This is a genomic window from Sphingomonas sp. CARO-RG-8B-R24-01 (assembly GCF_022662295.1).
GTDB lineage: Bacteria > Pseudomonadota > Alphaproteobacteria > Sphingomonadales > Sphingomonadaceae > Sphingomonas.
Window position 1 is genome coordinate 1 of sequence record NZ_JAKNQI010000001.1, and the last position, 230,686, is coordinate 230,686.

Annotated in this window: 187 protein-coding genes, 2 tRNA genes and 1 pseudogene (1 of these 190 cut by a window edge); 91 read left to right on the plus strand and 99 right to left on the minus strand. The window is 65.0% G+C overall.

The annotated features are described in order from the left end of the window. Positions 1 to 60: 60 nt before the first annotated feature. The 3 genes from L8G49_RS00005 to L8G49_RS00015 all read right to left on the minus strand — a co-directional run bounded on the left by L8G49_RS00005 (position 61) and on the right by L8G49_RS00015 (position 1,416). Entirely contained in the window at positions 61 to 303 is a 243-nt protein-coding gene (locus tag L8G49_RS00005; protein ID WP_242181548.1) for a hypothetical protein, read from the minus strand. Positions 304 to 400: 97 nt separating this feature from the next. Further along, a complete protein-coding gene (locus tag L8G49_RS00010) occupies positions 401 to 832 on the minus strand; it encodes a hypothetical protein (protein ID WP_242181550.1) in 432 nt (143 codons plus the stop codon). Positions 833 to 978: 146 nt separating this feature from the next. Continuing rightward, positions 979 to 1,416 (minus strand): helix-turn-helix transcriptional regulator, encoded by a 438-nt coding sequence (locus tag L8G49_RS00015; protein ID WP_242181552.1) that lies wholly within the window; start codon positions 1,414 to 1,416, stop codon positions 979 to 981. Between the two features lie 99 nt (positions 1,417 to 1,515). On the opposite strand from L8G49_RS00015, the gene L8G49_RS00020 reads away from it, so the two are divergent. The 4 genes from L8G49_RS00020 to L8G49_RS00035 are packed head-to-tail and all read left to right on the plus strand — an operon-like array spanning position 1,516 to position 2,582. Then, the gene (locus L8G49_RS00020) at positions 1,516 to 1,719 is read left to right on the plus strand and encodes a hypothetical protein (protein ID WP_242181555.1); all 204 of its coding nucleotides are present in this window, start codon (positions 1,516 to 1,518) and stop codon (positions 1,717 to 1,719) included. After that, positions 1,716 to 1,874 carry a hypothetical protein gene (locus tag L8G49_RS00025; RefSeq protein WP_242181557.1) on the plus strand — a complete coding sequence of 53 codons (159 nt, stop codon included), beginning with the start codon at positions 1,716 to 1,718 and terminating at the stop codon, positions 1,872 to 1,874. Before L8G49_RS00020 ends, L8G49_RS00025 begins: the two co-directional genes overlap by 4 nt. Next, on the plus strand, positions 1,871 to 2,347 hold the full coding sequence (locus L8G49_RS00030; RefSeq protein ID WP_242181559.1) for a hypothetical protein: 477 nt from the start codon (positions 1,871 to 1,873) through the stop codon (positions 2,345 to 2,347). Before L8G49_RS00025 ends, L8G49_RS00030 begins: the two co-directional genes overlap by 4 nt. 37 nt (positions 2,348 to 2,384) lie before the next feature. Then, positions 2,385 to 2,582, plus strand: coding sequence for a hypothetical protein (locus L8G49_RS00035; protein WP_242181560.1), 198 nt, complete (start codon positions 2,385 to 2,387; stop codon positions 2,580 to 2,582). 30 nt (positions 2,583 to 2,612) lie between these two features. On the opposite strand, the gene L8G49_RS00040 is transcribed toward L8G49_RS00035, so the two are convergent. The 3 genes from L8G49_RS00040 to L8G49_RS00050 all read right to left on the minus strand — a co-directional run bounded on the left by L8G49_RS00040 (position 2,613) and on the right by L8G49_RS00050 (position 4,239). Further along, the gene (locus L8G49_RS00040) at positions 2,613 to 3,260 is read right to left on the minus strand and encodes a BRO family protein (protein ID WP_242181562.1); all 648 of its coding nucleotides are present in this window, start codon (positions 3,258 to 3,260) and stop codon (positions 2,613 to 2,615) included. A gap of 182 nt (positions 3,261 to 3,442) precedes the next feature. Then, positions 3,443 to 3,781: a trimethylguanosine synthase gene (locus tag L8G49_RS00045; RefSeq protein WP_242181564.1), complete on the minus strand. Its 339-nt coding sequence runs from the start codon at positions 3,779 to 3,781 to the stop codon at positions 3,443 to 3,445. Further along, complete coding sequence (locus L8G49_RS00050) at positions 3,781 to 4,239, minus strand: hypothetical protein (RefSeq protein ID WP_242181566.1); 459 nt, start codon at positions 4,237 to 4,239, stop codon at positions 3,781 to 3,783. Before L8G49_RS00050 ends, L8G49_RS00045 begins: the two co-directional genes overlap by 1 nt. A 40-nt stretch (positions 4,240 to 4,279) precedes the next feature. Here L8G49_RS00050 and L8G49_RS00055 point away from each other — a divergent pair, with 40 nt between their 5' ends. Genes L8G49_RS00055 through L8G49_RS00065 form a run of 3 tightly spaced genes read left to right on the plus strand, consistent with a single transcriptional unit; the run spans position 4,280 to position 4,937 of the window. Continuing rightward, positions 4,280 to 4,564 carry a phage antirepressor KilAC domain-containing protein gene (locus tag L8G49_RS00055; RefSeq protein ID WP_242181568.1) on the plus strand — a complete coding sequence of 95 codons (285 nt, stop codon included), beginning with the start codon at positions 4,280 to 4,282 and terminating at the stop codon, positions 4,562 to 4,564. Then, positions 4,561 to 4,755, plus strand: coding sequence for a hypothetical protein (locus tag L8G49_RS00060; protein WP_242181570.1), 195 nt, complete (start codon positions 4,561 to 4,563; stop codon positions 4,753 to 4,755). Before L8G49_RS00055 ends, L8G49_RS00060 begins: the two co-directional genes overlap by 4 nt. After that, positions 4,752 to 4,937 carry a hypothetical protein gene (locus tag L8G49_RS00065; protein ID WP_242181572.1) on the plus strand — a complete coding sequence of 62 codons (186 nt, stop codon included), beginning with the start codon at positions 4,752 to 4,754 and terminating at the stop codon, positions 4,935 to 4,937. The genes L8G49_RS00060 and L8G49_RS00065 overlap by 4 nt, the downstream gene beginning before the upstream one ends. A 17-nt stretch (positions 4,938 to 4,954) precedes the next feature. Here the strand turns inward: L8G49_RS00065 and L8G49_RS00070 are convergent, their stop codons facing one another. Next, on the minus strand, positions 4,955 to 5,779 hold the full coding sequence (locus L8G49_RS00070; protein ID WP_242181575.1) for a hypothetical protein: 825 nt from the start codon (positions 5,777 to 5,779) through the stop codon (positions 4,955 to 4,957). A 1,000-nt stretch (positions 5,780 to 6,779) separates the two neighbouring features. Continuing rightward, positions 6,780 to 7,766, minus strand: coding sequence for a hypothetical protein (locus L8G49_RS00075; protein WP_242181577.1), 987 nt, complete (start codon positions 7,764 to 7,766; stop codon positions 6,780 to 6,782). A gap of 174 nt (positions 7,767 to 7,940) precedes the next feature. Here L8G49_RS00075 and L8G49_RS00080 point away from each other — a divergent pair, with 174 nt between their 5' ends. Next, a complete protein-coding gene (locus tag L8G49_RS00080) occupies positions 7,941 to 8,315 on the plus strand; it encodes a hypothetical protein (RefSeq protein WP_242181579.1) in 375 nt (124 codons plus the stop codon). 765 nt (positions 8,316 to 9,080) lie between these two features. Here the strand turns inward: L8G49_RS00080 and L8G49_RS00085 are convergent. The 5 genes from L8G49_RS00085 to L8G49_RS00105 all read right to left on the minus strand — a co-directional run bounded on the left by L8G49_RS00085 (position 9,081) and on the right by L8G49_RS00105 (position 14,986). Beyond that, positions 9,081 to 9,824, minus strand: coding sequence for a hypothetical protein (locus L8G49_RS00085; protein ID WP_242181581.1), 744 nt, complete (start codon positions 9,822 to 9,824; stop codon positions 9,081 to 9,083). Beyond that, on the minus strand, positions 9,825 to 10,910 hold the full coding sequence (locus L8G49_RS00090; RefSeq protein ID WP_242181583.1) for a hypothetical protein: 1,086 nt from the start codon (positions 10,908 to 10,910) through the stop codon (positions 9,825 to 9,827). It abuts the gene before it with no gap. Further along, positions 10,907 to 13,123 (minus strand): sensor histidine kinase, encoded by a 2,217-nt coding sequence (locus tag L8G49_RS00095; protein ID WP_242181584.1) that lies wholly within the window; start codon positions 13,121 to 13,123, stop codon positions 10,907 to 10,909. Before L8G49_RS00095 ends, L8G49_RS00090 begins: the two co-directional genes overlap by 4 nt. Continuing rightward, complete coding sequence (locus tag L8G49_RS00100) at positions 13,120 to 14,664, minus strand: N-6 DNA methylase (protein WP_277922998.1); 1,545 nt, start codon at positions 14,662 to 14,664, stop codon at positions 13,120 to 13,122. The genes L8G49_RS00095 and L8G49_RS00100 overlap by 4 nt, the downstream gene beginning before the upstream one ends. Positions 14,665 to 14,773: 109 nt before the next feature. After that, complete coding sequence (locus L8G49_RS00105; protein ID WP_242181588.1) at positions 14,774 to 14,986, minus strand: hypothetical protein; 213 nt, start codon at positions 14,984 to 14,986, stop codon at positions 14,774 to 14,776. A gap of 190 nt (positions 14,987 to 15,176) precedes the next feature. On the opposite strand from L8G49_RS00105, the gene L8G49_RS00110 reads away from it, so the two are divergent. Both L8G49_RS00110 and L8G49_RS00115 read left to right on the plus strand, forming a co-directional pair. Continuing rightward, on the plus strand, positions 15,177 to 16,340 hold the full coding sequence (locus L8G49_RS00110) for a hypothetical protein (RefSeq protein WP_242181590.1): 1,164 nt from the start codon (positions 15,177 to 15,179) through the stop codon (positions 16,338 to 16,340). 619 nt (positions 16,341 to 16,959) lie between these two features. Further along, the gene (locus L8G49_RS00115) at positions 16,960 to 17,511 is read left to right on the plus strand and encodes a PEPxxWA-CTERM sorting domain-containing protein (protein WP_242181592.1); all 552 of its coding nucleotides are present in this window, start codon (positions 16,960 to 16,962) and stop codon (positions 17,509 to 17,511) included. A gap of 77 nt (positions 17,512 to 17,588) precedes the next feature. Here L8G49_RS00115 and L8G49_RS00120 read toward each other — a convergent pair whose 3' ends face one another. The 6 genes from L8G49_RS00120 to L8G49_RS00145 form a co-directional block, all read right to left on the minus strand. Then, positions 17,589 to 17,855 carry a hypothetical protein gene (locus tag L8G49_RS00120; protein WP_242181594.1) on the minus strand — a complete coding sequence of 89 codons (267 nt, stop codon included), beginning with the start codon at positions 17,853 to 17,855 and terminating at the stop codon, positions 17,589 to 17,591. A gap of 87 nt (positions 17,856 to 17,942) precedes the next feature. Next, a complete protein-coding gene (locus tag L8G49_RS00125) occupies positions 17,943 to 18,185 on the minus strand; it encodes a peptidase S24 (protein ID WP_242181595.1) in 243 nt (80 codons plus the stop codon). Next, positions 18,182 to 18,448 carry a BrnA antitoxin family protein gene (locus L8G49_RS00130; protein WP_242181597.1) on the minus strand — a complete coding sequence of 89 codons (267 nt, stop codon included), beginning with the start codon at positions 18,446 to 18,448 and terminating at the stop codon, positions 18,182 to 18,184. Before L8G49_RS00130 ends, L8G49_RS00125 begins: the two co-directional genes overlap by 4 nt. Beyond that, complete coding sequence (locus tag L8G49_RS00135; protein WP_242181599.1) at positions 18,441 to 18,698, minus strand: BrnT family toxin; 258 nt, start codon at positions 18,696 to 18,698, stop codon at positions 18,441 to 18,443. Before L8G49_RS00135 ends, L8G49_RS00130 begins: the two co-directional genes overlap by 8 nt. A gap of 213 nt (positions 18,699 to 18,911) precedes the next feature. Next, positions 18,912 to 19,490, minus strand: coding sequence for a hypothetical protein (locus L8G49_RS00140; RefSeq protein ID WP_242181601.1), 579 nt, complete (start codon positions 19,488 to 19,490; stop codon positions 18,912 to 18,914). A gap of 1,468 nt (positions 19,491 to 20,958) precedes the next feature. Continuing rightward, positions 20,959 to 21,126: a hypothetical protein gene (locus L8G49_RS00145; protein WP_242181603.1), complete on the minus strand. Its 168-nt coding sequence runs from the start codon at positions 21,124 to 21,126 to the stop codon at positions 20,959 to 20,961. A 135-nt stretch (positions 21,127 to 21,261) separates the two neighbouring features. Between L8G49_RS00145 and L8G49_RS00150 the strand changes: the two genes are divergently transcribed. The 3 genes from L8G49_RS00150 (at position 21,262) to L8G49_RS00160 (ending at position 23,412) form a co-directional block, all read left to right on the plus strand. Beyond that, positions 21,262 to 21,516, plus strand: a complete 255-nt coding sequence (locus L8G49_RS00150) for a hypothetical protein (protein WP_242181605.1) — start codon at positions 21,262 to 21,264, stop codon at positions 21,514 to 21,516. 145 nt (positions 21,517 to 21,661) lie between these two features. Next, entirely contained in the window at positions 21,662 to 22,084 is a 423-nt protein-coding gene (locus tag L8G49_RS00155; RefSeq protein WP_242181607.1) for a hypothetical protein, read from the plus strand. Positions 22,085 to 22,575: 491 nt separating this feature from the next. Beyond that, positions 22,576 to 23,412: a DNA adenine methylase gene (locus L8G49_RS00160; RefSeq protein WP_242181609.1), complete on the plus strand. Its 837-nt coding sequence runs from the start codon at positions 22,576 to 22,578 to the stop codon at positions 23,410 to 23,412. 75 nt (positions 23,413 to 23,487) lie between these two features. Here the strand turns inward: L8G49_RS00160 and L8G49_RS00165 are convergent, their stop codons facing one another. Continuing rightward, on the minus strand, positions 23,488 to 23,691 hold the full coding sequence (locus L8G49_RS00165; RefSeq protein WP_242137407.1) for a hypothetical protein: 204 nt from the start codon (positions 23,689 to 23,691) through the stop codon (positions 23,488 to 23,490). Between the two features lie 328 nt (positions 23,692 to 24,019). Here L8G49_RS00165 and L8G49_RS00170 point away from each other — a divergent pair, with 328 nt between their 5' ends. From L8G49_RS00170 to L8G49_RS00180, 3 genes are all read left to right on the plus strand, one after another. Continuing rightward, complete coding sequence (locus L8G49_RS00170) at positions 24,020 to 24,298, plus strand: hypothetical protein (protein WP_242181611.1); 279 nt, start codon at positions 24,020 to 24,022, stop codon at positions 24,296 to 24,298. Between the two features lie 75 nt (positions 24,299 to 24,373). After that, positions 24,374 to 25,015: an SOS response-associated peptidase family protein gene (locus L8G49_RS00175; RefSeq protein ID WP_242181613.1), complete on the plus strand. Its 642-nt coding sequence runs from the start codon at positions 24,374 to 24,376 to the stop codon at positions 25,013 to 25,015. 1,707 nt (positions 25,016 to 26,722) lie between these two features. Next, positions 26,723 to 27,489 (plus strand): IS5 family transposase gene (locus L8G49_RS00180; RefSeq protein ID WP_242181615.1). Its coding sequence is split into 2 segments (ribosomal slippage): positions 26,723 to 27,035 and positions 27,035 to 27,489, totalling 768 coding nucleotides; the frame shifts between segments, so codons are not numbered across the junction. Here the strand turns inward: L8G49_RS00180 and L8G49_RS00185 are convergent. Beyond that, complete coding sequence (locus L8G49_RS00185) at positions 27,448 to 28,266, minus strand: hypothetical protein (RefSeq protein ID WP_242181617.1); 819 nt, start codon at positions 28,264 to 28,266, stop codon at positions 27,448 to 27,450. The genes L8G49_RS00180 and L8G49_RS00185 overlap by 42 nt on opposite strands. 1 nt (position 28,267) lies before the next feature. Next, on the minus strand, positions 28,268 to 30,628 hold the full coding sequence (locus L8G49_RS00190) for an AAA family ATPase (protein ID WP_242181618.1): 2,361 nt from the start codon (positions 30,626 to 30,628) through the stop codon (positions 28,268 to 28,270). A 1,387-nt stretch (positions 30,629 to 32,015) separates the two neighbouring features. Between L8G49_RS00190 and L8G49_RS00195 the strand changes: the two genes are divergently transcribed. Further along, positions 32,016 to 33,116, plus strand: a complete 1,101-nt coding sequence (locus L8G49_RS00195) for an ABC transporter ATP-binding protein (protein WP_242181620.1) — start codon at positions 32,016 to 32,018, stop codon at positions 33,114 to 33,116. Here the strand turns inward: L8G49_RS00195 and L8G49_RS00200 are convergent. Genes L8G49_RS00200 through L8G49_RS00210 form a run of 3 tightly spaced genes read right to left on the minus strand, consistent with a single transcriptional unit; the run spans position 33,106 to position 36,106 of the window. Continuing rightward, positions 33,106 to 33,948 (minus strand): carbohydrate ABC transporter permease, encoded by an 843-nt coding sequence (locus tag L8G49_RS00200; protein ID WP_242181621.1) that lies wholly within the window; start codon positions 33,946 to 33,948, stop codon positions 33,106 to 33,108. The genes L8G49_RS00195 and L8G49_RS00200 overlap by 11 nt on opposite strands. Beyond that, positions 33,939 to 34,820, minus strand: a complete 882-nt coding sequence (locus tag L8G49_RS00205; RefSeq protein WP_242181623.1) for a sugar ABC transporter permease — start codon at positions 34,818 to 34,820, stop codon at positions 33,939 to 33,941. The genes L8G49_RS00200 and L8G49_RS00205 overlap by 10 nt, the downstream gene beginning before the upstream one ends. Then, a complete protein-coding gene (locus tag L8G49_RS00210; protein WP_242181625.1) occupies positions 34,817 to 36,106 on the minus strand; it encodes an extracellular solute-binding protein in 1,290 nt (429 codons plus the stop codon). Before L8G49_RS00210 ends, L8G49_RS00205 begins: the two co-directional genes overlap by 4 nt. Before the next feature lie 178 nt (positions 36,107 to 36,284). Between L8G49_RS00210 and L8G49_RS00215 the strand changes: the two genes are divergently transcribed. Next, the gene (locus L8G49_RS00215; RefSeq protein ID WP_242181627.1) at positions 36,285 to 39,236 is read left to right on the plus strand and encodes a TonB-dependent receptor; all 2,952 of its coding nucleotides are present in this window, start codon (positions 36,285 to 36,287) and stop codon (positions 39,234 to 39,236) included. A 92-nt stretch (positions 39,237 to 39,328) separates the two neighbouring features. Continuing rightward, positions 39,329 to 40,063 carry a glycosyltransferase family A protein gene (locus L8G49_RS00220; RefSeq protein WP_242181629.1) on the plus strand — a complete coding sequence of 245 codons (735 nt, stop codon included), beginning with the start codon at positions 39,329 to 39,331 and terminating at the stop codon, positions 40,061 to 40,063. A 167-nt stretch (positions 40,064 to 40,230) separates the two neighbouring features. On the opposite strand, the gene L8G49_RS00225 is transcribed toward L8G49_RS00220, so the two are convergent. Continuing rightward, on the minus strand, positions 40,231 to 41,136 hold the full coding sequence (locus L8G49_RS00225; RefSeq protein WP_242181631.1) for a LysR family transcriptional regulator: 906 nt from the start codon (positions 41,134 to 41,136) through the stop codon (positions 40,231 to 40,233). 89 nt (positions 41,137 to 41,225) lie between these two features. On the opposite strand from L8G49_RS00225, the gene L8G49_RS00230 reads away from it, so the two are divergent. After that, the gene (locus L8G49_RS00230) at positions 41,226 to 42,095 is read left to right on the plus strand and encodes an aldo/keto reductase family oxidoreductase (protein ID WP_242181633.1); all 870 of its coding nucleotides are present in this window, start codon (positions 41,226 to 41,228) and stop codon (positions 42,093 to 42,095) included. A 439-nt stretch (positions 42,096 to 42,534) separates the two neighbouring features. On the opposite strand, the gene L8G49_RS00235 is transcribed toward L8G49_RS00230, so the two are convergent. Continuing rightward, entirely contained in the window at positions 42,535 to 43,743 is a 1,209-nt protein-coding gene (locus L8G49_RS00235) for a hypothetical protein (protein ID WP_242181635.1), read from the minus strand. Between the two features lie 304 nt (positions 43,744 to 44,047). Between L8G49_RS00235 and L8G49_RS00240 the strand changes: the two genes are divergently transcribed. After that, positions 44,048 to 44,293 carry a DUF3253 domain-containing protein gene (locus L8G49_RS00240; protein ID WP_242181637.1) on the plus strand — a complete coding sequence of 82 codons (246 nt, stop codon included), beginning with the start codon at positions 44,048 to 44,050 and terminating at the stop codon, positions 44,291 to 44,293. A gap of 227 nt (positions 44,294 to 44,520) precedes the next feature. On the opposite strand, the gene L8G49_RS00245 is transcribed toward L8G49_RS00240, so the two are convergent. Together L8G49_RS00245 and L8G49_RS00250 are read right to left on the minus strand one after the other, a co-directional pair. After that, positions 44,521 to 46,587: a PAS domain-containing protein gene (locus L8G49_RS00245; protein WP_242181639.1), complete on the minus strand. Its 2,067-nt coding sequence runs from the start codon at positions 46,585 to 46,587 to the stop codon at positions 44,521 to 44,523. 130 nt (positions 46,588 to 46,717) lie between these two features. Beyond that, a complete protein-coding gene (locus tag L8G49_RS00250; protein WP_242181642.1) occupies positions 46,718 to 48,229 on the minus strand; it encodes a PAS domain-containing protein in 1,512 nt (503 codons plus the stop codon). A 321-nt stretch (positions 48,230 to 48,550) separates the two neighbouring features. Here L8G49_RS00250 and L8G49_RS00255 point away from each other — a divergent pair, with 321 nt between their 5' ends. Both L8G49_RS00255 and L8G49_RS00260 read left to right on the plus strand, forming a co-directional pair. Then, positions 48,551 to 49,672 carry a PHB depolymerase family esterase gene (locus tag L8G49_RS00255; RefSeq protein ID WP_242181643.1) on the plus strand — a complete coding sequence of 374 codons (1,122 nt, stop codon included), beginning with the start codon at positions 48,551 to 48,553 and terminating at the stop codon, positions 49,670 to 49,672. A 188-nt stretch (positions 49,673 to 49,860) separates the two neighbouring features. Then, the gene (locus tag L8G49_RS00260) at positions 49,861 to 50,628 is read left to right on the plus strand and encodes a DNA polymerase III subunit epsilon (RefSeq protein ID WP_242181645.1); all 768 of its coding nucleotides are present in this window, start codon (positions 49,861 to 49,863) and stop codon (positions 50,626 to 50,628) included. Between the two features lie 340 nt (positions 50,629 to 50,968). Here L8G49_RS00260 and L8G49_RS00265 read toward each other — a convergent pair whose 3' ends face one another. Further along, positions 50,969 to 51,361, minus strand: a complete 393-nt coding sequence (locus tag L8G49_RS00265) for a helix-turn-helix domain-containing protein (protein ID WP_242181647.1) — start codon at positions 51,359 to 51,361, stop codon at positions 50,969 to 50,971. Between the two features lie 102 nt (positions 51,362 to 51,463). Here L8G49_RS00265 and L8G49_RS00270 point away from each other — a divergent pair, with 102 nt between their 5' ends. Next, positions 51,464 to 52,183 (plus strand): SDR family oxidoreductase, encoded by a 720-nt coding sequence (locus L8G49_RS00270; RefSeq protein WP_242181648.1) that lies wholly within the window; start codon positions 51,464 to 51,466, stop codon positions 52,181 to 52,183. Between the two features lie 486 nt (positions 52,184 to 52,669). On the opposite strand, the gene L8G49_RS00275 is transcribed toward L8G49_RS00270, so the two are convergent. Then, the gene (locus tag L8G49_RS00275; protein ID WP_242181650.1) at positions 52,670 to 53,791 is read right to left on the minus strand and encodes an NAD(P)/FAD-dependent oxidoreductase; all 1,122 of its coding nucleotides are present in this window, start codon (positions 53,789 to 53,791) and stop codon (positions 52,670 to 52,672) included. Between the two features lie 495 nt (positions 53,792 to 54,286). Here L8G49_RS00275 and L8G49_RS00280 point away from each other — a divergent pair, with 495 nt between their 5' ends. Then, positions 54,287 to 55,168: an MBL fold metallo-hydrolase gene (locus L8G49_RS00280; RefSeq protein ID WP_242181652.1), complete on the plus strand. Its 882-nt coding sequence runs from the start codon at positions 54,287 to 54,289 to the stop codon at positions 55,166 to 55,168. Between the two features lie 382 nt (positions 55,169 to 55,550). After that, positions 55,551 to 55,811 carry a DksA/TraR family C4-type zinc finger protein gene (locus tag L8G49_RS00285; protein WP_242136886.1) on the plus strand — a complete coding sequence of 87 codons (261 nt, stop codon included), beginning with the start codon at positions 55,551 to 55,553 and terminating at the stop codon, positions 55,809 to 55,811. Between the two features lie 81 nt (positions 55,812 to 55,892). On the opposite strand, the gene L8G49_RS00290 is transcribed toward L8G49_RS00285, so the two are convergent. The 5 genes from L8G49_RS00290 to L8G49_RS00310 all read right to left on the minus strand — a co-directional run bounded on the left by L8G49_RS00290 (position 55,893) and on the right by L8G49_RS00310 (position 60,627). After that, positions 55,893 to 57,353, minus strand: coding sequence for an MDR family MFS transporter (locus L8G49_RS00290; RefSeq protein WP_242181654.1), 1,461 nt, complete (start codon positions 57,351 to 57,353; stop codon positions 55,893 to 55,895). Then, a complete protein-coding gene (locus L8G49_RS00295; RefSeq protein ID WP_242136888.1) occupies positions 57,350 to 58,567 on the minus strand; it encodes an MFS transporter in 1,218 nt (405 codons plus the stop codon). Before L8G49_RS00295 ends, L8G49_RS00290 begins: the two co-directional genes overlap by 4 nt. Positions 58,568 to 58,710: 143 nt before the next feature. Further along, positions 58,711 to 59,520: an alpha/beta hydrolase gene (locus tag L8G49_RS00300; protein WP_242181656.1), complete on the minus strand. Its 810-nt coding sequence runs from the start codon at positions 59,518 to 59,520 to the stop codon at positions 58,711 to 58,713. Between the two features lie 14 nt (positions 59,521 to 59,534). After that, positions 59,535 to 59,831, minus strand: coding sequence for an antibiotic biosynthesis monooxygenase (locus L8G49_RS00305; RefSeq protein ID WP_242136890.1), 297 nt, complete (start codon positions 59,829 to 59,831; stop codon positions 59,535 to 59,537). Positions 59,832 to 59,919: 88 nt separating this feature from the next. Next, the gene (locus L8G49_RS00310) at positions 59,920 to 60,627 is read right to left on the minus strand and encodes a peroxiredoxin-like family protein (protein WP_242181657.1); all 708 of its coding nucleotides are present in this window, start codon (positions 60,625 to 60,627) and stop codon (positions 59,920 to 59,922) included. 142 nt (positions 60,628 to 60,769) lie between these two features. Between L8G49_RS00310 and L8G49_RS00315 the strand changes: the two genes are divergently transcribed. After that, on the plus strand, positions 60,770 to 61,639 hold the full coding sequence (locus L8G49_RS00315; protein ID WP_242182798.1) for a LysR family transcriptional regulator: 870 nt from the start codon (positions 60,770 to 60,772) through the stop codon (positions 61,637 to 61,639). A gap of 177 nt (positions 61,640 to 61,816) precedes the next feature. Here L8G49_RS00315 and L8G49_RS00320 read toward each other — a convergent pair whose 3' ends face one another. From L8G49_RS00320 to L8G49_RS00330, 3 genes are read right to left on the minus strand one after another with little or no spacing between them, the layout of a single operon-like run. Next, positions 61,817 to 63,415: an efflux transporter outer membrane subunit gene (locus tag L8G49_RS00320; protein ID WP_242181659.1), complete on the minus strand. Its 1,599-nt coding sequence runs from the start codon at positions 63,413 to 63,415 to the stop codon at positions 61,817 to 61,819. 3 nt (positions 63,416 to 63,418) lie between these two features. Next, positions 63,419 to 66,625 (minus strand): efflux RND transporter permease subunit, encoded by a 3,207-nt coding sequence (locus tag L8G49_RS00325; RefSeq protein WP_242181661.1) that lies wholly within the window; start codon positions 66,623 to 66,625, stop codon positions 63,419 to 63,421. Positions 66,626 to 66,631: 6 nt separating this feature from the next. Beyond that, complete coding sequence (locus L8G49_RS00330; protein WP_242181663.1) at positions 66,632 to 67,819, minus strand: efflux RND transporter periplasmic adaptor subunit; 1,188 nt, start codon at positions 67,817 to 67,819, stop codon at positions 66,632 to 66,634. Positions 67,820 to 67,922: 103 nt separating this feature from the next. Between L8G49_RS00330 and L8G49_RS00335 the strand changes: the two genes are divergently transcribed. After that, positions 67,923 to 68,510, plus strand: coding sequence for a TetR/AcrR family transcriptional regulator (locus L8G49_RS00335; protein WP_242181665.1), 588 nt, complete (start codon positions 67,923 to 67,925; stop codon positions 68,508 to 68,510). 314 nt (positions 68,511 to 68,824) lie between these two features. Here L8G49_RS00335 and L8G49_RS00340 read toward each other — a convergent pair whose 3' ends face one another. Continuing rightward, positions 68,825 to 69,145 carry a hypothetical protein gene (locus L8G49_RS00340; protein WP_242136897.1) on the minus strand — a complete coding sequence of 107 codons (321 nt, stop codon included), beginning with the start codon at positions 69,143 to 69,145 and terminating at the stop codon, positions 68,825 to 68,827. A 288-nt stretch (positions 69,146 to 69,433) separates the two neighbouring features. Here L8G49_RS00340 and L8G49_RS00345 point away from each other — a divergent pair, with 288 nt between their 5' ends. After that, positions 69,434 to 70,084 (plus strand): nicotinamidase, encoded by a 651-nt coding sequence (locus tag L8G49_RS00345; RefSeq protein WP_242181668.1) that lies wholly within the window; start codon positions 69,434 to 69,436, stop codon positions 70,082 to 70,084. 39 nt (positions 70,085 to 70,123) lie between these two features. Here L8G49_RS00345 and L8G49_RS00350 read toward each other — a convergent pair whose 3' ends face one another. The 5 genes from L8G49_RS00350 to L8G49_RS00370 form a co-directional block, all read right to left on the minus strand. Then, on the minus strand, positions 70,124 to 71,365 hold the full coding sequence (locus L8G49_RS00350) for an MFS transporter (RefSeq protein ID WP_242181670.1): 1,242 nt from the start codon (positions 71,363 to 71,365) through the stop codon (positions 70,124 to 70,126). Beyond that, positions 71,362 to 71,691, minus strand: coding sequence for a hypothetical protein (locus L8G49_RS00355; RefSeq protein WP_242181672.1), 330 nt, complete (start codon positions 71,689 to 71,691; stop codon positions 71,362 to 71,364). The genes L8G49_RS00350 and L8G49_RS00355 overlap by 4 nt, the downstream gene beginning before the upstream one ends. Continuing rightward, on the minus strand, positions 71,691 to 72,254 hold the full coding sequence (locus L8G49_RS00360; RefSeq protein WP_242181674.1) for an isochorismatase family protein: 564 nt from the start codon (positions 72,252 to 72,254) through the stop codon (positions 71,691 to 71,693). The genes L8G49_RS00355 and L8G49_RS00360 overlap by 1 nt, the downstream gene beginning before the upstream one ends. A gap of 35 nt (positions 72,255 to 72,289) precedes the next feature. After that, complete coding sequence (locus L8G49_RS00365) at positions 72,290 to 72,739, minus strand: MarR family transcriptional regulator (protein ID WP_242181676.1); 450 nt, start codon at positions 72,737 to 72,739, stop codon at positions 72,290 to 72,292. Between the two features lie 225 nt (positions 72,740 to 72,964). Further along, complete coding sequence (locus L8G49_RS00370) at positions 72,965 to 74,599, minus strand: Na+/H+ antiporter (RefSeq protein ID WP_242181678.1); 1,635 nt, start codon at positions 74,597 to 74,599, stop codon at positions 72,965 to 72,967. Between the two features lie 307 nt (positions 74,600 to 74,906). Here L8G49_RS00370 and L8G49_RS00375 point away from each other — a divergent pair, with 307 nt between their 5' ends. After that, positions 74,907 to 75,368, plus strand: a complete 462-nt coding sequence (locus L8G49_RS00375) for a DUF6790 family protein (protein ID WP_242181680.1) — start codon at positions 74,907 to 74,909, stop codon at positions 75,366 to 75,368. Between the two features lie 454 nt (positions 75,369 to 75,822). Here the strand turns inward: L8G49_RS00375 and L8G49_RS00380 are convergent, their stop codons facing one another. The 6 genes from L8G49_RS00380 to L8G49_RS00405 all read right to left on the minus strand — a co-directional run bounded on the left by L8G49_RS00380 (position 75,823) and on the right by L8G49_RS00405 (position 83,288). Next, positions 75,823 to 77,082, minus strand: a complete 1,260-nt coding sequence (locus tag L8G49_RS00380) for a hypothetical protein (RefSeq protein ID WP_242181682.1) — start codon at positions 77,080 to 77,082, stop codon at positions 75,823 to 75,825. Positions 77,083 to 77,474: 392 nt separating this feature from the next. Then, positions 77,475 to 79,352, minus strand: coding sequence for a YhjD/YihY/BrkB family envelope integrity protein (locus L8G49_RS00385; RefSeq protein WP_242181684.1), 1,878 nt, complete (start codon positions 79,350 to 79,352; stop codon positions 77,475 to 77,477). A gap of 155 nt (positions 79,353 to 79,507) precedes the next feature. Beyond that, entirely contained in the window at positions 79,508 to 80,446 is a 939-nt protein-coding gene (locus L8G49_RS00390; protein WP_242181686.1) for a Brp/Blh family beta-carotene 15,15'-dioxygenase, read from the minus strand. Positions 80,447 to 80,456: 10 nt separating this feature from the next. After that, positions 80,457 to 81,224 (minus strand): bacteriorhodopsin-like, encoded by a 768-nt coding sequence (locus tag L8G49_RS00395; protein WP_242181689.1) that lies wholly within the window; start codon positions 81,222 to 81,224, stop codon positions 80,457 to 80,459. Between the two features lie 252 nt (positions 81,225 to 81,476). Continuing rightward, positions 81,477 to 82,100 carry a LuxR C-terminal-related transcriptional regulator gene (locus tag L8G49_RS00400; RefSeq protein ID WP_242136910.1) on the minus strand — a complete coding sequence of 208 codons (624 nt, stop codon included), beginning with the start codon at positions 82,098 to 82,100 and terminating at the stop codon, positions 81,477 to 81,479. Between the two features lie 108 nt (positions 82,101 to 82,208). Then, positions 82,209 to 83,288 carry a LacI family DNA-binding transcriptional regulator gene (locus L8G49_RS00405; RefSeq protein WP_242181691.1) on the minus strand — a complete coding sequence of 360 codons (1,080 nt, stop codon included), beginning with the start codon at positions 83,286 to 83,288 and terminating at the stop codon, positions 82,209 to 82,211. Positions 83,289 to 83,482: 194 nt separating this feature from the next. On the opposite strand from L8G49_RS00405, the gene L8G49_RS00410 reads away from it, so the two are divergent. After that, entirely contained in the window at positions 83,483 to 84,625 is a 1,143-nt protein-coding gene (locus L8G49_RS00410) for an endo-1,4-beta-xylanase (RefSeq protein ID WP_242181693.1), read from the plus strand. A gap of 51 nt (positions 84,626 to 84,676) precedes the next feature. Here the strand turns inward: L8G49_RS00410 and L8G49_RS00415 are convergent, their stop codons facing one another. Continuing rightward, entirely contained in the window at positions 84,677 to 88,135 is a 3,459-nt protein-coding gene (locus L8G49_RS00415; RefSeq protein WP_242181695.1) for a TonB-dependent receptor, read from the minus strand. 238 nt (positions 88,136 to 88,373) lie between these two features. On the opposite strand from L8G49_RS00415, the gene L8G49_RS00420 reads away from it, so the two are divergent. Genes L8G49_RS00420 through L8G49_RS00435 form a run of 4 tightly spaced genes read left to right on the plus strand, consistent with a single transcriptional unit; the run spans position 88,374 to position 94,009 of the window. After that, positions 88,374 to 89,891: a tryptophan halogenase family protein gene (locus tag L8G49_RS00420; protein ID WP_242181697.1), complete on the plus strand. Its 1,518-nt coding sequence runs from the start codon at positions 88,374 to 88,376 to the stop codon at positions 89,889 to 89,891. Continuing rightward, positions 89,867 to 91,360, plus strand: a complete 1,494-nt coding sequence (locus L8G49_RS00425; protein ID WP_242181699.1) for a tryptophan 7-halogenase — start codon at positions 89,867 to 89,869, stop codon at positions 91,358 to 91,360. Before L8G49_RS00420 ends, L8G49_RS00425 begins: the two co-directional genes overlap by 25 nt. Next, positions 91,357 to 92,976, plus strand: a complete 1,620-nt coding sequence (locus L8G49_RS00430; protein WP_242181702.1) for a tryptophan halogenase family protein — start codon at positions 91,357 to 91,359, stop codon at positions 92,974 to 92,976. Before L8G49_RS00425 ends, L8G49_RS00430 begins: the two co-directional genes overlap by 4 nt. Positions 92,977 to 92,983: 7 nt before the next feature. Beyond that, complete coding sequence (locus L8G49_RS00435) at positions 92,984 to 94,009, plus strand: cupin-like domain-containing protein (protein WP_242181704.1); 1,026 nt, start codon at positions 92,984 to 92,986, stop codon at positions 94,007 to 94,009. Positions 94,010 to 94,167: 158 nt separating this feature from the next. Here L8G49_RS00435 and L8G49_RS00440 read toward each other — a convergent pair whose 3' ends face one another. Further along, complete coding sequence (locus L8G49_RS00440; protein WP_242181706.1) at positions 94,168 to 95,205, minus strand: cupin-like domain-containing protein; 1,038 nt, start codon at positions 95,203 to 95,205, stop codon at positions 94,168 to 94,170. A 196-nt stretch (positions 95,206 to 95,401) separates the two neighbouring features. Between L8G49_RS00440 and L8G49_RS00445 the strand changes: the two genes are divergently transcribed. The 7 genes from L8G49_RS00445 (at position 95,402) to L8G49_RS00475 (ending at position 105,987) form a co-directional block, all read left to right on the plus strand. Then, on the plus strand, positions 95,402 to 96,364 hold the full coding sequence (locus tag L8G49_RS00445; RefSeq protein WP_242181707.1) for a polysaccharide deacetylase family protein: 963 nt from the start codon (positions 95,402 to 95,404) through the stop codon (positions 96,362 to 96,364). 40 nt (positions 96,365 to 96,404) lie between these two features. Beyond that, complete coding sequence (locus tag L8G49_RS00450) at positions 96,405 to 97,415, plus strand: glycoside hydrolase family 5 protein (protein WP_242181710.1); 1,011 nt, start codon at positions 96,405 to 96,407, stop codon at positions 97,413 to 97,415. Further along, a complete protein-coding gene (locus L8G49_RS00455) occupies positions 97,412 to 99,214 on the plus strand; it encodes a glycoside hydrolase family 9 protein (protein ID WP_242181712.1) in 1,803 nt (600 codons plus the stop codon). Before L8G49_RS00450 ends, L8G49_RS00455 begins: the two co-directional genes overlap by 4 nt. Positions 99,215 to 99,708: 494 nt before the next feature. Next, complete coding sequence (locus L8G49_RS00460; RefSeq protein ID WP_242181714.1) at positions 99,709 to 100,227, plus strand: YfiR/HmsC family protein; 519 nt, start codon at positions 99,709 to 99,711, stop codon at positions 100,225 to 100,227. A gap of 2 nt (positions 100,228 to 100,229) precedes the next feature. Further along, positions 100,230 to 102,269: a TonB-dependent receptor gene (locus tag L8G49_RS00465; RefSeq protein WP_242181716.1), complete on the plus strand. Its 2,040-nt coding sequence runs from the start codon at positions 100,230 to 100,232 to the stop codon at positions 102,267 to 102,269. Continuing rightward, positions 102,259 to 104,058, plus strand: coding sequence for a methyl-accepting chemotaxis protein (locus tag L8G49_RS00470; RefSeq protein ID WP_242181718.1), 1,800 nt, complete (start codon positions 102,259 to 102,261; stop codon positions 104,056 to 104,058). The genes L8G49_RS00465 and L8G49_RS00470 overlap by 11 nt, the downstream gene beginning before the upstream one ends. Positions 104,059 to 104,559: 501 nt before the next feature. Next, a complete protein-coding gene (locus L8G49_RS00475) occupies positions 104,560 to 105,987 on the plus strand; it encodes a sensor domain-containing diguanylate cyclase (RefSeq protein WP_242181720.1) in 1,428 nt (475 codons plus the stop codon). 40 nt (positions 105,988 to 106,027) lie between these two features. Here the strand turns inward: L8G49_RS00475 and L8G49_RS00480 are convergent, their stop codons facing one another. Next, on the minus strand, positions 106,028 to 108,514 hold the full coding sequence (locus L8G49_RS00480; RefSeq protein ID WP_242181721.1) for an EAL domain-containing protein: 2,487 nt from the start codon (positions 108,512 to 108,514) through the stop codon (positions 106,028 to 106,030). A 229-nt stretch (positions 108,515 to 108,743) separates the two neighbouring features. On the opposite strand from L8G49_RS00480, the gene L8G49_RS00485 reads away from it, so the two are divergent. Beyond that, a complete protein-coding gene (locus tag L8G49_RS00485) occupies positions 108,744 to 109,049 on the plus strand; it encodes a hypothetical protein (protein WP_242181723.1) in 306 nt (101 codons plus the stop codon). A 254-nt stretch (positions 109,050 to 109,303) separates the two neighbouring features. Here the strand turns inward: L8G49_RS00485 and L8G49_RS00490 are convergent, their stop codons facing one another. The 5 genes from L8G49_RS00490 to L8G49_RS00510 form a co-directional block, all read right to left on the minus strand. Continuing rightward, positions 109,304 to 112,894: a M1 family aminopeptidase gene (locus tag L8G49_RS00490; RefSeq protein WP_242181725.1), complete on the minus strand. Its 3,591-nt coding sequence runs from the start codon at positions 112,892 to 112,894 to the stop codon at positions 109,304 to 109,306. 9 nt (positions 112,895 to 112,903) lie between these two features. Further along, positions 112,904 to 113,812 (minus strand): ABC transporter ATP-binding protein, encoded by a 909-nt coding sequence (locus L8G49_RS00495; protein ID WP_242181727.1) that lies wholly within the window; start codon positions 113,810 to 113,812, stop codon positions 112,904 to 112,906. 338 nt (positions 113,813 to 114,150) lie between these two features. Then, a complete protein-coding gene (locus L8G49_RS00500; RefSeq protein WP_242181729.1) occupies positions 114,151 to 115,218 on the minus strand; it encodes a carotenoid 1,2-hydratase in 1,068 nt (355 codons plus the stop codon). Next, positions 115,218 to 117,761: an FtsX-like permease family protein gene (locus L8G49_RS00505; RefSeq protein ID WP_242181731.1), complete on the minus strand. Its 2,544-nt coding sequence runs from the start codon at positions 117,759 to 117,761 to the stop codon at positions 115,218 to 115,220. The genes L8G49_RS00500 and L8G49_RS00505 overlap by 1 nt, the downstream gene beginning before the upstream one ends. Then, positions 117,754 to 118,494, minus strand: a complete 741-nt coding sequence (locus tag L8G49_RS00510) for an ABC transporter ATP-binding protein (protein ID WP_242181733.1) — start codon at positions 118,492 to 118,494, stop codon at positions 117,754 to 117,756. The genes L8G49_RS00505 and L8G49_RS00510 overlap by 8 nt, the downstream gene beginning before the upstream one ends. A gap of 407 nt (positions 118,495 to 118,901) precedes the next feature. On the opposite strand from L8G49_RS00510, the gene L8G49_RS00515 reads away from it, so the two are divergent. The 3 genes from L8G49_RS00515 (at position 118,902) to L8G49_RS00525 (ending at position 121,367) form a co-directional block, all read left to right on the plus strand. Next, complete coding sequence (locus L8G49_RS00515; protein WP_242181734.1) at positions 118,902 to 120,014, plus strand: alkene reductase; 1,113 nt, start codon at positions 118,902 to 118,904, stop codon at positions 120,012 to 120,014. Positions 120,015 to 120,110: 96 nt separating this feature from the next. Continuing rightward, entirely contained in the window at positions 120,111 to 120,803 is a 693-nt protein-coding gene (locus L8G49_RS00520) for a DUF1993 domain-containing protein (protein ID WP_242181737.1), read from the plus strand. A gap of 228 nt (positions 120,804 to 121,031) precedes the next feature. After that, entirely contained in the window at positions 121,032 to 121,367 is a 336-nt protein-coding gene (locus L8G49_RS00525) for a hypothetical protein (protein WP_242181739.1), read from the plus strand. Between the two features lie 275 nt (positions 121,368 to 121,642). Here the strand turns inward: L8G49_RS00525 and L8G49_RS00530 are convergent. Then, positions 121,643 to 121,719 (minus strand) — tRNA-Pro (locus L8G49_RS00530). 416 nt (positions 121,720 to 122,135) lie between these two features. On the opposite strand from L8G49_RS00530, the gene L8G49_RS00535 reads away from it, so the two are divergent. Continuing rightward, entirely contained in the window at positions 122,136 to 125,108 is a 2,973-nt protein-coding gene (locus L8G49_RS00535) for a carboxypeptidase regulatory-like domain-containing protein (protein WP_242181740.1), read from the plus strand. A gap of 59 nt (positions 125,109 to 125,167) precedes the next feature. Next, complete coding sequence (locus L8G49_RS00540; protein WP_242136938.1) at positions 125,168 to 125,953, plus strand: DeoR/GlpR family DNA-binding transcription regulator; 786 nt, start codon at positions 125,168 to 125,170, stop codon at positions 125,951 to 125,953. Here the strand turns inward: L8G49_RS00540 and L8G49_RS00545 are convergent. Both L8G49_RS00545 and L8G49_RS00550 read right to left on the minus strand, forming a co-directional pair. Continuing rightward, complete coding sequence (locus L8G49_RS00545; protein ID WP_242181742.1) at positions 125,929 to 127,308, minus strand: MFS transporter; 1,380 nt, start codon at positions 127,306 to 127,308, stop codon at positions 125,929 to 125,931. The genes L8G49_RS00540 and L8G49_RS00545 overlap by 25 nt on opposite strands. A gap of 82 nt (positions 127,309 to 127,390) precedes the next feature. Further along, on the minus strand, positions 127,391 to 129,460 hold the full coding sequence (locus tag L8G49_RS00550) for a phospholipase C, phosphocholine-specific (RefSeq protein ID WP_242181744.1): 2,070 nt from the start codon (positions 129,458 to 129,460) through the stop codon (positions 127,391 to 127,393). A gap of 264 nt (positions 129,461 to 129,724) precedes the next feature. Between L8G49_RS00550 and L8G49_RS00555 the strand changes: the two genes are divergently transcribed. Next, positions 129,725 to 130,756, plus strand: a complete 1,032-nt coding sequence (locus tag L8G49_RS00555; RefSeq protein WP_242181746.1) for a substrate-binding domain-containing protein — start codon at positions 129,725 to 129,727, stop codon at positions 130,754 to 130,756. A gap of 3 nt (positions 130,757 to 130,759) precedes the next feature. On the opposite strand, the gene L8G49_RS00560 is transcribed toward L8G49_RS00555, so the two are convergent. Further along, on the minus strand, positions 130,760 to 132,034 hold the full coding sequence (locus L8G49_RS00560; protein ID WP_242181748.1) for an MFS transporter: 1,275 nt from the start codon (positions 132,032 to 132,034) through the stop codon (positions 130,760 to 130,762). A 257-nt stretch (positions 132,035 to 132,291) separates the two neighbouring features. Here L8G49_RS00560 and L8G49_RS00565 point away from each other — a divergent pair, with 257 nt between their 5' ends. Genes L8G49_RS00565 through L8G49_RS00575 form a run of 3 tightly spaced genes read left to right on the plus strand, consistent with a single transcriptional unit; the run spans position 132,292 to position 137,569 of the window. Further along, positions 132,292 to 134,787, plus strand: coding sequence for a TonB-dependent receptor (locus L8G49_RS00565; RefSeq protein ID WP_242181750.1), 2,496 nt, complete (start codon positions 132,292 to 132,294; stop codon positions 134,785 to 134,787). A gap of 41 nt (positions 134,788 to 134,828) precedes the next feature. Beyond that, positions 134,829 to 135,839 carry an alpha/beta hydrolase gene (locus tag L8G49_RS00570; protein WP_242181753.1) on the plus strand — a complete coding sequence of 337 codons (1,011 nt, stop codon included), beginning with the start codon at positions 134,829 to 134,831 and terminating at the stop codon, positions 135,837 to 135,839. Beyond that, positions 135,836 to 137,569 (plus strand): alpha-amylase family glycosyl hydrolase, encoded by a 1,734-nt coding sequence (locus L8G49_RS00575; RefSeq protein ID WP_242181755.1) that lies wholly within the window; start codon positions 135,836 to 135,838, stop codon positions 137,567 to 137,569. Before L8G49_RS00570 ends, L8G49_RS00575 begins: the two co-directional genes overlap by 4 nt. Positions 137,570 to 137,654: 85 nt before the next feature. Here the strand turns inward: L8G49_RS00575 and L8G49_RS00580 are convergent. From L8G49_RS00580 to L8G49_RS00590, 3 genes are all read right to left on the minus strand, one after another. After that, a tRNA-Ile gene (locus L8G49_RS00580) sits at positions 137,655 to 137,731 on the minus strand. A 13-nt stretch (positions 137,732 to 137,744) separates the two neighbouring features. Then, positions 137,745 to 138,782, minus strand: coding sequence for a polysaccharide deacetylase family protein (locus tag L8G49_RS00585; protein ID WP_242181757.1), 1,038 nt, complete (start codon positions 138,780 to 138,782; stop codon positions 137,745 to 137,747). A gap of 2 nt (positions 138,783 to 138,784) precedes the next feature. Then, entirely contained in the window at positions 138,785 to 140,572 is a 1,788-nt protein-coding gene (locus L8G49_RS00590; RefSeq protein WP_242181759.1) for a HAMP domain-containing sensor histidine kinase, read from the minus strand. A 224-nt stretch (positions 140,573 to 140,796) separates the two neighbouring features. Between L8G49_RS00590 and L8G49_RS00595 the strand changes: the two genes are divergently transcribed. Continuing rightward, positions 140,797 to 141,264 (plus strand): Lrp/AsnC family transcriptional regulator, encoded by a 468-nt coding sequence (locus L8G49_RS00595; protein WP_242137039.1) that lies wholly within the window; start codon positions 140,797 to 140,799, stop codon positions 141,262 to 141,264. A gap of 62 nt (positions 141,265 to 141,326) precedes the next feature. Here L8G49_RS00595 and L8G49_RS00600 read toward each other — a convergent pair whose 3' ends face one another. After that, positions 141,327 to 142,607, minus strand: a complete 1,281-nt coding sequence (locus tag L8G49_RS00600) for a hypothetical protein (protein WP_242137040.1) — start codon at positions 142,605 to 142,607, stop codon at positions 141,327 to 141,329. A 198-nt stretch (positions 142,608 to 142,805) separates the two neighbouring features. Between L8G49_RS00600 and yaaA the strand changes: the two genes are divergently transcribed. From yaaA to L8G49_RS00620, 4 genes are all read left to right on the plus strand, one after another. Then, positions 142,806 to 143,558: a peroxide stress protein YaaA gene (gene yaaA, locus L8G49_RS00605; RefSeq protein ID WP_242181760.1), complete on the plus strand. Its 753-nt coding sequence runs from the start codon at positions 142,806 to 142,808 to the stop codon at positions 143,556 to 143,558. 10 nt (positions 143,559 to 143,568) lie between these two features. Then, positions 143,569 to 144,264 carry an SDR family NAD(P)-dependent oxidoreductase gene (locus L8G49_RS00610; RefSeq protein WP_242181762.1) on the plus strand — a complete coding sequence of 232 codons (696 nt, stop codon included), beginning with the start codon at positions 143,569 to 143,571 and terminating at the stop codon, positions 144,262 to 144,264. A gap of 89 nt (positions 144,265 to 144,353) precedes the next feature. Next, a complete protein-coding gene (gene gyrA / locus L8G49_RS00615; protein ID WP_242181764.1) occupies positions 144,354 to 147,125 on the plus strand; it encodes a DNA gyrase subunit A in 2,772 nt (923 codons plus the stop codon). After that, on the plus strand, positions 147,122 to 147,478 hold the full coding sequence (locus tag L8G49_RS00620) for a DUF952 domain-containing protein (RefSeq protein ID WP_242181765.1): 357 nt from the start codon (positions 147,122 to 147,124) through the stop codon (positions 147,476 to 147,478). Before gyrA ends, L8G49_RS00620 begins: the two co-directional genes overlap by 4 nt. A 134-nt stretch (positions 147,479 to 147,612) precedes the next feature. On the opposite strand, the gene L8G49_RS00625 is transcribed toward L8G49_RS00620, so the two are convergent. From L8G49_RS00625 to L8G49_RS00635, 3 genes are all read right to left on the minus strand, one after another. Next, positions 147,613 to 147,891, minus strand: coding sequence for a hypothetical protein (locus L8G49_RS00625; protein WP_242181766.1), 279 nt, complete (start codon positions 147,889 to 147,891; stop codon positions 147,613 to 147,615). Between the two features lie 165 nt (positions 147,892 to 148,056). Continuing rightward, complete coding sequence (locus L8G49_RS00630; RefSeq protein WP_242181767.1) at positions 148,057 to 148,488, minus strand: DUF488 domain-containing protein; 432 nt, start codon at positions 148,486 to 148,488, stop codon at positions 148,057 to 148,059. A gap of 64 nt (positions 148,489 to 148,552) precedes the next feature. After that, complete coding sequence (locus tag L8G49_RS00635) at positions 148,553 to 149,224, minus strand: DUF4142 domain-containing protein (protein ID WP_242181768.1); 672 nt, start codon at positions 149,222 to 149,224, stop codon at positions 148,553 to 148,555. Here L8G49_RS00635 and trmFO point away from each other — a divergent pair. Next, positions 149,223 to 150,554 (plus strand): methylenetetrahydrofolate--tRNA-(uracil(54)-C(5))-methyltransferase (FADH(2)-oxidizing) TrmFO, encoded by a 1,332-nt coding sequence (gene trmFO, locus L8G49_RS00640; RefSeq protein ID WP_242181769.1) that lies wholly within the window; start codon positions 149,223 to 149,225, stop codon positions 150,552 to 150,554. The two genes, L8G49_RS00635 and trmFO, sit on opposite strands and share 2 nt — an antisense overlap. Positions 150,555 to 150,593: 39 nt before the next feature. On the opposite strand, the gene L8G49_RS00645 is transcribed toward trmFO, so the two are convergent. Both L8G49_RS00645 and L8G49_RS00650 read right to left on the minus strand, forming a co-directional pair. Continuing rightward, positions 150,594 to 151,070, minus strand: a complete 477-nt coding sequence (locus L8G49_RS00645; protein WP_242181771.1) for an EF-hand domain-containing protein — start codon at positions 151,068 to 151,070, stop codon at positions 150,594 to 150,596. 61 nt (positions 151,071 to 151,131) lie between these two features. Continuing rightward, positions 151,132 to 151,803 carry a squalene/phytoene synthase family protein gene (locus L8G49_RS00650; RefSeq protein WP_242181773.1) on the minus strand — a complete coding sequence of 224 codons (672 nt, stop codon included), beginning with the start codon at positions 151,801 to 151,803 and terminating at the stop codon, positions 151,132 to 151,134. Positions 151,804 to 151,926: 123 nt separating this feature from the next. Here L8G49_RS00650 and L8G49_RS00655 point away from each other — a divergent pair, with 123 nt between their 5' ends. Genes L8G49_RS00655 through L8G49_RS00665 form a run of 3 tightly spaced genes read left to right on the plus strand, consistent with a single transcriptional unit; the run spans position 151,927 to position 155,326 of the window. Next, positions 151,927 to 154,008 (plus strand): TadE/TadG family type IV pilus assembly protein, encoded by a 2,082-nt coding sequence (locus tag L8G49_RS00655; protein ID WP_242181775.1) that lies wholly within the window; start codon positions 151,927 to 151,929, stop codon positions 154,006 to 154,008. Beyond that, positions 154,005 to 154,619: a TadE/TadG family type IV pilus assembly protein gene (locus L8G49_RS00660; protein ID WP_242181777.1), complete on the plus strand. Its 615-nt coding sequence runs from the start codon at positions 154,005 to 154,007 to the stop codon at positions 154,617 to 154,619. Before L8G49_RS00655 ends, L8G49_RS00660 begins: the two co-directional genes overlap by 4 nt. Next, on the plus strand, positions 154,616 to 155,326 hold the full coding sequence (locus L8G49_RS00665) for a hypothetical protein (RefSeq protein ID WP_242181778.1): 711 nt from the start codon (positions 154,616 to 154,618) through the stop codon (positions 155,324 to 155,326). The genes L8G49_RS00660 and L8G49_RS00665 overlap by 4 nt, the downstream gene beginning before the upstream one ends. Positions 155,327 to 155,350: 24 nt before the next feature. Here the strand turns inward: L8G49_RS00665 and L8G49_RS00670 are convergent, their stop codons facing one another. Then, positions 155,351 to 156,772 (minus strand): pyruvate dehydrogenase complex E1 component subunit beta, encoded by a 1,422-nt coding sequence (locus L8G49_RS00670; RefSeq protein WP_242137053.1) that lies wholly within the window; start codon positions 156,770 to 156,772, stop codon positions 155,351 to 155,353. Next, positions 156,772 to 157,815: a pyruvate dehydrogenase (acetyl-transferring) E1 component subunit alpha gene (gene pdhA, locus L8G49_RS00675; RefSeq protein WP_242181780.1), complete on the minus strand. Its 1,044-nt coding sequence runs from the start codon at positions 157,813 to 157,815 to the stop codon at positions 156,772 to 156,774. Before pdhA ends, L8G49_RS00670 begins: the two co-directional genes overlap by 1 nt. A 171-nt stretch (positions 157,816 to 157,986) precedes the next feature. Between pdhA and L8G49_RS00680 the strand changes: the two genes are divergently transcribed. The 3 genes from L8G49_RS00680 (at position 157,987) to L8G49_RS00690 (ending at position 161,702) form a co-directional block, all read left to right on the plus strand. Beyond that, positions 157,987 to 159,267, plus strand: a complete 1,281-nt coding sequence (locus L8G49_RS00680; protein WP_242181782.1) for an MFS transporter — start codon at positions 157,987 to 157,989, stop codon at positions 159,265 to 159,267. After that, entirely contained in the window at positions 159,264 to 160,184 is a 921-nt protein-coding gene (gene cysK, locus L8G49_RS00685) for a cysteine synthase A (RefSeq protein ID WP_242137056.1), read from the plus strand. The genes L8G49_RS00680 and cysK overlap by 4 nt, the downstream gene beginning before the upstream one ends. Before the next feature lie 141 nt (positions 160,185 to 160,325). After that, positions 160,326 to 161,702, plus strand: a complete 1,377-nt coding sequence (locus L8G49_RS00690) for a cell wall hydrolase (RefSeq protein WP_242181784.1) — start codon at positions 160,326 to 160,328, stop codon at positions 161,700 to 161,702. Between the two features lie 93 nt (positions 161,703 to 161,795). Here the strand turns inward: L8G49_RS00690 and L8G49_RS00695 are convergent, their stop codons facing one another. From L8G49_RS00695 to L8G49_RS00720, 6 genes are all read right to left on the minus strand, one after another. After that, positions 161,796 to 164,186, minus strand: a complete 2,391-nt coding sequence (locus tag L8G49_RS00695) for a TonB-dependent receptor (protein ID WP_242181786.1) — start codon at positions 164,184 to 164,186, stop codon at positions 161,796 to 161,798. Continuing rightward, positions 164,155 to 165,084, minus strand: coding sequence for a FecR domain-containing protein (locus L8G49_RS00700; RefSeq protein WP_242181788.1), 930 nt, complete (start codon positions 165,082 to 165,084; stop codon positions 164,155 to 164,157). Before L8G49_RS00700 ends, L8G49_RS00695 begins: the two co-directional genes overlap by 32 nt. Positions 165,085 to 165,097: 13 nt before the next feature. Next, complete coding sequence (locus tag L8G49_RS00705) at positions 165,098 to 165,658, minus strand: RNA polymerase sigma factor (RefSeq protein WP_242137060.1); 561 nt, start codon at positions 165,656 to 165,658, stop codon at positions 165,098 to 165,100. An 85-nt stretch (positions 165,659 to 165,743) separates the two neighbouring features. After that, positions 165,744 to 166,619 (minus strand): glycosyltransferase family A protein, encoded by an 876-nt coding sequence (locus L8G49_RS00710; protein WP_242181790.1) that lies wholly within the window; start codon positions 166,617 to 166,619, stop codon positions 165,744 to 165,746. A gap of 218 nt (positions 166,620 to 166,837) precedes the next feature. Continuing rightward, on the minus strand, positions 166,838 to 168,340 hold the full coding sequence (locus tag L8G49_RS00715; RefSeq protein ID WP_242181792.1) for a hypothetical protein: 1,503 nt from the start codon (positions 168,338 to 168,340) through the stop codon (positions 166,838 to 166,840). Beyond that, positions 168,337 to 168,789, minus strand: coding sequence for a YaiI/YqxD family protein (locus L8G49_RS00720; RefSeq protein ID WP_242181795.1), 453 nt, complete (start codon positions 168,787 to 168,789; stop codon positions 168,337 to 168,339). The genes L8G49_RS00715 and L8G49_RS00720 overlap by 4 nt, the downstream gene beginning before the upstream one ends. A 110-nt stretch (positions 168,790 to 168,899) precedes the next feature. Between L8G49_RS00720 and L8G49_RS00725 the strand changes: the two genes are divergently transcribed. Then, positions 168,900 to 169,424 carry a gamma carbonic anhydrase family protein gene (locus tag L8G49_RS00725; protein ID WP_242181797.1) on the plus strand — a complete coding sequence of 175 codons (525 nt, stop codon included), beginning with the start codon at positions 168,900 to 168,902 and terminating at the stop codon, positions 169,422 to 169,424. Between the two features lie 236 nt (positions 169,425 to 169,660). Beyond that, positions 169,661 to 171,496: an ABC transporter ATP-binding protein gene (locus L8G49_RS00730; protein WP_242181799.1), complete on the plus strand. Its 1,836-nt coding sequence runs from the start codon at positions 169,661 to 169,663 to the stop codon at positions 171,494 to 171,496. Between the two features lie 64 nt (positions 171,497 to 171,560). On the opposite strand, the gene L8G49_RS00735 is transcribed toward L8G49_RS00730, so the two are convergent. The 3 genes from L8G49_RS00735 to L8G49_RS00745 all read right to left on the minus strand — a co-directional run bounded on the left by L8G49_RS00735 (position 171,561) and on the right by L8G49_RS00745 (position 177,689). Next, a complete protein-coding gene (locus L8G49_RS00735; protein ID WP_242181801.1) occupies positions 171,561 to 172,925 on the minus strand; it encodes an HlyD family type I secretion periplasmic adaptor subunit in 1,365 nt (454 codons plus the stop codon). Beyond that, on the minus strand, positions 172,922 to 174,646 hold the full coding sequence (locus L8G49_RS00740; RefSeq protein WP_242182800.1) for a type I secretion system permease/ATPase: 1,725 nt from the start codon (positions 174,644 to 174,646) through the stop codon (positions 172,922 to 172,924). The genes L8G49_RS00735 and L8G49_RS00740 overlap by 4 nt, the downstream gene beginning before the upstream one ends. 148 nt (positions 174,647 to 174,794) lie before the next feature. Next, positions 174,795 to 177,689 (minus strand): endonuclease/exonuclease/phosphatase family protein, encoded by a 2,895-nt coding sequence (locus L8G49_RS00745; protein ID WP_242181803.1) that lies wholly within the window; start codon positions 177,687 to 177,689, stop codon positions 174,795 to 174,797. A 430-nt stretch (positions 177,690 to 178,119) separates the two neighbouring features. On the opposite strand from L8G49_RS00745, the gene L8G49_RS21075 reads away from it, so the two are divergent. Further along, on the plus strand, positions 178,120 to 178,701 hold the full coding sequence (locus L8G49_RS21075; RefSeq protein ID WP_242181805.1) for a PEPxxWA-CTERM sorting domain-containing protein: 582 nt from the start codon (positions 178,120 to 178,122) through the stop codon (positions 178,699 to 178,701). A 281-nt stretch (positions 178,702 to 178,982) separates the two neighbouring features. Here L8G49_RS21075 and L8G49_RS00755 read toward each other — a convergent pair whose 3' ends face one another. Together L8G49_RS00755 and L8G49_RS00760 are read right to left on the minus strand one after the other, a co-directional pair. After that, entirely contained in the window at positions 178,983 to 180,185 is a 1,203-nt protein-coding gene (locus tag L8G49_RS00755) for a hypothetical protein (protein WP_242181807.1), read from the minus strand. A gap of 71 nt (positions 180,186 to 180,256) precedes the next feature. Beyond that, complete coding sequence (locus L8G49_RS00760; protein ID WP_242137070.1) at positions 180,257 to 181,627, minus strand: cation:proton antiporter; 1,371 nt, start codon at positions 181,625 to 181,627, stop codon at positions 180,257 to 180,259. A gap of 45 nt (positions 181,628 to 181,672) precedes the next feature. Here L8G49_RS00760 and L8G49_RS00765 point away from each other — a divergent pair, with 45 nt between their 5' ends. Continuing rightward, positions 181,673 to 182,062, plus strand: a complete 390-nt coding sequence (locus L8G49_RS00765; protein WP_242181809.1) for a type II toxin-antitoxin system Phd/YefM family antitoxin — start codon at positions 181,673 to 181,675, stop codon at positions 182,060 to 182,062. Continuing rightward, positions 182,062 to 182,559, plus strand: coding sequence for a PIN domain-containing protein (locus tag L8G49_RS00770; RefSeq protein WP_242181811.1), 498 nt, complete (start codon positions 182,062 to 182,064; stop codon positions 182,557 to 182,559). Before L8G49_RS00765 ends, L8G49_RS00770 begins: the two co-directional genes overlap by 1 nt. A 1-nt stretch (position 182,560) precedes the next feature. Here the strand turns inward: L8G49_RS00770 and L8G49_RS00775 are convergent, their stop codons facing one another. Together L8G49_RS00775 and L8G49_RS21080 are read right to left on the minus strand one after the other, a co-directional pair. Next, the gene (locus L8G49_RS00775; protein ID WP_347272024.1) at positions 182,561 to 184,126 is read right to left on the minus strand and encodes a tryptophan halogenase family protein; all 1,566 of its coding nucleotides are present in this window, start codon (positions 184,124 to 184,126) and stop codon (positions 182,561 to 182,563) included. Positions 184,127 to 184,153: 27 nt separating this feature from the next. Then, entirely contained in the window at positions 184,154 to 185,611 is a 1,458-nt protein-coding gene (locus L8G49_RS21080) for a sulfotransferase (protein ID WP_242181813.1), read from the minus strand. 189 nt (positions 185,612 to 185,800) lie between these two features. On the opposite strand from L8G49_RS21080, the gene L8G49_RS00785 reads away from it, so the two are divergent. Further along, positions 185,801 to 187,000, plus strand: a complete 1,200-nt coding sequence (locus L8G49_RS00785) for an NF038122 family metalloprotease (protein WP_242137075.1) — start codon at positions 185,801 to 185,803, stop codon at positions 186,998 to 187,000. Positions 187,001 to 187,158: 158 nt separating this feature from the next. Here L8G49_RS00785 and L8G49_RS00790 read toward each other — a convergent pair whose 3' ends face one another. Further along, entirely contained in the window at positions 187,159 to 187,506 is a 348-nt protein-coding gene (locus L8G49_RS00790; protein WP_242181815.1) for a hypothetical protein, read from the minus strand. Between the two features lie 162 nt (positions 187,507 to 187,668). Between L8G49_RS00790 and L8G49_RS00795 the strand changes: the two genes are divergently transcribed. From L8G49_RS00795 to L8G49_RS00805, 3 genes are all read left to right on the plus strand, one after another. Next, positions 187,669 to 188,022 carry a hypothetical protein gene (locus tag L8G49_RS00795; RefSeq protein ID WP_242137077.1) on the plus strand — a complete coding sequence of 118 codons (354 nt, stop codon included), beginning with the start codon at positions 187,669 to 187,671 and terminating at the stop codon, positions 188,020 to 188,022. Between the two features lie 77 nt (positions 188,023 to 188,099). Then, positions 188,100 to 188,981 carry a transporter gene (locus L8G49_RS00800; protein ID WP_242181817.1) on the plus strand — a complete coding sequence of 294 codons (882 nt, stop codon included), beginning with the start codon at positions 188,100 to 188,102 and terminating at the stop codon, positions 188,979 to 188,981. Between the two features lie 132 nt (positions 188,982 to 189,113). After that, entirely contained in the window at positions 189,114 to 191,348 is a 2,235-nt protein-coding gene (locus L8G49_RS00805; protein WP_242181819.1) for a hypothetical protein, read from the plus strand. Positions 191,349 to 191,399: 51 nt separating this feature from the next. On the opposite strand, the gene L8G49_RS00810 is transcribed toward L8G49_RS00805, so the two are convergent. Next, positions 191,400 to 192,143, minus strand: a complete 744-nt coding sequence (locus L8G49_RS00810; protein WP_242181821.1) for a dienelactone hydrolase family protein — start codon at positions 192,141 to 192,143, stop codon at positions 191,400 to 191,402. A 231-nt stretch (positions 192,144 to 192,374) separates the two neighbouring features. Here L8G49_RS00810 and L8G49_RS00815 point away from each other — a divergent pair, with 231 nt between their 5' ends. The 3 genes from L8G49_RS00815 (at position 192,375) to L8G49_RS00825 (ending at position 196,501) form a co-directional block, all read left to right on the plus strand. Beyond that, entirely contained in the window at positions 192,375 to 193,184 is an 810-nt protein-coding gene (locus L8G49_RS00815) for a methyltransferase domain-containing protein (protein ID WP_242137081.1), read from the plus strand. Positions 193,185 to 193,413: 229 nt separating this feature from the next. Next, positions 193,414 to 194,832, plus strand: coding sequence for an MFS transporter (locus tag L8G49_RS00820; protein ID WP_242181823.1), 1,419 nt, complete (start codon positions 193,414 to 193,416; stop codon positions 194,830 to 194,832). A 40-nt stretch (positions 194,833 to 194,872) separates the two neighbouring features. After that, the gene (locus L8G49_RS00825; RefSeq protein WP_242181825.1) at positions 194,873 to 196,501 is read left to right on the plus strand and encodes a cyclic nucleotide-binding domain-containing thioredoxin-disulfide reductase; all 1,629 of its coding nucleotides are present in this window, start codon (positions 194,873 to 194,875) and stop codon (positions 196,499 to 196,501) included. 45 nt (positions 196,502 to 196,546) lie between these two features. Here the strand turns inward: L8G49_RS00825 and L8G49_RS00830 are convergent, their stop codons facing one another. Then, positions 196,547 to 197,068 carry a MarR family transcriptional regulator gene (locus L8G49_RS00830; RefSeq protein WP_242181827.1) on the minus strand — a complete coding sequence of 174 codons (522 nt, stop codon included), beginning with the start codon at positions 197,066 to 197,068 and terminating at the stop codon, positions 196,547 to 196,549. Between the two features lie 239 nt (positions 197,069 to 197,307). Here L8G49_RS00830 and L8G49_RS00835 point away from each other — a divergent pair, with 239 nt between their 5' ends. From L8G49_RS00835 to L8G49_RS00845, 3 genes are read left to right on the plus strand one after another with little or no spacing between them, the layout of a single operon-like run. After that, the gene (locus L8G49_RS00835; RefSeq protein ID WP_242181829.1) at positions 197,308 to 198,453 is read left to right on the plus strand and encodes an HlyD family secretion protein; all 1,146 of its coding nucleotides are present in this window, start codon (positions 197,308 to 197,310) and stop codon (positions 198,451 to 198,453) included. Further along, complete coding sequence (locus tag L8G49_RS00840) at positions 198,450 to 199,967, plus strand: DHA2 family efflux MFS transporter permease subunit (RefSeq protein WP_242181831.1); 1,518 nt, start codon at positions 198,450 to 198,452, stop codon at positions 199,965 to 199,967. The genes L8G49_RS00835 and L8G49_RS00840 overlap by 4 nt, the downstream gene beginning before the upstream one ends. A gap of 5 nt (positions 199,968 to 199,972) precedes the next feature. Then, positions 199,973 to 201,409, plus strand: a complete 1,437-nt coding sequence (locus L8G49_RS00845; protein WP_242181833.1) for an efflux transporter outer membrane subunit — start codon at positions 199,973 to 199,975, stop codon at positions 201,407 to 201,409. Positions 201,410 to 201,457: 48 nt separating this feature from the next. On the opposite strand, the gene L8G49_RS00850 is transcribed toward L8G49_RS00845, so the two are convergent. Further along, complete coding sequence (locus L8G49_RS00850; protein WP_242181835.1) at positions 201,458 to 202,765, minus strand: glycosyltransferase; 1,308 nt, start codon at positions 202,763 to 202,765, stop codon at positions 201,458 to 201,460. Between the two features lie 392 nt (positions 202,766 to 203,157). Here L8G49_RS00850 and L8G49_RS00855 point away from each other — a divergent pair, with 392 nt between their 5' ends. The 8 genes and pseudogenes from L8G49_RS00855 to L8G49_RS00890 all read left to right on the plus strand — a co-directional run bounded on the left by L8G49_RS00855 (position 203,158) and on the right by L8G49_RS00890 (position 213,058). After that, positions 203,158 to 204,591: a hypothetical protein gene (locus L8G49_RS00855; protein ID WP_242181837.1), complete on the plus strand. Its 1,434-nt coding sequence runs from the start codon at positions 203,158 to 203,160 to the stop codon at positions 204,589 to 204,591. Next, positions 204,588 to 205,850, plus strand: coding sequence for a glycosyltransferase (locus L8G49_RS00860; protein ID WP_242181838.1), 1,263 nt, complete (start codon positions 204,588 to 204,590; stop codon positions 205,848 to 205,850). Before L8G49_RS00855 ends, L8G49_RS00860 begins: the two co-directional genes overlap by 4 nt. Before the next feature lie 85 nt (positions 205,851 to 205,935). Beyond that, positions 205,936 to 207,030 carry a sensor histidine kinase gene (locus L8G49_RS00865; protein WP_242181840.1) on the plus strand — a complete coding sequence of 365 codons (1,095 nt, stop codon included), beginning with the start codon at positions 205,936 to 205,938 and terminating at the stop codon, positions 207,028 to 207,030. A gap of 127 nt (positions 207,031 to 207,157) precedes the next feature. Continuing rightward, complete coding sequence (locus L8G49_RS00870) at positions 207,158 to 207,838, plus strand: response regulator transcription factor (RefSeq protein ID WP_242137092.1); 681 nt, start codon at positions 207,158 to 207,160, stop codon at positions 207,836 to 207,838. Further along, positions 207,819 to 209,162: an ATP-binding protein gene (locus L8G49_RS00875; protein ID WP_242181842.1), complete on the plus strand. Its 1,344-nt coding sequence runs from the start codon at positions 207,819 to 207,821 to the stop codon at positions 209,160 to 209,162. The genes L8G49_RS00870 and L8G49_RS00875 overlap by 20 nt, the downstream gene beginning before the upstream one ends. A 191-nt stretch (positions 209,163 to 209,353) precedes the next feature. Next, a pseudogene (locus L8G49_RS00880) lies at positions 209,354 to 211,855 on the plus strand (TonB-dependent receptor). A 23-nt stretch (positions 211,856 to 211,878) separates the two neighbouring features. Next, on the plus strand, positions 211,879 to 212,595 hold the full coding sequence (locus L8G49_RS00885; RefSeq protein ID WP_242181844.1) for a phosphatase PAP2 family protein: 717 nt from the start codon (positions 211,879 to 211,881) through the stop codon (positions 212,593 to 212,595). 31 nt (positions 212,596 to 212,626) lie between these two features. After that, positions 212,627 to 213,058: a hypothetical protein gene (locus L8G49_RS00890; RefSeq protein WP_242181846.1), complete on the plus strand. Its 432-nt coding sequence runs from the start codon at positions 212,627 to 212,629 to the stop codon at positions 213,056 to 213,058. On the opposite strand, the gene L8G49_RS00895 is transcribed toward L8G49_RS00890, so the two are convergent. From L8G49_RS00895 to L8G49_RS00925, 7 genes are all read right to left on the minus strand, one after another. Beyond that, positions 213,041 to 216,118: an efflux RND transporter permease subunit gene (locus L8G49_RS00895; protein WP_242181848.1), complete on the minus strand. Its 3,078-nt coding sequence runs from the start codon at positions 216,116 to 216,118 to the stop codon at positions 213,041 to 213,043. The genes L8G49_RS00890 and L8G49_RS00895 overlap by 18 nt on opposite strands. Then, positions 216,118 to 217,056 carry an efflux RND transporter periplasmic adaptor subunit gene (locus L8G49_RS00900; RefSeq protein WP_347272025.1) on the minus strand — a complete coding sequence of 313 codons (939 nt, stop codon included), beginning with the start codon at positions 217,054 to 217,056 and terminating at the stop codon, positions 216,118 to 216,120. Before L8G49_RS00900 ends, L8G49_RS00895 begins: the two co-directional genes overlap by 1 nt. A 95-nt stretch (positions 217,057 to 217,151) precedes the next feature. Then, on the minus strand, positions 217,152 to 218,489 hold the full coding sequence (locus L8G49_RS00905) for a TolC family protein (protein ID WP_242181853.1): 1,338 nt from the start codon (positions 218,487 to 218,489) through the stop codon (positions 217,152 to 217,154). Positions 218,490 to 218,639: 150 nt separating this feature from the next. Then, complete coding sequence (locus L8G49_RS00910; RefSeq protein ID WP_242181855.1) at positions 218,640 to 220,163, minus strand: hypothetical protein; 1,524 nt, start codon at positions 220,161 to 220,163, stop codon at positions 218,640 to 218,642. Next, positions 220,160 to 220,795: a methyltransferase domain-containing protein gene (locus tag L8G49_RS00915; RefSeq protein ID WP_242181857.1), complete on the minus strand. Its 636-nt coding sequence runs from the start codon at positions 220,793 to 220,795 to the stop codon at positions 220,160 to 220,162. Before L8G49_RS00915 ends, L8G49_RS00910 begins: the two co-directional genes overlap by 4 nt. After that, positions 220,792 to 221,802 (minus strand): glycosyltransferase, encoded by a 1,011-nt coding sequence (locus L8G49_RS00920; RefSeq protein WP_242181859.1) that lies wholly within the window; start codon positions 221,800 to 221,802, stop codon positions 220,792 to 220,794. Before L8G49_RS00920 ends, L8G49_RS00915 begins: the two co-directional genes overlap by 4 nt. Positions 221,803 to 221,887: 85 nt before the next feature. Further along, the gene (locus tag L8G49_RS00925; protein WP_242181861.1) at positions 221,888 to 223,177 is read right to left on the minus strand and encodes a glycosyltransferase family 87 protein; all 1,290 of its coding nucleotides are present in this window, start codon (positions 223,175 to 223,177) and stop codon (positions 221,888 to 221,890) included. Between the two features lie 271 nt (positions 223,178 to 223,448). On the opposite strand from L8G49_RS00925, the gene L8G49_RS00930 reads away from it, so the two are divergent. The 4 genes from L8G49_RS00930 (at position 223,449) to L8G49_RS00945 (ending at position 229,902) form a co-directional block, all read left to right on the plus strand. Continuing rightward, a complete protein-coding gene (locus L8G49_RS00930) occupies positions 223,449 to 225,758 on the plus strand; it encodes a TonB-dependent receptor (protein ID WP_242181862.1) in 2,310 nt (769 codons plus the stop codon). A gap of 55 nt (positions 225,759 to 225,813) precedes the next feature. Next, positions 225,814 to 227,124, plus strand: a complete 1,311-nt coding sequence (locus tag L8G49_RS00935) for a dienelactone hydrolase (protein WP_242181864.1) — start codon at positions 225,814 to 225,816, stop codon at positions 227,122 to 227,124. A gap of 123 nt (positions 227,125 to 227,247) precedes the next feature. After that, entirely contained in the window at positions 227,248 to 229,176 is a 1,929-nt protein-coding gene (locus L8G49_RS00940) for a glycoside hydrolase family 2 TIM barrel-domain containing protein (protein WP_242181866.1), read from the plus strand. 123 nt (positions 229,177 to 229,299) lie between these two features. Beyond that, the gene (locus tag L8G49_RS00945; RefSeq protein ID WP_242137107.1) at positions 229,300 to 229,902 is read left to right on the plus strand and encodes a DNA starvation/stationary phase protection protein; all 603 of its coding nucleotides are present in this window, start codon (positions 229,300 to 229,302) and stop codon (positions 229,900 to 229,902) included. Positions 229,903 to 229,973: 71 nt separating this feature from the next. Here L8G49_RS00945 and L8G49_RS00950 read toward each other — a convergent pair whose 3' ends face one another. Beyond that, positions 229,974 to 230,686, minus strand: partial view of an SDR family oxidoreductase gene (locus L8G49_RS00950; RefSeq protein WP_242181868.1) — the 3' portion only. Its footprint extends 91 nt past the window's final position; the window shows 713 of its 804 coding nt (coding positions 92-804); the start codon falls outside the window, past its right edge; it ends in the stop codon at positions 229,974 to 229,976.

Genomic DNA, 230,686 nt, shown 5'->3' on the forward strand with positions numbered 1-230,686 from the left:
GGTTGAGCGCGTCCATGTGCTGGATCGAGCGCAGGAGTTGCTTGCGGTTCTGCGGCGCATTCATGCCGCGCCACCGTCGACAATCACATAATGCGTGATCCCGCACTCATCGCCGTGGTCGCGGTTCCAGCGACGCTCCCATGCGCTCGCCCTACGCGGCGGTTGGGAGTGATCGAACTCGGCTTCGAATACGCACTGGACCTGCACCAGCGTTTGCGGCGGCAGCGGGCAGTCGCCCCCTGCCCATGCGATCGGTGTTGCTTTGTCCGCGAGCGCCGCGGCGGCGGTAGGGTCGTGAGACACGGTACGCTCCAGCGCCGCGGGGATGCGGCTTCTGTAGACCGTATGCGACGGATATATCCGTCAGTCAACGCTTTTGACGGACTTATCCGTCGGCATTTCAAAATTTATTGTTGCTGGTATCCGCCGTTGGAATAGGCGTCGCGCGACAAGTCCCCTCGTACTCGAAGACTTGCTTACCATCGCTGTCGATGGACGAAAATGTGCCTTCGCGACGGTCAATGAGTAGGATCTGCGTATCCGGCCCGTCCCCACCGGCTCGTCCTTGGATCAGGTGGGGATAGAACGTGACTCCGCATGAACCTTTCCACAGGTCGCAGAACGGGAAGGCCTTGCCTATCTCGCCGTTCCAATACGCTACGTCCTTTTTTTCAGGACTTAGAATGTATGTCCGAGTCTCGAGCCTCTTTGTGACGCGCTTGGTCGCGCGCTTAGTGATCGTCGTTGTCCCCTCGCATTTGATCGCGAGGTCGGGTTCGACCGCGTTTGCCGAGAGCGCCAAGGTAGCCAAAGCCAACAGAAAAATTGACATAGGAAAAACCCTAGACTTGTTGGAAAACTCGGAACAGATTGAGAACATGGCTGTTTCGAGACGAGTGAATGAGGTATTGTCCATCCCCGCCTGCGACGTAGGATGCGCCCCCTGCCTGCGATCCTGCGCGGTCGCAAATATACAACTTAGTTGGTGGTCGAGAGAGGAGGAGCGCCTGTTGCGAGGTCGTTCGATGAACCTTCATGAAGCGCTCGCTGACCTGGAGGAAGCTTCAGGGCACGTCCAACGGCTTCGGCGAGATATCGAGCGCGCTTGTCCAGCGATCCCCTCGGCATACCCGGCAGCATATCACGCAAGGCGTCTTCCAACTCGGCTTCAGTAGGCGGTTCCGCGCGCGGTTCCGATATACCAAAGACGGAGAGGTCGCTGCCCATGGCGTTCGCCAGGTTTGCCAACACTTTCATCGTCGGGTTCTTGTTCCGGCCATTGATAATGTCGCCAACGCAATCGCGGCTCTCACCGGCGTCTTTCGACAGGCCGCGTTGCGAAAAGTGGCCGCTCGATCCCGTAGCGTCGCTTAGCACCGCACGGATGCGCTCAAGATCGAATTCGGTCGCTGGCATGGGAGTCATATCCCACGCGGGCCCACTATCGCTCAAGCTACGGACATATCCGTCACTTCCCGCTTGATGAGACGGATATATCCGTCGCATTGAATGGGTATGGATGAGCTCATCGGCGATATCGAGGCGTTCTGCCGGACGCATCAGTTGAAACCCAGCCGGTTCGGCCGGGATGCTGTGAACGACACGACGTTCGTTCCGCAGCTGAAGACAGGTCGTGAACCGCGCAGAGCGACGATCGCGCGGGTTCGCACGTTCATGGCAACCTACCAGCCGGCCGCTGCGGAACGGGAAGCAGCATGATCCTGGAGGGCATCGCCTTTTGGGCTGTCGCCTCGGTCGGCACGACGCTGACCTTCTGCGGCTTGTTCGCTGCGGCGGATCGCAAAGCTTCCGCTGATCAGCGTGGCGTTGAGCCGGTGGATCATAATCATCATGCAGGGAGCGATAAGGCATGAACCTCGACCAGTCCGCGAATTTGCCGAGCCTCATTTCACGCGAACGCGGGCATGACGCTGTGCGCGATGCCCTGCGCCTCTACATCGGGCGCGGCCGTCGCTATTCGGTCAAGCAGGTCTCGAACGCGACGGGCGTCAAGGATCGCGTGATCCAGTGCGCCATGACGGCGTCTGAGGATCCCGAGTGCCGGCCGATGCACATCAGCGACCTGCTTTCGATCGCCACCTTCCTCGGCCCTGAGTTCACGACCGAATGGCTGATGCTCGCGCAGCAAGCCGCAGTCGCCCTTCCCGAAGCCGACGAGCCGGGCCCTGGCCAGCTTGCGGCCGACGTTACCGACGACACCGCGACGATCGTGCGCGCGGCGCGGGACGGCAAGTTCGATCGGGACGAGCGCCGCGACCTGCGGGCGGTCGGAGCCCGAATGATTTCGAACGGCGGGAAGCTGGTCCAGCTGCGCGCCACAAGTTGAGGTTGAACGCCGGAGCGACCGGCCAGGAGTAACGACAATGCCGAACAACGTCAGGGTGGTTGCGACGATGGTCGCATCCACCGGAGAAAAATTGCGCCCGGCGGCCGTATTGCCGGTGTCGCGGATCATCATCACCGGCGGCGAGCGCTTCGGCTTCTTGCCGATCAGCGATGCCCGCAAGGTTCCGGTCTCGCGCGTGCTGCGCATGAACCGCCTTATCCAAAGGGCCGCATGATGGCCGACCAGCTCGATATGGCTACCGAGATCAGCGACCTGTACCTTGCCCGCAGCATCCGCGCCGCGCGCCAGCCGGTCCCGGTCGGCGTCCCCGGAGAGTGCGAGCAGTGCTTCGAGGATAGCAAGCGTTTGATCGGTGGGCGCTGCGCGCCGTGCCGCGACGCGCGGGACCGCCGCCGGTGAGCGCGCCTACCCTCGCCGCATCCGTCACGCACAACGATCCGCGCGCTTCCGTGATACGGGCGAGCGCATCGGCTTTTGGCTGCAGCTCGTCCAACTTATCCATGCGGCCCATCAGCAGCGCGCGCAGCGTCGCGTTGTCGTCGAGATTCGCGGGGGCGATCGGGGCGCCATAAGTGCCGGTCCGCATGATAGTCGGCACGACGTCGGACGTGACCCATTTTCGCACCCGGTACGCCGCGGTTCCGGGCTTCAATGCGCCGCGACACCGCACGATAAGGGTCAGAAGCCCGGGCAGGCTGACGACCGTTGCCTCGGAACCTTGCCCTATGAAAACCTTAGCCTTCTCCGTTTCGTCGAGAGGCTTAGCCGCCACGGTCGGGTTCTTGATTCCGAGCATCGCACAGGCATCCGCCAAGACGAACCACGGCTGACCATCGCGATCGGTCACGCGTAAGGCTTGGTCGTCGAAAATCAGAGGCACAATCGCGTTCATGGCAATCTCCATGCTTGGGGTGCGGGGAATGTCAGGGGTGTTAGCGCTGCGGGGTGCAGCGCCTGCGGGGGGCAGGGGTGCCACCGTGACGGGCGTCAGAGTGATGGGGAGCGCTGCACAAGCTTTTCCCCGGATTGGGGAAAGGGTTCGGAAGGGGTTCGGAAATTGCCCGGCCTAAGCCGTCACATGTGCGTCACTTGTGACGTCACAAGTTGTTGCTTGGTCACCCGCGCGCCGGTCGGAACGCATAGCGGTGCACCGGTGGTTGTCGCGTCCCAGATCTCACCGAAGTGACGCGCGCCGCGGTCGACAATGTCCGTCGCTATGACGGCATGGCCGCGATCGGCGAACGTGTTGGTGATGTTGCCGCCGCCGCAGCATGGATCCCAGATCGTGTGACCTTCGAACGACACGGCGTCCGCCAGCTGCTCTACGCAAAAGCGCGGTTCGACGTACCAGTCCTGCGCCGCGCGCTCGAAGGCAGTCGACCGGTGATTCTGGGCTACGTTCCCGGCGGGCATCAGTACGCCTGCGCTTGATCGCGCTCGCGGCGGATCCGCTGGGCGTCGCGAACATTGGCGAGGACGCGCGCTGTGTGCGCAGCCGTTCCTGGTATCTCAGGCTCGAGTGCTGCTCGAGCATCGGCCGCTGACAGTCCGCTCCGGGTCAATGCTCGGTACGCTTCGACAAGATCGTCTGGTAACCACGGCAGCCAAGTCCGCGTGATCGAACGTGCGCGGCGGGCTTTCACCTCCGGAGTGGTGCGTGCGGCGAGCGCTTTGGCCTGCGACTCCGGCGTGTGAAGGCGGGTCGCGACCATCTTGCGGCCATGCTCCCGACGCCGCTCACGCTCGGCTTCCGGCATGTTGGCCATGTAGTTCGCCATGCGCGCACGCCGCGCAGCCTTGACCTCCGGCCGCGCCTGATACTCCGCGCGCGCCGCCGCGCGCTTGGCGCTGATGACGGGATCGTCCCGCAATCGCTTTGCGGCACACGACCGGCAACGCCCCTTCGAGCTCTTGCTGATCGCGACAGTACAGCCTTCTCCGATGCAATTTCGCGGGGTGAAGGCCTTGGCAGTCCCACCGCGTCGCCTGTTCGCCTGGCTTGAGGCGCAAAGCTGGATCTATCGCAGAAGTGAGGCGGGCCATTGGGTAGCGTTCGGGCCAAAGATCCAGGCGGGAATGCTCGAGCACAAGGGCACCACGATCCAAGTGCGAGGACGGCCTGACAAATGGGTTGAGCAGGTTATGGTCACCCCCAAAGGCTTGGCCCGGTTGGCTGAGCAGAAGGCCGGGCAATGACCGTTCACCCTCACGACACGCCCGAGCATCTGGCTTGCGTTGCACTCGATCTGTTCGGCGGCAACGTCATGCTCGCTATCGAACGGCTGGATCAGGCGTCGCGTGTCCTCAAGCACTGGAAGCGCACCGCGATCTGGACTGGCGATGTTATCCCCGACGATCCAACCGGGTCAGATGAGGTGGCCAAATGAGCGCGCTCCTCCGCATCCAGCGCCGCACCGAGGCGCATGCGGTCTTGATCGTCCGCAAGGGCATAGGCTGGCACACGGGTGTGGGTTCGATCATTACCGTTTCATCGCGAGGCGCGGGCGACCCGTTCGTAATGGAGCGCGGCGCGGTAGCCGCTGACGTCCATGCGAGAGCAGTTAATTAATAAAATAGCGAGCATCACTATTTAACGTTCTGGCGAGAGTACGCAGCGGATTGTTTCTGCGTCTCGTCGAACAGCTTGGTATTTTCTTGGCCGATAGCCGATCGGTCCGCCTGGATAATTTGCCAACGAATAATTTGATTTGCGGCACCGTAGATGTTGGTAAACGACGTATGGGCTTGGGGCAGGCGATGGGTAGCGAAAGCCCTTGTGGCAACCACGTGCGAGCGCCACTTCTCGGCGGTCAGGGGTTGTTCTGGCGCGCCGGTTTTCTCCCTTGAAAGTCCGTCCAAGACAGTGCGAAGCATGGCAGCGTAATCCTGCAACACCATGATATAGTCGCTGCGATCCAGATCGGGCAGGTCGATCCCCATCGATGCCATGATGAGTTCGGAATGGATTTCTTCAATGCGTGGGAGGACTTTGTCGCGCAGCTCGACGACCCGGTCAGGATGGCGGGCAGCCCAGCTCGCGCGATCATCATCGGGTTCGATTTGCAGCAGCTCGGACATCCGATCCTCGAACGTACTTTTCAGAAGTATTGCCCAATCGGTCTGAAGCGCCTGCAGCCGGACGCGAAGGATCTGCCCTGACTGAACCGATGAGGCGCGCTGCATTTCCCCCATTTGGCGATAAGCAGGCCACAGAGCCACCAACGCAACAACCACGGTAATTAATGCCCCGATGACGCTACCAGCGAAACCGATCCATGCTGCCGTCATTTCCTCTCCGGTCGGCAAAGCACGGACACCGGATACGATCCACCACACAAGCATGGCAGCGAGCGCCAACGCTGCGATCAACAGCCCGATCCAGAACACCAATGCTAGCATTTTGCGAACCATGATATAAAATCCGAGTGTCAGATACTGACCGCTATCGACGCAATAGGCTTCGTACGGATCGGCGCGTCAATCCTCTCACAAGCCGGGCCCGCACGCTTCCGGGAAACAGCACGGGAGAGTGCGACATGCTGAGGTGGGCGGCGAAGTCGACTGGCGGCGCTCGGGCGGTCGCATTAGCGGCCTGACGCGAAACCGGACCGGGGGGGGTGGCTCTGACTTCGGGGCGGGTCGCCGCCTTAGACCGGTATGGCTCTCACGCAGAGATTTTTTTCCGCTGGAGCGCGCCGGGGTGCGAACCTGACCCCATTTTAGAACTTGCGCATCGGCACCTTACCCGACTGACAACTACCAAACCGGCACGATTACTTGCTAGCAACCTAGTTTTCCGTACCGGCATACTTTAGTCAAAAAGTACGCACGTGCGAACCTGTGCGTACTTTTCGCGCCAAGTGCGAACCTAAAAGCCGTAATTTCCGCCAAAAACCGCAGAAGTCCGCCAGTTTTCGCAGGTTCGCACCTGCGTACTAGTGCGAACTTGGAGCGCGACCCCCGACGTCCACAGGAGAGTTTATGCGCACCTCGCTGGCGGCAATCTGCTGCCCAACGTGCGGCCAAGCGGTCGCCCCTGAGAGCACCGAAGACCCTGACGCCCTGACGCTGATGCGCGCCGCGTGCGTGATGATGGAGATCAGGCGAACATGGGATGATCACGTATCAGAACGCGATGCAGCCCGCCTTTTGTGTCGTTCGCCGTCGACGCTTCGCAACCGGCGCAGCATGGACAGGCCTATACCGTACCGCAAGCGCGGTGGCCGGGTCGAATATGCATTGGCGGACCTGTGCAGCTGGGGAGGGCCTGACCACGATCCAGAGGCAGACTAAGCCTTGCGTGGGCAGAATGCCGGCCGCCGACGCATCGCAAGGAACGTCAAATTTTGGTTGGAGGCCGAATGGCTGCTTTGGCGCACGAAACGACAGTATCGCCCTGTGGTGCCTGTGATTATGCGCGCGTAAAGTCGGTCCCGCCATCGGCCAAGATTACGTAATTAAAGGTGAGTGCATCCGGCCCATCATAGCGGGTATCGTCCTTGATGTCCCCAATCTGGGTGGCGGCATAAAGGCCGTTCTGATTGCGCCAGATAAGGACCTGCCCGGTGCGTGGCGACCGGTAGCGTGACGAAAAATCATAGCTGGCTGCATCTGTAACGGAGTCGATGCTGGTGGCACCTTGTGCAATGGCGATGGCGTCGATGCTGGCGGGATCGCGATAGGCGTGAATCAAGCTACCACCACCCTTTGACCAAGCCGTCTCGAACAGGCAGTGACCGTCACCCAGAGCATAGCGCCCGTTATTGTTAGAATAGTCCAATGTGACCGAGCCGCGATGGGCACGGCTATGATAGCGCGGGTTGATGGCGTCATCGGGAAGGGCGCGGACTGTCGTGCGCTCGACCGCCTCTTCGATGGCGGCAAGGCATGCGGCGGGAGTCATCACGCGGATACCCAAGGCTTGCGTCAGCTCAGGCGCGCGACGCAAGATCCCGCCGTCATCGGTGACGAATATATCGCGCCCTGCGCGGGCATGCCCGACAAGATGGTCGATATCGTTGATCTTGTTGCTGAAGCGCTTGTCGGCGGGAGTGAGCCCCGGCGAAAGGATACGCTGCACTTCTTCCGACAAACGCTCCGAGGCGTCATCTGCGAAAAAGTCACCGCCATCCCATGTAGAGGTATCCCAGCGCGCCACTGTGCCTATGATGGGGAATATGGCCAAGTGACGCAGCAGCTCGGCACGACGCACTTCATCGCGATCCTGCCGCAGGTCAGCTTCGACGCGGGTTGTGGCCGATAATTCGACGGTCCCAGAGAGAGCATAGCGAAACAGAGCCTGCAACTCTTCGACCGAGGTTGCCGATTGGCTCGCGGCATCGAAAAGGTTGATGACACAATTGGTGTCGATAGTGATTTTTTGTCGCCGCGAGGTCATGGCGGCATATCGCGCTGCAGGCCGTGAAACGTCAATGTTCGCAAGTGGGCGGAAGCGGAATGACCACTTTCTTCTGGTTTACCGTCTGAGGTGCCCGAATGCGCCCGATCGCTCCCGAACCGAACTGTCGCCTAAGCGACGTACGGTCAATGGTAGCGACCGACAGGAGGCACCATGACCCGCGCATATAGCGTTCTGAAGATCAAAGCCGTCAACGAAGGAGCGCGCACCGTGAAGGGTATCGCGACAACCCCTTCGGTCGACCGGGCGGGCGATATCATCGACCCGCTGGGCGTGAGGTTCGCCAACCCGCTGCCCTTCCTGTGGCAGCATCGGCATGACCAGCCCATCGGCACGTGCGAGTTCGGCCAGCCGACCGCGAACGGCATCCCCTTCACCGCGACGATCGCCAAGGCGCGCGATCGTGCTGGGGCGGGGCGTGCGGCCGGCGCGCAGGTCAGTCACCAGCGCTGGGTCGCCAACGGCCTCGCGACCGATGCGGGACAGGGTGATTCCCGTGTCGCGGTGAAATCTATCGATGCGCTGTAGGATTTGAGTTTTGGGGGCGACGGCAATTCGTGCCCTGTTATCGATGAATCGATACATGGTTGGTTACTCGCTTTTCGGCCTCTGACAGCCAGTTTTCCCGGTTACGGACCGGGTGCCGGGAGGGTCAGAGCCTGTAGCGAGACAGGTGGGGCGTTTTTCCCAAAGGGTATTGCATGGCGCCCGCACTCCCGACATAAGTCGTCGGTGAGTGATGGACGCCAATCCACCCTCTGTTTTCAACCCTCTGCCGGCGCCAACCGGGCTTGAGGATCTATCGCTATCCGGGCTCTGACACCCAACTGGCAACATGCCTAATTCCAACAGACTGCGCAAGCATCTCCCGCCAAGGGGATCGCTTTCGCGCATTCTGTAGTGGCAGGGAGCACTGGATGCGAAGGCGGATCATGCACGTTGCCGGCTTTGATAGCGCTCGGTATCTAAATTAACTGACATTGGGTTAAGAGCGGCCTGGCCGCTTCCGAGTGCCGTTCTCCGTAATATTCCGTTCGTCGATGCAATCTGGCAGGCGCAATAGCGCACCGAATGGGTAAACATTGGACAACGGCCTGTGTGATCAGACAGGAGAACGTAAGCTAGTCCCACGAAGCCGCTCGCGTAGCGATGCGCCCAGAGTCCCGACTATTCTCCGAGTTTCGGCATTAACGTGAAACCTGCCGTTACATTGATACTTTGATCCAGTCCCTATTTAATGGATCGGCGACGCGGCATTACTATCTATCTCAAGTCGCCTGCACGGTGTGTCAATCAAACCAGCATTGAGGGCCCAAACCAAGTCCGTCGAAATTTTTGATCTTGCAGTTGGGCAAAAAAGGGCAGCCAAAGGCGCGCCTGAGCGCTCTCGACCAAATCGAAATACTCAGGAAAGTTACGAAGGCGCCGCCAGATTGTTCCGTCATTCTGGCTAAGGCAAAAATCAATTGCCAATACTGGGTCGAGAGGAATAACAGGAATCCGTGGACCGGGACTTTGCATCAAGCCCCTCCATACTCCGGCAATGTTGCACGGGGCAGCAGGAAGGAAGTCGGCTGCGCTAAAGGCATCTTGTGCGTGCCCCCCTCGCTGAAAGTGGAACAGCGGGTGTGGCTCCTTCGATGGGTTGCCGCCGTCGACAGTCGTGCGCCGACTGGGAGCATACATATCGGTGTCGAGGCGCCAATGGTCCTGAAGATCGAATAGCGTCTCACCCGCATCCAGATAGCCCTCCACGCGAACCTGATATTCTGCTCGCCAAGGAGTTCCTTCTTCTTCTTTCCATTCAAATTGGAAATCGAGGTAAGACGCCTGAAGCTCGCAACCGTTTGGGTGCAGCCCCTGATTTCTTGGCACAGGCAAAGGAAGTTGGTTCCCCCTCATCTGGCGGTCCTTGGTCCACTGACTGCGGAACCGGCCCATATTAGTATCAAGCGCATCGGCGGTCGCCTGAGTAGCTGGCTCTCGGCGAAGCGCTGCGCTCATTCGTTCCATCTCATCCGGCAGCGAAAAAACCATTCAAGACCCGCGCGTGTAAATCTGGAGTCGCTTCATATCTTCCTTGTCGAGTGTGGGATCCTCACGATTCTGGAGTGCAATGCCCAAGGCGGCATATAGAGGGTCCAGCCACGAGGGCATGCTGCTACGGGGCTTCACCTTGACCGCGCGCGCAGGGTCAACAGGTACGAACTGCTGCCGCGCTTCTTTGCTGAGCAGGCAGTACCGCCAGGGGCGGTCACCGAGACTGCCACTTGGCATCTGGAGCGGCACGAGGTCGGCGGCTACCGCCGTTAACAGTTCTACGCGTTGAGCAATCGTGCATCCGGCGAGGGGAACATCCGCGCCAAGTTTGTCTTGCCACCAATCCTCTATGCCTCGCGCCCACCAACGCTTGAAGCATCCGCTGGCCACTCCACAATAGGCGTAGGCCGCGAGTTCGTCGGTTAAGGTCTGCCATCCTTGGGAAGCCGAACTGTCAACTCCGAGCCGCATCGCGAGCATGTCTTCGTCAATTAGCAGCCCGGGATGTATCATGACCCGAACGAGCGGACTTGCTTTGAGATGGACCCGGTCGCCAATGTCGAAATCAGACTGGAAATCAGTGCTTCCCCACTGGTACCATTGTTCCTCAGTTAGCCCAAGGACGTCGAGCAACCTTGCCCCTTCCACGTTTAAAGCGTCATAGAGCGCCCGTACGCCGATTAGCTTCGATTGCGCAGCCGGCCGCGCGTCAGCTGCGCTAAGACCGTCCTTCTCGATCTTGAGATCGAAGATATCGTCGCTGCTCGAGTCATGACCAATATTCTCGAGCACCTTTTCACGGAGAGAAAAGCGCACGATCGGAAAGCCTGGGAGTGTACGCTTCTGCTGAGCTACTCGGATATCCTGCGCCATCCCCGGCCCGGATTGCCGGCTGCCTTTCTCGTTCGAGAGATCGACGTCCATCAGCACGCCCGAAGGCGAAAAATTGCCGAGGCTGATAGCTGAGGCTGCTTCCTGAGCACTCAAAGCCACAATATTCAACGCATCGCCCTTGCTAAGGCCATCGGCAAACGCAGCTGCTTCTTGGGGGCTGTCGTCGATCAAAACCCAATCGGCAATCATTCCTCTTCCTCCGCCGGAACCCTAACCTCGATGCAGGTGGAATAGTTCTCGGGAGGATCGACCACTTCTATATCACCGCCGGCCTTGGATATGATTTGCTGGACGATCCATAAACCGAGCCCGGTTCCTGAGAATTGCTCGGTGTTGCTAGCGCCAGCGGGTGCTGCGATCCGGGTCGTGAAAAAGAGGTCGAACACCTGTTCTTTATAGTCGCTAGGAATGCCGTCCCCGGAGTCGCTAAACCGTATTACGACATTTCCTTCCTCGGACTTGGCTTCGACATGAATCAGTCGCTCTCCTTCGACGCGTCGCAGTGCTTTTAGCGAATTCGAGAAGAAATTAAGCAAGATGGACGCGATTTCCGCTGCGTGCATCGGCCTGGTGTAGAGAGCGTCATAGGGGGGTACGTCGATCGTTAGCTGGATCTCAGCCTTTTCTGCCAGCTTCAACACCCCTGCTTTGAACTCGCTGAGAGCCTTGCTGACGCTGACGGGCGCCAGTTGACGCACCGATCGCGCCGACGCGAGTTCGTTGAGATAGGCGGTCAGGGCGTCGAGGCGAGACAGCATTGACTTCGCGCGGTCTGCTTGTGTCGCAAAGGCATTATCATTTGCACGCGCCTCAAGCGCTATGTCGAACACAGCCTGAAAGTCCATTCGAACGGCTTCGAAAGTCATGCCCGTTTCATGGCTGAATTCAGACGTGGTCAAGCCGAGTGTTGCCAAAAGTCGAAGCAATGTTGCTTCGTCCGCAAGTTCCGCACGTTGTATTTCTATTAGCTCAATTGATTCCTCAATAAGGGCAGCGGAACTTTCCCCGTTAGAAGACCTTGGTTTTGCGGTATGATCGTCATCCCCGACGGATTGTTCAGTTCCGTTATTCTCGGCTGATTTCCGAGCATGATCTACTTCCGCATCGCGCGCCGCACGCGCAGCGTTACGGAGCTTTTCTAGGTTATCGTTAGCCTTCCGCTGGTTCGAGCCGCCAGCGCTCTGCTTGCGTCCGCGGTCCTGAGCGATGCGGTTCACCGCAGTCACGATCACTGCAGTGGCGAGACCGGTCAATTCGAGAAATGCCTCCTTTTCGATAAGGCCCTCGCGTGAGGTATGCTCTTCGAACTGTTTGCCCTCCGGATCATAGATTTCGATGACGCCGAAGAAGTTGCGATTGGCGATGGGCGCGAGCACGGAGCCACGTTGGGAATAGATCTGGTCGAGTCGCAGCCAGTCGTCTTCTGGTTCGCCATAAGGAACAACGCGAAAGCCATTGCGATAAAGCCTGATCCCACCCTCCGCACGAAGGGTGTCTCGAACGCGCGTATAGACGAAGCTCGGCAGCAACTCAGAACGGAGAATGAAGTAATGAGACTTCATAGCAACGTCTCGCAGGACCGAATATTTTGGCGGATTGATCGCGTCACGGTGACTGTGATGGATTTTTGCCCATCCCCGATCAGGTCCGAAGCGGTTTTGTGAAATGCGCCACTCCGCCGTTCCGCCTTCGTCGACGCGAAACTCTATCAGGGCATGGTGGTGGGATAGAATTTCACTTTGGAAATCAGCAACTAGGGTCGGATCAGCGAATAGATCGCCATTTCGAAGAAAAGAGACCTTGAACCCGGGGTCGGCGTTTGGACGCCGCTCGATGGTTGCAACCGGAAAGGGCTGCTGAAGCGCGAGAAGTCCACGCCAGCAGCGGCGGATTTGAGCGTCCGACCAATCGTCCCGGAGTTCCTCGATCCTAATCTCCGTTCCCCGCCGACGTGACGGCTCCGCGCCCAAATAAACTGGCACTTCGCTTAGATCACGCCCGCTTTCAAATTTCTGCCAGTCAACCACCAGTTCCATTCCCGGACTGGTGTCGTCAGTCCAAGTCCGCAGGCGAAGAACCTGGCCAAGGCGTTGCGTTGAAAAACGTCCGATACCTTTTCGGCCCGCCCGCTGACGCCCGAACATTCGTGAACGGGGCTCTGAGACTTTGAGTGTGCTAGCAAGGCGTAGAAAACCTGTAATTAGCTCCTCACGGCTCATTCCCGTTCCGTCATCCTCGATGACGAGCGCTCTACGTTCAAGCGTGACAGTTACATTTTGAGCGTCGGCATCATAGCAGTTTTTCACCAGCTCAATAAGCGCGGTTTCCTGCCGGCCAACCAATTCTCTCCCGAGACGGTCGATCAATCCCGCGTCGGTGGTGAAGCGCAGCTCCTCGCTCATGATTTAAACGTTCCGCGTCGTGTTTCGCGAAGTTTCAGCGCCTCATCCATCATCTCGACAGCTGCTTTCGGCCATGAAAGCCCGAATACTGGCGGTAAGAGAAGGGCGTCAGCGATCCGGCGTGCCACGTCCATATCTCCGGCGCGAATTGCGCGGTCGGCCTGTGCGAAGGCATCCCCTGATCGGACGCCATTGCGCAGAAGTATTGGGAAACGGCGTGCATCGGCTAGCTCGAACTTTAGGAGTCCCCCCCCATAGGATCTTCCAAATCGCTCTGCCGCTAACTGACCAAAGCTCGAGACCATGCTTAGCGCTACTATCTGTCGCTCGTCGACAGTCAGGTCCTGCAGAAACCGAACTTGGTGAAGCGTATTTGTGCATCGCAACTTAGTGGCACCGATCACAATCCGGGGGCCGACATCGTTCATATATGTAAAGATAGCGTCGCACCCCGGCCCGTGATCAACTTTCCACCAAGGTGATCGCTTATTGAGCCACAGGACCGATCGTCTTTTGTCTGGGGGAATGAGAGCCAGGCGCCTCCTGACGCCCACTTGCGTACGCGTGATGTCGCGCGGGGTGAGCAGCCATGTTCGTTCGCCGTCTCTCCCCAGATTGCGTAAGTCGTCCTCAGAGACCTCGAGGCTACGAACATGGCGAGCGCGGGTTGCGATGAGCGTCACATCATCAAGCGCGATTCCTGCCTCGATCCGTTCCGCTTCGGACATGAGGAAAACTTTATTTGATCCGGTCACGGCACCGATCGACAACGATGCAATTTCAGAAAGCTGGCGAGCGCCGAGCAAGGCTAGTGCAAAGCAGCGCGGCTTAATTTCCGCTACCTGGAGACCTGCGGCGGACCATCGCGTAGCCTGCGGCAACGCGCTTGAACCCTCGCCGTAACCGCGCGCAAATATTATGGCGCCACGTTCTTCGGCATGGTTCGACCACAGAGGCTTGTCGACGATCTGGCGAACCTCGACATGCTCGAACTTCCGACAAACGAGGTCCAGTGCCTCCCGCCCGTAGTTCGAAAACAGCGCGGCTCCTGGCACAATTGCAGCCATCCTTCCGCCCGGCTTGAGAAAGCTGATGGCGTGAAGCAAAAACGGCACCCACAGGCCGGCAGCGCCTTTGTAACCAAATCGGTCTCTCAGTCCGTCGCGTTCTGCCTTTGGAAGAGAATGGTTACGAGTAAATGGCGGGTTAGATATCACCCCATCTACCTCGCCGATGAGGTCATGGTCTGTGTCCAGGAAATTCTGTCTGATCAGAATGTGGCCAGGGGGGAGCCACCGTTGGACATCGGCAAGTGTCTTGTGATCAATGTCACATCCAACAAAGCGTAAGTTTGCTTGGTCCGAGGCGCGAAGGTTGGCGCGGACCAACGCAGCCCTCAGGAGCGCTCCGTCGCCTATGCTGGGCTCGAGTAGCCTTTCGACTCCTGTTTGGACTACCCATTCCGCAAGAGTGTCTGCCATGGTTCGAGGCGTATAGTATGCCGCCCGAAATTTTGTCTCGATTTGGGCGTGCGCGCTCATTGGTCCCCCTCAAAAATTGCGACGCGTCCGCAATTCTCGGGGGGTATCAGCTTTGGAGGGGAGCAGGCAATCCATCCCTATATAAAAGCGGCTTATCATCAGTATCGCTTCACAGGTCCGAGGCTGTGACATCAGGGGGCAGGAAAAGCGCCCCGTTTTCAACGAAAGCTCCGGCGCGCATCATTTTCTCCACGCCGTTGGCGACGATCGCGTCCTTGTGTGCCTCATCGAGGTCGCCGAACTGTGATCCGTCGACCGCGCCGCGGATCAGGATCGCGCAAAGCCCTACGGCCTCGGGATCGAGTGCGTCTGGGAGCTTCAACGGATTGCATCCTTGCCGTCGCGTCCGCGCTTCACTGCCAGCGTCCATCCGCAACGCCGAGGGCGCGGCCACTGTCGTTCCGACGGGCGTCTCAGGTGCTGGGATTAGCGCGCTATGTCGCCGCGCGGCCTACCCAGAGGACTGGTCGCAATCGTATGTCCGCCTTCTCGGCGCGCCGACCGGCGGCTGGGTGAACCAGACCAGCATCGCCTGCAGCTGGAAGGGCAGCGGTACCCTGACGCACAGCGGGAGCGTCAACCAGGTCAAAGGCGACCACACGTTGGCGTTCGATATGCCATCCTGGGGCGGCGCGGTGAAGAATACGTGGTTAAGCCTTTACGGGGTGAACGCGGCCGATCCGTTTCGCGAGTTCGAATGCCACGACGCGAAAAACGCCTCGGGTAACGAGTTCTCGAAAGAGGTGATCACCAGCTCGAGCAAGTACGCCGTCCTGCGCTTCATGGACTGGAACGAGACGAACAGTAGCCCGGCGCGCACGGCAGCGAACCGGCCCGATCCGCGGACGCTCGACAATCCGGGTCAGGCGCTGGAGAACCAGATGCGGCTAGCCAAGCTGGCCGATGCTGATCCGTGGTTCAACCACTCCTGGAACGACGATGCGACCTATATGCAGTGGGCCGCGAAGCAGGCGCACGACACGCTGCCGGCTGGTCACAAGATCTACGTCGAGCTCAGCAACGAGGTCTGGAATTTCCAGTTTTGGCAGGCGCAGGACAACCTCGCGGAGGCGACCACGCTGAAGATCAACTCGAACAACGGCTACGGCGCGTGGCAGAACTATTCGCGCCGAGCCATCGACATGTTCAAGATCTGGGAAACCGCATTCGCCGATCGCCCGAAGGATCTGGTGCGTGTCCTTGGCACTCAGTCCGCCTACTCCGAGGTCACGCGGCAGGAGATGAGCTACCCGGGGATTGCGGATCACGTCGACGCGATCGCCGGCGCACCGTATTTCAGCCATGACCGGCAGGTGCCGTACAGCGACGCCCTGTTGCAGGCCAGCGTGACCGATGCGGTAGCCACGCTCAAGACGACCTGCGACATCGCCCGCGCGAGCGCCCCCAACATCCGCTGCATCACCTATGAGGGTGGCCAGCACGAGCTGCCGACAGCGCTGCTCTCCCAAGATCAGTTCGAAACGCTCGAGCGCAGCCAATTCATGGCCGACATGTATACGCAGTACCTGAAGGCGATCTCGGCACAGGCTGACCTGGTCATGCTGTTCAACGACGTCGGCCCGATCAGCAAGTACGGCGCTTGGGGTGCGCAGGAATACGGCGGTCAGGTCGGCACGCCCAAGCAGATAGCCGTCGACAGGTTCCTAAAGGAATAAAAGCCGATCGGCGGGGGCTATTCCGAAGTCCGAGGAGGGTCCCTGCGCAATTATCAATCCGAGGGAGGCGGGCCACGGTAGAGGAATCATACCGCGGCCCTGGCCGACCCTATCTGTTGGGGGGACGAGATCGGTTGCCCACCATGCTAGGCAGATCGGTGGAGCATGCAACAGATTACGTTAAAACACTTTTTGACAAACCAGCGTTACACTCCGGTTCTGCAAGCATGACACTAATCGCTCGGACACTTAGGATAGCGGCCGGAGCGGGCTGCAGTTCGGCTCCCGCCTTAACTGCATCCTGGGCCGCGCCATGTGCTTATTTCTTGCCCCTAGCGCGGTTAGGTCCGCTGTTCACCATCTATCGCCGTTCCTGTTCCGCTCCAAAGCACGCCGATTGAAAGAGCGCGCACGTACTCGGGAGCAGCACCAGGCACGCAACAGTCTAACTACACAAGCCAAAGAGCGCCGCACGTCAACTCGAAGTATATGCGCTTGTAAGCTATTGTTTACACTTTGATTTCAGGAAAATTCTAACAATCCCGCTTTTCCGCCATTGGCACGGTTTCTGCACCGGACAAACGCGATGCGGCGCGGTGCCGTGCTCGAAGGGGATGCCATGAAATTGAATATGATTTTGCTCGCTGGAGCCGCCATGCTTGTTGGTACGGGTGCACAAGCCCAAACTCTCAGCAACTCGAACGCTAACGGCTATGTCACCACGACTGCTTTGCCGGGCACGTTCTCTCTAACGGGTGGCGACACTGGCTCGGGCGCCTTCGGAGAGACCTTGTATACCGACACTGCGATGGGCCCGCTTTCGATCATCGGGACCTTCAATTACCAGTCGTTTGATTTGGACGGTGGGGCTTATGACCCGGCTGGTTACATCCTTGGTGGCACGCACTACCAGCTTTCCAACAGCGGTGCTTCCACGAACGGAAGTTTTAGCTTCAATGTCGGTGCAGGCCAGACCTACGGTTTCTACGTCGACACGGTTGACAACGCCTTTGGACCGGGTCGCATTTCGGTCGTGAGCAATGCGTTCGCTGCCGCAACTGGCGCCGTCCCCGAGCCCGCCACGTGGGCGATGATGCTCGCCGGCTTCGGCATGATCGGCTTTGCTGCGCGTAAGCGCTCGTCGGTCAAGACTGCCGTCAGCTACGCGTAAACCGTTCAAGCAGATAGTGAGCCGCCGATCGCGAGATCGGCGGCTTTCTTATGTGGAGCTTCGACCGTCGGCCGTCGCTAGCTTCGCCAAGCCCCCGACTTCCCCAGCTGCACCAGGATCCCGTTGAACGCCCCGCTGACGTTCTGCGCCCGGCCGATCGGCTCGTCATAGCTGGCAGCCTCCCACAGGTTCGTCAGCGGCCAGCGTTCGGGGCAATGGGGCAGCAGCACGCGCAGGGCCAGGCGGACGGGGACGGTATCGACCTTCTCCCGGCGGCTGGCCTCAACCGCATCGCGCAGGATCTGGACGGCCAAGGCGATCGTAGTGCGGTCAGCGGAGCGCATGGCCCATTACCTTCAAACTCGCGGCGGCATGCGGAGCCAACGACAACGCCACGATCACCAAGATCGCTACCCAACTGACTAAGCCAATCAAGGCTCCCAGTCTTCCCGCTCGCCAAACATCCGCAGATCGACTCGGAAGTATCGCGCAAGCAGCTGCTGCTCGTCGACCGGAAGCCGCGCCGGCCCCGCGCCCCGCGCAAACCGCGACAGATAGCCGGACGGCCGGCGCAGCATGCGCGACAGGGCGGTGAGCGTCACACGGTGCTCGACGGCGAGCGATCGCAGCGTTTCGCGTACCTGGTCGGGTGTGGCGGCGACGATAGGCTTCAAAGACCAACGGCTTTGCGCACCGCCTCATTGATGCGGGTCTGCCAGCCGGGACCGTCCGCGCGGAAGCGATCAAGCACGTCCTTGTCCAAGCGAAGCGTGACGCTTTCCTTGTTGCTCCCTGCCGGGCGACCACCCGGCCGCCTTACGAGCGACGCAACCACGTGCGGCGGCAACACTTCAGAAGCTGGACGAGACCGAGCAGTTGTCTCCTCCGTCCATTCCGGGTTCTCATCGAAATCTTCGGGTGGCGGGGTCTTACTCATACCGGCGCATCTCCTTTTCCCTAGCGCGACGAAGGCTGATCAAACGTGATCCGTTGGGGGTCGTCACGAAGACAAGGCAATACCCCTTTCCGTTGATCCGACCGCGAGCCTGATAGCGAGTTTCGCCATATTCAAACCGGTCGTCGACGACGATATTTGGTTCGTCGTCGAACCCCGTGAATTCTCCAAGCGACACACCGTGCTTCGAGCGGTTCGCTGCGTCTTTCGCCGGATCAAACTCGTTTGCCATGCAGTTTATGTAACTACAGAAACCTATCCCGTCAAATGGTTTTTGTAGTTACGAAAAGAACACGTCCGCTACCGCGATGGCAAAAGCCATGGCGGCAAGCGGGGTGCCGTGCTGGACACACGGCAACCAACGGACCTCAGAGCCGTCACGCGCGGCTAGCCGCGCCGCTAACGCCCCGCACCTGCGCAACAGGCCAGCATGTCTATACCCGCATCACATAGCCTCGGCTTCTGATAGCATGGTTTCGACATACGCGAGAGCTAGGGGGACAACAGCTCCGGCGGTTTGCTCCGCCAAGTGTTTGCCTAGGTGCTCGCTCGGGGGGCGGTAGTCGACTCCTCTATCGCGCGCCGCATTCAACATCACCTCATGTTGGTGCACCTGAATATTTCCTAAGCCTTGCGTGATGCCGTACGGCCGCCCGAGATGGTCATAACCTATGCCCAGGCTCACATTCGAATCGATCCCGGCGCCGACGTACCCCGAGATCGAGAAGTCCGCTTGGGAGGAGGATCTAATGATCGTGTGCTCAGCCGCGTTGCGAGCATGGTGAAGGTACCGAAGGAGCTCGTCCGACTTTCGCTCCGCCTGCTTGCCCTCGAACCAGAGTTTCGATTTGGGGTCAGCCTTCGATGCCTGCTGGAGCTTCGAATAGATAGTGCCGTGATACTGGATGAAATCCAGCCAAGCGGACTCCCGCTCACCTGTCGTTGCATCCGAAGTGACTATAGCAGCTGTGAAGCGCAACTTCGCTAGGCGTTCTTGAGCCTGCGCTAATCCATCCTTATTCATAAACCCCTCCCACCTGCTGCCCCTCTGACCACATAGCGGCGGTAAATGCTTAATCAACCGCGCTAATTTGGCGGTCTGGCGGCTTCTATCGCAGGTAGCCCGTAGCCATGTTTTGGGCTTTTGAAGCCAAACAAAATCGTGGTAGGTGCAATTTTCGCTAGTAGAATGAAACCAAACCGATGTCCGCTACCCGCCAGAAATCGGACGTACGTGTACGGTGCTGAGCGCTCGGACGGAGCGCTGATAACGCCCAATGGCTTGATCCGCAGCTATGTGCATTGGTCGTTATCGCAGGTCCGGTCGGTCTAAAAGCGGACAGACTGGAAACGCCCAACTTCGGACGTTGCGATAGCGAATTGCTATGCCTAGAACCGGACGCGACACTGCGAGAGGGTGACATGAGGATTAGTACCGCTGTTACCGATCGTATCGGGGTCGCACTGGTCATTCTCGGCCTCATGGCGATGCCATTGGTCGCCTCCACCCATCTTCCAAGAATATGGCACGTGCTGACTTTGGTGCTTGGCTTCGTCATGGCTACTAGCGGCGGATACGTGCGGTCGCGTGCCCGACGGCGGAATGAAGCTGAAAAAATGGGGCAGCTTTAGACAGCCTTTGCCCAATAACTGACTGTCCGCTCTCCACCAAGTCGCGACATTCAGACGTTGCCGTCGCACCGACCGCTCCTCAAAGCCGACCGGCAGCTTTTGGGCGGTAAAGCGGACGGACCAGAAGCGCCCAATTGCGGACGTTAATCAGGCAGGCGCTTTCAGGTCGGTTCCGCAGCTAGGGCAGAAACGAGGTGGAAGCGAACGCACAAATGGTTTTCCAAAGGACGCGATCCGCCAGTGGCATGTCGGGCAGCGAGCTAGAAATTGAGCGTAGCAAAGCGACCCAATTAGCAGCGGAAAAACGATCCAAAACAGGATCGTAGCCGCCAACTCGTTGAAACTGGCTGTGATCACGGTGAGCGCCACGAGAGGCCAGCACCCAAACGTCGCAAAATAGAAACGAGACAATGGGCTCATACAAGATGGGTAGCGCCAAGACGGTCGTCACGCAAACGTGCGAAGACTCGAACGGCAGCTTCACACCAAAATCGGACGTACGTGTAAGGCGCTGAGCGCTCGGAAGGAGTGCTGATAAAGCCCAATGGCTTGAGCCGCAGCTATGCGCATTGGTCGTTATCGCAGGTCCGGCCGGTCTAAAAGCGGACGGACTGGAAACGCCCAATAGCAGACGCGAGCGCTTCCATGTAGCATCGTCTGATGGAGCAAGTTTTCGAAGCGATGATCAATGTCGTTGGCTGGATCAACGAGGAATACGGCTCGTGGGCAGGATGGACTGCGGCGGTGTTAACGCTCGTTGGATTTGGCGGCGTGATATGTCTCATGTTCGCTTGGCTCGTGCGATGACGGCGGCAAGGCCACCTTCGGAAAAGCTGATCGGTGGACGTGTGAGGGTAAGATCAGCCCGTGCGGCTGAGGCTGCGCGGCTGTTCGAGGCGGGCGGCTTTACTCCCATCTACGTCGAGCATCGGGAGGATGGCGATGTCTCCTTCTGGTTCGGGAAAGACCAAAACGATGTGCTGTATCGCATAGTCACCTGCATCCCGCGCGAGTTCTTCGCGCTCCAAGGAGTTCTGGTTGGCAACAATCCGCCGTCCCCCCTCGCTGGTCGGGAATGACCGCTTGCCACCCGGTCGCGGCATAGCGGCCCGCCCGCAACCGCCCAGTTGCGGACGTTCGACAGGCGCGGCATGGTCCAAGTTATGGCAGCGATCATTTACCTATCGCCGGGCGAGCAGATGCCGGCTTGCGGGGACGAGGAGCCGTGGCTGATGGTGGAGGCGTCAGGTGATGGCCGGTTCTTCGGGTCCGGTGCCGCGTGGAAGCCAAGCGGCGAATGGGTTGGCTATGGCTCGCTGCCCAAGGATGACGGTGCCCTTGCTGATGCCCTGACAGCGGCGGAGCAGTGGGCCGACCAATACAGCGTTTCTACCATCTGGGTTCAAACTAATCCGTAGGTCCGCTTTCCACCACATATAGCCGTTCATGCCCTCCGCGGGGGTCCATGGCGCCTACAAACGGAACGGCAGCTATCGGGCGGGAAAGCGGACAGGCAGAAATCGCCCACTTGCGGACATTCAACGCGCAACGGATAACGCTGAAATGAACATATCATCCGAGCGCTTGCGGAAGTGGGAGCCACTCGATGGCCTGCCTGAACAAATGCTCGGCGGGGTCCAGTTGTCGTCAGATGGCACCAGTCTCGTAGCGACAGCCTATTATGATAACACGATCGTGACCCGCCCACTTCGCCTCACATTCGGGAGTGTCGAGGCGTTTAAGGTATATGAGGAGTTCTCGGATCCGGCAGTTTTGAGCCCTGCGCCGATGATGCCTGACCCGATCTTGCGGGCAGTCCCTTGGCCCCTTCAAGAAGTCACGAACTCGGATTGGGTTCGCAGAGTGGTTGGCAGAAATGGCGCGCTTCGCGACCGCGAGTGGCGGCACTTCACCGTGGTGACAATGGACGTGATCCTACATGTCATGACGGACGCTCCGGTCGAGGCACAGCAATTGGAAGGCTGACCGAATGGCAGCTATCCACCAGGTCGCGACGTTCAGGCACGGCCGGCGCGCCGGCTCTTCCTCAAAGGCGACTGGCAGCTTTCGGGCGGCTAAGCGGACGGACTGGAAGCGACCGCTTGCGGTCGTTCGGTCGAATAGTGATGATACGGAATGCACGTTTCGGTGATCGTTGGAATCCTGCTAACTTCGTTCGCTGCGGCCGTGCTGTTGGGCGGTTTCTGTTCTGGCAATATGTATTGGAATAACGGGGCCTTAGCCCCCGAGGCCGATACGAGCCGTGAGACGGCGCCCGGCTGTTTTTGGGCCGCCGCAGTGGTATGGATGCTGCTGGTAATCTTAGGGGTCGCAATCATCACAATGAACTGGGGAAAATGACGGATCTGCAACAAAACCGGACGTCCCGGCTTGCCGTGGCCACGTTCAACGGCAAATCTAACACAGGCTGAAAAAGCGCTTTCCTACAAGATAGGGTATGTGGTCCAGCCTCTTAGATGCGCCACGAACGTTCAAAACCGCTAGCTGTTGAACTGCCCTCGAAGGAGGTTCGACCGGTCTCTCCCCCTGCCCCTTATATTGGTGGCAAGCGCAATCTCTCGCGCCGTCTCTGCGCCCTGATCGATGCGACACCGCACGACACCTATGTTGAATCATTCGTCGGCATGGGCGGGGTGTTCCTCAAGCGCAGCCGTCAGCCCCGGGCCGAGGTGATCAACGATATCTCAGCGGACGTGACCACTCTCTTCCGGATCCTGCAGCGGCACTACCCCCAGTTCATGGACGTGCTGAAATGGCAGATCACCAGCCGGGCCGAGTTCGACCGGCTGCGCGCGGCCGCGCCGGACACGCTGACCGACCTCGAGCGCGCGGCGCGCTTCCTTTATCTCCAGCGGCTATCGTTTGGCGGGAAGGTCGATGGCCGATCGTTCGGCGTGAAGAAGGATGCCCCGGCGCGCTTCGACGTCCACAAGCTGGGCCCGATGCTCGACGAGCTCCACAACCGCCTGACCGGTGTCGTGATCGAGCGCCTGCCCTACGCCGACCTTATCCGTCGTTATGATGGACCGGGCACACTATTCTTCCTCGATCCGCCCTACTGGGGATGCGAGGGCGACTATGGGCCGGGGGTGTTCGAGCGTGCGGACTTCGAACGCCTGGCCGAGCAGTTGGCGGGAATCGCGGGGCGGTTCATCCTGACGGTCAACGCGACCGACGGCGCGCGCGAACTGTACGGCCGGTTCGACCTAGTTGAGGTTGATACGACATACACCCTCTCCACCGCATCGAGCGGCGGAGGCAAGCGGGTGAAGGAACTGATCGTTCGCGGGTAGGGCTGGGTAGAAGAAAGAAAGATGGGGCCGGCCGCTTACGCGATCGACCCCATCCAGTTTTACCGGTCTGACGGATTAGCGCGGAGGCAATCCGGTCACATGGTTGCCCCGCCGCCCGGTATTGATCTCGGACACGCGGCCGGGATTGGTACCGTAGTCGGCTGCGATGTCATGCTGGTGGTCGCCCGCCCGAAGGCGAGCCCAGATGTCAGCGATAGCCTCGTCGGACAACGGAAAGCGGGGGCGGCGCTGCGGCCGCTGGGGGATATTGTCTGCCATTAAAATCATCCTTTTTGGCAAACGACCGGTATTGACGGAATTGTCCCACGGTATAGACGTTGCCGCCTACCCGAGGTTCATCCCGCTCTCGCGTCCGGACCACAAGCCCGCGAGAGTTGCCTCGATCAGAAGCCCCGGCGCTGCCAGGCGCTGGGGTTTCCTCGTTCCGAGAACAATCGTAGCATCACGTAACGGAACACGCTGGAGTAGCCAGACGTGGTCTGTTGCCGTGATTAACGGTATTTAAACGAAAGTAGGTGTCAGTATCGATAGCTGCTAAGGTTAACGGCGCGACAACCGATCGCCAAGCCTCGCCTCGCGGACTTGGTTGAGCGTCGTCGCGACCCCACTGGAGCCCCACATCGTAGACGTGTACTCCATCCATCTCATGCAGGGGGAAAACGACGTGACATTCAAATCCAACCGCGAAAATGCAGAACTGGCGCAATCGGCCGCGAACTCAGCTACGCTCGAGAACGTTCGGATCCGGGAACAGCGATCAGCAGACGCCTATGCCGCACTGGCTACGCGCGAAGAACGCATCGCTACGAAAGCCGTGCCGCCTATGCTGCCGAGCAGTCCCGCGGATGCGCCGGACGAGCAGTAGCCTCAAGGAGCTGGATCGGTTGATCGAGAGCCGGTTTACCTCGACACCAACCTCGTCCTGTTACAGGCTCGCTCGATGTGTAACCGTGCCCGCAACAGCTACGAGCCCGAAACGCTCCATACCCACTTCGGCACGGTGTTCAGCACCGATCGACCAATGGACAACCGTTTCAACCCAAGCGAATTGATGCCGCGCAGTCGGGCGTACGTGATCCGAGAGACGGACCGCGGTCGATGCCTCGACGTCATGAGCTGGGACGTCCTCGGCGGTGGCGCCGCTTGGCCGATGACGAACGTGCGCAACCTTGCCCTCCCCCAGTGGCGCGCCCTTGCATCGCGTCCGGAGAACCGTTGCCTGGTACCGCTCAGCGAGTTCTGCGAATGGACGCCTGAGGCGCACGACTTAGGCGACGGCAAGAAACCGCTGAAGGGCGAGATGTGGTTTCAGGTTACCGATCAGCCTTTGTTCGCGGTCGCAGGCTTCTGGCAGCCGACGGCAAAGGGCAACGGATTCACGATGGTGACTTGCAACCCGAACGAGCTCGTTGCCCCCATTCACCCAAAAGCCATGATCACCGTTCTTGACCGACGCGACCATCAGCGCTGGTTACGCGGAAGCTATGATGACGTGGTGGCTCTACAACAGCCGTACTCTCACCATCGAATGACATCTTGCGGCCCAGTGTTTCCCACCCGAAACCGCGACGCGATGTGGTAAGAAGATTACTATGTATTATCGAAGAAAGTAAGCAGTTGCCTCCGATATTAAGTGAGTTTGTCGCGTCAAACGGAAAGCCCGGCGTTCACGTTGATCTAAATTCGTTCGAATTGCCAATGAAGGAGGCTGTAAGCCGTGTAGCTGTATTTCTTGGATATGCCTTTCACTCTTCAACAATCCCCCCGCTGAAGTCTATACGATTGGGTTCTGCGGTAGAATTAGACATTGGAGCTCCAGATCCAATACCACTAATTGATCGCAAGAGTTACCAGAGAGAATTCGTCCAATGGTCTATTGGTCAAGGGCTTACCGAAATTGATCAGAGTTATCATCGTTACGTCGCATCAGCCATAAGTACGATTCAAAGAGTTATCGAATTTCGTAAGAACCATGTCTTACCAAAAACTGTAAAACCCATTTTGAAAAACACATGGTCTACTCACGAGGAGTTTTACGATGTTTATGGGTCAGCGTCCTCGGGTCATGATGCGGAAGCTCGGCATCTGCGGAGTCTCGGCAACGCGAGGAACTGCCTCGCGCATGACAGCGGTATCGTGACCCAACGGCGTATAGCTGATGGACATGATACTATGCAGGTGAGTTGGCCGGGACGTGACATGTTCATGACGGATCTAAAAGGTAATCGCAGAATGCTGCCGCGAGACCGCGGATATAGAGGTACTTCAAAAGATGATGGATCGACCATTAGTATAGAGGACGTGGTTCGCCATAGGTCATACATAAGCGGTGATTCTATTATTTTTTCCCAGACTGATTTAGCAGAAGTCCTATTTTTTTACCAAATTCTAGCCATGAAGGTGGGTGCTGAACTACACCGCTTAGTACACGAACAACTGTAATTTCCCGAACGGTCGAATTATTCTGGGGTTCGCCTAACGTTTGCCGTTGCCGTGCCGTTCTAAGCGCTACCTGAGCGCGCCCGATGTCGCTTGCCGGCGCCAGATATAGATCGCACCGCTGCCGACGTCATGGCGCTCGACTGCCGCGAACCGACCCCTCGGGCCCTAATGCATCGCGCAGGATCGTCAGCTTCTGCTCGACGGTCCAGCGCCGCCGACCTAACACAGCTCTACGATCTAGATCTGAGCGCTCGTACGCCTACTCGTAACACTGCTCGCTCGTTCGCCCGCTGGCTCTATGACCTCGTCTGACATGAATGGCCTGTTCAAGGAGCGGCAATCAGCCCGTGGGCCAAGCATCTTGCGAGACGGCCTTCAGGCCACGCTTAGGCATCTGCGGAACGCAGCCGATCTTCTCCGCGATGAACACAACAGCTGCCCATCGCTAGGCGTGATCCCGCTCGTGGTCGAAAACCATCCGGATCAGGCGTTCGCGAACTTCCGGCGCAAACTTGTTCGTCGTTTTGCTTATACATGCTCCACCTTCTCAAGAGTTGGAGCCTCGGCAAACCCGGCGCAGTTCAAGCGCACCCCTGACGGAGCCTTCGCAGTCGATCAGCTTAGCGTTACCGATCGTCCGCGCGCAGCCTGTCCTTGAACACCTCCAACCAAGCCTTGGTCATGGTCGAGTATGGTGCATCGTCGGACGTCATACCCTTCATCTCCGCCAACGTGCGATCACGAAGGAGCCGCAAGCGAGGCGCGACCATTGCTGCTGCCGTCCCCTCTAGGCCGTGAACCCATAAATGGGATTCCCAGGATCCGGCTTTTCTGATTCAGGCTCGGCATGAGCCGATATGATCTGACGGACTTTGAGTGGCGTGTGATCGAGCCACTGTTGCCCAACAAGCCGAGAGGCGTCGCGCGCGTCGATGATCGTCGTGTGTTGAACGGCATCTTTTGGGTTCTGCGGTCGGGCGCGCCGTGGCGCGATCTTCCCGAGCGGTATGGCCCGCGCACCACCTGCTACAACCGATTTTCGCGGTGGCGCAAAGCTGGCGTTTGGGACCGGCTGATGGACGGCATCACGGCGGCGTACGATGGCGACATCCAGATGATCGACAGCACTTCCATCCGGGCGCACCAGCAGGCTGCGACGGCAAAAAGGGGGATCTGGATCACTGCCTCGGTCGCTCCCGAGGTGGTCTCACAACCAAGATCCACGCGGTCGTCGATGCGCAAGGGCTCCCGATCCGGCTCAGCCTGACAGCAGGTCAGGCGCACGATGGGCCCGCCGCATACCGGCTGCTGGATCGCCTCGGTCCTCGCACCATCGTCCTGGCCGACAAAGCTTATGACGCGGACGGGATCCGCGATCTGATCGAGGCACAAGGTGCGGTGCCGAACATCCCCGCCAAATCCAACCGCAAATGGAGACCCTGCTTCAGCAAGGTCCTCTATCGCGAGCGCAACCTCGTCGAGCGCTTCTTCAGCAAGCTCAAGCACTTCCGGCGCGTCGCCACCCGATACGACAAACTCGCTGAGAACTTCCTCGCGATGGTCCAACTGGCATCAATGCGGCTGTGGCTCCGCGCTTATGAGTCTACGACCTAATCGCAGGACGGTCGCAGGTTCATCGAGATCCGAGATGGCCTTGGCGAGATCCACAACCAGCCCAGCCAAGAATTCGAGCCGTCTCAGGATCTCGGTGCGGTCCTGCACCAGACGAAGCCGATTGAGCCCATAGATCTGGATCGAAACCGCACCGCGGATTGCGTCGGTGCCTTCGCCGTTCGGAACGATTAGTCCGAGGGGACAGGCTGGATCAAAGTTGTATGCCAGGCTGCGCGACGGATCATCGAGGCAGGGATTAATAAGGAGCGCCCCCTCGCTGTCGAAATCGATGGCTTCCTCCAGCACCCGGCCGGCTTCGTCCACAATCGGAAAACTATCCTGCTTGCCAGCGAAAATCGCGGCTTGCTCGGCTGCGTTCGCGAGCACCTCGAGGCTCGACGACGCGTCGACGAGCACCTGTCCGCGTCGTCGATTGCAGTCTATGCAGCTCGGCAGCAGATTGTCCCAGTCCATGGCGACCCACCAGTAGCCGTCGTGCTTTTTGGCCTCCGCGACGGAACTCTTCGGCCGGTAGTGTTCTACGTCCACCGGCGCTGAGGCGCTAAAGCGAGTTTCGCAGTACGCGCACTTCCCGTGGAACATTGCCTCCAGCATCGCCTTCACGTCGGCGGCCTTGTAGGCCGAGTGCTTAAATGCCTTCTTCTTAGGGCTGGCGTCGTTCCGATGCGCCCGTGCCCGCGTCAGCTCCTTCGGTCCGAGACCTTCCGCCTGAAGCGACAAGGGTATCTTGAAGGCCTTCCGATCGACGCCGCGCATCTCAGATGGTTTCCAAAGCGGCCAAGATATGCTCCTTCGCTTTGGCACCGAGCTTCGCTAGCGTCGCACTTGATGCATCGCGGCGCCTCTCGAGGTAGGTCGCGACCGCCTCCTGGACCATTCGGTGGACCTCGCTCGAGCCGACGGGCAGTGCGCTAGCAATGTCCCTTTCGAATTCGACGAGGACCTTCCGCTCCTCGTCGGACAGAATATCACCGTCGGCACGGCGCCTGATGAAATCTCCAATCTTAGCCATCTGCCGGTCCGATGCGGCGTCGCTGGTCGAGAAGAGCTGGAAGAAGTCAGACGTCAGCAGCTGCTCGAGCCGCAGATCCGCGGCGTCCGGCAGCGACGTCATTCTCTCAACGACGATCGGCAGCCGGCTCTCCAGTTCTGAATCTGAGGCGGCGATGCGCTGCAGCACCACCACCTCGCCGCTGCCCATTCCCCTGAGGCAGAGGGGGTCATGCGTGGTGACGATAAACGTCATGGCCGGCAGCGCCCTACGGAGGCTCGTCATGACCTGCACCTTCCACCTCGGATGCAAATGAGCCTCAATCTCGTCTATGAGCACAACGCCCTTGGCCGTCTCAAAGCTGACGAAGTCGGTGGGCTCCTCAGACTCCTTCCACGCCTCGACGGCTAGAAGACCACGCAGGATGTCGCATAGCATCCCGAGCATGGACCTGTAACCGGAACTGACGGCGTTTAGCGGCGTGCGGCTGTATCGGATCGTTCCGCTAGGTTCCGTAAGCGCCGTCACCATCCGCAACTCACGAGCCCTTCCAACCCTCTGAATGACGTCGAAATCCCCTTCGATCGAGAGCATATCCCGCAAGGTTCTGATCACCATCTCGAACCGTCTTGGCGGAAGGCCCTTCAGCCAGTTTTCCGGGTGAGCCAGTGGAGAAGCGTCAAACAGGTTTCTAATGTGACGGCTGGATGGTGGCGGCGAAGCGTCGACGGCAAAGCGTCGGAATGCCCCGTACGCGAACACTGCGACGCGTTCGCTCCCGAACTCGGTTCGGACCTGGGCGCCGTTCCCACTCACGACCAGGGTCGCGGTCTGACCGCTGTCGAAGACGAGCCGAGCCCGAGCGTTGGCCGCAGCTGTCCCGTTCTCGTCACCCATCTGCTCAGGATCGAGGGGTATTTTTCCCCACTCCAAATCCAGATTGCGCCTAGCCTCATCCGTAGTCAGCGCTAAAGCGATTGCCTCCAGAAGGGAGCTCTTGCCCGTGGCGTTCTCGCCCAAGACGACGAGCGATGGCGACAACGGGGCGAGCTTGGGATCGCGCGCGTCCGCAACCGGCATATCCAGCGACAGTTTCTCAATGGCTCTGAAGTTCTCGATCTCGATATGGCGAAGCTGAGCTTGCACCCGGTCCAGCCTTCTAGGTCCCGAACTGACTGCTTTCAGGCGCGGATCCTCAAGGCTGATCTCGGCGACCGCCTTGTCGATGCGGGCGACTGCGTCCGATATTGCCGAGAGCCGGACGAACCCGCTTTTGAGTTGCTTGAGCCTAGCTGGCATCGAGGTCCCCTCAGGCATAGGGATCCGTTCAGCGATGCGCTTGAGCAGAAGAAGCCATGTCCCACCGAATTCCAGTCGCTCGAAGTTAAAGAGGTCGTTAAACCTGTCGCCGGTGGACGCGACACGGTCCTTTCGCAGCTCGGATACCAGCTTACGCAGGTCCGCTAAGTTCGACGCGTATCGCATCGCCCGCTGAGCCACCCTGTCCTCCCGGTTAAGATCGAAAACCTCGATGGTCGCGGCGGCTCTCGGGTTCAGCGCTACTAGGGCTCCGTTCAGTCTCGGCCTGATGTGCCCGTGAAAGGAAGTTTCCTTTGTGGGATCGATGATGAGGTTCCGCTCGTCAGGCGCTCGCTGGGACCAGATGCCGTCGTTCCTCGCTATATAGCTCTCGATCTGCTTGGGCGACGGGAGGTTGCACCGCGATCCTTCGACGGGAAACTGGGGTTCTGCGGGACGGCAGGTGGAGCAGATCGGATAGAGGTTGTGCCACGCATCCGCGAACCACACGTAGAACAGGTGCGGATCCTTGCGCTCGGCCAGCGGAAGGGCGTTCCCAGCGGGGCGGAATCGATGCGTGACCAGCGGCTCCCTCACTTCGCAGAAGGCGCATTTGCCGTGCGACATGTCCGAGACGGCCGCCACGAGCAAATCGTTGGTTGGGCTCAACCCGAAAGCCGGAACGCTCGTCTGTGATCGGCGGTCTCGCTCAAGAGACATGAAAGCCAGCATCTGCCGCCTCGAGCGGATCGCCTCAGCCGACTTCAGTACGTCGGGCGCGACAGCGGGTCTTTTGATGTACTGCATGTTCCCCCGTTCAAGCTTCATAGGCTTTTTCAGTTGGCAACGAAGCTCAGAGACCGTCGCAGTGTCAAGAAGTTAGAGCTTCAATGGGCGAATGTGCATGCGAATAGACCAACCAAATAGCTTCTAAAATTGCTCCGGGCGCAACCTTCGATCAGCCCCCCACTGGTATGGCGCAGAACGATTCATGCTCGTGCAGCACCTCGATAATCTGATCCTCGGCAAATCGGCCTCGCCCATCACTCGTCTTCATCTGACGAGCTAACTTACCAATGGTATGATTTCTAGCGAGCACGTCACGAGCCACCGCTCCGAATTACATATATGCCTTTGCAATCCTTACGGCGCGAGCTCGCTGCAAGCCTATTCGAGGAAATGTCCCCTTCCGCTGATGAGAGCGCGAAAGCTGCCTTTCCGCTACCACCGAGCAATCTGGCGTTTCCGGCTGAGGACACCTGCTGAATGAACGGCGGACATCTGCTTTGCTGCGCTCCAAACCGAACGTGCGGCAATCCACCACGCTCCGGCCAACCAGCTCCCTATCCCGAGAACTGAACGAACGGCTGCTAATCGCTGGGCGCGGTCTCAAAGCGGACGGCTTTCCGCCATTCTCGCGTTCGAATGTAATCCAACCCGAGCGTGACTGCTCCCGAACTACAGAGCCTGCTATTCCGACAATCCGGCTAACCCGTTGATATGCAGTAAGGCAACAAACCGCGAAACTGTCGGAACCGCCGTTGAAACTGTTGGACGAAAGGAGGACTTAAAATCCCCTGCCTTATTGGTCCCAGCGGCCGTTCGAGTTTTCCGACAAAAACTCGGTAGCGCTGAGGCACCTTTGAGGTACAAAGTCAGAATATACCGGAAGGCACATTGAAATTGCAGGGAAATCAGCTGACTCTTAATCAGCGGGTCCTTGGTTCGAGCCCAAGTGCGTCCACCATTATCCCTAAGTTTCCATTACCTGCGGCGCCCGCAGGGGCCCTTTTGGGCCGGTCCCATCACCTTGTGTGTGGGGCATCAGAGACGGGACCTTCCAGCCATTCCTGGCGCTTACTGACTAGGCTAGGCGTGCAGTATCCGCCACTGGATCCGGTGCTCGTGCGGATTGTTCGGGTTCACATGCGCGTGCCGTTGGGGCTTCTCCAGACGTTCGTCGCCAAGCCATACCTTGTTGGCCAGCATGCCCGCCCAGGTTCGGCGCCCCGAAAAGCGGCCCACACGATGCGTTCCAAAACCCCGCGTTCCTCGCCCCCCCAAATTCCGGATGGACATATGCTGGAGAAGGGGAGCGACAGCCCTCCCCTGCAACGCTGTTCATGGGCTCCAGTCTCGCTGATGCGCCTCGAACCTCGCCCCCGGGAATGCGTCATGAGTTGACCGGCGTGGGACCACGGCTACGGTCGTGCTGATGAGCAGCGTCGTCGTCGAGCATCTTTCCAAGACCTTCGGTGCGGCAGCCGCGCTGCATCCGACCGATCTCTCGATCGCATCGGGCGAGTTCATTGTGATCATCGGTCCATCGGGGTGCGGCAAGTCGACGCTGTTGCGGTTGATCGCGGGGCTGGAAAGGCCGAGTGCCGGCCGGATCGAAATCGGCGGCCGCGACGTCACCGCGGTCGAGCCGGCGGATCGCGGCATTGCCATGGTGTTCCAGTCCTATGCGCTCTACCCGCATCTTTCCGTCGCGCAGAACATCGCCTTCCCGTTGCGCATGGCGAAGCTCCCGAAACAGGTGATCGCCGACAAGGTCGCCGCCGTCGCCGCGACGCTCGAACTCGAGGCGTTGCTCGACCGCCGTCCCAGCGCGCTTTCCGGGGGGCAGCGGCAACGCGTGTCGATCGCCCGGGCGATCGTTCGCGATCCCGCGGTCCTGCTGCTCGACGAGCCGCTGTCCAACCTCGATACCGCGTTGCGGGTCCGGATGCGCCACGAGATCGCGCGGCTGCACCAGCGCCTCGGGGCGACGATGATCTACGTCACGCACGATCAGGTCGAGGCGATGACGCTCGCCAACCGGATCGTCGTGATGGCGCAAGGCCGCATCGAGCAGGTCGGTGCACCGCTCGACCTGTATCGCGCGCCGGCCACGATCCGCGTCGCCGCGGCGATCGGTTCGCCGGCAATCAATCTGCTGCCCGTGCGGATCGTGCAAGCCGAGCCGACCGTCGTGACCGTCGCGCTGCCGGATGGCGGCATTTGCCGGATCGACGCGGTGGTCCCGCAACGCGCCGTCGGTGGCCCCGCCACGCTCGGCGTCCGGCCCGAGCATCTCCGTCCCGCTCCGGACGGCGTGTTCGGGGGGCGGGTCGAGCTGTTCGAGCGGCTGGGGCCATTGTCGTTCGCGCATCTCGGACACGGCGGCGATGCGGCGCATCTGGTCGCGCAACTGCCGCACGACCGCCACGTGGGGCTCGGCGAGACGCTGCGTTTCGCGATCGCCGCATCGGACGCGCTCCTGTTCGATGGCGACGGTGCGGCCTATGCCCGACCGCGCGCGATCACCCCTTGATGCTGCCGCCGAGGATCCCGGTGAAATAATAGCGCTGCAAGGCGAGGAACAGCAGCAGGACCGGAAGCGTGGTGACCACGGCCCCCGCCATCATCAGTTCGGTATCCCCGCCATGTTCGCGGCTGATCGCGGCGAGCGCGACGGGAAGCGTGTAATGCTGCTGATCGGTGATCGCGATCAGCGGCCACAGAAAATCGCTCCAGCTCGCGAGGAACGCGAACAGCGCCAGCGTCACGACCACCGGGCGTAATAGCGGCAGCACCACGCTCAGGAAGATCCGCGCTTCGCTCGCGCCGTCGATCCGCGCCGCATCGAGCATTTCGTCGGGGATCGCGAGCGTCGCCTGGCGGATGAATAGCACGCCGTAAACGCCCGCCAGCCACGGCGCGAGCACCCCGGCATAGGTGTTCACCAATCCGACCGACTTGAGCATCAGGAACAGCGGCAGCATCGCGACCTGCGCCGGCACGACGGCGAGCGCGAGCAAGGCCTGGAGCATGCGCGCGCGGCCCCAGAAGCGCAGCTTGGCGAAGGCATAGCCCGCCGGCACGCACAGCAGCAGGCTCAGCACCGTGGTGAGCGACGCGAGGACGACGCTGTTCCTCAGCGCCGGCAGGATATGATAGCTGGTCAGGCCGCCGGGGTGCGGCAGCAACAGCTCGCGGTAGTTGGCGAACGTCGGATGCGCCGGCCAGAACGGCGGCGGAAAGGTCGCGGCGGTGCCCGGCGCCATCAGCGAGACGTTGACCATCCACAGCAGCGGCAGCACGGCGACCAGCGCCAGCAGGGCGACGAGCGCAGTGCGCAACGGGCTTCCGGCCTTCACCACCATTCGTTCCGCTTTCCCAGCCGCGCCTGCACCGCGGTCACCAGCAGGATGACGACGAACAGGATCATGGCGACGGCCGAAGCCATGCCCAGGTTCCACCAGGTGAAGCCCTGGTCGAACATGAAATACAGCACGGTCACCGTGCTTTGTGCCGGGCCGCCATGGGTTATGACATAAGGTTCGGTGAAGATCTGGATGAAATTGGCGACGCTCAGCACCGCAGCCAGCAGCAACGCCGGACCGATCGCGGGGAGCGTGACATGCCGGAAGCGCGCCCACGCCCCCGCGCCGTCGAGCCGCGCCGCCTCGGCGAGTTCCTGCGGCACGGTCGACAGGGCGGCGATGAAGACGAGCATGTTATAGCCGAACGCCTTCCACACGATGAAGATCAGCGTCGCGGGAATGCTCGTCCGCGGATCCCCCAGCCAGTCGACCGGCGCGATGCCGATCTGCGACAGCACATAATTCAGCAGTCCGTTGTGCAGATCGAACAGGTAGCGCCAGACCACCGCGGTTGCGACCAGCGTCGTGACATAGGGCGCGAACAGCAGCACGCGCCAGACCGGTTTCCATCGCACCGTCGCCGAACTGATCAGCAACGCCACGCCGAGCGACGTGGCGATCGCGGCGGGAACACCGATCGCGGTAAACACGGCGGTGTTGCCGACGGCGCGCCAGAACAACGGCATCCGGAGCAATTCGGCATAGTTGCCGGCCCCGACGAACCGCAGGTTGGCGACATCGGCAAGCGCATAGATATCGAAATCGGTGACGCTCAGCAGTGCCGCCCCGATCGTCGGGATCACCAGCACGAGCACCGTGCAGATCAGCACCGGGAGAACGAAGCCGAGCCCGGCGCGCGCCTGGCGGGTCATAACGCGCGGCCCCGCTCCGCCAGCCAGCGGCGCTTTTCGAGAATGCGATCGACCCGTTTGTCCATCTCGACCGTGGCAGCATCGACGCCATAGTCGCCACGCACCATGTGTTCGGCGACGAGTTGGACCTCGCCGACGATCCGCTCCCATTCGGGAACGGCTGGCGGTGCGACGCTGTGCGCGATCTGGGTCGCGAAGGTTGCCGACACGGGATCAGTGCGCAGGGCGGGCAACTGCCAGGCGCTTCGTCGCGTCGGGAGATCACCGGTGATGTCGTAGATGCGACGCTGGCTCGCCGGATCGCACAGGTAGCGGACCAGCGCCCATGCGGCGGCAGGGTCGCGCGCGGCGTGGCTGACGGCGAGGCTGGTGCCGCGCGCCATCGCGGCCCCGGCCCCGCGTGGCCCCGGTGTCAGCGCGACGTCCCACAGATCGCGCGGCAGCAGCGCCGTGCGACGCCGCAGATCGCCGATCGACGTCGCGTTCGACGGCAGGATCGCGAACCGGCCGTGGCGCCAGGCCACGTAGGTATCGCCCGCCTCGGCCCCGGTCGTCACCGGGGCGAGGCGTTCGTCGAAGATTCCCTTGTAGAAGCCGAGCGCGGTGCGAAAGCCGTCGGACGAGAAATTGCCGCGCGTCGCGTGATCGCGCAGGAATGGCACCCCCTGCTGTGCGGCAAAGGCGAACAGCGGTTCGGGCCAGTCGAGCAGGTGCAGCGTCACGAAGCGGTCGGGCTGACGGCGTTTGATCGCCCGTGCCATCTGCATCCATTCGCTCCAGGCGAGCGGCGGGGCCGCATAGCCCGCCGCCGCGAGCAGGTCGCGGCGGTAGAACTGCACCCAGCTGTCGGCCGTCCACGGCACCGCCATCGCCCGCCCCGCGACCTCGACCGACGCGACCGCGCCCGCGACCTGATCGGCCAGCAGCGGCGAACGCGCCGCGGGCGGCGCGACCGCGCCGATCAGTGTCAACTCCGGCAGCCACGCGCTGTTGAGCATCATCACGTCGGGCAGCGAATTGCCGGCGAACCCGGTGAGCAACTTTTCATGCGCGCCGGTCCATGGCAGCGCCTGAACCTCGACCGGGATGCCGGTCGCCGTGCGAAACGCCGGGAGCAGCTCGGGCGCATTCTCGCCGAGCGTACCGATCGCCCACCATCGCAGCCCTGGTGCGGACGCGCCGCATCCGCCGAGCGCAAGGCCCGCACCCAGGGCGAGCAGCGTGCGGCGTTCAACGAGCGTGTCGAAAGTCGGTATATCGTGTTCCCGGTATGGCGCTTCGATCACGGTATGCCGGGTTTGATGGCCCGCCAACAGCAAACAGTATGGAATTTTCGATTCGGACCATTCCCCCGATACGGTTTAATCCACAAGAGACGGTGCGGCGGCAAAACCATCAAGGAGAGCCGACGCCATCCCGGGTGTATTTCCGGGTGGCAGGAGCCGCGTGTACAAGGGGTGTCTTATGTTGCTGGCTGTGTATCGCCGCTGTTTGTTGACCGGCACCGCCTTGTGCCTCGGGACCGCAGGCGCTGAAGCGCAAACCCTCCCCGCCCCGCCGCCGCCCAGCGCCGCATCGAGCGGTTCCGCAAGCGACCAGCAACCGCCGGCTTCCACACCCGTCACGCCAAACGCGGCGGAGGGCGCCGACATCGTGGTGACCGGCTCACGCATCGCGCGTGCCGAATTTGCCGCGCCCAACCCGATCACCGCGTTCACGGCCGCCGCGATCCAGCAGTCGGGCAACACCAACATCACCAATTTCCTCCAGCGCGTCCCCGCGCTGACGGGATCGCGCGATTCCACGCAGACCTCGGGCGGCAATGCGGTCTCCTCCAACCCGTTCGGCGCGGCGGGGCTGAACGAACTCAACCTGCGCAACCTCGGCACCAACCGGACGCTGGTCCTCGTCAACGGCCGTCGCCACGTCGCGGGCGAGGCCAACAGCGCCGCGGTCGACATCAACAGCATCCCGACCGATCTGATCGAGCGGGTCGACGTGCTGACCGGCGGAGCGTCGGCGGTCTATGGCGCGGACGGCGTGTCGGGCGTCGTCAATTTCATCCTTAAGCGCGATTTCGACGGGATCGCGGCGCGCGGACAGCTCGGCATCTCGTCGCGCGGCGACGCCGGCAACCGCTTTGCCTCGATTGCGGCGGGGCACAGTTTCGCGGGCGGCCGCGGCAATCTGACGCTCGCCTATGAATATAACGCCGACGACCGGCTCGAGAACGACGATCGGTCCTATCTGCGGGCGGACCAGCGGCAGTATCTCATCCCCAACGATGCCGCGGCGACCAACCCGTCGGCGCCGCACAACATCCTGGTCGGCAACCTGCGCTATCCCAACGAGTCGCCGATCGGCGCGGTCGATGCGACGGGCAGCGGCACGCCCAATTTCAACGGGCTCGGACAGCCCTATCAGCCCGGCACGCCTGCGGCCTATTATTCGACCGGGGGCGACGATACGCCTGTCGCGGGCTTCTATTCGGGCGACCTGGCGCCGCGGATCGAGCGACACGACGTCAACCTGCTCGGGCATTACGACGTTTCGGACGCCCTCAAGGTCTCGGTCGAGGCCAAGTACGCGCAAACCAAGGCGACCACCTTCGATTATTACATCGGAACCTATGGCGCGCCGATCTTGCTCGACAATCCGTTCCTGCCCCAGTCGATCCGCGCCGCGGCGCTGGCCGCGGGGCAGACGCAGGTCGCGGTGACGCGCGACAATATCGATTACGGCCGTCATGGCGAGACCGACCTGCGCCGCACCTATCGCGGCGTGTTCGACGTCACCGGGCGGATCAGTGGCCATGCGACCTATGACGCCTATTTCGAATATGGCCGAACCGACGTCGACATCACCAAGCTGAACAACCTGCTCGACGTCAATTACCGGGCCGCGCTCGATGCCGTGACCAGCCCGACCACCGGCCAGCCGGTCTGCCGCATCAACCTCACCGGCGGCAACCCGGGCTGCGTTCCGGTCAGCCTGTTTGGTGCCGGGCCGGTCAGCCCGGCCGCGCTGCGCTATTTCCAGGTCGACGACACCAGCTTCGCGCGAATCACGCAACAGGTCGCCAACGCATCGATCAGCGGCGACTTCGGCGCGTTCTTCGCCCTGCCCGGCGGGCCGGTGCAATTCTCGGTCGGCGGAGAATATCGCCGCGAGACCAGCGCGTTCGAACCGAGCGACAATCTCGTCAACAACCGCTTCGTCGCCTTCACCGAACCGACGCTGGTCGTCCCGTCGGGCGGCAGCTTCGACGTGAAGGAAGCGTTCGGCGAGCTGAACGCGCCGATCTTCAAGGGCCAGCGTCTTGCCGAGACGCTGTCGGTCGGCGCGGCCTACCGCTTCTCGAACTATTCGACGATTGGCGACGCGACCACCTGGCAGGTCAACGGCGTCTATGCGCCAGTCCGCGACATCAGCTTTCGGGGTTCCTATGGCGAGTCGGTGCGGGCGCCCAACATCGCGGAATTGTTCCAGCCACTCAGCGGAGACTCGAACTTCTTCATCGACCCCTGCGCGCCCAATGAGCTGGGCCACGGGACGCAATATCGCGCCGCCAATTGCGCAACCGTCCTGTCGGCGGTCGGCGCGGCGATCTCGCCCGCGCTGCAGACCGCGAGCAACGTCGTGGGCACGCGCTCGGGCAACCCGGCGCTCAAGGCCGAGACGGCGCGAACCTGGACGGCGGGCGTCGTGCTGCGGCCGCGGTTCCTGCGCGGGCTGACCGCGTCGCTCGACTGGTACGATATCGATTTGCGCGGCGCGATCAGCACGCCCGCGCCGTCGACGCTCGCGTCGCTCTGCGTCGATCAGCCGTCGGTCGCCAATCCGTTCTGCGCGGCCATCACGCGCACACAGGGGACCGGCATCATCAGCGGCTATTCGGTCCAGCCGCAGAACGTGTCGCGCTTCCGCACCGCGGGGGCCGACCTGAACATCGATTACGTCATTCGGGCAGGCAAGCTCGGGACGTTCGATTTCCGGTTGGTCGGCGGCTATCTCGACCGGCTCGCGTTCGTCGGGACGCCGGGCGCCGTGGCTACCGACAATGTCGACCAGCCCGGCGCGCCGAAGTTCAACTTCAACCTGTCGCCGAGCTGGACGCGCGGCGGCCTCACGATCGGCTACAATCTGCGCTGGGCGGACGCGACGCGGACAGTCGACAAGCTGACCACCGACAACGACCCCAATTACGCGCCCGCGGCGCAGCTCCGCTACAGCGAATTGTGGCAGCACGATCTCCAGATCGCGCTGGACGTCGGCCGTGCCTATTCGGTCTATGCCGGCGTACAGAACCTGACCGACCAGAAGCCCGATCCGGGCAATGCGATCAACCAGCCGATCTCTGCCATTGGACGCTACTTTTACACCGGTGTAAAAATACGGACGGGCAAGGTTCGATAAGCTGTCCCGAGCCGCTGGTGACGCGCGGATCGGGAGCGGGCGAAGGCGGCAGGCTGCTTGATCGCCCGCGCAAAGCTGGCACAGGAACGGGAATGGACCCTGCCCCGCTCCCCCACACTTCGCGCCCGACCTACGACGTCGTGATTCCCTGCTACAATCGCGCGCATGTCGTCGCCGATGCGGTCGAGAGCGTCCTGTCGCAGGACCCTGCGCCACAGCGCGTGATCGTCGTCGATGATGGCTCGACCGATGACAGTGCCGCCGTCATCCGCGCGCTGGCGGCGACGCACGACACCGTCGAGGCAGTCGTCCTGCCGCGCAATGTCGGCGCATCCCAGGCGCGCAACACCGGTGCGGGGCTTTCGCGCGCGCCCTGGATCGCGTTCCTCGACAGCGACGACGTCTGGCTGCCGGGCGCGGCGCAGGCGCTGCTCGATGGCACCGGGCATGGTGCGTTCGAGATCGTCGTCGGACATTTTGCGCGTGTCGAGGGTCACGAGGCACCCGGCGCCCCGGAATGCGGTTGGGATGGCGACTGTATCCGCCGTGGCCTTGCCAGCGGCGGGGTGGTTGGCCCGAGCTGGTCGATCGTTTCGCGGGCGATCGTCGACCGCATCGGCGGTTTCGATCCCAGCTTCCACAATTGCAACGACTGGCATTTCTATACCCGCGCAGCCGCCGCCGGTGCGCGTTTCGTCAGGATCAACCATTGTGTCGCGCTGTACCGCACCGTCGCCGGCAGTCGTCTGGTCAACGATACCGCGATCAGTGCGCGCAATGCACTGCGCGTGCTTGCCCATCCGTACCTCACCGGCCTCGACATCTGAGGCGGGTCGACAGCGAAACGCGGCGGGGACGCGGGCGCGCGTCGCCCGTTTCCGACTTGCCGGATGCGGCTCCGGTCACCGAGCCAATGGCGCACGACGCGGCGCGCCGCCATCCTCGACCGCGCGCTCATGCGAGCATCATCACGGCGTGCGCAACGCGCGGTCCGCTAGATCGCCTTCGCCCTGATGAACTCGATGAACGCACGCAGCGGTGGCGGCACCAGGCGACGGTCCGAATAGTAGAGGAACGGCCCGGAAAACGGCTGCCACCAGTCCTGCAACACCGGCTCCAACGCGCCGCTTTCGAGATGCGGGCGCAGCCAATCCTCGAACACCGAGATGATCCCGACGCCTGCGATGGCGGCGTCGACGGCGAGATCGGTCGCCCCGCCGACCTGCACGATCAACGGTCCGCGCGGTTCGACGCGCACGATTTCTCCGGCACGCTCGAACTCCCAGGGGCTGGTCAGGGCACCGCTCGCAAAACGTCCGAGCACGCACGCGTGATCCAGCAGGCTGCGCGGGTGATCCGGGCGGCCATGTCGATCGAGATAGGACGGCGCCGCGGCCGTCGCCATGCGCTGGACACGCGGCCCGATGGGCACCGCGATCATGTCCTGCTCAAGTCGTTCGTCGTAGCGGATGCCGGCATCGCACCCCGCGGCGAGCACGTCGACGAAGCTGTCTTCCGCAACGATTTCCAGCCGGATTCCGGGATGTGCGGCTAGGAAACCGGGCAGGATCGCGGGCAGCACGAGCCGCGCGGCACTGATCGGCACGTTCAGTCGAAGCGCCCCCGCCGCGCCGTCCCGGAAGTGGCCGACGGCGTCCAGGGCTGCGTCGACTTCGCCGAGTGCCGGGGTCAGCCGCGCGATGAGCGCCGCACCGGCCTCGGTTGGCGTGACGCTGCGCGTCGTGCGGTGGAGCAGGCGTGCGCCGAGCCGTGTCTCCAGGCGGCGCACGGCTTCGCTCAGCGTGGAGGCGCTGGCACCGCTCGTCCGCGCCGCGTCACGAAAGCCGCGCGCTTTCGCGACCGCGAGGAACGCCGTCAGGTCTCCGAGGTCCGCGTCCATTGTCCGGTTTTCCGTACAGCCCGTGCGAACCATGCAGGATTATCGCGCACTTCGGCAACGACTATCTGGAGGGGGAAGAGGAGAACGACATGAACAGGATCGAACAGGCCGGCAGCTTCCGGATCGGTGACCGCACCGTGAAGCGGCTCGGCTATGGTGCCATGCAACTGGCCGGACCCGGCGTGTTCGGCCCCCCGCGCGACCGCGATACCGCGCTCGCCGTCCTGCGCGAAGCGATCGCGCACGGGGTCGACCATATCGATACCAGCGATTTCTATGGGCCGCACGTCACCAACCAGATCATCCGCGAAGCGCTGCACCCGTATCACGACGAACTGACCATCGTGACGAAAGTCGGCGCGGTTCGCGGCGACGATGGCTCCTGGAACCCGGCGCAGGACGCAACCGCGCTGACCGCGGCGGTGCACGACAACCTGCGCAACCTCGGACTGGACGTGCTGGACGTCGTCATTATGCGGCTGATGGGAGAAGGCGGCGACCATGGCCCGGCGGAAGGTTCGGTCGAGCCGCAGCTGACCGCGCTCGCCGCGCTGCAGGCACAGGGACTGATCCGCCATATCGGGCTGAGCAACGCAACGCCCACGCAGGTCAAGCAGGCGCGCGGCCTCGTCGACATCGTCTGCGTGCAGAACCAGTATAACCTCGCGCATCGCGGCGACGATGCCTTGATCGATACGCTGGCCGCGGACGGCATTGCCTATGTGCCGTTCTTCCCGCTTGGCGGTTTCAATCCGCTTCAGTCACAGATCTTGTCCGACGTGGCGGCCACACTGGACGCGACGCCGATGCAGGTCGCTCTGGCATGGCTGCTGCGGCGGTCTCCCAATGTCCTGCTGATCCCCGGCACCTCGTCGATCGCGCACCTCCGCGAAAACCTCGCCGCGGCGGCGCTGACGCTTCCCGACCAGGCGGTGGCGGCGCTGAACGGTATCGGCTGACCAGCGCATGGCTCCGGTCGCGTTCGAGTAGGTCGCAGCGGGGGTGGGACGGGTTCGCAAGCAGGTTGAGTACCGCGTTCACGTCACGTCGGCGTGCGGCCGATCCTATGCGCGGACGGCGGTGTCGGGCTGAACTTGGGCCGTGCCGAACGTCGCCTTGCTTTGCACGACGTGCTGGCGCGGGTCGGCAGGCACGGCGCGGCCATCTCGGTAAGGCCCGTGCCTGCATCGACATGAAGCGCGGACCGAACAGCCGATCTCGGCAATCATGCTGGGCGGCGGACCAGACTTCGCGTCGGACGACCTGCCGTTGAGAGCCCCCGCCGGACTGGGACCTGCGCGACCTGTACGAGAGGATGTTCTCGCAGCTGATCGGAAAGGGCCGCCCCTAGGGTCGTGCAAAACGGGACGAGCGCTTCGGCCATGCGTTCATGCCGGCTCACCGTGCAGGTGTCTTGGCACCCACGTCGATCGCGCGAAGGGCATAGCGCCCCGGCGGCAGCAGCAGCGCGACGTCCTCACCCGGACGGATCGCGACGCGGTCCATCGGTACCGACAGATCGGGCTCCCCCAACGGGCGCGCCTCGATCACGCGCCAGCCGTGCAGCGGGTACAGTGCGCGCGGGATGGCGACAAGCTGGTCGCTTGCGGCCCGGCGCCATTCGGGTCGGCACTGAACGAACCGTGCCCCCGGGTGATCGACCACCAAATCAAAGCTCCCGGCGGGCTGTCCGGCAGGCAACACCGCCAGCCGCGTCGTGGCACCGCCGCCACGACAGGTCGTTTGCGAGATGGTCAGTGGGTCGATCCCGGTCTTCTGCTTCAGCCGCGCCGCCATCCAGCGGGCGCCTCCCGCCTGTGGCACTTCAGCCGCGTGCGAATACCCGACATGGACAAGCAGGTGTGCGCGCGGGTGGCTTGCGACGAACGCCGCCAACAGGGTCGCCTGCAACTCCTCGCGTGTCGCGATCTGTTCGGCCGGGGTCGCGCTTGGGCTGGGCTCGCGTACGTCCTCATATGCCAACAATGTGTAACCAAGTGTCTTGGCCGTGCGCCCGAACCGCCCATAACCCGCCTCCGACAGATAATGCCCGTCGTCATCTGCGAAATAGTTGCGTTCCGGGTGGAGGCGGAACGACGGCAGGTACCGCGCCGGTACGTCCGCAGGCGGGTTCGATAGCGTCTCGAGCGCAAGCACGTCGTAGCCAAGCGGTCGCAGTGCGCGCGCGACCCGAGCGCTGAAGCCCCGATGTTCCGAGCGTTCGTGACTTTCGTTGATGATGACGATGCGCGTCTCGCGTGCGCGGCGCGCGATCTCCGCTAGCACGGGAGTTGCCGACGCGAGCGGCGCGCAATGGGTCGGCGTGTAACTTGGGCTCGACGGCGCGATAAGGTCCTCGCGCCCGAACAGGCTTAGCGTCTGGAGATCGCTGTCGGGACCGACCGGATGGTCAGGATCGATCTGCGCGAGATGCTCGACCTTGTTGGCGAGCATGCCCGGAAGCTGCGCCACGGAAGTGACGGCCACCGGCGCGATCAGGACGACGGTCCCATCGACGGACGGGCGCCCGGCGGCCGACCCGGCGGTGAGGGTCAGGAGGGACAGCGCAATCGAGCGCGCGGCGCGGCGATGAGGCAAACGAGGCATACGGCCTACGGTATCGCACCCACCTACCATATTCCACAGGATTACCCGGCAACAAGCATGTGCCCGAACGCCATCTATCAGCTAAGTTTTCGCAAATGGGGTAACGATTGGCTTATCGGTAGGATTGCTTCGGAAACGAACGCTGAGCCGCGATCGCCGCTTCCTCTGCGGTGTGGCTCGTTACGTCGAGGCGTTGAACACACGCAAATTCGTCTGTCCAGTCGCGTCGCAAGACCTGATTGCGTAAGGGAACAGATGACGGTCACCGCTTGACCGATCGGCGTGCTGGGCCGACGCAGTCCGAATGACGGATCCAAAGGCAGCCATACTGTCCATACTCGAGCATCGCACACCGGGGGCGACGATTTGTCCGAGCGAGGTGGCCCGCTCGATCGCGCAGGACTGGCGAAGCGCGATGCCTGCGGTCCACGCAGCAACGGATGAGCTGGTCAGCGACGGACTGATAGGACTGAGCTGGAAGGGGCAGCAGCAGGAAACGCGATCGGGACCTTACAGGATCCGACGACTACCGCTACACTCCCCGCGCTGATCGCTCGAGCATAGCGGCATGGAGCGCCGCCTATAACGGGCCGAACGACAATAGCGATCACCCGATCCCGCACGCTGGCGAGACTGCGCCCGATGAACAAGTTACGATGCCTGCCGCTTGTCGCCGGCGCCGCCTCGGGCGTAGTCAGCGCGGGGGGTATCGCGATCCTCCGCCCGGCGAGACGCTGAGGACCATATCCGACGACGGTGCCCCATCGCATCCCTCCCTCAGGCAAACATCCCTGGCAACAGGGCCGTAAGGCTCGCTGCCAACTCGGCGTGCCGGAACGGCTTGGTCAATCGCGGCAGGTTCGATGCAACCCCTTCGATCTCTGCGTAGCCGGACACCACGAGGACCGGCAGCGAAGCCAGCAACGCACGGGCTTGAAGCGCGAGCTCTACGCCACTCATCCCGGGCATGAGATGGTCGGTAACGAGGATGTCCGGTTGCGTGCCGCCCCGCATCAGACGGAGGGCATCTTTCGCCGACGCAGCCTCGATCACCTCAAAGCCGAAACCGGATAGCATGTGCGCCGTGCTGATCCGAACCAGTTCCTCGTCATCGACGAGAAGCGCGACGCCGCGGCCCAGGCCTGTCGGTGGCGCTGGGATCGCTCCATCCCCGTCGTCCGGCATCGTTGCACTGATGGGAAGCCACAGGTCGATCGACGTCCCGGCACCGGGCTCGCTGTCGATCGTCAGGCCTCCCGCGAGCTGAGCGGTCAAGCCGTGGACCATCGAAAGTCCGAGGCCCGTGCCCTTGCCGATACCCTTGGTCGAGAAGAACGGTTCGATCGCGCGCCGGCATGTCTCGGCGTCCATCCCCAGGCCGGTGTCGCGAACGCTCATGCGAACGTAATGACCGCGCGCAAGGCCACGCCGATCGCCGTCGCGCACGCTTTCTCGAGCGGCCGCGATGGTGAACGAGCCACCCTCTGGCATGGCGTCGCGCGCATTCACGGCAAGGTTGAGGAGCGCCATTTCGAGCTGGTTCGCGTCGGCCTTCACGGGCGGCAGCTCGGCGATGTCCAACGTCATCTCGATCGCAGGGCCTAGCGTCGAGACCATCAGCCCCGACATGCCCTCGATCAGGCAAGACAGGTCGACCGCCGTCGCCTGGAGCGGCTGCCGGCGCGCGAAGGCGAGCAATCGCTGCACGAGCGTCTTTGCGCGCTCGGCCGACTGGAGCGCGCCGTCGATGAGACGTCGCTCACGCTCGCTCCCGATCCCCTTGCGCACCAGCATGTCGAGCGAGCCGATGATCGGCGTCAGCAGGTTGTTGAAGTCGTGCGCCACCCCGCCAGTGAGGCTGCCCATCGCTTCAAGCTTCTGACTCTGCCGAAGGGCATCCTGCGCCTCCTGAAGCTGCGCCTGATCGCGCAGCCGCTGGGTTACGTCGGTGACGAATTGGTAGGTCCCGATCGGCTCGCCGGCCTCATCCCGGATCGTGCGAAACTTGATTTCATAATAGGGACGCGCACGATCGGGATCGCCGAAATCTGCGACAAAGGTGACCTCCTCGCCCGACAGCCCGCGCGCCCATCCGGCACGGACCTGCGCCTGCTCCGCAGGGCGATTCGCCAGCAGATCGAGCATATTGTCGCCCACCTTGGGCCGTACGCCATAAATTCGCTCGAACTCGTCGGCGTTTGCCTTGTTGATGGCGGTGATGGCGTAGTCGAGATCAACGGCCATGATCATCATGTCGGTGATCTCGAACAGCGTGGCGAGCACGTTGCGCTCGGCGAGTTGCTTCGCAACCCGAGTTTCGAGAGTCTCATTCAACAGGCGAAGGCGGTTCTCGGCGAGCATCCGCTCGGTCGTGTCGAGCGCCGTCAGGAAAATGCCCTCGATCTCGTTCGTGCCCCCCCGGATCGGCGCGAAGCTGTAGTACCAGCATCGTTCGGTCAGTCCGTCGTCGCCCTCCATCATCAGGCGTTGGTTCTCGACCACGACGCCCGATCCCGTTTCGTAGACCTGGCGCGCCGCGGCGGTGAGGGACTGCCACATGGTCGGCCAGATTTCGCGCATCGGGCGGCCCAAGGCCCAGGGATGACGATCCCCGACGAAGGGACGATAAGCGTCGTTATAGAATAAGCGGAACTCCGGCCCCCAGTAGATGGCGCTGACCGCCTGTGCGTTGAGGCAGGTCGACAACGCCGAGCGCAGCGCTTGTGACCAGCTTTCCACGTCCCCATGCCCCGAAGCAGGCCAATCGTGTGCCCGCATCAAGGCGCCCATCTCGCCGCCGCCAGCGAGGAAGGAAGCAATCGGCGAGGCGAGCATGTCCGTCATCAACGATTCCCGGCCATGTCTTCAAACACGAACCTGCAACGAAGCCGTTCCAAAGCCGTGACGGCGATCCGCCGTGCTTGAAAACTGCCGGCAAGGATCAACCCTACGACGGACCGCGCTCGCCTGTTCTTCACCTCCAGCCGCGCCGTTCGAGCGTATTCCGGGCTTCGTTGTCGTTTTCGGCGCCGTCTGCCAGCGGAGCGATCGCCTTGAAGACGACGCCTTCCGGCAGATAGGAGACCTCGGCTGAGCCGGCGATTTCGTGCGCCAGTACACGCTGGATGAGCTGGGTTCCGAAACTCGTTCCTGACGGAGGTGCGACCAGCGGGCCTCCTGTTTCCCGCCATGTCAGATGCAGACTGTGCGGGTTCGGGTCGTCGTCCACTTCCCATATCAAATCGACCACCCCGTCTGCGGTGGACAGCGCGCCGTATTTCGTGGCGTTGGTGGCAAGCTCATGCAGCGCCAGCGCAAAGGCGACGACCAAACGCGGCGGGAGATGCAGATCCAGTCCGACGATCCTGAAGCGGCGATCGTCCTCGATACCAAACGGCGCCAGCGTGCGGTCGAGCAGAGAGCGCAACGAGGCGCTTTCGAACCGTTCGCTGATGAGCAATTCGTGCGCAGCAGACATGGCCTGGATACGCGCTTCCAGCGTTTTTCCAGCGTCCTCGACGGAGGTCGCTCGCCGCATCGTCTGCGCGACGATCGCCTGCAAGGACGCCAGGGTGTTTTTGACCCGGTGGCTCAGCTCATTGGCCAGAAGGGTCCGATGTTCGTCGGCCCGGCGACGATTGGAGACGTCCTGCGTCGTTCCGACGAGCGCAAGCGGCGTGCCGTCAGCGCAATAGCTGGCCTGCCCCCTGACCTGGACCCAGCGCAGTTCCCCGGTCGGCGTGTACAGGCGATATTCCACGTCGAGCAACGAACGCTCCCTGATGGCGCGTTCGATCGCATCTGCCTGGATCTGCCGATCGTCCGGGTGAACCGAGTTTCGCAAATCCTCGAAGGTCAGCGGATCGGATGGCGCACGGCCGCATATCTTCTTGCACTCGTCGGATGCCGTAAGACGGTAAGTATCCAAATCGATGCTCCACGAGCCCAGCCGGCCGGCTTCCAACGCGAACCGCAACCGCGCCTCGCTTGCCTGAAGCTCTTCGATCCTTTGTGCGACCTCGGCTTCGAGCGCATCGCGATCGCGCTGGAGGTTGACCAGCCGTTCGCGTTCCAGCGTCACGTCATATTGCGACGCGAAATAGTAAAGCAGATGACCGTCATCTGCGAACACCGGCGAGACGAGCAGCCGGTTCCAAAAGTGGGTGCCGTCCTTCTTGTAGTTCAGCAGGTCGATCTCGATCGGAACCCGGGCGCTGATCGCGTCACTGACGCGCTTGACGTCCTCCATATCGGTTTCCGGGCCTTGCAGGAAACGACAGTTGCGCCCGATGATCTCGCTGCGCGCGTAGCCGGTCAATTTCGTGAAGGCATCGTTGACGAACACGATGACGTTATCCGGCAGGCGTGGATCGGTGATGAGCATCGGCATCCGCGTCGCCCGGACTGCGGAAGCGAAGGGGTCGGGACTGTCCTTGCCGCGCGTCAGCTCGCGGACGATCCGCGCTTCTTCCCGAATATCTCGCACGCATCACTCCGATTACAATCCAACGCTCTTATGTCGTTGAACACGGCTACCTTTCCTACGTTTTAGCCGCAGCGGGCGCGGTTGGCCAGTGACGTTGGAACGAGGCAGGACCAGCCCCTCGCCACCGGTTGATGACTGACGGATAACGGCCGCTCATTCATCGTCGGTGCGGATCGCCAGTAGCCTCGCACTGCGATCGATTACGACCTGTCACGCTGCTGGAGGCAGAGCCGACCCTTGCGATCAGCCAAAGCGGCGCCATATGCTGCACTGCAGCAATGGCGCATTTTCTCGCTGAGATGCTGCTGCAGGAGGCGAGATATGCGCAATCCATTCTTCGACGCGATTGCAAGAGGTGATGGCGGAACGGGGGCAGCGGACCGGCTCGTCGACCTGCCCGTATCCGGTACAAATCCCGGCGCTCTGCGTGCCCGCGCGTACGTGCCAGCGCGCCTGGCGGAACACCCTGCGCTCGTGGTGGTATTGCACGGTTGCACGCAGACGGCAGCAGGCTACGACCACGGCTCGGGTTGGTCACGGCTTGCCGACCGGCATGGCTTCGTGCTCCTCTACCCGGAGCAGGACCGCACCAACAACGCCAACCTGTGCTTCAACTGGTTCGAGCCGGGCGACATCGCACGCGGCCAGGGCGAGGCGCTGTCGATCCACCAGATGATCGAAGCGGTCGTGGTCGCTCACGGTATCGAGCGCGACCGCATCTTCGTCACCGGCTTGTCGGCAGGCGGCGCAATGGCATCGGTCATGCTCGCGACCTATCCGGAAACGTTCGCAGCCGGCGCGATCATCGCCGGCTTACCGTACGGTTGCGCGACGAATGTGCAGCACGCCTTCGGCGCGATGCGCTCTGGCGGGCGGACCCGCCCCGACGCGCTGGCCGAGCTCATCCGGCGCGCCTCCGATCACGACGGGCCCTGGCCCGACGTTTCGGTTTGGCACGGGAGCGGTGACGCAACGGTCAACCCGGACAATGCCGACGCGATCGTCGCGCAATGGTTGCCGCTTCACGGCATCGCCGGGGCGCCGCACGTGACCGACGTCGTCAATGGGTATCCGCATCGCGCATGGCGCAACGCCGACGGCCGGATCGTGGTGGAAGCGTATAGCATCACCGGCATGGGCCACGGCATCCCGCTAGATACCAACGACGCGGGCTCGGTCGAGGTCGCAGGGCCGTACATGCTCGACACCGCAATTTCGTCGTCGCAACGGATCGCCGAGTTCTGGGGCCTATGCTCGAACACGAGCGCACAGTCGGATGCGGTTGGACGTGCGCAGCACATGGATCCAGGCATTTCCGGCACGAATCTCACGCACCGCGTCGCGCAGGCACGGAGGCTCTACCCCGATCCCAAGCCCGCGCCCGTCGTCGAGGTACGCCGTATCATCGACGATGCGTTGCGACGCGCGGGGCTTCTCAAGTAGCGCGTACTTCTGGTCCTGTCCGCACGGCGCCTCGAGGGACGCCCGGGGAATGAACCCGGGGGGACGGCGCGGCTGTTCGCCTAGCTGGCTACCCAAGGCGGGCTACCGGACGGAACCGATCCCGCAAGTCGGACCTGCCAACCGAAGAACATTGTAGGAACCTGCATTCGGCGTTATCTTTTAGAGACATGGCGATTTCTGCGAATTCCGCCCGTAGGCGCATCCGGGTCATCGATCTGGAGACGGCTGGCTCCGCCTCGCACAGTGTGTGCGAGATCGGCTGGCAGGACGTCATCCAGGAAACCACTGGCCGCTGGGAGCTCGACGAGGAGCGTGGTGCCCGGTTCGTCAATCCCGGCGGGCCGATCTCGACGCAGACGATGGCGATCCACCATATCGTGGACGAAGACGTGGCAGGAGCGCCATTCTGGAAAGACGTGGCGCCGCAGGTCCTGCGGCCGACCGGCGGAACGGTCGCATTGGCGGCGCATCGGGCGACGTTCGAGCAGCGTTTCTGCTTGCCGAGGCTGTCAGGCGGTGCCCGCTGGATTTGCACCTGGAAGTGCGCGCTGCGGACATGGCCCGCCCTCCCCAGTTTCTCCAATCAGGGTCTGCGCTACGAGCGCATGCCGACTGGCCTGGATCGTGCGGTGGGCCTCCCCGCGCACCGGGCAATGCCGGATGCCTATGTTACCGCGCACCACCTGCGCGATATGCTCAACGCTTCCTCGCTGGAGCAGCTCCTGGCGTGGAGCGAGCAGCCTGGCCTTTTGCCGCGCGTACCCGCCGGCCCCGACCGGAAGCGGCCATGGGGCGAGCTGGGCGACGACGCGCTGGCGGGCTATGCCAGGGATCGTGACATGGACATCCGCTTCAGCGCAGAGACCGAACAACGTCGTCGCGGAAACCAAGCCGCAGTCCCGGAGAACGCCGTGATCCAACCCTCGCTCCTCTGAGCGGCACGATCTTGTTCCGTGTCATGATTGTCCACCGGTCGTCGCGGACCGCTCTCTCCGGCCAGCGCTGATCGGTGACGCCATGCGGCCGCCGTTCCCGTCGATTGCCGCTTGGCATTCTCGGCGGCGTAGAATGCCCTGGTCCAGCAACGGAATGCGCGGCGCTGCCTTGCGTGAAAACCAGATGCCGATAGGCGACGGCATGGTCGCGCTCGGCAGCGAGCGTTCCGGCGCCTTCTGGACGGAACGGCGCGGCGGTGCCGTAGCGTGGCGTTGCCATCTTTTGCAAAGGGGTCGTGATTCGGGACCGCGCGAGAGGGGGGTTGCGTGGCGCTGATTGTTAGATTTCCGCCTGCAACCGGTCGCCCTGTTTCAATGCGTCATAGACACATTGCGCGCTTTGCAGCGCGGCGCCGTTGGCGAGCGCCCAGGTGTAAAGGGCGGCAAAGGGTTCGCGTAGCGAGCAGCCGAGATCGGTAATCGTGTATTCGACGCCGATCGGCTGCGTCGGCAGGACCTTGCGACTGATCAGGCCGTTGCGCTCCAGACGTTTCAACGCCTCGGACAAGGCCTTGTGGGTGATGCCATCGAGACGGCGCTTGAGGTCGTTGAACCGCGCCGGGCGCGTGCAGAGGACGCTCAGGATCAGCACCGTCCACTTGTTGGCGATATGATCGAGGATGGGCCGCGTCGCGGCGACATCAAGCGGCAGTTCGAGCACGTCTGTGGCCATAGGTATACGCCTCAATATCTACGCACCATCAGGTGCCTTCTTGTGATTAGATATACACTTTATATCTTTCTGTCATCATTCGTGATGGAAGGACGTACGAGCATGCTTTCAGGAAAAATCGCGGTCGTTATCGGTGGCCATGGCGGCATCGGGGGCGCCGTCGCGGACCGGTTCGCGGCGGAAGGCGCCACGGTCTATGCCACCAGTCGCCACGCGCAAGAAGGAGAAGTCGATCGCGGGGCCGGCAAGCTGCGCGCCCGCCGCGTCGATGCCGCCGATCTGGCCGCGCTCGGCGCCTTCTTCGAGACGGTACGGCACGAGGTCGGCCGGGTGGACGTGCTGGTCGTCAACGCCGGCATGGCGGAGTTCGCTACGCTCGACGCGATCAGCGAGGATCATTTCGACCGGATCTTCGATCTGAACGTGCGCGCGTTGCTGTTCGCCGCCAGGGGTGCGACGGCGATCATGCCGGACGGTGGATCGATCGTGTTGGTGGGCTCGATCGCCGCCGCGATCGGCACCAAAGGCTATGGCGTCTATGGGGCGACCAAGGCCGCCGTGCGTTCGTTCGCGCGGACCTGGGCCAACGAGCTTGCGCCGCGCAACATCCGAGTCAACGTCGTCGCGCCGGGACCGACGGACACTGCGATGATGGCAGCGGCGTCCGAGGAGGTCCGTGCGACGCTTTCGCAGCTGATCCCGCTCGGCCGTATGGCGCGTGCCGAGGAAGTGGCTTCGGCCGCGCTGTTCCTCGCCAGCGACCAGAGCAGCTTCATCACCGGTGCTGAGCTTCCGGTCGATGGCGGCATGGCGCAGGTCTGATCCCGGCCCGAAGAAAGACCGATCGAGGCTCGGCGGCTATCGCAGCCGCCGAGCCATTGGCGGTCCCGGCGTCGATGCCAGCATCCGGCGCACCGCCGCCAGCTCCGTCGTCGGGCGGGAACCGTTGCGTTCCAATCCTTACCCGCGTTGTCGCGAAGGGCTTGCTAGAAGGCTTCGGGTGGCGGCGGAGCCCTGTCGGACCGCCGTCACTTACCTCATCGATCACGCCCAAGGCATCTGCCTGATGCTCGGGAATGGCCCATAGATCTATGGAATGCACGTGGTTTCAGTAACGCTCGCCAGTCGCGTAGGTATAGCCACGAAACATCGTGCATGACCGCGCCTGCCGTTGACACCCATTTGCGGCTCGCAATAGCGACGCGGCAGCACTCGAAACCACGTGCCCCTTCCCGCAAGCGGATGCGCGCTCCTTCTGTCTTGAGCGCGACCGAGGCATGCGCGCGAAGCACCAGCATTACATTTCGTCTAGCATTCGAACAGCTCCACGACGCTGGCTGGCGCACCCGTTCCGAAGAAGCGCTCCAGATTCCTGGCGCTCTGCTCGGCAGCGCCTTTGCTCCGGCGAAACAACGCACGCTCGTACGTCGCGAACGCGCGCTCGGTGTCGTCCGGATGCGCGACGATCGCCCGGGCAAGTTCCGCACCATCCAGCATCGCCAGATTGGCGCCTTCCCCCGCAAACGGGGACATCAGGTGCGCCGCGTCTCCCAGCAGGGTAACGTGCGGCCTGCGCGGCCAGGAATGATCTACCGGCAAGGCGTAGATTGGTCGGAGCACCGGCGCGCTCTCGGTTCCGGTAACGAGGGTCCGAAGAGACGGTGCCCAGTCGTCGAACAGCTGCGCCACCTCGGCAAGGCCCGATGCGGGATCGGCAAGGTCCAGTCCGGCAACCCAACGCTCACTTCGATTGATCGCGACATAGACAAGAATGCTGCCATCGGCGTTACGATGCGCAAGAATGCCCTGCCCCGGTGCCACCGCCATGAGCGTGCCGCTTCCGATCATCGCCCCCGCAGGCACGGCGCGGGGATCGTCGGCGGACAGATGGGTCTCGATGAAGCAGGTGCCGGTGTAGCCTGGTCTCACGTCCGACAGCAGCGGACGTACCTTCGACCAGGCACCATCTGCGCCCACGAGTAATCCGGCCGTTATATGCGTGCCATCCGCGAAGGCGATATCGTGCCGGCCCGCACCCATCGCGTGAACGGTGCTTATCTTGCGGCCCCACCGTATCGTATTTTCGGGGAGCGTGCCGATCAACAATTGGCGGAGCGCCCCGCGATCGATCTCCGGCCTGTCAGAGGCAGAGGTGCCTGGCCGATCCAGCAACACCGCGCCCGTCTTGTCGACGATGCGCTTTGCGTCCTCACCCCGCCTGACCAGACCGAGGAAAGCGTCGAGAAGCCCCGCATCGGCGAGCGCGCGTTGCCCGCTGTGCCCGTGGATGTCCAACAACCCACCCTGCCCGCGCGCTTTCGGTGATGCTTCCCCCTCATAAATGGTCGCCGGGATCCCGTAGCGGTGCAAGATGCAGGCTAAGGTCAGGCCGCCAAGACCGGCGCCGATGATGGTGATGGGTTCGCGCATGGCCTGAGCTCCGGCTCCAGCGGCCGGCGGTCATGCCGGCCACGGTGGTGGTGTGGAGCCGCTGGCAGGGCCGATGCCCCGCGTGTGCGCGACGACGCGCCACGAAGGCATGCCGTCGTTTTGCGCGACGCCATGCGCATACCGCACGCACTTGGGCTCCGCAACAAACTGCCGGCGAGCAGCTGGCAAATCCGACCTGCGGGCAAGCGCGCCCCGTCACCGCTTCCCGACTTCAGAACCCCGTTCCCCCTCCGGCCCGACCGCTTTCGGCGTCTCATGTCCTGTCATGGGCGGCGTGGTTTGAGGGGAATACGGCCATCCGTCATTGGCCGGCGGATGTCGTCATCCGATAGGACGCGACGCCGTTTCTTGTAAGGATGGCGCGGTTTAGCAGGAACCCGCGCCAAGCTCGCCGAGCGATCGCGAAGGTGCTGGACACCGGTTTGGGGAGCGCCCAAATTCCGGCAGTATCTGACAACCATCATGGAACCGTAGATGACCCTTCGTTCGATCGCCGCGCTCGGTTTTGCCGTATTCCTGGGGTCGCCGGTGCTGGCGAAGCCGGTGCCGATTGCACCTGCGGCGGTGCCGTTCGGCATCGGCGCGGTGCGTGTCGTCGCCTTGCGGGACATGATCAACCGCGTTCCGAACGACGGCAGCGTGTTCGGCAAGACGGAAGGCCCGGCCGCTGTCGCGGACATATTGCGCAAAGCAGGGGCGCCGACCGACGCGGTATCGCTCGGCGTCGATGCGCTGCTGGTCCGCATGCCGGGCCGTATGGTCCTCATTGACGCTGGCCTGAGCCCCAAGGTTGGTGGCGTCCTGATGCAGAGCCTAGCGCTCGCCAAGGTATCGCCGACCGATATCACCGATGTCCTGATCACGCATTCGCATGGTGATCACGTCGGCGGGCTTTCCGATGCGGACGGCAAATTGGCGTTCCCTAACGCGACGATCCGTATGACCCGCGCCGAATGGGCGTTTCTGCAAAGCAAGCCGGATAATGCGGCGCTCGTTGCGACGATCGCGCCGAAGGTCATGCCGTTTGATCCGGGCGCGGTGGTGATGCCAGGGATCCGAGCGGTAGAGCTGGCAGGGCATACGCCCGGCCATAGCGGCTACGAAATCACGTCAAACGGCCAGAAGCTGCTCGACATGGGCGACACGGCCCATAGCGCTATCGTGTCTCTTGCCCGTCCCGAATGGATCATCGGCTACGACACCGATGGCGTGCAGGGCCGTCAGCGGCGGATGACCGAACTCGCCAAGTTGGCGGCGAGCGGCGAATACGTGTTCAGCCCGCATTTTCCGTTCCCCGGGCTCGGCCGGATCGTCAAGGCCGGCACCGCTTATCGCTGGCAACCGTTGAAGCGCTGATGCCGGCGAGATGCAGCCGTCGCAGCACGCCAATGTCCCGTCAGTATTGCCTGGCCCGTACGGGCCATTCCCGCACGGTTGGATTGGCCGGGGTCACATTCCGAAAGCACGGCGTCCCTCGCCGTCCAGACGCCTATCGATCGGCACGCGCGCATCACCGAGCGCCATGGCATCGGCGGTAGGTTGACGGATTGGGTCCGTAGCGTCGTTGATGGCATCCAGGATCAGCGGCGGCGGCGCCTCAGGGCGGATGGCCACCCATGGCTCGGGCGACGACGGCAGAGCCTGGCGGAGGCGATCGGCGGTCGGACGCGTCGGTGTACGCGCCGGCATTGGCACACGGGCTCCTCGGTCCCCATATGCCTCGGGCAAGGAGAGTGAGATGGCCGGTGGTTGGACGCGCGATGGCGCGGTGCAGGATCAGATTGACGACTCAGTGGCGGACGCAGTGTTGGCCGCACGCGCGAGCATGCCAAGCGGAACGAGTGAACCATTCTGTGCAATCTGCGGCGACGATATCCCCGAAGGCCGGCGTCGAGCATTGCCTGGCGTGCGGACCTGCGTAACCTGTCAAAGCGGCCGCGACCAGCCTCTGGCCGCGACGTTCAACCGGCGGGGCAGCAAGGACAGTCAGCTGCGGTGACCGTCTCCACCAAGTCTCGCACCTCGGCCCACCAGGACCACGCGCAGACGTTCTCGGCGCTGCTCTTGCGCTGACGGCGGTTCAGGATCGACCGCCATGCGCCGTGGTCGCACGCGGTACGAAGACCGAAAGCGCCAGCGTCACGACCGCGATCAGCAGGACGCCCCAGAACGTCAGGTGCAGCCCGTCCGCCAGCCCTGCCCGGCTCGCCACCGCGCCTGCCGCCGCGCCGTGGCCGACGAGCAGCTGCTGGATCTGTTGCAGCGACCCGGCGTGCCCGCGCGCGAGGCTGGCGTTGAGCACGGTGCCGAGCACCGCCGCCCCGAGCGTGCTGCCCAGATTGCGGGCGAACAGGTTGGATGCCGTCGCTGCGCCACGCTCTGCCCAGCCCACGCTACCCTGGATCAGCACGATCGCGGCGGTGCTCAGGAATCCCATCCCGAACCCCATCACCAGCGACCCGAACCCCGCCACCAGCGGCGAGCTCAGCGGCGACAGCAGCACGAACGGTATCGCGCCCGCGGGCAGCAACGCCGCGCCGAAGATCAGGATCGGTCGCAAGCCGAAGCGCCCGAAGTTGCGCGCACCGAGCGTCGCCGCGATCGGCCAGCCAAGCACCATCGCGGTGAGCATGAAACCCGCCTCGAGCGGCGATCGGCCCATCACCGCCTGGACGTACATCGGCAGGAAGGTCGTGAGCCCGATGACCGCCATGCCGCTGAACAGCGTCACCGCGTTGGTCGCGGCGATCGTGCGGCGTGCCCACAGCGTAAACGCAATCATCGGATCACGCGCGCGACGCTCCTGCACGACGAACAGCGCTCCGGCGACGATGCAGACCACGGCGGCGATCGCGGCGGTGCGGCCGCCATCCGTCCCGGCTTCGGTGAGTGCCACCATCAGCGCGGCGATCGCGACCGTGAACAAGCCCGCCCCGACACCGTCGACGCTGCGCTCGTGCGTCGAGACGGTCTCGCGCAGGAACAGATAGAAACCGGCCGCCGCCGCCAGCCCGATCGGCACGTTGATCCAGAAGATCCAAGCCCAGCTGAGATGCTGGATGATGAGACCACCGGCCAGCGGCCCGATCACCGACGAGACGCCCCACACGCTCGCAAGCCAGCCCTGGACCCTGCCGCGCTCATGCGTCGCATAGAGGTCGCCGATGACCGTGATCGACACCGGCTGGATCGCACCGGCACCCAGGCCCTGGACGAGACGAAAGACGATCAGCGACGGCATCGACCAGGCGAAACCGCACAGCACCGAGCCCAGCAGGAAGATGCCGATGCCGACCAGCAGCACCGACCGCCGGCCATAGAGGTCGGCAAGTTTTCCGAACACCACCGTCGTCGCGGTCTGGGCGAGCAGGAACGACGAGAACACCCAGGCATAATATTGCAGGTCGCCGAGCTGCCCGGCGATTTGCGGCATCGCGGTGGACACGATCGTCGCTTCGATTGCGATCATGAACGACGCCGCCATCACGGCGGCGAGAACGAAGCCGCGGCGCACCGCGGGTGGCGCGAGCTCCTCGTTCATGCCACCGCCTCGCTCGCGCCGCCGACGGGGCGCTGGCGGCGAGCCCCGACCGTCCAGAGACAGGCGACCGCCCAGACCGCGAGACCGCCCAGCGCCAGCGCACACCCGACCCATCCGGTCGCGGTCCAGCCATATCCAGCCGCCACCACCATGCCGGCGAGCCACGGACCGAGCGCGTTGGCGGTGTTGAACGCCGAGTGATTGAGCGCCGCAGCCAACCCCTGCGCGTCCTCCGCCACGTCCATCAGCCGGGTCTGCAGCACGGTGCCGAGCGCACCGCCGAGCCCGATCGCGAACACCGCGAGGATGATCGACCACAAATGGTGCGCCGCCACGGTGTAGACCGCGAGCGACGCGGCGCTCCACACCAGCAACGCGCCCGCGGTCGGCATCAGCGCGCGGTCGGCGAAGCGGGGGATGATGAGATTGCCCGCGGTCATCCCGATCCCGAACACCGCGAGCACCAGCGGCACCACCGTCGATCGCACGCCCGTCACCTCGACCAGCGTGGAGGCGAGATAGGTGTAGACCGCGAACAGCCCGCCAAAGCCGATCGCGCCGATCCCGAGCGTCAGCCACACTTGCGGACGTCGCAGCGCGCCCAGTTCGCGCAAGGGGCTGGCGTCGGCGTCGGGCCGGTCGCGCGGGACGATCGCCAGCACCAGCACCACGGTCGCAAGCGCGCACACGGTCACGACGCTGAACCCCCAGCGCCACCCGGCCGCCTGCCCGAGCCAATTGGCGAAGGGCACGCCGATGATGGTGGCGGTCGTCAGCCCGAGCATCACGCGCCCCACGGCTTGCGTACGCTGCTCCGGTGGGACGAGCGACGCGGCGACCAGCGACGCGATGCCGAAATAGGCCCCATGCGGCAGTCCGCTGAGGAAGCGGAACACGAGCATCGCATGATAGGATGGCGCCAGCGCGCTCAGGCCGTTCGCGACGGCAAAGAGCGACATCAGCACGATCAGCAACGTGCGGCGGCTGAGACGCGCGCCGAACACGGTCAGCAACGGCGCGCCGACCACGACACCGAGCGCGTAGACGCTGATGACGTTCCCGGCGGTCGGTTCGTCGATGTGCAATCCGCGCGACATGTACGGCAGCAGGCTCATGGTCGCGAACTCGGTCACGCCGATCGCAAAGCCGCCGAGCGCCAGCGCGAAGTGGATCAGCCCGACCGAGGCAGGGCGGTCGGGCGTAGGGTTAGGCATAAGGGCAATTCCGAATTGTGCGGTGCAGCAACGCACGAAGGCGCACTTGGCTGCCCCTGTTGGACCCGCAACGTATCCGCTCAACCCGCAATCGCGCATTCCCGACGGACCACCGCGCCGCCCAGCCGCCCAGCCGCACCCCGTCAACTTGCCATTGCGCGGGCCGCCTGCGCGATCACATCGACCACGACGTCCGGGAACGTCACGGGGATTGCGTGCGAGGATTGCAGTTCGATGACCTGCGCCCCGGCGCGGTCGGCCTCGAACGCAAACTCGGCCTGCGGAATGACGGGGTCCAGCAGCGGTCTGATCTGCCAGCTCGGTTTGCGCATCCAGGCCGCCGCTGTCAGTTTCTCGTCGAGCGCGGCCAGGGCAATCGGGCGCTGGGTCGCGATCATGAGGGCGAGTTTGTCCTCAGCTACGTCGGCGGCGAGGAGATAGCCGTACCGGTCGGCCTTGACGACGAGGTCGGTCCCGCTGGTACCGTCGGGCAAGGTGAAGGGAATAAGATCGACCGACGCGGCGAAATCACCCCCGGGAAACCGTTCGAGACAATCGTTCGTCGATTCCCCCGCCGCGGGCATCGGCGAGCCTGCGTAAATGAGTCCCTTGACCTTGGGATCGTCCCCAGCCTGGCTGATGACGGCGCCGCCGTAAGCGTGCGATACGAGGAGGATGGGGCCCTCGATCGTGTCCAGCAGGCTGCGGAGGTAGGCGGCGTCGTGCGCCACGCCCCGCAGCGGATTCGAGAAGACCTTGGTCGCATAACTGTCGCGCTGAAGCCGCTGGATTACGCCATGCGTCCAGAGCGACGAATCTTCGACCGCGCCGTGCACGAGCACGACCGTCGGTTTTGCTGGTTCGATGTCCACGGAAATTCCTTTCGAGGCGTCTTGCGCATAAAGGACGGGCGGCTGGCGTCGCCTAGGCGCCAGGCCGCCCGAGATCGGCATCCCATGCCCACGCGTTACTTGTGGGCGATGACTTGCAGGCGGTACATTTTGGATTCCGCGAACAACCCGCCCGCCTTTTCGACGAATTCCTGTCCCGCCGGGCCATTCAGATGGGCTTCGCGCGCGGCCTCGTCGGCGAACGTGTCGAACACTCGGTAGACTCCCGCTTCCCCCTCGATCCCCGCCGCGTGCCATGTCAGGGTCCCGGGCTCGCCTTTCACCAGCGAGGCTTCCTTCGCGAGAAATGCCTCGACGTCTGCTTCCTTGCCGGGTTTGGCCTTCATCTCGATCAGTAAGGCGACCGTGGTCATTGCTCTATTCCTTTGGTTGACCGGCGCACGCGGTCGCGTGCAGCCAGCCGGTTGGCTTTCGTCGTCAACGCCGTTCCGTGGGGTGAAATCAGGCGGCGTGCTGGCGTGCCAGCTGTTCCAGGACCGGGAACATCGCCGAGGGCTCGGGTCGCCGCGTGTAATCGCCATTCACTTCGGCGTAAGCGATCGTTTCGTCCTGCCCGATGACGTAGCGGGCGGGCATCGGCAGGGTCCAGCTGTCCTCGCCGTTGAACTGCGGCAGATCGGCGCCGAGCGTCCGGTGCGCCACCCGAAGATACTCCGGCAGCGTCCACCGCAAATTGAACTGCGCGGCGACGTCGCCGCCATGATCGCCCAAAATCGGGAAGCCGAGCCCATTCTGTCGCTGCGATTTGCGGCTGTTGGGCGCCAATTGCTGGGAGATCGCCACCAGGCTGGCGCCTCGCGCTTCGATCTCGGAACGGACCGCTTCAAGCGCGGTCAGCTCGAAATTGCAGTACGGGCACCAGACGCCGCGATAGAAGCTGACCACCAGCGGCCCGTGGGCAAGCAGCGCGGCGGACGAGACCGGATTGCCGTCCGGGTCCGGCAGGGTGAACGCCGGCGCCATGTCCCCGACCTTCAGTGCGCGATCCGGTGCGCCCGAAGCGATCAGTTCGTCGACCGAGCGATGCAGCGCCTCGACCGCTGCCGGGGGCGCAAGTCGCGTATCGAATTCGACCTTGAAGGCATCGAGCTTGCCTTGCAGCGGCAAGTCGGACTGCAAGATATGAGCGAAGGTTTCCTGGAAGTTCATCTAGCGTCTCCTGGCGGATCAGCACCGTCGCTGCCGTGACGCCCAGATGCGCCATGCCATGGCATTGCAGTAGAACCGCCGAAGCAATAAGACTTATTCGACTGCAGAATAGGTAGTGGGTTGAATGGATCGATTGCATGCGATGGAAGTCTTCGTCCGTGTCGTCGAAACCGGTTCTTTTTCGGCTGCCGCGCGGGATTTGCGGATCGGCCAACCCAACGTATCGAAGTTGATTGCGGCGCTCGAAGAGCGTCTGCAGGTGCGGCTTTTGGTCCGCACAACGCGCCAACTGCATACGACCGAAGCGGGACAGGCCTTTTACGAACGGGCGCGCCGCACCCTCGAGGAAGCCCATGAGGCGGAGACTGCCGCGCGCGGGCTGGGCAAAGGGCTCGACGGGCGGCTGCGCGTCAGCGCTCCCGTCACGTTCGCACGATTGCATATCATCCCAAAAATCGGCGAATTCCTCGCCGCCCATCCCGATCTGCGCGTCGATTTCGTCCTGGACGATCGCTTCGTCGATCTGATGGGCGAGAACATCGACGTCGCGCTTCGCGGGGGCGAGCTGGCGGACTCGAGCCTGACCGCGCGAAAGCTTGCGACCTGCCCACGGCTGGTCGTGGCAAGCCCCGCGTACCTGGCGCTAATGGGTACGCCGTCCACGCCGACGGCCCTGCTCGAACACACGGCGCTCGTCTACACCCAGGGTCTGATCGCCGAGGAGTGGCGCTTTCAGCACGCAAGCGGGGATGCGTCGGTGCGGATCCCCACCCGGCTGTCGTTCAGCGCGGCCGAGGGCGTTCGGGAGGCAGTCATCGCCGGCCTTGGCCTTGCGATCAGCCCGCGGTGGCTCATGCAACCCGAGCTTGAAAGCGGATGCGTCGTTGCCGTGCTGGCAGACTGGAAGCTGCCCAACGCGGACTTGTGGGCGCTCTTCCCAACGGGGCGGCTGCCGACGGCCAAGGCACGCGCGTTCGTCAGCTGGTTCGAGGCGACGTTCCCAAAGACCTAGCGCGCCCCTGGACGGCGCTGGCGTACAGCCTGGCAGCGGACGGCCGCATTTTTACTCACCACTACGCTGGCAGCCGGCTGCGCATGCGCCGCATTGCGTCAGGCTTAGATGCCGTTTCCGAGCGGATCGACCGTGCGCCCCCGCGGCGCGAGATCCAGCGCGGCCCGTCCTCGCCGGCTACAGACCCTGCGCCCCCGCCGGGGACTCGCGGCGTCGGGCGGCGTCCTGCGCGGGACTGCGGTCTGCCGGATCGAGCCCACCGCCGAGCGACCGATACAACTCGACCAAATTGCTTCCCTGGTTCAGTCGCGTCGTTACGAGCTGCTGCTGCGCCGCATACGCCGTCCGCTGGGAATCCAGGGTCGTCAGGAACGATTCCACCCCCGCCCGATACCGCGCATCCGAGATCCGCAAGGCCGCGTTCGCGGCATTCACGCGCGCGGTCTGCGCCGCGACCTGCTCGTCGATCGTCCCGCGCTGCGCAAGCGCATCGGCGACTTCGCGAAACGCGGTCTGCACCGTTCGCTCGTAGGTCGACACCGCAATCTGCTGCTGCGCGCGCGCGACCTGCAAATTGCCGCGCAACCGACCGCCGTCGAACAGCGGGAGCGAGATCGCGGGCGCAGCGGTATAGGTGAAGCTCCCCCCCGAAAAGAGGCCGCTCAGCGCCGGGCTGATCGTCCCCAGGGTGCCGGTGAGCGAGATGCTGGGGAACAGGGCAGCGCGGGCCGCCCCGATATTGGCATATTGCGCGATCAACTGGTGTTCGGCCTGCAGCACGTCGGGACGGCGCAGGAGGACGTCGGACGCCAGGCTGGCGGGCAAGGTCTTGAGCGCGGCCTCGCCATTCCTCAACCCTTGCGGCAGCATCTGCGGGGTTACCGGGGCGCCGACCAGCAGGTCGAGCGCATTCTTGTCCTGCGCCAGACGGGTTCGCAGCACCGCGATGTCGTTGCGCGCCGCCTGGTACGTCGTCTCCGACTGGCGCGCCTCGAGTTCGGACGCGACACCGATGCGGAACTGCGCGCGGGTCAGTTCCAGCGATTGCTCGAACGACTTAAGCGACTCCTGCGAGATGCGGAGCTGGTCCTGGTCCGACGCATAGGTCAGCCATGCCGTCGCGATTTCGGCGATCAGCGTGATGCGGGTCGACCGCTGCGCCTCTTCGGTCGAGAAATACTGTTCCAGCGCCGCGCGGCTGAGGTTGCGCAAACGACCGAACAGATCGATTTCGTACGCCGAGACGCCGAGGTTCACCGAATAGAATTGATAGTTGGACGACGACGAACCCACCCCGGCGCCAACGCCGGTACCACCGGTGCTTCCTGTGCCCGTGCCCGTGCCCGTGCCCGTGCCTGTTCCGGTGCCTGTTCCGGTGCCAGTCCCAGTCCCCGAGGACCCGGCAAGCGCGCCGCTCGCGCCCTGGACATTGTTGGTGTAAGTCGCCGATCCGGACAACGTCGCCGAGGGAAGCAGGTCAGCCCGCTGGATGCGATATTGTGCGCGCGCCTGCAGTACGTTGCCGGCCGCGATCCGCAAATCGCGATTGTTGGTCAATCCCAGCGCGATCGTATTGCGCAGTCGGTCGTCCGTGAAAAACTCCCGCCAGCCGATCTTCGTGATGTCCGGCGCATCCGTCGGCGCCACCGGATACACGCCGCCTGACGGCAGCGCTGCGGGGACTTCCCCCAGCGGACGGACGTACTTCGGTGCGAGGTTGCAGCCGGCCAGTACCGTCGCGCCCAGCAGGCCAAGGACGATCTTGCTGTTCAACATCACTCAGACTCCCTGCGACGGCGCGGGCTCATGCCCCGGCTCGCCATCATCGTGTCGATCGCCGTTCGGCCGGTGATCGTTCGCCTTTGGCTGGTCGGGCTGTTGGCGGCTGAACAGGCGCATGACCACGACGAAGAACATCGGCACGAAGAAGATGGCCAATACGGTCGCCGACAACATGCCGCCCACCACCGCGCGACCGATGGCATTCTGTCCACCCGCGCCAGCCCCGCTGGAGATCGCCAGCGGAAACACGCCGAAGATGAAGGCCAGACTGGTCATCAGGATCGGCCGGAGACGCAGCTTTGCCGCCTCGATCGCCGCATCGAACGCGCCCAGCCCGTGCCGCATCTTCTCCTCGGCGAACTCGACGATCAAAATCGCGTTCTTTGCCGACACACCGATGGTCGTGATCAGACCGACCTGCAGATAGATGTCGTTGTTGAGGCCGGTCAACGTGGCGGCGAGCAGGGCGCCGACGATCCCGAGCGGAACCACCAGCATGACCGAGATCGGTACCGACCAGCTTTCATACAGCGCGGCAAGGCACAGGAAGACGATCATCAACGACAAGGCGTAGAGCGCCGGTGCCTGCCCGCCGGACAGCTGCTCCTCATAACTCAGCCCGGTCCAGTCCAGCCGCGTCCCCGGCGGCAGCTTGGCCTGCATGTCCTCGACCGCCTTCAGCGCCGCACCGGACGACACGCCAGGCGCCGCCTGTCCCAGGATCTCCATCGACGGCTGCCCATTGTACCGGGTCAACTGGGTTGGCCCCTGGTTCCAGGACACGTCCGAAAAGGCGGAGAACGGAGCCATCGTGCCATTGGCGCCGCGCACATAGAGTTTGCCGATATCGTCGGGAGCCATCCGGTAGGGTGAGTCCGCCTGGATATAGACACGCTTGACCCGACCGCGATCGATGAAGTCGTTCACGTAAGAACCACCCCACGCCGTCGCGATCGTGCTGTTGACCGAGGCCAGATCGAGGCCGAGCGCACCCGCCTTGTCCTGATCCACATTCACCTTGAGCTGCGGCGCATCGTCGAGCGAGTTGGGGCGGACCCCGACCAGCGACTTGTTCTGGGATGCCATTCCGAGCAGCTGGTTGCGCGCAGCCAGCAGCTTGTCGTGACCGATCCCGCCCTCGTCGACCAGCTGGAGATCGAACCCGGTCGCGTTGCCGAGTTCCTGCACCGCCGGCGGGATGACCGCGAAGATCAGCCCGTCGCCATATTTCGCGAACGCGCCCATCGCACGACCGACCACCGCCTGCGCCTTGTTCTTGGCGCCCGGGCGATCCTTCCATTCCTTCATGGGAATGAAGGCAATACCGCTGTTCTGGCCCTGGCCCGCGAAGCTGAAGCCGTTGATCGTGTAGACACCCCGGATCGCATCGCCGGCATCGCCGAGGAAGTGATCGCGCACCAGATCGAGACCCTTCTGGGTCCGTGCGGACGTGGCGCCGGGCGGCCCCTGAACCAGCGCGATCATCACGCCCTGATCCTCGTCGGGCAGGAAGCCGGTCGGAAGCCGTGCGAACAGCAGGATCATCCCCGCGACGATCAGCGCGTAGACGATGAGCGACCGGCCCCAGCGGCTGGCGGTGGAACGCACGCCGCCTTCATAGCGGGCGCGGCCACGGTCGAACTTGTCGTTGAACCAGCGGAAGAACCGCGCCAACGGGCCATTGCCCTGCCCCTTGTCGGGATCGTGCGGCTGGAGGATCGAGGCACACAGCGCCGGGGTCAGGATCAGGGCGACCGCAACGGACAGGACCATGGCCGACACGATCGTGATCGAGAACTGGCGATAGATGACACCGGTCGACCCGCCGAAGAACGCCATCGGCAGGAACACCGCCGACAGCACCACGGCGATGCCGATCAGCGCGCCGGTGATTTCCTCCATCGACTTGCGCGCCGCTTCCTTGGGCGAGAGGTGCTCCGTGGTAATCAGCCGCTCGACGTTCTCGACCACGACGATCGCATCGTCGACCAGCAGGCCGATCGCGAGCACCATGCCGAACAGCGTCAGCGTGTTGATCGAGTAGCCGAAGGCGGCGAGCACCGCGAACGTCCCGGTCAGCACGACCGGAACGGCGATCGTCGGGATCAGCGTCGCGCGCCAGTTCTGCAGGAACAGGAACATCACGAGGAAGACGAGCACCACCGCCTCGACCAGTGTCTCGACCACCTGCTCGATCGACAACCGGACGAACGGCGAGGTGTCGTACGGGAAAATGACCTTCACGTCCGACGGGAACTGCTTGGCGAGCGCGTTGACCCGCGCCTTGACCGCGACCACGGTATTGAGTGCGTTTGCGCCCGGCGCGAGCTTGATGCCGATGCCCGAAGCGGGCTTGCCGTTCCACTGCGCGGAGAAGGCATAGTTTTCTGCGCCGATCGCGACACGGGCGACGTCGCCCAGCCGCACGATCGACCCGTCAGGACTGCTCTTCAGGCGGATCTTGGCGAATTGCTCGGGCGTCGTCAGCCGCGATGACACGGAGACCGTGGCATTCAGCATCTGCTCTTTGGGCGCCGGCTGCGCGCCGATCTGCCCGGCGGAGACCTGTGCGTTCTGCGCCGTGACCGCGGCGGTCACGTCGCTCATCGTCAGCGCGTAATTGTTGAGCTTGATCGGATCGACCCAGATCCGCATCGCATATTGCGAGCCGAAGATCTGCGTATCGCCGACACCGGCGACGCGCGACAGCGGATCGGCGATCTTCGACGCGACGATGTCGGCGAGATCGGCGGCGTCATGCTTGCCGTTCTCGGAATAAAGCCCGACGAACAGCAAAAAGTTCTGCGTCGCCTTGGCCACGACGATGCCCTGGCGCTGGACTTCCTGCGGCAGCAGCGGCGTTGCGGCCTGCAGCTTGTTCTGGACCTGGACCTGGGCGATGTCCGGGTTGGTGCCCTGCTCGAAGGTGAGCGTGATCGTCACCGTGCCGGCGGACGAGGAGGATGCCGAGAAGTAGCGAAGGTGATCGATCCCCTTCATCTGCTGCTCGATGATCTGGGTCGTCGTGTTCTCGAGCGTCTGGGCGTCAGCGCCCGGATAGTTGGCGGTGATGGAGACGGCGGGCGGCGCGATCGCCGGGAACTGCGCGATCGGCAGGGTCCGCAGCGACAGGATGCCGGCGATGACGACCATCACGCCCAGCACGTAGGCGAAGATCGGACGATCGATGAAATAGCGTGACATGGCTGTTTATTTCGCCTGTGCCTGCGCCTTACCCGGCTGCGGCTGAGCACCGGCGGGTTGGGCGTTGGGGTTCCATGGCTTGCCCTGAACGGGCATGCCGGGGCGCAGCATCATGCCACCCTCGACGATGACCTTGTCGCCAGGCTTGAGGCCGCTCGTCACCAGCCAGTTCGTGCCGATGGCCCGGGTTGCCTGCAATGAGCGCATCTCCACCTTGTTTCCGGCACCGATGACCATGACGGTCGGCAGCCCCTTTTCGTCTCGGCTGACCGCCCGCTGCGGAACGAGGATGCCGTTGGCCTGCGTACCCTCGACGAGCGATGCGCGAACGAACATGCCTGGAAGCAACAGGCCGTTGGAATTGGGGAACAGCGCGCGGATGACCTGCGACCCGGTCGACGGATCGACGGTGACGTCGGCAAAGCGCAGCGTCCCCTGCGGGCCATATTCGCTGCCGTCCTCGAGCTTCAGCTTGACGCGCGCATTGCCGTCGCGCGTCAGCTGGCCGCTGAGGATCTGCTGCCGGAGCTTGAGCAGGTCGGCGCTGGACTCCTGAATGTCGACATAGATCGGATCGAGGCGCTGGATCGTCGCGAGGGCGTTGGTCTGCGATGCCGAGACCAGGGCGCCCGTCGTATAGACCGATCGTCCGATCCGCCCGGTGATCGGCGCCCGGATGGTGGTGCGGGCCAGGTCGATCTGCGCGGTCCGCAGTGCCGCCTGCTGCGCCGCCACATCGGCCTGCGCCTGTGCGGCGGTGGTCTGCGCGTTCTCGAATTCCTGCCGCGCGATCGCGTTGATCTTGACCAGTTCGCCATAGCGGCGCGCCAAAGCGGCGCTCGAGGCGATGCTGGAGCGGGCGCGCGTCAAAGCGGCGCGAGCGCTTGCGACCTGTGCTTCATAAGGTGCCGGGTCGATGCGATAGAGCCCCTGCCCCTTGTGGACGACGTCGCCCTCGACGAACAGGCGCTGCAGCACCAGCCCGTTGACCTGCGGTCGCACTTCCGACGTCTCGAACGCGGACGTCCGTCCGGGCAGCTCCGTCGTCAACGTGATCGGCTCCTGCCGCACCTCGACATAGCCAACCGGCGCGGGGCCTTGCGGCGCCTGCTGTGGCTGCTTCGCACCGCACGCCGCCAGTGCAAGCAACGCGCTTGATGCCAACACACAGCTCATCAGCCGATTGGAGGACATAAAATTTCCCGCTTGAAAAAAAGTATGAGAGCGATCACTCACGATTGGCGTAGTTAGACGTGCCAGTTGCATGCGTCAACAAGGCATGAGAGAGGACCCCGGATTGTCGACTGTCGAATGCCCTCCCGCCTCGCGCGCAGAATTGCGCCGACACAATATCAAGGCGGTGGCGCGTCGACTGTTCGTGGAACACGGTTTCCATGCGACTGGCATCGCCTTGATCGCGCGTGAGTCCGGGGTGGCCGTTCAGCAACTGTACCGGGATTTTCCCTCCAAGGAGGACATCATCGCTGCAATTGTCGAGGCGGACTGCGAGAAGTTCGCGGACCTGACGACGCTCGACCAGGCGCTGGCGACGAAGAACCGGGACGGGATCATGTCTTGGCTGACGTCTGCGACCTGCCGCCAAGAGGAGGAGAGCGACCGCCTGTTCCTGGAAATCGCGGCCGAAGCATCCCGCAACCAACGGATCAGCACGATATTTTCCGGCATCCGCAAAACCATGTCGGAAAACATCAGCCGCGCCTTTGCGGGCCTGGCCGGAAGCGACATCGTGAGCATGCAGCACCGCCTGCTCGCGGAAGCCTTCATGATCGTGTCGATTGGATCGGTTTGCACCCAGGCGCTCCATGGCGGAAACGTCGCGACCGCAAGCCAGAAGCTGATACGCTGCCTGATCAGCAGCGACTAGATCGCGGCTGCCGTTCATCCGGCCCGGGTTTGACCGATCAGCGGATTGGCGCCTTTGACGAAACCACGATTACGTGCAGCGAAGCGATGCCCGCAAAGTTTCGGGCCTTCTGCGAAGATCACTCGCCGTCCGACCGTCACCCGGGCGAAAGCCGGAGCCGTGTGGTTACCCGGGCGCGCCGGCGCGATCGAGCGCCGCACCGTCGGTTGCGTCGGGGCGACGGTAGCGCGGTACAGCGACTTTCGCCGCGATCTCGCCAGGCGACGGTCCCTCGCCTCGGTTACGACCTGTGCCGAGGCGAGATGCCGTCGAGGCTAGCAGTCGACCCGGTCCATCGGTTTCTCGAACGCGAGCGCGTCGGCCGAGCCCACCGCCTGATCGCCAGCAAACAGTCGGTCGAGCCGGGACCGCACGTCCTGCTTGTGCGCCGCATTGCAGACCGCGCGCGGTGCGCTTCCGATGATCTCGTCGCCGATGGCACTTTTGATCCGCTCGATCGCCTGGGACTCGAGCAGGCCCGCCTGCTTGAGCTCGATACACAATTGTACCAGCCCCACCGCCGTCGCCTGCGCACGCAGCCCTACGTTCGACAGATCGTAATGCATCCTCTTTTGCTTTTCATCGATACCGGGCATTGCCACGCTCCTTTCCGCAACAGACTACGCCTATTCCGCAAGGGAGCAAGCGGCTGCGATCGAGGCCGAATGCGCCCCTGGCACGGTCCAGCCAAACAGATCGCCGGCGTTGCTCTCCCTGCCTCGCAGAAGCCGAGTTGACGCGGCGAGCGAACGCCAAGCTCGTCGGCACCAATGACGCAATCAGCGCGGCGCTGTACGGAGAGCCGTTCAGCGCGCACGAGGCGCCAGGAACATTATCGTCACGGGCCATCCTCGCAGCGGCCTGTCAGTTTGCAGGAGACGACGTTGGATATCGCGCAATTCGCCGGGGAAGAAGCCGTTACAGCGTCGGATGCTCTCGTCATCGTCGATCCGCAGATCGATTTCTGTCCCGGCGGCGGACTGGCAGTTGCGGGCGGGGACGAGATCATGGCCGGGATCGCGCGGCTCGCCCCGCATTTTGAGCACGTCGTGGTCACGCAGGACTGGCATCCGGCCGGCCACCAGTCGTTTGCAAGCAGCCATCCCGGTCGGCAGCCCTTCGATACCATGGCGATGCCCTATGGCGACCAGGTCCTGTGGCCTGATCATTGCGTTCAGGAAACAGCCGGCGCTGCATTCCATCCCGGCGTACAGGATGCCATCAGCCGCGCCCACCTCATCATCCGCAAGGGGTACAACCCGCAGGTGGATGCCTACTCGGCGTTTTTCGAGAACGACAAGGTGACGAGGACGGGCCTGGCCGGCTATCTGCGCGACAAGCAGGTTCGCCGATGCGTGTTCGTGGGGCTGGTCTATGATTTCTGCGTTGCCTGGTCGGCGCTCGATGCCCGGCGTGAGGGCTTCGAAGCATTGATCCTGACGGACTTGACCCGCGCGATCGCCATGCCGGTCCAGGGGGGAACGTCCGTCGACGCGGCGGAAGCGCTGTTCCGTGCCGCAGGCGTTCGGTTCTGAGCGGTCGCGGATAAAGCGTGGTTCGGCCGGACTTTCCAATCAGCGCTCTTCGCTCGCCCCTCTGCGAGTCCGCCGGCTGCCGATGATGAAGACCATCGCGACGATCGCCGCCGCGAACCCCGCGGCCGCTCCCACGCCGAGCGCCCAGCGCGGTCCCCAATGGTCGGCGACCCATCCCACGATCGGGGCGCCGATCGGCGTTCCTCCGAGCGCGACGCCGATGCGCAGCGCCATCACCCGGCCGCGCATGGCAGGTTCGGTCGACAGCTGCATCACCGTGTTGGTGGTGTTCGTGAACGTCAACGACGCCACGCCGATCACCACCAGCGCTGCCGCGAAGAACCAATAGCCCGGCGCGACCGCTGCCATCGTACAGCCGACCCCGAAAAGGCCGGCGCCCGCCAGCAGCGCGGCAAAGCCAGGCCGCTGACGTCCTGCGCTCAGCAATGCGCCGCTTACGGTCCCGATCGCCATGATCGACGATAACAGCCCGTATCCGCCCGCGTCGGCATGGAACACGCCAACCGCCATCGTGGAGATGAAGATCGGGAAATTCAGGCCGAAGGTTCCGATCAGGAACAACATGACCAGGATCGCCTTAAGATCGCGCCGCGACCAGACATAGCGCAACCCCTGGCTGAAGCTTCCGGCCGTGCGGCGCGCGCGCGGGTGGGGATGCAATTCGCGCACCCGCAACGCCGTGAGGGACAGGAGCACGGCAACGAACGAAACGCCGTTGAGCAGGAACGCCCAGCCCGTCCCGACGGCCGCGATCACCAGACCCGAGATCGCCGGGCCGATCAGGCGGGCGGCGTTGAATGACGTCGCGTTGAGCGCGACGGCGTTGGCGAGGTCGGCATCGCCGACCAGCTGCGCCACGAACACCTGTCGCACGGGTGCATCGAATGCGGCCGCGCTTCCGAAGAGAAAGGCAAAGACATAGACGTGCCAGAGCTCGACCAGACCGCTGACGGTGAGGACGCCGAGCATCAGTGCGAGCACGGCCATCGCCGTCTGCGTCGCGATCAGGAGCTTGCGTTGGTCGAGATGATCCGCTGCAAAGCCGGTCCAGGGCAGCAGCAGAAATTGCGGGCCGAATTGCAGCGCCATGACGATGCCGACCGCAGCGGCGCTGTGCTGTGTCAGCACCGTCAGCACGAGCCAGTCCTGCGCGGTACGCTGCACCCACGTACCGACGTTGGAGACGAACGCCCCGCCGACCCACAGCCGGTAATTGTAGCCGCGCAGCGACCGGAACAGGCCCGTCGCCGGAGCGCTCAAGAAGGCTCCGGCGAGGCACCGCCATGGAAACACCCGAAGTGCCGCGCCGCGAACAGGCCGATTGCCAGCATGCCACAGCCGAAGCATGCCGCGTGCGCTGCGTTCCGCCCGTCGAAGACTCCGACCTCCGCCACCAGCAGATAGCAGAGGACGAGATTGGCAAAGCCCCACAACACGTTGACGGTCGACGAGGAGAGCCCCGCGCCAGAGGGCGTGGCGAAGGGGCTCTGGAACGCACGCCCGGTCATGCCGCTGACGACGTGCGGGATCGCGTTCGCGAGAAAGGCGCCTCCCAGGAAATAGGCCGGCAAATAGAGCCAGGGCATCACGCTGTCCTTTCCAACAGGGCGAGGATCGCGTCGGTCGAGCCGGTCTCGCCCAGCCGCGGAAAGACGGCGCGCATCGTGTAATCGTGCGCATCGGCGCGCGCGTCGGTCATTGCATCGGTGGCCAGCGTGACGTTGAAGCCCTGCTCATAGGCCTGCCGCGCGGTCGCCTCCACGCCGGTTGCCGTCGCGACACCGGCGATGACCACCTGCGTCACGCCGAGCCGGCTCAGTCGCGTGGCGAGATCGGTCGTGGCGAACGCGCCCCAGCTCTGCTTGGTGACGAGGATGCCGTCCGGCTGCTGCCCGAGTTCGGGCACGAGCGCGGCAAAATCGGCGGGCCACGCGGCCATGTCCCGCCGCGGCTGCTCGGTCCGGCCCGGCGCAGCGCCGGTGACGGTGACGAGGACGACCGGCAGACCGCGGGCGCGAAACGCATCCGCCAGCGCTCTGCTGCGCGCGATCACCCCGGCGATGGGATGCGCGAGCGGGCCGCCGACGATCCCCTTCTGGAGGTCGACAATGATGAGCGCGGTCTTCGGATCGAGCGCGGTGAGCGCCATGCGATGGTCCTTTCGAAAGCGGGAAGCAGGTTCGCTCAATCCTCGACGAGTCGCCCCAGCAGCGTGAGCGCCGCGGCCAGCTGGTCTTGCTCTTGCGGTGAAAGCCGCGCGCGGATCGTGCGTGCGAGCCAGTCCTGCCGCGCCGCGCGCCCGGCGCTGATCCACTGCCGGCAGTGATCGGTCAGCGACAGCCGCATCTTGCGCCCGTCCTGCGGGTCCGGCGCGCCGTGCAGCAGGCCGGCGCTCTCGAGCGCGGCGATGACGGTTCCCATCGACTGCGGCCGCATCGCTTCCGCGCGCGCCAGCTCCGACGTGGTGGCGGGACCGTCTCGCTCAAGCCGCAGGAGCACCGCGGTCTGCGACGGGGTCAGGTCGCCGACGTTCGCCTGTTCACGCAGGCGCCGCTTCAGCTTTCCGGACATGCCCCGAATGTCGCGGGCCAGGTCGGCAATGCGGACTGCCTCGTCATTCACGGTCAAGCTCATTCACGGTCGATACCACAAGACAGCTAAACTACAAAGTTTATCTTCATGTATTTGGCTACCGTCATATGGGCCGGAGCAGACTACGGACTTGGCCAGCGCCGCCGCCGACGGCGTTTTGCGGGCCAAACTCATGGATATGATCCTGGCGTCGGGGCCGTTTACCTCCGCGGCGCGCCCCACGCACACCACCGCCGCCGGTTCTTGGGCGCCTCGGACGCCGCCACGTTACTTGTAGCGCACCTCCAACAGATCGAGCTCCCTCACCAGCTTGGCCGCAAGCTCGCTCCCCAGGCCGCGCTCCCTTGCGATCGACATGATTTCGGCCCGCTCGGCGCGGACCGCGGCAAGCCGGAGTTCGCGCTCGATCCGCTCGTTCGCACGCGCCGCGTGGCTGGCGTCGCTCCCTGCGCTGCGGCTCTCGATCCGCTCGCGATAGCCGTCCATGATGCGCGCGCCGGCAGCGGCATAGACGTCCGCGTCGTTCCGCCCTTCGGCCAGGGCATGCTGCACGCGCTCGATCGCCTTGATCGCGGCTTCCGCAGCGGCGACCCGCGCCATGTCTTCCGCCGCCTGCTGCGACGGCTCGGGCGGCATGGTCAGCCCGCGCAGGAGCAAAGGCAGGCCGATGCTCGCCAGGACGAGGGAGCTCAGGATGACCCCGGTTGCGAGGAAGATCGCAAGCTCGCGGCCCGGGAATGGCGTGCCGTCTCCCATCACCATCGGTAACGTCAGCACGCCCGCTAGCGTGATCGCGCCACGCACCCCGGCAAACGACATTGCCGCGACCAGCCGCCACGGCGGGCTCGATCCGGTCTGGCCTTCCGGCGCACGCCGCAACAGCGTGATGCGGAACGACACCCAGACCCAGCCAAAACGCAACGCGGCGAGCCCTGCCATGATCGCGGCAACGTACAGGGCCAGCCACCACGGCCCGGAATGCCCCGTCAGGGCGACGGTCTGGTCGAGCCCCGAGAGAATTTCGGGTAATTGTTCACCGAGCAGCACGAAGATCATGCCGTTCGCCGCGAACTGGATCGTGTCCCACACCGAGTTACGCCGCATCCGGGTCACTGCCAGCGCCTGGCGCGAAATCTCGGCGTAACTCATCGTCACGCCTGCCGCGACCGCCGCGAGGATGCCGGATGCATGAACATGCTCGGCGATCAGATAGGCACCGAACGGGATCAGCACGCTGATCAGGATCTGCGAGCCGGTCTCCTCACCGAAGCGCCTCGACACCCAAGCCTTCGTGCGCGTCACAAGCAGCGTCAGCGCGACGCCGACGAGGATCCCTGCCCCCGCCATCCAGAAGAAGTTCAACGCCGCGCCAGTCGCCGAAAAGCTGCCCGTCAGGGCAGCCGCGATCGCGACGCGCAGGCAGACCAAGCCGGATGCGTCGTTGAGCAGCGATTCGCCTTCCAGAATATGCATCATGCGCTTCGGGATCGGGACGCGCGCGGCGATGGCCGACACCGCGATCGGATCCGTAGGCGAGATGACGGCCGCCAGCGCAAAGGCCACGGCGAGTGGCATCGCCGGGATCATCCAGTGAATCAGGAAGCCCATGCCGACTACGGTCAGCAGGACCAGCCCCAGCGCGAGTTCGACGACGGTCGACAGGTCCTTGAACAGAGCGTCCTTGGGAATGCGCCAGCCGTCCAGAAACAGCAGGGGCGGCAGGAACAACAGCATGAACAGCTCGGGATCGAGCACGACGCGCAAATGCGTAACAAGACCGACGACGAAACCCAGCGCGATCTGAACCAGCGGCGTCGGGATCGCCACTGGCAGCATCCGCGACACGGCGCCGCTGACGACCACGGCCAGCAGCAGGATCAACACTATCGATACGGTTTCCAAGCCTGCGCTCCTGCATGATTCATTGCTGCGACGGAGCGTGTAACACGCCTTCCCCCCGCAAGCCGAACCGGCTGGCGGACGCACGCGACGCGCCTGACCGCCGGCTGATAATTGAACCCCGGGGACGTACGCCGCCATTCAGGCCTTTCGTTGCATCCACCGTCGGGCTCTCGGTGACGGTCGCCGAGCGGATGTAGCGGGTGGGCGCGTCTTCGGGTCTTGCGCGGATCAATGAACCCTCGTCATCTACCGGCACAATGCCGATAAACGCGGAAGTTTGATCGGTTCAGGCGCAGGAGGCGAAGTCATGGTCTATCTACTCGTCGTCGGCCTCACCATGCTGGTGCTGCCGCTTGCATCGATTGCGGTCGAGTTCGACATATCCAACGCACCGATGGCGTGGCTGATCGGAAAGTTGTTCGTTTTCTGGTCGGTGGGTGCAAGGCTGTTCCTTGCCGGAGCCCGCCAGTATGTGCAGCCGGCCTTTACCAGCCGCGATATCATGGGGATCGAGAGCCCGGAGGTGTATGGGCTCGTCCGCGAACTGGGTGGCGCGAACATCGCATCCGGCGTTCTGGGCCTTGCCTCGATCGTCATGCCGAACTTCGTGCTTCCCACCGCGATCGGCGCAGGCATCTTCCTTGCGGTCGCGGGGGTCGAGCACGTCCGAACGGCCCATCGCGGTCGTCACGAGACCATAGCAATGATCAGCGACTTTTTCGTCGCCGCGGTTCTCATCGGGTTCGCTCTCGGGACGTTCTTCTTCTGATCCAAGCCTGGGTCGCTCAGGACGTCTCGACCCCTGGATGTCGAAGTCCGCGCAGGGGAGCGCCGGTATCGAGCACGCCATCTCCAATCGTTACAGCGACCGGTCCGGCGATACTCTCGCGACCGACGATCTGGGAGTTCAACGGCTGGACGCGTTCGAAGCGGATTTCATGCGCGAGCGCTTCGCGGACTTTGAGCGTTCCGTCCTGCAGGACAATATCATCCCGTGCGATACCAAATGCGGGGTGCTGCTTGCCTTTACCGGGGCGAGGTCATCCTCAAAAAGCGGCCCACATGGCGCGCGCAACGATCCATGCGACAAGATGAGGGTCGCGCCACGCTGTGTCGATACCACCGACCGAGGCGAAAGTGCCGGTTTGGCGTATCCCGCCGTTCCGCGAATGGCCCTGCCCGCAGTCTTGCTGGCAGGTGGCGCGTGGATAGCGCCGACTGGGTCAATTTTTTCCGCCCAGCAATCCGCCTTGCCGGAGCGCGGCATCGATGCCGGCGACGCGGGCCTGGAAACGGGGATCGGCCAACCCACCGTACCGCTTGACGAACGCCTGGTTGGAAATGCCGTCTTCGCGGGCCGTGAGGGCGCTCGGCAACAGCTCTTCGGCTGACACGCTGCGGAGCCGATCGGCCATGGCCGCCGACGTTTCGGGGCGGATCGCAGCCTGTGCTACCAGATATCCGGACCGGTCTGCAGCAAGGTCGGCAAACGAAAACCCGCTGGGATCGCCGATGGCGAATGCGGATTGCCTGGCAAGGCTGTCCGCCAACTCCTTCCACTCGCCCATCGCTTCCGCCAGGTGCGTGCCAGCGCCCGCCGCCAGCGCCGCGGATAATGCCCAATGCATCGGCCAGTCCGATCGGCCCCGGATCGTTGCGATCGGCACCTGCAACCCCGCATGCGCCTTTGCGCGACAGGATGCGGTATCGGCCCGCGCCGCGCCGGCAAGATCCCCCGCGCGTTCGTCGACCAGGATCATCGCCAGGGCAATGAACGTCGCGCGATTATACCCGGGCGTCCCTGCGTCCGGATCGGGTATCGCAAACGCGCGGTGCACGTGATCCGTCAACGCGCTCAGTGGCGCTGCCTGCTGCGCAGTCGCTAGGCGACAGTAGATCTTCGTTACCAGCGCTTCGTCGACGGCGTTGGTGGATAGCCCAGCCACCTGGTCCATCAACCCGCTCTTGCGCGGAAGGTGGACCACCGCCGCCACCGCATCATCACTGATCGCGACCGTTTGAACGAGTTGATCGAGCGGGGGTACATCGACGTGGCGATAGTGCAGGGCCAGACGACCGAGCTCGATCGTCCACCGCGCGAGGGCGCCGCGCATGGACAGCGATCCGACCGTCAGACGGACCGGCGGAAAGCCGGTGCTACGCCCTTGCGCGGACACGCCAATGTTGAGCCAGCGTCCGCGGAACAGGCGATGGCTGCCCGCAATGCGCAAAATTCCGTGGTCGATGTCCATTCGCAGTCGATCCGGCCGAAAGCCCTGCGTTGCCATCGCACTCATGCCGTCGAGTTGTCTGCGATCGAGGTGAATGCTGCTCCGACCGTCGGGTCGATCCCAAATGGCCTTCATCTGCAGAACGGCGTCACGGCCCGCGCCGACCTGTTCGGCGGTCGGTGGCAGCGCCGCATCGACTGTCGGGCCGGCGCTGGTCACCAGGATGATCAGGACGACCACAACCAGCGCCATCGCTCCTGCGGCCGCAGCCAGGACCTTCGCGGCCCGGCGCGCTGCTGCGCGCCTGTTCCTCTCTCGTACCAACGACCGAGCGCTTTCTTCAAACGGGCCTCATTGGCCCACCCCGTATGAGGAGACAGGTACACCAAGGCGGAGACAATCCCAGGCGCGGTACCATGGATTGAAAGCGGTCCTTACGGTAAAACAACCGGCGATCGCATGCGCCATCGACGTCCCAATCTCGCGCGGTCATCCCGTGCCCTTCGATCTTCGATACCCGCGCGCATCCGTCGCTTGCCTTCGTACCGGTCACGCACCGCGTTTTGCGCATTTTGGATGGAAGCCATGCCGGATACGGATGACGATCCGGCGGAAACGCGACCGAAGGCGACGGGGCGGCCGCGCTACCGCGCCAGGGCGGAACTGGCGTAGCGCGCGAGAAGGTCCGCCGCGTCGTCGTAAAGCGCGATCGCACCCGCGCGGAGCAGCCCGGCGTCGTCGAACCCGCCCGAGCGAAGGCCGATGGCCCGGATGCCGCACCTCGCAGCCGCCTCCATATCATAGGGCGTGTCGCCGACGACGATCACCTCGTCGGCCCCCATCGGACCGACCTTGGAGAGCGCCGCCCTGAATATGTCCCCCGCTGGCTTGGACGTTTCCACGTCGTCGATACTGGTGGTCGCGTCGACCACCCGGCCGAGCTTCATCAGTGACACGTAATGCGCGACCTCCTTGGCATCTGCCGACGAAGCGAGCACCACTTTCTGGCCTTGCCCATGAACATGGCGGAGCAGCCGATCGGCATCGGCGAACGGCCGCACCTCGGCGAGGTACTTCGCCTTGAAAATTTGACCCTGACGGTCGCCGATCGCTGCGATCGTGTCGGACGACGCGTCCCGAAGCAGGGCGGGCACGAGCTGATCCGCACCCTTGCCGATCTGGCCCCGGATTGCGGCCTGTCCGACTGCATGGCCATGCTCTCGGAACGCCGCCTCCCATGCCGCGACGTGCAGGTCGTTGCTGTCGACGAGCGTCCCGTCGATATCGAAGAATACCGCGCGCGTCGCAGGCGTCGGCGTGGCCGGACGCTCACGCAGGAACCAGGTCACGGCCGCTGTTGCGCCCAGCAGGGCCGCGCCCTGCGCACCCCGCCCCCGCCGCAATAGTGACAGCCCCAGCGTCGCCGCGACGGACGACGCCCATCCGATTTTCGGAAGCCCCGCTATCCCGCTGGCACGCCCGGCGATGCGACTTTTGACGATCTCGCCGAGGGCGGCAGGCATTTCGGCCGACCGGCGCGCCGCACCCACGACGGGTCCGTCCGCGTGCGTGCCCGATGCGTCGTCGTCCGCGACATGGTCGGCCGCCCAGGCCCCGCGATCGCCCAGCGGGGCGGATTGCCGGGTCGTGTCCCGTGCGGTCTGGTGCTCGATCTCGGAATTCAGTTCCGCGCCGAACAACAGGATGTAGCTGGACAGGTACAGCCAGGTGAGCGTCACGACGACGGTGCCGAGCGAACCATAGGTCGCATTGTAGTTACCGAACTGGGCGACGTAGATGCCAAAGCCGATTGTCAGCACCAGCCACATGAGCGCCGCGAACAGGGATCCCGGCGTCAGCCATACCCACCGCGCCCGCTCGCGCGATGGACCGTAGCGGTACAAGGTGGCCGCCGCCCCGGCACCCGCGAGCGTCAGCAAGAGATAGGCGAGAACCTTTCCCGCGATGATCACGCCATCCGGAGCATTCGGGATCAGTCGCTGAAAGTGGCCGAGCGCGGCGATTGCCACCAGAGCGATCATCGCGACGATCACGGCGACCACCGTCATGCCGATGGCGAGCAGATTGACCTTGATGAACCCGCGCTTCTCCTGCTCTTCATAGGCGACGTTGAGCGCGGTGATGATCGCGCCCGCCCCATTCCGCGCCCCGAACACCGCCAATCCGAGGGCCAGCAGCAGCCCCAGCCCCTTCTTGTCGTCGGACGTCTTGACCACGTTCATCAATTGCTCGCCCACCAGCTTGGCGACGTCGCTCGGCATGACGGACGTGAGCTGCGACATGTTGCGCATCACGGTCGCCGGGTTTGCCGCGAGGCCGTAGACCAGCACGATCGCACCGAGCAGCGGCACGAGCGCAAGGAAACCGTAGAAGGCGACGCCCGCTGCGATCAGCCCGATATTGTCCGTGCCGGTCTCTGCCCAGCTCCGCTTGACGATGGCGATCCACCCCTTGAGCGGTATCTGCCATGGGCTTCCCGCTTCATGTCCCTGATCGTCCACGCTAATATCCGTTCGTTTTGATGACCCGAAGCGCGGGACTTCGGTTGAACAGATGTGGCGAAGGACCGTTCCAGCCGGAAATGGGTCGCGTTCGACGACACTTGCGATCGGGGCCGTCCCGGATCCGGGCGGCGGGGCGCGACGCATTGCGTCGGCTAGGCCATTGGCACGGGATCCCCACGGGCGGGGTCGGCAATCACCCGCCGTTCGAGCCAGCGGGACAGCATCAGATGCGGCACCGCGACGGATGCGAGCAACTGGAACGCCTGCGCCACGACGGTCGGGTCGATCCGAGACGGCGCCATGGCGCGCATCCCCCACCAGCCGAGAACCGCCAGGCCCGACAACAGCGCGCCGGTCCCGAGCCAGCGGGCAAGCGTCATGTCGCGCAACTGAGCTCGCGTCTGCGCCAGATGCCGCGGCGAATGCAGGAAGACGAAGAACAGCGCGAAGCCGGCGACCGGCGGCAGGACGACCAGCAGTACGAAGCATAGGGCCATCGCGGCCGCCCAGCCTCTGCTCCCGTTTCGCCATGCAACGGCAATGCCGACCGCGGTGACCAGCAATGCGACCGGCGCTGCCGCAGTAATGATCTGCGCGATCACCTTGGCGCGCGGATCGCTCATCCCGACGAACAGGTCCGACACTATCGCGGGATGACCAAGCGTCGCTGCCCCGATCACCGCTGCGCCCGCTGCAAACCGCAACAGCGGTTCTTCGAGCATCGGCCAATCCTCGCCGAAATGCACCGAGGCAACCGCCAGGAAAAGCACCAGGGCTACCAACGGCAGCGTCATCCACAGCAACACCATCAGGATGGCGATGGTCGCATAACCCACGACCGCGAGCCCGACGCCGGACCGATCCAGCGCCACCGCGCGCCGCAGCAGCGCGATGTCATAGGCCCCGTGCGGCAGCCCGCCGCCGATGAACACGAGGGTCGCTGCGACCACCGCCGCCGGTTCCCCTAGCGGCACGCGAAGCAGGGTCAGCGCGATGAGCGTCGCCGCGGCGATCCAATAGACCGGATAGACGACATCGCCGCGCCCCTGGGGGGCACGGCGATGCGGTTGCGCTCGGTGATCGGCAAGCACGGCCGTCCGATCAGGCAGCGTGGACCTTGTGTCCATCGCCTTCGGCTTCCGATTTGCGGAGCGCGATCAGGAAGATCAGGATTCCGAGCCCGGCCTTGGCGACGATATCCGCGATCGTATAGCCGATCTGGATCGTGGTGGTAGCGGTGCCGCCCGTCAGCCCGGCATAGGGTGCCATGTACACGATCGGGTAGAAGCCCCACGACGCAAAGGTCAGCAGGCGCGCCTTGCGGACGAGATCCTGTGCGCCCGCCGGTTGCTGCTTGATCGAGGCGCCGAGACCGCTGAAGAGTTCCCACACGATATACAGGAACGGGATCGCCGAAAGCGTACCCCAGATCGCACGGGTCGGGATGTCGCTGGCGATTTCGCCCGGATATCCCAGCACGATCATCAGCGCAGCCGCCGAGCCGAGACGGGCCGCCTTGGACGACGTTTCCGCGCGCGACAGCCGCATCACCAGCACCAGTTCGATCAGCAGCAGCGGCACTGTCAGCAGCCAGTCGACGTAGCGATACGCATCGTTGAACGCGAAGCCGGTCGCGGTGACCACGCCATTCCTGAAAATGTAAGCGGCGTTCCAGCTCTCGAAGATGCGGAAATAGTGGTAGGCGGCGATGCCGGTGACCAGCCCCGAAATGGTGAGCGCGGTCCGATACGCCGGCGCGACCTGCGCGCGACTGAGCCAGAGGAAGGCGGTGGCGGCCCCCATCGCCGCGAAGGTAAAGGAAAACGCATTGTAGACGAGCGAGAATTGGAATGGCGTGACGACGTCCATAGTGGCCTCCGACGTATGGATCCACGGCACGAATGCGCCGGGCAGGATGCTGCGGGGCGTCGCTTCGACGAAGGCGAAACGACCGTATCCCGATGTGTCGTCACAGCGGCACCAGAAGGGCGAGGGTTAGCCTGACCGCACGCCGAATGGCTGGAAGGCGTACGGCAACGCCGCTGTGGCGACCGGGAAACAGTAGAACGGTCCGGCTTTTCCGCCGATACGGACTTTGTGCCGTATCGGGGCTGCGTGCCTCTAGAGGCCCGCTTCTACGGCGAGACGGATCAGGTCTGCGGTCGTATGCAGCTGCAGGCGGCTCATCAGGATGGCGCGGTGCATCTTGACGGTCTTTTCCGCGAGGTTGAGCTCCGCTGCGATCTGTTTGTTGAGCAGGCCGTTCGCGACGAGTTTCAGCACCTGCCCCTGCCGCGGCGAGAGCGCCTTGACCATTTCCGCCGCGCGAATGCGACGCATGCTCGATGGCGTGGCGGCTGCCGCGTCGATTTCGAGTTGCGACCCGAGGAAATACAGCAACGCATCGTTCTCGTCATAGATCGGCGCGACGAGAACGGCGTTGCGAAACGGCTCGCCACTGCGTTTGTAGTTCAGGATTTCAACCAGCACCGGGCGATGCTCGCGCACCCCGCGACGGATTTCCTCGGTCAGCCACGGCTCCGTTGCAGGGCCAGACAGGAAACGGCAGTTACGCCCGACGACATCCTCGACGGGATATCCGGTCAGGTCACAGAAGGCATCGTTGCAGGCAACAATCGGATTGTCGGGCAACCGCGGGTCGCTGATTACGGAGGGGATTGGACTGTCGGCGACCAGACGCCAATGGCGTTCCCGCGGGAGCAAGAGGTCGGCCTGTTGTGCCATATCAGCTGCTGGTCCGGTGCATATCGTCCAGCATACCGTCAGCGAGGCGTCGTGGCACTCGATTTGTTGGAGAAATGCGCCGCCGTCGCACGCCTCACGCCTCACGCCTCACGCCTTCCGCGGAGCGTCTCCTTCGTGCCGATCAGACCAGGTCCCCTCGGATTGACGGCGGACAAGGTCGTGGCCGAGCACGAGATGCGGCGCCGCAAACGCATTGCCAGCACGCCGGGAGCGAATTTCGGCGCTGAGCAGTTCGACTCCCGCCCGTGCCATCTCGGCAATCGGCTGTCGGATCGTGGTAAGTTCGGGCCAGATGGCGGTCGCAAGGGTGGTGTCGTCAAACCCGCACACGGTCAGGTCGCCGGGAATGTTGAGCAGCTTGCGGTGCGCCACGCTGACGATCGCCGCAGCCATGTCGTCATTGCTGGCAAATATCGCCGAGGGCCGATCTGCAAGGTCGAGCAACACTTCGGCAGCGTCCAGACCCGAGCGATAGGTGAACTGGCCCTGCGCGACGAGCGCGTCTTCCACGCCGACCCCCGCCTCCCGCAGCGCAGCGCGGTAACCATCGAGCCGGCGGCGACTTTCGCTATGGTCTGGATTCCCGACGACGAAACCGATCCGGCGATGCCCGAGCGACAGGATATGCCGCATCATCGTCCGCGCTGCCGCAAATTCGTCGATGCTGACCGCGAGCAGATCGGGCGACGGCGTACCGCTTCCGATCGCCAGCGCGGGTATGCCCTCGCCGATGATGGCGGCGATCAGCGCCGCAGAATCGCACAGCGGCGACGGCAGCATCAGGCCATCGATCCCGCTTGCGATCATCTGGCGTGCCACGGCGATCGCATGATTGTCGGGCTGGCATTTCTGGACGATCATCTGGACGTTCAACTGGCTCGCCATGTCGAGTCCGCCCACCAGCAGCGCACTGAGATAGTTCGTGCTGGGATTGGTGAACAACAGCCCGATGCGGATCTGCTGCGCGCCGGTGAGGATCCGCGCGGCAAGATTCGGCGAATAGTTGAGCCGTTCGATTGCCGCCAGGACCCGGTCGCGGGTCCCGGGTCGGACGGTCGCTTCCTTGTTGACCACTCGCGAGACGGTCATCGCGGACACGCCGGCCGCCGCGGCGACATCGCGGATGGTCGCGGCTTTCGCCGGGCGATGAGCAGATAGCGGTTTCATTCGTACCCCCGGAAGGTGCCGCTACGGTTTTGTGGCGCGAAGCGCAATAAAGGTCGGGTCCGGTTCGCAGGATATCTCGCGGGAGCAAGGCTCGTCGAAAGTCCGTTCTGTCGAACCATCCGATCGAGCCAGTCCTTGACCTGCGCCCTTCGCTTGGGGATGGTAACGGTATCAATATAAGAGAGGGTGCTGATATGACGGGATTTACGCGACGCGAAACCATGTTTGGCACGATCGCCGGCCTTGCAGCGGCGGCGCCGCTCGCGGCGGCGGGTCGGGAAGAACCTTCCCTGGACACCCTTGCGCGGCGCAAGGGGATACGGTTCGGGTCCGCGATCGCCTGGGGCGCTCCGGGTGCAGACCGCGGATCGTTCGCCAATCCGGCGTACGCACGCCTGATTTCTGCCGAATGCGGGTCGATCGTTTCCGAAAACGAGCTGAAGTGGCAGGCGTTGCGACCGAGCCCGACGACCTTCGCGTTCGAACGGTTCGATGCGATCCTCGGCTGGGCCGAGCGCGAACGCCTTGCGGTGCGCGGGCATAATTTGCTGTGGCAGCAGCCCAAATGGCTTCCCGCCTGGCTCAACACCTATGATTTCGGCGCCACGCCCAAGCGCGAGGCCGAACGGGTGCTGACGACGCATATCGACACGGTGCTCGGTCGCTACGGCAAGCGGATCATTAGCTACGACGTCGTCAACGAGGCGGTCCGCCCGGCCGATGGGATGCTGTACGACACCAGTCTTTCGCGCGCGATGGGCGGTGCCGAACCGACGCTCGACCTCGCCTTCCACACCGCGCGCGCCGCCGCGCCGGGGGCGCAGCTGGTCTATAACGACTATATGAGCTGGGAGCCGGGCAATGCCGCGCACCGTGCGGGCGTGCTCAAGCTGCTCGAAGGGTTCCGCCGCCGCGGCACGCCGGTCGACGCGCTCGGCATACAGTCGCATCTCGTCACGCAGGGGCTGGATACGAAGGCGAGTGTGGCCACGCTCGAACGCGACTGGCGGCAGTTCCTCGATGCGGTCACGCAGATGGGGTATCGGCTGCTGCTCACCGAGCTCGACGTGCGCGACAATGCGCTGCCCGCCGACGTCACCGCACGCGACCGGGCGGTCGCGGACTTCACGCGGGGGTATCTCGACGTGACGCTCAGTTACCCGGCCGTGCGCGACGTGCTGAGCTGGGGGCTGTGCGACCGGTACAGCTGGATCGAAGGGTTCGAGCCGCGCAAGGACGGCGCAAGGCGGCGCCCGACACTGTACGACACGCAGTTCCGCGCCAAGCCGATGCGCGAGGCGGTGGCCGCGGCATTTGCGGCTGCGCCGTCCCGCTGACGGGACGGCCGCCCGCGTGCCGGGGGGGTTGGCGCCCCCCGGCAGCGAGGATCAGAAGTTGCCGCGCAGGATGAACGAGAAGCGGCGGTCGTTGACGAAATAGGACCGCGGCGCCAGCGTGCTCGGATCACCGCTATACGCCTGCAGCGTCTTGGTGACCGAGTTGGTCAGGTTCACGCCCTGCACCCCGATCTTCACATATTTGTTCAGGTTGAGGAAGGCGGAGGCATCGAGCTGACCCGACGCGTCCTGGAAGATCGACGTGTACGGGTAGATCACGTCGGCGGCGGTCAGCAGATACCGGGAGCGCCAATTGTACGCCGCGCGGATCGAGACCGGGCCCTTCTCGTAGAACAACGTCGCGTTGACGTTGTGCTTCGACAGGCCTTCCAGCGGCAAGCTGCCGGTCTTGGTCTGCGCCGCCACGTTGGTCACCGGCGATCCGCCATTCAGGAACGAGTTGGGCAACCCGTTGCTCTGAATGAACGTGTAGTTGCCGGTAAAGCCGAAGCCGCTGAGCAAGCCGGGAAGGAAGTTGAAGGTCTGCTGATACGCGACTTCCGCCCCCTTGACCTTGCCGTGCCCGGAATAGTTGGCCGGCCCGCGCGTCAGCAGGTCGAACGTCTGGCCGTTGTTGGTCAGCGGCAGGCTGACCAGCGACTGGTAGAAGAAGCCGGTAATGTCCTTGTAGAAGACGTCCGCGGTCAGCGAGCCCACGCGCGAGAAGTACCATTCCGCCGTGACGTCGAACTGCCACGCCGTCGCCGGTTTCAGATACGGGTTGCCGACTTGGCTCTGGAAGTTGCCGTTCCCGTCGATCGAGATCTGCTGGAAATTGCGCACCAGATTGGTGTCCGGGCGCGTCAGAACCTTGGATCCGGCGAAGCGCAGCAGGAGCTGCGGCGTCAGACCGACCTTCAGGTTCACGCTCGGGAGCCAGTAGGTGTATTTGTTCGACGCCTGGCCCAGCACGATCGTCGGATTGACCGAGGCGAACTGCTGCAACCGGGCGTATCCGTCTGCGCCGAGCAGGCACACGCCACCGGGTGCCGCGGGCGTGTATCCGGCCGGCAACGGCGTCGTCGGCGCTGCGGGAACGCACCGGCTCTGGAACGTATCTGCGATCCCAAGCGATGCCCGGCTGGGAATGATGCTGCCACCGAAATTGTCCATCCCGGTATGGACGTAGCGCACCCCGACATTGCCCGCGATGTCCAGCCCGGGGATCAGGGTCTTGGTTTTGAACGACGCCATGGCATACGCGGAACTGTCGCGCTGATGCACGCGCGTCACTTCATTGGGCAGATACGGCGAGTCGGCGCCGACGCCAGCGCGCAGAGCAGCGGGCGTCCAGCGGGTCGAGGGGTTGGTCTGGCTCGCCGCTCCCGCTGCCTCGACCTGATTGATGAAGCCGACGGTCTTGTTGTAACCGTCGATCATGTTGCCGTTGTAATAATAGGCACCCGACGGTCCGGGGGTCGCGCCGCGGAAGAAGTTGTCGAAGGTGTAGAAGCTTGCGTTGCCGCCGTTGACCTGATTGATCGACACCGGGCTACCCGCCCAGACTTCGCTGAGCATGCCCCAGTTATAGGCCGAATATTTCACGGTCTGGTCGCGGTCGGCATAGCGTGCGCCGAAGCGGATCTTGTCGAGGAAGCTGCCGTCGACGTCATAGGTGACGTCGCCCTTGAACTGGAATTCCTTGCCGCGGCTGTCCTCGAAATGATCCATCGCCGCACGCCAGAATTCGACGTTGGGATCCGCGAAATATTGCGCGTCGGTCGCGTTGACCAACGCGGGGTTGGCCGGCCCCGCCCACGTTGCCGCCAGCGTGGCCGGCTTGTGCGATACGACGGTCGGCACGTTCCCGGTCAGGTTGAGTTCCTGATCGGCGTACGTTTCACCGTAGATGTTGAGCTGGCTGACCTGATGATGCGATTCGGTGTAATCGGCGTCCAGCGCGATATGCAGCCGCTCGGTCGGGTGGAGCAGTGCGTTCAGGCCATAGTCGTTGACCGTATTCTGCTCATAGACCTGCCCGCGCGACAGCGAGATCGGCGCGCCGCCGGTCGGGATGAAGGTCTGCAACGGCGTACCGCTCAGATTGCTGCGATAGCCAGTGCCGGGCGTGGTGATGTACCCGCTCTGGAACAGCCCGTTGGCGTCGTATTTGTAGTTGGTGAACTTGCCCGTCGGGCATTCCGCACGAACGGTGCCTGAGTTGACATCGCCCGGGTTGGTCAGCGGGCCATCGTTGTTCTGCTGGCAGCCGATCGGATAGGTGCTGTATTCGGACAGGTCCGGCGCTGCCTCGAACGTATGTTCGTCGGACAGGTTCGTCGTGTGCGAGCGGATATACTGGCCGGTCAGCAGGAACCGGTGATCGTTCGTTTCATACTGTGCCGCCACCGCGATCCCGTCGCGCTTGCGGTCGAAATCCTGCGTGCGATACTGGCCGCCGAGCGGCGCATAGAACCCCGCGGTCGGATCGGCGAAGCCATCCGCGCCTGCCGTCGATGCCGCACCGCAGGCCGCATGAACCGCCGGCAAGGTCGTCGTGTCGCCGTTCCCTGGAAGCGGATTGCGGCAGATCGTCGTGCCGCCCTGGCTCTGATAGGTCACCAGCGTGTTGTCGCGCGCCTGGAAATTGGTGATCTGCAAGCCATCGGCGCGGCTGCGGACGCGGGAATAGGACACGTCGCCGAGCAGGCCGAACGTCCCGACACTCGTATTCCACGTGTTGCTGACCAGGATCGACCCGGTCGGGGTCCACTTCTTCTCGAGGTCGCCATAGCTGCCCTCCGTGTCGACCCCGACATGGAAGCCCTTGTTGTCGAACGGCTTGCGCGTGTTGAGGTTGACCGTGCCCGCAAGCCCACCCTCGATCGAGGCGGCGGTGACGTTCTTGTACACCTCGACCGACCCGAGCAGTTCGGCGGGGACGTCGGAGAAGTTGAGCGACTGGCCGCCGATCCCGGCCGAGAAGGCGTCGCGCCCGTTGAATTCGGAGCGGACGAAGTTGAGACCGCGGATGACGACGCCCGAGCCTTCGACCGAGAAATGGTCGGGATCGTTCGAGGCGGCGAAGCGGCTGATCGACACGCCCGGCACGCGCTGCAGCGCCTCGGTCACGGAGCGATCGGGCAAGGCGCCGATGTCCTGCGCGGTGATCGCGTCGACCACCGTGTCGGAGTTGCGCTTGATGTTCTGGGCGTTGGCAAGGCTCTGGCGGATGCCGGTCACGACGATGTCGTCGGGGTCCTTGGCGGTGTTGCTCGGGGTGGCGGTCTGGCCGTCGACGCTCGACGTTTCGCTGGAGGAAGTCGGGGTGCCGGCGGTGCCGGCGGTCCCCTGCCCGGCGACGGCGCCGGTCGGCGACGTCTGGTTCGCGCCGGCGGCTTGCGCGTGCGCGGTCCCGGCAAGGGCGACGCACAGCGCGGTTGCGGACGCCCCGTGCAGGAAACGAACGACGTGACGGACAGCAACTGTCTGTGGCGCAAATCGGCGCATTGAGAACCCCTCCTAAAAACGACGCTGTGATCGCGTCTGATTCGTGGTCGCACCGCGGGACTCCCCGAAGCGGACGCATTATGTTTGCGGTAACATTTTGAGAAAATCAAACGCAAAGTGCGGCGAAATGTGACAATCGTGCAACGCCGCCGCAACATTCAACAGGCGGTTGACGAAGGCGCGCGAATGAAGGAGCAGTCGATGGGAGCGCAAGCATAAGGCGCGTCGGGAGAGCAACATGCCGTTGTCGGCGGAGGCGAAACTACGGGTCGTGGTGGTCGGTGGCGGGACTGCCGGCTGGATGGCCGCCGCTGCGCTCGCGCGCCTGTTGCCCGATCACTGTTCGGTCCATCTGGTCGAGTCCGAGGCGATCGGCGTGGTCGGCGTCGGCGAGGCGACGCTGCCGCACATCCGCGCGTTCAACGAACGGCTCGGGATCGACGAAGCCGAGTTCATGGCGCGGACGCGGGCGACCTTCAAACTCGGGATCGAGTTCCGCGACTGGGGGCGGATCGGCGACAGCTACATCCATCCGTTCGGCACCTTCGGGCGCGGGTCAGGTGCTGTCGACTTCCACCATTATTGGACGCGGCTGCTGCACGAGGGGAAACCGCTGCCGTCGCTCGACAGCCTGTCCTATGCCTGTGCGCTCGCGCGCGGCGGCAAGTTCGACCGGCCTGCGACCGACCGGACGCTCGCGGGGACCTATGGCTATGCCTATCAGTTCGATGCACTGCTATTCGCGCCATACCTCCGCCGGATCGCCGAAGAAGCGGGCGCACGCCGAACCGAGGGGACGATCGCCAGCGTCGAGCGCGATGGCGAGAGCGGGGATATCCGGGCGATCGTCCTCGACGGCGGCGAACGCATCGAAGGCGACCTGTTCGTCGATTGTTCGGGGTTCCGCTCGCTGTTGCTCGGGTCGGCGCTGGAGGAACCGTTCATCGACTGGTCACACTGGCTGCCGACCGACCGCGCCGTCGCGATGCCGTGCCGGACGCGCACCGCGGTGACGCCCTATACCAGCGCGATCGCGATGCCCTCGGGCTGGCGCTGGCGGATCCCGCTGCAGCACCGCACGGGCAACGGCTATGTCTATGCGAGCGCGTTCGTATCCGACGACGACGCCCGCTACGCGCTGGAGACGGCGGTCGAGGGCGAAGCGCTCGCCGCACCGCGCGTGCTGCGGTTCAAGGCCGGGCGGCGGCGGCGCAGCTGGGTCGGCAATTGCGTCGCGATCGGGCTGGCGAGCGGGTTCCTCGAACCGCTCGAATCGACCAGCATCTACCTCGTCCAGCAGGCGATCACCGCGCTGATCGAGCTGTTCCCGGAACGCCGCATCAGCGCGTCCGACCGCGACGAATTCAACCGTGTGATCGACCTCGAATATGACCGGATCCGCGATTTCCTGATCCTCCACTATCACGCCACGACCCGTAGCGATTCCCCCTTCTGGGACTATGTCCGCACCATGCCGATCCCGGACACGCTGTCCGAGAAGCTCGATTTGTGGCGCACCCGCGCGCGGATCGTGAAATATCGCGAGGGGGTGTTTCTCGACCCGAGCTGGGTCGCGGTCTATCTCGGCCAGGGGATCGTGCCCGAGGGATGGGACCCGCGCGTCGACACGGTCGCGACGGACGCGCTGCTCGCGAGCGTCGAGGCGTTGCGAGCCGAGATCGCGGGCGACGTCGCGCGCCGCCCGGACCACCGCAGCTTTATCGAGCGCTATTGCGCGATGGCGCAAGCCGCCTGATGCGCGGCGACCGGCTCGAGCGGATCGTGGTGGCGGGCGGCGGGATCACCGCCTGGTGCGCCGCCGCCGCAATCAAACGGCGTGCGCCGTTCCTCGACGTGACGATCCTCGCGTGCGCGCCCTCGCCGGACGCGCTTGCGGACCGGGTCGCCTGTACCCTGCCCTCGCTGCTGGGGTTTCAGGAGGATCTGGGGATCGGCGTCGCCGACGGGATCGTGCGGACCGGCAGCGGCTACCGGCTCGGGACGCTGTTCGCGGGCTGGGCAACCGGGCTGCAGGACTATGTCCACGCCTATGGCCGCTACGGCGCGTCGTTCGGGCCGACCGCCTTCCATCTCCACTGGGTGCGCGCGGCGCAGGACGGGACCGCGGCACCGTTCGACAGCCATTCGCCCGCCGCCGCGCTCGCGCGCGCTGGGCGGTTCGTCCCGCCGACCGCCAATTCGCCGTTCGCCGACCACGAGTTCGGCCTGACGCTCGATGTGCCCCGCCATGCAACGATGCTGCGCGCGTTCGCGCTCCACGTCGGCGTCCGCGAGATCGTGCGCGAGATCGCCGGGGTGACGCTGGATGGCGGCAAGGCGATCGCGGCAGTCGATCTGGCCGATGGTTCCGCGCTGACCGCCGACCTGTTCATCGACGCGACCGGCCCCGAAGCGCGGCTACGCAGCGCGATCGATGCGGTGCGCGACGACTGGAGCGCGTGGCTCCCCTGCGACCGCGTCCTGCTCGCCGAACCGGGCGGGGAGCCGGTGGTGCTCACCACCGTCACCGCGCACCAGGCAGGCTGGCACTGGTCGAGCGGCGGACAGGCGGGCTTTGCCTATGCAGCGCACGCGATCAGCGACGGCAAGGCGGCGCGCGTCCTGCGCAACGCTTCGGGTGCCACGCCCAGCGAACCGATCCGCGTCCGCCCCGGCACGCGCCCGCAGCCGTGGCAGGGCAATTGCCTTGCGATCGGCGATGCGGCGACCGAGATCGAACCGCTCGAATGGTGCAACCTCCACCTCGCGCTGAGCGCGATCGACCGGCTCATCACGATGCTCCCCGGACGTGTCGCGACCCCGGTCGAGGTGGCCGAGTTTAATCGCCAGACCCGCGCCGAAGCCGAACGCGTCCGCGACTTCCTCGCGATGCATTACCGCACCGCACGGCGCGACGATCCGCTATGGCGCACGCTCGCCACGACCGAGCCGCCCGCCAGCCTCGCGCATACGCTTACACAATTCGCCGAACGCGGGCGTCTTCCCTTTCACGAGGAAGAGACGTTCGCGCGCGACAGCTGGGCGGCGGTGCTGATCGGCCAGGGCTTCCTGCCGCGCCGCGTCGACCCGCTCGTGTCCGCTGTCCCCGCCGTCGCCGTGCGCGCGGCGATGGCGCGCCAGACCGAAGCAATCGCCGCCGCCCTCCCGCATGTTCCCACCCACGCCGCCTATCGTGCGGCCCAGACGAGACACCTCTCCCGATGAACGAGCATTCGATCCGCCGCGTGGTCATCGTCGGTGGGGGCACCGCCGGCTGGATGGCCGCCGCCGCCTTCGCCCGCTTCCTCAACAACGGCTATACGCAAGTCACTTTAGTCGAATCCGACGAGATCGGCACGGTCGGTGTCGGCGAGGCGACGATCCCGCCGATCATCAACTTCAACCAGATGCTCGGGCTGGACGAGAATGCGTTCCTCGCCGCGACCGCGGGGACGTTCAAGCTCGGGATCGAATTCGTGAACTGGGGCGCGATCGGCGAGCGGTACTTCCACCCGTTCGGCACCTATGGGCACGATTTGCAGGGCATCCATTTCCACCAGCTCTGGCTGCGCGAGAAGGCGCGCCGCCCGATCGCGGACATTTCCGCCTGGTCGATGAGCGCAATGGCGGCGCAGCACGGCACTTTCGGACGCGCGAACGAGGACGCGCGCTCGCCGGTGCGCGAGCTGTTCTATGCGTTCCATTTCGATGCCTCGCTCTACGCGCGCTATTTGCGAGACTATGCCGAAAAGGCGGGGATCGTCCGGGTCGAGGGCAAGATCGCGACGGTCAACCAGCGTCCCGACGACGGCTATGTCGAGGCGGTCACGCTCGAGGACGGGCGGCGAGTCGAGGGGGATTTGTTCATCGATTGCTCGGGCTTTCGCGGTCTGCTGATCGAGGAAACGCTCCACACCGGCTATGAAAGCTATGCGCACTGGCTGCCGTGCGACCGCGCGGTCGCGGTGCCGTGCGCGCTGCCGCGGCCGGGCGAGCCCGATCCGTTCACCCGCTCGACCGCGCATCAGGCGGGGTGGCAGTGGCGGATCCCGTTGCAGCACCGGATGGGCAACGGCCTCGTCTATTGCAGCGACTATCTCGACGACGATGCCGCCGAAGCGCAATTGCTCGCCAGCCTCGAAGCGGAACCGCTCGCCGACCCTCGCCGGATCCGCTTCACCGCGGGGCGTCGTCGGGATTGCTGGAATCGCAACGTGGTGGCGCTCGGCCTGTCGAGCGGGTTCATCGAACCGCTCGAATCAACCAGCATCCATCTCGTCCAGGCGGGGATCCAGCGGCTGCTCGCGCTGTTCCCCGACAAGCGCTTCGATCCGGCCGAGCGCGACGAGTTCAACCGCCAGATGCACGATCTGTACGAGGACGTCCGCGACTTCATCATCCTTCATTACAAGGCCACGCGCCGCGACGATTCGCCCTTCTGGGACAAGGTGCGGACGATGGAGATCCCCGACAGCCTGCAACGCAAGATCGACCTGTTCGCGGGCAAGGGACGGCTGTTCCGCGAAGGCTACGATCTGTTCACCAGTCCGAGCTGGGTCGCGGTGTGCCTCGGCCAGGGGATCGTCCCCAAGAGCTGGGAACCCGCCGCGGATGCGCTCGACGAGCAGAAAGTCGCAGTCGCGCTCGAGCAGATGCGGCGCGGCTATCTCGACACCGCGCAACGCCTGCCAACGCACGGCGATTTCCTGCGCCGGACCGCGCCCTCGCCGCTCGCGGCACCCGCCCCTGCCCCAGCGCCCACGCCAAAGGACGACGTGCCGTTCTTCTCCTTCACCGCGGAATCGCCGTTCGATGTGGGTGGCGGCGGATCGCCACTGTGACGCGGGCATGACGCGCCTAGCGCCCCCTGCCCCGATTGCGGAAGTGCACGGCATCGACCGCGCACGCTTCGATGCCGAAATCCGCGCCGCTGCCAAGCCGGTGGTGCTGCGCGGGCTGGCTGCGGACTGGCCAGCCGTCCGCGCCGCGCGGGAGTCGGACGAGGCGCTGGTCGGCTATCTCAAAACCTTCAGCCATGCCGAGCCGGTCGGCGCGATCGTCGGTGCACCCGAGATCGAGGGGCGCTTCTTCTACGAACCCGGTCTCACCGCGCTCAACTTCACGCGCGGCCGCTCCCCGCTCGATCCGCTGCTCGATCGGTTGCTGCGCGATCGCGCCGTGGAGCGACCCTATGCGATGGCGGTCCAGTCGATCCCGGCGCCCGACCTGCTCCCGGGTTTCGCCGAAGCGCACGGCATCGATCTGGTCGACCCGACGGTCGTGCCGCGGCTGTGGCTCGGCAATGCGATCCGCGTCGCGACGCATTACGACCTGATGGAAAATATCGCGGTCGTCGTCGCAGGGCGTCGCCGCTTCACGCTGTTTCCGCCCGAGCAGGTCGGCAACCTCTACATGGGTCCGTACGAGCTGACCCCTGCCGGAACGCCGGTCAGCATGGTCGACCCGGACGCGCCCGATCTGGAACGGTACCCGCGCTTTGCCGAGGCGATGGCCCATGCCTGCGAAGCGACGCTCGAGCCGGGCGACGCGCTCTACATCCCGTTCCACTGGTGGCATGCGGTCGCCTCGCTCGCGCCGGTCAACGTGCTGTGCAATTACTGGTGGGACCCGGCACCGCCGGGGATGCCCAACCCGTATGACGCGCTGCTGCTTTCGCTCTTCGCGCTGCGGACGTTGCCGGAGGACCAGCGTAGAGTGTGGCGTACGATGTTCGACCATCTCGTGTTCCAGACCGGGGGTGACCCGGCGGCGCATCTGCCCTCGCACGTCAGGGGTGCGCTGGGCGCGGCAGACCTGGACGGACTGGAGCGGATGCGGGTGACGTTGCTGCAAAGCCTCGGGCGGACGGGATAGCGCCTCCAAAACGACCGGACTTGGACGCCCCCCAGACCGTTCGTTTCGAGCGTAGTCGAGAAACCTGCGCTGTGCCCGGCTTCTCGACTACGCTCGAAGCGAACGGGGAGAAAGTGGGCCTAATAGGTGAGAAGGGTGTTCGCACTGACCGCCGTGGCTCAAGGCCGCTGCAGCATCCGGATCAGGAACTGGCGAATCTTCCCCGTCCGCTCGGCGCTCGTCGCCCCAAGTATCCCGCGCGCCGCTTCCGGCAAGTGATCCGCCGCCCGCGCCGCGTCGGGCGCAAAGACGAGGTGATCGTACCAGCTCCGCCACGCCGCCTTCTCGGCGAGCGGCAAGTCGCGCACCGCCTCGATCGCATGGACCAGCGCGAGGAAGGCGGCGCTCGAGCGATGCTCCCACCAGTAATTGACCAGCACGTTGAGCCGGCCGAACGCGCGGACATGGTGCCACCAGATCGGGGGGATGAAGATCGCATCCCCCGGTCCGAGCTCGGCCACCTCGGCATGCGTCAGCGCTTCCGCGAAACGCGGATAGCGCGTCAGGTCGGGCGCGTCGGGATCGACCATGCTCGACGGCGGCCCGGCCATCGTATGGTCGAGCGGCCCGACATACAGATTGGCGAGCTGCTCGGGCGGGAACAGCGTGAACCGCCGCCGCCCCGCGACGACGCAGGCGATGTTGATCGACGTGTCGTAATGCGTCGCGATCCGGGTGGCATTGCCGATCCACAACCGCGCCGGCGCATCGACCCCGAGCGCGAGCGGGTTCGCCGCCTCCCAGCCCGGCAGATGCTCGGGCGCGGTCGCGGCGTTGGCGTAGAGCGCGTGCGGACGTTCCGTTCCGCTCTCCGAGAAGCGCAACAGCTCGGCAACCAGCGCGCCGATCGGCACCGGCTGGCGGTGGAAGGTGAACCCGGTCAGCGTGTCATCGGCGTAGAAGAAGCGCCCCTCCGCCTCTGGCGGCGCGATCATGACGTCGAGCGGCTTGCCCCCCGGCGTCGCAAAACCCGCGAGATATTCCGCCATCGCGCGGTCGCCCCCGGCCGCGGCGGCGACGGCATCCCAGTGCGCGACCTGGCCGCGCAGCACGACGGGGCGATACGCCGTCACGACCTCCCGTGCGAAGGTCGCCGCGTCGACGGCGGAGCGTTCGGCGACACGGCGTTGGGTCGCGGGCGGGGGAAGATCCGACATTGATGACGACAGTAGCGGAGCAGATGGCGACGCGACAGCATGTCCTCGGCAAAAACGTACGCGCCTTAAAGGCCTTCTTATCAACGACACATCGGGTTGACACGATCCGCGGGGTACGGTGTGATACCGGTAACACGGCCAGCTCGAGGCGATCGCAACCGCGACCGGACCAGAGCCGTGGGGAGCAGGATGCCGTATGCGCGGGTGGAAAGTCTTGGCCGCCGGAGTTGCGGCGGCGCTCGTCGCAGCAGGATCCGCCCTCGCAGCGCCGCCGTCCGAACGCTCCTCCGCCCCCTCCCCCGCGGCAAAGACGCGGTCGGCGCGCCCGCAGATCGCTTTGACCTTCGACGACTTGCCCGCGCACGGGCCGTTGCCGGTCGGGGGCGACCGGCTGGTCATCGCCCGGACGATCATCGCCGCGCTCGCCCAGCATCATGCGCCCGCGTTCGGCTTCATGAACGCGACCTTCGGCGCGGGCGACTCGAACGCCCCCAAGGTGCTGGCTGCATGGCGCTCGGCCGGGCTGCCGATCGGCAACCATACCGCGGGCCACGTCAATCTCGACACCGTCGGATCAAGCGCCTTCCTCGCCGATGCACTCCGCAACGAACCCGCGATCGCCGCGGTCGCGGGTGACAGCGACTGGCACTGGTTCCGCTACCCCTTCCTTGCCGAGGGGCAGGACGCGAGCGTACGCGACGCCGTCCGCGCCGGGTTGCGCGCGCGCGGCTATCGGATCGCCGCGGTCACCATGAGCTTTGGCGACTATGCCTGGAACGACGCCTTCGCGCGCTGCACCGCGCGGCACGATACGACCGCAATCGCCACGCTGGAGACGAGCTACCTCGCCGCTGCGCGCGCGCAGGCGCAGCGCTCGCGTGATCTTTCCCGCGCTGCGCTCGGGCGGGACATTCCCTATGTCCTGCTGCTCCATCTCGGCGCGTTCGATGCGCGAATGCTGCCGCGACTGCTCGATCTGTACGATCGGATGGGGTTCGGCTTCACCACCCTACCCGAGGCGGAGGCCGATCCCTTTTACGCAGGATCGCGCGATCTGTCGCAGCGCGGCCCGACCGCGACGCTCGAAGCAGCGGCGAATGCCAAGGGGCTGCTCGTTCCCGCCAATGCCCCCCTTCCAACTGCCGACGTGTGCGCGTGACACCGTTTCAAAGCCTTGCCGGTCCGGGAGCGACGCGACGATGACGATTTGCCAGAAGCTGAAGCTCGCGCTGGCGTGTAGCGCCGCACTGCTGCCGGTCGCGGCGAGCGCCGCCCCGGCCGGCGACGCCTTCGCCACCGCCGCGCACCTGCACCGCGGGGTCAACGTGCTCGGCTACGATCCGCTGTGGAAGGACCCGGCGCGCGCACGGTTCCAGCCGCGCCATTTCGCGATCATCCGCAAGGGCGGGTTCGACTTCATCCGCCTCGTGCTCCAGGCGTTCGACCATATGGACGCCACCAACCGGCTCGACCCCGAATGGCTCGCCACGCTCGATCGCGTGGTCAAGCAGGCAAGCGACGCCGGCCTGTCGGTGATCATCGACGAACATGATTTCAACGCCTGCTCGGACGATCCCGACGCCTGTGCCCCGAAGTTGAAGGCATTCTGGCAACAGATCGGCGAGCGTTATCGCACCGCTCCGAAGTCCGTGCTGTTCGAACTGTTGAACGAGCCGCACGGCAAGCTCGACGCGGATCGCTGGAACGCGTTGCTCGCGCAGATCCTCCCCGTGGTCCGCGCGAGCAATCCGCAGCGCACGCTCGTGATCGGGCCGACCAACTGGAACAGCCTGAGCAAGCTGGACACGCTGAAGCTGCCGCCGAGCGACCACAACATCCTCGTCACCTTCCATTATTATGAGCCGTTCCGCTTTACCCACCAGGGTGCACCGTGGACCGACAATCGCGATCTCCACGGCATACCGCTGACGACGGCCGACGAAAGGCGCATCGGCGCGGACCTCGCCACGGTCGCCGCCTGGAGCGAGGCCAACAAACGCCCGGTGCTGCTCGGGGAGTTTGGCGCGTTCGACAAGAGCGGTACGCCGATCGCGGACCGCGTGCGCTACACCGCGACCGTCCGCCGCAATGTCGAGGCGCACGGCTTGCCCTGGGCCTATTGGCAGTTTGACGGCGATTTTATCGTCTACGACATAAACCACGACACATGGGTCGAGCCGATCCGCCAGGCGCTGGTGGGGAAACCATGAGCGTGCGGCGACTCGTTCCGCTCGCGCTGCTGCTCGCGGCGGCGGGGGTGCCCACCCCGCCCGCCGCGATCCGTATCGATCAGGCAGGCTATGAAACTGGCGGTCCCAAGACCGCGATCTTGCTGTCTGGTGCGACGACCCCGCTCGCCTGGACCTTGAGCGATTCGCAGGGACGGACGGTCGCGTCCGGGTCCACCGTCCCGTTCGGTCCCGACGCCGCGTCCGGGCAAGCCGTGCACCGGATCGTGTTCGCCGATTTCCATACTCCCGGCACTGGCTATGTCCTGCATGTCGGAACGGCCGCGAGCCACTCCTTTGCGATCGCAAACCGCCCGTTCGCGCCCGTCGCAACCGCGGCGATGGCGTTTTTCTACCAACAGCGCAGCGGCGTGCCGATCCTGCCCGCGCTGGTCGAGCGGCGCGACCTCGCGCGCGCGGCGGGCCATGCGCCCGATCGCGCCACCTGCTTTGCGGGGCGTGACCAGAAGGGCGTTCAATGGCCGGGTTGCGGGTATACCCTCGATGCGACGGGCGGCTGGTATGACGCGGGCGACCAGGGCAAATATGTCGTCAACGGCGGCGTCTCGACCTGGACCCTGCTCGATCTGCACGAGCGCCTCGGCGCGTTCGGCGATGCGGCGGCCTTCGCCGACGGGCGGCTCGCGCTGCCGGAACGCGCCAATGGACGCGACGACCTGCTCGACGAAGCGCAGGTCGAGGTCAAATTCCTGCTCGCGATGCAAATCCCCAATGGCATGTCGCTGGCGGTCGCGCGGCGGAATGGCGAGGCGGGGTTCGAGACGATCGACGCCGGGGGGCTCGTGCATACGAAGATCGCGGACGAACATTGGACGCCCTTGCCGACTGCGCCGGCCGACGACCGCGAGCGGCGGTTCCTCTACCCGCCGTCGACCGCCGCGACCCTCAACATGGTCGGGGTCGCGGCGCAGGCGGCGCGGATCTGGCGGACGATCGACCCGGTGTTCGCCGCGCGGTGCCTTGCCGCCGCACGACGTGGCTGGGCGGCCGCCCAGCGCTACCCCGACCTGCGTGCCAGTTCGGATTTCACCGGCAGCGGCGGCTATGGCGACAAGGACGTCCGCGACGAATTCACCTTTGCGGCGTCGCAATTTTACGCGTCGACCGGCGAAGCCCCGTTCCTCGCGCGGTTACGCAGCGACGGCGTGTTTGCGGACCCGGGCGACCGGATCGACTGGGGCTATCTGCGGCTTGCGGGCGCGCTGACCCTGGCGACAGTGCCCAGCGCGCTTCCGACCGATCTGCGCGCATCGCTTCGCGCGGGCATCACACGGCTGGCGGACGGCTTTGTCGCGGATACACGTCGCAGTGGCTATGGCCTTCCCTACGCCGGAACGCGCTATCCGTGGGGGTCGAACGCGATGATCCTTAACCGCGCAATGGTGCTCGGCGTGGCATGGCAGATTCATCCTACGCCCGCCTATCGCGAGGCGGCGGTCGCCAGCATGGACTATGTGCTGGGGCGCAACGCGCTCGACCAATCCTATGTCACCGGTTTCGGGGCGCGCAGCATGCATCACCCGCACCATCGCTTCTGGGCGGCGATGGCGAACCCGCGCTATCCCGCGCCACCGTCGGGCGTGCTATCGGGCGGGCCCAATTCGGACGAAGCGCGACGTCCGGGGCCGATGCACGGGTGCGCGCCCCAGGCGTGCTGGATCGATGACTACCGGGTCTTCACTGTGAACGAGGTCGCGATCAACTGGAACGCCCCGCTGGTATGGACGGCCGCCTTTCTCGACGCGAGCCGTGCGCGGTAGGCAGTGCTCGTACCGCGCCCCCCGGGGCGGCGTTGCCGCCTGCTTCTACTTCGAGGCGAAAGGTCGCCCTGTCCATAAGGCGACGGGCGGATCCAGGAGGACAGTTAAACTTTTGCGTGCGGCCAAGACCGTCAAGAACAACTGGTCCTGCTCCAGAAAGGTGCTCGCGGTTTTCCAGCGGACCTTCGTGCATCGTGCTGCCAGAATGAACGGCATGGAAGCTGGTAAGCTCATCCGAGCCATGGATCCTGCGACCGCGAAAGTACGCGCCGCCGGATACGTCTAGGCGCCCTCCGAAGGCGAAACCCACGCTTTCAATTTGCTTCACGCCACTTGTTCTGGCGATCAACCCTGGCGCGTCCCCAAGATGGCAGCGGGCGGGTCAACGCTACCGGCGGTTTGTCCAAAGCGCTGAACTTTCCATGGCTTAACGCCGGTATTAACCATTTGGAGAGGACCAGCTGCGAAAACGGGCGCGTCGAGTAGGGGGTAGCGTGCACAAGTCCTGGTTTTCAACGGGCGCCGTCGTAGCGCTTGGTTTCGCAGCGCCGCTGAGCGCCGAACTCAACGTGCCGATCGCGGCGCGCGTCGTCTCCTTCCTCCAGCCGCCGCCAAGCGGGACGATCGCCGCCGCGATCCTCTTCGATCCCGGCAATGCGGCGTCGGAAGCGGAAGCGAGCGCGATCGAACGCTCGATCGGGTCGGGCCTCGCGGCGGGGCGCAGCGCGATCCACGCGCGTCGGCTGCCGATCGGCGCGATGGGTTCGCTCACCGGCTACAATATCGCGTTCGTCACCACCGGTCTGCGCGCCGAACAAGGCGGCATCGCCGCGGCGGCCGCCAAATCTTCGGTTCTGACGATCTCCTCCGATCCGTCCTGCGTCCAGGCGAGCCGGTGCGTGGTCGGGATCACCTCGACGCCCAAGACCCAGATCACCGTCAACCGCGCCGCCGCGCGCGCCGCCAATATCCGCTTCGGATCAGCGTTCCTGATGCTGGTCAAGGAAATCTGACAATGGTTGCTCCCTTGCGTATCCAGCGCCTGCGCACGATCCTCACGATCGGCGCCGCGCTGAGCCCGGCTGCGGCTTTCGCCCAGGCGGTCGATTATCAGGCGCTCCAGGCGACCGTCGGCGAGCCGGTCACGACCAGCGTCACCGGCACGCCGCAGCGCGCGTCGGAACTGCCCGCCTCCGCTACGATCCTCACGCGCGACGACATCGCGCGCTCGCCGGCACGCGATGTTCCCGGCCTGCTCAAGTCGTTGGCAGGCGTCGACGTCAATCGCTGGACCGCCGGGCAGACCGATGTCGCGGTGCGCGGCGGCGTGCAAACCTATAATGCGCGGCTGCTCGTGCTCGTCGATGGCCGGCAGGCCTATCTCGACCATTACGGCATGACCGACTGGAACCTGCTGGGCGTGCAGCTCGAGGAGATCCAGCAGATCGAATTGGTCCGCGGTCCGGCGAACGCCTTGTTCGGCTTCAACGCCGCGAGCGGGGTCGTCAACATCATCACCCGGCGGGGCGCATCGGCACCCTCGGCAACCGCGACGGCGGAGGTCGGGACCCATGGCGCCAGCAAGCTCGCCGGCTCGGTGCTGCTTCCGGTCACGCCGACGATCGGGGTCAAGCTCGCCGCCGGTCGCACGCGCGAGGACGAGCGGGCGATCCCGGCGACATTGCTGCGACCCGACATGGTCTACGATGTCGCGAGCGACCAGGTGTCGGGCGATGTCGACGGGACGTTCGGCGCGCTGCAGGTTGCGCTCGGCGCGGGGCATTCGACCAATCGCCAGGTGGAATATCTGCCAAGCCAGCTGCTGTCGAACCAGAACTATTCGAGCGATACGCTGCACGGGTCCGTTACCCGCGACACGCCCTGGGGCGGGTTGACGGTCAATGGCTACGTGAACTGGCTCGACGCACAATACGGCGTCGGTGCAGGCGCGAACGCCACCGACCCGATCGACTATCGGAACCGCATCGTCGTCGCGCAGGCGTCGACGCTCGTTCGGCTCGATACCGTCGATACCCTGCGGCTCGGCACCGAGTACCGCAACAATCAGCTCGAGTCCGATTATCAGTTCGCGCGGCGGATCGCCTATGATGTCGCGTCGGCCAACGCGATGCTCGACCTGCGGCCGCAGGAGCGCGTCTCGTTCACCGTCGCCGGTCGCCTGGACCGGCTCTGGCTTCACCAATCCGGCGTGATCGTGCAGCCCGCCTATGACGACCCCGCGGCGTTCGACCGTGCCTTCACGCGGTTCAGCTTCAATGCCGCCCTGCTGATTCGTACCGGGGGCGACGGCATGCTCCGGATCAACGGTGGCCGGGGCTATCAACTGCCGTCGCTCGTCAATTTCGGGATCCGCCTCCCGATCGTCACGCCGGCGCCAGTTCCGATCTTCGTCGCCGGCTCGCCGCAGATCGACCCCGTCACGGTGTGGAGCGGCGAAGTCGGCTACACGCACCCGCTGCGCGCGATCAAACTGGAAGCGACCGCGTTCGCCACCTGGACGAAAGGCGCGATCGCGTCGCCTGGCGACGGCTTGCAGACCGAGACCTTCCTGTCGCCGCTCCCGTCGCTGGTGGCCCGGTTCCGCGCCGTCGGCGACTTTACCACCTACGGGGTCGAACTCGCCGCCTCGGGTTCGCTCGCAAAGCTGACGTGGCGCGCCAATTATACCTGGACGCACACGGACGATCGTTTGCCGCCGCCAGTCGCGCCGATCCCGTACGCGCTTGCCCCGCAGTCGACCACGCCGGTGCACAAGGCCAATGTGGTGCTGGGGTACGATATCGGACCGGTGACGCTCAGCGGCGCCGCGCGCTACACGTCCGCCACGCGGCAGCTCGCTTTTTCGCCGACGCCGCAACTGCTGCTGTATCGGGTCGATCACGCGGTCGCGCTCGATGCGCGCGCGGGATACCGCGTGACGCGCGCGATCGAGCTCTTCGCAGCGGGCGAGAATCTGGCGCTCGCGCGCGGGGCCGCGGTGTCGCCAATTCCTGCGGACCGTCGCGTCCGTGCGGGGGCACGCCTTGCCCTTTGAGGCGATCCTGACGCGCCTTCGAACGCTGGAGGAACGGCTGAAGCTGCCCAGCCGGTCGATCCGCGCCAAGGTTGCGGTGACCCCGATCATCATGCTGGTGCTGTTCATGGCGATGGCGGTCGCCAGCACGACCGCCCTGCTCCTCGCGGGACGCAGCGTCGAGCATGTGGTCAACCGCGACATGCCCGACATCAACCAGCTCAATGCGATCACGCAGCGGTTCGATGCGGCGAACCTGGACGTCTATCATCTGATGGTGGTCAAGGCGGCGAACCCGACCGCCGCGATCGACGCGCGGGTCGGCGTGATCCAGCGCGAGTTGCGCGACGTCCGGTCACGGCTGGTCCAGTTCCGGCAGGCGCATCCCACCCAGGCAGGCGCGTTGAAACCCGTGCTCGTGGAACTCGACCAGTATCGGGCGACGGTTGATGTGGTGACGTCGATGCTTGCGATCGACTTTGCCAGCACCGCCGCAATGGTCGAGCCGTTCCGCACCAATGCGCAACGGATCAACGAGCAAATCCGACAGGTCACGGCAGCGGGCATCCGGCGGGCGGAACAGGAGGCGGCAGGCGCGGTGCTCGGCACCAGGGTCACGATCGTCCTGCTGTTGCTCGCGCTCGTCATCAGTACCGCAGTCAGCCTGGTAATGGCCTATCTCGTCGGCCGGTCGATCGTCCTGTCGATCACCGGGATCGCGGCGGCGACCGAGGCGGTGATGAACGAACGGACGGTCGATTTGGCGGCACTCGAACGGCGCGACGAGCTTGGCCTGGTGGTCACCGCGCTCGCCTCTTTCCAGCTCCAGCGCACGCAAACGCGGGCGTTGGCAGCGCGTGCCGAGGCGGAGGAAAAGCGCCAGTCCGCCGCGATCGCCACGCTCGAGGCGCAGGGCCGGCTGGACCGCGAGCGGACGCTGGCGGGCCTTGCCGAAGCGTTCGACCGGCAGGTCACCGGGATCATCCGCAAGGCGCAGGGCGCGATGGTCCAGCTCGAAACCAATGCCGCCAGCCTGCAGGACGCGATCAGCGGCAATCGTACGCTGGCGCATGAACTGGACCAGATTGCCGAGCTGTTCGCGACGGAGATGGTCGAAGCGGGAAAGCAGACACAGTCGCTCGCGCGGGCGTTTGATGACATCGACCGCGAAGTCGCCGGGACGAGCCTCGCCGCCAAGTCGATGACCGAGCATGCGCGCAGCGCGAACGAAACGGTCGCGCTCTCGCAGCAGCAGGCCGCCAGCATCGAGCAGATCGTCGACGTGATCACGGCGATATCCAAACAGACCAACCTGCTCGCCCTCAACGCGTCGATCGAAGCGGCGCGCGCCGGACCGGCGGGCGCCGGCTTCGCGGTCGTAGCGGGCGAAGTCAAAATGCTGGCGTCACGGACCGGCGCGAGTGCTGGTGACGTGCGTTCGAAGATCGAGGCGGTGCAGGGGCAGATCCGATCGGTCGTGACGACGACCGAGCATCTCGGCGTGCTGATCCACAGCCTGGACAATGGCGCTGGCCGCGTCGCCACCATGTCCCGAGGACAGACTCAGGCCATCGAGCAGCTGAACGGGCGGATCACCGCGGTCAAGGACCGTAGCCGGACTCTCACCGAAGCAAGCCACCAGATCTCGTCGTCGGTTGCGTGCAGCCTTGCCGCGATCGAGGAGGTTCAGCAGACCGGAGCATTGCTCAAGCTCACGCTCCAGTCGCTTGCCAACGATGCACAGCGGTTCACGGCCCATTTCGTGGTCGCGCGCGCAGTACGATCGGACGCGGAACAGCGCACAGGATAGACCTATTGTGCCTTCCCAGTGACACGTGCCCATCGCACCAGCTCACCCTTGATGACCTATAGCATCATCCTTTTTGCCGGCATTGACGGCATGACCTTCCGCTATAGTCTGAGCGTTCTCGAGAAACTGCTCGGAGAGGGAAGATGCAACTGCCTGCAAGGGTACGTGCCCGCGCTGTGTGTGCTGAGGCGTTTGTTGTCGTTGCCGTCACGGCGCCTCTGATAACTCTGTGCATCGCCTTACATCTGAAGGGTATCTTGGTGAATTAAAGAGGGCGGATCGTCGCGACACCGGCGGTTCCGTTCGGCGTCTCGCCAGCAGTCCGCCGCGGAAGCAGCACGGACCTGGTGAGATCGAGCAGGTCGACGCGCGTCGCCAAGCCTTTGTATCAAACTTCCTCTATCGTCCTGTGGTTACGTCACATTTACCCCCTGCCACTACGACGGGCCGATGCACCACAGCCCGATTTTGCCGCATCCGAACTCCACAAGGCGTACGCAAATGCACGCAGACCTGCTTGAGGGTGGCGGGTTCTGGCAATGCCTGCCGGGACCGGAACTGACCGCGGTCGCAGAACTCGCGCAGCGCCTGCTCGGCAGCGACATGAGCGCCTTTTCGGTCCTTGATCGCGATTGGCAGTGGCTGACCGCGAAATGCGGCATCGATGGCGACAGGATGCCGCGGGAACACGGCTTCTGTGGTCGGGTCGTCGATACGAACGCAGTGCTGCTCCTGCCCGACGCGGCGGCAGACCCGGATTATCGCGATCATCCGATGGTCGCGGGCGAGCCGCACGTCGGCGCTTATGCCGGTATGCCGGTGGTGATGCACAATGAGGATGGTCACGACGTCGTCGTCGGCTCCCTCTGCGTCGTCTATCGCCGAGCCCGCGCGTTTGACCCCGACGCGGTGGAGCAATTGCGCAAGCTCGCGGCAATCGCGGCGGCGCTGGTCAGCAGCCGCCTGACCGCACTGGAGCTCGCCGACCTCGCAGCGCAGCGGCAGGACGATCTCCAGCGCCTCGCGCGGATCCATCGCCAGCTCGGCCAGGCCGAGCGGATCGCGGGGATGGGATCATGGCGCCTCGACCTTGCCGACAACAGCATCCACTGGTCCGATCAGGTCTACGCAATCCACGACCTGCCGATGACGCAGGTCCCGCCCCTCGAGTCCGCGATGTCCTTCTATCCAGGGCGTTCCCGCACCACCCTGACCGACGCGCTCGACCTTGCGATCCGGCAAGGGCGGCCGTTCGACGAAGAGGTCGACTTCGTCTCGGCAACCGGCACCGCCAAGCGGGTGCGCAGCATGGGCGAGGTCGAGGTTCAGAACGGCACGCCCGTAGCACTCATCGGCGTGTTCCAGGATGTCACTTGTCGCTACGAGATGGAACAGGCGTTGCGGCGATCGGCCAGCACCGACGAGTTGACCGGACTCATCAACCGTGCCGGCTTCAATCGCCTGTTCGCGGAGGCAATGGCGGCAGCCGCCGATGATGCGGGTCCGCTCGCCCTGATGCTGATCGATCTCGACGGCTTCAAGGCGGTAAACGACCAGTGTGGACACCTTACGGGCGATCAGGTGCTGCAAACGATCGCGTCGGCACTCCATGCGCCGTATCTGGCGGATTGCACCTGCGCGCGACTGGGCGGCGACGAGTTCGCGATCCTCGTGCGCGGTCGGGCCCCGGACGCCGTAACGACCCTCGCGCAGACGCTGCTGGCGGATCTGCGCCACGAGGTTGCCGTGGGCGACGGTGAAACGCTTGCGGTGTCCGGCACGCTGGGCATCAGCTGGTTCGCGCCGGGCCTGTGCGAACGGGACCTGCTGCGACGCGCCGATGTCGCGCTGTATCATGGAAAGCGGACCCAGCGGGGCACGGCGACCTGCTATGCGCCGGCGCTCGACGAGAAGCCGGACCGACCATAGACGCGTAGCGGCACGCCATGCCCCTGCTCAGCGTGCGGCCTTACGCCTCTGCCGCGCCGACCACCGCATCGAGAATGACCCCGTTCTTGAAGCTGCCGATCCCGGCGGGGCGACCGATGTGATAGCCCTGGACGACATCGCAGCCTTCCGCGCGCAGCCGCTCGAGCTGATCGTGCGTTTCGACCCCTTCCGCAACCACCGGCATGCCCAGCCCCCGGCCCAGGCCGATCACGGCCTGGACGATCGCAAGCGACTGCGGATTTTCGTCCATGTCGCGGATGAAGGATTGGTCGATCTTCACCTTGTCGAACGGAAAGGTGCGGAAATAGGTAAGGGACGAATAGCCCGTGCCGAAATCGTCCATCGACACCGACACGCCAAGTGCGCGAAATTCCGTCAGCAGGCGGATCCCCCGGGCGGTGTCCTTGATGAGCATCCCCTCGGTGATCTCGATCTCCAGCCGCCGCGGGGGAAGCGCCGCCTTCGCGAGGATGCGCCCGACCTGGGCGACGAGGTCGTCCTCGTCCATCTGCGCGGGGGAAAGGTTCACCGCGACCTTCAGTTTGGGGCTCCAGCTCGCGGCTTCGGCGGCCGCCGCCTCCAGCACGAAACGGCCGAGATCGGGCATGATCCCGCTTTCCTCCGCAATCGGGATGAACAGCGATGGCGGAATGCGCCCCAGACGGGGGTGATCCCAGCGGGCCAACGCCTCGAAGCTGATGACCGTGCCGGTCACGGCATCGGCGAGCGGCTGATATTCGACATGGATTTCGCCGCGATCGAGCGCGGTGCGCAGATCGGACTCGACTTGCCGGCGCTCCCGCGCGGCGTCGTCCATCGCGGGCTCGAAGAAGCACCATTGATTGCGCCCCTCGGCTTTCGCCCGGTAGAGCGCCAGATCGGCGTTGCGCAGCACCAGATCACTGTCGCCGCCGTGGCTCGCCTGGTGGATCGCGACCCCGGCCGAGGCACCGATACCCACCCCGTGACCGCGGATCCCGAACGGGCGGGCCAGCGTGTCCACGGTGCGGCGGGCGATCCGCCCGGCACTGCCGCTGTCCGCCACCAGAACGGCGAATTCATCCCCCCCGAGGCGGGCAACCGGAGACTGCGATGCGGTCACGATGCGCTGCGCCGCCTCGACCAGCACCTCGTCCCCCGCGGCATGGCCGTAGAGATCGTTGACGATCTTGAAGCGGTCGAGATCGAGGCAGATGATCGCCGGGGTGCCGCCCGCCGCGATGCATTCGTCGACGATCTCGCCGAACCGGGTGCGGTTGAGCAGACCGGTCAGCGGGTCATGATGCGCCAGATACGAGAGCCGCTGGTTGGCCTCGCGCTCTTCGGTGACATCTTGCGCGAAGCCGAGCAGGATCATCCGGCCATCGGGCCCGACCGACCTGATCTTCGTCGCCTCGATCTGCCGGACGGTTCCATCGGGTCGGGTCATCGTCCGCTCGAGCAGGATCGGGCCGGACGTCGCCATCGCGGCGTTCGTCGAGCGGCGATAGGCCTCCATGTCGGCCTGCGGAAACACGTCCCCCCAGCTACGCCCGATGATGTCCTGGCGACCGCGACCGCTCAGCTGTTCGAAGGCGCGGTTGACGAACACGTAGCGGTCGGTGGTGAGATCCTTGGCATAGATCGCCGCAGGCATGTTCTCGACGATCGCGTCGGTCAGCATGCGGCTCGCTTCGCGCTCGGCCTCGAGCAGTCGGCGCGCGGTCGCGTCGCGGAGGATCGATACGATCGTGACGTCGTCGCCTTCGCGGTGGACGCCTAGGGTGAGTTCGACGTGCACCTCGGTCCCGTCACGACGCAAGGCGGGAATTTCCACCACGCGCATCGGCTGCGCGCTGTCCGACGCGACCAGGCGGTCGAACCCGGCACTATGCGCGCTGCGCATCGCCGGCGGGATGATGAAGGTGATCGGCCGACCCAGCGCCTCGTCGCGCGGCCAGCCGAGCAGCGCCTCCGCCGCAGCGTTCCAATGCGTGACCCGGCCATGCCGGTCGCAGGTGACGAACGCATCCGTCGTGGTCTGGTCGATCACCGTCGTGGCGCGTTCGCGGTGCCGCAGTTCGCTGAGCTCGACGCGTTCGACCACCTGTTCCGCGAGCAGCATCAGCCCACGCAGGTCGCGATCGCCGAAGGTTCGCGGGCGACGATCGACGATGCAGAGCGTCCCGAACACGACCCCGTGCCGGTTCCGCAAGGGAACGCCGGCGTAGAATCGCGCGTGAAGGTCCCCGAGGACCAGCGGATGATCGTGGTAGCGGAGATCGGCGGCCAGGTCCTCGACGATCAGCGGCTGCGCCGTCTCGAGCACGTGCCCGCAGAACGCGATGTCCTTGGGAGCGCTGCAGAGGTCGAGGCCGATCTTTGCCTTGACCCAAACGTCCTCGCCATCGTCGATGTTGACCAGCGCAATCGGGACGTCGAACCGGTCGGCGGCGATCGCCGCGATCAGGTCATATTCGGGCGAAGGCGTTCGCGGGAGCTGGGTGGTACCGATCGTTGTGTTCATACCCTTGGGGCCGCTCGTTCGTGCAAGCACAAAGGGATACAGCGTGTCTCTTACCGAAATGTGCACGCCGCCCCGGAAGCGGCCCGTTGGCGCGCTGATCGTATCGGTGGGGTAGCAGGACGGGCCCACGTCGCCGTTGCGGCAAGTTTATCTCGAAATCCGGACCAGTACGCGGGATATAACGGCCGTACGTGCGTTGAGCGCTTCTGGATTCACCGGAGATTGCGCCATGCCTACGATCAACGCCACGTTCGAGACCCGACGCGAAGCCGAATTGGCCATCGAGCACCTCGTGCAAGAGCATGGGATAGACCGCGACGACGTGCAGTTCGGTACGGAGGGCGACCAGAATAGCGCCGGCACCGAGGCCAGCGGCGCTGACAATGAGACCGAGCTCGAGGCGGGTACGGAAGACGAGGCTGCCTTGAACGGTCGCATCGCGCTTACCGTCACGATCGACAGCGAGGAAGCTGCCGAATCCGTCCAGGAAGTTCTCGAGGAATACGGCGGGGACGACGTTACGATCGAGGGCTGACCGCTTCGATGAGGACAGGCCGCGGCACATCGTGTGCCAGCGCCGCCCCGGGTGTCCCGGTATTACACCGAGGAAGACCGGGGCGGCATTGGCGACCCGCTCCGCGATGCCGCCGGTGAAGGCGGCACGATAACGGTCGGTCGCAGCCCCCTCCCCCTTCCTGGAGCCGAACGCCGGTGTCCTTGGGTGGAGGCAGGCTGCGGCGGGCAAAGAGGTAGCTCAAACCGTTTGCCCTTGAGTAAAGATTCGTAACCCTAGCCAGCTACGACCGGCACGATATTGTCGTCGGAATTCCGATCCACATAGGTGTTGTAGGGATCGATTCCCGCAAAGGCCGGCTTGCGGCGGGTCACGATGCGGATCGTCTTAACACCCGATTGCACCGGCCGCCGTTCGATCGCGATGACGTCCTTGGCCGCAAACGCGCCGAGCTCGGGTTTCTGGTCGAACAGCCCGATGGCGATGTGGTCTTGCAACGCAGCGGGCGTTTCCTTGCCCGTACCCGTCGCATAGAACTTGCCCGCATCCACGCTCAGGCTGGTCTCGAAGGTGCCGTCGGCCAACGTCCGCACGGTCGCCGTCTTGGCTTTCAGATCGTAGATCGTAATCCGATCGAGCAGGTCGAGTACCAGCTGCCGTTCCTCCGGCGTTCGGGCCAGCCCAAGGAAGCCGTTCACGAGCTCGAGCGAGCGCGGATACGGCTGGCTCTTGAACCGATATTTGGCGAGCAGCGCGCGGAGCATGGTGTTGACGCGGGCTTCGCCCAACCGGTCTTGCAGCAGATACATCACCACCGCGCCCTTGCGGTAGTGGATGTACCCCTGGTCCTCGACCCGATCGAGCGGCAGCTCCTCGATCCGCTCCGATCCACGCGCGCGCAGGTAGGTGTCGAGTTCATATTTGAGAAAGCGGCGGATCTTGTCCTCGCCGTACAGGTGTTTCATCACCATCAGCGCGGAATATTGCGCCATCGTTTCGACCAGGATCGTGCCGCCCTGCTGGTCCGCGCTGATGATCTGGTGCGCCCAATATTGGTGACCGAGTTCGTGCGCGGTGACATAGGTGACATAGTCGATCTTGTCCGGGCTGTTATTGTCGGCGAGGAAGCCGATCCGCTCCGAATAGGGGATCGTGCCCGCAAAGGCCTGGGCGAAACTGTCATAGCCAGGAAACTCGATGATCCGCGCATAGTCGAACTGATAGGGTCCGAAATTGGCGCGATAATAGCCGAGGGAAGTCTTCATCGCGGCCAGCATGCGATCCACGTTATAGCCGTGCTTGGCGTCGTAGAAGACCGACAGCCTGACTCCGTCGGCAATCTCGGACTTCTCGGCATAGGCGGCGGACTGTACCGAGAAGAAGGCGAGGATCGGCGCGGGTGACACAAAACGCGCGGTGCGGCGCGCGCCGGCGATCGTATCGGATATCTTGCGGCCCGGCGCGATCGGCGTCTGCCCGGCATCGGTCGATACGGTGATGTCCGAATTCACCCAGTCGGCATCGCCGATATAGTTGCGCCGCTGCGCGGATACGTCTTCCAGCTTCGCCTTGCGCAGCTCGGACGGCAGTCCGTATTTGCGGCGCTTGACGCGATCCGCCAGCAGGCCGTCGCGGTTCATGCCGATCTTCGGGGTGAACTGAGCGTTGTTGAGGAAGGTGCCGTTCGCGATCAGCCGCGTGTCGTCGCCATTGGCGCGGAGCGCGACGGTCTGGCGGCGGGTCTGGAAATCGAGCGTTCCCGTGGCCCCCGGCGCAAGCGGGGTGTCGAAACGATAGATGCGGTATTTGAAATCGGCATCATTCATCACGAGTTTCGTGCCTGGAACGGCAATCGACACGATGGCCGTATTCTCGTCCTGCAAGCGCACGTGAAGGTCGCGCACCGGCGCACCGGTGTCGTTGACGAAACGATAGCGGCCGCGCGCCGTCATCTGCCGCATCTTCGGATGGAGCTGTACATCGAGCGTGATGTCGGTGGTCGAGGGCTGAAGCAGCTTTTCGTAGGGAAGGTATTTCTTCTCATAGGTCGCGAGGCGCTGCTCGCTATCGTCGCGCGTGCGGTAGATGTTGAGCACGTCCATCTGCCGATAGAGCCACACGCCGGTCATGGTAGAAACGAGCAGCGCGGCCGCCAACACCGCGCCGGCCGGCCCCTTCAACCGGTTCGGCACCTGGCGCAGCCGCGGCCAGAGCCGTGTTTCGGTCCCGCGCCGCCACAGCACGTGCGCGAAGACCGCCAATGCCAGGGCGATGCCCGCCCAATACAGGCGCAGCCACCAACTGAGCAGGCCGCCGATCTGATCGCCGTTCATGTCGGACAACTGGACGTTGCCGGTGCTGCCATAGTTATAGAGCGGGTGATCGAACCCGATGGTCGACAGCGTCAGCGTGGCAACCAGATAGATCACCATGATTCCCCAGCCGATATATTTGTTGGGGCTGAGCGCCTGGACGAACACGGACAGAACCGCGAGCAGCACCATGTCGACCGTCAACGGCAGCAGATACCAGTCGAGATATTGCAACGGCTCGAGCGTGGTAACCCCGCGCGCGAGCTGGACGAGGACGGCAGCGACCGCGGAGATCAGCACCGTCGCGAACAGCACGCCCGCTACAGCGAGCACTTTGGGCGCGATATACGCCCAATTGGGTAGCGAGGTCGCATCGATGATCTCGTGCATGCGCCGTTCGCGGTCCCGCCATACCACCTCGCCGCCATAATAGATCGCGATGATCAGCGGGAAGACACCGAACGCCCCCATCAACGTGCCGATCACCGCGAAGGTCAGCGGTCGCGCGGCCGTGCCGTACATTTCGCCGGCGAAGATCAAGCCGCCGAGCGCGTTGAACAAACCAATCAGCAGCAGGACGAAAAACGCCGGGCTGCGGAAGACCAGCCCCATCTCGAAGCGACACCGCAGCCACAGCCGCGCCCGTCCCGCTGCCGCCGGGCGGACCGGCGGCAGCGCCTGTACGAGCAGTGGCGCCGTGGCCCCGAGCTTCGCCTCCTTGCGTTGCTGACGGCGCATCGTGCCCGTCGACACGCCGCGCTCGGCGAAGCTGAAGCGGGCGTATGCGAACATCAGCGCCGCGGCCGAGACGACCAGCCAGATCACCCGGTTCCACAGCAGAACGCCCGAAAAGGCGGGCAAGTGCGCGTTCGATTCGCTTGCGGTGAAATAGCGCGTCGTCTTGCTGAGTGCGCCGATCCCGAACGGCTCGATATACGCCCCCAGCTCGCGATATTCGGGCTTGGACCGGATCACCGCGTTGAGGACGACATAGAGGACGAGGAACAGCACGACGCCGAGGTAGGAATACATCATCGAACGCGTCGTCGTCGCGACCGCGAAGAAGATCGCCGCGGTCAGCAGCAGGTTGGGCAGCGCGAGCAGGACATAGACGTACAGATAATCCTGCAGGCGGTTCGGCCCCAACGTTTCGGAGTCGACCCATGGCATCAGCGAACCGATCCAGATCGCCAGCGGCACGACCAGGAAGGTGATGGCCGCCGCGACGAACGCGCCGACGAAGCGCGCCAGCAGATAATCGAACTTGCTGACCCGCGTCGAGCGCACCATCGGGCCGAACCCGCTCTCGTCGTCGCGTACGATCACGTTGGCGACGAACGCCGTCGTCACGAACATATAGAACAACGTTAGGATCAGTGAGACCTGGGCAAGCGCAACGGGCGCGTTCTTGTGGATGTTGCCACCGCTGCCAATCTGGATCTGTTCGGTGGTCATCGCCCCGAAGGGCAACAGGAAGAACAGCACCGATACGACCCAGAAGACCGGGTTGCGGAATTGGTAGCCGAGTTCGAAGCGGGCGATCTTGCCGAACATGTCGCCCCCTTACGCCGCGACGGCAGGCTGTGCGGGGTCCGTCGCGATATGGCGCGACCGCGAGAGCGTGGAGAAGTACACGTCCTCCAAACCGCCCTGCACCAACGCGAAACCATCGCCAGGGTCGGTGTTCGACAGGACGTGGATGATCGTCCGCCCCGCGAACAGGCGGGTCGAGATGACCTTCATCGTTGACGCATATCGCGCGAGGTCGTCGCGCGCGATCGTCTTGGCCCAGACGGTGCCGCGCGAGGCCTGGATCAAGTCCTGCGGCGCGCCTTCCAGCTGGATCTTGCCGGCGGCGAGTACCGCCATGCGGGGGCAAAGGTCGGCGACGTCCTCGACGATATGCGTCGACAGGATGATGACGACATTCTCGCCGATTTCGGCGAGCAGGTTCAGGAAGCGATTGCGTTCTTCCGGGTCCAGCCCGGCGGTGGGCTCATCGACGATGATCAGTTGCGGATTGCCGATCAGTGCCTGCGCGATGCCGAAGCGCTGGCGCATGCCGCCCGAGAAACCCGCAATCGCCTTCTTGCGCACGTTCCATAGGTTGGTCTGGTTGAGCAGCGTCTCGACCGTCTCCTTGCGCTCGCGCGCCGACGCGACGCCCTTAAGCACTGCCATATGATCGAGCATGGCATAGGCCGACACGCGTGGGTACACGCCGAAATCCTGTGGCAGATAGCCGAGCCGCTCCCGCAAGCGATCGGGCGTCGCGAGAATGTCGATGTCGTCGAAGCGTATGCTGCCCGAGGTCGGGGCCTGCAGCGTCGCGACCGTGCGCATCAGGGTCGACTTGCCGGCGCCATTGGGGCCAAGCAGCCCGTACATCCCCTTGGGAATGGCCAGCGATACATCGTCCAGCGCGCACGTGCCGTTGGCATAGATATGCGTGACGTTCTTCAGCTCGAGCATGTGTCATCCCCCATGTCGCTGTACGATAGCGCCGTGTATTACGATCCTAAAGCACTATTTTACCATCCGGACGAAGTCGATGTTTGGTGTCATCGGCGGACGCGGCGCGGTGTGCAAGTCCGTTGATCCATCGTCACCATGCGCTGGAACGGTGTTTGGCCGTCTGGGCGAGTAATCCACACCACGTCGAACGATCGGCATGCTGGCAGCGACAGTGGCGGAAGCGTCCTAATTGTCAGTATTTCGTCAACGATGAAGACAATGCTTCGCCGCTACGCCAGAACAAGCGTGCCGCTCCGGTACGATCGCCGAAACGTGCCGGTCTTCATGCGGCGTTGCTACATCGATAACGGCCGGTCATACCCCGTCAGCTCGAGATACCCGCGACCGCCAGGCGTTCGCACGGCACCCTCCCAATAGACCGGAAGCCCACTTCGACGGGCGTCGAGTTCCTGCGCGGCGAACATTGGCGTGAGCCGACGCGTCGTGACCTTTCCGTCCACGCGAATGCTAAGGTCTTGCGTGACCGGATACGCTGCCCCGGTCGCCCGGCTCCGCCAGACGGTGACCGGCCGGAACGCCACGTCCGAACGCCCGAGCACCACCGTCCTTCCGCCGGGCTGGCGCAAGGCGCCGCCCGCCCAGAGCGTACCGCCGCCCTTCCGGCGTATCCTGAACGCCATCAGCGACGATCCGTCCGCGAGATTGAGGCCGGTCCAGTCCCACCCCTGCGCTGCGGGCGCGAGATAGTTTGAGGACCATTCGCGATCGAGCCATGCCTCGCCGGTCACCGCCGTGCTGCGATCACCGCGGACGACGCGCCCGGATACCTGCAGATGCGGCATCGAATAATAATAGCTCGCTTCCTGGCTTTGCCCCCCCTTGCGACTGTACCCCCCTTGCCCTTGCGGCAACGGCGGCTGCGTCGGGGTGAACGCAAGCGCGAGCTTGAACCCGTCGGCCACCACGTCGGTCTGCCAGCGTCCGTCCGGAAGACGGCGGAGCCGCCAATCACGGATCGCCACGTCCGCATCGCCCGTTTTGGCCGACGCAAGCCCAAAACCTTGCCGCGCTGCCCGCTCACCGTGCAGCAGACGCCCGTTCGCTGGATCCGAAAGCGCGGCATGCGCAAAGAGCACCTGGCTGGCGACGAAACGGCTCGGGTTGCCGGCATCGACGGGCGGACGGGTACGGAAAAACGTCACCTGAAAGCCTAGATCCTTGCCATCCGCTGTCTTGAGCCAGCCGGTCACATACCACCATTCCGTCCGGAACGCCGGATGCGCGCCATGATCCCCCGGAAACCGCAGGACGATGCCAGGGCGCACTTGCGGATACGGCGTGGCCGCGGGTACCGCGACCGCGATGGCGGCAAGCGCCCCGGTCACCATGGCGGGTCGCCGCATCACCAATCCTCCCGCACCGACTGGATCGCGCTACGGGCGGTTGCGCGACGCCCAGCCAGAACCGCAGTGCCCGCAGCCGCCCCGGTAAGGGCCCCCGCGACGCTGACCAGCGTGCCGATCGGTATGCGCGTCGTCATCGTCCAGTTGAAGGACTGCGGGTTGATGACGTGGATCAGCACCTGCGCCAGTACCAGCCCAAGACCGATCCCCGCAAGCGCCCCCGTCAGGCCGACGATCGCCCCCTCGGTCGCGAGCATCGCGGTCAGCTGGCGACGGGTCAGGCCGAGGTGGCGCAGCATGCCGAACTCGCGTTCGCGCGCGATCGTCTGCGCGGACATCGTCGCCGCCACGCCCGCGAGCCCGACCACGATCGCCACCGCCTCCAGCAGATACGTCACCGCAAAGCTGCGATCGAACAGCGTCAGTGCAAGCCGGCGCAGCGTCGCGGGCCGGGTCATTGCAACCTGCGCCCGCAGCGATGCGGGAAGTCGCGCGGTCATGCCGGCGGCAATCCTGCCAACGTCCTGCCCCGGTTGCACGGTCACGGAAATCTCGTTGCGGCCATCGTCCCCGGTCAGACGCTGATAATCGACCTCGTCGATCAGGACCGCCCCCGCCTGCCGCCCATAATCGCGCCAAACGCCGGCCACGAAGAAGCGCGTGCCCCCGGCGATCGGCAGCGTCAACGTGGCGCCCGGCTCCCACCCGTACAGGCGCTGTGCCGGTTCGGACACCCAGACCGGCACCGCGCCGACGGGCAGCGATGACGCACGCTTGATCAGGACCAGCAACGGATCGCGACCGTTTCGTTCGGGACGGGCGATCAGGCTGACCGGGGGGCGATCGGCGGCGATGGTCAACGGCAACTCGCGGCTGAACGCGACCGTCGCGATGCCGGGCGTCGCGGACAGGCGAGCCCGCGTGGCCGAGTCGAAGGATGCACCCGCCGTGGTCCGCGCGTACAGGTCCGCCCCCAGGACGTCACCGAGCCAGTCATCGACTGCGCCACGAAAGCTCGTCACCATCGTCGCCATGGCGATCATCAGCGCGGTCGAGGCCACGATGCCGCACAACGCGGTCGCCGCCGCACCGGGAGCACCGTGCAAATGCAGCACCGCCAGCCGGCGCGGAACCCGTCCCGGCACCCACGCCCGTCCCCGATCCCGCTGCGCCAACGGGCCGAGCAATGCCCTGGCGAGCCAGGGCACGCCTGCCACGCCCCCCGCCAGCATCAGCGCCATGCCCGCAAAACCGAACAGCGGGAGACCGTCGACCGCCGGCAACAGCGCTGCGCCGATTCCAGCGATCAGCAGCGCTGCGGCGGGCCACCACGCGACCGGTCGACGCGGATCGAGCACGTCGCCGGCATTCTTGAGCGCCGCCGCCGGCGAGGCGCGGGCCGCGACCCGGGCCGGCAGGGCGCTGCCAAGGCACGCTGCCAGCAAGCCGAGGAGAAAAAAGCCCAGTGCCGCCCATGGCTGGAACACGACGCCGGTGCGGCTCCCCCCGAAGTACCCCGCGCCGAGATCCCCACCCAACCACTGTAGCGCCGCCCATGCCAGGCCATAGCCTGCCAGCAGTCCCACCGCGGAACCGACCACGCCGATCGCCAGGCCTTCCACGACGATCGCTGCGATCACCCCGCCGCGAGGCATGCCGAGTGTCCTGAGCAAGGCGAATGCACGCTGTCGACGGACCACCGAAAGCGACTGCGCCGAATAGACGAGGAAGCCTCCGGTCAACAGCGCAACGAGTGCCAGCATGTCGAGGTTGACGCGATAAGCCCGGGACAGCGCATCGCCTTGGGCGTTCTGCGCCGCAGCGGTGGAGAGAACGGCGTCGGCGGGTAACAGCGCCTGCAGCGCCGGCTCCGCTGCGGTACGATCGGTCAATGCCAGGTCCAGCCGATCAATGCGCCCGAGCCTGCCAAAACGCCACTGCGCACCCGCGATGTCCATAACTCCGACCGATGCGTCCCCTGCGCCGGGCAGCGTGCCCGCAATCCGCAGCGGCACCGTCCTGCCGTTCGCGACGATACGCACCGTCGCACCGACGCGTGCGCCAATCTGGGCGAGCGTTTGTCGGGACAGGAACAGTGCGGTTTCGTCGAAGGGGGTATCGTTTCCCGCGTCCGGGCCGGCCGGACGCAGACCGATCAGCGACGGCGTCACGACGGCGGCGCGGATGACATCGACCCCCAGCAAGGTCAATCGAACGCGGCCGATCCGCGCATCGAGACTGACGACCGGGCTGACGTCGGCTACCCCCCGAGCAGCTGCGATCTTCGGATAGAGGCGCTCATCGATCCCGAGCGGACTGGTGGCGCGGACCGACAATTCCGCGGCGCCGCTGACCCCGCGCATAGCGCCGTCAAACGACGCCAGGGCAGACCCGTTGACCAGGTGGACGGCGAACCCCAGCGCCACGCCCACGGCGATCGCTACAGCCGTCATCAGGAAGCGAGCGGGATGGAACCGCCACTCACCCGCGACGAGCCATGCGAGCGCGAGCCGTCCCGAGATCAGCCCGGCGGTCTCAGCCACGCCGCTCGACCAGGCCGTCGGCGCCGAGCGTCAGCACTCGGTCGGCGATAGCCGCACTTGCCGTGGAATGCGTCACCATGATTCCCGCCGCGCCATTGCCACGCACGGCCTCGGCAAACAGGGCCAGCACGCGCGCCGCGGTCTGGGGGTCGAGGTTCCCCGTCGGTTCGTCGGCTAAAATCAGTGCGGGATGGTGCACCAGCGCGCGCGCGATCGCGACGCGTTGCAATTCCCCGCCCGACAGGTCGCGCGCATACCCCCCGCCCCGCCCGGCCAGGCCGACCGCATCGAGCATCACGTCCGCCCGCAAATCCGCCGCTGCGGCATCGGGTGATACGAGCGCCAGGGGCAAAGCGATATTCTGGCGCAACGTCAGATACGGCAGGATATGAAAAGCCTGGAACACGAACCCGATCCGCTCCCGCCGCAGGCGCGTCCGCGCCGTTTCGTCGAGCCCGCCGAGATCGATGCCGTCGATCGTCACACGGCCTTCGTCCGCTTCATCCAGCCCGGCGAGGATGTTGAGCAGGGTCGATTTTCCCACGCCGGATTCGCCGATGATTGCCACGAGCTCCCCCGCCGAAACCGCAAGGTCGAGGTCGCGGAAGAGCCGGCGCGGTCCAGGCACGGATTTACCGAGCGCACGAACGTCGAGCAGCGCCCGCCGTCCGGTACCGGGCGGGGGAGCCGGCGCCGCTCGGAGCCCTTCGCTGTCGTACCCAGTCCCGCGCATGCGCAGTCGTCCATTCAAAGTTCGAGGGTCAGGCCAGTTCTCTTAGCGTACATTTTATCAAGGGTATCGCTTCCCTTGAACTGTGCCGATCGAGTCGTGGCTCCATCTACGATCGGCAACAGGCCGCTCGACGACCCTTACGGGCACAACGATGCGTTCTGGCGACGCTTGCACGATCGAGCGATTTTCCTAGCGGCCTACGCCGCCGCAACAGCGGCGTTCCAGACGTGGACAATCGTCCATAGCAACTGCGTAACCCGGGTCACGCCCTCCCTAAGTTCCAGGCATGCCGCGGCGCGCCTGACGTCCGCCCGAAGCGGCTTCGCAAAGGGCGGGGAGAAAGTACCCGGGCGAAGCGTTGCAGCCTCACCTCTCGGGGTTCCCCCATTCCCACGGAAGACCAAATCATGTCCGACCTCCCTACCAGCCCCGTCCTGCAACCGGTCACGATCGGGGATCTGCAGCTGCGGAACCGTATCGTCATGGCGCCGCTCACGCGCAGCCGCTCGAACGATGCGGGGATCCCGCCTGCCTTCGCCGCCGACTATTACGCACAGCGCGCGGATGCCGGCCTCATCATCACCGAGGCAACCAACATCTCGTCCCAGGCGCGTGGCTATGCGCTGACGCCCGGCATCTGGTCGGACGAACAGGTCGCGGCGTGGACGCCGATCGTCGAGGCGGTGCACCGGCGCGGGGGCGTGATCTTCCTCCAGCTCTGGCACACGGGACGCATTTCGCACCCTGATCTGCACGGCGGTGCGCTGCCGGTCGCGCCGTCGGCGATCGCCCCCGAGGGACAGGCCTTCACCAACGACGGAATGAAGGATTTTGTCACGCCGCGAGCGCTGGAGACCGACGAGATTCCCGCGATCGTCGCGGACTATCGCCATGCCGCCGAACAGGCGAAGGCCGCCGGTTTCGATGGCGTCGAGGTCCACGCCGCGAACAACTACCTGCTCGAGCAGTTCATCCGCGACAGCACGAACCAGCGCACGGACGATTATGGCGGCGCGATCGAGAACCGCCTGCGCTTCCCGCTCGACGTGGTCCGTGCCGTCGTCGACGTGTGGGGCGCCAAGCGAGTCGGCATCCGCATCTCGCCAGCGACGACCGAGCCCGGAAAGACGCCGCTCGATAGCGAGGTGGGGCGGACCTTCGACACGTTCGTCGATGCTCTTTCCGAGATGGGACTTCTGTACATCCACGACATCGAAGGCGTGACCCAGCAGACCCGTGATGTGCCGGACGGGGTCGACTTTCAGGAACTGCGCCGCCGCTTTTCCGGGGCCTATATCGCCAACAACCAGTACACGCTCGACCTGGCGGAGAAGATGCTGGCCGAGGGCAACGCTGACCTATTCAGCTTCGGACGACCCTTCCTCGCAAATCCCGACCTGGTCGATCGCTTGCGGACGGGCGCCCCGCTTGCCGAAGCGCCGAAGCAATATTGGTACGGCGGTGGCACCGTGGGCTATTCGGATTGGCCGGGGATGAACGGGAAGATCGAACTCCCGTAACCAGCGGCTACGGACCGTCGAAAGGACCAAGGGGGATGGCAGGCAGGTGCCAAGGTACGCTCACCTCATCCCCCCAAGACGCGCGACTTGCGTTGTATGTGGCTTCGCGCGTCGGTTCGAAGCGAGGCCACACGATCCGCTATTGTTCGCATCGGGCGCATGGAAATTCGGCCGCCGGTAACAACTAGGCGCCAGCTTGCGGCCATGCTGGCGCAATGCTTGCGGAACCGCCATGCTGGCCCGACCAACCGGAGCCGCGACATGTCCTTCTCTCTCTACGACGCCGTCATTCCCTCCAACCTCCAGATCCTGGGCGCGCTAGACCGCATCGTGGATAAGGCCGAGGCGTTCTGCGAGGAAAACGCAATGACCCAAGCGGCGCTGATCGACGCGCAACTGGCGGCGGACATGCTTCCATTCGGCTATCAGGTGAAGTCGTGTGCGGTGCACTCGATCGGCGGCATCGACGGCGCGCGCACCGGCAGCTTTTCGCCCGACATGAGCGCTTGGCCGACCGATTTTGCCGGGCTGCACGGCATTGTCCGGCGCGCCATGGATGCGCTGTCCGCGCTCGATCGCGACACGATCGACGCGCTGGCGGACGCCGACACCCAATTCGCGGTCGGTGAGACCAAGCTGCCGTTCACGGGCGCAAACTTTCTCCTCTCCTTCTCGCAGCCCAACTTCTATTTTCACGCGACGATGGCGTATGCGATCCTGCGCGCGCAGGGCGTGAAGCTCGGCAAGCGCGATTTCATCGGCATGCCGCGCATGAGGGTCTCACCCTGAAGACCTCGGGCGGGCAATCCCGTTCGCTGCGCCGATCGTTGAGCATCGTTCGCGTCATTCGGGGGTTCCCGCCGTGTCGCCGCTTCGAAAGCGCACATCCCCGGCTGGCGGTCGACCGTTTCGAGGACGGAAAAAGTCTGTTCGCGCTCGGTATCGACCGTGTGCTGGTATAGAGATGCAGGCTGCGCGGCTTGGGGTGCCGGTCGAATTACGGAAATCAGAAAACCTATGGCTCGCAAGCATTCGAAGCACGGATCGTATGACCCACCTCAATCCGATGACGTTCCCGCGGCGGTTCCAGCCTGTTGGCTGTGCGGTCGACCGACCGGCAAGACGATCGTCTGGCACCATCCGGTGCCGAAGAGTCGCGGCGGACGGGATGTCGTTCCGATGCACCCGATCTGCCAGCAGACGGTGACCGCCACCTTCACGAATTCCGAACTCGAACGGTATGGAACGGACGTGGACCAGCTGCTCGCAAACCCGGCCGTGCGAAAATTCGTCGATTGGGTTGCAAAAAAGGACCCCGACTTCTCCGCCGCCTCGACCAAGAAACAGCGCTGAACACCGCGCGGGGCAGCAAGGAGCAGGGACGCATGACCGGCGTGGAGGACACCGTTCGATAGGGTCCCCGTGCACGCCTTCGCTTGCGCTCTGCGAAGGGCGATCCGGTCAGGCAGCCCGAGTTTTCACGTGGCGCGGTGCATCGATCGCGCTTTCCCTGCATTGCGAGGTGCCAAAACGCCGGCTCTGGGTCCGATCCAACCGATCGTCGGCCAGATCATGCCACAGGCCGATCGGACATCGACCGTGTAGCGCTTAGCTAAGTCGTTGGAAAATGGTCGGGGAGACAGGATTCGAACCTGCGACATCCTGCTCCCAAAGCAGGCGCGCTACCGGACTGCGCCACTCCCCGATCCCGTTGCGGCGCTGCGGAACATCCGCGGTCGCGCCTTGCATCGGATAGCGGCGCGCTAACGCCGCTGGTCGAGCGGCTTTGCCGTGAGCGAGCCTGGTTGGCAAGCCCATTTACGTACACCGGTGCATTCGCATTCCGCGGCAACCGACTGCCGCAGACGCTTACCCCCGCGCGGCGAAACCATATCACGCCACCACGGCGTTCCGCTTGAGCAACCCAAATGTCATCCGCGCCAACCGGCGACCTGCACCGAGCTCGAAGAACACACCATGTTCGATTTTTTACCGATAGTCACAAAATTTCCACAAGCCTGACTTAGACGGCAGGTCAGGACGCAGGGACAATCGGCGTCGTCATCTTCCAGGGGGAAACAATCTGTGAACCGTTCAACGCGATTTTCGCGCGCCGTCGTCGTGCGCGCGCTGCTCATGCTCGGAACGTCCGTGGTCGGCGGGGTCACCTGTGCCCAACCGGCGCTGGCGCAAGACTATACGAACATTGCTGCGTCCGGCCGAGTGAACGGCGGGGATGGCGTTCCGATCGCCAATGCGGAGGTCAAGATCACCTCGTCGGATCGCGGCATCAGCCGCTCGGTCACGACGAACGACTCCGGGGCATATACGATCCCGCAACTTGCCCCCGGGAACTATGACTTTGCCGTAACGGCACCGGGCTTTGCGCCCTATTCCGAAAAGAACGTCGCCCTGACCCGGGGCACGGGCGGCGCGAACAGCTTCACCCTCACCCCGACGGCCGAAGCGGGAGACATCGTCGTCACCGGGCGGCGCCAGCGCGTTTCCGACTTCCAGGACACGACGACCGGTGCCGTCATCGACCTCGCGTCGCTGCAGAACCGCGTCCCGGTCGGCCGGACACTGCGCGACGTGACGCTGCTGACCCCGGGCGCGGTACAGGGCTCCTCCGGCGCAAACGGCGGTTTTGCCAACCAGGTTTCGGTATCGGGTGCGGCATTCACCGAGAACGCCTTCTATATCAACGGTCTGAACGTCACCGATTTCGTATCGGGCCTGCAGCCGACCGAAGTGCCGTTCGACTTCTACCAGACGGTCGAAGTCAAGACCGGCGGCGCGCCCGCGGAATTCGGCCGGGCGACCGGCGGCTATGTCGTCGCCACCACGAAATCCGGGTCCAACGACTATCATGCCAGCGTCACCGGCACGTGGGAGCCGCAAGGCCTGCGCGGGGCATCGCCGACGACCTACAACACGAACTATCGCGATGCGACCGCAAGCCGCCAGGAGATGGTGTTCCAGGCAAGCGGTCCGATCATCAAGGACCATCTGTTCGTCTACGGACTCTACAATTTGCGCGACATCCGTTCGATGACGCCCGCGTCCAACCAGCCCAATGCAACCGGCGTCACCAACACCAGCCCGTTCTGGGGTGGCAAGGTCGACGGCTATATCACCGGCGCGCATCATTTCGAGTTCACGTATTTCGACACGACCAACGACACGCATACGCGCAGCTACGCCTATACGATGGCGACCAACACGATCGGGGCGAAGACCGGCGGCACCGACAGCCGCGCCGGCGGCGTCAACTATGTCGGTCGCTATACCGGCACGTTTACTCCATGGCTCACCCTGTCGGCGGCTTACGGGGTCAACAAGCTGCGCTCGGGCAACGTCCCGCTCGACATATCGAACCCGCGGGTGCTCGATTATCGCGATCCGTCCAAGGGCGGGGTCGATATCGGGCTGAACAAGGTCACCGACGCCTATAGCAATACCGACGACGAGCGGCAGTTCTATCGCGTCGATGCAGATCTGCAGTTCCAGTTGCTGGGGTCGCACCATGTTCGCATCGGTTATGACCACGAGCACGACACGCAGACGCAGACCTATGAAACGATCGGCGGCGGGTTCTACAAGATCTACCGGGCGGCGGCGAACGCCACGAATTACGGCGTTCCGATCGGCACCGATTATTATACCACCCGCGTCTATTCGCAGGACGGGATCGGGCAGGTCCGCAACCAGGCGCTCTATCTGCAGGATGAGTGGTCGATGCTCCACGACCGGCTGCGGCTGCAGCTCGGCGTGCGCGACGATCGGTTCAGCAACCAGGGCGTCAACGGCCAGTCCTTCTACACGTCCGGCGATCAATGGGCACCCCGCCTCGGTGCCTCCTACGATGTGTTTGGCGACGGGCGCACCAAGGCGTTCGGCTATTTCGGCAAATATTACCTCCCGCTCGCCGGGGACATCAACCTGAACGTGGCGGGGCAGTTGCTGACCTACACCCGCTACAACCTGTTCAACGGGGTCAGCGGAAACGGCAGCGTTCCCGTGGCCGGCGCACCGATCCTGAACGCGGACTTCACCGCCTGCCCCGACACCAAGGTCGCCAACTGCATCGTCACCGCGACCGGGCAGGCGTCGAGCCCGGCCGGGCAGGTTGCCAACAACCTGTCCGCCCAGTCCGCGAACGAACTGATCTTCGGCGCGACCCGCCAGATCAGCGATCATATCCGCATCGGGGCGACGTTCACGCACCGCGAACTGACCAACGTGATCGACGATATTTCGGTGGATGCGGGCGAACGGGCCTATTGCGTTGGCAAGGGCTTTTCGGCGGCCGCGTGTCTGGCGGCCTATCCCGGCGGGCGGCACTTCGTGATTTCGAATCCGGGCAAGGACATCGTTACCCAGATCAACGCACTGCCGGATGGCACGACGCCGGTAGCCACGCTCCGGGCCGGCGACCTGTCCTATCCCAAGCCAAGCCGTCACTATAACGCCATGACGCTCACCTTCGACCGCAGCTTCGACAAGGTCTGGAGCCTCTCCGCTTCCTACACCTGGGCGATGACCAAGGGGAATTACGAGGGCGGGATCCGGTCCGAAAACGGCCAGCTGTCGGTCAGCCGCGGCGCGGATTTCGATACGCCCGCGTTCGTCAACGGCGCCTATGGCTATCTGCCGAACGACCGTCGCCATACGATTAAGGCTTACGGCAGCTACCGCCCGTTCGACTTCCTGGACATCGGCGGCAACATGGTGCTGCAGTCACCACAGCATAACAGCTGCATCGGGACCGTTCCCAAGGAGATCGACCCGGTCGCCTTCGGGTATCACGGCTACAGCTTCTACTGCAACGGCACGCTCGTTCCGCGTGGCACCGCGTTCGACGGGCAATGGCTGACGCAGTTCGATGCCAGCGTGGTGGTCCATCTGCCGGTACCCAAGAAGTTCGACGCATCGCTCCGGCTCGACGTGTTCAACCTGTTCAACACCACGTCGGTGACGGCGTACAACACGTTCGGTCAGCTCGGCACCGATGCCCCCAATCCCGACTATCAGAAGCCGGCTGCCTATCAGTCGCCGCGCTATGCACGGCTGCAGTTCCGGCTCGGCTTCTGATCCGCCCGTAAGGGATGCCGCGCGCGTTGACAGGGCGCGCGCGGCATTCAACACCGCGATTGACCACAGACCGCCCATGGGAGGGTGCAATTCAGAAACGTTCAGCGCGTCAAAAGGAAATCGTCTCGCGCCTGCGCAGCGGTCGGACGCTGTCGGTCCTGAGCCTGGCCGCGGAGCTCGCAGTGTCGGACGAGACGATCCGCCGCGAATTGCGCACGCTCGAAGACCAGGGGGTCGTCATCCGCGAGCATGGCGGTGCACGCCTCGCCACCCTGGTGTTCGAAGGGCCGCTCAACCAGCGGATGGAGGAGAATGCCGACGCCAAGCTGCGCATTGCCCGCGCGGCGGCGGCGCTGATCCCCGATGGGTCGATCCTTTTCATCGACTCCGGCACGACCAGCATCTTCATCGCAAAGCAACTGGTCGAACGACGCGGCCTGACCGTGATCACCAACTCCTTGCAGGTGGCGAACGACCTCGGGGCGATCAACGGAAACCGGCTGTTCCTGGCCGGTGGCGAAATGGACTATGATTATCGCGCATTCTCCGACCATCAGGCGCAGGCGTATGTCCGCGGGTTCACACCGCATCTCGCGATCCTGTCGGTCGGTGCGATCAGCCTGGATCGCGGGCTGATGGATTTTCATCCGGGCGAAGCGGAGATGAGCCGGATCGCCTATGCGACGTCGAAACGCATATTGCTCGGCGCGGACGCCACCAAATTCGGCCGTTACGCGCTGCTGCAGACGGCGGGGCTGGCGGATGTCGACATCCTGGTCACCGATCAGCCGCTGGACGAGCCGTACGCGCGCGCCTTCGCTCACGCGGAGGTGGTGGTCGCCTGAACCGCGGACGCTCGCCGCCGCAGCGCGGTGGCGAGCAGGGCGAGCATGACGGCGACACCGGCCATGGCCGCCTGCAGCAACCAGAACCGCCCATCGCTGGTGCGCCCGTAGAGACTGCCGCTGATGCCAACCCAAAGGCTCGCGAAGAAACCATGCAGATAGAACAGGCCCATCCAGAACCCCACGAAGCGCGGGGGCGCCACCGCCGCGATCAGCGTGAGGCCACTGGGCCAGACGAGCACGACCGCCGCATCGATCAGGATCAGATAGGCAAGGGCCCAGCCGATCGACAACGGGCCATCGCCCATACTCGCCAGCGCCAGCAGGAGGTAGCCGCTCGCGCAGCACAGGCCGCCCAGCAGGATATGGTCCTCCGGGCCTAGCCCGATGCCGCTCCTTGCAAGCCACGGGAAGAATCCCTGCGCGCCGGCAATCAGCAGCAAGGTGAAGACACCGTCCAGCGAGACGAACCACGCCACCGGCATGGCCCAACCGTGCACATGCAGCTCGATCCGGGCGCGTGCCCAGATCAGGAAGATGTCGCCGAGCTGTTCATAGGCAGACCAGCAGAAATAGATGCTGAGGATGGCCGCCACGAGAATGGCGCTCGACCGCATGCCGGCCCCCTGCGCTGCAGTGGCGGGCCCGGTTTCCCGAACCGGAAGAGCAGCGTACGCCGGCAGTCGCGTAGCCGTCGCGAGATAGCCCCCCACCCCTAGCAGGACGGCGATCGCCGCCGCACCGATGGCGTAGGGCCAGCCGGCCAAGGCGGCGAGCGTCCCGCAAACGAGCGGCCCGCAGATCACCCCGGCGTTGAGAAAGCCCAGATACAGGGCGTAGCCGCGCTGCCGCTCCACCTCGCCGCAAAGCAACTGGCCGAGCTGCGCCGACAGATTGCCCTTCAGCGTTCCGGTCGAAACCATGAACAGCGCAAGCCCCGGGAGGAAGGTGGGAACTTGCAGCATCAGGCCAAGGCCCGCGATCATCGCGGCGGCGCCGCAACAGATGACGGTATGACGCCGCGCGATGAGATCGCCGATCAGTCCACCGAGCGGAACCGAAAGATACAGGAGCGCGCCCGCATATCCATAGACCTGCGACGCCAGGCCGGTCGTCGAGAGCGGGCCGAACCAGCTTTCGAACACCGCGCGCAATTCCAGAGCCCCGGTCGCAGGCCGACCGGTCCCCGCGAAAATCTCATCGGCGAGGATCAGCACGAGGAGCGACTTGACGCCGGCCATCGCGAACCGCTCCCAGAACTCCATCATCGCCAGACCGAGGAAGCGCCGGTCGAGGATCCGCGTCATCGAACCGCGCGTGTCCCTCTCGTCCAGATGCGCGCCTGCGGTAGCCATGCTCGGCGCGCATAGCCGCGCTCGGCAACATGTTTATGACAATCCCGTCCGGATCGGAACCGCAACCCGGCGATCGGCGGCTTCACACGGGATGCGGGAAAAGCGGAGCCGGTTCACTGACGTCCGAGTCACCCGTCTCGACGTGCCCGGCGAGCCGCTGCCGCGTCCCGCCATCAGATGTGACGAGCACGTCATACCAGCGATGTTTCGGGACGACGGGAAGCGCGATCGTGCCAACGGCATCGGCCGCAAGCGTCACGTGCCGGGCGACGCCGGAATGCGCACAATGCGACATGACGATTTGCGCGCGGTCCGCGCGGTTGTGTACCCGAAGCCGTATCGGGCCGCGGCCGGACGGCTGTAGTGTCGTTTCCAGCCGGGCATGCTCCGCAGTCCCGCGAAACTCCCGGAAGAAGCCGTTGGCACCGCGCACCACCAGCGCCACCCCCTCACCCGGCGCCACCGGCCAAGTCTCCTCGAGCTGTGACTGCGCCGCCACGGTGAAATACCGCCAGCCGGGGAACCGCAGCTCGTCCTGAACACCGAACACCATCCCCTCCGGCCCGCTGTTGACGAAGCGCAGGGTCAGCCCGTGCTCCGACCAGAGTGGCTCGACGTTGAACCGGTAAGGAAGCGCACGCGCGGGGCGGGTGCCCGGTTCCTGCATCGGCACGCCGCGTCCGTTCGCGATCGGCGGCGGCGGTGCGGTGTGGCAGAGCGCCTGTGTCGCGGCGACATAATCCGCTACCGAAGGCAGCGCCTTGAGCCAGCCAACATCCTTGCGGGCCTGCGCTGGCACGTCGAAATCGAAGATCGACGTCAGATCCCCGCAGACGGACCGTCGCCATGGCGAGATATTGGGCTCCGCCACGCCGAATCGCTTTTCCAGAAAACGCAGCACGGACGTATGGTCGAACATCTGCGAGTTGACCCAGCCGCCCCGCGTCCACGGCGAGATCACCAGCATCGGGACCCGCGGCCCCAGCCCGACGGGCTCGCCCTGGTACGTTTCGCTGCGCACGTCGACGTTGCTCTTCCCGTAGCGCGCATCGATCGCGGGGATCGGGGCAGGAACGTGATCGAAAAATCCGTCATTCTCGTCATAGTTCACGATCAGCGCGGTCTTGGCCCAGACCGCGGGATTGGCAGCGAGCGCCGCAACGATACTGCTGACCAGCACCTCGCCATATGGCACGGGGGCATCGGGGTGCTCGCTCATTTCCATCATCGGCACGATCCACGACACTGACGGCAACCGGTCTGCCGCCACGTCGGCGGAGAACGCCGCGATGAGATGCTGCGCGCGCGTCTTCTCCGGGTCGACCGGCGGTTTGCCATCGATCCAGTCGACGAAGGCGCGACCCCGGCGATAGCGCGCGGACGTGCGGTCCAACCGCCGGAATTCGCTGAAATAGGCCAGCGAATTATCGGAATAGTTCGCTTGCTCCTGATAGACCCGCCAGGGGACGCCGGCGTCTTCCAGACGGCCGGCATAGGTGCGCCACGGCAGGCCCGCGAAGTTCGGGTCATCCTTGGCCATGTCGGCACCGGGATTATCGTCGCAGCCGCCGTTGGTGACGCAATACACGCCTTGCTGCCCCACGCTCAGCCCGTTGGTGCCGGTAAAATGGTAGAGACGATTGGGGCCGGTCGGCCCCTGCAGCGAACAATGATATCCGTCGCACAGCGTGAAGGCGTCGGCGAGGGCATAATAATAGGGAATGTCGGCGCGCGTCAGGTGCGCCATCGTCAACGCGCCCTTCTGCTCGGCCCAGGCGTCCCAGTTACGCCATCGATTCTGGCTGTCCTTCCAGCTATGGTCGAGCCCGGTAAAACAGCGCGCGTTGGTGCTGTTGTAATTCAGCCGGAACGGCCACGCGATCTGCCCGCCATCACGGTCGGCGCGGCGTTGCGCCCAGACGGGCTTGCCGCTGGGCAGCATTACGGGACGCGGATCGCCGAAACCGCGGACACCGCGCATCGTCCCGAAATAATGGTCGAACGACCGGTTTTCCTGCATCAGGATAACGACATGCTGGACATCCTCGATCGATCCGTGCGGACGAAGCGGGTCACGCGCCCCGCCGGGGAGGCCCGCAACCCCGGCCAGGGTCGAGGCGCCGTTGAGGAAGGTACGTCGATTGATCAGCATGGGCACGGACTTTGCAAAACGTTTGGGCAGGATGGGATCGGTGCGGGAAGTCGGGCCTAGCATCGCGATATGGACGACTTGTGACAGAGCGCCGCTGCATGACCGATTTTTGTTGCTATCGGTCGTTTTTCTAACAAACTACGGGGAACGTCGATCGACCTTTCCCGCGCGAGGTCGCTGACCACCGCTCGGGTGCGATGGTTTGATCCAAATCCTCGGTCGACCTAATATCTCTTGGTCCTTTCAGATGGTACGCAACCCGTCATGACCGCCCCCCATCCCGACCCCAACCTTGCGATCTCGAGCCTCGCCGACCTGGCCCGCGCTGCCGGGACGTCGGTCTCCACTGCCTCCCGCGCGCTGTCCGGGCATTCCTCGGTCAACGAACAGACTCGCGCGCGCATCCGCGACCTTGCCGACACACACGGCTTCCAACCCAACCAGCTCGCGCGCAATCTCCGTATGCAGCGCACCCAGGCGATCGGTCTGGTCCTGCCGCTGGGACATGAGACAGGGCAGCATCTGTCGGATCCGTTCTTTCTCTCGTTGCTCGGTCACCTCGCCGACGGGCTGACCGAACGCGGTTACGATCTGATGCTGTCGCGGGTCATCCCGCGCGATGGCGACTGGCTCGACCGACTGGTCGATAGCGGGCGAATCGATGGGTTGATCCTGATCGGTCAGTCGGATCAGGACGCAGTCATCGATCGCGTCGCGGCACGCTATCCGCCGATCGCCGTATGGGGCGCGCAGTTGCCGGGGCAGCGCTACGTTACGGTAGGGTCGGACAACCGGCTGGGCGGTCTTCGCGCGACCGAACACCTGATCGCGATTGGACGCCAGCGTCTGCTGTACCTGGGCAACACCAGCGCGCCCGAATTCGCCGAACGGCTGGCTGGCTTCCGGGAAGCGGTCGATTCCGCCGGTCCGGGCGTCACCGGGGAGATGCTGGATCTGCACCTTACGCCCGACGCTGCCTATGCCGCGATTGCGGCCTATCTGTCGGATCACCCCGCCCCCGACGGGATCTTCGCAGCCTCCGACGTCGTCGCCATGAGCGCGTTGCGCGCGTTACGCGAGCATGGGCTGGACGTGCCCCGGGACGTGGCCGTCGTCGGATATGACGACGTGACCCTCGCCGCGCATACGACCCCGGCGCTGACCACGGTGCGGCAGGATCTGGTGTCCGGCGCCGCGGCGTTGATCGACATCGTTTTCAAGCGGATCGCGGGTCAGCCGGCGACGTCGCGCCTGCTGGATCCCACGCTGATCATCCGCGGATCGACGGTGGTGTAGCCGTCAGGCGCTGGCCGCAACCGGTCGGCCCGACGGTACCCGCATCGTCGCAACCGCGGCCGCAACCATCAGCACGCCCCCTAGATACAGGACATTGCGCGGGTCCCCATTCAGAATGTTGTTGTACAACAATGGCATAGTGAGGCTTTCTATCATCATGGGGATGACGATGAACATGTTGAAGATGCCCATGTAAATGCCAGTCCGCTGGGGTGGGATCGAATCCGCCAGCATGACGTAGGGGTTCCCCATCAGGCTCGCCCAGCCGATCCCGATCCCGATCATGGGTACGAACAACCAGCTTTGGGTGGTTATCCCCGGAATGGCCAGCATCGCAGCACCCGCGGCGAGCATCGACAGGGCATGCACGTTGCGCGCGCCCCAGCGTCGGGTCACCGGGACCAGGGCAAACGCGGCGACGAAGGCGACGAAATTGTAAAAACCACCCAATTGCCCGGTCGCCAGCGCCGCGTCCCGGAACCCGGCCGAACTCGCATCGCTCGTCCCGTGCAGCGAGCGCGCCAAGGCAAAGGTGATGAACTGCCAATAACAGAACATCGCATACCATTGAAACAGCATGGCAAATGCGAGCTTGCGCATGGTTGGCGGCATGTCGCGAACTGCATTGCGGATATCGGCCAGCGTAGTGCGCGCGGACAAGGGTTCGCGGCGCATCTCGGCAATCTGTTCCGGCGTCAACGGCAATTCGCGCACCGACAGCACCGACCACAGGATCGTCGACAACGACAGCACCGCGCCGATCAGGAACGCGGCCTTGGTGATATGCGGAATGTTGTTGAGATCCACCGCATCGCGGTCCATTCCCCAGAACACCAGAATGGACGGCGCCAGATATGCCAAAGTCTGTGCCAGTCCCGTGAAGGCGCTTTGCGTCAGGAAACCGATTGGCCGCTGATCGGGGTCCAACCGATCGCCGACATAGGCGCGATATGGTTCCATCGTCACGTTGTTGGCCGCGTCCAGAACCCATAACAGCGACGCTGCGACCCAGAGCGTCGGACTATAGGGCATGGCGAGCAGGCCGAGGCTGCACAGCAAGGCGCCGATGAGAAAATACGGGGTCCGTCTTCCAAACCGACTGACCGTACGGTCGCTCAACGCTCCGATCAGCGGCTGTACCAGCAACCCGGTCATCGGACCCGCAAGCCATAGCAAGGGCATCGCCGCCTCGCTCGCGCCGAGATAGCTGTAGATGGGCCCCATGTTGCTCTGCTGCAGCCCGAAGCTGAATTGCAGGCCGAAGAAACCAATGTTCATCTGGAGAATACGGAGCAGCGAGAGGCGGCGCCCGGACGGCGATCGGCCCGTCGGTTGCGCGACGGACGCGCCGCCAAAATCCCGATCCTGTCGCATCCCGTTCTCCCCGATCGCGTCCGCGTTACCGTCTTTTGCCTTCGGCTATCATCAAAACGGCGACATCGCAATCGATTGCGGAAAAGCTATTGCAATCGATTGTGAGACTGATATTCGGACGGTCGAACCGCACCAAAGCGGACCTTCAGGGAGAGGACATCATGAAGCTCACCACATTCCTGCTCGCCGGCACCGCCTTGGTCTGCCTGCCACAGATCGCGACCGCGCAGGTCGCAGCAGATCCGGCCGCGGCGCCCGCGACTGCCGATCAGGCGGCGCCCGAGCCGGCAGCGGCACCTGCCGAAGGCGGCGATATCGTCGTGACCGGCACCGCGCGGGCGGAACGCCGGTTGACCACCAGCATCTCGGTCAGCGCTGTCGATGCACAGGACATCGCCAAGCTCGCCCCGATGGGCAGCGCGGACCTGTTGCGCAGCATCCCGGGGCTGCGCGCCGAATCGTCCGGCGGCGAAAGCAATGCCAACATCGCGGTGCGCGGCCTTCCCGCAGCGAGCGGCGGCGGCAAGTTCGTACAGTTCCAGGAAGATGGCCTGCCCGTGCTCGATTTCGGCGACATCGCCTTCGCGACTGCCGACACGTTCGTCCGCCCCGACTACAGCGTGTCGCGGGTCGAGGTCGTGCGCGGCGGATCGGCATCGACCTTTACGAGCAACGCGCCCGGCGCGATCATCAATTTCATCAGCAAGACCGGGGAAGTGGCCGGCGGGTCGATCGGCGTCAGCAAGGGGCTGGATTTCAACCGTACCAGGATCGACGCAGATTATGGTGCGCCGATCGGGGACGACTGGCGGTTCCATGTCGGCGGCTTCTACCGCGTCGGCAACGGCGTGCGGGACGCAGGGTACACGTCCGAACGCGGCGGGCAGATCAAGGGCAACCTCACACGCAAATTCGCCAACGGTTTCATTCGACTGAACTTCAAGTTCCTCGATGACCGTTCGCCCATCTATGTCCCCTCGCCGATCCGCGTGACCGGGTCGGCGTCCGATCCGACATATTCGTCCTACCCCGGTTTCGACGTTCGCTCGGGAACGTTGCTGTCGCGCTATTTCCGGTCCGACGTTTCGATCGGTCGCGATGGGCAGCGGATCGTTTCAGACCTGGGCGACGGCTACCGCGTTAAGACGCGCGGTGGTGGCGCGGAGGGCTCGTTCGATCTGGGCGGCGGCTGGCGTATCGACGACAAATTCAACGTCGCGAGCAATTCGGGCAGCTTTGCCACGTCCTACCCGGGCCGCGTCGCGACCCTGACGACGTTCATGAGTGAGATCGGCGGAACGGGCGCCTCCCTGCGCTACGCCAACGGCCCGAATGCCGGCCAGGTCATCACCAACCCGGCGACCCTCAACGGCAATGGTCTGGGCGTCAACGCGCTCACCTTCGCCACCACGCTCAACGACTTCACCAACGCGACCAACGTCCTGACGGTCAACAAGGATTTCAACACCGGCTTCGGCAAGGGCAGTGTCACGTTCGGCTACTTCAAGTCGTACCAGGCGATCCGGATGGATTGGCACTGGAACAGTTACCTGCAGGAATTGAAGGGCAAGGATGCCGCGTTGCTCGACGTATATAATGCGGCCGGCCAGGCGGTGACGCAGAACGGCCTGATCGCATACGGCGAACCGGTGTTCGGGAATTGCTGTCAGCGTTACTATGACGTCGATTACAACATCGACGCGCCCTACCTTGCCGCCTCGTTCAAGACCGGCGCGCTCAACCTCGATGGCAGCGTTCGGTTCAACAGCTCGAAGGCCAGCGGCAGCTACGCCGCGATCGGTGGGTTGCGGACGATCGACGTCAACGGTGACGGCATCATCCAGACGCCGGAACGCAGCGTCCCGGTGGTCAACACGCAGGCTTCCTCGCCGGTCAATTACCGCAAGAACTACTTCACCTATTCGATCGGCGCCAATTACGAGCTCATGTCCAACCTGGCGGTGTTCGCGCGGGTCAGCCGGGGTGCGCGCTTCAACGCCGATCGGATCCTGTTCGGCGGTGGCGTTCGTGCGGACGGCAGCGTGGCCGACGAGGTCGCGGTCAATTTCGTCAACCAGCAGGAGGCCGGTCTCAAATTCCGGCGCAACGGCTTCTTCACCAACCTGACCGCCTTCCGTGCGACCACTGCCGAAGCCAATGAGATCGTCATCCCGCAGCAAGCGGTCATCAATAACAAGTATCGGTCGTATGGCGTTGAATTTGAAGGCGGCGTCGACCGGGGGTTCTTCCATCTGGTGGCCGGAGCAACCTATACCCACGCCCGCATTACCGAGAGCCAGATCACGCCGGCCTTGAACGGGAATGTGCCCTATCGCCAGGCCGACCTGATCTTCCAGGTGACGCCATCGATCAGCGTGCGCAAGCTGGACATCGGCGCCAACATCATCGGCACCACCTCTTCTTATGCGGCCGACGTCAACACGCTGAAGATGCCCGGCTATGTGATGACAAACGGGTTCGTCTCCTATGCGCTGACGCCGGCGATCCGGCTCGCGGTCAACGCCCAGAACCTGTTCGACGTCGTCGCGATCACCGAGGTCGGCCAGGTCCCCGACAGCGTTCCCGCGAACGGCATCAATACCGCCCGCGCCTTCCCGGGTCGCAACATCACCGCGTCTGCGACGTTCCGTTTCTGATGCGGGCCACCATATCCCAGATTGCGGGGCTCCTCGGCGTCATGATCGCCCTTGCCCAGCCGGGTGCTTCGTCGGCGACGGAGCAGCCGTATCTCGTCCCCCCCCGGCCGCTACCCGTACCTGAGACGGTCAGCGGGCCGATGCAGGCGTTGATCGGCTCGCCGCAGAATCCGAGCTGGAACCAGCATCCGGCGTCGGCGGCGGCCTGGCGCGCGCTGGTCAAGACTTATGCCAAGGATATCGAAACCGTCCTGCCGGCGCTGATGGCGCGCGAAAAGGTGACGGTTCGCGCCGATCGCATGAACGGCGTGCCGGTATTCTGGATCGAGCCTACGGTGGTTCCGGTCGAGAACAAAGATCGCATCCTGGTCAATTTCCACGGTGGGGCATATGTCTTTGCCCCGGGCAAGGCGGGCTTGCGCGACGCGATCCTGCTGGCCGGACGCGGGTTCCGGGTGATCAGCGTCGATTACCGCATGGCCCCGGATGCCCCCTATCCAGCAGCGATCGACGATGCCGAAGCGGTCTGGAAAGCGATCGTCGCGCACTATCCGGCGAAGCGGATCGGCGTGTTCGGATCGTCGACCGGCGGCGCGATGACACTGGCGCTGGTGGTGCGGGCAAAGGCGCATCATCTGCCTCTGCCCGGCGCGCTGTGGGCAGGTACGCCGTGGGCACAGCTCGACAAGGTCGGGGACAGTTATTTCACCAACGATCACGTCGATAACGCCCTGGTATCCTACGACGGGTTGTTGGGTGCCGCGGCCGCGCTCTATGCCAATGGCCACGTGATGAGTGATCCGGAACTGTCTCCCGTCAACGCCGACTTCAAGGGCTTTCCGCCGACCTTGCTGACGACCGGCACGCGCGACCTGTTCCTGTCCAACACGATCCGCGTTCACCGCAAGCTGAAGCAGGCCGGGGTTGCGGCCGATCTCAACGTCTACGAGGGGCTGTCGCACGGCGACTATGAGCGCGACCCGGACCTGCCCGAATCGCGCGAAGTGTATGGCGAGGCCGCGGCATTCTTCGGGCATGCGCTCGCGCGATGACGGACCGACTGCACATGCTCTTCGACCTGCTGGAGCCGCTGTACCGGGACCATCCCGGCTGGAGTGTCGAACGCGACCGCATCGCGGCCATCCTCGCCCGGGCGGACGCGGAGCGTTCGGCCGACTTGCGCGCGCTCGATGCGGAAAGAGCGGCCCGCCCCGCCTGGTTCGGGGCGCCCGACGTGATCGGCTATAGCTTCTACGTCGACCGCTTCGCCGGGACCGTTGCCGGGCTGCGCGACCGCCTGCCGTGGCTGGACGCGCTGGGGGTCCGGCTGTTGCACCCGCTGCCGATCACCTTGGGCCAGTCGGGCGATAGCGATGGCGGGTTCGCGGTCGCGGACTATCGCGCGATCGAACCCGCGCTCGGCACGCTCGAGGACGTCCGTGCCCTTGCCGCCGACCTGCACGCGCGGGGCATGGCGTTGGCGATGGATTGTGTGCTCAACCATTCGGCGCGCGACCACGCCTGGGCGCAGGCGGCGTTGCGGGGCGACCCGGAAAAACGGGCGTATTATCGTATCCTCGATGATGTTGCCGAGGTGCGCGCCTGGGAGGACGATCTCGACGAGGTGTTTCCGGATACGGCCCCGGGCAATTTCACGTGGGAGCCGGCATTGGGCGGCTGGGTGTGGAGCAGCTTCTACCCTTTTCAGTGGGATCTCGACTGGTCGAACCCGGCGGTCTTTCGCGAGATGCTGGACGTCCTGCTCTTCTGGGCGAATGTCGGGGTCGATGCCTTCCGACTGGATAGCGCACCGTATCTTTGGAAGCGGCGCGGCACGCCCTCCCGGAACCTGCCCGAGACGCACCGTCTGGTCGCCGCCTTGCGCGCCGGGCTGGATGCGGTTGCGCCCGGCGTCGCGCTGCTCGCCGAGGCGATCGAGCAAACCGCCGAAGTCCTGCCTTACATCGAGCCGGCTGACGGGACGCGTGCGGCTCAGCTCGCGTACCACAATGGCGTCATGGCGGCGCTTTGGGTGGCGCTGGCCACGGGAGACTCGGCGATCGTCGGTGATCTGGTTCGGGACACGGCCCTTACCCGCGCCGACACTGCCTGGCTCAGTTACCTGCGGTGCCATGACGACGTCATCTGGTCGGCACTGAACGGTCGCGCCGCCGCCGCGGATCTTGACCGCATCTCGGACTTTTATGCGGGCGCGGGCGGCTTCCCGGAGGGACGTCGGTTCCAGGCAAGACCCGGCGCTGCGCCGAGCACGGTCGGCATGCTTGCCTCGCTGATCGGCACGCACGGCGCGGCGGCGATCGGCCGATACCGCTTGCTGCTCGCCACCATGCTTGCGCTGCCGGGCATGCCGATGCTGTACATGGGTGACGAAATCGGGCTGCCCAATTCGGAAGACGCCGCGGTCTCGGACGATGCCCGCTGGCTGCATCGACCACGGATGGACTGGCACCGCGCCGAGGCGGCCGCGCTGGGTGAAGGCGCAGGCGCGGCGTGGCTCGCCGTGACACGCCGCCTGATCGGCGTTCGCGGGCGCCTGCCCGCGCTGGACGCCAAGGCTTCGACGGTCGTCCACGACGATTCGTCCGGCCTTCTGGTGGTAGAGCGTGGCGCGGGCGAGCATATGGTGCTCCTGGTCGCCAATTTCGGTCGGGACACTTGTCCCTTCCCACGAAGCGGGTCGTGGGTCGACGTCATCGACGACGCTCCGGTTGTCGACGGAGTCGGCGCGGGTTCGGTCGTTTGGGCAATACGCGCCGTGTGACGCGATGATCGTCGCGTCCATCGTTCGCGCCCGGGGGGCGCGAACGTAAGCCCCTTTGAACGCGCGAAACTCGGTGGTGACGGGGTGGTGGGCCCGGCAGGACTTGAACCCGCAACCTAGCCGTTATGAGCGGCCAGCTCTAACCAGTTGAGCTACAGGCCCCCCGCGCCATCCGTTAGCGTCGCAGGGGCGCCGCTGGCAAGCCCGCTGCCGCAATCACCTCGTCGAGCGAGGTTGCCATCACCCCGCGCCGCTGCAGATCGGCCAGGATCGTATCCCACCAATGATGAAACCGCCGGAGATCCGCCGCGTCGCGCACGTAAGGCGTATGACCGGGCACAAGGGACGGGGAATGGAAGGAAAAGCTCAGTAGCTGCAGTCCTTCTCCCAGCACCACCGCGATCGCTTCCAGCGCATCCGCGACCGGCATGTCCTCCGGGGTCAGTGCTACCCTGGAAAGCAGGCCCAGACGCGAGAACACGCCGCGTCCACGCGGGACATGGCGTAGCGCCCGATACAGGCTCTCGCCGCCACGACGCAGCAAACCGGTATGCACGGTCGTCAGCGGCAGTTCGACCATCGCGCCATCGGTCCCCGCCCGAAAGGCGCCGTTTCCGATCTTGCCGAAATCGGGGCCGCCGTCTGCCGCATAGGAATAGCGCGACCGCATCGACGTATCGACCAGGTACCCCCGCTCGGCCAGCAACCGCAGCGTCTGCGGGCCAATCCCGTAACGCCCGGCCCGATAGGCGCGCGGCCGTACGCCGAACGCGGTTTCGATCGCGGTGGTGAGGCGATCGATCTTGGCTGCCTCCAAGCGCTCGACGAGATTGCCCGCGTAGCTGTTGCGCGCGGTCACCACTTCGTCGAACGGCGGATTGACCCAAGGGTGGAGATGCGCGCCGATCGTACAGCGCCGATCTTCAAGCACCGCGCCGACGCACGCGATCGCGAGCGGGTCGGTTGCAATCGGATAATCCACGAGCATCGTCAGCGGTACGCCACGATCGGCGAAGCGGCGATGCGCCACGGGAAGCGCGCGAATGGCGGAAACACCGTAACCGTCCCGCCGCAGCGGGGCGTTCCAGTCGAACTCTTCCTCGGTATCTACAAAAACGATGAACCGCGTTCCAAACCCGTCGGTCCAGCGGATCCTGTCCGGCGCCGCAGGTGGCGACGGACGATACGGGCGCGAATGGCCTTGCTGCGCCACGATCAGTTGTGGGAACCCTGCTCCATCCCGTCGGAAATCGCGACCGGCAGGTGCAAAGTCAAGGTTTCGCCGCCGATGACCAGCCCCCCGCCCAGTTCGATCGCCAGGTTGCGCGTCAGCCTGAGCGCGAAACCCGTACCAAGCAGCGGCCCCCCGCCCTCGGCATCCGCAACATCGGGTGCGATAGTCAACAGGGCCTCCCCGACATAATCCGCCAGTGCACGCGGGCGGTCGAACACCATGGCAAGCCGGTCGGGAGATGGCTGCGCGACCGTGATCCCGATCCGCTCGCCCGTTTTCGCGACCGCGACGAGCGTTGCGAGCAACCGACCGATCAAGCGCTCGACCGCGCGTTCGTCGCCGCGAATGCATACCTTCGGATCCGGCCCAGAAACTTCGAGCGTCGTACCGCGCAGCGCCGCCAGCGGTGCCAGGTCGGTCGCGACCCTGTCCAGCAACGGCGCAACGGGGACGATGTCGGCGCGGAGCTGCAATGCGTCGGTTTCGATCCGGGCAGCGGTATCGATATCCTCGATCGCGCCGAGCAACCCGGCCGTCTGCGTCCGGATCGTGGCCGCCTGCGCACGATAGATATCGGGGACCGGGCCGAGCATCTCGGTCTCGATCATCTCCGCAAAGCCGGCGATCGCGTTCGTCGGCGTCCGAAGTTCGTGCACCAGCTGGCGCAGCGCGTCCGCTGCCGCGCTGCGGGTCGTCGCCTGCGGTTCGACGGTCTGTTCGGTCCGAGGACGACGCGCGCTCCCGCGATAGCCGATAAAATGGCCCGTGTTATAGTCGAAGGCGGGAACCGCGCTGATCCGCCACGCGCCCGCGGCATTGGAATGTCCTGCAATCACGAGGCGCAGATCGGTGAACCCTCGCCGCTCCCGGAAGGCGTGGGCCACCGCAGCGTCCACCCCCGACCCGTCGAGCGCGGCATCGGCATTCGACCGAACGTCCGGAACAAGAGGGCTTGCGAGCGACAGGCCGATCACCGCGTTGCGCGAGACTCCCTCCACCCATCGGATCAACCCCGCCGAATCGGTTTCGAAGTGGAAACGGCCGATCGCGGAGTCGGGCGCGTCGGCAGCCCCTGGGACATCGGCGGCGGGACCGGAACCGACGGGCGGTGCCTTCGCGCGGTTGCGGTTGTACGCATTGATCCGCTTGACCATCTCTGCAATTTCGAACGGGCCGTCCGCGGCGGACGGTGTATCTTGCACCGTAGACTCGGTGGAGCGCGACGCTGCGTCCCCGGTCGGCGTGACGGCAGGTCCGGCAGCCATGGCCACGATGAGCGGGCCGAGATCGGTTTCAACCGGTCCTTGGCCGGCGGCATCCGCGTCCCCGGTCGCGGTCCAGGCCCAGACATACTCCGCCGTCGCTACCGCTTCCACCCCACCCGGCGAAGCGAGGACGAAGTCGACACTGCCAAAGCCTGCCAGCATCGCCATCACGTCCGGCGACAGGTCACGCCGATGCCGCAGGATCGAACGCGCGGTTGGAGACAGGAGCGGGAGAAGTTCGGCCCAGTCCCCCGCTGCGAGCTGCGCGCTCCGCAGGACCGGCGCAGCGACGGCAATCTCGTCCTCGGCGAACAGCACGACCAGCGCGAGCGGCGGTGCAGCGGCGGCGATCGCGCGGGCGGAGGCCGATCGCACCGGCGGCGCTACCTTGGACCGAATCGTCCGCAAGCGCCCGATGACGTCGTCGGTCGCGGCGACCCGGCCGCGTCCGATAAGATCGACCAGTTGCCGCCAGGCCAGCTGCGCGCCGAACGGAGAGGACATGTCCGCGGACAGGACGGTTTCAAGGCTGTCGTCGAAACGCAAATCGTTACCCTCGGGAATCCGGCACTGTCCGATGCCGTGGATTTCCTACTCGCCGCGATGGATCTGTGAAACCGAAGAATTTACAGCGTAGCAATGTGGGACAATTGCGTTCAACGGCAATTATATTATACAGCGCCCCAATGGCGCGACGCCAAACGCGCTTTTCCCAGGAGCTACACGTAATGTCCTTTGATTCCATCGACCGGCGCATTCTGGAATTGCTCCAGGACGACGGCCGAATGACCAATGTCGATCTGGCCGAGCGCGTGGGGCTGACCGCGCCACCCTGCCTGCGGCGCGTCCGAGCGCTCGAGGAAGCCGGCGCCATTCTCGGCTATCATGCCGAAATCGACCCGGCAACACTGGGCTATCCGATCACCGTCTTCGCAATGGTCAGCCTGCGCAGTCAGGCGGAGCAGGATCTCGCCGCCTTCGAGCAGCATGTCGCGACCATTCCCGAGGTCCGGGAATGCCACATGCTGAACGGCGAGATCGACTTCATCCTGAAGATCGTAGCGAGCGATCTCAAGGGTTTCCAAGAGATTCTCATGACGCAGCTGACGCCCGCGCCGAATGTCGCCAGCGTCAAGACGTCGCTCACGATCCGCACGGCCAAGTCTCTTCCAGGGATCCCGATCCGCAGCCTCTGACCTACAACGAAAAAGGGCGACCCGAACGGGCCGCCCTTTTTTTTGCCTTCAACAGAGACCCCTCAGGCCGCCGGCGGTGCCGCGACATAGGTCATCCACAGGCGAGCGATCGACTTGTTCGGCTCGCTTGCAACCTTGGTGAGTGCTGCCTTTGCGCCTTCGCGGTCACCGGCCAGTGCCAGCGCCATGCCGAGATGCAGGCTGTTGCGGTCCGCATCCGTCGCGCCCTTGGTCTCCGCCAGGCGGTACATTTCAACCGCCTTGGTGTAGTTGCGCGATCCGAAATACGCATCGCCGGCCTGACCCGCGATGTCACCCTTGGCCGCTGCCTGGGCGTTCTTTTCCTTGGTTGCAGGCGGGGTGCTGCCGGCGATGCCGGTCTTGGCGGACGCCATCAGCTCCTTGCCGAGCACGTTCGTGGCCGGGACGACGTTCGATGCGGCTCCCTCGTCGAGAACGACCTTGGCTTCGTTGGGAAGGCCGACCTTGATCGCCGCGTCCGCATATTGCAGATATTCGGTCTGACCGGCCTGGCTCTTGGTCGCCCACATCAGGCGGAACAGGTCGACGCGGTTCTTGCTGTACTTCGCGGCGTTCGGGCCCTGGAAGCCGAACGTGTAGATCGCCGCGCGCCAGTTCTGCTTGGTGCCGTAATGCGACAGCCAGCCCGCCGTCCATGCGTCGCCAGCCTCGTTCTTGCCGGCCTTGTACAGACGCGTGAACGCATATTTGTACCATGCCTCGGGCGGGACCCGACCAGCGGCTTCCTCTGCCTTGACGGCCATGTCGAGCGCGGCAACGCCGCCATCGACGTCGCCGGCTTCGACCTTGGAACGCGCCATGTTCAGCAGCAGGTCGGAGTCGGTGTAGCCGAGATCCTTCGCCTTCTGATACCCGGCGGCGGCCTGTGCATACTGCTTCTGTGTGAAGTACAGCCCGGCCCGCTCGTTGGTGCGGATCGCGACTTCGTTCTTGGGGGTCGCGGGGTTGGCGATCAGTGCGTCGAGCATCGGCGCGAGCGCGGCGGCGCGCTGCGCATCGGTCTGGCCGGTGCTCTGCGCATTGACGAGCGAGAGGCGCAGGCTGCTCGCGATATACTTCTCATAGTCCGTCTTTGCGGCGGCATCCATCGCAGTGATGCTGGCTTCTGCCTTCGCGAGATCCTTCGGCGAGGCGTCGAGCGCTGCCTTGGCGCTGACGAAATTGTCGCGCACTTCCTTGGAGATCGTTGGCGCGGCGGGGGCCTCGTCCTTCTTCTTGGCGAACGCGGGTGCCACCAGGGCTGCACTGTTGATCGAGACGACAAGCGCCCCGGCCAGTGCGATCTTCGAAACCATCTTCATTGCCGAACTCTCCTCATGCCTCGAACGGGCGACCTTGCGGGGGAAATGCCTGAGCCGCTCTAGCGCCACCGGTAACACCGTCAAGCGACGCCGGTTGCCACTCACGGGCTGAACAACGTTTGAACTCCGCAAGGTTCCCGTCCGCCCGCATGGCGACAGGCTTTGACGATCGATCGGTCCCCGGCTACCCGCGCAGGGATGATCGCCCTGCTCTCCCCCGCGAAGACCCTGGATTACGACAGCGCGCTGCCGCCGATCGATCCAACCCGACCGTTGTTCGAGACCGAGGCGACGACATTGGCCAAGGCCGCGGCGCATCTGTCGCAGAAACGCCTGTCCGAGCTGATGAGCATCTCGCCCAAGCTCGCCAAGCTCAACGCGGACCGGTTTGCCCATTTCGCCGAATCGCCGGAGCGGCCGGCTCTGTTCGCCTTTGCCGGCGACGTCTACACCGGCCTGGAAGCCGCCACCCTCGATGCCCCGGCGCTCGACTTCGCGCAGGATCATGTTCGGATGCTGTCCGGGCTTTATGGGTTGCTGCGCCCCTTCGACGCGATGCGGCCGTATCGCCTGGAGATGGGCACGCGCTGGGCACCGCGCAGGGCTTCGCTCTATGACTGGTGGGGAGACCGGATCGCAGCGGCTGTGCGCGATGCGGTGCGCGATGAGGGATCGGGCGTCGTGCTCAATCTGGCGAGCCAGGAATATTTTCACGCCGTCGCCGGCAAGCTCGACGGCGTCCGCGTGATCGACGTGGACTTTCGCGAACCCGGTCCCGACGGCCCGCGCTTCGTCAGTTTCCACGCCAAAAAGGCGCGCGGAATGGTGGCGCGCTGGATGTGTGAGCACCGCATCGGCGACATCGAATCCATGAAAGGATTCGATAGCGACGGGTATCGGTTCGATCCCCACGAAAGCACCGACGATCGTTGGCGCTTCACCCGCAGCTAAGGAGCACGCCATGACCACTGCCGTCATCATCGGAGCCTCTGGCGGAATCGGCGCCGCGCTAGAAGCCGCGTTGCTCGAGGAAGGCGCGTTCGAAAAGGTCCATGGCTTCGCCCGCTCCTACGATGACGACCGCCATATCGACCTTCTCGACGAATCGACCATCGCTGCGGCAGCGGTGCAGGTGGCGAAGGGCCCGGCTCCCACGCTAGTGATCGTCGCGACCGGCCTGCTCCACGATGGCGAGCGCGGCCCCGAAAAGGCGCTGCGCGAGCTCGACCCCGACTGGCTCGCCCGCCAGTTCGCAATCAACGCGATCGGCCCCGCGATCGTCGCGAAGCACTTCCTCCCGCTGATGCCCAAGACCGGGCGCTGCGTGTTCGCAGCGCTGTCGGCACGCGTCGGAAGCATCTCGGACAACAAGCTCGGCGGCTGGTACGGCTATCGCGCAGCCAAGGCCGCGCTAAACCAATTGATCCGCACGCTCGCGGTCGAGGAAAAGCGCCGCAACGATCGCGCGATCGTCGTGGGGCTGCACCCGGGCACGGTCGACACCGCATTGTCGAAGCCGTTCCAGGGCAATGTCCAGCCCGGCCGACTGTTCGATACGGAGCGCGCGGCGTTGCAGTTGCTCGACGTGATCGAGGAATTGAAGGCCCCCGACACCGGCAAGCTGTTCGATTTCGAGGGTAAGGAAGTTCCCTTCTGATCGTTTCGGATGGTGTGCGGGGGTGGCGTTCGCACGCGCGACCGGCTAGGGTTGTCACGACCCCGTAACACAGCCGAAGGCGCCACAAATTGACCGACGAGACCGTACTCGCCGACCCTTCCGATATTGCCCCGATCTCGATCGTCGACGAGATGAAGTCGAGCTACCTCGACTATGCGATGAGCGTGATCGTCGCGCGCGCATTGCCCGACGTTCGTGATGGCCTGAAGCCCGTCCACCGCCGCATTCTCTGGTCCGCGTCGGAAAGCGGGTTCGTCTACAATCGGCCGTATCGCAAGTGCGCACGCATCGTCGGTGACGCGATGGGTAAATACCACCCGCACGGCGACAGCTCGATCTATGACGCCCTTGCGCGCATGACCCAGGACTGGTCGATGCGCGTGCCGTTGATGGACGGTCAGGGCAACTTCGGCTCGATGGATCCCGATCCGCCCGCGGCGATGCGCTATACCGAGGCGCGTCTCGCCAAGGTCGCGAATTCGCTGCTCGAGGATATCGACAAGGACACGGTCGATTTCGTCCCCAACTATGACGGGTCGGAGCGCGAACCTGCGGTGCTCCCGGCACGCTTCCCGAATTTGCTCGTCAACGGCGCGGGCGGCATCGCGGTCGGCATGGCGACCAACATCCCGCCGCACAATCTCGGCGAAGTCGTCGACGCGACGCTCGCGCTGATCGACGCCGCGACCGGCGCACGCGATGAAGTGACCACCGACGAACTGATCGAGATCGTCCCCGGCCCCGATTTCCCAACCGGTGCGATCATTCTCGGCCGCGCGGGTGCGCGCTCGGCTTATGAGACGGGGCGTGGCTCGGTGATCGTGCGCTCGCGCTACATCGTCGAGGAAGGCCGCGGTGACCGTCGCTCGATCGTCCTGACCGCAATCCCGTTCCAGACCGGCAAGAACGGCCTGGTCGAGAAGATCGCCGACGCCGCCAAGGAAAAGCGGATCGAAGGCGTCAGCGACATTCGCGACGAATCGAACCGCGAAGGCGTCCGCATCGTCATCGATCTCAAGCGCGATGCGACCCCGGACGTCGTGCTCAACCAATTGTGGCGCCACACGCCGGCGCAATCGAGCTTCCCCGCCAACATGCTCGCGATTCGCGGCGGACGCCCCGAGCTGCTCAACCTGCGCGACATCCTGACGTCGTTCATCACCTTCCGCGAGGAAGTGATCACGCGGCGCTCGAAGTTCGAGCTCGCCAAGGCACGCGAGCGCGCGCATCTGTTGCTCGGCCTCGTCATCGCGGTCACCAACCTCGACGAAGTCGTCAAGATCATCCGCGGATCGTCCAGCCCCGCTGCCGCGCGCGAGGCGTTGCTCAGCCGTGACTGGCCGGTCGCCGAGATCGCGCCCTACATCAAGCTGGTCGAGGCGGTCGAAGCCGAGGTCACCGGCGACACCTATCGCCTGTCCGAAGCGCAGGTCCGCGCGATCCTCGATCTCCGCCTCCACCGCCTCACCGCGCTGGGCCGCGACGAGATCGGCAACGAGTTGCAGGGCCTCGCCGATTCGATTTCCGAGTTGCTCGAGATCCTCGGCAACCGCGCCAAGCTGTACGCGGTCATGCGCGAGGAACTCGTCGCGGTCCGCGCCGAATTCGCGACGCCGCGCAAGACCGAAATCGCCGCTGCCGCCGATGGCATCGACGACGAGGATCTGATCGAGCGCGAGGACATGGTCGTCACCGTGACGATGCAGGGTTACATCAAGCGCACCACGCTCGACACGTTCCGTGCGCAAGCCCGCGGCGGCAAGGGCCGCGCCGGCATGGCGACCAAGGACGAGGACGCGATCACGAACCTGTTCGTGACGAGCACCCACACCCCGGTCCTGTTCTTCTCGACGCTCGGCAAGGTCTACCGGATGAAGGTCTGGAAGCTGCCCGAGGGTGGTGCCGCTACGCGCGGCCGTCCGATGATCAACCTGCTCCCGCTCGCCGAGGGCGAGACGATCTCGACCGTCCTCGCTCTGCCGGAGGACGAGGCCGAATGGGCCAAGCTCCACGTGATGTTCGCGACCGCGGGCGGCAGCGTGCGGCGCAACTCGATGGATGCGTTCACCAACGTGCCCACCGCAGGCAAGATCGCGATGAAGTTCGAAGGCATCGACGCCGACGACCGGCTGATCGGCGTTGCTCTCCTCAGCGGGGATGACGACGTGCTGCTCGCGACGCGCGCGGGCAAGGCGATCCGCTTCGCCGCTGACGAAGTGCGCGAGTTCCAGAGCCGCAACTCGACCGGCGTGCGCGGCATGCTGCTCAAGGGCGACGACAAGGTCATCTCGTTGTCGATCCTCCACCGCGTCGGCGCTTCCCCCGAGGAGCGCGAGGATTACCTCCGCTTCGCGCCGTGGAAGGGCGAACGCGATGGCGAGCCGACGATGGACACCGGCCGCTATCAGGAACTGATGGAGCGCGAGCAGTTCGTCCTGACGGTCTGCGCCAACGGGTACGGCAAGCTGTCCTCGGCCTATGACTATCGCCGCACCGGTCGCGGTGGCCAAGGCATCACCAACATCGACAATATCCCGCGCAACGGTCCGGTCGTCGCGAGCTTCGCCGCGACCAAGGGTCACCAGCTGATGCTCGTCACCGATCAGGCGAAGGTGATCCGCACCACGCTCGGCTCGATGCGCGTGATCGGGCGGAACTCGGCGGGCGTGCGCCTGTTCGATGTCGGCAAGAACGAGCATGTCGTCTCGGCGGCACGGATCGAGGAAGCCGAAGGCGATGCCGAGGCGGACGTCCGCGACCTGACCAAGGTCGAGCTCGCGCCCGACGACGGCGCGAACACGAGCGACGACAGCGCGGCTGGCCCGGAGGATGGCGAATGAGCGACCTGCCTCTCACTGCGTACAAAGTGCTGACCGCCGAGCAGATGGCGACGCTCGAGACGGAGGGGTCGTTCGCGGGGGCGCCGGTCGACTTGGCTGACGGGTACATCCACCTGTCGACCGCTGCGCAACTGACCGAGACCGTCGACAAGCATTTCGCGGGGCAGACCGACCTACATGTCGCGGCGGTCGATCTGGGGTCGTTCGGCGCGGGACTGAAATGGGAGGAATCGCGCGGCGGACAGCTGTTTCCGCACCTCTACGGTGGTCCGCTGCTACTCGAGACGGTGATTGCGTACGGCGCGCTCGAACGCGATGCGGATGGCACGGTAAGGCTGCCCGTCGCGGGCTGATGCCATGTCCCGGCTATCGTCTCGGCCCCGCGGGGGCCTCGCGGACCGATGATTCCGGTGATGTAAGATGTGTTCCATGGCCCGGCGCGACCACCGGCGCATAGATTCCCGCCTGGATGCGGTTACGCTCCCGATCAGGACTGCAGATGGCCCGGCACGTAGCGATAGACCGTTCGAGATGCCTGGTTGAGTTCGATCGGCGCATCGTCGCCATCCGCGCTTAAAGTCGACACTGCATATTTATCGATCGACCGGCGCACATGGACGCCCGCGAATTTCCATGTCTGTGGATAGCCTGACACCGACTGCAAACCATGGGTGGCCGCGGTAAAGTCTTCCCAGTCATCCCAGCTCAATTCGAACTGACGCGGCAGCAACTTTCGGTCTCGGGCAATTTTTAACGCGGCGGACATGCGCGAGTACGGCATCGATTTCCTCGAAGGGATACTGGGTCTGGGAGGATATGGTCTAGCCAGCACCGCAACGCGATATCTGGTCTATTTGCGGTAAGACTACCCCGGACATCGCGCCCGCTCAAGACCCCACCGACGATGCGATACGAAATGACGATGACTGGATCAGCAGTACAAATCCACCACCTCGGCCCCGACCGCTTCCGCTTCCAGCAACAAGGTGCGATGGCAATGCCGCGGGTCGCGCTCGTAACACAACAAGGCGCTCGGGCGTTCCGCGGCCAGCTCGAGCATCCGCGCGGCTTGTGCCTGCGCCTCGGGCAACTCGAGCTGGCCTGCATAGACTGCCTCGAGAGTCGCGAGATCCGCCTTCTTGGCCGCGTCGCGCCCAGCCTTCGGCGTTCCGAGCGCCTTCAGGTGGACATACGCAATTCCCGCCGCGGAAAGCGATGCCGCCAATGATGTCTTCGAAAAACCAGGACGCCGCGACAGGGGCAGCGCCCGGACATCGATGACCTGTTCCACGCCTGCAGCGGTCAACGTGGACAGGAACGCGGCCATCGTCGTGGCTTCATAGCCGATCGTGAAAATCTTCATGCGATCACATATAGGGGCGGCGGCGGAAAAGTCCGCCACCGCACCCTCCTCGGGGCAGTCGCGCTTACATGGACGCGAGCATGTCCACGTGATGCTGCACGACCGGAACGATCTTGCCAGCGACCGCCTTCAGCGGTGCAGCCGTTCCCATCGTCGACTCGTCGCGGTGCAGGGCCAACGCCTCCTGATGCGCCGCCTTCTGCTGCTGGATGTACAGCGAGTCGCGTGCGGTGCCCGATGCAGCGCGCAACGCGGCGAGGTCCTGGCTTTGCTTGGCCGTGAGCTTTGGCGCGGCTGGATGCAGCCCCGCCTTCATTGCAGCGGCCTTCACCTCTGCGGTGCTCTTGGTATGGTCAGTCACCATCATCCGGGCAAAGCCTTTCAGCTTTGGGTTGGTGGTCGACGTCTCGACGAGCGTGCTCGACTGGCGCTCGAACAGGTCGCCTGCCCCGGCTTTCGTGAGATAAGTCGTCGACGTCATCGCGGGGGCCGCGAGTGCCAGCGACGGCGCCGTGCCCAGAGCAAGGGCTGCAACAAGAAAAGCGGTTCGCATCTTCATCTCCCTGTGGATCGGGCGACCACGCGCCCTGCAACTGGAACGCTTCCGTCTGTTAATCGCCTCGCCGTCGCGGAGTCTTATCTGCTTGATCGATATCAGCGTCGGCACGTATCTTTTGACGCAATCCGGCCGTCGCGCGGTTGACCGGGTCGCGACGATGCCCAAAGGACGGCGCATGACACATGACATGCACATCATCGGCGGCGGCCTCGCCGGATCGGAAGCCGCATGGCAATTGGCCGAGGCCGGGTTCAAGGTCCGTCTTTCCGAAATGCGCGGGGCTCCGGCGGACAAGGGGGGCGAGATGACTCCAGCCCACCAGACCGATGGTCTGGCCGAACTCGTCTGCTCGAACAGCTTCCGTTCGGATGACGCCGACAGTAACGCGGTCGGGCTGATCCATCAGGAAATGCGAACCCTCGGATCTTTGATCCTGCGCGAGGCGGACATTCACAAGGTCCCCGCCGGTTCGGCGCTCGCGGTCGATCGCGATCGTTTTTCCGCAGGCGTCACGGCTGCGCTGGAGGCGCACCCCAACATTGCGGTCGTCCGCGAGCGCATCGACACGCTGCCTGACACGCCGGTGATCGTCGCGACCGGTCCGTTGACTGCCGCAAGCCTCGCCTCCAGCATCGGTGGGGCCACCGGGGCGGACGCGCTCGCCTTCTTCGACGCGATCGCGCCGATTGTCCATTTCGACAGCATCGACATGGAGACCGCCTGGTTCCAGTCGCGCTGGAACAAGGGGGAAGGCAAGGACTACATCAACTGCGCGCTCGACAAGGAGCAATATCTCGCTTTCCATACCGGCCTGATCGAAGGCGAAAAGACCGAGTTCAAGGAATGGGAGCAGAACACGCCCTATTTCGAAGGCTGCATGCCGATCGAGGTCGCGGCGTCGCGGGGCGTGGACACGCTGCGCTACGGACCGATGAAGCCGGTCGGGCTCGATGACCCCCGCACCGGGCGCTGGCCCTATGCCGTCGTCCAGTTGCGCCAGGACAATGCCAGCGGAACGCTGTGGAACATCGTCGGCTTCCAGACCAAACTCAAACATTCCGAGCAGATCCGTCTGTTCCGCACGATTCCCGGCCTGGAGAATGCCGAATTCGCACGGCTCGGCGGGTTGCATCGCAACACGTTCATCCGTTCGCCCGAACTGCTCGATCCGACCCTGCGGCTCAAGGCACGTCCCAACGTGCGCTTCGCGGGACAAATCACCGGTTGCGAAGGCTATGTCGAGAGCGCCGCCGTCGGATTGATGGCAGGGCGTTTCGCGGTCGCGGAACTGGGCGGCCGAGCTATGACCCCGCCCCCGGTAACGACCGCGCTCGGCGCACTATTGCACCACATCACCGGTGCAGCGGTTGCCGACACGTATCAGCCGATGAACGTCAACTTCGGGCTGTTCCCGCCGATCCCCGGACGGACCAAGAAGGCCGACCGCAAGAAGATGTACACGGATCGCGCCCGGGACGCGCTTGGCGCATGGCTGGCGGTGGCGTGATCCGCGTGCGCCGGGTCCGCCTTCCGGTGGGATCGGGCGTCAGCTTTCTTCGCCTGTCGAGGCCGCCGCGGGCGGCGGGCAATCCCGGCGGATGCGCGGGGGTTTGCGCTTCGGCGCGGTGGTAGCGAATTCGGCGGCGGTCATGCCGCCGGATTTGTCCTTGTCCGCTTCGGTGAATTTGGCTTCGGTTTTCACCGCCCACTCGTCGAACGACAAGGTCCCGTCGTGATTGGCGTCCAGCTTGGCGAAGGCCTTGCGCCGAGGGGCGAGATATTCCTCCCGGCCGATCGTGCCGTTACGATCCTTGTCATACCGTTCGAACCGTTTCGCCTCGCGGGACTGGTCGCTCGCCGCCGGTGCCTGATCCGGCAGCCCGTCGGCAACCGCACCCTGCTGCGTGGTCGCCATCGGTGCTGCTGGTAACGCCGCAACGGATCGCGCGTTACGGTTGAAGAGCAGGACACCCGCCGCCACCAGGGCGAGTGTCGCCAGACACCCCACGATATACCGCCACATATCCCATATCCCCCCAAGACCCCGGGTGACGGAATATCCGGTTTGGCCGCCCTGGGGAAGCCTATCGCCCGGTCAGGCGATGCCAGGCAAGCCGTGCGATCCGCGACGGCGACGTGCTGGAAGCGGCATTCCCGGACGGCGTCGCGACGTCCATTCTGGCGCTGAGCGCGAGCGCGCCCAGCGGTCTCGCAGGTCGGCTCCAACGCACGCGCATCGCATCGTCCAGCGCGGCGCGCGCCAGCGCTGCCGGCAACGCTGCGGTCGCCGCGTCGCGCGAATGGCGTGCGAGATCCGCCAGCGCCCAGCCCGCGCCGGCCTGGTCTAGCGGATCGCTTGTCCGTGCCCCCAGGAGCTTCCCCGCAAGGTCGAACAGGCGCGTGCCGCGCTGACGGGCATAGGCGTCCAGCAAGGCATGATCCAGTCGATCGGGTTCCAGCAGGACCTCCCAGCCATCCACCATCTCCGCCAGCGCCGCGCCCGCGACGCCGCGCGGCACGACCTCGGCGGCCAGCGCCTGCAGGATCGGCTGGGCCGGCGGCGGTGTAACGTCGAGCGCGGACAGCGCGTCATACCACCAGGTCAGCCGCATCTGCCCCACCATCGGCTCGCGCGTCGTCCGCAGGATCTGGCCGAGCGTATCGTCCAGCCCGAGCAGCGCCACCAGGGCGGGCCTTACGTCCGGCGTAGCATAGGAGAGGGCAAGCGTGCGCTCCGGCCGGTCCGGATCGCTCACGCCGCGCCAGCCCGGCACGGATGGTTAGCGCCGCTTAACCATGCTCCCTCACCCGCGATTAGCCGATCTTGCGCCATAGCATGGCGGGAGATCGATGTGACGTTAGTAAGGAACGGAAGAGGCATGACCGGGCAAGCACCCAGAAATGCGGCGGCGCAGCGCGGCTTGCTGGCGTCGCTCGCCCGGGACGTGCGCGGCAATACGCTGGCCATGATGGCGATTTTCCTCATCCCGCTGACGGGGCTGGTCGGATCTGCGGTCGACATGAGCCGCCTCTATGTCGTCAAGGCCCGGTTGCAGCAAGCCTGCGATGCCGGCGCCCTGGCGGGTCGCAAGTTCATGATCGACAGCAACAGCACGACGCTCGACGCCAATGCCAACACCCAGGCGCAGGCGTTTTTCGGCAACAATTTCAAGAAGGATACCACTTCGCCGGTCGCGCCGGGATATATGGGCACGACGGCGGTAACCTTCACGCCGGCAAAGACCGCGGATAATCAGGTTTCGGGTTCAGCCAGCGCCACCGTGCCCATGACCGTCTCCCAGATTCTCGGAACCAAGTCGGTGGTCATCAGCGTCACGTGCGAAGCCCGCTACGACGTGGCCGACACGGATGTGATGTTCGTGCTGGACACGACCGGATCGATGGCATGCCTGCCCAGCGACACCGACTCCGCCTGCACGTCCTACGTCAGTGCCAACGCCACGACGGCCTATACGCGCCCTGCCGACTCCGCTTTGGGCGCAAGCAACGGCACGACCGGGAGCGCCAACGACAGCGTTGCCGGATATCCTGGATCGACGGGCTATGCGGTTCCCGAACGATCCGGATCCCGGATCGCGGCGGTCCGGTCCGCCGTCGTCAGCTTCTACACCACGATTGCGTCCAACGCCGATCCCTCGACGCACGTCCGCTACGGCTTTGTCACCTACACGTCCACGGTCAACGCCGGCGCGGCGATCATGGACGTGAACCCGTCCTTCATGATCGGGGGCGCGGGGACGTCCGGCGCGAAGACCTGGACGTACAATTCGCGCTACATCGATCCGAACAAGACCAGCCAATATCAGGTCTCTCAATCCTCGGTGTACGACTCGACGTCCCAGTCGAACTGTTCGGGTTCGGTTCGTACGCCCGCCGCCGTGGCCGGTCAGCCCTACACGTTCGACACCTCCAGCCGCGCTACCGTGGTCGGCAAAGCCTGGAACAGTGCCCAGTCCGGTTCGAACAAGTGCCTCGTCACGACCACCACGTACGGCCCCTTGTGGACCTATGGTCCGACACCTCTGGACGTCAGTTCCTACCTGACGAACACGTCGATCATCGATCCCTCGAAGCTGGATGGAACCACCAACAGCTGGGCCGGCTGCATCGAGGAACGCGACACGACGTCGGGCGTCACCTCGTTCAACACCAACGCCCTGCCCGGCGATCTCGACCCGGATCTGGTCCCGACGTCGGACGCGACCCGCTGGCGACCGATGTGGTCCGAAGTCGTGTACGCAAGGAATTACAACGGCGGAAGCCCGTCCCCGTTCTTCAGCACCAGCAGCGTGATGGACAGTTCCAACAACGGCGGGGACACGGACAAGACCGCATTCTACAACACTGTGAACGGCTTCTCGTATTTCTATTATGGTAGCGGTTCCCTGCTGAAGGGCGGCCTCATCAGCTGCGGCAAGCCGGTCCGCCGGGTGTCGACAATGACCCAGCAGGACGTCACCAATTATGTGAATGCGACGGATTTCCGTCCCGTGGGCGGCACCTATCATGATACGGGCATGATCTGGGGCGTGCGCCTGCTGTCCCCTACCGGCGTCTTCAGCGGCGATACGGCCGCCTGGCCCGGTCGCCAGTCCCCCAATCGCGTCATCGTCTTCCTGACCGACGGCGACATGGCACCCTCAACCTCGATCTACGGCATGTATGGCATCGAAGGGTTGGACAAGCGCGTCACGAATGGCGACTTCGCCAACCAGAAAAACTATCACAACCAGCGTTTCCTCGCCGAATGTGCGAAGGCGAAGGCGTTGAATATCGACGTCTGGACCGTCAGCATCACGACGGACACCACGCCGACCGCAGAGATGACGTCCTGCGCGAAGGTCCCTGGCCAGGCGCTGGTGACCGCAAGCGGTTCCGGATTGCAGACCGCCTTCCAGAACATCGCAAAGCAGGTCGCCATGCTTCGGATCTCGAAATGATGCGCCGCCCGATCGCATCGGACGTGCGCGGCGCGGCGCTGGTCGAATTCGCCTTCGTGGCGCCCGTGATGTTGCTGCTGATGATGGGTCTGTGCGACCTGATCTATCAGGTCTATGCCAAATCCGTCCTCAACGGCGCGGTCCAGAAAGCCGGGCGCGACGCGACCATTCAGGGCGGCGCGCAGCAGACGAATGCGCTGGATGCGCGCGTCCTTACCGGTATGAGCGGGCTGTTCAGCCTGCCGACGAATTCCTGTTCGACCATTCCGGTCGCGGGCAGCTGGTGCTCCTCGCGCAAGAGCTATGCGACCTTTTCCACCATCGGGGCCGAACCGTTCACCGACAGCAACAACGACGGGATCCGTCAGGTCGGCGAATGCTACTCGGACATCAACGGTAACAAACAATGGGACGCAGATGCCGGGATCGCGGGCCAGGGCGGCGCGAACGACGTGACGCTGTACACGATGAGCGTCACCTACCCGCGCATCTTCCCCATCGCGGGTCTGATCGGCTGGCCGACCACCGTGACGATCACCACCACCACGCTGCTCAAGAATCAGCCTTACGCGACCCAGGCAGCCTCGTCGCCAGCGACGATCTGCACATGACCCGCCATGCCAACACCCTTGCACGGTTGCGCGCAGACCGCGGCGGCGTGGCGATGCTGGAGTTTGCCCTGTCCCTGCCAATTGTCCTGGCTCTCGGGCTGTACGGGATCGAGACGGCGAATCTGGCGCTGCTGAATCTCAAGATCAGCCAGATCACCCTGGCGCTGGCCGACAACGCCTCGCGCGTCGGAACGACCAATACGCTATCGCAGCAGCAGTTGCGCGAAGTCGACATGAACGACGTCTTGCAAGCCGCACGGCTGCAGGGCGCCGGCATCAATCTCATGACCAATGGCAGGATCACCATATCCAGCCTTGAGAACGTGCAGCAAAGTTATGACACTGCGCCGGTTCAGCGCATCCATTGGCAGCGGTGCGCCGGATTGAAGAGCGGCACGGCCTACGATTCAAGCTACGGGGCCACCAGTTCCAACGATGGCAGCGATGGAACGCAGGCAAATGACGGCATATTGGCGCCCAATGGCATGGGCGACGCCAACGCGATGGTCAGCGCCCCCAGCGGATCCGGCGTGATGTTCGTCGAGGTCAATTATCTGTATACGCCGCTGGTGGGCTACGGCATTTTCACGCCGTCGCGCATCCATTACGTCGCGTCGTTCATCGTGCGCGATCGCCGCGTCTTCACACAGATCTACAATCCGTCGCCGACCGCGACGGCGTCGACCTGCAACCGCTACACCGCGTGACGCCCCGAAGGGCGTACCGGGGCCTCAACCCCGGTACGTTACCTTCTTGACCGCAGCGACGATCTTCTCGCTCGTCACCAGCATCAGCTTCTCGAGGTTCGCCGCATAGGGCATCGGCACGTCCTCGTTGGTGACGCGCAGCACCGGCGCATCGAGGTCGTCGAAGCCCTGCTCCATGCAGACCGCCTGAATTTCCGAAGCGATCGAGCAGGTCGCCCAATTCTCTTCGGCGATGACCAGACGATTGGTCTTCTTGAGGCTCGCCAGCACCGTCTCGGTATCGAGCGGACGCAGCGTGCGCAGATCGATCACCTCGGCGTCGATCCCCTCTTCCGCGAGCTTCTCGGCTGCTTCGAGCGAAAGGCCGACGCCGATCGAATAGCTGACGATCGTCACGTCCTTGCCCTCGCGCATGATCCGCGCCTTGCCGATCGGCAGGACGTAGTCATCGAGCTTGGGGACTTCGAACGTGCGACCGTAGAGCAGCTCGTTTTCGAGGAACACGACCGGATCCTCGGTGCGGATCGCGGCCTTGAGCAGGCCCTTGGCGTCCGCCGCATCATAGGGCGCGATCACGATCAGGCCCGGGACGCTCGCGTACCAGGCTGCGAAGTTGTGCGAATGCTGCGCACCGACGCGCGAGGCCGCGCCGTTCGGACCACGGAACACGATCGGGCAGCGCATCTGGCCGCCCGACATGTAGTTGGTCTTGGCGGCCGAGTTGATGATGTGGTCGATCGCCTGCAACGCGAAGTTGAAGGTCATGAACTCGACGATCGGGCGAAGCCCGCCCATCGCCGCGCCCGCACCGACACCGGCAAAGCCATATTCGGTGATCGGCGTATCGATCACGCGCTTGTCGCCGAACTCGGCGAGCAAGCCTTGCGTGACCTTGTACGCGCCTTGGTACTGTGCAACTTCCTCGCCGATGACGAAGACGCGCTCGTCGGCGCGCATTTCCTCGGCCATCGCGTCGCGAAGTGCTTCGCGCAGCGTGATCTTGACCATCTCGGTCCCCTCGGGGATCGCGGGGTCGCTGACCTTGGCCTTCTGCTCGGCAGCGGCGTGGAGCTGCTGCGTACCGCTCTCGGCGGCCATCGGCACGTTGCTTTCGGGCGCTGGCGGTGCCTTGTCGGCGGGCTGCGCTTCCTTGGGCTGCGCGTTGGCGGAGTCGCCCGCACGCTCGCCCGACGACGGCTCTTCGCCCTCGGCGTCGAGCGTCGCGATGACGGTACCGACCTTCACGTTGTCGGTGCCTTCGGCGACGAGGATCTTGCCGATCGTGCCTTCGTCGACCGCTTCGAATTCCATCGTCGCCTTGTCGGTCTCGATCTCGGCCATGATGTCGCCCGACTTGACGACGTCGCCTTCCTTGACCAGCCACTTGGCGAGCGTGCCTTCCTCCATGGTGGGGGAAAGCGCGGGCATCTTGATCTCAATCGGCATCAGTATTTTTCCACCAGAACGTCGGTATAGAGCTCGGCCGCATCGGGCTCGGGCGTCTGTTCAGCGAAATCGGCAGCTTCGTTGACGATCTTGCGGATCTCCTGCTCGACGACCTTGAGATCGCTCTCGGTGACGCCCTGTTCCTCGAGCAGCTTCTTGACGAACTCGATCGGGTCGGACTTGTCGCGGACCGCCTGGACTTCCTCGCGGCTGCGATATTTCGCAGGGTCGGACATCGAGTGGCCGCGGTAACGATAGGTCTTCATCTCGAGGATGATCGGCCCCTTGCCCGCACGAACCCAGGCGAGTGCCTCTTCGGCGGCACCTCGGCACGCGAGCACGTCCATGCCATCGACCTGGATGCCCGGGATGCGGAAGCTCTCTCCGCGGCGATAGAGCTGGTCCTCGGCCGATGCGCGGTTGACGCTCGTGCCCATCGCGTACTGGTTGTTTTCGATGACGTAGATGACCGGTAGCTTCCAGAGCTCGGCCATGTTGAAGCTCTCGTAGACCTGGCCCTGGTTGGCCGCACCATCGCCGAAGTAGGCGAGGCAAACGCCGCCGTCGCCCTTATACTTGTGGCTGAAGCCGAGCCCGGTGCCGAGCGACACCTGCGCGCCGACGATGCCGTGCCCGCCGTAGAACTTATGTTCGACGGAGAACATGTGCATCGAGCCGCCCTTGCCCTTGGAGATGCCGGCGGCACGCCCCGTAAGCTCGGCCATCACGTCCTGCGGCGGGATGCCGCAGAGCAGCATGTGGCCGTGGTCGCGATAGCCGGTGATCACGCTGTCGACCGGGGTCAGCGCGGACTGCAGGCCGACCGCGACCGCTTCCTGGCCGATGTAGAGATGGCAGAAGCCGCCGATCAGGCCCAGCCCGTACAACTGGCCCGCCTTTTCCTCGAAGCGGCGGATCAGCAACATCTGCTTGTAGAATTCGATCAGCTCGTCCTTCGAAGCCGCGTACGGCGTCGGTTCATCGGGACGTTCGCGGTTGGGAACCGGCGGTTCAGCTTTACGAAGGGCGGGGGCTTTGGCCACGGACGATCAACCTCGTATCCTGGGGAATGTCGCGAGCCTATAGGCGCGTTGTTGCGCCCATATCAATGTCCCGCGTCAAATCCCTAGCGTCACCGGGACGAACAGAGTTTCGACGGGCCAAGCAAGACGGTGATTGCAGCGCGCGCGCGGCTCGGCCTAAGGCATGAGGCGATGGCAGACGCACCGCATCCCTTCCGCATCCCCAACTTCCGCGCTTATTGGGCGTCGCGACTTTCGGGGACGGTCGCGATCACCGCGATGGCGCTGATCGTCGGCTGGCAGGTTTACGGCCTGGCGCGCGCGACCATGGGGATTCGCGAGGCGGCGTTCCTGCTCGGGATGATTGGCGCGGCACAGTTCGTGCCTTTGTTCCTGCTGACCCCGGTGGTCGGGCTGGTCGCCGACTCGGTCGACCGGCGCTGGATCGTGCGGGTGACGACGCTGGTGATGCTGCTCACCGCCGGCACGCTCGGCGTGCTGACCGCGACGCACACGCTCACCCTCCCCGCTTTGTTCACCGCGGCGGTCGTGTTCGGGATCGTCCGCGCCTTCTCCGGCCCGGCCTATTCCGCGCTCGCCCCCAACCTCGTGCCCCGCGAGAGCCTGCCGACCGCGATCGCGGTCAGTTCGATCGCGTGGCAGGTCGGGTCGATCGCGGGGCCGAGCCTCGGCGGGCTGCTGTTCGCGGTACATCCGGACTTTGCCTATGGCGTCATTGTCGGCCTGTTGACCGTGGCGCTGGTCGCGATGTTCCTGATCGGCCCCGTTCCCCAGCCGCCCTCACAACCCGACCAGCATCCCTTCACCCGGATCGCACAGGGCTTCGCCTATGTTCGCCACAACCGGCTGGTGCTCGCGACGATCACGCTCGACCTGTTCGCGGTGCTGCTCGCGGGGTCGACCGCTTTGCTCCCGGTGTTCGCGCGCGACATCCTCCACGTCGGTCCACAGGGGCTCGGCATCCTCGCCGCCAGCATGGGCGCCGGCGCGACCGTCACCGCGCTGTTCTTCTCGGTTCGCCCGATGAAGACCAACGTCGGGGTCAAGATGCTGATCGCGGTGATGGTGTTCGGCGCGGCGATCCTCGTCTTCGGCCTATCGCGCAACCTGTGGCTCAGCGCCGCCGCGCTCGCGGTGGCGGGCTGTGGCGACATGGTCTCGGTCTACGTCCGTCAATCGCTGATCCAGCTCCACACCCCCGACGCGATGCGCGGGCGTGTCAGCGCGGTCTCGCAGCTGACGATTTCCGCCTCGAACGAGCTCGGTGAAGCCGAGAGCGGGCTGCTCGCGTCGCTGCTCGGCCCGGTCGGCGCGGTAATGTTCGGCGGGATCGGCGCGATCGTCGTCACGATCCTGTGGGTCCGCCTGTTCCCCGAGCTCAGGCTTGCCAAGACCTTCGATCAGCCCGACATAGCCCTAACAAAGACCCCAGAAGGAGTTGCGCAATCATGAAGGCGAACACCATCCTGGATACGATCGGCAATACGCCGCACGTCCGTATCCAGAAGCTCTTCCCCGGCGCCGAAGTCTGGATCAAGTCGGAACGCTCCAACCCCGGCGGGTCGATCAAGGACCGCATCGCGCTCGCGATGATCGAGGCGGCGGAGCGCGACGGGCACCTGCAGCCCGGTGGGACGATCATCGAGCCGACCAGCGGCAACACCGGCGTCGGCCTCGCGATGGTCGCGGCGGTCAAGGGCTACAAGCTCGTCCTCGTCATGCCCGAAAGCATGTCGCTCGAACGCCGCCGCTTGATGCTCGCTTACGGTGCGACCTTCGACCTGACCCCGCGGGAAAAGGGCATGAAGGGCGCGATCGAGCGCGCGCTCGAGCTGGTCGAGCAGACGCCCAATTCGTGGATGCCGCAGCAGTTCGAGAACGCCGCCAACATCGACGTCCACGTCCGCACCACCGCGATGGAGATCCTCAACGATTTCCGCGATTCGCCGATCGACGTGATCATCACCGGGGTCGGCACCGGCGGGCACATCACCGGCGTCGCCGAAGCGCTCAAGAAGGAATGGCCCAACCTCAAGGTCTATGCGGTCGAGCCCGAAGCCTCGCCGGTGATCTCGGGCGGCGCGCCCGGCCCGCATCCGATCCAAGGGATCGGCGCGGGGTTCGTGCCTGCCAACCTCCACACCCAGTCGATCGACGGCGCGATCAAGGTCGATGCCGCCGTCGCCAAGGACATGGCGCGGCGTTCGGCTGCCGAGGAAGGCATGCTCGTCGGGATCAGCTCGGGCGCGACGCTCGCCGCGATCCTGCAGAAATTGCCCGACCTGCCCGACGATGTCCGCGTGCTCGGGTTCAACTACGACACCGGCGAACGCTATCTGTCGGTGCCGGACTTCCTGCCCGAGAGCTGAGCCAGATCGAGACGCACGCCGTTCGCAAAGGGCGGCGTGCATTTCGCATGTGCGTAAAAATGCGCTAAGGGCGCCGGCCAATCCCGGTCAGGAGCCCTTCGTGCTGCCCTTCTCGCGCCACTTCGTCGTCCGCTGAATCTCGTGGTCGCTCAACCGCCGCTCAGCCGCCGCTTGCGCGCGGTGCTCGTCGCTATCGCCATGCTGGCGATCGTCGTCCCCAGCCTGCTCGTGCATTACGCGCCGCCCGTGCCGCACTATCGGCATCACCGTGTCCATGCGGTCCCGCAGCGGGTCGTGCCGCAGGCCGAGCTTCCGCCCGTCGAGCCGGTCGCATTTCAGGACCTCGATCCACAGGACGCTCGCGAGTATAATGCGGACGTTCCGTTCGTCGATGGCCCCATTCCCCCGGCGCGACCTTTTCGCCTCGAGGGAGACCCGGCAGCCCAGGCGCGCGCGACCGACTGTCTAGCGGCAGCCGTGCTGTACGAGGCCGGCGACGATGCCATCGGGCAACGCGCGGTTGCGCAGGTGGTGATCAATCGGGTTCGCCATCCCGCCTTTCCCAAGACCATCTGCGGGGTCGTCTTCCAGGGTGCGGACCGTACGACCGGCTGCCAGTTCACCTTCACGTGCGACGGCGCCCTGGTCCGCCACCGCTGGAGCGACGCGCAATGGGCCCGTGCGCGCACGGTGGCAGCAGCAGCCTTGCGCGGTTCGGTGTATCGGAAGGTCGGCTATGCCACCCATTACCACACCAATTGGGTCGTGCCCTATTGGCAGTCGAGCCTGGACAAGATCGCCGCGGTAGACACGCATCTCTTTTTCCGGTGGACCGGCTGGTGGGGGACGGCCGCTGCGTTCACGCGTCACGTTTCCAGCGACGAGCCGGTCATCGCCGCGCTTGCCGAATATTCGGAAGCCCATCGCAGTGCAGTCGATGGACCCGGGCCGATGCTTCAGCCGGAAGGGGCGTTCTACGATCCCGTTGCCGCGCAAACAGCGCTTCCCGCCCCCGTCGCGGGCGATGCCGGCAGCTTCCTGGTCACGCTGGATGCCGATAGCATGTCACCCGACGGCTTCGCGCTCTACGCCAAGCGCGCCTGTGGCGACCGGTCGTATTGCAAGGTGATGGGGTGGATCGACCCATCCAAGACGCCGACGGCCCTGCCGCTGCAGCCAGCGCAGATCGCGACCATGTCGTTCAGCTACATGCGCGATCAATCCCGGAATTACGACAAGGCGCTCTGGAACTGCCTCGAATTCCGCCGACCGAGCGCAAATCAATGCATGAAGGCGCAGACGTTCCTCACCAACGCCAAACTCCGGACGGAAATGCTCAAGCTCGACGACGAGCCAAGTCCTTTGCTGGCGGTGCCGACGCATGTTCCGCTGCTCGCGGATGGATTGGCCGGGGTGCGTCACAAGGGGGACGCGGCGACCGACCGCGCCACGCCGCCCGGTCAGCCTGTGCCGGTTGCTCCTCCTCTCAAACAGGGACCAGCCGCGGACAGAAACTAGCGCCGCCTTCAACCTTCGGGAAGCCCGGGCCGGACCGGTCCGCGCGATCGCAGCACTCCCCGGACGTCCGGTCCGGGGAGGATGGCACCGGTCCTACCAGGCGACCGACGCGCCGATGCGGATGCTGCGCGGCCGCAACGGCGTGGTCTGCGCGCGCGTCGCCAGGATCAGCGGATTGCCCAGCGCGAAACGATTGGCGCGGACATTGGTCAGGTTCTCGCCGGACAGGGTCAGGTCGAGATTGCGCCATCGCCAACCGACATGCGAATCCACCGCGGCATATTGCCCTTGGCTCAGCTCGAGAAAGTCCCCCGTACCGAGCACCGACCGTCCGACATAGCGCCCCTGCACGCCGACGTCGAACCGCTGCGCCCCCCGCCGCAACCATTGGTAGGACAGGCCCGCATTGCCGGCGAACGGCGGCGTTTCGGGTAGCCGTCGATTGGCGCTCTTCGAGAGCTGCGCCAGCGCGCCGTCGACGAGGTTATACGTGTAGAGAAAGGCGAAGTTGGCGTGCAGCCCGCGCACCGGCACCCAGTCCCCCAGCGCCTCGATCGCGGTAATCCCGGCATTGCCGATGTTGGCAGTGTAGGGCTGCCCACGACGGCTGTAGAGATCGGCCTGGATATCGCGCCACCGCGCGTAGGAGATCGCGCCGGACACTTCGAGTCCGGTTTCCCCCCGCCGCTGCCGGCGGATACCCGCCTCCCCAACGATGATCGAATCGGAGCGATAGTCCGCAACCCGGCCAACCCCGCTCGCCACGGCAAGGCCCCCGGTGCGATAGCCCGACTGGACCTTTGCAAAAACCGCGGTACGCGGCGCGACGAGCCAGGAGAGCGCCAGCGTGGGATCGATCCGCCTGGTTGCCCTGCCGTGAATGAAACTGTTGTTGCGAGGACGGACCGAGGGCTCGCCATCGGTCCGCGCCGTGGTCAATCGGGCGCCGGCCGTGAGCGCGAAGCTCGGCGTGACCGGCCACGTCGCCTCCCCAAAGCCCGACAGGCTTTCCGTCCGGTTGGTCACGCCGATGATGGTCGCGGTCTGCCCGGGGGGCCCGAGCGCGCGGGACTGAACGTCGCTGTCGTTGAGATAGGACACGCCCAGCAACCATCCCACCCTGGTCGTCGCAGGCCGCGACAGCCGGGTCTCCTGGACGAACAACGTGTCGGTCTGCACATTGCGGTACAGGACTGGCCCGACACTGCCGAGCGCGCGGGTGGCGTCAAACGTATCGTCGGTCTTCAAGTCGACATAGCCGGTCGCCGAGACCAGGTTCAGACCGCTGTCCCAACGCTTGCGCACCACGCCGCGCACAAGCTTCACCGTACTGGTGTATGGCTGCGCATATTGCGACCTGCGTTGCAGCGATCCCGCCCCCGCTTCGGCATATTGCGCGTCGGCGGCATCGATTTGCTGCCCCAATGCACCGAGTTCGAACGTCCAGCCATCGCCGGCGTCGGCTGCGAGCGTCACACGGCCGCCGAGCGTATCGGTGCGATTGATCGACGTCAGCCGGCGCGAGGGATCGTCGATATAGCCCCCCGCCCGCTGTCGATATCCCACGACGCGCAGCCCTGCGGTGTCGCGCGCGATCGGCACGTTGGCCATCCCCGCCAGATCGAATCCCGGTGCGCCGTCGTCGGTCAGCGTGACGCCGCCCGTCATCGCCGCACCGGTACGGGCGAGATCGACCGGGTTTGGCGTCAGGCGGATGATCCCCCCGATCGCACCCGCGCCGTAGAGCGTCCCTTGCGGACCCTCCAGCACTTCGACGCTGCGCATGTCGTACAGGTTCAGACTCGGCTCGGGGCCCGCGAACCCCAAGGGAACTTCGTCGAAATACTGGTTGGCGGTCGATTGCGTCGCGCCGTTGAAGCTGCTGTCTGCAACCCCCCGAATGAAGATCTTGTTGCGCCCGACCCCGAGCTCGGTGTTCTGCAGGACCGGTGTGGCCCGGGTCAGGTCATCCATATCGATCGGCCGCAGCGCACGCGAGCCAGGCGCGAACCCGCCGAGCATGATCGCGCTGCCGGGAAACCGCAGCAGCGGCGACTGCTGCTTGCTAGCCGTCACGATGATATCCGCGCCCTCCGCCGGTGCGGCACGGGAGAGGGTCCGCGCCGGACCCGCTCGCACGACGGGCAACGGCACCGGAGCGCGGACGATTCGGAAGCCGCGCGCGTCGATGGGCACCGCCCGGTAGCCAGTGCCTTTCAGCAGGCGTCGCAACGCCTCGGCGGGTGCCAGCCGGCCCGACAGGCGTCGCGCCGGCACGTGCCGCAGGCCCGGCTCTGTGCTGACGATATCGGTTCCGGTCTGTCGTGCGAGCTGAGTCAGCGCCTGATCCAGCGTTGCCACCGCAATATGGATTTGCGCCGTCTGCCCTGTCGCATGGCCAGGCAAGCCGACGCAGGCGGCGATAGCGACAAACGTGCGAATCAACCCCAGCCTACTGAGGCGAGATGACCCACCGCTTGCCATCGTGCTGCCAGTCCGCCCCGATCAATGCGGCAAGATGCGGCACATCCTGCGCCGCCTTCCCCGTCAGGTGGACCATGCCGGTAAAGGGACGCTGCGACAAGACCGGCTCGATCGTAACATCTACACCGTCGAGCCGACGCAGGGCGTTGGCGAGACGACCGAACGGCTCGCCGGCGAAGGCGATGTCGCCATTGCGCCATCCGCCGACCCGGGCAGGATCGATCCGCGACACAGCGACATGCCCGGTATCATCCCGGGCGGTGACCGCCGCACCCGCGCGGAGCATGAGCTTGTCGCGCCGCGGCTGGAACAGCACCGCGCCTTCCGCCACCTGGACATCGAGACGATACCCATCGCGCTCGGCGTTAAACACCGTGCCCACGTCCTGCACGCTCAGCGTGCCCGACCGCAGCACGAACGGAGCCTGGGAATCGTGGTGGACATGAAACGTCGCTTCCCCCGCAACCAGCGTCGCCAGGCGCGGACTGGATCGGTCCAGCTCGATCCGGCTCGCACCGTTCAGGTCGATCCGTGTTCCGTCGGCCAGAGCGATGACGCGCTGCTCGCCCGGCCTGGTGCTGACCGCATAGGGCTGCGCCGCCGTGTTAGGGAGCGACGGAAGAACGACCAGCGACAGGCTGGCCGCCAGCGCCAGCGCGCCGGCCCCTACGCCCCACCGCAGCATCGTCCGGGCCCGCTTGCGCTCGACCGGCGGAACGGCTTCGGCCGCTTCGACGGGAAACAGCTCGGAATGCTCGGCGATGAGGCTCATGTCGAGCGCGACCGCATCGAAGGCTGCCGCATTCGCTGGGTCGGCCTCCAGCCAGGCGACGAACGTACGCCATTCGGCATCGCTCATATCGCGCTGGCGCAAATGCCAGTCGATCGCCTGATCCATCCTGTTCAAGCCCTCAACGGCCACGGTGCGCTTCCCCTTCGCCTGATAGACGATGCGGTTCTCCCATTTCCGCCTCGCTCTCGGCTCTATGCGCCGAAATTTGCTGGGCCGCCCGCCGCAGCAACTTCTCGACGCCACTGACCGTCATCCCGAGATGGGCAGCGATCTCCTTTTGCGGCTGATTCTCGACGCGGTAAAGCCTCAAGGCGACGCGCATCCGTTCGGGCATCGCCGCCAGCCTGGTTTCGATCTGCCGCAAGCGTTCCCGACCGAGCAAGGCCCGCTCGGCATCGGGCTGTTCGTCGGCCGCGGGCTGCACATCATGCCACGCCGTCTCGCGTGCGCCGGCCCGCGCCGCGGCAAGCCGACGGTCCGCGGCAAGATTGGATGCCATCCGATACAAATAGGCGGCGGGCTGCGCGATCGGCTCGCGTACTTCCTGTTGGTCGAGCTTGACCCAGATGTCCTGCAACGCGTCTTCGGCATCATCGCGATTGCCAAGTCGCGCGGTCAGCAACCGCAACAACATCGGCTGTTCCGCCAGGAATACCGCCTTGATCCCGGCCTGGGTCATCGGAGAAGAGACTCGAATACCATCGCGTCTTGCTAAAGCCGCGATTGCGTCGTGTCGCAAGGGTGTCGAACGCGAGCGCTGGCGTTCAGGCGGCGAGACGCTCGTTTTCGATCGGCTGCACCATGTCCTGGAACGACCGTTCGCGGATGCGATCGCTGGTCAGGCGCCGCCCGGCCAGCCGGTTGGCGAGGAACGAATAGAAGAACCAATCGCGCGCCGGACGGGGTGTCAGGTGATAGGCCAGGCGTTCGGTCAGGGTCCAGCGGATCGACCCACGGTCGCGTTCGCGTGGCGATGGGGCACACCAAAAACGCTCGCCATAAGCGATCGTGCCGTGCTGCGCGACGCGGTGCATGATCTCGTGATCCTCGAGCACATACCCCCAGCGCCGCGCGTCGAATTGACCGACCCGCCGCAACACGGTGGTGCGGAAAACCTGACCCGCGCCCCCGGTATGGCACTGATCGGGCAACACGGCCGCGGCGCGCGTGATCCGGCGCGCCGCCTTTGCGTGGTCGCGCGGCGCCGCGTCGGGCGTCACGAAATATGCGCCCGCCGCCGCGGCGCCCTGATCGAGCAGGCGCGCGGCCTGGCGCAGGTAATCCGACGGATAGGTCGTATCGGCATCGCAGGTTGCGACGTAGCACGTCCGGACCCGCTCGACGCCGGCGGCCAGCGCATTGACCTTGCCCGGCCGCGGTTCGAGCAGCAACGTGAAGTCGAGCCCGAGCCGGCGGCAGCTCGCTGCCGCCACGGCACCGCTGCCGTCGGTCGATCCATTGTCGATCAGGATCAACTCGAACCGCATGTCTTGTGCAGCAAGGCTGGACAGCGTGGTGTCGAGCATGTCGCGTTCGTTGAAGAACGGAATGAGAACCGTCCAGCTGCACTGGACGACCGTGCTCGGCAGCGGCTCCCACGGGCGATCCCAGGAACGAAAGTCATTATTTTCCAGATACATGCAACGGTTCCGTACGATCAGCGTGCAGCGTACGGAGACAGTACCGCGCGACCACTGTGGCCCGATGCGCGCAGGCGATCAGCGCGCGCGCGGATCGATCGGCACAGGCAACAGGCGTCGGCACAGCAAGTCTCCTCGCTGCCATGACGACGTGGCAGTCGGGAAACCGGACGCTCGATTTACGATTTCGGAACTTTTCGTCGAGTTACGCGTGCGACTCACCGGACGAAGCGGCGATCCGACCGGAGATAGACGATCGCGCGATAGCGGCCGCGCGGAACGCTGAACACCGGACGATAGTCGGCGGCAAGAGCGCGCTCGATCGCCGCATGGCTGGCCGGGTTCCATTCGGCAAGCGGTTCGCTCGCGGTGACGACGACCGGCGGCCGCTTTGCCATGATCCGCCGCACCTCGGCGGCTTCGTCAATGCCGGTGGCCCCCTTCTCGGGCGCATAGGCCAGGGTCGAGGGAAAGGCGTAGGGCGTCGGCAGGCAGGCCTCCGCCAAGTGATAGACGACGGCATCGCCGATGAAGACGTAGGGGCACCCTCCCCCGCTATTCGCTTTGACCACGCCCGCCAGCGTCCGCACGCCGGCTGCATCGTCGGGCCGGATGGCAGCTTCCACCGAAAACACGGTGAGGCCCGCCGCCACGATTCCCAGCGCAACACGACGATGGCGGCCAAGTACCGGCGCGGCCAGCGTCAGCAGCGGCGGCAGGAGCGGCAATGCGTAGTGATCGAAAAACACCCCCAGAACGATGAACGGGACCAAGGCCGCCACCATCCACCCGACCGCCAGCCGGAGTTCGACACGGCGTGGATCGGCGCGAAGCGCGAGCGCGGCACAGGCGGCGAGGGGCAGGAGCTGCGCGGTGATCCCGGCCAGCCGACGCAGGATCAAATCGGTAGGATAGCTGTAGGCCGAGCGATGGAAAATCGAGGTGAAGTTGGCGTACCAAAAGGCATCCAGCGCCGCTGTCCCGCGTGCCGCGTAGACAGCGACCGCCGTGAGTGTCGGCAACAGGCCAAGGAACAGCCACAAGGCCCCCGCCGCGACCATCATCGGGCTTCGCGCACCCGCGCGGCGCAGGAACCAGAGGTGCACGATGCCGAACCAGGCGCCCTCGACCGCAGGCGTATATTTCGTCTGGATCGCGATCCCTGCGAACAGGCATGCAACCGCTCCGCTCGCAACGATCGCACCGACCTGCCCCTGTCGCGCGCGCCGCGGAAGCGACAGCATGAGCAGCGCCCCCAGGGCCACGAACAGGTTGAAGAACACCCCCGCCTGCCCGGCCCGCCCGCTCAGCATCGGCAACCAGATCAGATAGGCCGCCCCTGCAAGCACGCCGCCGGCCGGCGTGGCCCCGATGCGCTGCGCGCATCGCGCGATCAACCACGCCGTGCCGATGGCGAACACCATGGCCACGACCTGATAGGCGACGACCCCGTCCCCCGGGAAAATCTGGGTCGCTGCGTAGAGCAGGAACAGCCCGATCGGCTTGCGGTCCCAAAGATCGATATAAGGCCAGGACCCGTGCCACATGCGGGCGCCCACCAGCAGGTAATATTGCTCATCGGTATGGATCGCCGGGTTGCCCAAATCGGGGGCCCGCAATGCCAGCGCGAAAAGCGCGAACAGCAGCGCCGCCCGCCATCCGATGCCGGTTCCGGCGCCGAAGCGACCGGCGAACGGTTGCGTTGGGCGAACCGACGTCATCGCCGCGCCAGGCGAACCAGCATCTCATCCAGGGCCGACAGAAAGCGCGATCGGTCGGTTTTGGAAAAGGGCGCGGGGCCGCCCACGACATCGCCGCCCGCCCGCAAGTCCGCCATGATCGCGCGCACGGCGATCGCATTCCCGATCGAGGCCACGGTAAAGGGCTTGCCGGTTGGTGCCAGGACGGTCGCGCCGGCCTTCAGGCAACGATCCGCGAGCAGAATGTCCCCGGTGACCACGACACTGGCATCATCCGCCCGTTCGGCGATCCAGTCGTCCGCCGCGTCGAACCCCGCCCCTACGACGATCCGACCGAGCAACGGGTGAACCGGGATCCGGATCGGGCTATTGCTGACGATCGTCACCGCGACCGCGCGGCGCAGCGCAACCTTGTAAACCTCGTCCTTGACCGGACAGGCATCTGCATCGACATAAATGTGCAAAAGCATACTCACCAGCCGGGGCGAAACGTTGCCCGGCACGGCTTGCCTATCGAAAGCCAGGCCGACTTTCCATCCCGGGAAAGCAACACGCGCACCGACACGCAAAAGGACCTGCCATGCCGCTGTACGAAATCGACGGACGCGCGCCGCAATTGGGCGACAACAGCTGGATTGCCCCGAGCGCGGAGCTGATCGGCGATGTCGTGCTGGGCGACGACGTCGGAATCTGGTTCGGAAGCGTGATCCGCGCCGACAACACGCGGATCGCGATCGGCGCGCGGAGCAACGTCCAGGAAGGCGCGATGGCGCATTCCGACCCGGGCGCGCCACTGTCCGTGGGCGAGGATTGCACGATCGGACATCATGCCATCCTGCACGGCTGTACGATCGGCGACCGGGTTCTCGTCGGCATGGGTGCAACGATCCTCAACCACGCGGTCATCGGGGCGGACTCCCTGGTGGGCGCTGGAGCGCTGGTCACCGAGGGCAAGCTATTCCCGCCCGGCAGCCTGATCGTGGGCAGCCCCGCGCGCGCGGTGCGCGAACTGGATGCGGCTGCCAAAGCAATGCTGCTGGTCTCGGCGCAGCACTATGTCGCCAATGCGCGCCGCTATGCGACCGGACTGAAACGCATCGACTAGCCGGCCCGCCTCGCCCGTACCCGCGGCCCCGTGGCGGCCACAGCGGTCGGGCCGCGCGCGGGCCGGACGGGCGCGGGCTCGCTTCAGGCGGTCTGGCGCACCAGCCACCGTGCCCAGGCGATTCCGGGGAAACTTCGACTTGCGTCGTTTGTTGCTGCGTTGCAGCAGAACCGCTCATGGACGGAGCTGATCCCTTGCCCTTTCTGCACAGTCCGACCCGTTTTCTGATTCACTACGTGGCCGCGCGGCCTTGGATCTTCCTGTTGCTCGGCATGCTCGTCGCCGGGGCCTCGATCAGTTCGATCGGGGTGCAATATGCAATGAAACTGCTGATCGATGCCATGACCGGCGGCATCCGCGCGCGCGGCACCGTCTATGCGGCGCTCGTCCTGTTCCTGGCGCTCGTCATGCTCGAAAGCCTCATGCAACGCGCTGCGGCGCTGACCCTGGGGCAGGCGACGGTCAGTTCCGGCGTCGGCATCCGGCTCGATATGGTCAATTATCTGACCGGCCATCAGATGCCCTTCTTCCAGAACCAGCGGGCCGGGTCGCTCGGGCACCGCATCTCGGGCCTCGCGGGCATCTTCGGCGCGATCGCGCACCGTTTGTTGCAGGAGGTGACGCCGCCGCTGATCACGTTCGTCGGCGCCATGCTGATCTTTGTCTCGATCGATGCCGCCATGGCCGCGATCCTCGGGGGCATCTTCGTCCTGGTGACGTTTGCGTTGATCCTGCTCGGCATGCGCGGCCACGTTCATCACACCGCCTTTGCCAAGCATGCCGGCACCGCGGGTGGCGAACTGATCGACCTGATCGGCAACATCTGGGTCGTGAAAGCCTTCGCGGCACGGGATCGCGAACTGGAACGGCTCGAGGGCTTTCTCGACCAGGAGGCCAATGCCCAGCGCCGTGGCTGGTTCTTCGTCGAACAGATGCGCGGCCTGCATGATCTGGCGCTCGCGGTCCTGGTGGGGGGAACGTTGGTCTGGGCGATCGGTCGCTGGTCCACCGGGGCGATCTCGACCGGCGATGTCGTCATCATCAGCACCATGACCTTCCGGATCCTGCACGGCTCGCGCGACCTGGCCATGGCGGTGATCGACACGAACCAGCAGTTCAGTTACTTGCGCGAGACGCTCGACATCATCGGCGTGCCCCAGACTCTCAACGATGCGCCCGACGCGGCGCGATTGCGCGTCGGCGAGGGTACCGTCGACCTGGCTAACGTCACGTTCGGCTACGATGCCCGGCATCCGGTGATCCACGATCTGTCGCTCAGCGTCCCGGCCGGACAGAAGGTCGGCATCGTCGGCCCGTCCGGCGCCGGCAAGTCGTCGCTGCTTCAGCTGGTGCAACGGTTTCACGACCCGCAGATCGGGCACATCGCGATCGACGGCCAGCGCATCGACGAGGTGACGCAGGAGTCCTTGCGCGACGCGATCGCGGTGGTGCCGCAGGAAGTCCTGCTGTTTCATCGGTCGGTCATGGACAACATCCGGATCGCACGCCCGGATGCAAGCGATGCCGACGTCCACAGCGCTGCGGAAGCCGCCGGTTGCGACGACTTTATTCGCCGGCTGGCACATGGATATGACAGCATCGTCGGCGAACGCGGCGCCAATCTTTCGGGCGGCCAGCGACAGCGGATCGGCATCGCCCGCGCCTTTCTGAAGAACGCGCGGATCGTGCTGCTCGACGAGGCGACGAGCGCGCTCGACTCCGAGAGCGAGCTCGAAGTGCAAAACGGCCTGGACGCGCTGGTGCGCAACCGGACGGTCATCGCCGTCGCGCATCGCCTTTCGACGATCGTCGGGTTCGACCGCGTGATCGTGGTGGAGGACGGTCGCGTCGTCGAGGATGGGCCGCCGCAACAGCTGCTGCGGCAGAAGGGCGGCGCGTTTCGACAACTCTGGGTCATGCAGGTGGAAGGGCTCGACCGCGCGCCCAATCGCGCGCGCGACTTTGCCGCGGCAGGCGAACGCTTCCGCGACGTGTCGATCGCGCGCGGGCGCAAGCTGCGCGGCGCCGTGCGCACCGCATGGTCGAACATGGCCGACAGGGACCGGGGATGATGGCCGGCTGCGCGAGGGCGGAACAGCTTCGGTGCGTGGACTACGGCCGTCGCCCGCGATTGCCTCAGTGCTCGCGGAACGCCCCCCAGAACGCCCCGACCAGCGGCTCGAACGCGTAACCGAGCGCCGTCCGCTTGCGCAGCGGGACCAACACCTGCACCGGCATGCCCGCCCGCACCGCGAAGTCCGTGCCGCGCCCCGCGCTCAACCGCGCCAGTTGTGTTCGCGGCACCGTGACCTCGGCGGTGAAATAGGTCGCTCCGGTCTTTTCGTCGGTCAGCGCGTCCGCCGACAGCCGGGTCAGTTGCCCCTCCAGGTCCGGCAAGGTCCGGTCGTGCAGTCCGGGAAACTTGACGAACGTCCGCTGTCCGACCGCGAGATCATCCGCATCATCGGGGGTGATCCGGGCCTGGATCCGCAGCGGGGTCCGTTCCGGTACGATATCCATCAGTTTTTGTCCCGGCGTCACCACCCCCCCGGGCGTGAAGACGCTCAGCGCGATCACCGCGCCCGTAGCCGGCGCACGAATGTCGGTCCGGCGGAGCTGGTCGCGCGCGGCGGCAAGCTTGGGCAAGACATCTCCAAGCCGCGTTTCGACATCGCGCAGATCGGCAGCAGTACGCTCGTGAAAGGTGCGTTCGGCTTCGATCGCGGTAATCTGACTTTCCCGCGCCGCGCCCTGCGTCTGGGCGACGCTCGCCGCATATTGGCCGCGCTGCCCGACCAGTTCGGCGCGCATCCGCTCGAGTTCGCGCAGCCGGGTCTGGGATACGAAACCCTTTTCGGCGAGCGGTGCCAGGGCTTTCAGTTGTTCGTCGATGATCCGCAATTGCTCCTGCGCCGACACCACTTGCGTGTCATAGCCACGCCCCTGGGCAGTGGATTGTGCCGCCCGCTGCCCGAGCGCGCCACGCTGCGCCGCGAGCGTCGCCCGCCGCGCGATCAGTTCGCGTTGCTGTAGCCGGAGCGCCAAGGCGGCATCGTTGCGATCCTCGGGCGGAAGCGTCGCAAATTCCGGGGGCGTGCCGAGTGTCCCCGTCCCGATCTCCTCGGCCTCGAGCCGTGCGCGTTGCGCGAGCAGCCGGATCGCCTGCGCGCTCAGCGCGCGTTCCTGCGCAAGCACCTCGGCGGCGGCGAGACGGACCAGCAACTGGCCGCGCTCCACGCGCTGCCCTTCGCGGACATAGATCGCGCCGACCACCCCGCCATCGCGATGCTGGACCGTCTGCCGCTGGCCGGACACTTCCAGGACCCCGGGCGCATAGGCGGCGGCATCGAGCCGCGCGAATGCCGCCCATCCCAGGAACACCCCGAAGAAGGCGACGGCGATCCCGATCCCGATCCGGATGTCGCCCGACGGGTCGGCAAGCCGCCGTTCGTACCGCTCCGGAAGCTCGGGGCCGGAGAGCACGGTCATCGCGGTCTTCATGCCATGCCTCCGCTGGTTGCCGGTACGTCCGCTACTGGTGGCACCATCCGGCGTACGTTGGGCGGCGCGATCTTGGCGAGGACCTCGTCCCGCGGACCGAACAGATCGGCGCGGCCGTCGCGAAGGACGAGCATCTTGTCGACCACCGGCAACACGCCGAGCTTGTGCGATACCACGATGATCGTCCTGCCCTCTGCCTTCAGCCGCGCGATCGCCATGTTGAGCGCGGCGTCTCCTTCCGAATCGAGATGCGCGTTGGGCTCGTCGAGGACGTACAGCGCGGGGTTGCCGTAGACCGCACGCGCCAGCGCGATGCGCTGCGCCTGCCCCATCGAAACGCCGCGCCCGCCGAGCTGCAGCCGATGGTCGAAGCCGCCGGCAAGGCGCAGGATGAGCGACAGCGCGCCGACTTTTTCGGCCGCGGCGACCGCCTCTGCATCGACGGCGGCCGGGTCGGCTGCGGTTTCGGTGGCGAAGCGGCTGATATTGTCCTTCACCGTCCCCTCGAACAGCGCAGCGTCCTGCGGCAGATAGCCGATATGCCGGGCAAGGACCTCGGGATCCCAATCTCCGAGGTTCGCGTCATCGAACCGGACGCATCCGCGATCCAGCGGGAGCGCCCCCACAATCGCGCGGACCAGCGTCGACTTGCCCGATCCGGAAGGGCCAACGATCGCCAGCACTTCGCCCGGTTCCAGCGAGAACGACACGCCACTCAGGATCGCCGCATCACGCGCAGCGGTGAGGACCGTGACTCCTTCCAGCCGGAGCGTGCCGGTGGGCGTGGGCAGCCGCGTGGGGGGCACTTGCGACGGATCGCCGGCCAGCAACGTGTCGATGTTGCGATAGCCGTCCCGCGCCTGCATCAGGGGCTTCCAGCTACCGATCAGCAACTCGATCGGCGCCAGCGCACGCGCGATCAGAAACGACGCAGCGAAGATCGCACCGCCCGAGATGAGATTGTCGACCGCCAGCATGGCGCCCAGCCCGAGTGCCAGCGATTGCAGCGCTAGCCGCACGAATTTGGTCGCGGTCAGATAGCCGCCGGCGCGAAACCCCGCCTCGGTCTGGAACGCGAGCATCGACAGCCGCTGCCGCAATTGCCGCGCCACGAAGGCCTGCCGCATTCCCAGTGCCTTGATCCCGTCCGCGCCGGTAAGCGCCGCATCCTGCGCCGCGTAGGTCCGCGCGGCGACGTCGTGCGCGCGCGCCATTCCGTCGCGGGTCGCCATTTCGTTCCGCCAGGCAATGACCGGAAGGATCAGCCCGCCGGCCAGCGCGACGACGCCGATCCATGGATGGACGAGAAAGCACACCAGAATGTAGATCGGCGTCCAGGGTGCATCGAACAGCGCGAGAATCGCCGGGCCGGTCAACGTCCCGCGGATCAGGTCGAGGTCGCGCAATGCCTGCCGCGCGACGGGCGACTCCGGACGCCCGAGCGTAGCGTCCAGCAACGCCGGCGCAACGAGCGCGTCGAGCAGCACGCCCGCCCGAACCAGCAACCGACCCCGAACCCGATCCAGCAGCGCAAGGCAGGCAAGCGCGAACAGCAATACGATCGTCAGGAAAAAGAGCGTCTGCAACCCTTTGGTCGGAACGACCCGATCATAGACCTGCAGCATGTACAGCGTCGGGGCGATGTACAGCAGATTGACCAGCGCGCTGAACGCCGCCGCTGCGATCAGGTGACGCCGGCACTGGCGCAGCGCATCCCGCATCCGCCCGTGGAACGGCGAACCGGAACCGGGTTCAGACACGGCCGGCCATCCCCCGCTGGCAACGGGGCGATCGGGCGCTGGCGTAGGGATGTCGGTCATCGAAAGTCCGGACTTCCCCCGGTGCCTCGCGGCACCGGGGGATGGAGGATTACGCCAGGTGCAGCGTGTCGAACATGCTGATGCTGTGCAGATGCTCGAAGACGAAGCCCTCGGCCGTCGCGGGGTCGCTAGCCAGAGCTTCGGGTGCGCTGGTCGCCACCTTCGCCGCAGCCGCGTCAGCGGTCGCCCAGCCGAACGTCTGGGCCGGATCGGTCGTCACCGGCGCTGCGCTGAAGTCGAAGCTGTCGGCATGCATGCCACTGTCGACCTGCGCCGAGGACACCGTGGCCCGGGCAAGGACCGTGCTGAAATCGAACACCGCAAGCTGTGGATCATGGTCGGTCGGGCGATCGTCGCCAAACTGCGAGTTGATATGGACGGCATCGTATTGCGCGTTGGCGAGCAGCGATTTGCTGACCAGGATATGGTCGATCTGCTGGGCATTGCCTTCGAATAGATAGCTGTACCGCTCCTCTGGCGACAGCAGCGTGTTGAGGTCGGTAAACTGCCCGCCCTTGGCCGGGTCAGTCAGCTGCGTCTGCGCATTTTCCCACGAGAACCCGTTCCAGTCGCCCAGGATCGCGATATTTAGGTTGGGGTTGTCGGCCAGATGCGCGTTGACATAGTCTTTCACCCCGGCTGCTTGCGCGGTGCGGGCGGCATCCCCCGCGTCGGCGGGTGGCTGGGTCGCGCCCCACAAGGGATCGCTGCCGCCGCGCGACGTCAGGTGGACGTCGATCGCGGTGACCGTCTGGCCGTGGAACAGGAAGTCGGCGACCAGCGGCTTGCGCGTATTGTTGTAGGCGGCTCCGTCGATCAGCGCCGCACTGCCCTCGACATAGGTGACCCGGTCGAGATTGTAGAGATAGCCGCTGCGAATGTTGCCATTCGGCTCGCCACCGGTGGAATTGGCAGTCGTCGGTGCGATCTCGACATAGGCGTAATGGCCGCCGTTGATCGCTCCGATCGCGTCGATCAGGCCTTGCGCGGTCTTGACGCCCGACAGATCCTTGCCGGTGCCCGCGCCATCGGCGTCCTGGATCTCCTGCAGCGCGATGATGTCGGGCGCGCGCAGGTTATAGACGACGTTGGCCGCCAGCACGTCGAACTTGCCATCCGATGAATCGAGGTTCTCGACGTTGTACGTCGCCATCGAAAGATGCGTGGCGTCGCCGGTCAGGGTCGTCACTTCCTTGGCAAGCGTGACGTCCTTGGTGACGGTCACGGCCTCGGTCACCAGCACTTCATACTTGGCCGCGGCATAGTTCACGATGCCGGTCACGCTGCTCAGTTGATCCCCGATCGAATAGCCAGCCTTGAAACCGGCAAAGATCCCGCTGTCGCCCTGGATCTGGATCTTCTCGGGGTTGAAGTCGCCATTCGCGATGGTGATCCCGCCACGATCGTTGACCCCGGTCGCGCCGACGCCGTGGGAAGCGACGATGTCGGTCTCGGCATATTGGTCGTTGGTCGTATTCGATACGACCAGCGGCTTGTCGATCGTGACTCGCATCCCTTCGAGCGATTCCCAGAAATCGATTCCGTCGGTGGTGGGGTCATAGCTTTTCAAGTTGTCGTCATCGATCACCGTGCTCGGCGGGGTCAGCCCGCCCTGCCCGATCAGGACGGCGTCCGGCAGCTGGTTGTCCCAGCTTTCCAGCGTGACGACCGGCGCGGTGATTTCGGTAACGGTCAAGCCGCCCGTCCCCGCCCGATATTCGGTCACGACGCCCTGGACCGACACCGCATCCCCGACGAAGAATTCAGGAGCGGTTCCCGTGAAAATGAACACTGCGTCCGATGTCCGGCTATTCCCGTCGCCCAGATCCTGAATGTAGAACCCGTTGCTATCGACGGCGGTGACGACGCCCTCGGTCAGCACGGTCTGGCCGACGAACCCCGACGTATGCCCCTCGCCCTGGATCTGCCCGATCTTGAGCGGCAGGATATCGTCGTTGAGGATGATGCCGGTTGCGGTCGCGCGATCGATCGTGGCCCCATTGGTCGGATTGGACAGCGTGATGCTGAACGTCTCATTGGGTTCGGGGGCGCGGTCGCCGAGCACGGGCAAGGAGATCTTCGCGGTTGCCTGCCCGTCGGCGAAGTGCACCGTGCCGGTCAGCGCGACTGCGCCGAAATCGCTGGCGCTCGCGCCGCCGTTCCCGCCGGGCAGCAGGACCGAATAGGTCGCATCGACCGCGCCATTCGCACCGCCGATCCGCGACACTGTAAAGTCGATCATATGGCTGCCGGCATCGCCTTCGATCGTGCTGGCGTCGCCGATGCTGAGAACGCCCGGCACGTTGCCCGTGCCGGCGCTGCTCGTGACCCTGATGTCGTCGATCCCGACCCATTCGTCGTTGCCGATCGCATTGGTCGTCATCACCCGGACCTGCAGCGTCGCTGCATTGTTCGCATCGCTCGGCAAGGTGACCGAAACCGGGATATCGGCGCCAAAGGCGTTTGGACCCGACGTGGCATCGGCGACATAGCCGCCGGGGACGTTGACCCACGCGCCGGTTTCGCCGAGCCGATATTGCACCGCAACCTGCTGCACCGCGTTGTCCGGCCCATTTTCGAGATCGCGCAGCGTGAACGACAGCGTCACGCCCTGGCGACCGGTCGCGTCGAGGTACATCGCGAGATAGGGCGCCGCCGCCGTCCCCGATCCCGAGAGCGCGATCGTCGGGTTGGCGATCTGGAATTCGGTGACGCCACCGGTGGTAAAGGTGTTGGGATTTGTCTGGTTGGCGTTGACGTCAATGACGGGGCTGGTCCCGGTCAGCGTGCGCGGATCGATGCCCGTACCAGACGTGAGCCCGTCGCCGCGATACCCCATGATCGACGGCACCCCCGACCAATCGTCATTGGTCGTGATCAGGCCGATGTTCGACCAATCCTGGTACAGATCGCCGCCGCCCAGGTTCCAATAGGTTGTCGTCAACGCCTTACTCCCCTAGCCACCATCCCCGCCCGATCCGGCCAAACCATTCGGCGTTTCGAGCGGCGATCACTCGCTGCGCAGCGGCCGCTACCCGTGCCATGTGACAGCACTGTGAAAATTGCTTCATAAAGGAAATTTTAACCGCTAGCTGTCGCGCCGCGTCGGCTGCGGTCGCCTCGCACCGGCAAATTCCCCTTATTGCCTGGGTTTATGGTGCGTCTCTCGACAAGGTTTAGGGCGCTAAAGCGATCCGGCATCGACACTGCTGCTTGGTCAATGTCGCAGGATTGCAACAATGTGCCGATAATGGCGCCGCAATCGCGTCGTTATGTGTAGTGTTACAGGGGTGTATGTCATGAAGTGTGTGTCTGTTGTTCTGTCGGCCTGCGTCCTTGCGTTCGGCGCCACTGCCGCCTCTGCTACCACGACGGTGAGCATCGTTTCGGGCAATCGTGGCGTCCCTGTCCAAGGCGGCGGCCCCGTTGCCCAGACGTTCGTCGCGACCGATTCGCTGCTGACCAATTTCGGCTTCCAGTTCGCCACAACGAGCGCTTCGCAAACGACCGCGAACGTGACCTTTTCCCTCCTCGCGGGGAACGGCCTCGGCGGCACCGCGCTGACCAGCAGCACGGCAAACCTCGCTGGCCTCCAGTTCCGCACGGGGACGATGTTCTACGACGTCTTCAACGGCAGCGTCGCGCTGACGGCGGGACAGACCTATACCGCGCTGCTGACCACGACCTCGGCGAACCTCGCCCTGATGTTCGGTCCTGCGCTGGCGCAAACGAGCAACCTCGATGCCTATGCAGGCGGCAGCCTGATCCAGAAGAATATTAACGATACGTCTTGCAACACGGGCGTGTGCGACGCCAATTTCCGCTTCACGACGACCGCCGCGCCGGTTGCGGCGGTGCCGGAGACGGCGACCTGGATGATGCTGCTGGCCGGTTTCGGCATGGTCGGCGCGGCGCTGCGCTACCGCCGTCGTACCATTGCCGTCCGCTTCGCCTGACCGCACCAGCGAAGACGGATGGCGGTCAATTGCCCGCTATCCGTCGGACTGGCCGGCCCGTTGGGGCAAAGCTCCAAGGGCGAGACATCCCGATAACGCTCGCCACAACCAGTGCGCTGGCTGCGTTGCAGGGTGCGCGGTACGCATCCGTTTACGCCCAGACGATCGAGGGCACGGCTCCGCCGTGGCGCACCGCTGGACATGATCGACGTTGCGTTGAGCCAGCCGCCCGCCCCGCTGGCGAAGCAGCGGGCCCGGACGCCGACCGGAAGCGCAACTGGTTACAGGACCCAGTCCGCCTCCAGCCACATCTTGTCCGTATCGGTCGCAAACGCCTCGGCGCGGTAGCGCGCATAGCGTGCCGACAGTGCGGTGTGGCCGCGCTTGATGCTCGCGAGCACGTCCCATTCATCGCCGTAATGCTGATCGAGCCGATCGCTGCGGAAGCGGTGGTAGGTCGTCGACAGTCCGATCGCATCGAGCGGCCCCACCTTCTTCCAGCCCAGCGCGCCGGTGGCGTAAAGATCGCGGATGCCGTTGGCGGGCGTCGTCGTGAACTTGTCGGCCCATCCCTGGAATTTGAACAGGCTCGCCAGCGGCGTCTGCACGCTGGTCAGTGCCCGGCCGTCATCCGCGCCCAGGACTTCCTGGCCGACCGTAGCCGTCACCGGACCGGCGGTCCCGCTGCCCTCGAGCAGCCAATAGCTGGCAGCGTAATGGTTGGGGTTACGGTGCCAGTCGCTCTGGCGCGCATAGCTGGCGGCATAGGCGATGCCGATGCCATGGCCGAGCTGCCGCGTATCGACGAGCCTGACGCCGTACGTCTGGCTTTCCAACTGGAAACCCTGCACCGCCGCATCGTCCTGGTCGACCAGATAGGCGAACCCGGTCAGGGTGCCGATCGGGCTGTGCAAACCGGCCAGCGCAAACACGTTGTTGCCGCCGATCGACTGCGGCCGTGCACCGGACCCGTTGATTCCGTTGATCGACCGGTCCGACCACGCATAGGTGACATCCGCAAAGATCTGCTTGGGATCGCCCCATTGGAACCGCGCGGCATCGTACGTCTGCTGATTCTGCCGGAAGCTGGACGAACCGACGAACCGCTGGTCCGCGAGTTCCACGACCTGTCGACCGGCCGTGACCGTGACCCCATGCGCGGCATAGCGCAGCTGCGCGCGGTTGAGTTCGATGTTCTGCGGATCGGCGACTAGCGGGAAGCCGGTGCGGCCGTTGGTGCCATTATTGTAGCGCTCGACGATCGCCAGGGTCGCCTCGCTCTCGACCAGTGCCTGGAACGGGCCCGACTCGGCCGCAAGGCCGGCGCGGACCCGGGCCGTCAGGGCCTCGGCATCGCGCGGAATGTCGGCTTGATCGACGTCCTCGAAGCGCAGCCGGGCATCGATCAGCGGCTTCAACTGGATGTCCTGTGCGGAAGCGGCGCTGCTCAACAGCGCCACCGCGGCAAGCGGCCACTTCTTCATCGTCACGTCTTTCTGAAAACGGGTGTAGAAACGGGCGCCGCTGCTGTCGGTCGCCCGTCCGGGAGGATGGTTCAGGCCACCCTTGCGAGCGTCCCGTCGAGCGCGACGAGTTCGCCGCTCTGCCGCCCCTTACGGCCATAAAACAGTTCAAACAACGGGGTAGCCATCACTGTTGTGACGATTGCCATCAGCACCAGCATCGCGAACAACGTCGGACCGATGATGCCTTTCTGCAAACCGATGTTGATGATGATCAGCTCCATCAGGCCGCGCGAGTTCATCAGCGCGCCGATCCCCAGGGCCGTGCGGTTGTCCTCGCCCGACAGCCGCGCCGCGAGATAGCAGGCGCCGCCCTTGGCGAGGATCGAAACCACCAGGATACCGAGCGCGATCAGCAGCAACGGGATCGAGTTCACCATGTCCATCCGCGTGTTGAGGCCCGAATAGGTGAAGAACATCGGCAGCAGCAGCACGACCGCTAGGGGTTCGACCTTGCGCTTGATCTCGATCGTCAAAAGGCCACGCGGCATCACGGCGCCAATGATGAATCCGCCGAAGATCGCATGGATGCCGACCAGGTCCATCAGGAACGCCGAGAGGCAGAACGCGGCGAGGATCACGGCAAGGACGGCATAATTCATCTCGCCCTCGCGTTCGACGATCCGTGCGAGCGGTGCGAACAGGCGCGGACCTGCGACCACCACTATCAACGCCCACAGCAGCCCCCCGCCGATTGCCAGGATCGCAACGCCGGGCCCGCCGCCGAACGTCGCGAGGACGATCGCCAGGACACACCACGAACACGCGTCGTCGAACGCCCCGGCCGTCAGCGACAGCGTGCCGAGCGCGCTATCCGCCAATCCACGCTCGTTGATGATGCGCGCGAGCATCGGAAAGGCGGTCAGCGCGATACACGCACCAAGGAACAGCGTGGCATTCGCCTGGCTGACGTGCGGCGCGAACAGGCCGGGCACCGTCAGAAGCGCGGGCGTGATCAAAACCGCCGCGCCGAAGGGCGCTGCAATCCCCGCGAACGATACCATCGAGGCGCTTCGCGCCTTGGCCCGGAAATGGTCGAGGCGCAGCGTGGTGCCCACCAGGAACATGTAGAGCCCGACGCCGAGCTGCGCGCCGGCATACAGGACGTTCTTGGTTTCCTTCGGGAAGATCATGGTCTGCAGGTCCGGAAACGCCAGACCCAACAACGACGGACCAAGCACTACACCGGCGATCATCTCGCCGACGACCTGCGGTTGGCCCAGCAGCTTCTTGCCGAGCCATCCGACGCAGCGGCACGCCAGCAGAATGATCGCGAGTTGCAGGAAGAAATGGATGCTGAAGTCACCCGCCGTGTAGCTCGCCGGCGTAGCGACGGCCGCGGGTCCGTGTGGCGACAGCACGCCGCTGACCGTCTTGCCCAAACTTTCGATCCAGCCTTGCATACAACCCCCGCCCCGACATGCCGACCGCATGCTCTCGAGCATCGCATGAAGATCATCGCCTGCGGGACCTGCAAGCCGTTTGTTGAGCAGCCCGGCATTATTCCGGAGCGCTCGCCGAAAGCGTTGCACGGTCGCCACATTGTAGTAACGTACCTACATCGGAACACTCGTTTGACGGCGCACCAGTCGATGAAAATCCTTAGTAGCCGCCTGTTCAACCAGGATGTCAGCCAGGCAAAACGGATGGCGCGACTCGAGCCGGTCTTCGTCACCGACCGCGGAAAACCGACGCACGTTCTCCTGGGCATCGAGGCGTTTCGTCAGCTGGCGGGCCAGACCGAAACGGTCATCGAGCTGCTCGCGATGGAGGATCCGGTGCTCGTGGAACCGGACTGGCGCGCCCTCGGCGGTCGAAGCGGGAAGCGATCCGACTGATGCATCTGCTCGATACCGCGGTGGTGTGGGAATTGCGGGGCGCAAAGGCGGGCCGTGGCGATCCCGCGCTGACACAATGGGCGTTGGCACAGGCCCGGACGACGCTGTTGCTGTCGGTGATGACGCTGGCCGAACTCGGCGCGGGTGCCGCCCAGATCGAGCGCGCTGACAAAGTCGGCGCGGCGGCGATCCGGCGCTGGATCGTGGACCGCGTCCTCCCGGCGTTCGACGGGCGCATCCTGCCCGTCGACGCGCAGGTAGCGCGCCGCGCAAACGAGCTTGGCTATGCCGACATGCGCGACGGCCTGATCGCGGCGACGGCGCTCGAACACGGGCTCACCTTGGCAACGCGGCATGAGGCGGCCTTTCGTGCGGGTCGCGTCAAGACCGTCAATCCCTGGGGCTATACCGCCGACGCCGCAGGCGACGACAGCGACTGGCGACAGGCGACGCGCGCCGGACCGCTGTGGCTCAAGAACCTGTTCGTGCGCGGATAGGCTATCGGTCGGAAGAGGCCGATCGGGCAAATTGCTCGACCAGCGCGCGGTGCGACGGCAGTTCGAGGATGGCGCGTTCGCCATAGGATTTGACCCGCTCGAACAGGCGCTGCGCGGCGGCGACGTCCGGGAAATCGTTTTCACCGCCCGACAGATCGGTACGGAAACCCATCCCGTACAGGATGTACTGATAATTGAAGAAGGCGAACGACTCGACGTCGAGTTGGAAATCGAAACGGCTGGGCGGCCGAAATTGCCATTGCTCCAGCAACTCCTGCAAGGCGGGCGGTATCGACGAGGGGTCGGCATTGTCTCGCCAGAACGGCTCCGGACGTCGACTGAGACAGTAATGCAGCTTCAGGAAATTGACGATTGCGGCGTAGCGCGCGGTCATCAGCGCGTTGAACCGCCGCGCGGGAAGATCGATCGGCCCCTGATGCGGAAACAGTTCCGCGATCATCCCCACCGCCGCCTCGATCATCACGACCCCAGTCGATTCCAGCGGCTCGAGAAACCCGCCCGCAAGGCCCACCGCAACGCAATTGCCGATCCAGGGCTGCTCGCGGTACCCCGCCGAAAAGCTCAAGTTCCGCAGCGCCAGGTCGCCGACGCCTGCGCCGACATGCGCCGCCAGGATAGCGCTCGCGCGGTCGTCATCCATGTACCGGCTGGAATAGACGCAACCGACCCCGCGCGCGCTCGCCAGACCGATGTCCCAAATCCAGCCGGCTTCATGCGCTGTCGCGATCGTGTAGCTTTCGATCGGCGCGTCCGGGCGTTCGTACGGCACCTTGCAGCTGATGGCCCGGTCGGCAAACAGGTACGGCGCGACGGAACCAAAGGGCGAGCCGAGCGCCCGGCCGATCAATTCCGCGCGGAACCCCGTGCAGTCGATGAACAGGTCAGCGGTCAGCGCGCCATGCTCGGTCTCGACATGATCGATCCGTCCCGCGGCGGTCAAAACGACATCCGTCACCCGCCCCGTGCGATGGTCGACGCCAAGCTGGCGGGCGCGATCTGCCAGAACCTGCGACAGGCGCACCGCATCGAAATGATAGGCGTAATTGAGCGGCCCCGCGAAGTCCCCCTCGCCGGGCTGCTTGGGCCCGCGCCGCGCTTCCGCGACGCGGTTCTGGATCGTCACGGCCTCCGCAAAGGCGGGCCGGGCGGCATCATCGCGCAGCAGCCAATACGGGACGAGGCTGGTATCCTCGGTAGAGAATGGCGGCTCGAAGGGATGGAAGTAGGACGCATGCCGCCCTGCCCCGGCAGGCTCCAGCCAGTCGGTAAAGCGCACCCCCTGTTTGAACGTCGCGGCAGCCCCGCGCACGAACACGCCCTCGTCGATGCCAAGGAACCGCAGCGTTTCGCGGATCGTGGGAAAGGTGCCTTCCCCGACACCGATGATGCCGATCTCCGGGGATTCGAGCAGGGTGATCCGGATCGACGGGCCCAGCGCCTTGGCCAGATACGCGGCGGTCAACCACCCTGCGGTGCCGCCGCCGATGATCAGAATGGTGTTCCGCCGCCCCATCCCTGACGCATAGCGCGGGGCGTTACCCGGCAACAGCCCCGGGCGTCGGTCGACCGCCGATTATGCGAACGGATACGCCGCCGTGAACGGCTGCAGGAAGGACCGATAGGGCTCCGCAACGCCAAGCCCGTCCCGATTGATCGGCCGGCGGACCTGAAGCGCGCTGGCAGTCGCGACCCGTCGCTGGGTCAGGTGCGGCGCGTAGACGCCCTGTTCCTCGTCCAGTCCGCAATGCTCCAGCAGCCGCGCCGTCCATTCGGCCGGCGCCTCGACCAATGCGCCGTACGGTACGACCAGCAACCGGTCGCCCAGCAGCGACTTCCAGAAGTGCATGAGCTGGTCCTCCAGCGCGAAATGATGCGCGATATCGGCAAGGTCGAAGCTCCAGCCGACGCCGTGGATGAAAAAGGTGCGAAAGCACGACCAGGCATTGTCGAGCGGATCCCGCCGCATCCAGACCAGCGGCGCGTCGGGCAGCACCGTCGCGATCAGTCCGACGAAGCGACTGGCATCGATCGTCTTGTCGACGATGCGACCGCTCGGTCCGAAACGCTCGGACAACAGGTGAAGGTAGAGCGACCCCAGACTGTCCAGCGTGCCGCCGTTCGCCAGATATCGCCCGATCGCGCTGCCCGAATTGCCACCCGCTGCAACCGCGACGTGCTGCAGGATATTGAGCTCCCCGCCGTCCTGCACCGCGCTGTGGCTGGCCAGGATCTGTTCCACCAGCGTCGTCCCGGAACGGGGCAGGCCCGTCACGAAGATCGGGCGGCTGGTGTCGATCGCCATGGGTGTGCCGGACCGATCGAGCCGTCCGTCCGCGAAGCCTTCCATCGCCGCGGCGGCGTTTGCCGCATCGGCCTGGCGACTGTACGGCGATGCCGCCTTGAGCAGTGCAGCACCGCGCGCGAAGGCGGCAAAGGCGGCGGCGGGATCGCCGCGGTCGGCATGCAGCTTGCCCAGCGCGTAGCAATAGCGCGCGAGATCACCCGCCCCTTGCCGCTCCGCCACGCCGGCCTCGGCCAGAAGCTGATCCCCGATCGGGCTGTCCGCCAGATTGACCGCCGAAGCGAGCGACAGCCACGCCGGCCCCCAACCCGGCCGATGACGCAGCGCTTCGAGCAAATGGGCACGGGCCTCGTCGACGCGCCCCAGGGTCATCGCCGTGTTGCCGAGCACATAGGCATGACCGCCCGGATCGGGCACGTCCCGCGGCAGCTGCGCCAACAGATCGTGCGCTTCCTGCAAGCGATGCGCCTGCGTCAGCAAAACGACCTTGGAATAGCGCGCCATCGGCGTGTTGCCGGCGGCCGCGATGAACGCGTCGATCGCCCGCAGCGCGAGCGTCAGTTCCCCGCTCACCTGCATCAGTTGCGAAATTGCTTTCCAGTGGCTGCCAAGGCGCATGTTCTGGTCGAGCATTCGGGTCACGACATGGGTCGTTTCGGCACGATCGCGTCGGTCCAGCGCGGCCTTCAGGTGCTCAAGGATCGCCGGCAGCGCAGTCGGTGTCGTCACAGTCATCGCCCTTATCGATCTTTCTCTTCGGTACATCTGCCGGCGCGCCATGCCATCGCCGCGACCGATCCCTCACATTACAACGGGTTGACAAACTGTCACGGTCGCAACATTCCTTTCGTTAACGGAGCGTTAACCGACCGATTTGAGTCGTGTGGCAGCTCCGTTGGGTAATCAAGGGGGCAACCTATGCGTTTCAAGAATATTCTGGCTTCCGGAGCCGCGGCGTTCCTTATCGCGTCCGTGCCGGCTTCGGCGACGACCATCAACCTGATCGACCTCGGCGGTGTAAAGGGCTCTCAGGCAGAACAGGGATTCAAGATTGCGGCGTCCTATTGGGGGTCGATGTTTACCAATAACGCGGTGATCAATCTGGGTGTCGGCTTCGCGCCCTTGGCCACCGGCATCATCGGCTCGACCGGCAGCACGCGCGTCGATTACGGCGTTGCGCAGTGGGAATCGCAGGTCAACGCGACCAAGAGCGGTTCGACCATCGACAAGAACATCGTCCTGCCGTCGCTCAACAACGGCGGCGCGAGCTTCATCACCAACGGCACGACGACCACCAACGGCAAAACCAACGACGATGCCAGCAAGCTGGCATACAATCCCGGTGCAACGGCGAGCAGCCAGACGCTGTACATGAACACGTCGGTGGTCAAGGCGATCGGCGGCGACACCGGCCTGGCAGCCGGCACGCGCGACGGCAACGTCACGTTCAGCAGCAACTTCAACTTCGACTTCAACCCGACCGATGGCATCTCGGACAACACCTTCGATTTCATCGGGGTGGCAATCCACGAGATTGGTCACGCGCTGGGCTTCGTCTCGGGCGTCGATTTCCTCGACGTCTATGCACTCGGCAAGGGTCCGTCGGCGGGTACTCTCGGCTACAGCCTCAACGACACGTCGATCTACAGCGCGCTCGACATGTTCCGGTACAGCACCGACCCGACGAACGTCGTCCTCGGCACCAAGCCGGTGCTCGATCTGTCGGTCGGGGGAACGAAGTACTTCTCGGTCGATGGCGGCAAGACCGCGCTGTTCAACAACACCTTCTCCACCGGCCGGTATAATGGCGACGGGCAGCAGGCGTCGCACTGGAAGGACACGCCGGGTTGCGCCGTGGGTAACGGCATCATGGACCCGACCTTCTGCTACAGCCAGACGGGCGCGGTGACGGGTCTCGACCTGGCGGCGTTCGATGCGATGGGGTGGAACCTCAGCGTCGACGCGCTGTCGTACAAGACGACATCGACGGCGCAGATCTACAGCATGTTCGCGGCGTCGGTTCCCGAGCCGGCAACGTGGGGGATGATGCTGGTCGGCTTCGGACTGGTCGGCGGGACGATGCGCCGCCGGGCGCCCAAGGTCCGCTACGCGGTCTGATCGATTACGGTCGACAAGGAAAAGGCGCTGCCGGTCCGACGACCGGCAGCGCCTTTTTTATATGCGAGACGCCGATGCGGTGAGCTTTTTCGCGCTACGTGCCACGCTCCCCGCTCGCGCGGGGCGAACGGAACTACCCGTCCGCCCGCGCGATCAGCTCATTTCGCGAGGGCGCGCAATCGCGCTTCGGCGCGGCTGGCGCGTGCGGCGCAGGCGTTCATCTGAGATGCCGCTTGCGCCGCGACGATCTTGCGGTTTTGCCCGGCAATCGCCGCCTTCACCTGTGCCGGGTCGCGCGAATCCAGTCGTCCCATGAAATAGGATCCGACCGACGCACCGACCTGCCGACCGTGCGCGTCGGTCGATTTCGAGGCGAGGGCATTGCTCAGCAACACGCACCGCACTTCATCGACGACCGTCTGTGCGTGGGCCGACCCCGACAGGCCGACCGCCGCCAGGATCGACAAGGCGATCGCAGCGCGCCGTGGAACGTAGTTTGGCTTCATGGTTATTCCTCCCCTTTTCCGGCAGCTTACCCGTTATTTCGAACCGATCAAGATGACCAGCGCGGTATCGGATCACCCCTTTGCGCATGCCAGGAAGCGCGCCCGAGGAACGACTGCGCCCGTGCACCGTTGAGCATCCGCAACAATCGGGATCGATCTACGATGAAAGCTCTCCTACCCTTCGCCGCGCTCCTGTCGCTCGGTACGTCTGCCGCGTTCGCGCAGAGCACTACGCAATCGGCCAATGCGGAAGCCGCCGCCCGAGCTGCCGCGCCCAGCGCCGCCGATGCGGTCAATGCCCGCAATCAGGCGCAATATGAGAGCGACATGGCGAGTTACGCGCGCTCACTGCGGGCTAACCATCGCGAGGCAGTCCGCGACGAGGTCCATTACGATCATCAGCGGCGCGCCTATGCCGACGCGATGGCGGACTGGCGGAACCAGGTGTATGCGTGCCGTCACGGTCACACCCGGGCGTGCAAGGCACCTACGCCGAACCCGGCCAACTATTACTGAGCCCGTGCGGTTCGGACCGATGCACATCAACCAATCACAACTTGCTCCGGACCGTAAGTGCTCGCAATGGATCGGGAATGAGATACGTGTCGTTTCCGTCTAAATCCGCCGTGCGCCTCGGCGCCTTGTTGTTCGTGGCGCTGGCCGCTCCCTTGCACGCACAGGAGGCGGCCAAGGGCGACCCGGCCCAGGGCACCGGGCCGTTGCCGCCCAACGTCGCGCCGGATCCGACGCCGATCTGTACCGATCGTCCGACGAAGGCGACCACGACTTGCACCGTTCCCGCAGGCGCGGTGCAGATCGAAACGGACCTGATCAACTGGACCCGCGAAACGCAGGACGGGGTGCGCACCGATACCCTGCTGTACACCAACCCCACGCTCAAATACGGCATCGGCAAGCATACCGACATCCAGATCAACATCGCGCCGTATGAAACGGTGCGTTCGCGCATGCCCGACGGGTCGGTGACGACCGATCGCGGGATCGGTGATCTCTACGTCCGCGCCAAGCAGAAGCTGACCGTCGACAAGTCCAAGACGCAAGTCTCGCTGGTGGGGTTCGTAAAGGCACCGACGGCCGGGTCGGTTCTGGGTAACGGCGCGTGGGAAGGCGGGGCCATCGTGCCGGTCAACGTTCCGCTGCCCTTCAAGTTCACGCTCACCACGAGCCCGGAGCTGGACATTGCCGGCGATCAGGCCGTGTCCGGCGGGCACCATGCCGAACTCGCGAATCTCATCAACCTGTCGCACCCCGTCGGCAAGAACGCGACCGTCTATGCCGAGCTTTGGACCAAGGAAAGTTTCGAGCCGCGCAACAATAGCCAGCAATATTCGGCGGACGTCGCTGCGTCCTATCAATTGACGAAAACGCTGCAGCTGGATGCCGCCGCCTATATCGGGCTCAACCGGGAAACGCCCGGGCTCCAGCTCTATACCGGGATTTCGACCCGGTTCTGATCCGCCGAAACGTCGGCTGGATCCGCCGCATGGTCGACCGGCGGCATTGATTGGACCTGTCCCTTGCGTGTCACATCTTCGGCGCATCCTCTCGGAAGAGGCGCTGGAGCGACTCGCAAGGGGGGAGCGGCCATGCTGGACACGCGGCGTCACGACTTCAGCTCGTTATCCGTTCGGGATTTGCTCGAAGCGCGAGAGGCCTATCATGTGCACTTGGCGCACCTGAGCCAGGTCTACGCCACCGCGATCGGCAAATATCTGATCCGCAAGGGCGATGAGAACAGCAGCGATCCGCGGCATCGCACCGATCCCGCCGAGCTCGGTCCCAGAACACTCGACAATTGCGACGTCAGGGACTGGTCGTGGCCGTGCGTGTTGGTGTTCGTGCGCCATTGGTTCACACCGAAGGAAATCCAGGCAAATCCCGCACTCGCAACCGAACTGGTGCCGTCGTTCCTGTATCTGCCCGACGGCCGGGTCGTCCCGACCTGCGTGGTCCAGGTCGATCCCGATGTTCGACCGGAGACCAGCCCGGCCACGCCCGACTTCAAGAGCGATCTGGTCGGGGGCGGGTTTCCGATCCGGTCGAGCGCTCAGGGGCGTACGCACGTCGGCTCGATCGGCTGCCTAGTAACCGACGGGGAGAGCGTGTTCGCCTTGACCAACCGGCATGTCGCGGGATCGCCCGGGCAGGTGATTTACGCCGGCTTCAAGAACCAGGCGCGCCGCCTCGGCGTGAGCGATCCCCGACAACTCGGCAAGGTCCCCTTCGAGGAAGCCTATCCCGGCTGGACGGCGCACCGGTCGGTGTCGAACCTCGACGCCGGGCTGATTCGGCTCGATGACGTGGCGGGCTGGACGGCGCAGGTCTATGGGATCGGCGAAATCGGGGACGTGGTAGATCTCAACGTCGACACGTTCCGGCTCGACCTGATCGACTGCCCGCTGGTCGCGTTCGGTGCGGTGAGCGGGATGATGAAGGGACGCATCCTCGGCCTCTTCTATCGGTATAAGAGCGTCGGTGGGACCGACTACGTCACCGATCTGGTGATCGCCCCGCGCGACGGCGAAACCGCGCTCAACAACTATCCCGGCGACTCCGGCGCGATCTGGTTCGAGGACGAGGCATCGGCGCCGATCAACGCGAACGGTGCGCGCAAACTGCGGCCCGTTGCGCTCGAATGGGGCGGGCAGGTCCTGCTGGCCCCCGGGGCCCGGACCGCGACGCAACTGGCTCTCGGCATCTGCCTGTCGACGATCTGCCGCACGCTCGACGTGGAAGTGATCCCTGACTGGAACGTCGGCCACACCGAATATTGGGGTGAATGGGGCCACGTAAAGATCGGCAGCTACGCCACCAGCCTGATCGAGCCGGAACTTTCGCTGGCGGCATCGATGGAGGCCAATGCAGACGTGATCGGGGTCGACGACGCGGTGCTGAAGACGCTGCCCCCGCATAAAAACGGCACCTTCTCCCCGCTTGCCGACGTTGCCGATCTGGTTTGGCGGTTCGGTCGGCCCAGCGACGAGAGCAATCATTTCGCCGACATGGACAAGCCGGGCAAGGACGGCAGGACACTGCTCGAGCTGTGCGCGGATCCCGCCAATGTCGATCCGGGTGTGTGGAATGCCTATTACGACGGGATCGGCGAAAACAAGAAACGCGGCGCACTGCCATTCCGGGTATGGCAGATCGCCGAAGCGATGATCGGCTATGCCGAAAACAACCGGGCGCTTGAGTTCGTTTGTGCCGCCGGCATCGTCGCGCATTATGTCGGGGACGCATGCCAGCCACTGCACATCTCGCAATATCACCATGGCCGCGATCCGACCGACAAGACGCATTCCAAGGTTCACAGCATCTATGAAACGACGATGGTCGCGAAGCACGGTGCAGCGCTGCTGGAAATGATTTCGAACGCAGGAGCCGCGGATGTCCCGCCGATCGAGCCCGGGGGCAAGCCGAGCGGCCACGCTATCGCGGTAGCGGTCGTCGCGCTGATGCAACGAACCGTCGATCGCCTCCCGCCCCTCACGATCGTCGATGCGTTCAACGATCATATGGGTGCCGGTCAAACCGAGGAATTGTGGAACGAACTCAAAGATAAGACCGCCGCTTGCATGCAGGATGGCGCCAAGACGCTTGCCAGGATCTGGGAAGCCGCCTGGCGTGCGGGCGGGTCACCGGACTTCGGAAGCGTAGCCTTTGCCGAAGATGACCTCGCCGCACTCTACTCCCGAAAGAGCTTCCTTCCGTCCTACACGCTCGACCAGCTCACCACGGGCGCTGATCACCACATCGTTCCGATCGACGGCGCAATCGCTAACGGACAGGTGGCGTTTCGGCCGAGACACGGGACGACTTGACGCCTGCCTTTGACTTAATGGCGGCGACCGACATGATCACCATAGCCGTCGCTACAGCAGGGCACGGCGGTAAAACTCGAGCGTCAGCGTCATCGCCTGAAGAAACAGCGCCGGATCATAGCGCGGTCCTTCATCCCGCAGAAACGCATGCTGTGCGTTCAGTTCGTGCCACGCATAGGATATCCCGAGCGTTTCGAGCCGCGCGCGGATCGCTTCCCGCCCGGCGAATGGAACATGCGGATCCTGCCGTCCCCATACGAACAGCATCTCCGCCTTCAGTCCCGCCATCCGCGACAGACTGTCGTCCGACCGCCCTTCCCCGAGCGTCCCGGAATGAATGTCGGTCGGATAAAAGCACGCCGCCGCCAACACGCGGGGATCGAGCGCCGCACGATACGCCAGATGGCCGCCCAGACAGACGCCGAACGTCGCCAGCTTGCCATTGCACGCCGGATGCTGCGCCAGCGCCGTCAGGCCCGCGTGCGCGTCGGCATCATAACCGGCCACCGGCTTTTGCACCTTCAAGGCATTGCCGCGGTCGGTTCCGGCCTGATCATATGCCAACACGGTGCCGGCCGGCTCATATTCGTGATACACCTCCGGTACGCCCACGACATAGCCGTTGCCCGCGATCATCGCGGCCAGTCGCCGGATCGGGGCGGTGACCTGATAGATCTCCGAAAAGAGCAGGACGCCCGGAAAACGCCCGTCGATTGCGGGCCGAAAGAGATGCATGCGCATCGGTCCGCCGCCGGCCACGTCGACGTCCTGAAATTCGTCACTGCGCAAGATCATCCGTCGGTCCTCCTTCGCCCATTGAGCGCTGCGACCCGGTCCTAGCGCCCATAAACCCGTGCTGCATACCCGCTCCTGCATGCGACGGCGCGATCATGCACGGTACGAACGGCATCCCATCCGGACGGTACGGATCGATGCCGCTCAATCGTGCCACAATCCGCGCTTGTGTCGGCCGCCGCGTGGTCGCACTAGAGACGGGCGGTTAGCGCCCAGGCAAGGAAAGACACGATGCGTCCGACAGGTACGACCCTTGGTATCGTTGCGATCACGGTTGCGGTCGCAACCGTTGCGAACGCTCAAGGGCCCGCGATTGCCCCCGAGCTTGCAAAGGCCGTCGCCTCGTCTTCGCGCACCCCGGCGAACGTCGCGCGCGACCGGTACCGCCATCCTGCGCAGACGCTCGCGTTTTTTGGGGTGAAACCGACCGACACGGTCGTGGAGCTGATCCCCGGTGGCGGCTGGTACACCGAAATTCTCGCGCCCTATCTCGGTGCCCGCGGGACCTATTATGCGGCCGGCGGATGGACGAAGGGGCTGGACGCGATCAAGCAGCTGCAGGCGGGCAATCCTGCGGCGTATGGCAAGGTCAAGCTCGCCGCTTTCCCGGCAGCGAACGGGGAACCGATCGTGCCGGCGGGCAGCGCGGATGTCGTGCTGACGTTCCGCAACATCCACAACCTTCGCTTCGCCGGTGTCGACCGGACGCAGGCCGCCTTCGCGGAGATGTTCCGCATGCTGAAACCGGGCGGGACGCTCGGGATCGTCGAGCACCGGCTTCCCGAAGGCCGGCCCGCCACCGCCGAGGAGAAGAGCGGCTACATGAAGGTCTCCAGCGTGGTCCGCTTTGCCAAGCAGGCGGGGTTCCAGGTTGCCGCCATGTCGGAGATCAACGCCAATCCGAAGGATACGGCGGACTATCCGGAGGGGGTCTGGACCCTGCCTCCGACCTATCAATTGAAAGACAAGGATCGCGCGAAATATGCCGCCATCGGCGAGAGCGACCGGATGACGATCCGCTTCCTCAAACCCAAACGGTGATCGCCGGCGGGGCAGCTAGCCGCGCCTTGGCCTAAGCCACGATCCACCGCGCCGCGCGATGCAGGCGCCGATACAGGGTGCAACACCCGCGAAATCGCATGATTGCCGGTGCAACCGGCCATCCGACCGTGGGACAGCGCATCGTAGCGGCCCATGGACGATCGTCTTCGCGATCGTCCCGTGCTACCCGGCACCCGCAAGGCGTCTTCGGGTCCGTCAGGGAGTTACGGTGAGCAACGTCGGTACCCCATCGTGCGATTCGTCGCTCGCGGTCGCGTCCCGTGCCGGTTCCACGGCGTATCCGGGCTGGACGATCGCAGCGACGATGCTGGCATCGAGCCTGGCCTTTATCGACGGCTCGGTGACCAATGTCGCGCTGCCCGCCATCGCCGGCGATTTGAGCGGGGGCGCGGCTGGGTTGTCCTGGGTCATCAACGCCTATCTCCTGCCCCTCTCGGCGTTGTTGCTGCTGGGCGGTGCGGCTGGAGACCAGTTCGGCCGCAAGCGCGCACTGATCGTGGGCATCGTGGTGTTCGCGCTGGCCTCGGTCGGTTGTGCGATGGCGCGCGACCTGAGCCTGCTGTTGGCCGCGCGTGTCCTGCAAGGCATTGGCGCAGCCATTCTCATGCCGAACAGCCTCGGCATTCTGGGAAGCTCGTTCGACGGAGAAGCCCGCGGCCGCGCCGTCGGGACGTGGGCGGCGGCCGGCGCGATATCGAGCGCGATCGGCCCACCGCTGGGCGGATGGCTGATCGGCAGCATTGGTTGGCGTGCGATTTTCTATCTGAACGTCCCGGTCGCGATCGCCGCAGTCGTGATCGCCGCGCGCTTCGTCGAGGAGAGCGAGCGCGGGGACAGCAGGCTCGACTGGATCGGCGCAGCATTGGCGACGGCGGCCCTGGGCGTGCTGACCTGGTCGCTCACCGCATGGTCGGCCCGGCACGCGCTTACGGCAGAAATCTGGATCGGACTGGGCGTCGGGGTGGCGCTCCTGCTGACTTTCCTGCTGCTCGAACATCGGCTGGGCGAACGCGCGATGATGCCGCTCGCGCTGTTCGGGTCGCGCGCCTTCGTTGGGCTGACCGTGCTGACGTTCCTGCTCTACGGGGCGCTGGGCGGACTGCTCGTGCTGCTGCCATATGTGCTGATCACGGGCGGCGGCTATACGCCGCTTCAGGCTGGCCTGGCGCTGCTGCCGTTCTCGATCGTGATCGGCGTCACCTCGCGGCTTGCCGGACGCCTGACGGAACGGATCGGTCCGCGCTGGCCGCTGACGATCGGACCGATCGTGACCGGTCTGGGATTTGCCTTGCTGATGCGGGCGGACCCGCGCGCCAGCTATGTCGCGACGATCTTGCCCGGTGTTGCGGTGATCGCCTTCGGCATGGCGGGCGCCGTCGCGCCGCTGACGACCGCCGTGCTCGCCTCGGTCGATGCTCGCCACACGGGCACGGCATCCGGCTTCAACAGCGCCATCGCGCGAACCGGCGGCCTGATCGCAACCGCGCTCGCGGGCGCCGTGATCGCGGAAACCGGCGCCAGCCTGATCCACGGCTTTCAATTCGGCAGCCTGATCGGGGCGATCATGGCGATCGGAGCCGGCGGGATCGCCTTCATGATGATTCCGGCGCGCACCGGACCGAACTGATACGGTCGGCGTTCACGCAGGATATCGGGGAGTAGAGCCTATGGAAACGATCGGTGCCGATCTCCGCCAGATGCAGCGGACGCCTTTGGCGCCATCTCACGTCGCCGCGCTACGCGAAGCTGGCCGCGAGGTGTCCTATCCGAAAGGCGCGGTCCTGGCACGTGCGGGCGATCCGATGGACCGCTTCACCTATGTCGAGGACGGCGAGATCGAGGTGGTCAATCCCTTCACCGGAGAGCGACATCTGTCGTCGACGCTCGGCCCCACGCAGTTCATGGGAGAAATCGCGTTCCTCGACGGCGGCGCATGGTCGCTGCAGATGCGTGCCGCGCAGGAAACGCGCGTCATCGAGGTCCCGCGCGAAACGATGCTGACGCTGATGGCGCGCATTCCCGAAATGTCCGATATCGTCATAACCGTCTTTTCGGCCCGGCGACGCCGGCAGCTCGACGACCGCGACAGCAGCTTGCAGCTGATCGGCGAGGAGCAAAGCCGCGACGTCCGCCGCATCGCCGAATTCGCGAGCCGCAACCGGATTCCCTACACCTCGCTGCCGCTCGGTAGCGCCGCCGCGCAGGCGACCGCATCCAGTTGCTCGATCCCGGCGGCGGAACCGGCGGTGATCTTCGGGCGGGACATCGTCGTTACCGACCCGACACCGGACAAGGTCGCACGCCTGCTCGGCCTCAACCGGGATCTGGTGGAAAACGAAGCCTTCGACGTGATCATCGTTGGCGGCGGCCCCGCCGGTGTTTCCGCCGGGGTCTATGCCGGGGCCGAGGGATTGTGCGCGCTGGTCGTGGAGGACGTTGCGATCGGCGGACAGGCGGGCACATCGAGCCGGATCGAGAATTACATGGGGTTCCCGACCGGCATATCGGGAGCGGATCTGGTGTGGCGCGGCGAAGTCCAGGCGATGAAATTCGGAACGCGCTTCGCCATGCCGCGCCGCGTGGCATCGCTCGAGCAGCTCGAGGACGGAACGTTCTGCGCCGTGTTCGACACGCAGCAGCGGGTGCGCGCCAAAGCAGTCGTCGTCGCGACGGGGGTGCAATATCGTCGCCTGCCGATCGACCGGCTGACCGAATTCGAGGGCGCGGGCGTCTATTATGCCGCGACCGAGATCGAAGCGCGCTATTGCAAGGGGACCGAGGCGATCGTCATCGGCGGCGGCAATTCGGCGGGCCAGGCGGCCATGTTCCTAAGCCGGAGCGCCAGTTGCGTGCGGCTGCTGGTGCGGGGATCATCACTTGCGACCTCCATGTCGAGCTATCTGTCCAGCCGCCTCGAGGCCGACCCCGCCATCACCATCGAATATGGCACGGAAGTGTGTGCGTTGGCGGGGACGGAACAGCTCGAGTCCGTGACGCTGCGCGACACCACGACGGGCGCGACCCGGACCGTGCCGACCCGCGCACTGTTCGTGATGGTCGGCGCCGCCCCCAATACCGATTGGCTGGCGGGCCTCGTCCAACTGGATCCGAAGGGATTCGTCGTGACGGGCGCTGCGGCCGGCGCCAACTCGCCCTTTGCGACCTCCTGTCCCGGCGTCTTCGCGGTCGGCGATGTCCGTGCCAACTCGGTGAAACGGGTCGCCGCATCGGTCGGAGAAGGCTCTGTCGTGATCTCCACCGTCTGGTCGTTCATCAACGACGGTCCCGGGGGCTAGCGCGGGACGAATCCCAGGATCGGCGCGCGACGATCGGACGCTCGGTCACCGGCGGCCCGACCGCTGCCCTGATCCATCCGCGGGACCGTCATCTTCCGCTGAAAGCAGATTTTCGATGATCGTTTCGAGCAGCGCGCCCAGCCGCGCCATGTCCTCGCTCGAGATACCGACCATCGCCGACTGATCCTCGCGATCGCCCAGCAAGCCCAGTCGCTCGAGCACCGGCATCGCCTGCGGTTTCAGATAGAGCCGCTTCACCCGGCGATCGGACTGATCCGGCCTGCGCTCGACCCATTGCGATCCTTCGAGCCGGTCGATCGTCTGCCCCGTCGCGACCGTTCCGATATCGAGCAGTTCAGCGATTTCCCGCTGCGTCGCGCCTTCGCGCAAATGCACCGCCGCGAGTACGCGCCATTGCGCGCGGGTCAGCGGCTTTCCGTCCGACAGCGTCATGCTGCGCGCGCGCTGGTCGAACCGCTTTCGCAGCAGCTTGGTGATCAACGCCATCTGGGTCGCGAAGCTGCGGTTCGCTGGCGGCGTGGTGCCGCGATCATCCATGATTGTCATAACGCGCGTCTTACCCCTGTTACATCCCTGCCCGGCCCCCGCCCCGACACGCGTATCCCGCAAAGGTAGTTTCTGCGCAAGCGAATCATGAGGTTGCGTATTATTCGCTTGCAAGCGATATCCTTCGGTCGCAAGAGCTGGCGGGGACGGTCGACCATGATCCGCTCGACTCGAACGGTCTGCCGACCTGCTGCCTTCCCGCGTTGCCTTCCCCCGTTGCCGTCGATGAGCAAGGAATTATGAGCTTGGAAGATACCCCCGGTCGCGCGACCGATTATCCGAGCGTCGAAAACTCGGCCCCGATCGAACAGCCCGCGCCCCTGGTGCAGGCGGTCGACCCACAGCCGGTTCGTCGCCGCAACCTGCGCACGCCGCTGTTGCTGCTGGCGCCGATCGTCGCGGTCGTCCTGGGGCTGTTCTTCTACCTGAGCGGCGGGCGGTACCAGGCCACCGACAACGGGTATCTGCAGTCGGGCCTCGTCTCGGTCAGCGCCAATGTCAGTGGCCCAGTGATCGCCGTCGGGGTGCGCAACAACCAGCGCGTCCGGGCCGGCGACATCCTCTTCAAGATCGATCCCGCACCCTATCAGGCGGCGGTCGACGAGGCTGCCGCGGAACTGGCGACGGCGCAGGCACAGGTCGCGTCGCTGCGCGCCAATTACCGCGAGGGCGAAGCCTCGCTCCAGTCGGGGCGCGACAAACTGGCCTATGCCGTGCGCGAGGCCGCGCGCCAGAAGACGTTGCTGGGCGAGGGCATTTCGTCGCAGAACCAGTATGATCAGGCCGTGCTCGCGGCGCAGACTGCGCGCCAGCAGATCCAGACCTCGGTCCAGCAGAACGCCGGCGTCGCGGCAAGGCTGACCGGCAGCGTCGCCGCGCCGACCGACCGTCAACCCGCGGTCCGCCGCGCACAGGCTGCACTGGAGCGCGCCAAGCTCAACCTTGGCTATACCACCGTGCGCGCCGCACAGGACGGTATCGTCACCAAGGTCGATCAGTTGCAGGTCGGGAGCTACGTCAGCGCCGCGAAACCCGTGTTTACACTTGCCAGCACACGGCTGTGGGTCGAGGGCAACTTCAAGGAAGACCAGCTCAACCACATGCGTATCGGCCAGCGCGCGACGTTCAAGGTCGATGCGTTCCCGGACCTCGACCTTACTGGCCACGTCGCAAGCTTCAGTCCGGGCACGGGCAACAGCTTCGCGCTGCTGCCGCCCGAAAACGCCACCGGCAATTGGGTCAAGGTCGTGCAACGCCTGCCGATCGAATTGAGCATCGACCGTCTGCCTCGCGACCTGCCGCTGCATGCGGGCCTGAGCGTCGAGGTGACGGTCGACACCGGCTATCAGCGCCATCTGTTCGGTGGCGCGACGCAGGCGCGATGACCACCTCCTACCCCGACCCCGCGACGCGCAACATTATCACTGCGGCGGTGATGGCGGCGACCGTGATGAACTCGCTCGACAGCACGATCGCGAACGTCGCGCTCCCGCACATCCAGGGAAGCGTTTCGGCATCGAGCGAGGAAATCACCTGGGTCCTAACCTCGTACATCGTCGCCGCTGCGATCATGACGCCGCTGACCGGCTGGCTTGCCGGACGGTTCGGACGCAAGCGGCTGATGCTGTGGTCGATCGTCGGGTTCACGGTCGTCTCGGGGCTGTGCGGGCTTGCCAACAGCCTCGGCGAACTGGTCGGGTTTCGCCTGCTGCAAGGCGTGTTTGGCGCCGCGCTGGTGCCGATGAGCCAGGCGATCCTGCTCGACATCAATCCCCCCGAACGGCACGGGCCGGCTATGGCGGTCTGGGGAATGGGTGCGATTCTCGGGCCGATCATCGGCCCCGCGCTCGGCGGTTGGCTGACCGACAATCTGTCGTGGCGCTGGGTGTTCTACATCAACCTGCCGATCGGCATCCTCGCGTTCGTCGGCCTGTCCGGATTTCTCACCGAGACGAAGGATTCGGCCAAGCCCAGGCTCGACATCTTCGGCTTCGCGATGCTGGCGCTGGCGCTGGGTTCGTTTCAGTTGATGCTCGATCGCGGCCAGACCAAGGACTGGTTCAACTCACTCGAAATCTGCATCGAAGGCGCGATGGCGCTGTTCTTCGGCTATCTGTTCGTGGTGCAGACGTTGACCGCTCGCAAGCCGTTCATCGACATCGGCATGTTCAAGGATCGCAACTTCCTGACCGGGTCGATCTTCGGCTTCTTCCTCGGCACGGTGCTGTTCGGCGTGCTCGCCTTGTTGCCGACGATGCTGGAGACGCTGATGGGCTATCCGGTGGTGCTGACCGGCCTCGTCACCGCGCCGCGCGGGATCGGCACGCTCATTTCGATGATCATCGTCGGACGCGTCATCAAGCGCGTCGATGCCCGGCTGCTGATTTTCATCGGGTTCGGGCTTGCCGCCTATTCGCTCTACATCATGTCGGGCTTTTCGCTCGGGATGAGCGAACGGCTCGTGATCGTATCGGGCTTCATCCAGGGCCTGGGAACCGGACTGGTGTTCGTGCCGCTGACGACGATCGCCTTTGCCACGCTCGATCCGAAATATCGCAACGAGGGCGCGGCGATGTTCACGCTTACGCGCAACATCGGCTCGGCCGTGGGCATTTCGGTGTTGCAGGCGATGACGATCCGCAATTCGGCCACTGTCCATGCCCGGCTGACCGAAGGCATAAGGCCCGACAATCCCGCGCTGCCCGGAGGCTTCGATTTCGACCTGCCGAGCGCGGTCGCGGCGATGAACGCGCAGATCACCCGCCAGGCATCGATGGTGTCCTATATCGATGCGTTCTGGATGCTCTTCGTCCTTACCCTTGCCGTGATCCCGTTGCTGCTCCTCATGCGCGGACCGCGCAAAGGTGCGGCGGCTGGACCGACCATCCACATGGACTGATCCCGATGCGCTTGCCCCTCATTCTCCTGGCCGCGACCGCGCTGGCCGGCTGCACCGTCGGCCCGGATTTCGTGCGCCCGCAAGCACCGGGCGCGACACACTATCTGCCGGACCGGGAGACGTCGGCCGTCAAGGGCGCGCCGGACATCGCGCTGGGGGCTGGTCCTGTGCGTCGCTGGTGGACCGCCTTCGGTTCACCCGAGCTGGACGCGCTGGTCGAGCGCGCGATGGCGAACAACCGCTCCCTTGCCGCCAGCAATGCGACCCTCGCCGCGGGCCGCGACGAACTGCGCGCGGTCGCCGGGAAGCGCCTGCCGCAGATCGATGCGAACGCGCGCGTCGACCAGCAACAGGTCAACCTCGCCGCCTTCGGTTTTTCGGGCAACAACCCGCTCGCGCCCGGGGGCAATCCCGAATTCCATCTGTATTCCGTCGGCGGGGGGATCAGCTACGATCTCGACCTGTTCGGTGGCCTGCGCCGCCAGGTCGAGCAGAGCGCGGCACAGGTCGAGGCGCAGCAGCGCCAGACGGAAGCGGCGCATCTCTCGATCGCCGGCCAGGTCGTCAATCAAGTGCTGACGGTCGCCGCGATCCGCGCCCAGATCGCCACCGCCAACGCGTTGCTCGCCGATGACCTCCGCAACGTCGACCTGACGCAGAAGCGCCGCGCTGGCGGGGAAGGCACGCTGGTCGAAGTGCTCAACGCGCAAAGCCAATATGCTGCCGACCGCGGGGACATTCCGCAATTGGAACAACAGCTGGCCGAGGCGCGACATCTGCTTGCCACGCTCGTCGGCGTGGCTCCGTCAGAGCTCGGCGCGACCGAGTTCGATCTGGCACGCCTGACGTTGCCGACGGCGATACCGGTCGCCCTGCCCTCCGCGCTGGTCCATCAGCGTCCTGACATCCTGCAGGCGGAAGCGGATCTGCACGCCGCGGCGGCGGGAGTGGGTGTCGCGACCGCGCGGCTCTATCCCGACATCACGCTCGGCGCGACCCTGACGCAAGGTGCGCCGGGGATCGCCGATCTCGTGAAGAATGCGTTTCGCGGCTATGACATCTTCGCCGGGCTGACCGCGCCGGTCTTCCATGGCGGCACGCTGAAGGCGCAGCGCGCCGCCGCGATCAACCGTGCGCGGGCGAGCGATGCCACCTATCAGCAGACGGTGCTCGACGCCTTCCAGCAGGTCGCCGACCTGTTGTCGGCGATCCAGAGCGATGCACGCTCGGTCGCCAACCAGAATGAATCGGTCTCGGTGGCCGATCGCTCCCGCAAGCTGTCGCGGCGCAGTTTCCAGGTCGGTAATTCGGGCATTCTCCAGGTGCTCGAGACCGAGCGACTGTACCAACGCTCGAGCAACAACCTGGTGGTTGCGCGAACCCGGCAGTTTCTCAACGTTGCGCGGCTGTATGTCGCGACCGCTGGCGGGTGGACGGCGTAGGCAACCGCCGGCAAAGGCGGTCGGCGAAAGCGCAAACGCCCGATGCGGTCAGCGCGCGTCGGGGCACAGAGTTGTTGGCAGGCCCAGCGCCTGGACGATCGCGTCGGCCGCCGCATGCGCCCCATCCTCGCCGACCATCGACCGGGCGACCCGCTCGGCGGTCGAACGATAGGCGGGGTCGTTCAGCAGCGCGCGGATGCGACGGGTGGCACGCGCAACCGTAAAGCGACGCCGCGCCACCCGCAGCCCTGCGCCCATCCGCACGATCCGATAGGCATGGTCGTTCTGATCGCCCATATGCGGGACGATGAGCTGCGGCTTGCCCGCCTTGAGCGCCTGCCCCGTCGTTCCGACGCCGCCATGGTGGACGATCGCCGCCGTGCGCGGAAACAGCAGGGAATGCGGCGCATAAGCGCATGTGAGAATGTCGCCTTCGACGCTGTGCGGCCCCGTCCCGCCGACAAGCAGGATCGCGCGCAAGCCGGTGCCGCGCGCAACATCGGCGGCCCTGGCATAGAAGCTCCCCGCGCCGCCGACCGCGAAGGTCCCGAGCGTAAACACCAAGGGCGGCGGCCCCGCTGCGAGAAAGGCCTCCAGCGCGGGATCGAGGGTTTCCGCCTGGCCGCTGTCACTGTCGAACATGGGAAAGCCGACGATCCGTGTGGTCGCAGGCGCATCGGGCGGCATCGCCCCGAGACGGGTCGAATAACAACCCAGCCGCAGCACCGCATCCTCTGGCGGATCGAGCAGATTGGCGGCCCCGGCCGGTTGCAGGCCGTGCGCGAGCCGCACCCGGTCGATCCGCCGCCCATAGACCCGGTCGAGCAAGCGGCGCATCGTGGCATAGACCCGCCGGTTCCACGCAGCGCCGATGCGACCGACCGGTGCCGGCAGCATCATCCAGAAATCCGGCGTGCGCGGTGCGTCATAGGGTGACAGCATCGCCATCGGCTGCAGGATGACCGAGACCAGCGGAATGCCGCGTTTTTCGGCGACGATCGGCGCGGCGATGACGAAGATCGACGCGACGATCGCGACCGCATCGGTGACGGCCGCATCGAGCGCAGTGGTACAGGCGGCGAGGTCCGGCAGCAGCACCTGCTCCAGCATGACGCGCTGGTTGCTCATGATGCGGCGCACCGCCTCCTCGTGGCTCAACCCCATCCGCTGGCGCGTTTGCGCGAACCCCGGCAGGATCGCCACGGTTTCCAGGCCGGCACCGCGACACTTGGCCACCTGATCCTCCGCCACGGCCAGCACGGGCGTAAACCCGCGCTTCTGCAACGCCAAAGCGATCGCGATGAACGGATGCAGATCGCCCAACGTGCCAACCGTTGTAAGAATGATCCGAGGCATGTGAGCACGGTCTCCGGACGGTCGCGACTCAGAAACGGGCCTGGGTCTTGCGTCCCCTTAGCGTGATCGTTGCGCGAGCGATGACCGATTTGCATCGCTCAGCGCGCATGAGGGCAACCGGACCGTCCCGCCGCGAGGCGCGGCGATCCGTTGTAAGGTCCGCGTAAGCCTGCCCGCGCATTGCCATCGGACCATTCCCGCGCCGCGCCGCGCCCCCCCCTTGCCGAGCAGCCGCCATCAGCCTCCTAGCAAAGCCTCCGGTCCTGCAGCATCCTGTGCCAAACCCCGGGACACGGAACGCTGCTGCAATGGCGGAGAAGCAGGAGAGGCATAAGCAATCGGCGCTACCCGGAGCCGGCCGCGCGCTGGTCGATGCCCTTCGGTCTTCCTACGTGCTCCCGCTGCTGCTGGTGGCGCTGTTCGCCCGATTGCCGACGTTCGGCAACCCGATCCTGCATGTCGACGAAGAGTTTTACTTCACGGTGGCGCGCGCGATGCTCGGTGGCGCGCTCCCCTATGTCGGCGTGTGGGATCGCAAGCCGATCGGGCTGTTCCTGCTGTATCTTCCGGCCGCCTGGGCCGGACCGGTGGCCGGGCTGTACGTGTATCAGGCGATGGCCCTCGCGGCGGCAACCGCGACGGCCAGCGTCATCGCCAGGCTGGCGCAGCGTGCGGGCTGGCGGCAGGGCAGTTTCGCGGCGGGCGCCCTCTACCTGCTGTGGCTGAACTTCGCGGACGGCCAGGGTGGGCAGGCACCGGTCTTCTATAATCTGTTCGTCGCGCTGGCCGTTTCGGTGAGCGGCCCGGACGGGAATGGCGGTCTGCGCGCGCACGACCGATACCGGTCCGGCGGAATCGCGATGGCGCTGATCGGGCTCGCGTTGCAGGTCAAATATTCCTGTGTGTTCGAGGGCGTTTTCATCGGCTGCTGGCTTGTCTTGCGCGAATGGCGGCGGAGCGGCTCGCTCCGCACGACCGCGCTGTACGGCGTCGCGCTCGTCGGCGTCGCGCTGCTGCCGACCGCCTTGGTCGCTGCGTATTATTGGCACGTCGGGGCGGAACAGGCGTTCGTCTTCGCCAATTTCACGTCGATCTTCCGTCGCGGGTCCAGCCCCTTGTGGGAAACGGTCGGAAACTTCCTGACGGTGACGGTGCTGCTCGCGCCGCTGGTCGCGATGGGCATCGCCGGCTTGCGCACCGGCGCGGCGACGCCTGTGGCACGTCAGTGGCGGATGCTGCTCGGCGGGTGGCTGGCGGCGGCGTTGGCGGGGCTCGTCCTGTTCGGGACCTGGTTCGACCATTATGCCCTGCCCGCGATGGTCCCCGCGGTGTGCTGTGCCGCCGGATTCCTCGGCGATACGCGCCGCGGCCGGAAGGTCGTCGTCCCCCTGCTGCTTGGCAGCGCGCTCGTGGCGCAAGGAGTCACGGTACTGAACCGCCGGGTGCGCGGTACGCCGGCCGAGTTCCACGCGTTGACCGCCGCGATCGGCACGGGGCCGGGCTGCCTGTACGTCTATACGCCGCAGCCCATGCTCTATGCCGCGACCGGCCGTTGTACCCTGACGCCCTACCTCTTCCCCGACCACCTTTCGCGCGGGCGCGAGGCGGGTGCGATCGGGGTCGATCAGGCCAGTGCCGTGCGCGGTATCTTCGCGCGGCGGCCGGCCGCCGTCGTGTTCGGTTCCTACCGCGGCGAACGCGCCGACATTCATGCGCTGGTCGCCGGCCTGCTGATGCGCGGGCGGTATCGTCGGACGGCGCTGGCGCCGATCGGCACGGCGCGGGTCGCCGTCTACGCCCTGCCCGATGCGGCGGCCGCCCCGTGACAGCATCCGCAACACCCGCCACCGACCCGTCGGCGAGACCGCTCCGCATCCTGACGTTTCTCAAGAGCTTCGACCCGGGCGGGGTCGAGAAGGTCGCGATCCGTCTGGCCGAGGCGTGGCACGACGAAGGCGCCGTCGTGCACGTCCTGATGGGTGAGGACCGCGGTGCGATGCGCGACACCGCCCCATCGCTGTCCTACGCGTTCTGCACGACCGCGGAGAAACCACGACGGTCTCGCCCATCGCTCCGACTGCTAGCAAGGCTGCCCATGACCGTGCGGCAATTTCGTCCCGACGTGATCTTCGTCGCCGGCAACACCTACGCCGGGATCGCCGTCGCGCTCAAGCTCCTGCTGGGAAGCGCCTGCCCGCCGATCGCCCTCAAGGTCAGCAACGACCTCGAACGTGCCGACATGCCACCGGTGCTGCGGGCGGCCTACCGCCAGTGGTTGCGGATCCAGGGGCGCTTCGTGGACCAGTTCGTCGGCATGGCCGAAGCCAACCGACCGGAGTTGACCGCGGCGTTCGGGGTGACCGACGATCGCGTGTCGATCGTCCACGACCCTGCGGTCTCGCAAGAGCAGGTTCGCCGGATGGCGCGTCTGCGGTCGGTACCGGCGATGGCATCGGGTCGACGCTTCCTCGCGGTCGGCCGCCTCGTCCCGCAGAAGAATTTCGTGTTGCTGGTCCATGCTTTTGCCGATGTGGCGTGCGCCGGCGATGAACTCGTGATCCTGGGCGAAGGGCCATCGCGGGACCGCATCCTGCAAACCGCCGCCGAACGCGGCGTGCGCGACCAAGTCCTGATGCCCGGGCATGGCGATCCGAGCGCATGGTTGGCGCAGTCCGACCTGTTCGTGCTCAGCTCCGATTACGAGGGGGTCCCCGCAGTCGTCATCGAGGCGTTGGCCGCCGGGCTGCCGATCGTCGCGACCCGGTGTAGCGTCGCCATGCCGGAATTGCTCGGCGCGGGACGCTTTGGGCGCCTCGTGCCGCGTCGCGACCGCCGGGCGCTGGCCAACGCGATGCGGTCGGGCACGGGCGGCCCGGCGTCGCGCGCGGCAATGCAGCGGCAGGCCTTGCGCTTCACGATCGAAGCCGGCGCGCCCGCCTATTGCGACGTCTTCCGCCTGCTGGCGGATCGCGCCGTTCGCCAGGCCGATCAGCCGGGCCAGCGCTTGGACGACCCGTCCCAGGCGATGTCCGTACCATATCGCGCGCAATCCGCGTCGACCGCGGCCGCTGTAAGGCGGGTGTAAGCGATCCGCCCCCAACAGAAGCGCCACGGCCGCAGCCGTGTTTCCCGAAGCGACACTTTCGTCGCTGCTCCCACGGAGGGCCCCGATGGCGTCCCGCATCCTACGTCTGTTCGTCGGTACGATCCTGGCGATCCTCTTCGTGACCGTGGTGGTCACGTGCTGCACGCTTGCCGCGCCAAACAACGCGGCCCCCACCTTCGGCATGGTCTGCCTGGCATTCGCGATCATCGCGTTCCTGGGTGGCCGGTTCCCGACCTCGATCGCGGTTGCCGCGGGCGCCCTGGAACTGGCCTTTATCCTGCCCGGCGAAGGGTTCGCGGTCAGTGATCCGGATCACGCGATGGGCCTCATCGCCGTCATCGCCACGGGGGTGATGATGGCCTGGTACGTCGGACGCCGCGACACCCTTTCCGCGCTGCAGGCGGCCGAGGTCGCGACCAGCCGGCAGATCGCGGAATGGCGCGGGGTTGCGCATTCGGAACTGTCGCACCGCTTGTCGAACGATCTGTCGATCATGGTGTCGATGGCATCGATCAAGGCGCGCGAAGCGACCAGTCCGGAGGCGCGCGATGCGCTGGCCGACCTGAGCGGCCGGCTGATCGTGCTCGGCCGGGTGTATCAGCGGCTCGACCTTCGCGACCTCGATTCCGAAGATGCCGTGGCAGCCCGGCAATTCCTCTTCGACCTGTGCGACGACCTTCAGCTGTCCACCCTCAGCGAAGGGTCCATATCGCTGCGCGTCGACATTGACGACGCGCTTCGCCTGCCGATCCGGACGCTGAGCATGCTCGGCCTGATCGCCAACGAAATGCTGACGAACGTTCGCAAACATGCCTTCCCCGACGGCAATGGCGGCGAAGTCCTGCTGTATCTGCACAAGCACGCCTTCAGGACCGATTGCGTCGAAATGATCGTCACCGACAACGGTGCCGGGTTCAGCAGCGGCCCCACCAATGCGCAGCGCCGGGGAAGAAGCCTGCTGTCCATGCTAGCGAGCCAGATCGACGGTTCGATCGCCTATGCGCGCATTTCAGGGACGACGGTCGCGACGCTGCAGTTCGCCCTCCCCGCCTCGGCTCGGGGTCCTGCCGGTGCCGAACAAGACACGGCATCGCGCGGCGGGATCGCAGCGGAGCGGCAGGGTGCCGAGGCGCACCGCCACGGTGTCGATCCGGCCTGACCGCGGTGCCGGCAGGCTGACGGTCCGGTCGAAAGGATCGTCGCGGGACGTCTTCTCGCGGTCTCGTGTCATACGAACTTCACATTCCGGGCGGAGGCAGGACCCGGCATGGTGAAGGTAAGGCCCGATGGCGCGCGTGTTGGTGGTAGAGGACGATCCCAAATCCGCCGAAGTGATCCGGCTGATCCTGGTCGCGGAGGGATTGTTCGTCGTCGTGGTCGACAATGCGACCGACGCCGTATTGCAGGTCAAGGGAAGCGCTTTCGACGCGGTGGTGCTGGATCGCATGCTGCCCGGGCCGATCGACGGGATCGGCGCGCTTGACCTGATGCGCCAGGCGCGGATCCTGACCCCGGTGCTGATCCTCAGCGCCCTGTCCGCAGTCGAGGAACGCGTCCGCGGCTTGCGCGCGGGTGGCGACGACTATCTCGCCAAGCCGTTCGAGCCGGTCGAGCTCGCGGCGCGCGTACTCGCGCTGATCCGACGCCGGGTCGCGGAAACCGCGTCGGTGAGCCTCGAACATGGCCGCGTGCGGATCGACCTGCTGTCGCGCGAAGCCTGGGTCGACTCGACCCATATCGATCTCCAGCCGCGCGAATTGCAGCTGCTCGAATATCTCGTCCGGCACCACGGACGACCCGTCACGCGCGCGATGATCTTCGAGAGCGTCTGGGGCTATCGCTATGACCAGCGCACCAACGTCATCGACGTGCATGTCACAAGGCTGCGCCGCAAGATCGAGCGCCCCGACATGCCGCCGCTGATCGAAACCGTTCGAGGAACCGGCTATGTCCTTCGCTGCGATTAAGCGCTGGCGGCGCAGCTCGAGCGCCCGCTTCGCGCTGATCTTTCTGTTGCTGTTCGGTGCGGCGGCGATCGGCCTGTTCGCTTTCGTCAACGCGCGCGCGCTGGCCCATTTCAACGCGCAGACCGACGAGTGGCTCGCCCGCGAGACCATCCGCATGACCCCGGCCGCGACCCGCGCCGATGCGATTGCCCGCGTGGACCATCATAACCAGTCCGACATCCACCACCTGCGCCCGTTCGGCCTGTTCGATCCGGCCGGGCGGCGTCTCGCTGGGTCGCCCGCAACCATGCCGCCGGGCAAGGCCGAGGACACGCCCTTCGACCTCCAGGCACACACCGCGCGCGGCGCGGTTACGCTGCGCGCGATGATGCGGCGGCTTTCGAACGGCGATCACTTCCTCGTCGGGCAGGATCTGCAGGAATCGCGCGCCTTTGCCGCCGATCTCGTATTCGCCATCGTGTGGGGCGGGCTGGCGCTGCTGCTGTTGTGCCTGTCCTGCGCGGTATGGCTGGCGTTTTTGCAAGAGCGCCGGGTTCGTCGCCTGACCGAAAGCCTCCACCAGATCATGGCGGGGCAGCTCGACGCGCGGCTGGCACTGTCCCCACGGCGGGACGAAATCGACGAGCTGGCCGGCGGAGTCAACCGGATGCTGGCGGAGCTGGAGCGACTGATGCTCGAAGTGAAGGCAGCGGGCGACAATATCGCGCACGACATGCGCACCCCGTTGACGCGCCTGCTCGCCAATCTGCGGCAGGTCGATCACGGTCGCGCGGATTGCGCAGCGATGGCCGCGGTGATCAGCGACGCGGTCGAGGATGTGAGCGGGATGATCGCCATGTTCAACGCGTTGCTGCGGATCTCGGAACTGAACGAAGCCGCGCGGCGCCAGGCCTTTCGCGCGATCGACCTGGCCGAGATCGTCGGCGATGCGACCGATTTCCATGAAGTCGCCGCGCACGAGCGTGGCATCACGATCCGCCGCGTCGTCCCCGCGCATCTCGCGTTCGAGGGCGATCCCGACCTGTTGTTCGAGGCGGTCGGCAACCTGATCGACAATGCGATCAAATACACCCCAAGCGGCGGCGAAATCGTCGTCGATCTTGCGGCCGGGCCGGTCCTGAGCATCGCCGACACCGGACCGGGCATTCCCGCCGACGAACGCGCGAAGGTCCTGCGCCGCTTCCACCGCGTCGAGTCTAGCCGCAGCCTTCCGGGCAACGGACTCGGCCTCGCGCTGGTGTCCGCGATCGCGCAGGTGCACCGGCTGGAGCTGCACATCGGCGATGGAAAGCCCGGCTGTGTCGTCTCGCTGGAGGCGGCCTGACCCGGCCACACATTAACTCGAATTTAAGATTCAGACCGCGCCACGCCACGGAACCGCCGCACCCCCGTAACAGCCTTGCCATAGGGCATCGGACGAAGCGGGGAGACAGCCGGGCGCCCTTCTGCGGGGGGCTAAGAAACGCGGCGTCTTCGACGAGCCCCGCTCGCGATATCAGTTTGGGGACAATTTCGATGCGTGCGACCTTCCGCCATACCCTGCTCGCCGGGGCCGCCCTTTCGGTGACCTTGCCGGTTCACGCGCTGGCGATCGCGCCCGGCGCGCCGGTTGCGCTGCCCGCGACACCCGTCGCCGCACCCGTCGCTGCACCCGTTGGCGCGCCGCAGGACACGGCCGGCGCCGGTGAGCAGACCACCACCAGCGCGAACAGCGCGGGGCAAGCCAATGACAAACAGTCGCTGACGTCCTCCGACATCATCGTGACCGGTTCGCACACCGCGCAGAGCGCGCCGATCACGGTCTCGCTCACCACGACCCAGCCGCAGTCCGCGGTCAGCCGCGACTATATCGCCAACACCACCGCATCGGCCGACTTCAACGAACTGATCGCGCTGACGCCGAGCGTCTCGATCTCGGGCGCGGGCAACGGCTATGGCCTCGGCGAGACCAAGGCGACGATCCGCGGCTTCCAGGACGGCGAATATAACGTCACCTACGATTCGATCCCGTTCGCGGACACCAACAACCCGACGCACCATTCGACCTCGTTCTTCCCGTCCAACACGATCGAGACGATCGTCGTCGACCGCGGCCCCGGCAATGCGAGCCAGCTCGGCCAGGCAACCTATGGCGGCAACATCAACATGTACTCGCGCGCCGCGACCGACCAGCAGAGCGCGCAGGTCGAGGGCATCGTCGGCAACTGGAACACCTTCATCGGCCGCGCCGAATATCAGTCGGGCAGCATCGCGAAGCTCGGCGGCGCGCGGATCGTGCTGACGGGGCAGTATCTCCAGTCCGACGGCGCGCTGACCTATTCGCCGGTCGGTTCCAAGAACCTCTACGGCAAGATCGTCGCGCCGATCGGCAGCCACAACACGCTGACGATCCTGAGCACGTGGAACCGCAACCATTATTACCAGTCGGACGTGCTCAAGGGCGCGACCTGCGGCAGTGCGGCGGTCGGCGCGAACAAGACGACCGCGCTCGGCACCGATGGCCAGCCGCTGACGCAACTGACGGGCGAGAACTGCGCGGCAACGTCGAACGTCGGGCAATACGGTCGCAATTACGCGCTGGGCAACAATCCGAACCAGCAGGATTACTGGAAATACAACCGCACCGACAAGACCACCGATTTTTCCTACGTCCGGTTGCAGACCGATCTAGGTTCGGGCTTCTCGCTCGACAATCGCGGCTACATGTACGGCTACACCAACAACACCCTGTCGGGAAACACCGGCTCGGTCGTCAGCGGCTTCAGCGGCGCGGGCACGGCGGCCTCGCCCTACAAGACGGTGCCGGGTCAGCCGACGGATATCCTCGGCTATAACAAGCTCAACAAATACCGCGTTTTCGGCTATATCGGGCAGGTCAATTACGACTTCGCGCTCGGCAAGATCCGCGTCGGTGGCTGGTACGAACATGCCGTGACCGACCGTCACCTGATCGATCTCGATCGCACGACCAACACCTTCAGCTTCAACGAGAAGTTCAACAACGGCAACGGCACGGCCGCGCAAAACGCGCTGCCGCCGATCAGCCAGGCCGATCTCAGCTACGTCCAGCATTCGAACTGGAACCAGTATCAGCTGTTCGGCGAGTTCGAATTCCACCCGGTCGCAGGCCTGTCGATCACGCCCGGCGTAAAGTACGTCCATTTCGAACGCGGCATCGCCGCGCCGGTCAACCAGAAGACGCGCCTGCCGCTCGACACCAGCCAGACCTGGACCAAGACGCTGCCGTTCGCGACGATCAACTACATGCCGATGAGCAACTGGTCGTTCTACGGCCAATATGCCAAGGGCATGTATGTCCCGGACCTGTCGAGCTTCTACTCCGCGTCGGGCACGCTCTCGACCGCGCTGGACGCGCTGAAGCCGCAGATCTCGACCAATTACCAGGTCGGCAGCGTGTGGCACGGCAATCGTGTTTCGGTCGACGTCGACGGCTATATCATCAACATCGACAACAAGATCGGCACCTGCACGACGACCGGCTGCGACCAGACGCTGCTCGTCAATATCGGTCAGGTCCGCTACAAGGGCGTCGAGGGCGCGCTCAGCTACATGCCGGTGCGCGGGCTGACGCTGTTCGGCAACGGCTCGTACAATTATGCCCGCAGCGTCACGACCGGCGCGCAGATTGCCAAGGCGCCGTTCTCGACCGCGGCGGGTGGCTTCATCTACCGGCGGGAAGGGTTCCGCCTGTCGTTCGACCAGAAGTTCACCGGCCCCCAATAAGCCAGCGAATACACCGGCAGCCCCGGCTACCGCCTGTATCGGATCCGGCCCTACAGCATCGGCGAGTTCGCGATCAGCCAGGAAATCCAGGGCGGCCTGCGGCTCGGCGTGACGGTCAACAACGTCTTTAACAGCCGCGCCGTGACGGCCATTTCCACGAGCACGACCGGCGCGCCGATCAGCGGCGGGTATCAGAGCGGCTACGGTCAGTTGGATCAGTTCAATTACCTTCCGCCGCGCTCGTTCCTGGCCTCCGCACGCATCAAGTTCTGATTGTAACGGACAGGGATATGCGCATGAAACGAGTGTTCGCGACGGCTGTCGTCGCCATTGCGTTGATGGGGTCGGCCGTGACGGCCGCCCCGCACAGCTTACATTATCTCCCGGTGGCGGACTTCGAACCGAGCTCGATCCTGCCCGCCCCGCCAGCGCGCGGATCGATCCAGGAAAAAGCAGAGCTCGGCGCGCTCCACGCGATGATCGCGGGCGCCGCCCCGCAACGGATCGAGCAGGCGCGTTGGGACGACGCGCATGAGACGCCCGCGCTGTTCGACGGCACGCTCGGCATCACGCTGGAGTCCCTGCCGCTGACCTGGGCGCTGCTGCGCGAGGTTCAGGAAGAAGGCGACGCCGCCGCCGGCGCCGCGAAGGCGCATTTCGAGCGCACCCGTCCCTATGGCATCGACCCCACTCTGCCGGTCTGCGTGGCGAGCCCGATCGGCAAGCCCGCGAAACCCGCCAAATCCTACCCCAGCGGACATGCGACGCTGGGGTATTCCACCGGGTTCGTGTTGGCGCACCTGCTTGCCGGGCGCGCGTCCGCGATCCTCGACCGCGCCGCCGACTATGGCGCCAGCCGCGAATATTGCGGGGTGCATTTCCCGAGCGACGTCGAGGCGAGCCATGTGCTCGGCACGCTCATCGCCGCCAAGTTGCTGACGCAGCCCGCCTTCCGCGCGAAATTCGACGCAGCACATGCCGAGCTCGTCGCCGCGCATGTTGCCGGCGCGTGATCCGACACGTCCGTTTCGGCCCGGGGACATCATGAAAGCGCAATCGCAACGCCGGCTTCGCCAGGTGCATTTATGGCTCGGCCTGTTCTTCGCGCCGACCATCCTCTTCTTCGCGCTCAGCGGCAGTGTGCAGGCGCTGGGGTTTCAGGATCGCAACGCCGGCTATCGGCCGCCGGAATGGATCAGCGTGATCGCCAGCGTTCACAAGCACGGCTACCTTCGTCGCCCCGACGCACAGCGCACGGCGACACCCGCCAAACCCGCTGCGGACGCCGCCCCCAAGCAAGCAAAGCGCGCGTTCCCCAACGCGTTCAGCCTGTTCGCCGCGCTGCTCGGGCTGTTGCTCGCCGTCGCCACCGCGCTCGGCATCTGGATCGGCCTGCTCAACCGGCGTGACCGCCGGACCAGCATCCTGCTGTTGGCTGGCGGAACCGTCCTGCCGCTCCTATTGCTCCTGGCCTGACGGTCGCCCGACCGGCGGCCCGGCGCCATCGCGCGGCAGCGTGAGCCGCACCAGCACCGGCATGGCGAGCAGCACGAGCGGATATTGCAGTAGCAGCCCCGCGATGATCGCGATCGCAAGCGGCTGCTGGATCCCCGCCCCCTGCCCGAGCGCCAGAGCGAGCGGGAGCAGCGTCAGGATCGCGGCGAGCGTAGTCATCGTGATCGGGCGCAGCCGGTTGCGGCTCGCCGCACGGGTCGCCTCGGCCGGCGGCATGGTGTGCGCGAGCTCCTCGAATTCGGAGACGTAGAAGATCGCCATTTCGGTGCCGATCCCGATGATCATCGTCATCCCCATCAGCGCGGTAATGTTCAGATCGACGCCCGCCGCCCATAGCGCGGTGAACACCGCCGTGGTCGACAGCAGCGAACAACCGATGATGATCACCGGCAGCCAGAACCGCCGGTACAGCACCAGCAACAGCACCAGTTCGGCGACGAGCGCCGCCGCGAACACGCGGAGGAGCCCGGCGAACGCGATCTGCTGCTGCTGGTACAGACCGCCCAGCTCATAGCGCACTCCGGCGCCCAACACGCCGGGCCGGTCGAGCACGCGCCGCACATCGGCCACCGCGGCGCCGATCCCGCGTCCCTGGATACGCCCGGTGACGGCGACCATCGGCTCGAGATTCTCGCGCGCGATCTGCGGCTGTCCGGTGACGCGCTCGATCGTCGCGACCCGGCCGAGCGGGAAGACATGGCCGTCGGTCGCCCGGATCGGCAGCCGTTCCAGACCGGTCTCGCTGATCGTCAACGCATCGGGCAACCGCACCCGCACGTCCACCGCCTTGCCTGGTTGCGCCAGGGTCGTCGCGACCGTGCCGGTCAGCGCGGCCGACAGTTGCGTCTCGACCTCGCCCGCCACCACGCCCTCGATGCCGGCGCGGACCGGGTCGACATGCACGTCGAGCGCGTCGCCCGCGAGTTGCACCCCGTCCTTCACTTCGACGACGCCGTCGACCTTGCCGATCAGCGCGGCGACGGTGCGCGCCTGTGCCTGGAGCACGGCGGGGTCGGTCGCGAACAGCTTGACCTCGATCGGCTGCGGCACGGCGGTGAGATCTCCGATCAGATCCTCCATCAGCTGCGCCACCTCGACCTGTACGCCGGGCACGTCGCGTGCGACCTGCGCGGCAACGGCGGCGGCGACGTCCTCGGTCGCGCGCGCGTGATCCGGCTTGAGCCGGACGAAATAGTCGCCGTGGTAGCTTTGCCCGAGATCACCGCCGAGCCCGGTGCCAAGCCGGCGCGAGAAGGTCAGCACCTCGGGATTGGCGCGCAGCATCGCATCGACCTGCCCGATCTGCCGGCCGGTCTCGTCGAGCGACGTGCCCGGCGCCGTGTAATAATCCATGACGAAGCCGCCTTCGTCGACCTTGGGCATGAACCCGCTCGGCACGTTGGCATAGCCGACATAGCCGACCGCCAGCAGTGGCACCAGGACTACCAGCAGCAGCCAAGGCCGTGCGACCAGCCTGTCGAGCGTCCGTTCGTGCAGCCGTGCCACCCGCCCCTCGCCGGGTTTGCCGGGATCGTGCCAGGCCCCGAAGTCGACCAGCCCGCGCACCAGCACCGGGACGACAAAGGCGGTCATCGCCCAGGAAATCGCGAGCGCTGCCGCCATGGTCACCGACAGCGCCTTCGAAAAGGCGCCGGTGATCCCGGTCAGGAACGACAAGGGGACGAAGACGATGCCGGTCGCGAGGCTGGAGCCCGTGAGCGGCGCAAGGAATTCCCGCGCGGCGGGCATCACCGCGGCGTTGCCGAATGGCCGGCCGTCCGCATCGCGCGCACCCGCTCGCCGGGCGATATGTTCGACCATCACGATCACATCGTCGATCAGCAGCCCGACCGCCGCCGCGATCCCTCCCAGCGTCATGATGTTGAAGCTCATGCCCAGCACGCTCAGGACCAGCACCGTCGCCGCGAGCGTCGCCGGGACGACGATCACCGCCACCAGCGTGACGCGCCAGCTGCGCAGGAAGGCGAACAGCACGATCGCCGCGAGCACCAGCCCGATCAGCACCGCATCGCGCACGCTCGCGACCGATTCGGTGACGAGCGCGCTCTGGTCGTACCAGTTGACCAGCCGCACGCCCCGGGGCAGCCGGAGCGTTGCCAGCCTCTGCTGCACGGCATGCGCGATCTGCACGGCATTGCCGTCGGGCTGTTCGTAGATATTGAACAGGACCGCGGGGCGGCCGTCCTCGACGATCCGCTGCCACACCGGCACCGCGCCGTTCTGCACCGTCGCGACATCGCGGACACGGATCACGCCGCCGGGTGTCGCCTTGACCACGATGTCGCCGATCTGCGCCGCGCTGGTCGCGCTACGGTCCGCCACCACCAGCGACAGCCGCCCGCGATCCTGCACCTGGCCGACCGCGCTCAGCACGTTGCCGCCCCTGATTGCGGCGGCGAGATCCGCCATCGCCAGCCCGTAGCCGGCGAGCCGGTGCGGATCGGCGAGCACCTCGACCTCGGCGGTGTCCCCGCCCTGCACGCCGACCCGCGCGAGCCCGGGGATGGCGGAGAGCAGCGGCGTCACCTGATAGCGCGCGAAATCCTGCAGCGCGATCGGATCGGCCGAAGTCGATACCAGGGCGTAGGAGATGATCGGGAAGACCGTCGGGTCCATCCGCCGGACACCGTAACTTGTCCCGGTCGGCAGCGTGGGCAGGATCCGCGCGACCGCGGTATCGACCAGCAACGTGCTGGCGATCATGTCGCGGCCCCATCCGAAGTCGATCGAGATCTGCGCGGTGCCGCGCGTCGTCTCCGAGCGGACGTTGGCAACCCCGGGAATTGCGCGGATCGCTTCCTCGACCGGACGGGTGACGGTCAGCGCGGTCTGGTCGGCGGGGCGGCTGCCCGAATCGAGATCGACCACGACGCGGGGAAAGGAGACTTGCGGAAACAGCCCGATCGGCAACGACAGCGCCGCGACGACCCCGGCCAGCGCAAGCGCGAGCGCGACGAGCACGAAGGCGCGGGCCTGCGTCCGGAGCAGCCGTTCGAGCATCAACGACCCCGGCGCACGGCGTCACCGTCCTGCACCTGATAGGCCCCCGCGACGATCAGCGGCCGATCCGGCGCAAGACTGCCATCGACGACGTCGCCGCGATCGGAGCTGAGCAGGATGCGCACCGGCACCGCATGCGCCTTGCCACCGAGGATCTGGAAGACCCGGGTCGGCCCGCCCGTCGCGACGACCGCCGCATGCGGGACGACCCAGCCGCCAACCGTGGCGGTCGCGATCCCGACCTGCATCGACTCGCCCGGCAGCAGGCTGCCGCCCGGAAATTGCACGTCGACGTCGACCAGCCGCGTCTGCGGATTGAGCGCGCCGTCGACCCGGATCACACGGCCGGCCAGCGTCGGACCGCCCGACAATCGCGTAACAGTCGCCGCCTGCCCGACCGCCAGCGCCGCGCGCTGCGCCGGGTCGACCCCCGCGGAAACGACGATTCCGCCGCTCCGCGCGATCGTCAGCAGCGCGGCCCCCGCCTGGATACGGTCGCCCTGCGCGACGGGTGCGGCCGTGACCACGCCGGCGAACGGCGCGACCACGGTCCTGACGGGCGCGCCCGCCCCGTCCGCCAGGAGCGCGGCGAGCGCGGTCTGCGCATCCGACACGGCCTTGTCGGCCTGCACTTGCTGGTCCTGCGTGGCGAGTTGGGCGGCAAGCAGCTGCGCGGTGGTTGCACGCTGCTTGCGCGCCGCGGCGAGCGCGCTGACGGCCTGATCATAGGCGCTGCGCGCGGCCGGCGCGGTCACGAACGTCGCGAGCGGCTGGCCCGCGCGCACAACGCTGCCCACCGCGACCAGCAACCGCGTGACTTGCCCCGGCTGCGCCTCGCTCAGCGTCTGCGTACCCCCGACCGACGGCGCGACCGAACCGTAAGCGGTCACGATCGCCGGTAGCGCCCCGCGCTGCGGCCGAACCGTGTCCACGAGCACGGAGCGTGCGGGCCCCCGAGCCTCGTCGGACGCGTCGGTGCCGCAGGCCGAAAGGGCCACCAGCAACAAAAAGGGAGCAACCCGCGCGCGACGGGTCATTGTCCCGCGCCCGGCACCGGTGGCAGGTCGACGGTCGGCAGCCCCGCCCCGACAAGCGTCTGGACCGCAATCCGGCGGTCGATCAGCGCGCGTTCCAGCGTCATGATTTCCTGTTCCTTGGCGAAGCGGTTCGACACCAGGTCGACATAGCCGCGCTCATCGATATTGGACGCGCCGAACGCGCTCTGCGCCCGCGCCGCGGCACGCTCGGCGGCGGGCAGATCGCGCCGCGCGATATCGAGCTGCGCCGCCAATTGCTCGTATTCGCGCAGCAATGCCCCGACCGTTCCCGTCGCGGCCGCCAGCCGCGCTGCGTAATCGGCGTTGAGCTGCGCGCGCGTCGCCCGGGCGATCGCGATGTTGCCCTGGTTGCGGTCGAAGATGGGCAGGCCGATCTGCGCGCTCGGACCGGCGTTGATCACTTTTGAACTGTCGCTTGCGATGCTGCCGCCAAGGATCAGGTCGGGGAATTGCGCAACGATCGCGGCACGCACCTGCTCGTCCGCCGCAGCGTAGCCGAGCCGCAGCGCGATCAGGTCCGGCCGCCGCGTCGGCAGCGTCGCCAGATCGGCGCGAATCGCGGCGGGATCGAACGGCGGCAGGTCCACGGACGACACGAGTGGAACCGCCACCCCCGGCAACAGCCCGAGCAGCGCGTCCAGCTGATGCAACAGGGCGAGCCGGGTCTGATCGAGCGCATCGAGCGCGGTCCGCGCCGCTTGCAGCGCGACCCGGTCGGGCGCGACCGTCACCAGCGTCACGGTCCGCACCGCGAGCGCGCGTTCGAGTTTGGCGTTGCGGTCGGCCAGCAGCGCGTAGGTCGCGACGTAGCTGGCACGGCTGCGCGCGGTCAGGATCAGGTCGCTCGCGATCTGGCGGGCCTGCCCGGCGACCTGCCATTCCTGCCAGACCAGATCGGCGGCAACCTGTCGCTGGCCATCCAGCGCCGCGCGGCGCCGCGAGCGATAGGTGATGATCGTCTTGATATCCTGCGTCAGCCCGACGTTCCATGCCGGGACGCTCCCCGCCCCGGACAGCAGCGGCAGGAACGCGCCCCCAAGCGAGGGATTGGCGAACAGCCCCGCCTGCCGGGTCTGCGCGGTCGCCACGCTGCTGCGCAAGCGTGCCGCCTTGAGCTCGGGATTGTTGGCGAGCGCCAGATCGACCACCTGTTCGACCCGGAGCGCCCCCCCTGCGGGCGCCCGGTCCAGCGCGGCTGGGGTGGTGACGAGTGGCGCGGCCGTGGGCAACGGCAGCGCGGCATAGTGCGCGCAACCGCCCAGGCTCGCGCACACGGTCATCGCAATCAGCCGTCGCTGGCGGGCGGTTGTCATCGGTGCCGCGAACCTTCGCTTGGGATGCCTGTCGTTACGACCCGCGCTCTGCCCGCGCTATAGCGCAAGGCAAAGTTGGTTATCCCCAACTTCGCGGGCTTGCGGTTTTCACCCGATCGGTTCGTCCCGACGACGCCAGATGGATCGCGCCTATCGCGGCAAATGAAGGACCAGTTGGCCGTGCTGCTCCAGTCGCGGATAGGCTGCATCGATCGCGTCGGCGACGACCGGATTGTAGCGTTCATCATAAATCCGCTCGCCACGATTGCCGACCGTCACGAAAAAGCCGAACTGCTTGGCACGGATGCGCCTGGCAAACGCGGCTTCGTCATACAGCCCCGCATGGCCGAGCTCAGCCGCGATCGCCGGCTCCCACCGCACGGGCTGGCCGCCACGGATCAGCAGCACCATCGCGTCCGACACGACCGGACGCGGCGACCGGGCGATGCGCGCGGCGATCCTGTCATACGGTGTCGTCGCCATGTCACGCTCGCTGTCGGCAACCAGCGCACGATACGCTTGTGTGGGGATACCCACCACGACCACCGCGATCAGGAACAGCCGTGGCCAGCGCCCCGCAGGGCGCGCAGCCTGGATGACGGGCAGCGCGCCGATCCCGACAAACACCGCAACCGCATACAGCCATTCGATCAGATAATTGTCGCTGGCCCCGGACTTCATCACCATGGGCAGCATGGCGGTCTTGATCGCAAGGAACACCGCCAGAAGGCATGCCGCGAAGTCACCGGGTCTGGCCGCCAACCGGGTCCGCAGCCTAACAACGGCGGTCGGCCTCAAGCGCTGCCATGTTGCGCCAACGCCCAGGATTGCGACCGCCACGGTGCTGATCTGCGAAAGGATGACATATTCGAGGATCTGGACACGCGGCAGATCGACCCGGTTCAAATTGTACAGCAGCGTATGGCGGAGGAAGCCGCCGTGGCTCATCAGGCTCAGCCCCGCCAGTGTGCCCAGCCCCAGCGCCGCACACCATCCGAACAGTATCCAGCCGGCACGCGGGCGCACCAGCCAAAGCGTGGCGAAGGCCGCGGCGGGCGCGGCGATCGAGGTCTGCTTGGTATAGACCGCCAGCACGAAGCACAGCGCCGCCAGTGCAATCCGCATGGGCCGTTTCCAAGCGCCCAATGTCAGCGCAAGGCCGCCGAGGGAGAATGCGCCAGCCAGCATATCGACGCGCATCAGGCTGGCCCACGACAGGATGGTCGGCGCGCTGGCAAGGCATCCCCCTGCGATCAGCGCCGCGACAAGCCGCGCTGGCCGCGGCCGACAGGACGGCATGGCGGCATAGGCGAGATATCCGACCAGGCCCATCGAGACGAGCGTCGACAGGAGCGACACCATCCGCCCGGTTGCCAGCCCATCCGTGCCGAACAGCGATGCCAGGCCGTGTACGACCAGATAATAGACGGGGGGATAATGGTAGACGATCGCCGGAAACACCCCGAGCGGCGCATATCCCTGGCCGCCGACGATGTTGATCATCTGTTGCCAGACGATCCCTTCGCCATAATCGAGGTCGTAGCGATACGGGATCGCGGTGGCCGCGAGATACAAAAGCTTTGCTAGATCCGCGGCCAGCAACGCCAGCGCCACCGCGATCCCGCAGCGCAGCGCCCACCGACGCCAGTCGGGACGCGATGCGGGCGGGATCATCGCGGTCGGGCCACGAGCAGCATTTGCTTGCCCATCGGCTTGATCGGCGAGGCCAGATAGGCCGCGATCAACCATGGCCAGACCGGGAAACGCGACTTGACCGTCAACGGCAGGAAGCGCGGCCGTACCTCGGTGACATCCCAGCCATGCGCGGTCAGCAGATCCGCCAAACTGATGTGCGAATAGACAGCGACATGGGTGTAATCGTCAAAATATTCGCGAAACGCGTACCGATAGTTCGGCTGCAGGATGGTCAGCGTCCCGCGGCTCGACAGCGTGCGCGCGATCTCGCGCAGCGCGACGATGAACGTATCCTGCGTCAGATGCTCGAACACATTCGATGCAAACGCGAAATCGACACTGGCGTCGTCGATTGCGCTCAGATCCGTGACCGGCGTGATGAGCGCCTCGACACCGGGGGCCACGTGCTCGGCGAGCCCTGCCCAGGTGTCGACCGCGATCCGCCGTCGGGCCGTGACGCTGTTGACGAAATCGCCATAGCCAGCGCCCAGGTCGAGCACGCAGGCGTCCGCGGCGATGCGATGCCGGAAGACGTAACGCCAGAGGGCGCGCCAAACGGCACCGCGGCGGTGGCTCTCGGTCAGCCGTGACCCGTGATAATCGCCGCTCATGCGTAGCGCTTCCAATCCGAAAGCAGGCCGTAGATCATCCGCGTCCCCACGGAGAAACCGCGCCAATTGTTGATGTTGCCCCCCTTGCTGAGACCGATGCGGGCATGGAAGGTAATCGGACATTCCAGCAGCAGCAAACCCCGCCGAAGCGCCGTATCGAGGAAGTGGGCGTTGAACTCCAGATTTACCGCCGGGTTGAGGTGCGGCAGCAGCCTGATCAGTGCATCGCGACGGCACAATTTATAGGTCGTGCCGACATCGGTGATCGTGCCGCGCCCGAGATGCTTCGCCTCCAGCAACTTGCCGACGAACAGATTGCCATAGTACATGAAGACGGTCAGCTGGGTCAGATACTGTCGCAGCGGCTCGACAATGCGCGATCCGTTCACGATGTCGGCATGCGGCGCATAAGCGAGCAGCTTTTCGACATCATAAGCGCGGAACGTGCTGTCCCCTTCGCACACGACGACGAACTCGGTATCGTCGAACCGCACGGCCTCGCTCATGCAGCGATGGACACACCGGCCATACCCCGGTGCCGGCTCGTTGAAGGTCAGCGCTCCGGCGGCCTCAGCACGGGCGAACGTCGCGTCGTGGCTGTTGTTGCTGACGACGATGACCCGCTCCACCAACGGATGGGCCAGGAAATCCTCGACCGCTCCGGCGATGCTGTCCTCGTCGTTATAGGCCGTCAACGCGACGGTGACGCGGCGTCGCTGTACCGGAATGTACCGCACCGGGATGTCGGGTTTCTTCCGCTGCAGCATGAACAGGAGATCGAACAGCGCGAGGACAATGCCGATCATGATCGGAACGCCGCTATACCATACCAGCCACTCGGCGACGGGATCGAGTAACGCATGCAGACCCAGCAGATAGCGGGGAAAAACCAGCAGCACTCCAGAGAGATACATCGCAAGGCCAGCGACGAAACACAGGACGCCGTACAGCAGGAATGGCTTGTCGAGCGGGTGCGGTGCGATTGGGTTCAGCGGACGGCCCGCCATATCTTCGCCTTCCATTCGCGCAGCAAGGATCGCAGCGCCAGGAAAAGTGTAGAAAAGAATAGTTAATGAAGCGTGCGGTGCAGCTTCACCGGGCCACCGGTCGTGCGGGCCGTTGCTCCGCACGACGGACACCCGTCCGGCCATTCCACCCGTGGAATACCCAGCGACCGTCCACCCTTGCACCGCTGCCATGCAACGCCGCGCGCGCGCAAGCCAACAGTACCGCTGCCATTACCACGGGCCCGACCGGCACACCCAGGTGCAGCGCGAGGTCGCGCGCGACGAGTGGCAGGATGTAGCCCGCGAGGAGCACGGCTTTCTCCCAGGGCAGAAAGCCGCGCCGTAGTCCCTCGGTCCACAGCCAGGCCAACGGAATGGCGGTAACGATCAGGTCATAGTCGAGCAGGAACGGGCTCATCAGCGTCATGGCGGCGACGCACACCGCCCCCTGCCCCCGCGCGTTCGTTCCCCGCACGCGGGCGACGATGACGAGCAGGCCGACTGCGCCGCCCGCCGCCAGGCCCTGCAAGCCGTAGGCCAGGCCAATTCCGCCACCCAGCACGCGCACTGCAGAAAAGAGGCTCACCATCTTGCCTGGTTCGACCAGCCCCTGCTCGAGGATCGCGCGTCCCGTTGCGCTGCCCGCCAGGAACCCCGTCCAGACCGATGGGCCGAACACGAACCACGACGCTCCGCACGCGGCGATCGCAGTCGCCGCGCCGGCGACCGCTACCCGCCAGCGACCGCTCGCCAGCACCAACACCGGGATTGCCAGCGCGATCTGCGGCTTGATGACCAGCAGGCCGAGCAATGCCCCCGCGAGCCAGGGGCGTCGATCGATCAGCCATAGCCCGCTCCCGAGCAAGGCGCAGGTCAGGAAGCCATTCTGGCCATGGCCGATGTTCATCAACACTGCCGGAAACGCGAAAGCGGTCAGCGCGCCACCCGACGCGACGCGGGGTGACAGGCCCAACCATCGCCTCAACGCCAGCCAGTAGGCCGCCCCGGTGACCAGCAGCCAGCCAATCAACGCGACGAAATACGGGACCAGTCCGAGTGGCAGGCACAGCAACAGGAATGGCGGCGGATACAGGAACGAAGGCCCGGGTTCGACCGGCATGGCCGCCCGCTGGATCGCGTACAGTTGCGCAAGGTCATAGGCTGCGCCGCCCCGCCCGACCAAGGCAAGCTTCGAAGCCGTCCAGAATGCCAGGAAGTCGGTGCCCAGCGGCTTCCCCATGAGATCGATGCCATGTCGCGCGGTGAGGATCGTGCCCAGGGCCGCCACGAGCGACACCACAATCAGGATCCAGCGATATGCGCGCGCCCGCCCGGCCGTCATCCAGACCATGTGTCGCAGCGGATCGATCGTCATTCCGGACAGCGCCCATCTCCCGTTGCCGACCCGCGGCCGGTGCCCGCGATCGCTCTAGCGCAGTGCATGTTTAAGGATGGTTACCCGGCTTCCGGGCAGAACACGGCCCACCGCGCGCATAGGCACGCGCAAATCTGCCAAGCTCCCATGCTCTTGGCCGGAACCAACGTCCCTGACCAGGGTGGTCATACAATACTTGCATTTGGTCAGGCCATTTGTTAGCTCAATAGGCGAGCGCACCAGAGAGTCGCCATGAAATTTGGGGGGATGCATGATCGGATTGCATACGTCTGTCGCACGCGGCGCACTCGCGCTGTCGCTCGGCCTGGGTGTTACGCCAGCGCTGGCCGCGCCGGTTCCGGCCAAACCGGCAGATCCGTCCGCCCTGCAGGAAGCCCCGCCCGCGCCGTCGGACGCTGCGTCGCCCTCCGCCACCGATGGCGACATCATCGTGACCGCTCAGAAGCGCGCCGAAAACATCCAGCGTGTGCCGCTCGCGGTCTCGGTCGTTGGCGAGGCGCAGTTGAAATCCAGCGGCGTCACGCAGTTTCAGGACCTCGGCAAGGTGGCGCCGTCGCTGACCGTGCGCCCCGCCGAGCACCCCGTGAATGCCAACGTATCGCTGCGCGGCGTCGGCACGTTCGCCTTCGGGATCGGGGTCGAATCCAGCGTCGCCGTGCTGGTCGACGAAGTGCCGCTCGCGTTCCAGGCGCGGGCCTTCACCGATCTGCCGGACGTCGAACGGATCGAAGTCCTGCGTGGCCCGCAGAGCACCTTGTACGGCAAGGCGGCATCGGCCGGCCTGATCAACATCATCACCCGCTCCCCCACCAGCACGCTGCGCGTGCGCGCCAATGCGCTGGTGACGACGGACCGGGAATATGGCGGGAACTTCAGCGTCTCCGGGCCGATCAGTCCGGAACTCGGCTACGTGCTGTCGGCGAGCTATTCCACCTGGGACGGCAATGTCCGCAACCTGTTCAACAACAAACGGGTGAACGGGCGCGAGGCCTTCAACACGCGCGGCAAGATCCGGTGGGAACCCACGCCGACCGCGACCTTCACGGTGTCAGGCAATTATCTCAACGGCAACTCGACGGTCGGCCGGCCGTTCATCCGGCTGGACCCGAACGCGCTACTCCGCAACAGCGCTGGCCAGACCGCCGCGGTCGCGCTTCCCGGGGTCACGGTCAGCGAGAACAATCAGGCGATCAGCAACAATTACGATGCGCGAACCAACTATCAGGGCGGCGGCGGATCGCTGCGGGGGGACATCGGGCTCGGCGCTATGACGCTGGTCTCGATCACGTCCTATGATCGGTTCGTCCTGCACGACTATCTGGACCATGACGACACCGCGGCACCGGCAGCGGTCGGCAGCAACACCCAGATCGGCACCTTCCGGTCCAAGCTGTTCACGCAGGAAGTGCGGCTGCTTTCGCCCAGCAGCAACCCGTTCCGCTATACGATCGGCGCCTATTACGCGAACGTACAGTTCGAGCGGCCGTTCGTTCGCGGTCCGGCGTTCTCGCTCGCCAACTGGTTCGCGACATCCAAGTCGCGGCAGGTCGCCGGCTTCGCGCAGATCGACTGGGAAATCCTGCCGCGGCTGACGTTGACCGGCGGCGGACGGGTGCAGAACGAACGCGTGTCGTACACCTTCAAGGACAATCTGGCGGTCGCCCCGAACCCGTCCTTCTTCAGCGGAAGCGCCGAGGATACGGCCGGGACCTATCGCGTCAGTGGCAGCTACAACCTGACCCGCGACCTCACCTTCTTCGCGACCTATTCGACCGGCTACAAGGGCCAGACCTACGATCTGACCACCGGCTTCAACGCCAATCGCGCGGCGGCCGGCCCGATCAAGCCCGAACGCTCCCGTGACAAGGAACTTGGCGCGCGCATGCAGTTCTTCGATCGCAAGCTGACGCTGAACCTCACCTTCTTCGATACCAATTACAAAAACCTGCAGGCGCAATCGATCGAGACGCTGGCGGATGGAACGACCAACTTCCGCCTGACCAACGTCGGCGGGTTGAACACCAAGGGTATCGAGATCGACAGCGCGGCACGGCTCGGGACATTGGCGCTGACCGGCTCGTTCACCTATCTCGACGCCAAATATACGTCGTTCGACGTCGCGCAATGCTATCCCCGCCAGCAGGTTCCGGCGACGTGCCTGCCGCCGACGTCGCCCACCTTCCAGAACCTGACCGGACAACGCGCCGTACAGGCGCCGGAATGGAAGTTCTCGGTCGGGGCCGACTTCTCACCGTCGCTGACCGAGACGCTGAAGGGCATCGCTCAGCTGAACTGGCAGTATCAGAGCAGCGTGTATTACGTCGCCGAGGATCCGCAGACCTTCCAGGGCGCCTATCACATCGTCAACGCTGGCCTCGGCGTCCGCGACGCAGACCGCAAATGGGAAATCGTCGCCTTCGTCAACAATCTGTTCGATCAGCAATATTACCCGTCCCTCGTCAACTCGGCAGCGAACTTCGGTAACAAGCTCGCGACCCAGGCACTGCTGCCGCGCGACTTCCGCCGCTACGGCGGGCTTCGGCTAGGGGTCAATTTCTGAGCGTCGGGGGAGCCAGACGGCCTCGTCACGCCCTGCTATGGAGCGGAATGGTCCTATGGTTCGTCCGACCCTGGTAATCGCGATCGCGAGCACCGCCGCCTTGCTGTCGCTGGCGCAAGCCACCGCGCAGGATGCCCCGGCACGGCCGCCGGTAGATGCGCCCGAGCTTGCCGCTTTGGGTACCCATCCGGTCGGTGTGGTGGATCTCGACCTCGTTCAGCCGGCCCAGGCCGATCCCTTGCAGGGCGCGGCGAAGCCGGCGATCGTCGACCGGCGGCTGCACCTCAAGATCTGGTACCCCGCGGCAAACGCGGGCGGCGGCACCCTTTATCGCAGCGCGTTGCCCGGGGCCGACGGCGCCGACGTCGCCTTTACCGTCGCGGGCCTCGCAACCCCGCGCGCCGTCGGCGCAACCGGGCGGTTCCCGCTGGTGATCCTGGCGCACGGCTACAGCAATACGCCCGAGGCGCTATCCTGGCTGGGGGAAAACCTGGCGAGCAAGGGTTATGTCGTGGTCGTTCCGGCGTTTCGCGACCCCTCGATCACGATCCGGACCGCCGCCGCAGCCGCGGGGCCGATCGCGCGGAGGCCGCTCGACATCGCGTTCGTCGCCGCCGAGGTGCAGCGCCGCGCCCGGGCGGGCGAAGCGCCGTTCGCCAATACCGACGGCACGCGTACCGCATTGGTCGGCTATTCCATGGGGGGCTACGGCGTCCTCACCGCGGCGGGCGCGCCGCTCGATCCCGCCCTGGCTGGCGCAACGCGCGGCGTCCTGGCGCGCTATGTTGCTGGCGGGGCCGCGGCGGCTGCGCTGAAGGTTGCCGATCTCAAGGCGGTGGTCGCGATTTCCCCCGCCAGCGTCGTCCGCGGAGTGAGGATGTGGGCGCCACCGGGGGTCTCCGCCATCAGGACCCCGACGCTGTTCATCGTCGGCAGCCAAGATCGCACCGTCGGCTATGATCCCGGCGTGCGTACCCTGTTCCATCAGGAGACGCACGCGCCGCGTTATCTGCTCACGTTCCGCGAAGCGGGCCACAGCATCGCGCTGATCGGCGCGCCGCTCGAGATGCGCAAATCCTATTGGGACCAGGATTGGTTCGAGGATGCGGTGTGGCGCAAGGACCGCCTCATCGCGATCCAGACGCACTTCATCACCGCGTTTCTCGATCGCTACGTCAAGAACGACCAGGGCAAGGCGGCTTATATCGACGGGTTGATCCCCAATGCCGACGACGGGACGTGGCCCGGCGCACCGGCCGGGCGATACGCCGGTTTCAGCCCGGGCCCACCGGTCGCGTCCCTCTGGAAGGGTTTCCAGCCCAACAAGGCGGCGGGCATGAGCTTCGAATTCAAACCCGCCGAATGACGCCGCGGGGCTGCCTGGCATCGTCGCGCGCGCACGGCGCAGCCGCGACAAGCAATGCCGGGCCCGTCCGCCAGATGATCTGAGAAACCGACAGAAATTCCATCCGCAAGAGGGCCAGCCGACATGAAGATGACAGGAATGATGCGACGCCTGGTGGCGACGGCGATGGTCTGTGCGGCGCCTGCGATCGCCCAGGAAGGCGCCCCGCAACCGCAGCCCTTGCCCCTTGCGACCGCCAAGAACAGCCCGTTGCTGGTTTCCGCCGACCTGCGCGACGGGATGGATCTGTCGGGACCGTGGCATTATTCGATCGATCCGTTTCGATCGGGTCTCGCCGGATTTCATGGCGAGGTTCCCGGCGTGTCGCAGCAACGCTATCTCGACCTGGACGTCAGCAAGGCAATGCGGGACGACAATCGCGCGCTGTTCGAGTTCGATCTCAGCCATTCGCCGGTGACGACCCTCCCCTCGTCCTGGCTGACCGAGGCGCCAGAGTTGCGTCACTATCAGGGGCTGATGTGGTATCAACGCACCTTCCCCGCGGCCGCCGGGCGGACGGGCCGCTATTTCCTTCGCTTCGGCGCGGCGAATTATGCCACCGTCGTCTATCTCAACGGCAAGCCCATCGGCCGGCATGCGGGCGGGTTCACGCCCTTCGCGTTCGAGGTCACCGGTCAGCTGCGCGACGGCAGCAACCAGATCACCATCGGGGTCGATTCCCAGGCCAGCGAAGCGACCGTGCCGCCCCCCGTCACCGACTGGGAAAATTACGGCGGCGTGACGCGCGGCATACGCCTGATCGCCACGCCCGGTACCTATGTCGACGACGCGTGGGTACACCTGACCCGCGACGGCAGGATGGCCGTGCAGGCGCATCTCGACGGACCCCGGGCCGCCAACACGGCGGTCCATTTCCGTATCGCTGCGCTCGGCCTCGACGTGGCGGGCACCACCGACGCCATGGGCGATTGGCGAGCGACCGTCGCCGCGCCGCGGGCGCTGGTCCGCTGGTCGCCGGAACACCCGAAGCTGTACGACGTGACGATCGCCGCTGGATCCGACACGTGGCGCGACCGTATCGGGTTCCGCACGATCGCCGTACGCGGGGCGGACATCCTGCTGAACGGGAAACCGATCTTCCTGCGCGGCATTTCCCTGCACGAAGAGGAACTAGGGACCGATCCGACCCGCGCGATGACACCGGCGGCGGCCCGCGCTTTGCTGAGCGAGGTCAAGGACGGGCTGCACGGCAATTATGTCCGGCTCGCGCATTACCCGCATTCCGAGGTGATGACCCGCATGGCGGACGAGATGGGCCTGATCGTGTGGAGCGAGGTGCCGGTCTATTGGCTGGTCGCCTGGTCCAACGCCGATACGCTGGCCACCGCGCGCAACATGGTCGCGGAAAACATCCTGCGCGACCGCAATCGCGCATCGATCGGCATCTGGAGCGTGGCGAACGAGACGCCGGTGACCGACGCCCGCAACGCCTTCCTCCGCACGCTCGTGCAGGATGTCCGCGGCCTCGACGATACCCGCCTGGTCAGCGCGGCGTTGCTGGTCGAGCGGTCGCAAGGCCCGGGGGCGCCGGTGATGACCATGGCGGATCCGCTCGCCGATGCGCTCGATGTGCTGGCGATCAATACCTACAACGGCTGGTATTCGCCCGATCGGCTGGCGGACGTGCCGGGCATCGTCTGGCGGGTCCCGGCCGGCAAGCCCCTGGTGTTTTCGGAATTCGGCGCCGACGCGCGTGCCGGCTTCCATGATATCGGCACGGCACCGCAGAAGTTTTCTGAGGAGTATCAGGCCGACTATTACCGCGCCACGCTGAAGATGGCGGATGGCGTAAAGACGCTGCGCGGCATGTCGCCCTGGATCCTGAAGGACTTTCGCTCGCCGCGCCGGCAGAACCCCGATTTCCAGCAAGGCTGGAACCGCAAGGGCCTGATCTCCGAGACGGGCCAGCGCAAGCAGGCGTTCGGGGTTCTAGCGGGCTATTACGCCGACAGAAGCGACGGTTCCGAGGACGCCGCACAACATCGACGGTAACGATTCCAGTCCGGTCGCGCGCCGGCGGACGCGCGTCCCGGGTTTCGCTGTACGGACGCTGGACCCTTTTGCACCGGCACGTCGTTTGAGCGCTACCGAACCTTCAGCGAAACAGGACAAACCATGGCCCGCAAGACCCCGAAATCCGCCGCCGCCCCGCAAACGGCGGAAGCGCAGCCGCAGTACAAGGTCGAATATCGCGAGATCCAGCCGTACGAGACGCTCAAGGAGCTGCCGCTCGCCCTGGAAGCGAACGCCCGCGCGCAGAGCGTCGCCACGCTCAACCAGGTGCTGGCCGATACGATGACGCTGCGTGACCTGTACAAGAAGCACCACTGGCAGATGTCGGGCGTGACCTTCTATCAGCTCCACCTGCTGCTCGATAAGCATTACGAGGAGCAGGCAAATCTGGTCGACATGATCGCCGAGCGGATCATGGCGCTGGGCGGCATCAGCATCGCCATGGCGCCCGACGTCGCCGAGATGACGCGCATTCCTCGTCCGCCCAGGGGTCGCGAGGACGTGCCGACCCAGCTTGCGCGCCTGCTGGAAGCGCATGAGATCATCCTGCGCCAGGCCCGCGAAGGTGCCGAAGCGGCGGACGAAGCCGGCGACGACGGAACGAACGACTTGCTCGTCAGCAACATCATCCGCACGCACGAGCCGCAAGTGTGGTTCCTGGCCGAGCATCTGGCCGAGACCGCGATCGTTCGCTCGAACGTCTGAACGAAGCGCGCCGCCCGCGGGCGGCGCAGCCGACCGGGGAGCGCTGACGCCAGCGCTCCCCGGTCCGGCGATCACACCGCCATCGTCATCACCGACCCCGAATCGACGCGCAGCCCTGCGCCGTTGATGAAGCTTGCCTGCTCCGAACACAGGAACACGATCGCAGCAGCGACTTCTTCCGCCCGCCCGCGACGCTTGAGCGTCATTCCCGGCCGTTCCTCCGCGAGGAAGCTCTCGATCGCCTCGTCGACACTGGTGCCGTTTTCCTTGGCACGCTTTTCCATCATGGCATCGGTCATCGGCGTCGCGATGAACGCGGGCGAAACGCTGTTCACGAGCACGTTGTCGCATCCGTACGCCTTGGACAGGCCCTTTGCGAGATTGAGGATTCCCGCCTTGGACGCGCAATAGGCGAGTTCGTCGACGTAGGGCTGTACCGCATCCTCGGACGACAGCAGCACGATCCGGCCCCATCCCTTGGCGCGCATCGCCGGGATCGCCTCGCGGCACATGCGGACGGCACCCATCAGGTTGATCTCGATCGTCTCCTGCCAGCCGGCATCGTCGACTTCGAGAAAATCACCCGTCGCGCCGGTCACGCCGGCCGAGTTGACGTAAATGTCCGGCGCGCCGAGCTTTGCGGTCACCTCGGCGAACAGTTTCCGGACATCGTCGAGCTTGGTGACGTCCGCCTCGACCGCGATGACCTCGCCGAGCGATGCCAGGTCGGCGCGGCTTTGCTCCAGATCGCCGCCCGGCTTGTCGGTCAGCGCCACGCGGACAC

Excerpts from the sequence above, each read along its gene's own strand:
- L8G49_RS00510 (WP_242181733.1), bottom strand. The coding sequence starts at position 118,494 with ATGCGCGGGACTGGGTACGACAGCGAAGGGCTCCGAGCGGCGCCGGCT.
- L8G49_RS00380 (WP_242181682.1), bottom strand. The coding sequence starts at position 77,082 with ATGGCGCTGGTTGTGGTCGTCCTGATCATCCTGGTGACCAGCGCCGGC.
- L8G49_RS00635 (WP_242181768.1), bottom strand. The coding sequence starts at position 149,224 with ATGCGCCGTCCTTTGGGCATCGTCGCGACCCGGTCAACCGCGCGACGG.
- L8G49_RS00280 (WP_242181652.1), top strand. The coding sequence starts at position 54,287 with ATGACCCTTCGTTCGATCGCCGCGCTCGGTTTTGCCGTATTCCTGGGG.
- L8G49_RS00080 (WP_242181579.1), top strand. The coding sequence starts at position 7,941 with ATGACCCGCGCATATAGCGTTCTGAAGATCAAAGCCGTCAACGAAGGA.
- L8G49_RS00445 (WP_242181707.1), top strand. The coding sequence starts at position 95,402 with ATGCGCGGGTGGAAAGTCTTGGCCGCCGGAGTTGCGGCGGCGCTCGTC.
- L8G49_RS00295 (WP_242136888.1), bottom strand. The coding sequence starts at position 58,567 with ATGCCTAACCCTACGCCCGACCGCCCTGCCTCGGTCGGGCTGATCCAC.
- L8G49_RS00225 (WP_242181631.1), bottom strand. The coding sequence starts at position 41,136 with ATGGACGCGGACCTCGGAGACCTGACGGCGTTCCTCGCGGTCGCGAAA.
- L8G49_RS00700 (WP_242181788.1), bottom strand. The coding sequence starts at position 165,084 with ATGGATCAGGCGATCGACTGGCATTTGCGCCAGCGCGATATGAGCGAT.
- L8G49_RS00300 (WP_242181656.1), bottom strand. The coding sequence starts at position 59,520 with ATGCCGATCTCGGGCGGCCTGGCGCCTAGGCGACGCCAGCCGCCCGTC.
- L8G49_RS00450 (WP_242181710.1), top strand. The coding sequence starts at position 96,405 with ATGACGATTTGCCAGAAGCTGAAGCTCGCGCTGGCGTGTAGCGCCGCA.
- L8G49_RS00555 (WP_242181746.1), top strand. The coding sequence starts at position 129,725 with ATGACCGCCCCCCATCCCGACCCCAACCTTGCGATCTCGAGCCTCGCC.
- L8G49_RS00190 (WP_242181618.1), bottom strand. The coding sequence starts at position 30,628 with ATGAAGCTTGAACGGGGGAACATGCAGTACATCAAAAGACCCGCTGTC.
- L8G49_RS00940 (WP_242181866.1), top strand. The coding sequence starts at position 227,248 with ATGAAGATGACAGGAATGATGCGACGCCTGGTGGCGACGGCGATGGTC.
- L8G49_RS00220 (WP_242181629.1), top strand. The coding sequence starts at position 39,329 with ATGGACCCTGCCCCGCTCCCCCACACTTCGCGCCCGACCTACGACGTC.
- L8G49_RS00495 (WP_242181727.1), bottom strand. The coding sequence starts at position 113,812 with ATGCTCGAGCTGAAGAACGTCACGCATATCTATGCCAACGGCACGTGC.
- L8G49_RS00010 (WP_242181550.1), bottom strand. The coding sequence starts at position 832 with ATGTCAATTTTTCTGTTGGCTTTGGCTACCTTGGCGCTCTCGGCAAAC.
- L8G49_RS00610 (WP_242181762.1), top strand. The coding sequence starts at position 143,569 with ATGACCACTGCCGTCATCATCGGAGCCTCTGGCGGAATCGGCGCCGCG.
- L8G49_RS00265 (WP_242181647.1), bottom strand. The coding sequence starts at position 51,361 with ATGGCCACAGACGTGCTCGAACTGCCGCTTGATGTCGCCGCGACGCGG.
- L8G49_RS00365 (WP_242181676.1), bottom strand. The coding sequence starts at position 72,739 with ATGAGCTTGACCGTGAATGACGAGGCAGTCCGCATTGCCGACCTGGCC.
- L8G49_RS00525 (WP_242181739.1), top strand. The coding sequence starts at position 121,032 with ATGGCTCGCAAGCATTCGAAGCACGGATCGTATGACCCACCTCAATCC.
- L8G49_RS00665 (WP_242181778.1), top strand. The coding sequence starts at position 154,616 with ATGACCCGCCATGCCAACACCCTTGCACGGTTGCGCGCAGACCGCGGC.
- L8G49_RS00905 (WP_242181853.1), bottom strand. The coding sequence starts at position 218,489 with ATGACAACCGCCCGCCAGCGACGGCTGATTGCGATGACCGTGTGCGCG.
- L8G49_RS00520 (WP_242181737.1), top strand. The coding sequence starts at position 120,111 with ATGTGGCTTCGCGCGTCGGTTCGAAGCGAGGCCACACGATCCGCTATT.
- L8G49_RS00405 (WP_242181691.1), bottom strand. The coding sequence starts at position 83,288 with ATGAAACCGCTATCTGCTCATCGCCCGGCGAAAGCCGCGACCATCCGC.
- L8G49_RS00545 (WP_242181742.1), bottom strand. The coding sequence starts at position 127,308 with ATGGCTACCGCAGGCGCGCATCTGGACGAGAGGGACACGCGCGGTTCG.
- L8G49_RS00600 (WP_242137040.1), bottom strand. The coding sequence starts at position 142,607 with ATGAAGATGGTTTCGAAGATCGCACTGGCCGGGGCGCTTGTCGTCTCG.
- L8G49_RS00175 (WP_242181613.1), top strand. The coding sequence starts at position 24,374 with ATGTGTAACCGTGCCCGCAACAGCTACGAGCCCGAAACGCTCCATACC.
- L8G49_RS00235 (WP_242181635.1), bottom strand. The coding sequence starts at position 43,743 with ATGCCTCGTTTGCCTCATCGCCGCGCCGCGCGCTCGATTGCGCTGTCC.
- L8G49_RS00630 (WP_242181767.1), bottom strand. The coding sequence starts at position 148,488 with ATGAAGATTTTCACGATCGGCTATGAAGCCACGACGATGGCCGCGTTC.
- L8G49_RS00090 (WP_242181583.1), bottom strand. The coding sequence starts at position 10,910 with ATGATTGCCGATTGGGTTTTGATCGACGACAGCCCCCAAGAAGCAGCT.
- L8G49_RS00875 (WP_242181842.1), top strand. The coding sequence starts at position 207,819 with ATGTCCTTCGCTGCGATTAAGCGCTGGCGGCGCAGCTCGAGCGCCCGC.
- L8G49_RS00720 (WP_242181795.1), bottom strand. The coding sequence starts at position 168,789 with ATGCTTTTGCACATTTATGTCGATGCAGATGCCTGTCCGGTCAAGGAC.
- L8G49_RS00770 (WP_242181811.1), top strand. The coding sequence starts at position 182,062 with ATGCATCTGCTCGATACCGCGGTGGTGTGGGAATTGCGGGGCGCAAAG.
- L8G49_RS00255 (WP_242181643.1), top strand. The coding sequence starts at position 48,551 with ATGCGCAATCCATTCTTCGACGCGATTGCAAGAGGTGATGGCGGAACG.
- L8G49_RS00075 (WP_242181577.1), bottom strand. The coding sequence starts at position 7,766 with ATGACCTCGCGGCGACAAAAAATCACTATCGACACCAATTGTGTCATC.
- L8G49_RS00155 (WP_242181607.1), top strand. The coding sequence starts at position 21,662 with ATGAACATATCATCCGAGCGCTTGCGGAAGTGGGAGCCACTCGATGGC.
- L8G49_RS00570 (WP_242181753.1), top strand. The coding sequence starts at position 134,829 with ATGATCGCCCTTGCCCAGCCGGGTGCTTCGTCGGCGACGGAGCAGCCG.
- L8G49_RS00135 (WP_242181599.1), bottom strand. The coding sequence starts at position 18,698 with ATGGCAAACGAGTTTGATCCGGCGAAAGACGCAGCGAACCGCTCGAAG.
- L8G49_RS00040 (WP_242181562.1), bottom strand. The coding sequence starts at position 3,260 with ATGAACGCGATTGTGCCTCTGATTTTCGACGACCAAGCCTTACGCGTG.
- L8G49_RS00930 (WP_242181862.1), top strand. The coding sequence starts at position 223,449 with ATGATCGGATTGCATACGTCTGTCGCACGCGGCGCACTCGCGCTGTCG.
- L8G49_RS00725 (WP_242181797.1), top strand. The coding sequence starts at position 168,900 with ATGCCGCTGTACGAAATCGACGGACGCGCGCCGCAATTGGGCGACAAC.
- L8G49_RS00320 (WP_242181659.1), bottom strand. The coding sequence starts at position 63,415 with ATGTTGAACAGCAAGATCGTCCTTGGCCTGCTGGGCGCGACGGTACTG.
- L8G49_RS00400 (WP_242136910.1), bottom strand. The coding sequence starts at position 82,100 with ATGGCACAACAGGCCGACCTCTTGCTCCCGCGGGAACGCCATTGGCGT.
- L8G49_RS00740 (WP_242182800.1), bottom strand. The coding sequence starts at position 174,646 with ATGCGGGATGCGCTGCGCCAGTGCCGGCGTCACCTGATCGCAGCGGCG.
- L8G49_RS00270 (WP_242181648.1), top strand. The coding sequence starts at position 51,464 with ATGCTTTCAGGAAAAATCGCGGTCGTTATCGGTGGCCATGGCGGCATC.
- L8G49_RS00480 (WP_242181721.1), bottom strand. The coding sequence starts at position 108,514 with ATGAACACAACGATCGGTACCACCCAGCTCCCGCGAACGCCTTCGCCC.
- L8G49_RS00865 (WP_242181840.1), top strand. The coding sequence starts at position 205,936 with ATGGCGTCCCGCATCCTACGTCTGTTCGTCGGTACGATCCTGGCGATC.
- L8G49_RS00120 (WP_242181594.1), bottom strand. The coding sequence starts at position 17,855 with ATGCGCTCCGCTGACCGCACTACGATCGCCTTGGCCGTCCAGATCCTG.
- L8G49_RS00785 (WP_242137075.1), top strand. The coding sequence starts at position 185,801 with ATGCGTTTCAAGAATATTCTGGCTTCCGGAGCCGCGGCGTTCCTTATC.
- L8G49_RS00895 (WP_242181848.1), bottom strand. The coding sequence starts at position 216,118 with ATGCTCGAACGGCTGCTCCGGACGCAGGCCCGCGCCTTCGTGCTCGTC.
- L8G49_RS00070 (WP_242181575.1), bottom strand. The coding sequence starts at position 5,779 with ATGGTTCGCAAAATGCTAGCATTGGTGTTCTGGATCGGGCTGTTGATC.
- L8G49_RS00485 (WP_242181723.1), top strand. The coding sequence starts at position 108,744 with ATGCCTACGATCAACGCCACGTTCGAGACCCGACGCGAAGCCGAATTG.
- L8G49_RS00560 (WP_242181748.1), bottom strand. The coding sequence starts at position 132,034 with ATGAACATTGGTTTCTTCGGCCTGCAATTCAGCTTCGGGCTGCAGCAG.
- L8G49_RS00790 (WP_242181815.1), bottom strand. The coding sequence starts at position 187,506 with ATGAAGCCAAACTACGTTCCACGGCGCGCTGCGATCGCCTTGTCGATC.
- L8G49_RS00815 (WP_242137081.1), top strand. The coding sequence starts at position 192,375 with ATGCGTCCGACAGGTACGACCCTTGGTATCGTTGCGATCACGGTTGCG.
- L8G49_RS00705 (WP_242137060.1), bottom strand. The coding sequence starts at position 165,658 with ATGACCCAGGCCGGGATCAAGGCGGTATTCCTGGCGGAACAGCCGATG.
- L8G49_RS00765 (WP_242181809.1), top strand. The coding sequence starts at position 181,673 with ATGAAGATCATCGCCTGCGGGACCTGCAAGCCGTTTGTTGAGCAGCCC.
- L8G49_RS00945 (WP_242137107.1), top strand. The coding sequence starts at position 229,300 with ATGGCCCGCAAGACCCCGAAATCCGCCGCCGCCCCGCAAACGGCGGAA.
- L8G49_RS00360 (WP_242181674.1), bottom strand. The coding sequence starts at position 72,254 with ATGGCGCTCACCGCGCTCGATCCGAAGACCGCGCTCATCATTGTCGAC.
- L8G49_RS00115 (WP_242181592.1), top strand. The coding sequence starts at position 16,960 with ATGAAATTGAATATGATTTTGCTCGCTGGAGCCGCCATGCTTGTTGGT.
- L8G49_RS00100 (WP_277922998.1), bottom strand. The coding sequence starts at position 14,664 with ATGAGCGCGCACGCCCAAATCGAGACAAAATTTCGGGCGGCATACTAT.
- L8G49_RS00305 (WP_242136890.1), bottom strand. The coding sequence starts at position 59,831 with ATGACCACGGTCGCCTTACTGATCGAGATGAAGGCCAAACCCGGCAAG.
- L8G49_RS00805 (WP_242181819.1), top strand. The coding sequence starts at position 189,114 with ATGCTGGACACGCGGCGTCACGACTTCAGCTCGTTATCCGTTCGGGAT.
- L8G49_RS00415 (WP_242181695.1), bottom strand. The coding sequence starts at position 88,135 with ATGCGCCGATTTGCGCCACAGACAGTTGCTGTCCGTCACGTCGTTCGT.
- L8G49_RS00845 (WP_242181833.1), top strand. The coding sequence starts at position 199,973 with ATGCGCTTGCCCCTCATTCTCCTGGCCGCGACCGCGCTGGCCGGCTGC.
- L8G49_RS00490 (WP_242181725.1), bottom strand. The coding sequence starts at position 112,894 with ATGTTCGGCAAGATCGCCCGCTTCGAACTCGGCTACCAATTCCGCAAC.
- L8G49_RS00165 (WP_242137407.1), bottom strand. The coding sequence starts at position 23,691 with ATGGCAGACAATATCCCCCAGCGGCCGCAGCGCCGCCCCCGCTTTCCG.
- L8G49_RS00455 (WP_242181712.1), top strand. The coding sequence starts at position 97,412 with ATGAGCGTGCGGCGACTCGTTCCGCTCGCGCTGCTGCTCGCGGCGGCG.
- L8G49_RS00030 (WP_242181559.1), top strand. The coding sequence starts at position 1,871 with ATGAACCTCGACCAGTCCGCGAATTTGCCGAGCCTCATTTCACGCGAA.
- L8G49_RS00420 (WP_242181697.1), top strand. The coding sequence starts at position 88,374 with ATGCCGTTGTCGGCGGAGGCGAAACTACGGGTCGTGGTGGTCGGTGGC.
- L8G49_RS00870 (WP_242137092.1), top strand. The coding sequence starts at position 207,158 with ATGGCGCGCGTGTTGGTGGTAGAGGACGATCCCAAATCCGCCGAAGTG.
- L8G49_RS00275 (WP_242181650.1), bottom strand. The coding sequence starts at position 53,791 with ATGCGCGAACCCATCACCATCATCGGCGCCGGTCTTGGCGGCCTGACC.
- L8G49_RS00340 (WP_242136897.1), bottom strand. The coding sequence starts at position 69,145 with ATGCCCGGTATCGATGAAAAGCAAAAGAGGATGCATTACGATCTGTCG.
- L8G49_RS00925 (WP_242181861.1), bottom strand. The coding sequence starts at position 223,177 with ATGACGATCGATCCGCTGCGACACATGGTCTGGATGACGGCCGGGCGG.
- L8G49_RS00735 (WP_242181801.1), bottom strand. The coding sequence starts at position 172,925 with ATGAAGACCGCGATGACCGTGCTCTCCGGCCCCGAGCTTCCGGAGCGG.
- L8G49_RS00215 (WP_242181627.1), top strand. The coding sequence starts at position 36,285 with ATGTTGCTGGCTGTGTATCGCCGCTGTTTGTTGACCGGCACCGCCTTG.
- L8G49_RS00290 (WP_242181654.1), bottom strand. The coding sequence starts at position 57,353 with ATGAACGAGGAGCTCGCGCCACCCGCGGTGCGCCGCGGCTTCGTTCTC.
- L8G49_RS00840 (WP_242181831.1), top strand. The coding sequence starts at position 198,450 with ATGACCACCTCCTACCCCGACCCCGCGACGCGCAACATTATCACTGCG.
- L8G49_RS00410 (WP_242181693.1), top strand. The coding sequence starts at position 83,483 with ATGACGGGATTTACGCGACGCGAAACCATGTTTGGCACGATCGCCGGC.
- L8G49_RS00645 (WP_242181771.1), bottom strand. The coding sequence starts at position 151,070 with ATGTGGCGGTATATCGTGGGGTGTCTGGCGACACTCGCCCTGGTGGCG.
- L8G49_RS00830 (WP_242181827.1), bottom strand. The coding sequence starts at position 197,068 with ATGACAATCATGGATGATCGCGGCACCACGCCGCCAGCGAACCGCAGC.
- L8G49_RS00025 (WP_242181557.1), top strand. The coding sequence starts at position 1,716 with ATGATCCTGGAGGGCATCGCCTTTTGGGCTGTCGCCTCGGTCGGCACG.
- L8G49_RS00085 (WP_242181581.1), bottom strand. The coding sequence starts at position 9,824 with ATGGTTTTTTCGCTGCCGGATGAGATGGAACGAATGAGCGCAGCGCTT.
- L8G49_RS00230 (WP_242181633.1), top strand. The coding sequence starts at position 41,226 with ATGAACAGGATCGAACAGGCCGGCAGCTTCCGGATCGGTGACCGCACC.
- L8G49_RS00430 (WP_242181702.1), top strand. The coding sequence starts at position 91,357 with ATGAACGAGCATTCGATCCGCCGCGTGGTCATCGTCGGTGGGGGCACC.
- L8G49_RS00500 (WP_242181729.1), bottom strand. The coding sequence starts at position 115,218 with ATGCGGCGACCCGCCATGGTGACCGGGGCGCTTGCCGCCATCGCGGTC.
- L8G49_RS00245 (WP_242181639.1), bottom strand. The coding sequence starts at position 46,587 with ATGACGGACATGCTCGCCTCGCCGATTGCTTCCTTCCTCGCTGGCGGC.
- L8G49_RS00920 (WP_242181859.1), bottom strand. The coding sequence starts at position 221,802 with ATGGCGGGCCGTCCGCTGAACCCAATCGCACCGCACCCGCTCGACAAG.
- L8G49_RS00590 (WP_242181759.1), bottom strand. The coding sequence starts at position 140,572 with ATGTCCTCTCCGTTCGGCGCGCAGCTGGCCTGGCGGCAACTGGTCGAT.
- L8G49_RS00890 (WP_242181846.1), top strand. The coding sequence starts at position 212,627 with ATGAAAGCGCAATCGCAACGCCGGCTTCGCCAGGTGCATTTATGGCTC.
- L8G49_RS00515 (WP_242181734.1), top strand. The coding sequence starts at position 118,902 with ATGTCCGACCTCCCTACCAGCCCCGTCCTGCAACCGGTCACGATCGGG.
- L8G49_RS00140 (WP_242181601.1), bottom strand. The coding sequence starts at position 19,490 with ATGAATAAGGATGGATTAGCGCAGGCTCAAGAACGCCTAGCGAAGTTG.
- L8G49_RS00825 (WP_242181825.1), top strand. The coding sequence starts at position 194,873 with ATGGAAACGATCGGTGCCGATCTCCGCCAGATGCAGCGGACGCCTTTG.
- L8G49_RS00850 (WP_242181835.1), bottom strand. The coding sequence starts at position 202,765 with ATGCCTCGGATCATTCTTACAACGGTTGGCACGTTGGGCGATCTGCAT.
- L8G49_RS00065 (WP_242181572.1), top strand. The coding sequence starts at position 4,752 with ATGAGCGCGCTCCTCCGCATCCAGCGCCGCACCGAGGCGCATGCGGTC.
- L8G49_RS00625 (WP_242181766.1), bottom strand. The coding sequence starts at position 147,891 with ATGTCCGCCGCGTTAAAAATTGCCCGAGACCGAAAGTTGCTGCCGCGT.
- L8G49_RS00395 (WP_242181689.1), bottom strand. The coding sequence starts at position 81,224 with ATGGACGTCGTCACGCCATTCCAATTCTCGCTCGTCTACAATGCGTTT.
- L8G49_RS00195 (WP_242181620.1), top strand. The coding sequence starts at position 32,016 with ATGAGCAGCGTCGTCGTCGAGCATCTTTCCAAGACCTTCGGTGCGGCA.
- L8G49_RS00150 (WP_242181605.1), top strand. The coding sequence starts at position 21,262 with ATGGCAGCGATCATTTACCTATCGCCGGGCGAGCAGATGCCGGCTTGC.
- L8G49_RS00810 (WP_242181821.1), bottom strand. The coding sequence starts at position 192,143 with ATGATCTTGCGCAGTGACGAATTTCAGGACGTCGACGTGGCCGGCGGC.
- L8G49_RS00355 (WP_242181672.1), bottom strand. The coding sequence starts at position 71,691 with ATGCCCTGGCTCTATTTGCCGGCCTATTTCCTGGGAGGCGCCTTTCTC.
- L8G49_RS00800 (WP_242181817.1), top strand. The coding sequence starts at position 188,100 with ATGAGATACGTGTCGTTTCCGTCTAAATCCGCCGTGCGCCTCGGCGCC.
- L8G49_RS00160 (WP_242181609.1), top strand. The coding sequence starts at position 22,576 with ATGCGCCACGAACGTTCAAAACCGCTAGCTGTTGAACTGCCCTCGAAG.
- L8G49_RS00435 (WP_242181704.1), top strand. The coding sequence starts at position 92,984 with ATGACGCGCCTAGCGCCCCCTGCCCCGATTGCGGAAGTGCACGGCATC.
- L8G49_RS00550 (WP_242181744.1), bottom strand. The coding sequence starts at position 129,460 with ATGCTGATCAATCGACGTACCTTCCTCAACGGCGCCTCGACCCTGGCC.
- L8G49_RS00015 (WP_242181552.1), bottom strand. The coding sequence starts at position 1,416 with ATGCCAGCGACCGAATTCGATCTTGAGCGCATCCGTGCGGTGCTAAGC.
- L8G49_RS00695 (WP_242181786.1), bottom strand. The coding sequence starts at position 164,186 with ATGGCAAGCGGTGGGTCATCTCGCCTCAGTAGGCTGGGGTTGATTCGC.
- cysK (WP_242137056.1), top strand. The coding sequence starts at position 159,264 with ATGAAGGCGAACACCATCCTGGATACGATCGGCAATACGCCGCACGTC.
- L8G49_RS00885 (WP_242181844.1), top strand. The coding sequence starts at position 211,879 with ATGAAACGAGTGTTCGCGACGGCTGTCGTCGCCATTGCGTTGATGGGG.
- L8G49_RS00565 (WP_242181750.1), top strand. The coding sequence starts at position 132,292 with ATGAAGCTCACCACATTCCTGCTCGCCGGCACCGCCTTGGTCTGCCTG.
- L8G49_RS00660 (WP_242181777.1), top strand. The coding sequence starts at position 154,005 with ATGATGCGCCGCCCGATCGCATCGGACGTGCGCGGCGCGGCGCTGGTC.
- L8G49_RS00655 (WP_242181775.1), top strand. The coding sequence starts at position 151,927 with ATGACCGGGCAAGCACCCAGAAATGCGGCGGCGCAGCGCGGCTTGCTG.
- L8G49_RS00910 (WP_242181855.1), bottom strand. The coding sequence starts at position 220,163 with ATGATCCCGCCCGCATCGCGTCCCGACTGGCGTCGGTGGGCGCTGCGC.
- L8G49_RS00680 (WP_242181782.1), top strand. The coding sequence starts at position 157,987 with ATGGCAGACGCACCGCATCCCTTCCGCATCCCCAACTTCCGCGCTTAT.
- trmFO (WP_242181769.1), top strand. The coding sequence starts at position 149,223 with ATGACACATGACATGCACATCATCGGCGGCGGCCTCGCCGGATCGGAA.
- L8G49_RS00915 (WP_242181857.1), bottom strand. The coding sequence starts at position 220,795 with ATGAGCGGCGATTATCACGGGTCACGGCTGACCGAGAGCCACCGCCGC.
- L8G49_RS00310 (WP_242181657.1), bottom strand. The coding sequence starts at position 60,627 with ATGAACTTCCAGGAAACCTTCGCTCATATCTTGCAGTCCGACTTGCCG.
- L8G49_RS00330 (WP_242181663.1), bottom strand. The coding sequence starts at position 67,819 with ATGTCCTCCAATCGGCTGATGAGCTGTGTGTTGGCATCAAGCGCGTTG.
- L8G49_RS00200 (WP_242181621.1), bottom strand. The coding sequence starts at position 33,948 with ATGGTGGTGAAGGCCGGAAGCCCGTTGCGCACTGCGCTCGTCGCCCTG.
- L8G49_RS00575 (WP_242181755.1), top strand. The coding sequence starts at position 135,836 with ATGACGGACCGACTGCACATGCTCTTCGACCTGCTGGAGCCGCTGTAC.
- L8G49_RS00710 (WP_242181790.1), bottom strand. The coding sequence starts at position 166,619 with ATGTATCTGGAAAATAATGACTTTCGTTCCTGGGATCGCCCGTGGGAG.
- L8G49_RS00035 (WP_242181560.1), top strand. The coding sequence starts at position 2,385 with ATGCCGAACAACGTCAGGGTGGTTGCGACGATGGTCGCATCCACCGGA.
- L8G49_RS00020 (WP_242181555.1), top strand. The coding sequence starts at position 1,516 with ATGGATGAGCTCATCGGCGATATCGAGGCGTTCTGCCGGACGCATCAG.
- L8G49_RS00095 (WP_242181584.1), bottom strand. The coding sequence starts at position 13,123 with ATGAGCGAGGAGCTGCGCTTCACCACCGACGCGGGATTGATCGACCGT.
- L8G49_RS00185 (WP_242181617.1), bottom strand. The coding sequence starts at position 28,266 with ATGCGCGGCGTCGATCGGAAGGCCTTCAAGATACCCTTGTCGCTTCAG.
- L8G49_RS00465 (WP_242181716.1), top strand. The coding sequence starts at position 100,230 with ATGGTTGCTCCCTTGCGTATCCAGCGCCTGCGCACGATCCTCACGATC.
- L8G49_RS00325 (WP_242181661.1), bottom strand. The coding sequence starts at position 66,625 with ATGTCACGCTATTTCATCGATCGTCCGATCTTCGCCTACGTGCTGGGC.
- L8G49_RS00060 (WP_242181570.1), top strand. The coding sequence starts at position 4,561 with ATGACCGTTCACCCTCACGACACGCCCGAGCATCTGGCTTGCGTTGCA.
- L8G49_RS00595 (WP_242137039.1), top strand. The coding sequence starts at position 140,797 with ATGTCCTTTGATTCCATCGACCGGCGCATTCTGGAATTGCTCCAGGAC.
- L8G49_RS00240 (WP_242181637.1), top strand. The coding sequence starts at position 44,048 with ATGACGGATCCAAAGGCAGCCATACTGTCCATACTCGAGCATCGCACA.
- L8G49_RS00670 (WP_242137053.1), bottom strand. The coding sequence starts at position 156,772 with ATGCCGATTGAGATCAAGATGCCCGCGCTTTCCCCCACCATGGAGGAA.
- L8G49_RS00045 (WP_242181564.1), bottom strand. The coding sequence starts at position 3,781 with ATGCCCGCCGGGAACGTAGCCCAGAATCACCGGTCGACTGCCTTCGAG.
- L8G49_RS00760 (WP_242137070.1), bottom strand. The coding sequence starts at position 181,627 with ATGCAAGGCTGGATCGAAAGTTTGGGCAAGACGGTCAGCGGCGTGCTG.
- L8G49_RS00440 (WP_242181706.1), bottom strand. The coding sequence starts at position 95,205 with ATGTCGGATCTTCCCCCGCCCGCGACCCAACGCCGTGTCGCCGAACGC.
- L8G49_RS00935 (WP_242181864.1), top strand. The coding sequence starts at position 225,814 with ATGGTTCGTCCGACCCTGGTAATCGCGATCGCGAGCACCGCCGCCTTG.
- yaaA (WP_242181760.1), top strand. The coding sequence starts at position 142,806 with ATGATCGCCCTGCTCTCCCCCGCGAAGACCCTGGATTACGACAGCGCG.
- L8G49_RS00375 (WP_242181680.1), top strand. The coding sequence starts at position 74,907 with ATGGTCTATCTACTCGTCGTCGGCCTCACCATGCTGGTGCTGCCGCTT.
- L8G49_RS00835 (WP_242181829.1), top strand. The coding sequence starts at position 197,308 with ATGAGCTTGGAAGATACCCCCGGTCGCGCGACCGATTATCCGAGCGTC.
- L8G49_RS00130 (WP_242181597.1), bottom strand. The coding sequence starts at position 18,448 with ATGAGTAAGACCCCGCCACCCGAAGATTTCGATGAGAACCCGGAATGG.
- L8G49_RS00795 (WP_242137077.1), top strand. The coding sequence starts at position 187,669 with ATGAAAGCTCTCCTACCCTTCGCCGCGCTCCTGTCGCTCGGTACGTCT.
- L8G49_RS00620 (WP_242181765.1), top strand. The coding sequence starts at position 147,122 with ATGAGCGACCTGCCTCTCACTGCGTACAAAGTGCTGACCGCCGAGCAG.
- L8G49_RS00205 (WP_242181623.1), bottom strand. The coding sequence starts at position 34,820 with ATGACCCGCCAGGCGCGCGCCGGGCTCGGCTTCGTTCTCCCGGTGCTG.
- L8G49_RS00260 (WP_242181645.1), top strand. The coding sequence starts at position 49,861 with ATGGCGATTTCTGCGAATTCCGCCCGTAGGCGCATCCGGGTCATCGAT.
- L8G49_RS00285 (WP_242136886.1), top strand. The coding sequence starts at position 55,551 with ATGGCCGGTGGTTGGACGCGCGATGGCGCGGTGCAGGATCAGATTGAC.
- L8G49_RS00755 (WP_242181807.1), bottom strand. The coding sequence starts at position 180,185 with ATGAAGAAGTGGCCGCTTGCCGCGGTGGCGCTGTTGAGCAGCGCCGCT.
- L8G49_RS00715 (WP_242181792.1), bottom strand. The coding sequence starts at position 168,340 with ATGACGTCGGTTCGCCCAACGCAACCGTTCGCCGGTCGCTTCGGCGCC.
- L8G49_RS00475 (WP_242181720.1), top strand. The coding sequence starts at position 104,560 with ATGCACGCAGACCTGCTTGAGGGTGGCGGGTTCTGGCAATGCCTGCCG.
- L8G49_RS00315 (WP_242182798.1), top strand. The coding sequence starts at position 60,770 with ATGGAAGTCTTCGTCCGTGTCGTCGAAACCGGTTCTTTTTCGGCTGCC.